Consider the following 230,686-nt stretch of genomic DNA (forward strand, 5'->3'; position numbering starts at 1 on the left):
GATGAAACGATTCCAGAATGGACGTCTAACGATGGAACAGTTAACCGTTACTTTACAACCGTTCGTTATACAGACGAAGCTTTAAAAGAGTTCTTCGATGATGTTAAAGAAGCTGGTCTTTATGAAGATTCAATCTTTATCATGTATGGTGACCATTATGGGATCTCTGAAAACCATAACGATGCAATGGGTCAATTCTTAGGAAAAGAAATAACTCCTTTCGAATCTACTCAATTGCAGAAAGTACCATTAATTGTTCACATGCCAGGTGAAAAAGGTAAGACGATGGATACAGTTGGTGGCCAGATCGACCTTAAACCGACGATTCTTCACTTGTTAGGTATTGATACGAAGGGTGACATTCAGCTAGGTTCAGATTTATTCTCTAAAAACAGAGAAGATTTCGCTGTCCTTCGTGATAATTCTTATATCACTAAAGATAATGTGTTCACAGATGGTAAGTGTTATGACAAAGCAACGGGTGAACCTGTTGAAGGTGAAAACAATGCTTGTGAGCCATATAGTGAGCGCGCTAAGACTGAACTTGATATGTCAGACCGTATCATTTATGGAGATCTGTTAAGATTCTACGATAAAGATAAAGCAAAGGATAAAGCTGTTAAACAAGAAGAAAAGCAAAAACAGTAAATATTTAAAAGCACTCAACTTCGGTTGAGTGCTTTTTTTCTGCATAACTGCTTTACGTGAACATACATCTTAAAGAGGAAGGTTTTAAGGGAGGGCTATGTTTGGAAATTGTCATGCGTAACGGCGATTCGTTCTGGTACTACTCACGTCTATTATCTATCCCTTACGTGTTGATCAAAGACTCTAATCCTAACGTAACAGCAGCAAGTATGATTGCAGGGGAGAGTATCGAGATCCCTGGAATGTTTTTAGAAAAATATAAGATTAAAAATGGCGACACTTTTTTTTCTATAGCAGATAAATTTGATATTCCTTTAGATGCATTATATTTAGTTAATCCAACTGTGAAACCAAAGGAAATATTTACGAAGGACATCATCAATATTCCTAGAGTGCTGCCGTATCCATCTATAAAATGTCAGAGAAAGTACAATACAGCTGCACTGAATCATGATATGGATAAACTTATTAACGTTTATCCATTCATAAAAAAACAGGAGATTGGTAAATCTGTTCTCGGCAAACCTATAGATATGCTTATAATAGGAAATGGAAAAAAGAAAGTGCACATTAACGGTTCGTTTCATGGAAACGAATGGATTACTTCAGGGGTTCTGATGAAGTTTATTAATGAATATGCAGCTGCGCTATCAAGTGATAAAGTATTGAATGGACACAAAGCTTCGGACCTATATAGGAATACGACACTTTATGCAGTACCTATGGTCGATCCGGATGGTGTCGATCTTGTTTTGAATGGTCTCCCTGAAAACTCCGAGTGGAGAGAGATTGTTCTAAAATTAAATAAAGGAAGCAAAGACTTTTCTGCTTGGAAAGCAAATATTCGCGGTGTAGATCTCAATAATCAATTTCCCGCAAGGTGGGAGCTTGAACAAGTAAGAAAACCAACTTCACCTGCCCCAAGAGATTATCCTGGTAACGCTCCGTTAAGTGAACCAGAAGCAATAGTGATGGCAGAGATTTCAGAAAAGCACCAATTTGATCGAGTGGTAGCTCTGCATACACAAGGAAAAGAACTATACTGGGGTTTTGAAGGGGAAGAACCTATGCCGGTTTCAGGAGAGATCGCCGCTGAATTTGAAAGGGTTAGCGGCTATAAAGCAATCAGGTATGTGGATAGTTATGCTGGTTACAAAGATTGGTTCATTCAAGAGTACAGAAAACCGGGATTCACGATAGAGCTCGGAATAGGGGTTAACCCGCTTCCATTAAGACAGTTTGAAACGATTTATGAAGATACAAGGGGTATCCTGTTAGCAGCTCTTTACATGTAAGGTGAAATTGAGACTTCTAGAAATAGTGCTTCACATCAATTAACTTTATGGCTGTTAAAAGAAAGAAAAAACCATCAGAAATTGAATTCTGATGGTTTTTTGAGTTTTTAATGGCCTGTAGAGCCGCCGCTGCCTACTAAAACGTCCAGAACAGTCATGACTGTAAACCAGCCAAAAACTGCAAACGTTAAAAAAGCAAAACCAGCTGCCATTAAATTTTTAATTTTTAACGAACGCAATAGTCCCAACGCAGCTAGAATAGCTACTAAGCCGAATATAATGGCTAATCCCATTATTCTGTGCCCCCTTGCTCTGGAGTAATACCAATCCTATGTATAACGCTTTCACACAGGTATAACCTTGTATTATTTTACTTGTTTTATTCTGGTTTGTCGAGTGCACATTGGAACAAAATGAACTCAATTGTTAGTTTATAGGCAGAAGCCCACTTTTTAACAAGGGGTTTGTGCTGGTTCCCAACGACTAAAAACATCTGTTTATTATTAGTGAACTCAACAATTAATTCTTCTTCTGTTTGAAGTAAAAACATTGCTTTTTCTAGCTCTTCACCTTCCTTGATATAAAAGACACAGATCATATCAAGATAAAGATACGTTTGATCTGAGTCAGATGTGAACCCATAATCCTCAAATAACAGAGTCTTTCTGAAAGGGTGGATCGAAAGTAAAGGGATCGCTTCAAAAAGTTCATCAACTCTTTGAGAAGTAATGATCAAATCTTCTTGTTGATCATGCACAGAAATAGGAGCGGGTGTATCCATATTTTCGTATCCGAAAAAGACTTTCATGTGTTTCCTCCGAAATATTGTTTGTTTTAGTGTAAGATAGAAAGTAATAACTTGCAATTGGAGGCTTGAAAATGAAGTGGAAAAAATTAACGGTAGGACCTGTACAAGAGAATACATATATTATATACAATAATCATAATGAAGCAGTGGTCATTGATCCAGGCAGTGAAGGAAAAAGAATCATACAAACCATAGAGTCATTAAAAGTAAAACCTTTAGCCGTATTGTTAACGCATGCTCATTTTGATCATATTGGAGCTGTTGATGACGTGCGTGAAAGATATGACATTCCGTTGTATGTTCATAAAAAAGAAGCTGATTGGCTGAGTGACACAAAAAAGAATGGATCAAAATATTTTGGTCAAAGCATAACGGCTAAGCCGGCAAGCTATATTCTAACGCATGCAGATAATACCTTAAAGATCGGAAACTTCTCATTTGAGGTATTAACAACCCCTGGTCATTCTCCTGGAAGTGTTTCGTATTATTCAAGAAGCAGTGGTGCTGTTTTTTCAGGTGATGCTTTGTTTGCAGGAAGCATTGGAAGAACAGATCTACATGGCGGAGATCAGGAAGTATTGATCAATAGCATTCATGAAAAACTGCTTAATCTGCCAGAAGAAACGGTCGTGTTATCAGGTCATGGCCCTGAGACAACTATTGGAATGGAAATGGACTCGAATCCATTCTTAAGCGGGTTCTAATCGTGCCTAACCCGAGTTTGCTTCAAAAAAAATTGGCAGATAGCGAATGGCTAACGATGGAGGAGTACATGGAACATGCTCTTTATCATCCGTTAGAGGGCTATTATATGAAAGAGAACACGAAGATCGGAAAGAACGGTGATTTTTATACAGCTAGCCTTGTGTCAGATGTATTTGCTAATGTGTGGGCTGACTTATTCATAAGAACGATAGAGGATCAGAACCTTCAGCCAATCGTTGTGGAGTTTGGAGGAGGAACCGGTCACTTTTCTCAGCAAGTTCTAGAGAGTTGGTCTTCGCAATCAGTCGAACATATATCATATGTCATTGTAGAACTTAGTCCTTATCACAGACGAAAATTAGATGCGAAGTTAGCTGAGTACCCCATTACCATTCTATGTTCATTGAATGAACTTATAGAGCGATACCCATCATTTAGGGGAATTATATTTGCAAATGAAGTTCTTGATGCGTTTCCGCTTCGGATTTTTCAAAAAAAGAATGATGAATGGTATGAAAAAGGAGTCTCTCTTCAAAAAAACACGGAAGAACTTCGCTTTCTTTATAAGAAAGTAGAGAATTCATCATTACAAAAAAAGTTAGAGGGAATTTTTCGCTCTAGAGATAAAGCGAATGAACTTGAAGTTTCCTTTTCTATGCTTTCTTGGCTTAAAAACCTCTACGAATGGATAGAATTAGAGACATGCTTATTCTTTGTCGATTACGGTTTGTTAGGCGAAGAGTGGAACACTTTACGTTTAAAAGAAGGAAGTATTAGGGGCTATTATCGACATCAAATACAAAACAATCCATTAGCATTTCCCGGGATGATGGATATTACGTTCCACATAGATTGGGAACAAGTGATAAGAGTAGGAATTGATTCGGGTGTTACTACACTTCCCGTAAAGAATCAAGGAGACTTCTTATTAGAAGAAGGACTTTTATCATGGTTACAGGATACACAGAGTCTCGATCCATTCTCTATAGAACATAAAAGAAACCGGGCCATTCGTTCATTTCTACTCGATCATTCTCTTGCAAATGGATTTCAAGTCATACATCAAAAAAAGCAGACCGTATTATAACGGCCTGCTTTTTTGATGCATCGGAGAACGTATTAATGCCCTCCACCGGCGCCAGGAGTCATCATAAACGTTGACCAGTATGTAAAACCAACAAAGAAAACAGTTAAATAAGCACCAAAGATATAAATATACATACGCTCAGATAAGTTCAAATACCCTAAAGAAACGAACATAATCGTTTGTCCTAAGAACAATAATGCCATGTCTTGCATATCACCTAGATACGCCATGACTCCGATGATTCCAGTCCAGAAGCCTAAAACCTTATACATTCTTGACATATGTATCCCCTCCTTTTTTCGCCAATACTTGTATCCTTTAGTATTATATATGAGTTTCCACTCACTTGTAAATGCCAATTGTAAGCGGATAAATACACAATTAAAAGATAATTCATGAATATTAGCTGTTTTTTGGTTTATTATGCCTCTTTTAAAGGTAATGTAAACCAAAAGGAGTGAGTCTGATGAGTTCTATAACATTTTACACGTACCCAAGCTGCACTTCGTGTCGCAAAGCGAAAATGTGGCTTAAGCAAAATAAAGTTTCGTTTGATGAAAGACATTTATTCAAAGAAACCCCATCTGTTGAAGAACTTAGAGAGCTATTAAAACTTACAAAGTATGGAACAGAAGATATCTTGGCTAAAAGAAGTCAGTCATTTAAATCATTAGATGTTGACATCTATGATCTTTCAACAAATGAACTATTAACGCTCTTGACTAAAAATCCAAAACTGTTAAAAAGACCTTTAGTAACAGACGGTAAACAGCTCATAGCGGGTTATAGTCCTGGAGATATGAAAAAACTATGTGCAACAAAAGAAAAAGAACACATTTCAAGTCATGTGTCCTGAACATAGCACTCTTTACTTTTAAAGAGTGTTATTTTTTTTGGCTGGGCTAGCTGGATTTGAACCAACGCATGACGGAGTCAAAGTCCGTTGCCTTACCGCTTGGCTATAGCCCAATGCAACAATACTAGTATGAGCTGTGTCGAAATTTATATACATATCTTTTTTGAAAAAATGCAGGAATTGTCGTTTTATGAGAGAAATGATTATTCAATAACAAAAAGGGAGATGATAGTGCTTGCCGATTAAGTTGTTAGGAAATTCAATCCTTCATGAGGCATCTATTCAGAAAGCATCAGACATTCATTTTATACCAATAAAAAAGGGAGGTATCGTTCAATTTCGTATAGATGATCGACTGATTGAACACAGAACGCTCTCTCAAGAAGAGTACATCAGAGTTCTCGCGCATTTTAAATATTCCGCAAGAATGGACATTGGCGAACATCGAAAGCCACAGAGTGGGTCAATGGACGTTATGGTCAATAATGTAAATCTACATCTTCGTTTTTCATCCATACCTTCCGCATTTAATGAATCACTCGTCATACGATTGCTTCCTCAGCAAGAAACATTAACTCTTCATGAACTATCACTTTTTCCTCACATGTTTCAAAAACTTTTATCCCTCATTAAACGTTCCAGTGGTCTATTATTATTCTCTGGCCCAACAGGATCAGGTAAAACCACCATCTTATATTCCTTGCTTCATCACCTGCAAAAAAACTATAAACGGCAAGTGGTAACACTGGAAGATCCCGTAGAACGTAAAGTAGATTCGTTTTTACAAATGGAAATTAATGAAAAAGCAGGTCTGACGTACGGTGAAGGGTTCAAGTCATTATTGCGTCATGATCCCGATGTGATCATGATCGGTGAGATCAGAGACGAAGCAACAGCGAGGCTCGTTATTCGAGCATCATTGACTGGACATCTTGTTTTGTCTACGATGCATGCTGCAGATTGTATCGGTTGTATTGAGCGTCTTCGAGAATTTGGTATTCAAGAAACAGAACTGCAGCAAACATTGATGGGAATCGTGTCACAGCGTCTGATCTCGATACCATGTCCTTTTTGCGGGGACAATTGTGTTGATTTTTGTTTCAAGTCTAGAACGTATAGAAGAGCCGGAATCTACGAGATGCTTTGTAATCAGGAATTATTCACTGTGTTAAATAAGGTGAGTCGTGAAAAGACTATCTACAAAAACCTCTCATTTTATTTTAACCATGCTTTTGCAGCAGGATATGTGACAAAAGAGAGCTATGAAAGATGGATGGGAGGAGAATCACAAAGTGATAAGAAGGGGCTGGAAAAAGGCTTCTCAAGGGATATTTCTTTATAAGCTTGGCTTTTTATTAGATCAAGGCTATACCATTAACAAAAGCATAGAGCTCGTCAGGTCACAGCTTCCACAAAAACGGCGAGAAGATGCTGATCACATGCTGGAGATCCTTGCTTCTGGTCATTCTGTGATCGAGATCTTTTCACCATTACAATTGCCCAAAGAAATAGTAAGTTCATTATCCATAAACAGTGCGAATGGCAATTTGACGAAAAGTCTTATGGAGAACGGAACTTTTTTGAGAAAAAAAGCTGATTGGCGTGCCCGTTTGAACAAAGCCATTAGATATCCTCTCTTCTTGCTATTCCTTATCGTCTGGATCGCGATCGTATTCTATCAATTTCTATTTCCTCAATTTTCTATCCTATTCTCATCATTAGATGTTAAAACTCCGTTGTTTACGAAATGGATGCTAATGTTTTTAGGAAGCATGCCACTCATCGGAGTGTGTTTCCTCACTTTAAGCATAGCATCATGGATCGTTATGATCGTTATGAGAAAGAAAGCAAAGCCTTCTACTCAGATGGATCTACTTATGAGAATCCCCATCTTAAAACAATTTCTTTTGTTAATGAACACACATTTCTTTAGTGTGAACTTCGGCTCGATGCTGCAAAGTGGTTTATCTGTATCTGATGCCCTTCTTGTAATGGAGAAACATTTAAACAAAGGTTTTTTTAAAGAGGAGAGTCAGAGGCTACAGAAAGGTCTCTTAAATGGATCCGAACTAACCGAGCTTTTGATTGAAAAGTCCTATTTTAAGAGTGAACTAGCTGAGATTGTCCGCTTTGGATTAGCTCATGGAGAACTCGGCAGAGAATTAATCTCTTATGGCGAGTGGGTTTTTAAAGAGTTAGAAGATAAGGTTTATTCTTCCTTGCAAAGAATTCAACCCATCCTCTTTGCAGGGATCGGAGTGTTTGTTTTATTAATGTTTGCCTCTATGTTATTGCCTATGTTTAAACTCATGGAAGCATTATGAGGAGGAAGAATATGAATAATGAAAAAGGATTTACTTTAATAGAAATGATGATCGTGCTTTTGATCATTTCGGTACTGATGCTTATAGCCCTCCCAAGTATGACGAAGAATAACAGTCTCGTAAAATCGTTAGGATGTGAAGCGACCATCGATCTTGTGCAAGGACAAGTTGGAGCGTATGAGGCAGAGAAAAATGTACTGCCTACGATAGAAGAACTGAAAGATGGCGGATATATTGATACCGTAACCTGTCCAGACAAAAAACCTTTGCTTATCGATAGTAAAGGAGTCGTTTCAGTGAGCGATGAAGAGTGAACGAACAGGTAGAAAAAATAAAGAAGGGACAATTAGGATTTAGTTTGATCGAAATGATGATCGTACTTTTGATTATCGGTATGATCAGTGCGGTTGCATACCCTTCGTATGATCGTTTTAGAAAGAACCGGGAGACTGAATATTTTATCCGTACGTTTCAAAAAGACATCGTTCATATGCAGCAAAAAGCAGTGAATGAGAATCGGATCTATAATTTATCGATCGATAATGAAAAACATAAATACGAAGTGCGAGGGAACGGCAGTAAAGAACCTATAAAAAAGGATTTTCCAAAACATATCTGGTTTGAGAGCTATTCGATGTTATTATCAGTGCAATACAATCAGAATGGAAATATCAGTCGTGCGGGGACTCTCTATATTCACTCTGCTACTTCTTCGTATAAGATGGTATTTCAATTAGGCAAAGGTAAATTTTATGTTGCAAAACAATAAAGGTTATCTACTGATTGAAGCTATATTTAGTCTTTTGTTGATCTCAGTAGTATTTTCAATATGTTTACCTTTCATCTATATCTCATATCAAGAACAAAGAACATCAGAGCAACTTCTATATGCGATGACAGAAGCTGACCATGCTGCAGGCATGAGAAGTATGTCACAGCTTATGCCTGATGAGCGTCATTGGATTGATAACGGCATTGAGTATCAGCTATTAACAAGAAAAGGTGTGACAGATGAATACGAGATTTGTATTTCGTTCAGAGCTTCAAACCAAAAAGAGTATACAACATGTGCGAGTTCATTCTGAAATCCCTGCGAACAAGAACGGTTATACACTCGTAGAATCGATGATCGCATTAGGAATATTAATCGTAACAACTTTTATGATCACAATGTTGTTAACTCATCTACAAAAACAACCACAATCCGTTCAGTCTGAAGAAACTGCATTGTTTTTTTCAATGATCGGAAAAGAAATAAGAGAAGCTGTGACTGTTGAGGTACGAAACAACGCGTTGTTCATTACACTGTCTACCGGTGAAGTGATCAGTTTCACACGTTATCATTCTCTTATACGAAAACAAGTTAATGGATTAGGTCACGAAGTTTGGGTTCAAAATATTCAAGAGGTGAAAGTAGAAGAAATAGAAGAGCGATATATTTACGTCACGCTGACGGATAAAGAAGGAAACCAATCTCATCGTGGCTTTAGGAGAATTAGACATGAATGAGAGAGGAATGATATATCCGCTCGTTCTAACGCTTTGCTTCATCCTATTAATTTTCTTTAGTTACCTAACAGAAAAAGTAGCATCAGAACGACACTTTGTTTTTATGCAGGAAGAGCAACTTAAACAAGTCCGTCTGATCCAGCAAGGTGTGGATCGTGCTCTTGTTTGGGTAGAAGAACTCGCGGTTTATCCGTCAGAACGCAGACTAAACGTTAACGAGGGACTATTAAAGGTTGTATTTACGAAAACATCTGTTAATGAAGTGATGTTTACGGTTGAAGCTGTTACAACTCGACAGTCTACAAAAAAGGTAAAAGTGTATTATAATGTAACCCAGAAAAGCGTTACAAAATGGGTGGAGGGTTAAAATTGAACACCATATATTTAGTCGGTTTCATGGGTTGTGGAAAAACATCTGTAGGAAGAGAGCTTTCAAAACGTTTAGAGGTTCCACCATATGATGTTGATTCGACAGTGGAAAAAGATCGAGGACAAACGATAAGAGAAATATTTAAGAACGAAGGGGAAGAGGCGTTCCGTAATTACGAGTCTCTTGCCATTCGCCAGCTCCCCGTACAACATGCTGTTGTTATGACTGGAGGGGGTGCGGTCGTAAGAGAAGAAAATATAACGTACATGAAGAACAATGGGATTGTCATCTACTTAAAAACGAGTTTTCCGGTTCTATGGAGTAGGTTGATGACAGAAGAAGAAAGAAACAAGAGGCCGATCCTATTAACTTCAACAAGAGAAGAAGTTCAGAAACTCTTTAACGATAGAAGTTCACATTATGAAAAAAGTGATATCGAGGTTATTACAGATCAATTAACAACAGAAGAAGTATGCGACCAAATTTTAGAAAAGTTAAGCCGTTTAAACATACAATAATTGGCCAAAACTAGAATGTGATTGCTTCTAAAAGGGAGTTTTGCCAATGGCTGCAGGATCAGATGTTATCAAGTTTCTTACACAGAGGGTCGTCAAATATTTGGATGAACCAAAATCAGTAAGAAAGGAAAGGCGTATCACAAAAAAAAATGAACGCGAACCTTTGCTTACTTATCTATTTGGGGTCGTTCCGATGGGACTCCGTTTAGTGTTCCGAAGAAAGAAAAAGAAATAAGGCTGGAAAAAGGAAGAGCCGGGATACAGTTCCCAGCTCTTATTTTTTATGCAAGATAGAAAAGTCCACCATTTATGATCTCCACAATTATCTGTGGCTCGTATTGTGTGCGAAGTGCTTCTTTTTCAATATGATAGGCTTCAGGTTTCGTTAAAGAATCTTCATAAAAGCCCTCTAATAGTTCAAGGTCTTCATCCCATCGTTTTTTTGCGTCCTCGGCCCACGTGTGATCGTCTCTATCAATAACTTCCTGTATTAGATTTTCTAATCTTTTTATGGCACTCTGTGGCTTGATAAACGGAGAGAGGGTATAACAAAAATCAGGAATTCTCTTCGTTAACAGCATCTTTTGAAGACGTTCATGAAACTGATCTTCAATCGTCCCGTTGATCAGTTGTATCCCATATGAAAGTACTTGATCTTTCTTTTGATCACACTGATACGTAACTTTAACGTTCAAACATAACCAAGGTTGCAGAGGTACCTGTGCTCCTTGCTGAGGAACAGATTCATACAGTCGAATAAAAGAGGCGAGCTTCTTTGTCGATCCAAAGATCTGATGAAGTCTAGGTGAACCAAAGTGGATAAATTCACCTTTTCCATCAGGAGCTTGCTGTTGACCGGTCACTAGAGTCAACGTCATCGGATTCGGGGTACCTCCTGTTTTTTCGAGATAGTGCCAGTAGAACGGACGATTCATTAAAACTTTATCAAGTTCAGTGGTCAATTGAACTTTCATATAACTAAAGTTTTTCTCTTGAATCCTGCATTCGTTCGCATCAAAATAGCGCTCAAGAAAGCGATGAATCTCGTGCTGCTGCATGCTCTTCCCATCCCTTCTGTTTGATTCCGCCATCAAGGTTGATCAAGGAAGCCAGATTATCCATCTTTACTCGGATCTCACCTTCACTTTCAGACGTATTCATGATGTCTGCGATATGACGTTCTATGTTCTTGATCTCAAATTTTGTTAAGATTTCATCAAGTTCCCCAATAACACTCTCAAAAAGATTGATCTTGTTATACAGCAAGTTTAAGATGTGCTCTTCAATCGTATTCTGAGTGGCAAAGTTATAGATATGAACGTCCCCTTGCTGTCCGATCCGGTGGATACGGCCGATCCGCTGCTCGATTCTCATCGGGTTCCATGGGAGATCGTAATTGATTATATGTTGACAGAATTGAAGGTTGATTCCTTCACCACCGGCTTCCGTTGCGATTAACACTTGTGCTCTTGTTCGAAAGAGATGAGTCATCCAGTCCTTTTTACTTCGCTTGAATCCGCCTCTAAACGGTACAGAAGAGATGCCATGCTGCTGTAAAAACCACTGTAAATAAAGTTGTGTCGCACGATATTCTGTAAAAATGATGACCTTAGAATCGATCGATTGAATCAGTTCTAACGCTTTTAGAGCTTTAGAGTTTTGATCAACAAGTTCAATTTTTTTCATCAGCTCTAAGACTCGTTGTTCCATCAGAGTGTTTGAAACATTCTTTTGAAGCATATTTTTCAAAGTTAGAAAGACAGCTTCGCGCGAACTGCATGCTTCCCGCTGCAGAGTGACGATAGAAAATTTACTTCGGTCAAAGTAAGAGTCTTTTTTTAGTTGAGAGATTTCATCGTATAGGTCACGTTCTGTTTTTGATAATGTAATAGGAATGGTTTGAACAAGACGCTTCGGCCATTTCAGCCCAGTCTCTTCTCGTCGGTTACGGACCATGACCTTATTTACGAGTTGTTTCAGCTTTTCTTCATTTTTAAGTGAATATTTATCTTCTTTATAATCTTTGTCAAAGTTCTCTTGGTTTCCTAGATGACCAGGCTTTAATAAAGATACAAGATTAAAAATCTCCTCAACTCTGTTTTGTACCGGAGTAGCTGTTAATAGTAAGCAGAACTTCTTTTTTAATAACTGTACAAATTCATAGTTTTTCGTTTTCTTGTTCTTTAATTTGTGTGCTTCATCGATGATTACTAGATCATAGTCTTGATTAAGGACGATGTCTCGATGCGGTGCGCGTTTTGCCGTATCAATGGAAGATACGACTACATCGCATTGCTCCCATACATACGCTTTTTTCTGAGCGATTGCTGGAATGAAGAATTTCTGATTCAACTCGTTCGTCCATTGAATAACGAGTGAAGCTGGAACGAGGATCAAAATTTTCTTAGCGAGCCGGCGTATCATGTACTCTTTTAGAATCAATCCTGCTTCGATCGTTTTTCCTAGCCCTACTTCATCTGCCAAGATTGCTTTTCCGTTCATCTGTTCAATAACGGTAGTCGCAACGTCCAGCTGATGAGGCAAAAAAGTCATCTGTGGGAGGTGATCTGGAGCTTGAAGGCCTAGGAAATCAGGAATTGCTAAGTGGTGTTCTGCTTCAAGAGCTAAATTATATAATTCCCAATTGGCCCAAGGTCCATCTTCTTCCACACGCTTTAAAAAGTCATCATGCCATTCTCGCTGAAACTGAACGTCGATTTTCATAACGGATTTCCTTTCTTTAAAAAAGTTCGTTGCCATTCCTTTTGTAATAATGATAGGATAATAATGTAGTAAACATAGTAATAGTATGTGCGACCTTGGACAATAACATACTCGCGAATGAAAGTAAGAGGAGAGACTGCGTTAGCGGCGCCGAAGGAGCAAACAATTGTGAAACTCTCAGGCAAAAAGACTCTTGCTAGACGCATCTCTGGAGAGTGCTTTTTTAATAGATGAAAGCCACCAACGAAGAAACTCAGGGGAGTTTACTTGAGAAACTTACAGGTTGCAGGACAGAGGATCCCATTTTTAAGGGGTCTTTCTGTCCTTTTTTTGTCCAGAAAAGTCCGAAAATTTTTAAGTATGAAAAAGGAGGAGTTCACATGGCTACATTGTTACGAACACCGTTATTTGAGACTTACAAAGAACACGGTGGAAAAGTAATTGATTTTGGCGGTTGGGAGTTGCCTGTTCAGTTCTCAAGTATCAAAGAGGAACACGAAGCTGTTAGAACGAAAGCCGGTTTATTCGATGTATCTCACATGGGGGAATTTGATGTTCGAGGCCCTAATGCCTTATCGTTTCTGCAATATACAATGACCAATGATGTTTCGAAACTTCAAAACGGCCAAGCGCAATATACGGCTATGTGCTATGAGAACGGCGGTACAGTAGATGATCTTTTGATCTATAAAAGAGATGAAAACGATTACTTACTCGTTGTGAATGCCTCAAATATTGAAAAAGATTTCGAATGGCTTATGAGCAAGAAGCCTGAAGGTGTAGAACTTGTGAACGTATCTCCTGAATATGCGCAGCTCGCGATTCAAGGACCAAAAGCAGAAGAAATTCTACAAAAACTAACGGATACCAATCTTTCTGAGATCGGATTCTTCCGTTTTAAAGAAGATGTTTCACTAGCCGGAATATCTGCTCTTGTTTCTCGAACAGGCTACACAGGAGAAGATGGTTTTGAGATCTATTTAAAGACGGAACATGCTGAAAAACTGTGGAGATCTGTACTTGAAGCAGGCCTTGAAGATGGGTTGCTTCCTGCAGGGCTTGGCGCGCGTGATACGTTACGCTTTGAAGCAAAGCTTGCTCTATACGGTCAAGAACTTACAAAGGAAATTACTCCGATAGAGGCGGGTATTGGATTCGCAGTAAAAACAGATAAAGAAGCAGATTTTATTGGAAAAGAAATTTTAGCTGATCAAAAGAAGAATGGTGCCCCACGCAAACTGGTTGGAATCGAAATGATTGATAAAGGCATTCCACGATCACATTACGAGGTCTTTAAAGGTGATGTGAAGATCGGAGAAGTTACTACCGGAACACAATCGCCAACTTTGAAGAAGAATCTAGGACTTGCTCTTCTTGAGAGAGATTTCACAGAGCTCGGAACAGAGGTAGAGGTACAGATTCGTCAAAAACGTTTAAAAGCAAAAGTAGTCGCTTCACCATTTTATAAACGAGGAAAATAAGACATTTTAGGGGGAGAAACCATGACGTTCCGCTATTTGCCGATGACTGATCAAGACAAAAAGGAAATGCTTGAAACGATTGGAATTGAAACGACAGAAGATCTTTTTCAGGATATTCCGGAAGAAGTTCGGTTCAAAGGACGCTTACAGATCGAGGAAGCTTTGTCAGAACCTCAACTAGTTAAAGAGATGGGCCGTTTGGCTGCGTTAAACAAGAATACAAAAGATCATGCTTCGTTTTTAGGAGCAGGTGTTTATGATCACTACACATCATCGATCGTTAATCATATGTTGCTTCGTTCAGAGTTCTACACAGCTTACACACCATATCAGCCGGAGATCTCTCAAGGTGAACTTCAAGCGATCTTTGAGTTCCAAACGATGATCTGTGAGCTAACAGGTATGGATGTTGCTAACTCTTCTATGTACGATGGTGGAACTTCGCTTGCGGAGGCTGGATTATTATCAGCAGCTCAAACGCGCAGAAAGAAAATCGTTGTATCCAAAACTGTACATCCAGAATCTCGTGCTGTTCTGCACACATACGCAAAAGGGCAGCATCTTGAAGTGGTAGAAGTGGATACAGAAGATGGTGTTACTTCATTAAATGCATTACGTGCTGAAGTTGATGAACAAACAGCGTGTGTGATCGTTCAATATCCGAACTTCTTCGGTCAGATCGAACCGTTAAAAGACATCGAAGAAATCGTGCACAGTGCAAAAGGAATGTTCGTAGTTTCTTCAAATCCTTTAGCACTTGGTGCACTGACTCCTCCTGGTAAATTTGGTGCTGATATCGTAGTCGGTGATGCACAGCCGTTTGGGATCGCGCAAGGATTTGGCGGACCACACTGTGGATATTTTGCCGTTACAACAAAATTGATGCGTAAAGTTCCTGGCCGTTTAGTAGGTCAAACGGTTGATGAAGACGGTAAGCGAGGATTCGTTCTAACTCTTCAAGCAAGAGAACAGCATATCAGACGTGATAAAGCGACGAGTAACATCTGTTCGAACCAAGCGCTTAACGCACTTGCAGCTTCTATCGCTATGACAGCGCTTGGAAAACAAGGTGTGAAAGAAGTTGCGCACCAAAATATACAAAAAGCTTATTATGCGAAAAAAGTTCTTGAGGAAAAAGGATTCAAGACAGCATTCTCTGGACCTTTCTTTAACGAGTTTGTTATTGAGTTAAAATGTACTGCTAAAGAAGTGAACAGAAAACTATTAGAATCTAGCATCATCGGCGGATATGATTTGGGTCTTTCGTATTCAGAACTTAAGAACCATATGCTTCTAGCGGTTACGGAAATGAGAACAAAAGAAGAGATCGATCAGCTTGCAAATGTATTGGAGGGATTAGCATGCGTACAGAACATCAGTCATTAATTTTTGAATTGTCTAAACCAGGTCGAGTAGGATACAGCATCCCTGAACTTGACGTCCCAGAGATTAACGTAGAATCTATCATCCCTTCCGATTATTTGCGTACAGAAGAAGCGGATCTTCCTGAAGTGTCAGAGCTTCAAATCGTTCGTCATTACACAGCGTTATCCAATCGTAACCATGGTGTGGATTCTGGTTTCTATCCACTAGGTTCATGTACGATGAAATACAATCCTAAGATTAATGAAGATGTGGCGCGTTTTCCTGGATTTGCACACATCCACCCTCTACAAGATGAAGAGACGGTTCAAGGTGCGATGGAGATGATGTACCGCTTGCAAACATCACTTGCTGAGATCACAGGCATGGATGAAGTAACGCTTCAACCAGCTGCGGGTGCACATGGTGAATGGACAGGACTAATGATGATCCGTGCTTTCCATGAAGCAAATGGTGACTTCAATCGTACAAAAGTAATCGTTCCTGATTCAGCACATGGTACAAATCCTGCGTCTGCAACGGTTGCTGGTTTTGAATCGATCACGGTGAAATCAGATGAGCGCGGACTTGTTGATCTCGAAGATTTGAAAAGAGTAGTCGATCAAGATGTGGCGGCGCTGATGCTTACAAACCCGAATACGCTTGGTCTTTTCGAGGAACATATTCTAGAAATGGCAAAAATCGTCCATGAAGCTGGCGGAAAGCTTTACTATGATGGAGCTAACGCAAATGCGATATTAGGATTTGCTCGACCTGGAGACATGGGCTTTGACGTTGTTCACTTAAATCTTCATAAGACATTTACAGGACCTCACGGTGGTGGTGGACCTGGATCAGGACCAGTTGGAGTTAAGGAAGATCTGATCCCATTCTTGCCAAAACCAGTTCTCGTTAAAGAGGATGATCTTTATAAGTTTGAATATGATCGCCCGCAATCAATCGGACGAGTGAAGCCTTTTTATGGTAACTTCGGGATAAATGTACGTGCATTTACGTATATCATGACGATGGGGCCAGACGGATTACATCAAGTATCAGAGAACGCCGTATTAAACGCAAACTATATGATGCGCCGACTTGAGCCTCATTTCGATCTTCCGTTTACACAACACTGTAAACATGAGTTCGTATTATCTGGACGCCGCCAGAAAAAACTTGGCGTAAGAACGCTTGATATCGCAAAACGTCTCTTAGACTTTGGCTATCACCCGCCAACGATCTACTTCCCGTTAAGTGTAGAAGAAGCGATTATGATCGAGCCGACAGAAACGGAATCGAAAGAAACACTCGATGAGTTTATCGAAAAGATGATTCAGATATCAAAAGAAGCAGAAGAAACACCTGAATTGGTTCAAGAAGCTCCTCATACTACCGTTGTTAAACGACTGGATGAAGCAACAGCTGCAAGAAAGCCAATCTTAAAATATACAAAACAAGTTTAATCATACAAAAAAGCAGCTCAGGAAATTTTCCTGAGCTGCTTTTGATGTTAGTTTGATTTTACTCTGCCAGTCCATTTGCGGAAGCCACCATGTAGGTGATGAAGCTGGCCATATTTTTTCTTTTTAAGAAAATTGGCTGCACGAGCACTCCTGAATCCACTTTCACAATATAGATAAACAGGCTGATCGCTGCGCACTTCTTTTAATCTCTGTCTCATTTGAGAAAGAGGAATGTTGCGTGCTCCTAAGATATGTCCTTTTTTAAACTCTTCAGGCTCACGAACATCGATCAGTTGTGCTTTTCGATAACCTGCTTTAAACTCTTCTTCGTTTAACGTGGTTAGAAATCTTTTTTGATAAAGCCCCATACCAACTACATACGCCAATAAAGCTACTACAATTCCTGCTAAAACTATCCATCCCATAACGCTTGCACTCCTTTAAACAATCTACCACAATTATAGCGGTGCTCGGCTCTATAGGCAAAAGAAAAATCTGACTTTAAGCGATTGTTTTGACACAATCGTTGAATTTGGTACACTAGTTACGAATGAATGGCAGGGAGACGAAAAACGTGGAAAAAGAAAACTGGTATTATATCGATTCTGGAAATTGCGAACCTGCAATTAATATGGCAATGGACGAAGCACTTCTAACATGGCACAGTGAAGGAAAGATTCCACCTGTTATCCGCTTTTACGGATGGAATCCAGCTACGCTATCTATTGGATACTTTCAAAAAGTAGAAAAAGAGATTAACCTTGATGCTGTAGAAAAATATGGACTGGGCTTTGTGAGACGCCCAACAGGAGGACGCGGAGTTCTTCATGATCAAGAACTCACGTATAGCGTCATTGTATCTGAATCACACAAAGATATGCCACAAAGTGTAACCGAAGCTTATCGAGTGATCTCAGAAGGAATTAAGGAAGGGTTTCAAGGTTTAGGCCTCGATGCTTACTTCGCTGTTCCGAAAACAGAAGAAGAGCGGGAAGGATTGAAGAATCCACGATCAGCAGTTTGTTTTGACGCTCCTTCGTGGTATGAATTAGTCGTAGAAGGTAGAAAAGTAGCAGGAAGTGCTCAAACGAGGCAAAAAGGTGTGATCCTGCAACACGGATCGATCCTTCTAGACTTAGATGAAGACAAGCTGTTCGATCTGTTTAAGTATTCAAGCGACAGATTACGAGAGAGAATGCAGACAGCGTTTAAGAAAAAAGCTGTGGCCGTGAACGCACTCCTAGATGTTCCTGTTACAATTGCTGACGCGAAGACTGCCTTTAAAAAGGGATTTGAGGATGGTTTAAACGTAAACCTTGTGCCGTATACGCTTACAGACGATCAGTGGGCAGAAGTAGAGCACATAGCCGATACTCGCTATCGCAACGACGATTGGACGTTCAGACGTTAATAGAAAAAAATCGAAATCTCAAAAGAGATCTCGATTTTTTATTTTTGTTCTGTAAAGATCATAAAAAAAGATGTCAAGATATTAATTTTTTTTGGCAAATAGCAGGAATTTTTGAAAACCACGTGTTTGTACGGCTTTTCAAAACTACCAAATTATACAAATCTAGAATAAACCCAAATCATTAATAAAATCATCATAAATATACAAGAATCATGGAATTGCTATAAAATACTCATGATTTTAAGTTTGACAATTTTTTTTCTTTGACATGAGGTTTACGTATATATAGTATAAGGGTAGAACTTATACATACAAGATATAGATATGCATCCGTATGTGATTTTAATAGAGGAGGAGAAATATGGACACAGTCGCAACTGTTAAAAAGGGTATTAACATTGACGCTCTCAACAGTGATATAGCTCAATTTCCACAAGTACACCCCGTAACTTCTACGATGAAGACAACGCACAAAGGTGTTTCTCGGCTGGTCATGCTAGACCGATACAGCTTTAAAGACACAGAAAAGAAAACGTTAAAACCGGGTGACTTTGTTGTATTAACGGTAAAAGAGGACCCGAAATTTCCAGCAAGAGGACTAGGCTATATTCAATCTGTCAACTGGGACGATAAAAATGCAGTTGTTTTGGTTGAAGATGAGTTTAAAGCAGTATTAGAGAAGCCTGAAGAAGCAGAATCTGGTTTGATCACCCGTTCACTAGATGTGATGGACAAGCCGTTAGAAGTTTACTACGAACAGATTGCACTCAGAAATGCGACAGGCTTAGCATCTGTGGAAACGACGGAAGAAAAACGCAAAGAATCGTTTGAGAAATTCTATAAAGAGCTTTCAGAGATGAATTTTGTACCCGCTGGCCGCGTTTTATATGGCGCAGGCGCAGAAACGGATGTAACGTATTTCAACTGTTACGTGATGCCGTATGTAAAAGATTCGCGTGAAGGAATCTCAGATCACCGTAAGCAAGTTATGGAGATCATGAGTCGCGGCGGAGGTGTTGGGACGAACGGATCTACACTTCGACCGAAGAACGCACTAGCAAGAGGCGTAAATGGAAAATCATCTGGATCTGTATCCTGGCTGGATGATATTGCCAAGCTGACGCACCTGGTCGAGCAGGGAGGAAGTCGCAGGGGGGCCCAGATGATCATGCTGGCCGACTGGCATCCTGACATCATTGATTTCATTATTTCTAAGATGCAAAATCCTCGCATTTTGCGTTATTTAATTGAAAATACAAATGACGAGAAGATCAAACAAGTCGCACAGGATAAATTAAAATTCACACCGCTGACACCAGCACAAAAAGCGATGTACGAAGGGATTCTAAGATACAAGGACATCCCAGGTACAGGTGGATTTGACTCAGACGTTTTACGCGATGCTGAGACAATGCTTCGTGATGGAGGAACCTACAGCGTTCATAATTCTGAGTTCTTAACAGGTGCGAACATCTCTGTTACGATCACGAAAGAATTTATGGAAGCTGTAGAGAATGACTCTGAGTATCTATTACGTTTTCCAAGCGTTGAGGCTTATACGCCGGAAGAGATGGAAGCCTACAACAACGAGTGGCATGAAGTCGGAGATGTTCGTGTTTGGGAAGAGAAAGGTTATGGTATTCGCGTATACAAACGAATCCAAGCGCGTGAACTGTGGAACCTGATCAACATTTGCGCAACATACTCAGCTGAGCCAGGTATTTTCTTTATTGATAATGCAAATGAAATGACGAACGCTACAGCATATGGACAAAAGGTTGTAGCAACGAATCCATGTGGAGAACAACCACTTGCACCATACAGTGTCTGCAACCTCGCTGCAGTAAACCTTGGAAACATGGCTGACAAAGAAAACAAGACGGTGGACTTTGAAAAGCTAAAACAAACGGTTGAAGTTGGCGTTCGTATGCAGGACAACGTAATTGATGCAACACCATATTTCTTAGAGCCAAATCGCGTCCAAGCTTTAGGCGAGCGTCGAGTAGGGCTAGGAGTTATGGGACTTCATGACCTTCTCATCTATTGCGAGACCGTTTACGGGTCTGAAGAAGGAAACAAGCTTGTTGATCAAATTTTTGAGACGATTGCTGTTACGGCTTACCGCACGTCAATCGAACTTGCTAAAGAGAAGGGAAGCTTTCCGTTCTTAGAAGGAGATACAGTAGAAACAACTAACGAGTTGCGTAGACGATTTACTGAAACAGGTTATATGAAAAAGCTTCCTAAAGATGTACGTGAAGACGTCTTAAATTATGGGATTAGAAACTCTCACTTGTTAACAGTGGCTCCTACGGGTAAAGTGATTGCCCCCAGCGTTTGTAAAAACGCTGCGTAAACTTGGCTATATGCGGGAAACTCTGAGTATCCTTTTGTACCAGTACCTTGCCAGTACATAAGATGGTAAAAATCAAAAGGTGCAGACAATCCGCAGGGAAGTCGTGGCTGACCCCTCAACGACTACATGCCGAGCACCAGAAACTTCATGTTTTTCACACCTTGAAATACCAAAGCAAAGGTGATGGAATATGGAGAAAAATTGTTTGAATTGCAATCAACTAATAAAGGTTAAACCCAGTCATTATGATAGGAAAAAATACTGTTCACGAAAATGCAAAGGTGAATATCAAACGAAACATCCGATTAATCAACATTTATCAAAAAGAAAAAATGTTGAATGTAACTTTTGCAAGACTATACTGCTTCGAAAACCGTCAAGTATCTTTGAAACAAACTTTTGTAATCATACTTGTAAGGCTAATTATCAAAGCTTAAACAAGAATATGTTTAGCCATTTAATAAAGCGAGTAAAATTACAATGTAAAGAATGTGAAAAAGATTTTTATCTTACTCCTTACAGGGCTAAAACCGCGGTGTATTGTGGTAATGAATGCTCATACAAAGCAATATCTCGAAATGCAAAAATAAACTTTACTAGAAAACGTAAAGTGAGTTGTGCACTTTGTTCAAAAGAATTTTTCAAAAAACAAAGTGTTATCAAAAATTTCAATTTTTGTAGTGAATATTGTATGGGTGTTTATTATTCTGAGTCTGGCTTGTTTTCGGGCGAAAATAGTGGAACCTGGCAGGGTGGAGATATCAATTATTATGGTCCTAACTGGCGTAAACAAAGACGGGAAGCAAGAAAACGTGATGAGTATACTTGTCAAGATTGTGGTTTAACAGAAATAGAACTGGGACATGAACTTTCTGTACATCATATTATTCCTTTTAGAAAGTTCCAAGGGGACTGGGAAAAAGCAAATAGGCTTGCAAATTTGATAAGTCTTTGTGAACACCCTTGTCATAGAAGAAAGCATTCAAACAATCAACTGGTTGATGATATAGTCTGATCCTTATGGCGACATAAGGAGTGGGTACTAATAATCCCACCCTCTGAACATTTCAGAGAGTAACAAAAATGAGCACAGGAACCATGGTTGGCGTTTCCACAGGATTAGAGCCTTACTTCTCATTCTCATACTTCCGCAGTGGTCGTCTTGGGAAGTTTATTGAAGTGAAAGCAGATATCGTAAAAGAATATTTAGACAGCAACCCTGAAGCGAATGAAAATGAGCTGCCTGAATGGTTTGTTGCCGCTATGGAGCTTGCACCAGAAGCACATGCAGATACACAATGTGTCATCCAGAGTTGGGTAGACAGCTCGATCTCAAAAACGGTTAACGCTCCTAAAGGTTATACGGTTGATCAAGTTCAAAAAGTTTACGAACGCCTTTATAAGGGTGGAGCAAAAGGTGGAACGGTGTACGTAGATGGAAGCCGTGACTCACAAGTTCTTACACTTAAAGCAGAAGAGACATTTGAACAGACTGAGATCGATCTAGGTATGGAAGAAGAAAAAAGCAAAGTTGTTATTTTAGATACGATTACTGACCTTCGTTCTACAGATGTAACCATCGGTAACGAAGTTGGGAACACTTGCCCGGTATGCCGAAAAGGGAAAGTGAAAGAAATCGGTGGCTGCAACACGTGTACGAACTGTAACGCACAGTTAAAATGCGGACTATAAAAAAGTAGGGGAAGGAACTGGAAAAGTTCCCTCCCTTTTTCTTTTGTCTATATTAGCACATACTAACTCCATCATTTGTGAAAAAAATTGTGGGGTGTATGACTATGGCTGGTGCCAATAAACCGTTTATGCCGCAGTTGATCTATTTCGAACCGCGTGCACTCGAATATCCGTTAGGAAAAGAACTGTTCGATCGTTTTAGCAAGTTAGAAGTTGAGATCAGAGAGACAACATCACATAATCAAATTCGTGATTTGCCAGGAGACAATGATTTTCAAAAGTATAGAACGGCAAAATCAACGCTCGTTGTCGGTATCAGAAAAACGTTGAAATTTGATACATCAAAACCATCTGCAGAATATGCGATTCCTCTTGCAACAGGATGTATGGGGCATTGTCATTATTGTTATCTGCAGACGACACTCGGCAGCAAGCCGTATCTACGAACATATGTGAATACAGATGAGATCTTTGCTCAGGCTGAAAAGTATATGCAAGAACGAGCACCTGAGATCACGCGATTCGAAGCTTCCTGTACTTCGGATATTGTCGGTATCGATCATCTTACTCATAATTTGAAAAGAGCGATTGAATTTTTTGGAGCAACAGATCTTGGAAGACTTCGATTTACGACGAAATACCATCATGTTGACCATCTGCTTGATGCAAAACACCAAGGTAGGACGCGTTTTCGTTTTAGCGTAAATTCAAACTATGTGATAAAGAACTTCGAACTTGGAACAAGTCCGCTTGAAGAGCGCATTAATGCTGCGATTAAAGTAGCTGAAGCAGGATATCCATTAGGGTTTATCGTGGCACCTCTTTATCTTCATAAAGATTGGGAAGAAGGCTATAAAGAACTCTTTGATACGTTAGAAGCAAAAATTCCAAAGCATTTAACGAATGATCTTACGTTTGAACTGATTCAGCACCGATTTACGAAACCTGCAAAACGCGTTATCGAAAAAAACTACCCAAAATCAAAGCTTGAGATGAACGAAGAAGAACGGAAATATAAGTGGGGAAGATATGGGATCGGAAAATATGTTTATCAAGATGATCAGGCGACAAGACTGCGTGAAACGGTAGAAAATTATATTCATACGATGTTTCCGCAAGCTAAGATTGAATATTTTACTTGATAAAATGCCAAGACACGTTCCCTTGTCACGCTTACCATTCTATAGTATCCTTTTTATAGAGACCAAGCTGGTTTAGTATAGGGAGTGAACAATTTGCCGCCAACCCCAAGTATGGAAGACTATATAGAACGCATCTATGCCCTAATCGAAGAGAAAGGCTATGCCAGGGTATCAGATCTTGCTGAGAACCTAGAAGTGCATCCCTCTTCAGTAACCAAGATGATTCAAAAGCTCGACAAAGGCAAGTATGTCGTTTATGAAAAATACAGAGGCTTCGTTCTTACACCGAATGGAAAAAAACTTGGAAAACGTTTAGTGTACAGACACGAGTTACTTGAAGAATTCTTAAAAGTTATTGGGGTCGACCAAGAGAACATCTACCACGATGTTGAGGGTATCGAACATCATTTAAGTTGGAACGCTATTGATCGAATTGGAGATCTTGTTCAGTTTTTTGAAGAAGATGAAAATAGGATAAAGTCATTAAGAGAAGTTCAAGCAAAGAATGAAGAACAAGAACAATCATAATTTTTTATGGTTGTTTTTATTTTGGATTTTTTGTGTGGTGCGGTGTATGGAACAACAAGTGGCCAGTATTTTGTAAGAAGTGGACAGTAAAACCTGAAAAGTGGACAGTATTTTTCTGAAAGTGGACAGTAAACAGAGGAAACCGGACAGTATTCTTGTATAAGTGGACAGTAGGCATAACCTTTTAAACTACACCGACGATCACTGCATGAACAAACCAACTTTTTGAAGCTATGACAAAAGACTTTATTTTGAAGAATCGGTTATAAAGGACATCTTCTGCTGATTAGGATAATAGTGGAGGAGATGTTTATGCGAATTGATGGTGTTTTTTCAGGTGGAGGCATCAAGGCGCTTTCGTTGATTGGTGCTGTTGAAGCAGCTGAGAATCGGGGACTCAGTTTTGAGAGGGTAGCGGGGACAAGTGCGGGGGCACTGATGGCTGCTTTGATCAAGGCAGGCTATACGGCGGGTGAAATGAAAGATATAATTGATAAATTAGACTTTAGAAAATTTCTTGATACAAGTAAAACGATAGTACCTGTACCTTTTATGAACTGGTTGAAGCTTTATTGGAAACTTGGTTTGTTTAAGGGGGATTATCTGGAGAACTGGGTAGCTTCTCTTCTAGCGGCACGTGGAATTGTTACATTTGCGGATATTCCATATGGCAGTCTTAAGATTATTGCGTCTGATATTTCTCGAGGCAGGCTGATCGTTTTACCAGATGATCTTGAGGAATATGGTTTATTGCCAGAGCGTTTTCCAGTGGCACGAGCAGTTAGGATGAGTTGCAGTCTTCCTTATTTCTTTTATCCGATCAAACTTTTCAATCGTGTTGGACAAAAGAGTTTTATTGTTGATGGAGGCGTTTTGAGTAATTTTCCGATGTGGCTTTTCCAAAGAAAAGATAGGGTGCCCGTTCGGCCGGTATTAGGTTTTCAATTAAGTTCATATATCAACGACCACATTCCAACACACAATGTGAAGAATGCGGTTCATCTTTTTAAAGCATTGTTTGAAACGATGATGCAAGCGCATGATAACCGATACATTGATTCCCACGATGCACGGGATATTATTTTTATGCCTGTAAAGCATGTATCTGTTATCGATTTTCAACTGTCTTCAGAAGCGAAGAATGAACTTTATACGTTTGGCCATGATCGTGCAGAGCAATTTTTACAAAGTTGGATTGCAAGTAAGAGATATCCAAATCCAGCATATAAAAATCGAGCCTAGTCCTTAAAAGGAGGCTCGATTTTTTTTCTTGTTCTTTGTCCCTTCGATCACGGTTAAGTGATGTTCACGTGTTTTCTTTCTCTGAGCGGAACTCTTTGCAGTCTTTTTGCTCGAAAACAATGGAGAAGCAGCTTTTGCCGGCTTTTGGTTCGTACCATAGCGTTTTTGAGATTGCTTGACTGCTTTTCTATACTTGCCGTTTACACCCGATGAGGTTCTGCGAAAGATAAAGTAAAACACGGCGACCACTGCTGCCCCGATCAGAATGGTCGTAAATAATTGGCGAGGTGAAGTGACTAGTTGATAAAGAATACCGACAACAGCCAGTGAAATAACAAACCAAATGATAGGATGCAATCTTCTATGATTCTGTTGCAACAGGCTCACCTCCTTATGATTAAACGATTTTACTTGCGTTTAGTTCACTTTCATAGGATGCGTCACGACGTAACATTTCATTAAAAGAAATAATAGAAACTTCTATTTGTTTTTCATCGGGTTCTTTCGTTGTTAGGAGTTGAAGCCATAAACCAGGATATCCTAGGTAACGAAGAACAGGAACATCTCTTAGTTTATTAGTTAACTGTAATACTTCAAAAGATACCCCTAAAACCACAGGAATAAGCGCAAGTCTGCATAAAATTCTTAGCCATAACGGATCTGATGGAAAGAAATAATAAATGAACATGCCGACGATTACGGTAAATAGAATAAAACTGCTGCCGCAACGATAATGAAGTCTTGAATGCTTCTTTACGTTTTCAACGGTGAGCTCGTCTCCTGCTTCATACGTGTTGATTACTTTGTGTTCAGCTCCGTGATACATGAATACTCTCTTGATCGCGGGTGTTAAAGAAACAAAATAGATGTAGCTTAATAAAAAGATAAACTTGAACAAACCTTCTAACAGATTCTGTCCTAAGTGCCCGGGCACGATAAAACGAAAAGCTTCTGCTAAAAAAACGGGTACGAGCGTAAAGACGAATTTTCCGAAAAGGAAAGATAAGACACCGATAATGGCTAAAGAAAAGAAAAAGGCAATTTTAGATGGTTTTTCTTCTTCCTCTTTTTCTTCCTCGCCGGGGTTAACACCAAATCGTTCAGCTGAAAAATTTAAATGCTGAGTACCGTTCATACTCGCTTCGATTATGGCAATAAATCCTCTTAAGAAAGGAATCTTCTTTAATTTTGATAAAACAGGAGAAGGTTTCTTCTTAAGTTCGAAGTACTCAATCGTATCGTCATTTCTGCGAATTGCCGTTACATATGTGTGCTTTCCGGCAAACATAACCCCTTCTAATACGGCCTGGCCGCCGTAAGCGGGCTTTTTCTCTTTTGTCATGTTGAACCCCCAGCCTAAAGTTTTGTAGGTACTTTCTATTCTACAGGAAAGCGGGATATTCCTCCACAAAGGATGATTGTATTTTTCCCATTTTATACATGTTTCACACGGAATATGATTGGTTGGAGTGTGAGAAGTTTGGGCAATTGTTTTGTGGACATACTAGTAGTGTTGGAGGTGATCGTTAATGAGCGATTCAAAACTAGAACAAAATAAACAGGAATCTCAATCTTCATTTATGAGCAGAGTAGTTGGTGTTGGCTTCTTTGGAGGCTTGATCTGGGCTTGTTTCGGATTTATTGCCTACTATTTAAATTTCTCAAAGGTAGGTCCCGCACTCGTTTTGGTGCCATGGGCACTTGGAAAGTGGAAAACAGAGTGGATTGGTCAACTGATCAGTATTTTGATTATTGCTCTACTTTCAATCTTAGTCGCCATTGCCTATCGCTATGCGTTTGCCAAGATCAAATCCATGTGGGCGGGTATTCTTTTTGGTGTAGCACTGTGGGGAATCGTCTTTTTCTTGCTTCATCCGATCTTTCCAGGGTTGGAACCTATGAATACGATAGGTAAAAATACGATTACAACGACGCTGTGCATCTATATTTTATATGGTGTTTTCGTAGGTTACTCGATTTCATTTGAATACAGTGAACGTCATGGCCAATCCCAAGGAAACAAGGAATCAACACAGAGTTCGTAACTATTCAAAAGAACAGACGCTATGATAGAATGTTTTATGAACATTCTATTTTTTTATGCAAAGGCTAGGTGTTTCAGGTGAAAAACAGAAAATATCTTGTTATAAACGGACCGAATTTAAACCGATTAGGTAAACGTGAGCCTGGCATATATGGTGCGCAAACTCTGGAAGATCTTAAAGCAGAACTTGTTTCATTCTCAAGAGAGCTACTCATGGATCTTTCGTTCGAACAGAGCAATAATGAAGGAGATATCATTGATTTCATTCATGGAGCTGAAGGTGAGTTTTGTGGTATCGTTCTAAACGCAGGTGCCTATACTCATTATAGTTATGCGATTAGAGACGCGATTGCCAGTGTGGATGTCCCCGTGATCGAAGTCCATTTATCGAATGTGCATGCTAGAGAAGAGTTCCGACGCGAATCTGTTATTGCTCCAGTTACGATCGGACAGATTTCAGGATTTGGGTTTGATAGTTATAGATTAGCTCTTCAAGTTTTTCATAATCAATTCAAGGGGGATACATTATGAATCGTGTAGAACGGGCAAGACAATTATTCGATACGTTTGATATTGATGCACTTTTAGTTACATCTTCTTCAAACCGTTATTATTTAAGTGGTTTTAAAGGAAGCTCAGGAGTACTTTTGATCACGAGAGAAGAAGCGGTTTTAGTAACTGATTTTAGATATAAGACGCAAGCTGCTGAACAAGCAGAAGGTTATCGTGTTGTGATGCACACGGGTCCTATTCCGCAAGAGGTTGCAAAGTTAACGAAGGAGCTTTCAATTTCTAAGCTCGGTTTCGAGCAAGACCATGTTACATACTCTACATACCGTACATATGAGACATAATTAAATAACAATACGACTGAACTTATTCCAGTATCCGGTCTTGTTGAAAAGTTGCGCTTGATTAAGGATGAATCAGAGATTAAGATAGTAAAGGATGCAGCATCTATTGCCGATGCCGCTTTTTCACATATTATCGAGTATATCCGCCCGGGACTTACGGAGCGGGAAGTATCAAACGAACTAGAATTCTTCATGAGAAAAAATGGAGCCATCTCTTCATCGTTTGATATTATTGTGGCTTCAGGCTATCGATCAGCCCTTCCGCATGGTGTTGCCTCAGATAAGAAGATTGAAACGGGTGAATTAGTAACCTTGGACTTTGGAGCATACTACAAAGGTTATTGTTCGGATATCACTCGTACGGTAGCCATCGGAAACGTTTCAGATGAACTGAAAGAGATCTATCAAGTCGTATATGATGCGCAGTTGCTAGGAATGAAAGGCATCAAACCAGGAATGACAGGTAAAGGTGCAGATGCGTTAACACGTGATTACATCGCTTCAAAAGGATATGGTGATTACTTTGGGCATTCTACAGGACATGGAATTGGCTTAGATGTGCATGAAGGACCAGCTCTATCAATGAAGTCTGATACGATTCTTGAACCGGGAATGCTTGTAACAGTTGAACCAGGTATTTATATCTCAGGTGTAGGCGGAGTTCGAATCGAAGACGATGCACTCATCACAAAAGATGGCAATGAATCACTTACCCACTCTACTAAAACCCTTTTAACGTTAAGTTAAGGTATTTCAGGAGGATAAAAACATGATTTCAGTAAACGATTTTAAAACAGGACTAACGATTGAGGTTGATGGCGGAATCTGGCAAGTTCTTGAGTTCCAACACGTAAAGCCAGGAAAAGGGGCAGCGTTTGTTCGCTCTAAACTTCGTAACCTTCGTACAGGTGGTATTCAGGAGAAGACATTCCGCGGTGGAGAAAAAGTAGCAAAAGCTCATATCGAAAACCGTAAGATGCAATATCTTTATGCATCTGGAGATACACACACTTTTATGGATAACGAATCTTATGAGCAAATTGAACTTCAAGCTTCTCAAATCGAATACGAGTTGAAGTATTTGCTTGAAAACATGACCGTTCAAATCATGACGTATCAAGGTGAGACGATTGGTGTTGAACTTCCAAACACAGTTGAGTTAGTAGTAGCAGAGACTGAGCCTGGTATTAAAGGCGACACAGCTTCTGGTGGAACTAAGCCAGCAACGCTTGAAACAGGCTTGATCGTACAAGTTCCTTTCTTCGTAAACCAAGGGGACAAGCTAATCATTGATACAAGAAATGCAGCTTACGTTTCTCGTGCATAGGCTATAGTAATTAAACCTCATTCCATTTTTGGAGTGAGGTTTTTTTATGCAGAAGACAGTTAACAAGATTGATGGCCCAACCAATGGACAGGATAAAATGGATGCAATGTTTGTTCGAGTTTAGGGTATCTATCATCTCCTGGTTGTCAGTTTATGTAGACTCGCAGATATATGGCAAAAACTCGCGGGATTAATGCCAAAAATCGCGGAATAAAGTAAGGAATTTCCTGATTGCCTTAAAAAATTTCAGGAATTCTTATCTAAAATACCCCACTTCGTATTTGGTTGTCTTTAAGCAAATACAGGCTGTTATAAGCTAAACTAGCTAAAAGGTTACATCCAATCCATTCTTTTCAACCACAAGTGTACTAAAATCAATGGAGCTGCTAGCCGCCATAGAAGTCTTCCCTTCTAGACAGTCTCAACCGCGTAGCATTTTATTATCATTCTATCAAAGCCCTCTCTATCTTCCCTTCTACCTTTAAACTTTAACCCACCTTTATTGGCATAAAGCGTAAATGTCCACCATACGTTTATAGTACTAGCCTCTTAAAGGAGTAATCGGTCATGGAGACGATCTTTAGACTTTTTCCAGATAACATACAGCAAACCTTGAAAAATTTGCCACCATCTGTCCTTCAATCTGTAGAAGAGATCAGGGTTCGAATTGGGCAACCGATAGAAATCCTTTGTTCCGGTAAACCAATCTACCCAAATGAAGGCAAGATCTCGGCAGAAGAGTCGCAAGTATTGCTCAATCGATTAAGTCAGCACTCACTCTACGCACTTGAAGAGGAACTAAAAAGGGGCTATATCACCATATCAGGCGGTCATCGTGTTGGACTAGCTGGAAAAGTGATCACTGAACATGGATTCGTAAAAGCCATCAAGGATATTAGTTCGTTTAACGTAAGGATAGCGAGAGAGAAAATTGGCATCGCTGAACCGTTGATTTCTTATCTTTTTCAAAAAAAATGGCTCAATACATTATTGATCGGTCCGCCGCAAACCGGGAAAACCACTTTATTAAGAGATATTGCGAGGGTTGTCAGTTGTGGCGTTCAACAAAGAAACATTCCTTCTTTTAAAGTGGGAATCGTAGATGAGCGCTCTGAAATAGCGGGTAGCATAAAGGGTGTCCCTCAACATACCCTTGGAAGACGTGTTGATGTTCTCGATGCATGTCCGAAAGCGGAGGGTATGATGATGCTCATTCGTTCGATGAGTCCTCAAGTGATGATCGTCGATGAAATAGGTCGAAAAGAAGATGGTGAAGCGATATTAGAAGCGATGCATGCGGGTGTTCAAATGATTTTCACCGCACATGGCAGCTCTGTTGAAGATGCGATGAAACGTCCTGTGATGAAACCATTAGGAGATCTTTCATTGTTTGAAAGGTATGTTATCTTGGGCCGCGATAAAGGACCAGGAACGATTGAAAAAATTTATGACGGAGCATTGAACGAGATCTACAGATCATCTGGTGGTAGAGCATGATGAGTTGGTTAGGTGCGATCGCCATCCTTTCAGCCACTACGATCTTTGGTTTTGAGTGGGCAAAACGAGTAAGAGAACGACCTAAGAAGTTGAGAGAACTAAAAGTGACGCTACAAGCCTTGGAGGCTGAGATCATGTATGGATCTACTCCGCTTCATGAGGCATTTTTGCATATTGGAAGACCTTTAAAAGAACCGTTGTCCACTTTCTTCCTTACCATTTCAGATCGATTAGCAGAAGGTGAACTTTCGGTGCAAGAAGCATGGGATATACAGTTGGCTGTTTTGGCTAAAGAAACTTCTTTTAAGATGGGTGAGATTGAAGTGCTTCGCCAATTTGGAGCGACTCTTGGCAGGCATGACAAAGAGCATCAGCAGAAGCAGATTCAATTGACGCTTGCTCACCTTAATCGTGAAGAAAAAGAAGCAAGGGACATACAAGAACGTTATGAAAAAATGTGTAAAAGTCTTGGGGTATTGATGGGACTTTTAATCGTTATTCTCTTAATGTAACAAGGAGGTTTCACCAATGGGATTGGATGTAAATGCGGTGTTTCAGATTGCTGGACTTGGCATAATCGTTGCGATGCTTCATACCGTTCTAAAGATGATCGGAAAAGAGGATTATGCTCACTGGGTCACTCTTTTAGGCTTTGTTGTTGCCCTATTTATGGTCATCACTCTTTTAGATGATTTATTTGAAAAGGTAAAAGGTGTCTTTTTGTTTCAGAATTAAGGAGGGGGCCAGATTGGAAATTATCCAAATTGTTGGTTTTGGGCTGGTTGCTGCATTCTTAGCCTTAGTCCTTAAAGAACAAAAAGCAAATTTTGCTTTTTTGGTCACACTCATGGTTGGAGCAGGAATCTTTTTATTCTTGATTGATAAGATTGGACAAATTCTAACGATGCTTCAACGACTTGCCATCAACGCAAACGTAAACATGATCTATGTTGAAACGTTGTTAAAAATAATCGGTATCGCTTATATTGCAGAGTTTGGAGCACAGATCACACGAGATGCTGGTCAGGGAGCTATTGCTTCTAAGATCGAACTAGGTGGGAAGATATTGATTCTCGTGATGGCGATACCAATTCTAACGGTTATTATTGAAACCGTTCTGACGCTTATTCCGAAATAAGAAAGCGGGTTGTAAAGATGCAGAAAGTGATGATGCGGACAAGTCTTCTTCTATTCATAATCTTTTCCTTCATCCTATTTGGCCCCATAGAATCCGCATCAGCGAGCTCGATCACTTCAAAAATGGTAGATCAACAAGTTTCCTCCATGCAGTTAGATGAGATCAAACAATATTGGGATAGCATTTCCCAAGAATATGGCGGTTTCTTACCAGAAAGCCAAAAAGGAACCTTCCTTGAATTTGTAAAAGGAGAAAAAGATTTTTCAATAAAAGGTTACATGCTTGGTCTTTTGAAGTTTATGTTTCATGAACTTGCTGTTCACGGAAAGCTGCTTGGAACCTTAATTCTGCTCACCGTTTTCAGCATGCTCCTTCAATCCATTCAGAATGCTTTCGATCGATCCGCTATTTCAAAAGTGGCGTATGGCATTGTCTATATGGTCTTGATCATCTTAGCTTTAAACAGTTTTCACGTTGCCATCTCTTATGCGACAGAAGCGATTGATAATATGTTAAGTTTCATGATTGCACTTATACCCCTTCTTCTAGCTTTGATGGCAACTGTTGGAAGCCTTGCTTCAGTCGCCTTTTTTCATCCGGTTATCTTATTTTTAGTAAATACAAGCGGTCTATTAATAAAGAATTTTGTATTGCCACTTCTTTTTCTATCTGCACTATTAAGCATCGTTTCTACGATGTCAGAGCATCACAAAGTTACTCAGTTGGCCAAGCTTTTGCGAAATGTCAGCATGGGAGCGCTCGCCTTTTTTTTCACAGTATTCCTCGGTGTAATGAGCGTGCAAGGTGCAACAGCAGCAGTGGCAGATGGCATTACGATCAAGACCGCAAAATTTATAACAGGAAATTTTATTCCGGTTGTCGGACGTATGTTTACAGATGCGACAGATACAGTTATGAGCGCTTCTATCTTACTTAAAAACTCGGTAGGCATAATAGGAGCACTCTTATTGCTTCTACTGGCTATCTTTCCTGCCATCAAAGTTTTAATACTAGCTTTTATATATAGCATGGCTGCAGCCCTCCTTCAGCCTTTAGGCGGTGGGCCGATCGTTGAATCATTAGGCATCATCGGTAAGAGCGTCATGTTTATCTTTGCTGCCCTTATGACGGTGTCTATTATGTTCTTTTTAGCGATAACGATTATAATCGCAGCCGGCAACGTTACACTGATGGTTCGATAGGAGGTGAGTCATGGCATTCTTAACCGAATGGATAACCAATATTATTATTCTTGTACTATTGGCTGGAGTCATTGAGCTGTTGTTACCTGGAAATCAATTTCAAAATTATATCAAGATGGTTGTAGGTTTGCTCATACTGCTTGCTATGCTCTCTCCACTGTTCAAACTAATAAATTCAGATCTCGATCAAGTGTTTCTTGCCATGGATCTACCAGCTGCTGTGAAAGAAGACGAAATAAAAAATTCGATAGAAGAGAATAAAAGTGAAATACAATCCGCTCAACGTGCATATATATTAGAGCAAATGGCTGTCCCAATGAAAAAACAAGTTCAAGAGGAGTTGAAACAGACTTATGAGTTAGAGATTGTCGATCTTCAAATTCGAACGGAAATTGGTGATGAGCCGTTGGAGCCTGAAGATATAAGGGGTGCCAAAGTGGTACTAGCCAAGTATCACGACCAAGCAGAAATCTCTGAAGTATCAGAAGTAGATGTGAGTGTATCTGATCCAGAGAGAAAAGAAACTCTCGAACAACCGGTTTCAAGCGAAGTCATCCAGTTCTTATCCAGTCAGTGGCAGCTGGATGCAAACCAAGTTGATGTACATTTGGAAGGGGGAGAGGAGTTATCCCAATGAAACGTTCATTTTGGGAACAGATAAAAAAACGGCTGCAGCTGAGTGATAAAGCAGGGAATAAACAAAAGTACTTACTTGTATTACTTCTATTGGGAATTTCTCTTATGTTTATTAGCAAGATGATAGACTCCCCTGCTCAAAAAAGTTCATTAAACGGACTAGTGCCAGAAACGAAGGTTAAATCAGAGGCGGTTTTTAAACAAGCTAAAGAAGTAACTGACAAAAATATCAAAACGTATGAAGATCTTTACTCTAACGAACTGAAAGATCTATTAGAACAGATGCAAGGAGTTGGCAAAGTTTCTGTAATGGTAGAACTTTCAACAACAGAGAGAAAAGAGTTCGTTACAGATGATAGCACACAGAGCCAGACTACATCGGAAAATGATAAAAATGGCGGTAAGAGAACGATAGAAGATCAAAAGATAGATGAAAAAGTAGTAATCATCTCAAATGACGGCAGAGAAGAGCCGATCATCGTCACAACAGAAAAACCAAAGATTAAAGGTGTGGCTATACTGGCACAAGGGGCAGAGAACATCCAGACAAAGTCTATGATCATAGAGCTCGTTAAGAAAGTTTTTGATATAGGTAGTGATCAAATTTTTGTAGGACCAAAAAATCCTGAGGGGGAATAAACAAATGTTATTGAAAAAACAAACCGTTTGGCTTCTGACTATGCTTAGCTTAATCATTGTGTTGTCTGTGTATTATATTACAGCACCTGGTGGAACAGATGATCTTGCATATTTGGAGGCAGGAAAGAAGTCAGGTAAAGAAGCGACAGTTTCAGGTGTTGCAAACGATGATGTGTTTACTGCGCTTCGCCTAGAGCGAGATGAAGTTCGTGATGAGATGAGTGCTGATTATGTAGCTGTTGCCGGTTCTGAGGACGCTTCAGCTGAGGTTCAAGCTGATGCTTGGGCGAAGATGACTGAGCTTCAGTCACTTACTATGCAAGAATCAACAGTAGAAACATTGATCAAATCGATGGGATTCAATGATGCTTTAGTAAGCACGATGAACAATGAGATCAAAGTAATCGTAAAAGCTGATAAACTATCGAAAAAAGAAGTCGTTGAGATCATGAATGTTGCAAACGAACACCTTGGTAGCGGGAAAACAGTAGCGGTTGAATATCATGCGTCCAAATAAATAAGCGTAAAAGAGTATGAAAGCCGGAAATTCCGGCTTTTTTCTTTTTGCGGTTTCATGATATATTGGATAGAAACTTAAAGCGTCATTCAAGTTTGCATTTCTTTGTGGCGGGAAATGATAGAAAAAAGTGAAGAGTAACCGTAAACGCTTACAAAGTGAGGTGTTATCGTGTACTATTAACATGAACATGATTCTAATGTATCCACGAAAAAAGAAATGTGGTATATTACATGTGTTAAGACCTAGTCACAATAGAAGGTGCTAAATAAAAAATCTAAACTGGATAGGATTGTTAGAAGGAGTAGAGATCATGCTAAAAATACAAGAAATCCGTGAATTGATTAAACTTATTGACAAATCAAGCATCAACGAATTCAAATACGAAAATGACGGCTCTAAGATCGTTCTTAAAAAGGACAGTGGATCAGTAGTTTCTTATGGAGCAGAAGAAGTTGTTTCTCAACCCGTAGTCACTCAAGCGCCACCAGTAAAAGAACAGGCTCCAGCAGCTGAAACAGTTAAGGAAAATACAGAAGTTAAACAAGAAACAAAACAGGCAGACGAAGATGCTAACTTACATAAGGTAGTTTCTCCTATGGTAGGAACGTTCTATTCTGCTTCATCTCCAGATGTAGAAGCATTTGTTAAGCCAGGAGATAAAGTTTCAAAAGATAGCATCGTTTGTATTATCGAAGCGATGAAATTATTCAATGAGATTGAATCTGAAGTGAATGGTGAAATCGTAAAAGTACTAGTTGAGAACGGACAATTAGTAGAATACGGACAACCTCTGTTCCTTGTGAAAGCAGAATAGGAGGGTATGTCTATGATTAAAAAGCTATTAGTAGCAAACCGTGGTGAGATTGCTGTAAGGATTATTCGCGCATGCAAAGAACTTGGTGTTGAAACAGTAGCCGTTTATTCAGAAGCCGATAAAGATGCCTTGCATGTCCGTTTGGCAGATGAGGCTTATTGTATCGGACCGACTGCTTCAAAAGATAGTTACTTAAACTTTACTAACATAATGAGCGTTGCGACACTAACGGGCTCAGAAGCCATTCATCCTGGATATGGATTCTTGGCAGAGAACGCTGACTTTGCAGAACTATGCAGAGAATGCAATGTAACGTTTGTTGGTCCAAGTGCTGAAGCGATCAACAAGATGGGTATTAAGGATGTTGCGAGAGCGACGATGGCGGATGCCGGAGTTCCTATCGTACCGGGTTCTGACGGGATTATTAGGGACAAGGAAGAAGCCATTGAACTCAGCAATAAAATTGGGTATCCTGTAATTATTAAAGCAACAGCAGGCGGTGGGGGTAAGGGGATCCGCGTAGCTAAGAATGAAACGGAACTCTTAAAAGGCATTGCGATCACTCAGCAAGAAGCAGCAACTGCTTTTGGTAACCCAGGTGTGTATATTGAAAAATACATTGAAGATTTCCGACATGTTGAGATACAGGTGCTTGCAGATAACCATGGGAATGTTATTCACTTGGGAGAAAGAGACTGCAGTATCCAAAGACGTCTTCAAAAGCTTTTAGAGGAGACGCCATCTCCAGCTATCTCCCCATCTAAACGTCAAGAGATGGGGGATGCAGCAGTAAAAGCAGCTGAAGCCGTTCAATATTCTGGTGCTGGTACCGTTGAATTTATCTTTGATCATAATACAGGTGACTTCTATTTCATGGAGATGAACACTCGAATCCAAGTAGAACATCCTGTAACTGAGATGGTAACAGGAATTGATCTAATCAAGGAACAGATTAAAGTAGCTTCAGGTGAGAGATTGCGATACAAACAAGAAGATATCGAGTTTGATGGCTGGTCGATCGAATGTAGAATTAATGCAGAGAACCCTGAGAAGAATTTTATGCCTTCTGCTGGGAAGATTGAAATGTATCTTCCACCAGGCGGTCTAGGTGTTCGAATTGATTCTGCTGTTTACCCAGGCTATACGATTCCACCATTTTATGATTCTATGATTGCTAAAGTTATTACTTACGGAAATACTAGACAAGAAGCAATCGACCGTATGAAGCGTGCCCTAAGCGAGTTTGTTATCGAAGGAATTCATACGACCATTCCGTTCCACCTGCGTCTGTTAAACCATGAGACTTTTGTGAATGGTGACTTTAATACAAAGTTTTTAGAAAATCATGATTTAACTTCAAAAAGCGAATAAGTACGGAGGTGTTTAAGTGATGAACGAACTATCATTTGAAATGGAAAGTTACTCATCAGAATTAGGAAAAGTGGAGATCTCACCTGAGGTTATCGAAGTCATTGCAAGTATTGCAGCTTCAGATGTTGAAGGTGTCGCTTCCATGAGAGGCAGCTTTGCAAGTGGTGTAGTAGAGCGACTTGGAAAGAAAACGCATGGCAAAGGCGTTAAAGTAGAACTCTCAGAAGCAGGTATTTCTATTGATGTATACGTATCAATGAAATATGGAGTTGCGATTCCAGATGTGGCTCAAAAAATTCAAGATTATATCAGACAAGCGCTTCTAGACATGACAGCACTAGAAGCAACGGATATCAACGTATTCGTAGTTGGTGTTCAATTTGATTCAAAAGAAAAACAGAATGAAGCACCAGAAGTAGATTATTAAAAAGATCAAAGGGTGAGGTTCTACTTGCCCTTTGGTCTTTTTTCTTGTTGTTTATTACAAGTTGATTTTGTGATGTGAAGAAAACCTTCAGCCCGTTGAAGTTAAAGTTGGCGGGGGTATAAGTGGCAGAATAGTAGTCGAGTGATGTCGACTCGCTGGTATATGGAAAAATCTCGCCGGAATATAGCCCAAACTCGCCGGATTAAGTCCAGAATTTCTAGAATTATCTCGTGAATTTCTAAATTTACAGTCTGGATACCCCACCTAGTATAGATGAGAGTAATTTTGAAGCCCCGAGAGTAAAAAGATAAAATACTTTTCATTTTTCTAGAATCCCTTAACAGAAAGTAAAAAAACTGAATGTTCGGAAGCGTTAGTAAGTCCATTGTTCGGATTGTAACGAGTCCTAACAATATGGTATTATGCTAGATAGAAATTGTTCGCAAATAGAAAGGAAGTCGGATTATGAAACGCAGACTTGCCAGAGAAAAGGCATTTCAATCGCTTTTTCAAATAGAAGTAAGTGACATCTCAGCTAGTGAAGCTATGGAGCATGTTTTAGAAGGAGAGCCATCAGACGAATTTTTAACAAGTATGGTTCATGGTACGGTTGAAAAGAAAGAAGAAATCGAGCGTTTTCTAACGCCTTATTTAGAGAAATGGAGCTTTTCAAGACTAGCAAACGTAGAACGTGTTGTTCTTCAGATGGCGGCTTACGAGTGGTTGTTCATGGAAGAGGTTCCAAAGAACGTAACGTTGAATGAAGCGATTGAAACAGCTAAAATCTTTGGCGGTGAAGAAGCAGGACGTTTCGTAAATGGTGTCCTAGGAAAAATAGTCAAAGATATTAACCATAATTAATTTTATAAAACCAACTACTTTTGAGGGGGACTTTAGAATGGCTGTGTTAGACGGAAAACAAATTGCGAGAGAGATCAGAGAAAAACTTGCAAAAGAGATCCAAGACCTTAAACAAGAAGGAATTGTTCCAGGTTTAGCTGTTATTCTAGTAGGCGATCACCCAGCGTCTCGTTCATATGTATTAGCAAAAGAAAGAACGTGTAAAGAGCTCGGTATGCATTCGGTAATGACTGAGCTTTCTGAAACTATTTCTGAGAATGAATTGTTACAATACATTCAAGCGTTTAACAATGACGAACAAATTGATGGGATTCTCGTACAACTTCCCCTTCCTTCACATATAAGTGAATCAAAAGTAATTGAGGCGATTTTGCCTGAAAAAGATGTAGATGGTTTTCATCCGATTAATATTGGACGGATGCATGCAGGAGATGAGCAAGCATTCATACCTTGCACTCCGCTTGGAATTTTAGAGATGGTTAAACAAACCGGTGAAGGTATATCAGGGAAACATGTTGTAGTTGTAGGGAGAAGCAACCTTGTTGGAAAACCAGCTGGCCAGCTTTTCTTGCAGGAAAATGCGACGGTGACGTTTTGTCACTCTAGAACTAAAAATCTTCGTGAACAAACATTGCAAGCTGATATTTTAATTGCGGCGGTAGGAAAACCGAACCTTATTACAGAAGATATGGTAAAAGCAGGTGCCGTTGTTATTGATGTAGGGGTTAATCGCAAGGAAGATGGAAAGCTTTGTGGAGATGTGGACTATGAGGCCATTAAACCTAAAGCAAAACATATCACTCCTGTTCCAGGAGGGGTTGGTCCTATGACGATCACGATGTTAATGAACAATACGGTTCTTGCTTCAAAATGGAGAAAGCAGTTAAAGGAAGTACATTAATGCAAAACAACAATCGGTATGTTCCAATATCGGCTGTAACCCGGTATATAAAGAGGCTATTTGAAAATGACGGTAATTTACAAGACGTCTGGGTAAAAGGTGAGCTATCAAATGTTAAGCTTCATAGCAGGGGTCATCTGTATTTTACGTTGAAAGATGCAAACAGCAGAGTTTCTGCTGTTATGTTTGCAGGAAACAACAGGCATTTAAACTTTAAACCTGAAGAAGGAATGAATGTTTTAATCCAAGGTTCGTTCTCTGTTTATGAACCTCAAGGACAATACCAGCTCTATGTCAGAACGATGCAGCAAGACGGTGTTGGTAATTTGTTTCTGGCGTACGAAAATCTTAAGAATATGTTAGATCAACAAGGGCTTTTTGACCCTATACATAAAAAGCCGCTGCCTAAATTTCCTTCTACGATCGGTGTGGTCACTTCACCAACAGGAGCTGCCGTGAGGGATATCGTGACTACTATAAAACGAAGGTTTCCGCTAGCTGCGGTCACTGTATACCCAGTGCTTGTTCAAGGACCAGGTGCTGCTCCATCCATCGTGCGGGCGATCGAACGAGCCAATGCTTTGAATGAATCAGATGTTCTAATCGTGGGACGTGGTGGAGGATCGATAGAAGAGCTATGGGCGTTTAATGAAGAAAGTGTTGCAAGAGCGATCTTTCAATCACATCTGCCGGTCATTTCTGCTGTGGGACATGAAACGGATTTTACGATTTCAGATTTTGTAGCGGATTTAAGAGCACCAACACCAACAGCTGCAGCAGAGATGGCTGTCCCTCATCTAGATGAATTGAAGGATCGATTATTCCAAAGAAATGTTCGCCTGAAACGGGTGATGAATGAGTTTGTTGCAGGTCATCAACAGCATCTTTCCCGACTGCAAAAATCATATGCTTTTAAATATCCAACTCAATTGATCAAACAAAAAGAGCAAGAACTGGATAGGTGTATGGATCAATTAAAACGTAAGGTTGGAAGTTTTGTTGATCAACATCAGAATCAACTCTCACAGGTTAAACGTCAACTGTTCCTGTTTTCACCAAGAGGCCAGCTTCAGAAGGCAAACGAAAGAATCGTTTCTTTGCATAAGACATTGCTAAAAGAAACAAATCGTCACGTAAGGCAGCACCAGAGAGATTTTTCAAACAAGATTTCTAGGCTATCTTCCCTCAATCCTTTGGCTGTGATGGATAGAGGGTACAGCTTGACCTATAAACAAGGCAAAGACGAATTGGTCAAGTCCGTATCACAGGTAAAGGCGGGAGATGCATTAACGATAAAGTTAAAAGATGGACAGATTGATTGTCACATCACTGGAACGGAGGCGTCTTTTACGAATGACTGAAAAAACAAGCAAACTTACATTTGAAGAAGCGATGATACAGCTTGAAGAAATCGTTGAAAAGCTTGAACAGGGAGATGTTCCTTTAGAAGAGAGTATCGACCTGTATCAACAAGGAATGAAACTCTCCAAATTATGTCATACGAAATTACAGAACGTTGAGAAGAAGATGGATACGATTTTGCATGAAGATGGAAAAGAAGAACCATTCGCGATTCAGGAGGAAGATCATTGATAGCGTTTGAACAATATCTTCGAGATAAAAAAACATTGGTTGAAGAAAAGATGGTAGCACACCTAAAAAAATTGGATGCTCCAGATACATTGAAAAAATCGATGCTATATTCTATTTCTGCAGGTGGAAAACGAATACGTCCGATCTTAGCGCTTGCAGTCATGGAATCATTTGAAAAGAATACAGCAGAACTAGTAGATGTGGTTTGTTCTATCGAATTTGTTCACACGTATTCTTTGATTCATGATGATCTTCCTTCTATGGATAATGATGATTATAGAAGAGGGAAACTCACGAACCATAAAGTTTTTGGCGAAGCTCAAGCCATTTTGGCAGGAGATGCTTTATTGACAGAAAGCTTTAGCTTAATCACTAACAACTCGTATTTAACTTCGGATCAAAAAGTTCAAATGATCACTGTTCTATCAAGAGCTGCAGGTGCAACAGGTATGGTTGGTGGTCAAGTAGAAGACATAGAGGGAGAGAACAGAGACCTCACGTTAACAGAATTAGAAAGCATCCATGAAAAAAAGACGGGTAAGATGCTTGAATGTTCAGTAATCATAGGTGGAATTGCAGCGAGAGCTACTGATGAAGTTCTTATCCATTTAACGAACTATGCACGGCATATCGGGATTGCTTTTCAGATTCAAGATGACATATTAGATGTAACAGGGAAACAAGAAGAAATAGGTAAACCTGTTGGAAGTGATGAGGCTAATCTGAAAACTACTTATCCTAAAATTCTTGGTCTTGACGGGGCAAAGAAAGAAATGGAAAATCATATACATATTTCTTTGGAACATTTAAACAAGATCAACGGAAATACAGGCATATTAGCGTCCATCGCTGACTACATTATAAAAAGAAACCACTAAGAGATTGTTGCGAAATTGGAAGTATGATATGATATTATTTGCTTTGGAGTGGTGCAGTATTCTAGTCAGCCCCCCATTCCTGAAGGCGGGCCTAAAAATCCGCCAAAGGGCACATCGATGAAGTTCCTTGTAATGGCTTGAGGCGCCCAGCCTTGGGTCATCGCTGGGAGTTAAGGTTGAAGGGCGATCCACAATGGCATGTGGGCGAGGACCCTTCTTCCGCGGAGGCCCCCATATTTGCGGTTTGTGTTCAAAAGACCTTACTGCGAAATGGGGTTTGAACCTGCTTAGCTTTTTTTCTTGTTCACAGGAAAAGAAGGCGAGCAGCGTAGCCTGCCTTGAGTGGAGCTTGAGGGGATTATGGTGTGAAAAGCCTGTATCGGTTGGCCGCTGATTTTGAGCTTTATACCATATGAAATCTTCTCTGCAAAAGAGGCTAGGGAATGTGCGCGAGGCTGTTGAGGAAAACTCCTAGACTGTTCTGCCCTGACACCTTTTAGGGATTATAGTGCGGACTAAGTGGTAATCTAGTCTAACGTTTGGCAACAGCGTTAAGAAGAGAGTAAAGGGAAACCGCGAATATGGCGACATTTCGTACTCTTCTGGGAAAACCTACTGGACCTAAGCCGCAGTCTTTACTTAATAAGGTGACCACTCCCTATTACATAAAGTGACCAAAAAGTGAGGAGTTATGCATGAAGCATTCCTTTACTAAAACACTCAAATGGAGTACAAGCATTGCCGTTATCACTCTTGTGTTAGCGGCTATTTTTACAGTTGTATCGTCTTTTTTGTTAAATGGAGTTTCGTGGGCGATAGGCATGGGAATCGTGTTTCTAATCGTATTAACCGGGGTTCTGTTTGACATAGTAGGGGTGGCATCAACTGCTGCGAAAGAAGTTCCGTTTCATGCGATGGCTTCTGAGAAGGTTCCTGGAGCAAGACATGCTATAATCATTACAAGAAACGCAGATCGTGTAGCGAATTTTTGTAACGATGTTATTGGAGACATCTCTGGAATTGTTAGCGGAACGGCATCTGCTGCAGTAGTAGTAGAACTTACACTTTCTATGGGGAATAGTTCTGGATCAAACTCTGAGTATTTGATCTCAATCGTCTTCACTAGTGTAGTTGCTGCACTTACTGTAGGAGGCAAAGCGCTAGGAAAATCATATGCGATCAACCACTCAACCTTTATTATTTTTCAGGTTGGGCGTTTATTATATTTTTTAGAGGAAAAATTAAGAATTAAACTGCTATCGCCTGCTAAAAGAGAGAAGAAAAGGCGTTAATGGAAAGAGAGGCATATTCCATGAACCTGGAAGAAATTCAAGATCCTCAGTTTTTAAAAACGTATGAAACTGAACAATTAAATCAATTAGCTGCCGAAATTCGTTCTTTTCTAATTGAAAAACTTTCAGTTAGAGGAGGCCACCTTGGGCCGAATCTTGGCGTTGTAGAGCTAACGCTCGCTATGCATAAAGTCTTTGATAGTCCTAAAGACAAGTTTATTTGGGATGTTGGTCATCAAGCCTATGTGCATAAGATTCTTACGGGGAGAGCATCGCAGTTTGATACACTTCGACAGTATAAAGGTCTGTGTGGATTTCCAAAGAGAATTGAAAGCGAACATGATGTTTGGGAAACGGGACACAGTTCTACATCACTTTCTGCAGCAATGGGTATGGCGATCGCTAGAGACCTTAAGAAAACCGATGATAAAGTTGTTGCTGTCATTGGTGATGGTGCCCTAACAGGCGGGATGGCTCTAGAAGCGCTCAACCATATCGGACATGAAAAGAAAGACTTGATCGTTGTGCTTAACGACAACGAAATGTCGATCGCTCCAAATGTGGGAGCTCTTCATAACGTTTTAGGACGCATGAGAACAGCTAGAAAATATAATAAAGCAAAAGATGAACTAGAATCTTTAATCCGTAAAATTCCTGCTTTTGGCGGTAAATTGGCTGCAACAGCAGAACGCGTAAAAGATAGCTTAAAGTATCTGTTAGTATCAGGAATGTTTTTTGAGGAGCTAGGCTACACCTACTTAGGGCCAGTAGATGGTCATGATGTAGATGACTTGATCGAGAATCTAACATATGCGAAAAAGACAAAAGGTCCCGTAATCATTCACGTTCTTACGAAAAAAGGTAAAGGCTATGAACCGGCTGAAAGTGATAAAAAGGATAGCTGGCATGGCGTTGGTGCTTATAAGATTGAATCAGGTGAACAGATCAAACCGCAGCAAGTTGGACCATCTTACAGCGGAGTGGTAAGTAAAACACTTGAGACGCTTTCACATAAAGATGATCGAATCGCAGTGATAACGCCTGCTATGACGATAGGCTCTAAACTCACTGATTACGGAAAAGCGTTTCCTGATCGTTTGTTTGACGTTGGTATTGCAGAACAGCATGCCACTACGATGGCAGCTGGACTTGCTACACAGAATATGAAACCGGTACTATCGATTTATTCTACGTTCTTGCAGCGAGGTTACGACCAAGTAGTTCATGATGTAGCCAGACAGAATTTGAATGTTGTTTTCACAATAGATAGATCTGGCCTCGTTGGTGCTGATGGAGAAACGCACCAAGGTGTATTTGATATTGCTTTCTTGCGTCATATTCCAAATATGGTATTGATGATGGGGAAAGATGAAAACGAGCTTCAACATATGGTATACTCTGCTCTTAAATATGAAGATGGTCCGATTGCGATCAGATTCCCTAGAGGCAACGGTTCTGGAGTTCCGATGGATGAAGAGTTAGAGAACATTCCAATTGGTTCATGGGAAGTGCTGAAAGATGGAGATGACGTTGCGATTCTAACATTTGGAACAACGATTCCAATGGCGCTTGAAGCTTGGGAGATCCTTGCGAAATCAGGTGTCTCAGCACGCGTGATCAATGCTCGTTTTATCAAACCACTTGACTCAAAAATGCTCAAAGAGCTTTATGCAGAAAACATGCCTATTTTAACGTTAGAAGAGGCTGTTCTTCAAGGCGGTTTTGGAAGTGCGGTATTAGAGCATGCGGCTGACCATCAGGCAAATGTTATCATTGATCGTATGGGTATACCAGATTGCTTTATCGAGCATGGAAGTGTAACAAAACTTTTAGAAGAGATCGGAATTACAACACCTGATCTTGTTGAGCGAGTGAAAGCTCTTGTTAAAAGAAAGGCAGAAAAGGGTCTTCTTACATGAAAAAAGAACGGGTAGATGTACTGCTTGTCAATCGAGGACTTTGTGAAACCCGAGAGAAAGCCAAACGATCTGTTATGGCTGGCCTCGTGTACTCAGGAACGAACCGGATGGATAAGCCAGGAGAAAAGATAGAACAAGATGCGCCTCTTCAAGTTAAAGGAGATGTTATCCCTTATGTGGGAAGAGGCGGGCTTAAGCTTGAAAAGGCACTTAAAATCTTTGATTTTGAAGTTAAAGAAAAGATAGGAATGGATATTGGGGCTTCAACAGGTGGCTTTACGGACTGTGCCTTACAAAATGGTGCTTCCTATATATATGCGATCGATGTGGGCTACAATCAACTCGCTTGGAAGCTGAGAAACGATTCAAGGGTAGCGGTGATGGAAAGAACAAACTTTAGATATGTAACTCCTGATAAGCTTCAACAGGGAATCCCTCACTTTGCAACGATCGACGTTTCATTCATTTCTCTACGAATCATACTTCCTGTGCTGACTCAGCTTATGCCAACTGGAGATGTGATCGCTTTGATCAAGCCTCAGTTTGAAGCAGGACGTGAAGAAGTCGGGAAAAAGGGAATTGTTAGAGATCCGAAAGTTCATAAACGCGTGATTGAAGAGATTACGGATTTTGCTCGCAGAACAGGGATTAACCCTGTTGCACTGTCCTTCTCACCTATAACGGGTGGGGATGGAAACATTGAGTTTTTAATGCATGGAAAAGTAAAAAATGAGGACTGCATGACGATAACTTCAGAAAATATTGAAGAAGTTGTGAAGTCTGCTCATGAAACATTAAAGAAAGAGCGAGAATAAAAATTTCTCGCTCTTTTCATCATTTCACTCATGAAAAATTTACATCCTATGCACAATAGTATAAGATAAAGGCAGAATGTGACAGTGTAAATTGAGGTGGAATCACGAGTGAATAAAGGACAACGACATATTAAAATACGTGAAATGATCAGCAATCATGATATTGAAACACAAGATGACTTAGTGGAACTACTTAAGAAAGCCAATTTTAATGTAACGCAAGCAACAGTTTCGCGTGACATTAAAGAACTGCATCTTGTGAAAGTACCGATGAACGATGGTCGCTATAAATATAGTCTTCCGGCTGACCAAAGGTTCAATCCACTGCAGAAGTTAAAAAGAACACTGACTGACAGCTTTATTAGTATTGATTATGCAGATCACCTGATTATCATGAAAACACTTCCTGGTAATGCAAATGCCATTGGAGCGTTAATTGATAAGCTAGATTGGGAAGATTTAATGGGAACGATCTGTGGCGATGATACAATCTTAATTATTTGTCGTTCTAAAGAAGTTAGTGCAGATGTTTCGCAGCGATTTTTAGATATGCTGTAATTTTTAAAATAAGGTGTGATGTAATTGCTGGCAGAATTAAGTATTCGTAATTTTGCTATTATTGACTCTCTGAGTGTTTCTTTTAGTAAAGGGTTAACCGTATTAACGGGTGAAACCGGTGCAGGAAAGTCCATCATCATCGATGCGATCGGACTTCTGATTGGTGGCCGCGGCTCTACGGAATTTGTACGCTATGGTACTCAAAAAGCGGAAATCGAAGGTTTGTTTCATATTCATCCAGGTCATCGTGTATATGATAAATGTGAGGAATTTGGAATTGCGATTTCAGATGAAGATGAGATGGTCGTGCTTAAAAGGGATATAACGGAGAACGGAAAAAGCATTTGCAGAGTAAACGGAAAGCTTGTTACGCTGTCTGTTCTTAAGGAGATCGGACAGGCATTAGTAGATATTCATGGGCAGCATGAAACGCAATATTTAATGCAGCCTGACAAGCATCTTTTTTTACTCGATAGTTTTGGTGATAAGGATTTTAAACAAGAGTTGATATCGTACGAATCAACATTCAGGGACTACAAAGAAATCAACAAGCAGCTTTCTGAGCTCTCTAGAAACGAACAAGAGATCGCGCAGAGAATAGACTTGCTACAATATCAGTACCAAGAGATATCGGGTAGCAACCTCATTCCTGATGAGGATGTTAAGCTTGAGGAAGAAAAAAGAATGCTTTCGAATTTTGAGAGAATTCATGGCTCTCTTCAGGATGCTTATCATAATCTTTATGGTGAAGGAAAAGCGCTTGAACTTGTCTCTAGTGCACTAGCTGATTTTTCGCAGGTCGCAGCACTTGATGAATCATTAATAGCCGACGAAGAGCAATTTGGAAACAGCTTTTATGTACTTGAAGAGCTTACATATAAGATTCGGGATATGTTTGATTCATTAGAATACAACCCGGAAAGGCTTAACAGCATCGAATCACGTCTTGATGAACTAAGTAAGCTTAAACGCAAATACGGTTCTTCAGTAAAAGAAATGATCGATTATAGTGAAAAGATTAAAAAAGAGTTAGAACTCATTCAGAACAAAGATAATCATATCGAAGAACTTAAGAAAAAGCAGGATAAGCTCATTGCTAAACTTGAGGTATCAGGGAAAAAACTGACTAAGCGGAGATCGGAGACCGCTAAAGTCTTAAGGAACAGCATACAGCAACAGCTTAAAGAACTATATATGGAAAAAACCAAATTCGAAGTCGTAATGAAGCGGATTGAGGATAATCAGTTTTTAAGAACTGGAGTGGATTCTGTAGAATTTTATATCTCTCCGAATCCTGGAGAACCCCTTAAACCACTATCAAAAGTAGCATCTGGCGGGGAGCTTTCCAGAATTATTCTAGCATTGAAAACCATTTTTTCTGAAAATCAAGGAATTACCGCCATTATCTTTGATGAAGTAGATACAGGAGTCTCTGGAAGAGTTGCTCAAGCGATAGCGGAAAAGATCTATAAAGTTTCTGTCGGTTCACAAGTACTTTGTATTTCTCACCTTCCACAAGTTGCAGCGATGTCTGACACGCATCTTCATATCTCTAAGGACACACGTCATGGAAGAACGGTTACAAAGGTCCTAACATTAAAAACGGATGAAAAAGTAAATGAGATAGGCAGAATGATCTCTGGTGTTGAGATTACTGACCTTACGAGGCAACATGCTCAAGAATTATTAGAGCTTGCAGCGTCAATTAAAAAGACATCATAAAACTTTATTCATGAAAAAGCTATCCATTTAAGGAATAGCTTTTTCTTTTTTCTAGGTTATAAACTCATGGTCCGTAGGCTAAATTAAAGGTACAGCCATGGTGAGGGTGTGAGCTAGGAGCGAGGAGAGTGTATGATGTATAAGGATTTACTTCGGCGAATGATCGGCGTTATTCTCCTTGGAAGTTTAGTGGGAATCGGTTTTTTGTCTCCTGTGCGAGAATATGTAGCACTGCCTGAATCGATTACCTTTTTTGAAGGACAGTATGTCTTACAAGCTCTTCCTGTTGGAACAAACATGAAGCAGGAAGAAACGAACATTTATACGACCGCAATGGAAAGCGACCATAAAGTTTCGATACAAGCCAAAACAAACGGTGATAGCATGGCAACTCTCGAAGCAGCAAGTTTTCCCATAAAGAAGATGAATGTAAAAGTTTTATCTGATCTTAAGGTTGTACCTGGTGGACAATCAATAGGAGTGAAATTAAATACTCTAGGGGTATTGATTGTGGGACATCACCTCGTAAATACAACTTCAGGGAAACAATCTCCAGGTGAAATTGCCGATATTCAAGTAGGAGATATTATTACCAAAATTAACGGAAAAAATATTAAAAAAATGGGAGATGTAAGCCCATTTGTTAAACAGTCTGGGGAAACTTCAAGTCCTTTAGATGTAACCATCATTCGAGATGGTAAAACGTTTCATAAAACACTTACTCCTCTGCAGGACAAGAATGATCAGTCTTATCGCATTGGACTATATATTCGCGACTCAGCAGCGGGCGTAGGAACACTTACTTTTTTTGATCCAGCGTCATTTAAATATGGGGCACTCGGTCATGTTATTTCAGATATGGATACTAAAAAGCCAATCAAGGTAAACAATGGGGAAATCCTCGGATCTACCGTAACTTCCATAGAAAAAGGATCTAACGGTCATCCTGGAGAAAAGCTGGCGCGTTTTTCCAACGATCAAAGAGTTTTAGGGGACATTTCAAAAAATAGCCCTTTTGGGATTTTTGGAAAGTTAAACGATGAATTATCGAATGGGGACTGGAATAAACCACTGCCAATCGCCTTATCTCATCAGGTAAAAAAAGGTCCAGCGAAGATTTTAACTGTCGTTAACGGATCGAAGGTTCGAGAGTTCGATGTTGATGTCGTAAGCTCTGTTCCACAAAAGTTTCCCGCTACAAAGGGAATGGTCATTAAGATTACAGATCCCGAGCTTTTAAAAATTACCGGTGGAATCGTTCAAGGTATGAGCGGCAGTCCAATCATTCAGAACGGAAGAATTATTGGAGCAGTTACACACGTGTTTGTAAATGATCCAACTTCGGGGTATGGCGTCCATATCGAGTGGATGCTTGATGAAGCAGGTGTAAATATTTATAAAGAAGCAAAACAAGCGAGTTAACTTTTAAAGCCGGTGGAAATCTCACCGGTTTTTTTTATTTTGAACACATATAAATAGGAATTGGTGCTAGGTTTATTTCCATTTACTTTTAGATAATTTAGACAATCCTATGAAAATTTTGTATAATGAGGGATATAAAGAAAATTCGACAAAAATGATCCTGAAAATATAATAACTGTCGAAATTCAAAGTAAATTGAAGAAAACAGCTCTATCTGCTACAAAAACAAAATAATTTTAAAAAATTTAAAACAAAATAAAGGGATTTAAGATTTATTGTTGAAATATTACATTGGGAAAAACAAGAAATTGTTGGATGGGGAGGAAATAATGGTGCAAAAAATTAAAGTTTGTCTAGCTGATGATAACCGTGAACTGATTAGTCTTTTGAGGGAGTATCTTTCAAGTCAAGATGATATGGAGGTAATTGGGGTAGCTTACAACGGTCAAGAATGTTTGTCCGTTTTAGAGAATAAAGATCCTGATGTTTTAGTTCTTGATATTATCATGCCTCATTTAGATGGATTAGCGGTGCTGGAGAAAATCAGGTCTAGCGATGATCTGCCTCAGCCGAATGTTATCATGTTAACGGCGTTTGGTCAGGAAGATGTAACGAAAAAAGCCGTAGACCTAGGTGCATCATACTTTATCTTAAAGCCATTCGATATGGACAACCTTGCGAGTCAGATCCGTCAGATCTGTGGAGCAGAAAAATCAACTGTTCAGCGTGCGTCCGGAAGTAATCGAAATAATTTCCAATCTACAATTAACAATAAACCACGCAATCTGGATGCGAGTATCACAAGTATTATTCATGAGATCGGGGTTCCTGCTCATATTAAAGGATACATGTATTTAAGAGAAGCGATCTCTATGGTATACAATGATATTGAACTATTAGGATCTATCACAAAGGTTCTTTATCCAGATATCGCAAAAAAATTCAATACAACATCAAGCCGTGTTGAACGTGCTATACGTCATGCGATCGAAGTAGCATGGAGCCGTGGGAACATAGATAGCATCTCGTCATTGTTCGGCTATACAGTTTCAATGTCAAAAGCGAAACCTACGAATTCAGAGTTCATCGCGATGGTCGCGGATAAGCTTCGAATCGAACATAGGGTCATGGTATAAATACTTACCTACAAAAAATAACCATCTCTCTTAACTGAGATGGTTATTTTTTTCTGTATTTTAACTGTACTTTATTTCTTTTGCGGTCTCTGTAAAAGATAAACCCGCCAACAAAAGCTAACCCTGCTAAGAAGCTTAATAATCCTGCAATGAACTGTAGCCATAAGTATGGAAACGGAAATTGTAAAACTCCGAATAACGTGTCTCTCATCCATTTTATTCCCATGACGGCCATGATTCCAGGTATTAACACAATCACTAATGCTGCATATCTGCTCATGAAGAATTTCACTCCTCTACTCGTCTTATTGTACATAAAGTTAAAAATATTGTCGATGCAAAATAAGTTTGCAAACCCTTTCATGGTGAGCTATGATGAGTATGTGAAAAATATTGCATGTTATAATAAAAAGGTGGGCTAATTGTTGCAAAGGATCGTATTGTTGGCAACGCAAGAAGAAATTGAATTGGTTCAAGAGATCAATCAATCCGAACTTTTTGAACTTGCAGCTATCTTTCAAGAACCTCTTCAATCGTTGCCGGCCAAATTTAATAACACTCCAACTTTTACATATTCATCGGCACCAGATGAGGTAATTGATGTAATCGTTTATTCAGATTCACTTAAAGAAACGGCAGATCTGCTAAACGAAACCAAATATCCAATGTCGGGAAGATTGACTACAACACAGTTTCGATTTTTGTTAACCATATCTGACGAAACGAAAAATAAAAAAGACATCAGCCATCTGCAACAACTCAAAACAATATTAGATAATACACATGATGGCATGATTGTGATCGATCAAGATTTAACGATCACCATATTTAACAAGAGTGCTGAGAAGATGACAAGTTTATCGAAAGAGGAAGCTGTAGGTAAATCCATTCTAGAAGTTATGCCTAATAGTCAGCTTCCTAGAGTTATGGACTCAGGCATAGAAGAAGTTAATCAAGAACAAATTTTAGCGAATGGCACTAAAATCTATACAACAAGGACACCGATCCTAAATCACCAAGGTCGAAAGCTTGGCGCGTTTGCTGTTTTTAAAGATATTACAGAAATCGTGGATCTGGCAGAAGAAGTAACGAATTTAAAGAGCATCCAAACGATGTTAAGATCGATCATCCAATCTTCTGAGGAAGCTATATCTGTAGTTGATGAAGAAGGAAAAGGGATCATGATCAATCCTGCTTATACGAGGCTCACAGGATACACAGCCGAGCAAGTGATTGGAAAACCGGCAACAACCGATATATCTGAAGGTGAGAGTATACACATGCAGGTTCTAAAAACAAGAAAACCTGTGAGAGGTGCCCGATTACGAGTTGGGCCAAACCGGAAAGATGTGATTGTTAATGTTGCGCCTGTTATCGTGGATGGTCTATTAAAAGGCAGTGTAGGTGTTATTCACGATGTATCTGAAATAAAAGGACTTACAGAAGAACTCAACCGTGCAAGACAGATCATTCGGACACTAGAAGCTAAATATTCATTTGAAGATATTATTGGTTCATCAGAAGAGATGAGTTTTGCGATCGATCAGGCGAAGCTTGCTGCTTCTACTCCTGCGACCGTTCTGCTTCGTGGTGAATCTGGAACGGGAAAAGAACTTTTTGCTCATGCGATACATAATGCGAGCAGCAGAAAGTTTAATAAGTTTATACGCGTCAACTGTGCAGCGCTGTCTGAATCGTTATTAGAGAGTGAACTGTTTGGCTATGAAGAAGGAGCTTTTTCTGGTGCGTTAAGAGGTGGGAAAAGAGGTCTGTTTGAAGAGTCCAACGGCGGAAGCATCTTTTTAGATGAGGTGGGTGAGTTGTCTCAGAACACACAAGCTAAACTGTTGCGTGTTCTCCAAGAGAATGAAATTAGACGTGTTGGTGGGACGAAAGCCATTCCGATCAACGTCCGTGTGATCGCCGCAACCAATGTTAACCTTGAAAAAATGATCGCAGATGGTACGTTCAGGCAGGATTTGTACTACAGACTCAACAGGATGCCGATTTATATTCCGCCATTAAGAGCGAGGAACAATGATATTTTGCTCTTAGCATATCACCTCCTGCAGAAGCTAAATCAAGACTATGGAAGAAACATTGATTATATCAGCAAGGATGCAGAGGACTTTTTATTAGCGTATCATTGGCCGGGAAATGTTAGAGAACTTGAAAACGTATTAGGCAGAGCGATCATCCACATGAGTCTTACTGATTCACAGATCAATCGAAGTCATATTTCGCTGTTATCTATAGAACCATCGAAGAAAAAGGATGTTCATCTGAAAGATATGTCCGATACGACTGATAATGAAAAGAGCTTAGCTGAACAAATGGATGCGGTTGAAAAACGTATTTTAACAGAAGCTATAGAGAGGTTTCGTGGCAATAAAACGAAAACAGCTAAATCATTAGGTATTTCACTTCGGAATTTTTATTATAAATTAGAAAAATATGATCTTGACGAAAAACTGCGCAAATAATTTCACGCAAAATATTGCAACACATTTGCAAATTATTGCATATCTGTGTAAGGATATCGACTTTTATAACACGTTTAATAGTTGGCATGAAAATTGCATTGTTAATAAAGCGGTTAACAAGGGGGGGATAGCATGCATTTACAAAACTTGGTGAGCCGAGCCAAAAATCAACAAGAGAAACCGGTCATCGCAGTGGCAGAAGCTGGGGATCAGGAGGTTTTGGAAAGCATACTGAAATCGTACAAAGAAGGGCTCGCCCACTTTATTCTGTTTGGAAATGGTAACAAAATTTCTGACTGGTTAGAAAGAAACGCAGATGTTTCGTTAGAGGGAATTAAAGTTGTTCCTACCGATACTGCTTCGGCTGCATTAAAAGCGGTAAGAGCCGTTCATGATGGAGACGCTGATATTTTAATGAAAGGGCTCATCTCAACGTCTGCCCTTTTAAAAGCAGTTTTAAATAAAGAATTCGGTCTCCGTACAGGCAAAGTGCTATCACATGTTGCTGCATTCGAAGTAGAAGGATTTGAAAAATTAATCTTTATTACGGATGCTGCCATGAACATAGAGCCTGATCTTAATCAAAAAGTTCAGATTCTACAAAATGCTATCGATTTTGCGGTCAGAACGGGTGTGGAAGTTCCGAAAGCTGCTGTTCTTGCTGCAGTAGAGAATGTCAATCCCGCTATGCAAGCCACATTGGATGCAGCGAGTCTGACGGTTATGAACCTTAGGAATCAAATTCAGGGTGGTATTGTAGAAGGTCCTTTAGCCTTAGATAATGCAATATCAAAGGAAGCTGCAGCTCACAAAGGAATCACGGGAAGTGTTGCAGGCAATGCTGACATCCTTCTTGTTCCTAATATTGAAACAGGAAATGTATTGTATAAATCTCTGATCTACTTTGCTCGAGCAAAAGTTGGAGCAGTAATATGTGGAGCTAAAGCGCCAATCGTTCTAACATCCAGAGCGGATTCAGCAGAAAGTAAATATTATTCAATCGCTTTAGCTGTAAACTCAGTCATCACTGATAATTAAATCTTAGGAGGAAAAAACACAATGGAAATTTTTAAATATATGGAAACTTACGATTATGAGCAAATGGTGATCTGCCAAGATAAACAATCTGGACTAAAAGCAATTATCTGTATTCATGATACGACATTGGGACCTGCACTTGGGGGAACAAGAATGTGGACGTATGAAACAGAAGATGCAGCGATTGAAGATGCACTTAGACTTGCTAAAGGCATGACTTATAAGAACGCAGCTGCAGGATTGAACCTTGGCGGCGGAAAAACAGTAATCATCGGTGATCCAAAGAAAGACAAGAATGAAGAAATGTTCCGTGCGTTCGGTCGTTATATTCAAGGACTTAATGGTCGTTATATTACAGCAGAAGATGTGGGTACAACGGTTGAAGACATGGACCTTATCTACCAAGAAACACAATTCGTTACGGGTGTATCACCTGCTTTCGGTTCAAGCGGTAATCCATCTCCAGTAACGGCTTACGGTGTATACCGTGGTATGAAAGCAGCAGCGATGGAAGCATTTGGTACAGATTCTCTAGAAGGAAAAGTGATCGCTGTTCAAGGTGTTGGACATGTTGCTTATACACTATGTAAGCACCTACACGAAGAAGGCGCATCATTGATCGTTACAGATATTAATAAAGAAGCTGTACAACGCGCGGTTACAGATTTCGGAGCTACAGCTGTTGAGATCGATGAGATCTACAGCGTAGATTGTGATATCTTTGCGCCATGTGCACTAGGAGCTATTATTAACGATGATACGATTCCTCAGATTAAAGCAAAAGTAATTGCAGGAGCTGCAAACAACCAGCTTAAAGAAACGCGTCACGGTGATGCGATTCATGAGATGGGAATCGTTTATGCACCAGACTATGTAATCAACGCTGGTGGAGTTATCAATGTAGCTGATGAGCTTAACGGCTACAACCGTGATCGTGCTATGAAAAAAGTAGAAACAATCTATGACAACATCGGGAGTGTTATCGAGATATCAAAACGTGATAACATCCCGACGTATCTAGCAGCAGATCGCCTTGCAGAAGAGCGTATCGAACGCATGAGAATGTCTAGAAGTCAGTTCCTATTAAACGAAAGACATATCTTGTCTAACCGATCTCGTTAAGAGTTCGTATCAATGGAGGTTTGAAACGTGCATCAAAAAGAATTTCGCATACTAGTGATCAATCCGGGGTCAACCTCTACTAAGATTGGAATTTTTGATAACGAACGGCCAGTATTTGAAAAAACGATCCGTCATGATACAGAAACCATCCATTCGTTTGATTCTGTTATTGATCAGTACACTTTTAGAAAAGAAACGATCTTAGAAGCTCTAGACTACGAAGGCATCAATATTTCAAAACTGAGTTGTGTGGTCGGCCGTGGCGGTTTGTTAAGACCGATCGAAGGTGGTACGTACAGTGTTAATGAACCGATGCTCAAGGATCTAAAAAATGGTTACGCTGGCGAACATGCTTCAAATCTAGGTGGAATTTTGGCATTCGAAATAGCAGAAGGTTTAAATATTCCTTCTTTTATCGTAGATCCAGTAGTTGTCGATGAGATGGATGAGATCGCAAGAATTTCGGGTGTTCCCGAAATGGAAAGAAAGAGTATTTTTCACGCGCTTAATCAAAAGGCTGTTGCGCGACGTGTAGCGAAACAGTTGAATAAATCTTACGAAGCTCTACGGCTTATTGTCGTTCACATGGGCGGAGGGATCACGGTAGGTGTCCACAAGGACGGAAGAGTGATCGATGTAAACAACGGACTGCATGGAGAGGGACCTTTCTCTCCTGAACGTGCAGGCACTGTTCCGATAGGTGATTTGGTTTCACTCTGCTTCTCTGGTGAGTTTTATGCAGAAGAAGTGATGAAGAAGCTAGTTGGCCAAGGTGGTCTTGTTGCTTACCTGGGAACAAACGATGCAAGGACTGTTGAAGAAAGAATCGAGAACGGTGACAAAAAAGCTGAGCTTATCTATGACGCGATGGCTTATCAAGTCGCAAAAGAGATCGGATCAGCAAGTACCGTTCTTTATGGACAAGTCGATGCGATCATCTTAACAGGCGGTCTCGCTTTCGGAAAAGAATTTGTTAAGAAGATAACAGACCGAGTTGAATGGGTTTCTGATTGTATCATTCAGCCGGGAGAGAATGAGCTTCAAGCGTTAGCAGAAGGTGGCCTTCGTGTATTAAGAGAAGAAGAAACAGCAAAAGTTTACCCTGGCGGAAAAACCATTGCTAGAGTGTCACTGGACTAACTAACAGCAAAAGGAGATATGAGCTTATGTCAAAAGATTTTGATTTGGTCATATTGGGCGGAGGGACTGGCGGCTATGTAGCTGCCATCCGAGCTGCTCAATTAGGAAAAACCGTTGCAGTAGTTGAAAAAGGAAAGCTTGGAGGTACTTGCTTACATAGAGGATGTATACCGAGCAAAGCTTTGTTAAGAAGTGCTGAAGTATACAAAACAGCCAAAAAAGCTGCAGACTTTGGTGTTGAGATCGAAGGGCTTGGCTTGAACTTTTCCAAGATGCAAGAACGAAAGCAATCCATTGTAAATCAACTACACATGGGTGTACAAAGTTTGATGAAAAAAGGAAAGATCGAAGTCTATGAAGGAATCGGACGTATCCTTGGACCATCCATCTTTTCACCGATGCCAGGCACGATTTCTGTTGAGTTTAATGATGGTACAGAAAATGAGATTTTAATCCCGCAAAACGTAATTATTGCAACAGGATCTAGACCACGTTCGTTACCAGGGTTAGAGATCGACGGAAATCTCGTAATGTCTAGTGATGAAGCATTAGAGATGGAGTCTTTACCAGCATCAATCATCATCGTCGGTGGTGGGGTAATCGGGATTGAATGGGCGTCTATGCTCAATGATCTTGGTGTGGAAGTAACCGTACTTGAATATGCTGACAGAATTGTACCAACAGAAGACGAAGAGATTTCGAAAGAAGCGGCGCGTGTTCTTAAGAAAAAAGGCATTAAGCTCGTAACGAGTGCAAAAGTCCTTCCTGATACGTTAGAAAAAGGCGAAGGCGTGATGATTTCTGCTGAACATAAAGGCGAGACAAAACAATTTAGTGCTGAGAAGATGCTAGTTTCTGTCGGGCGTATGGCAAACACAGAAGGAATCGGCTTAGACAACACCATAATAAAAGTTGAAAACGGATACATTGAGACGAATGAATATTTCCAAACCGCAGAGAGCCACATCTACGCGATTGGAGATGTAATCGGAGGACTTCAGCTTGCGCATGTAGCATCGCATGAGGGGATCACGGCAGTAGAACACCTTTCTAACTTGAAGCCTGAACCGATCAACTACGATAATATCTCGAAATGTATCTACTCAAGTCCAGAGATGGCAAGTGTCGGTCTGACTGAGAAACAAGCAAAAGACCAAGGCTTTAACGTTAAAGTTGGCAAGTTTCCTTTTAAAGCGATCGGAAAAGCTCTTGTTTATGGTGAAAGTGACGGGTTTGTAAAGATCGTTGCAAACAAAGACACTGATGATCTTTTAGGTGTTCATATGATCGGACCTCATGTAACGGATATGATCTCTGAAGCCGGTTTAGCGAAAGTTTTAGACGCAACACCGTGGGAGATGGCTCATACCATCCATCCACATCCATCTCTATCAGAAGTATTTGGTGAAGCAGCATTAGCTGTTGAAGGAAAAGCGATCCATTTCTAAGGAGGTAAAACAAATGGCAGAATTACGTCATGAACAATTAGGTTTAACGAATGAAGATGTCATCCATATGTATAGAACGATGTTATTAGCAAGAAAAATTGACGAGCGTATGTGGCTGTTGAACCGCGCTGGTAAGATTCCTTTCGTTATTTCTTGTCAAGGTCAAGAAGCAGCACAAGTTGGTGCAGCGATGGCGCTAGATAATGAGAAAGATTTTGTGTTACCGTACTACCGCGACATGGGTGTTGTTTTGCAGTTTGGTATGACAGCGAAAGACCTGATGCTTTCTGGCTTTGCAAAAGCAGAAGATCCTAACAGCGGCGGCCGCCAGATGCCAGGGCATTTTGGTTCTAAAAAGCTTCGCATCGTAACGGGTTCTTCGCCGGTTACAACGCAAGTACCACATGCTGTAGGAATCGCGCTTGGCGGGAGAATGGAAGGAAAAGACCTTGTAACGTTCACGACGTTTGGTGAAGGATCATCAAACCAAGGAGATTTCCATGAGGGAGCAAACTTTGCTTCGGTTCATAAACTTCCTGTTATCTTTATGTGTGAGAACAATAAATACGCAATCTCTGTTCCGATCTCAAAACAGCTCGCTTGTGTGAACGTTTCTGATCGTGCAATCGGTTATGGGATGCCAGGAGTAACGGTAGATGGAAATGATCCATTAGCTGTTTATGAAGCTGTAAAAGAGGCTGCTGATCGCGGTAGACGCGGTGAAGGCCCGACTTTAGTTGAAACAGTAGCTTATCGTTTAACGCCTCACTCATCCGATGATGATGATCGTGCGTACCGAACTCGTGAAGAAGTTGAAGAAGCAAAAGCAAAAGATCCGATTCATACGTTTGCTGCTTACTTAAAAGAGAATGATATCTTAACAGAAGAATTAGAAAAACAGATTTCTGAAGAAATTCAAAAAGAAGTGGATGAAGCTACAGAATATGCAGAGAACGCAAAATATGCTGAACCTGAAAGCGCACTTCTTCATGTTTACGCAGAGTAAAGGGGGAAAACGAGATGCCGGTAATTTCATATATTGATGCTGTAACACAAGCGATTCGCGAAGAGATGCAACGTGATAAGCGAGTATTTGTAGTAGGTGAAGATGTTGGTGTACGCGGAGGAGTTTTCCGTGCAACGACTGGTTTAATTGAAGAGTTTGGTGAAGAAAGAGTGATCGATGCTCCCCTCGCGGAATCAGCTATTGCTGGAGTAGGTATCGGCGCTGCCATGTATGGAATGCGCCCGATCGCAGAGATGCAGTTCGCTGACTTTATCATGCCTGCTGTTAACCAGATCGTTTCTGAAGCGGCTAAGATCCGTTATCGTTCGAACAATGATTGGACATGCCCGATTACAATCCGTGCTCCATATGGTGGCGGTGTCCATGGTGCGCTTTATCACTCACAATCTGTTGAGGCACTATTCGCTAACGTACCAGGCTTAAAGATTGTAATGCCTTCTACACCTTATGATGTAAAAGGTCTTTTGAAATCTGCTATCCGTGACGAAGATCCTGTTCTTTTCTTTGAACATAAACGTGCTTACCGACTGATTAAAGGTGAAGTACCAAGCGAAGAATATACATTGCCGATCGGAAAAGCGGACGTGAAGCGTGAAGGTGAAGATATTACCGTTATTACATACGGACTTTGTGTACACTTTGCTCTTCAAGCTGCTGAAAAGCTTGAAAAAGACGGAATTTCAGCTCATATTCTCGATCTTCGTACCGTGTATCCGTTGGATAAGGAAGCGATCATCGAAGCTGCTTCCAAAACAGGTAAAGTACTTCTTGTAACAGAAGACAACAAAGAAGGAAGTATCATGAGCGAAGTTTCAGCGATTATCGCTGAAAATTGCTTGTTCGAACTAGATGCACCTGTCCAACGCTTAGCTGGTCCAGATGTGCCTGCAATGCCTTATGCACCAACGATGGAAAAGCACTTTATGGTGAATCCTGACAAAGTAGAAAAAGCCATGAGAGATCTTGCGGCATTTTAACAATAGGAGGGGACTTTAATGGCTACTGAAAAAATTACAATGCCCCAATTAGGGGAAAGTGTAACAGAAGGAACGATCAGTAAATGGCTCGTTCAGCCAGGTGATACGGTTAAGAAATACGATCCACTAGCTGAGGTTATGACAGATAAAGTAAACGCAGAAGTTCCATCATCTTTTTCTGGAACGATAAAAGAACTGGTTGCTGGCGAAGGAGATACTCTTTCTGTTGGCGAGCTGATCTGCTACATCGAGACAGAAGGAGAAGGTGGGGGAAGTGCACCTGCAGCTTCCGCTTCAACAGAAAAACCAGCTGAAACTGCTTCAACACCTACTCAATCTACGGAGGCGAGTGCAGCTAAGCCTGCTGCAAACGTTGAACGAGCAGCGAGAGGACGTTTTTCACCTGCAGTAGTGCGAATGGCATCTGAGCATGGTATTGATTTAGACCAAGTAGAAGGATCAGGACAAAGCGGAAGAATCACTCGCAAAGATCTTCAAAAGATCATTGATTCTGGCCAGATTCCTACAAAAGGTAACAAGCCAGCTACAAAAGAGGTTTCTTCTGCAGCACCTGTTTCATCTAGTTCTCAAGAAACGGCTTCACCGCAACAACAATCTGCACCAGCATTAAAGCCGGTTGCTATCGACACAATGCCTGGTGATATTGAAATTCCAGTATCGGGTATTCGTAAAGCGATCGCTCAAAACATGGTCCGTTCAAAGCACGAAGCACCTCATGCTTGGACGATGGTAGAAGTGGATGTAACGAACTTAGTAGAATATCGTAATTCTGTAAAAGGTGATTTTAAAACAAAAGAAGGATATAACCTTACGTTCTTGCCTTTCTTTATCAAGGCTGTTGTAGAATCGCTAAAAGAATTCCCGCAGATCAACTCCATGTGGGCAGGAGATAAGATCATTCAGAAAAAGGACATCAACATCTCGATTGCTGTCGCAACAGATGATGCACTATATGTTCCAGTCATCAAACACGCAGACGAAAAGTCTATCAAAGGAATCGCACGTGATGTGAAAGAACTAGCAGATAAAGTTAGAACGAATAAATTAGCTGGTGATGACATGAAAGGCGGAACGTTTACTGTAAATAATACAGGTTCTTTCGGTTCTGTTATGTCTACGCCGATAATCAACTATCCGCAAGCGGCTATCCTTTCTGTAGAATCGATCGTTAAGCGTCCGGTTGTTATGAACAATGGCATGATCGCTGTACGAGATATGGTTAACCTTTGTCTTTCTCTAGACCACCGAGTTCTTGATGGGCTTGTATGCGGACGCTTCTTAGCTTCAGTAAAAGCACGTTTAGAAAGCATGACAAAAGAAAACACATCCATTTATTAAAAAAATGTGTTTTTCAGGTTTATGAGGGTTTTATTGCGGGTAGAGATAACTATCAACACCTCCAAACCCCATAACCCCCTAAGAAAAGTGCCGTATATGTTACGGCATTTTTCTTTTTTATATGATCATAATTGAGTACAATAAGAAAGAAAGGAGCTGAATACGAATGAACTTTCAATTTAATCTTTTTAATGATGTAGTAGAAACGGCTCGTAAAGAAATGGTAGAGGCTGGCTATACACAGCTATTCAAACCAGAAGATGTTGAAGAAGCTTTCAAAAAAGAAGGTACAACACTCGTTATGATTAATTCCGTTTGTGGCTGTGCAGGTGGAATCGCACGCCCTTCGGCTTCATATTCGGTAAAACAAGACGTTCGTCCGGACCATCTTGTTACGGTGTTTGCTGGACAAGATAAAGAAGCAACAGAGACAGCGCGTTCTTACTTTACTGGTTACCCGCCATCATCCCCATCCTTTGCTTTATTAAAAGATGGAGAGATTCAAATGATGGTCGAACGCCATGAGATCGAAGGCCATGAACCGATGGAAGTCGTAAACAAGCTAAGAAGTGCTTTTGAAACGTATTGTAAGTAGGGATAAGAAGTATGAATGAACGAAAGCTGGCTCAAAATTGAGCTAGCTTTTTTTATTGCTCATAAAATGGGAGTGAAGCATAGGGTTTATGATCGATTCTAGGGATTTGTGATCGATTGCAGGGATTTATGATCGATTCTAGAGATTTATGATCGATTACAGAGATTTATGATCGATTGCAGGAATTTATGATCGATTGCAGAGATTTATGATCGATTGCAGAGATTTATGATCGATTCTAGAGATTTATAATCAATTCTTTATCTATGATCATAAAAATCAACGCTCACACATCCACAAAAACTCTCACTTATACCAACCCAAGCTCCTTTTTTACAGCCCAAACATGAGACGAATGAAATAGTAGCTTCTCAGCTTGATCAACATTCATCCATACTAACTCATGATCCTGATCTAACGGCTCATTTACATACTCCACAAATGAACCTGTATAAAAATACCCATCATTTATTAAATACTCGCCTTGTCTCGTTTTAAAATATTGCTTTGCATGTCCCACAAATTGCCCGATCTGCAAAGTAAAGCCTGTTTCCTCGATACATTCTCTTTTCAAACAGACTTCATGATCCTCTCCAGTTTCTATACCGCCACCCGGTAAGAATCCTTTGCCGTTCTGAACCATGACGGCTATATTCTTATTTTCATCCAAGACTATGGCATACACTGCTTCTCGTTTCCGATATATAACATCTTCCATCACTTCACCAAATTGCATGTTAATCAACCACCTTGTTAAAATGCATATAAATACATTCAGAATTATTAAAATACTTATTTTTGCATATTTATGTGTTAATATTCATTTTAACGAATAAATATGAGATTTTTATACAGGGGGAACAACAAATGAAACGAAATCTTTTTAGCATTTATTTTATCATAGTACTCGCGTTGTTGGCGGGATGTGGGGCAGTAGAAGAAAAGAGTGCTACTAATACAGGAAGCGACTCGTCCGTGAAGACGTTAGTGATGGCAACTTCAGCTGATTATCCACCATATGAATATGTTGAAACAGCAAAAGGCGGAGAAATTGTAGGCTTTGATATTGATGTAGCGAATCATATCGCAAAAAAGCTAGGCTACAAGGTTGAGATAAAGGACATGGACTTTAACGGATTGATTCCTGCAATAGACAGCGGCAAAGCTGACTTTGTAATCGCTGGTATGACACCGAATGAAGAACGAAAAAAAACAGTAGATTTTTCCGATGAATATTATGCAGCTCAACAATTGATCGTTACAAAGGATAAAGCGATTAAACGTGTGGAAGATCTTGAAGGCAAAACAATTGGTGTTCAATTAGCTTCCATTCAAGAAAAAGAAGCAGACAACTTATTAAAGGATCATAAATTTGAAGTTGTTCAGCGTAACAAAGTAACAGAATTGGTTCAAGAGATGAAATCAAACCGTGTAGATGCAGCAATTATTGAAGATGCAGTAGTTTACGAATTTTTAAAGAAAAATAAAGACCTTTCCTCGTTTGCCCTGCCAAACACAGACGCTGCAGGATCGGCAATCGCTTTTCCTAAGGATAGTGAGCTAACAAAAGAGTTTAACGCAGAACTTAAGAAGATGAAAGAAGACGGTACATTGGACGAGCTTGTTGAAAAGTGGTTCGGTGTTAAAAAATAGAGAAAGAGAGTGGTAGGCATGAACTTGGATTTTGCCCAGCTCGTGCCTTCTATTCCGTATATTTTATACGGAATATGGGTTACGTTGCAGTTCGTGGCGGTATCGTTAGTACTAGGATTTATATGGGGAACCGTACTTTCCCTATTTAAGATAGGTAAGATCAAAATTTTAAGATGGTTTGCTGATGCATATACTTCGGTCTTTAGAGGAACGCCGTTAATTCTGCAGATGCTATTGATCTATTATGCTGTACCCCAGCTAACAGGAGTCGATATTGGTGCATTTTCAGCAGGGGTTCTAACCTTTGCTCTTAACTCGGCAGCGTATATATCAGAAATTATTCGTGCGGGTATTAATGCAGTCGACAAAGGACAGAAAGAAGCTGCTATGGCTTTAGGTGTTCCATACCGCACGATGATGTTGAAGATCATTCTGCCACAAGCCTTTAAGAATATTTTGCCGGCATTAATGAACGAATTTATTACACTAACAAAAGAATCAGCAATCGTCTCTGTTATCGGTGCGCTTGATATTATGAGACGAGCTCAAATCGTTGGCGCAAGCAACTATCGCTTTTTTGAACCATTGTTATTAGCGGGTCTTGTTTATTATCTATTAGTTATGATGTTGACGTTGGCTGGTCGAGTTATGGAGAGGAGGCTTGCTAAGAGTGATTGATGTTCAAGGATTGAGAAAAAGTTTCGGAAGCAATGAAGTATTAAAAGGAATATCAACTTCAATCAAAAAAGGAGAAGTTATTGCTGTGATCGGGCCTTCAGGATCAGGTAAGTCTACGTTTCTCCGTTGTTTGAATCTGTTAGAAACACACGATGAAGGTTCGATTTTGGTAGAAGGTAAGGATATTAACGACATGGAACTTCATCTTCGTAAAAAGATAGGAATGGTGTTTCAGCACTTCAATCTTTTTCCTCATCTTACTGTTTTAGAAAATGTTACATTCGCGCCGCAGCAAGTATTAAAGATCTCGAAAAGTGAAGCTGAGAGGGAAGCTTTAGATCTTCTTAAAACCGTTGGATTGAGTGATAAAGCGAACAGCTATCCGTCTAACCTTTCAGGGGGTCAGAAGCAGCGTGTGGCCATAGCGAGAGCACTTGCTATGAAACCAGAAGTTATGCTTTTTGATGAACCAACTTCTGCTCTAGATCCTGAGATGGTGAAAGAGGTGCTGCAAGTGATGAAGAACCTCGTCAAGCTTGGAATGACGATGGTTATCGTGACACATGAGATGGGCTTTGCAAAAGAAGTTGCTGATCGTGTTCTGTTCATGGATGATGGAAAATTAGTCGAAGATCAAGAACCTGCTATTTTCTTTGAAAATCCGAGTACAGATCGAGCTAAAGCTTTCTTAGAAAAAGTGCTATAATGCTTAAAAAAGGACTTCTTAGCTGAAGTCCTTTTTCGTTTCTAATTATCCTTGAATTATGGAATAATGGTAAAAGGTGCAGAACGAGATCGGAAAGAAGGCATGCATTTGATGAAATTTACAATTGGCTATCGAACATTAAAGACTGCAATCGGAGCAGGCCTTGCTATCGCTTTAGCAGAGTGGCTAGGGTTAGATTTTTATACGTCAGCCGGAATACTAACCATTCTCTGTATAAAGATAACGAAAAAGAAGTCGATCATCTCTTCATGGGAAAGATTTGCCGCTTGTATTCTTGGAATAGGATTTGCGAGTGGGATCTTCTCGCTGGTCGGCTATCATCCGTATTCGCTAACCATACTTTTGATTCTATTCATCCCAACGCTCGTATCCCTAAACCTGAAGGAGGGCATCATCACATCGTCAGTCATCATCCTTCATCTATACACGCTTCAGAAGGTTACATGGGAAATCGTGCTTAATGAATTTAGCATCATCGTAATTGGTATAGGGATGGGATTAATCATGAATCTCTACATGCCTTCGGTGGAAAAAATACTGTTAAACATGCAAAGGGAACTCGAAAAAAGATACAAAGTAATCTTTCATGAATTTCATCTGTATTTAGCTCATGATAAACACGAATGGGACGGAAAAGAGATTACAGAATGTGCAGATCTTATCTCCAACGCAAAAAGCATTGCTTTTCGGGACATTGAAAATCATTTTCTTCGTTACGAAAACCAGTATTATCACTATTTTAAAATGAGAGAAAAACAGTTTGATATCATTCAACGAATGCTTCCTATCATTTCTTCTATCGATAAGACATATGTACAGTGTGAAAAACTAGGCAGCTTCTTCGAACGCCTAAGCGCTGCTGTTCACCCAGGAAATACAGCCGTTTTGTTCTTAGATGATCTAGAAAACATGAGACAAGAATTCCGAGAGATGCATCTGCCAAAAGACAGAGACGAATTCGAAACACGCTCAAAGCTCTATCAGTTACTCCAAGACATTGAGGATTACTTAATAATCAAAAGTAAGTTTAAGAAGTAGGTTGGAGTTTTGTTTTGAAATTTTTAACGTAATTTTAGATTACTTTTCATCACTGGACAGTTGACTGTAGTGAAAGGTGCGTGCCTACCACATGAGATACTTCTTGCAAGGCATGCGACGAGGAAGCATACTACGGAGTATCACTTGTAGACGCAGGAGCAAGGAACTTCTTAAGGCGGACAGGTGAGACACCTAAGGGGGCATAGCGCCGAGGTGGCTCACCGCACGCCCCCCGGAAAGCGAGCACCTGAAACGGAGATCGACTACCCTCATCTGGCTCTAAGAAAAAACTAAAAAAATCTCTCATGACTTCCCCTGCATTTACAAATACTAAGTAAAAAGTGACAGGGTGATGAAGATGGGAAAACTCAAGTTAGCTTTTATCTTGTTATTTTCACCAATATGGCCGATTGGAGACGCAGAAGCCTTAGGAGACCCTTATTTAATCATTAATAAGACATCCAATAGATTGGCATACGTTGAAGATGGAACGGTTAAAGAAATTTATAAAGTTGCAACAGGAAAATCGAAAGAACTAACACCAGAAGGCGAATTTACCATCACGGTAAAAGCTGTAGATCCTTATTATCGAAAAAAGGATATACCAGGTGGAGATAAAACGAATCCGCTCGGCACACGTTGGATGGGTTTTGACGCAAACGGTACAGACGGCCGCACTTTCGGAATACATGGAAATAATAACCCATCAGCCATCGGAAGATATGTCACAGCTGGCTGCATACGGATGTATGAAAAAGATGTTCAAAAGCTTTACAGCAAACTCAAGATAGGCACAAAGATAAAAGTTGTTCACTCCCAAAAAAGTTTTGATGACATCATAAAACAGTAACGTAAAACCCCCAGTCCATCGAGGACTGGGGGTTAACTATTTTATAAGAAAAAAGCGACTCCTGTTAAAAGACTGCTTAGAACAAGACAGATGATCATAACGTACACAATCGTTTTTATTAGTTTTTGATTCAAAGCCATAACCCTCCTATAAACATTTCCAACTTAATTGTACCGTGTTTGGAAAGCAGAAACAAGAAATCCTAAAAGACCAAATTGCAAATTTAGTCGAAAATTTGCGCTTTCAAGCAGGAAAAAGCGCTTACAAAACGAAAGATGTTATGTTGAGACTATTTTCTTTGTTAAACAGGAGGCTTCTAATGGATAAACAACAGCGTATAAAAGAATGGCAAGAAAAGACCGCACAATCAATGAATAGATTTCCAGAACGAAAAGAGAGATTTCATACTTCATCAGATATAGAGGTTGAAAGGCTGTATGGTACGGAAGATGAGCATTATCCGATGGAATCCCTTGGGCTTCCAGGTGAGTATCCTTACACACGTGGATCTCAATCTACGATGTATCGTGCAAGATTCTGGACGATGAGACAATACGCAGGATTTGGTTCTGCTGAAGAAACGAATAAACGTTTTCGCTATTTACTTGATCAAGGACAGACCGGGCTTTCTGTAGCATTCGACCTTCCTACACAGATCGGGTATGACTCAGATCACTCGATGTCACGCGGTGAAGTAGGAAAAGTAGGAGTAGCGATTGATTCGATCGAAGATATGGAAGCTCTTTTAAAAGACATTCCGCTTGATAAGGTAAGTACTTCGATGACGATCAACGCACCTGCTTCTGTTTTGCTCGCTATGTATATCGCTGTTGCTGAGAAGCAGGGAGTGGCTCCTGAAAAACTTTCAGGAACGATACAGAATGATATTTTAAAAGAATATATCGCACGTGGTACATATATTTTTCCGCCTAAGCCTTCTATGCGATTGATCACAGATATCTTCGGCTATTGTCAGGAATTTGTGCCAAAGTGGAATACGATTAGCATCTCTGGCTATCATATCCGAGAAGCTGGGGCAAATGCTGCACAAGAACTTGCTTTTACAATCGCAAATGGACTTGCCTATGTGGATGCTGCCATTGAGGCTGGATTACATATCGATGACTTTGCTCCACGGTTAGCCTTTTTCTTTAATGCTCATAATCAATTCTTTGAAGAAGTCGCGAAGTTCAGAGCGGCTCGTAGAATGTGGGCAAAACTTATGAAAGAACATTATGGAGCTAAGAATCCAAAGTCATGGCAGCTTCGTTTTCATACGCAAACAGGAGGCTCGACCCTTACTGCGCAGCAACCAGATAACAATATCGTACGTGTTACAACTCAAGCACTTTCAGCCGTCCTGGGCGGAACGCAGAGTCTTCATACGAACTCAAGAGATGAAGCACTTGCTCTTCCTACAGAAGATTCGGCTCGAATCGCTCTTCGTACTCAGCAGATCTTAGCTCATGAAACAGGTGTGGCTGATACTGTTGATCCACTTGCGGGTTCTTATTACGTAGAACATTTAACAGATGAGCTGGAACGAAAAGCAAACGAATATATAGAGAAGATCAATCAGATGGGTGGTGCTGTTGCTGCCGTCGAACAAGGATACATGCAGCGTGAGATTCACCATACGTCTTATGAAACACAAAAAAAGATCGAGAGTGGTCAAGAGATCATCGTGGGGATGAATAAATTCAGTATTGAAAATGAACCTCAGCCCGAATTATTAAGAGTCGATCCAACTTTAGGAGAGAAACAGAAAGAAAAACTGCAGGCACTAAAAGCCAAGAGAGATCAAAACCGAGTGAGCGCTCAGTTGGAATCGTTGCGTGCTGCTGCTAAAGGTGATGATAACTTAATGCCGATCATCGTTGAATGTGTGAAATCATATTGTACGATCGGAGAAATATGCGGTGTGCTTCGTGAAGAATTTGGAGAGTATACAGGGGTCTGAAAATAGAGAGGAGTGGAGAAACGATGAAGAAAACAATTCGTGTTTTAATTGCTAAACCAGGACTCGACGGTCATGACCGAGGAGCTCTTGTTGTTTCTCAAGCGTTAAGAGATTATGGAATGGAAGTCATTTATACGGGATTAAGACAAACACCAGAACAAATCGCTGCTGCTGCTGTTCAAGAGGACGTGGATGCGATCGGTTTATCTTGTCTGTCAGGCGCGCACAACGAACTTTTTCCAGAAGTGATGAGACTTCTTCATGAAAAAGGAGCAGACGATATCATAGTTGTCGGTGGTGGGGTAATTCCATGGGAGGACATTCCTTTCTTAGAGTCTAAAGGGATACAAAAAGTATTCACACCAGGAACCCCTACGATTGAAACAGCTAAATTTATTGAACAAGCGGTATATAAGCGTGATGGGATTACAGAAGAGGTGTTTTCAGGAGTGGCACCAGAACGGATCGATCATATTGGAATCGCTGTGAAATCTTTAGATGAAGCGCTCCCGTTCTACGTGAATGTTCTGGGATTAACACTTGAAGCGATCGAGGAAGTCCCTTCACAAAAAGTAAAAGTGGCATTCATAAAAATCGGTGAGACGAGGCTAGAACTGCTTGAAGCCCTAACTGCAGAAAGTCCTGTCGCACAGTTTATTGAAAAGCGCGGTCAAGGCGTTCATCACGTTGCTCTTGGTGTTACAAACATTCAAGACCGCATAGATGAGATGAAAGCAAACGGCATCAAGATGATTCATGATGCTGCTGTTCCTGGTGCAGGTGGTGCATCAGTTGCTTTCATGCACCCTTCTTCCACACACAAGGTATTGTTTGAGCTTTGTGAGAAGACGAAAAGCAAGGAGGAAGCAAAATAATGGACATCTATGACAAAATTAATGAACTTTATGAAAAGAAAACAGAAATTGAATTAGGCGGCGGTGATGACCGCATCGATAAGCAGCATGAACGCGGAAAGTTAACGGCGCGAGAACGTATCGATCTTCTACTTGATGAAGGTACGTTTGTTGAACTAAATCCATTCATGGAGCATCGTTCGCATGATTTTGGCCTTTCTGGAATGAAAGCGCCAGGGGAAGGTGTAGTGACTGGCTACGGAAAGATTCATGGCCGTCCCATTTATTTATTCGCCCAAGATTTCACGGTATTTGGCGGAGCACTTGGAGAGATGCATGCAAAAAAAATCGCTGCTGTTATGGATCTTGCGGCAAAGAACGGAACTCCTTTTATCGGGTTGAACGATTCAGGAGGTGCTCGCATACAAGAAGGAGTCATGTCACTTGATGGCTATGGGCACATCTTTTATCGAAACAGCATCTATTCTGGCGTGATTCCTCAGATCTCCGTCATCATGGGACCTTGTGCAGGGGGAGCGGTGTATTCTCCAGCGATCACAGACTTTGTGTTCATGGTGGAAAAAACAAGTCAGATGTTTATCACAGGGCCAAAAGTAATCGAAACGGTGACTGGGGAAAAGATATCTTCTGAAGATCTAGGCGGAGCTGAAGTGCACGGCTCTAAGAGTGGGAACGCACATTTTACAGCACCATCTGAATCAGAAGTGTTAGAAGATGTTCGACGTTTAATCTCTTACCTTCCGCAGAATAATAAAGAAAGAACGCCTGTCTTACCTTGGGGAGATGGAGAGGATGATCGCCCTGAACTGACAGAGATCATTCCATTTGATTCAACACGTCCGTATGATGTAAGAACGGTTATCCAAGAAGTGGTGGATAAGGACTCATTCATGGAAGTTCATGCTCAATTTGCAAGAAATATAGTTGTAGGTTTTGCAAGGATAAAGGGTGAAGTGATAGGATTAGTATGTAATCAGCCAAAAGTCATGGCTGGAGGACTAGACATTGATTCTTCAGATAAAGCGTCGCGATTTATCCGTTTATGTGACTCTTTCAACATTCCAATCATCACGTTTGAAGATGTAACAGGATTCTTTCCAGGGATAAAACAAGAACATGGCGGTATTATCCGGCATGGGGCAAAGATCCTTTATGCATATTCAGAAGCAACGGTTCCAAAGATAACGATCATCCTGCGAAAAGCATATGGCGGTGCATACGTAGCTTTAAATAGTAAATCTATCGGAGCAGATTTAGTTTTTGCTTGGCCGAATGCAGAGATTGCTGTTATGGGACCACAGGGAGCTGCAAATATTATCTTTGCCAAAGAGATCGAAAGAAGCGAAGATCCTGAAGAGACGAGAGCCGCGAAGATTGAAGAGTATCGTACGAAGTTTGCTAACCCGTACATCGCTGCTGCAAACGGGATGGTAGATGATGTGATCGATCCGAGAGACACAAGAATCAAGTGTATTCAGGCGCTTGACATGCTGCGCAATAAGAGTGAAGACAGACCTTACAAAAAGCATGGAAACATACCACTATAAGAAGGGAGGGAATACATAAATGGTAAATGCAGACCGTTTGTTAAATGAATTTTTAGAGCTTGTCCAAATTGACTCTGAGACTAGATATGAAAAAGAGATATCAATCGTTCTTAAAAAGAAATTTGAAGAACTTGGTGTTGAAGTTTATGAGGATGATGCTGAATCAACGACAGAGCATGCTGCAGGAAATTTAATCTGTACGTTAAAGGGAAATAAAGAAGGCGTGAACACGATCTATTTCACTTCTCATATGGATACAGTTACTCCTGGTAACGGGATCAAACCTTCAATAAAAGATGGCTATGTAGTAACAGATGGTACTACGATTCTTGGAGCGGATGACAAAGCAGGTCTTGCTGCGATGTTTGAAGCGATTAAAGTGCTAAAAGAAAAAAACATCTCTCACGGTGATATTCAATTTATCATTACAGTAGGAGAGGAATCTGGATTAGTGGGCGCAAAGGCAATGGATGCGTCAAAAATTACAGCAAAATATGGTTTTGCCTTAGACAGTGATGGTCCTGTTGGGGATATTATCGTTGCTGCTCCTACCCAGGCAAAAGTGCGAGCAAAAATTTATGGGAAATCTGCACATGCCGGTGTCGCTCCAGAAAAAGGAGTTTCAGCTATCACGATTGCAGCTAAAGCGATCGCTCGCATGCCGCTTGGCAGAATTGATGAAGAAACAACAGCTAACATTGGTCATTTCCACGGTGGAGGTACTGGGGAGCAAACAAATATCGTTTGTGACACTGTTTTTGTTCTAGCTGAGGCACGTTCATTGATCAACGAGAAAATGGAAGTTCAAACAGCAAAAATGAAAGAAGCTTATGAATCAGCTGCTGCAGAATTAGGCGGGCGTGCAGAAGTTGAGATCGAAGTGATGTACCCTGGATTCAAGTTTGGTGAAGGCGATCATGTTGTAGAAGTTGCCAAAAAAGCAGCTGAGAAGATCGGACGCCCTCACAGACTTCTTCATAGTGGTGGTGGAAGTGATGCGAACATTATCGCAGGTCACGGTATTCCAACTGTAAATCTAGCTGTAGGTTATGAAGAGATCCACACAACGAATGAAAGAATGCCGATTGAGGAATTGACGAAGACTGCAGAAATGGTACTTGCGGTCATCGGAATATCAGCAGGCGAATAAGAAAAATGACGAAACTTGGCGGATTTTCGCCAAGTTTTTAGTGTTTAATAGGCCTTGTTGCCTGTTTTTGTTGCTCTTTAAAACAAAATGTCGCAAAAAGTTGACAGTCACTTTAAGATTTATGTAAGATGTTTTTATCATGGAAATGAAAATATTGGTAATTTAAAAGAATCTTATTTCGGGGGAGGAAATGGGATGAGTCAACTATCTGACATGCATATGATGGTAAATTATATGCGTGGCGTGTATAAAGTTTTAGAAGAAGATTGGCAGAAAGCTGCGAAAGCCATCGGGTTAACTCAGGCAGAGCAACATATTTTATGGATCGTTTCGCTAGAAGAAGACATTACAATCTCTAAGATCGCTTATTATGGATTGTGGGATGTTTCTACAGTTATGCAAGTAATCAAGCGACTAAAAGATAAAGGCTATGTGAGATTAGAGAAAAAGAACGATGACCGCCGAATATCTTATGTTTATTTAACAGATGAAGGAATGGTTAAACATAAGGAGTCTACAAGTTTCAACTGCCAAATTTATGGCTTTCTCCAAAAATGGATGGAAGATGAAAGTAAAAAGGACTTCTATCGAGACCTTGTTCAATTACATAAAGATTTAAACAAGCATTTTCATGGTGAAGAATTTGTTGATTGGGTAGAGGATACTGGAAAACGGCTTCACAAGACAAGGTAGATACCTTGTCTTTTTCTTTTGGAGAGACCGTCTTTCCTTTTGTTTTTAAATGCTGTTCTAACATATACTAATAGATAAGTACTGATAAAGGGAGTGTTCATGTGTATCAGTCTCCTGGGTCTAAAAGAAGAATCATATTTCATGTGGACATGAACAGCTTCTATGCTTCAGTCGAAATGGCTGAAAACCCTGATCTTCGAGGAAAGCCCGTTGCGGTAGCCGGAAATGTAGAAGAACGAAAGGGAATCATCGTCACTTGCAGTTATGAAGCAAGGGAAAAAGGCGTAAGAACAACGATGCCTCTTTGGCAAGCTAGAAAACTTTGTCCCAATCTTGTGGTTGTTCCACCAAACTTTGAAACATACAAAATGTATTCATCACGCATGTTTCAGCTTCTGCAGGAATATACAGAAAAGGTAGAGCCTGTTTCCATCGACGAAGGCTACATGGATGTAACAGACTGCCAAGAACCACTTGAAATGGCAAAAGAGATTCAATCAAGACTGTTGAATGAGCTGAACTTGCCATCATCTATCGGAATCGGTCCGAATAAATTTTTAGCTAAAACAGCTTCAGATATGAAGAAACCGCTCGGAATCACAGTTCTCAGAAAAAGAGATCTCAGAGAAAAGCTTTGGCCGCTGAAAGTTGGGGAAATGCACGGAATAGGTAAGAAAACCGAAGAAAAGTTAAACAAGTATGGAATCATGACAATCAAGGATCTAGCAGATGCCGTAGATTATGAGTTGAAACATCGTTTTGGCATCAATGGTATAAAGATGAAAGAAAGAGCAAACGGCATCGATACGCGTCCAGTTGATCCAAGTGCGGCAAGTGATTATCGGTCGATCGGCAGTTCTACGACATTGAGTGAAGATCTTATCTCTATTATGGAATCAGAAGCTGTTTTTAAAAAGCTCGCAGAAAAAGTATCGTCTCGCCTTAAAACAAAAGGGTATGTCGCGTTTACGCTTGCGATCACCATTCGCTACAGCGATCGGAAAACAATCACGAGAAGCAAGATGCTCGCGAACGGAACACAGCATTCAATAGATATTCAAAAAACAGCGGTCGAACTCTTTCGCAGACACTGGAATCAGGAACCTGTTCGATTATTGGGCATAACTGCTACAGAAGTAGTGGAAAAGGAACAAGCGACCTATCAGCTTGATCTGTTCTCTGTCGAAAAGAACGAAAAAGATGCTCTGCTTCACGATGTATTGTCATCCATCGAGAGAAAGCATGGAGAAGGCATCATAAAAAAGGGAAAAAAGTAACAGGAGCTGATCGTTTCATGATCCTTAAGAACAGTGTGATTAGAACAGTAGTGTTAACTGCTCTTTGTCTTGGGCTTTTTATTCTGTTTGCTTCGATCTACAAACAATCAAGAGTAGAAGTTCTTGATGTGTGGGCAATGAAAAATGTGTCTGTTATCCATCAGCCTGCTTTAAATGATAGCTTTACGTTCTTGACGAATATCGCTTCTAGACCCTATCAATTTGCCATCTTTATCTTCTTTGCTGTAATCTGGCTGATCGGTGAAAGAAAGTGGATAGAACCGTTCGTGTTAGGCGTTTGTCTCTTCGGAATTCGCTTTGAAAATCAATGGTTCAAAGAATGGTTTGAGAGGGACAGACCAATGTACGACCGAGTTATTGAGATCACGGGTTATAGCTTTCCTAGCGGGCATGCAATGATCTCCATCGCTTTTTTTGGTCTGCTTTCTTATCTTCTCGTACAAAACTATTCGTTTTTATACAGATATCGTAAGTTTATATATGGCATTACGGTTCTTTTTATTGGATCAGTCGGTTTTAGCAGAGTGTACCTAGGTGTTCATTATCCTACAGATGTTCTAGGTGGTTTCGCGGCTGGAGGAACCTGGCTCTTAATCTGCGTTTTACTGTATAAGGGGCTGAACCACTTTTTCAAGAGGAAATTGTCATATGAATAAGAAAAAGCTGACTCTTTAAAAAGCCAGCTTTCTATCATCGTTCTTACCAACCACGTTCATATTGTTTGGGACTTTCGATCTCTGTTCCAAGGTCTTGTGCAGCTGATCGCGGCCAATACGGATCTTTCAAAAACTCTCGACCGATAAAAATAAGATCAGCTCGCTTGTTTTGTAAGATTTCTTCCGCCTGTCTGCCTGTTGTGATCAAGCCAACAGCTGCTGTTGCGATTTCAGCTTCGTTTTTAATCTTGTCTGCAAAAGAAACTTGATACCCAGGGAACGTCGGAATCTTTGCTGGTACAACAGCTCCTGAACTGCAGTCGATAAGATCGACCCCGTCTTCTTTCATCCACTTCGAATAGGTTACAAAATCTTCTGGTGTATTTCCTTCTGGGTGATAATCATTCGCTGAAATACGAACAAACAGCGGCCCTTCCCATTCTAATCTGACAGCAGCAATGATCTCTTGTAAGAATCTGTAACGATTTTCTTGGCTGCCTCCATAAGAATCAGTTCTTCTGTTAGATAGAGGGGAGAGGAATTCATTGATCAAATATCCGTGCGCTCCATGAATCTCAATCACATCAAATCCTGCAGTCTTTGCTCTTTTTGCTGCACTTCGAAATTGCTTCACTGTCTCTTCGATCTGCTGAAGTGACATTTCTTCTGGTGTCTTCATCTTTTCAGAAAAAGCGATAGCAGATGGGGCGATGATCGCTCCGTCTATCATAGCTTTACGACCTGCATGGGCAATCTGGATAGCGGCTTTTGAGCCGTTTTCCTGGATAGACGAAACGAGTTGAGACAGACCTTCTACATGGCTGTCATCCCAGATTCCTAAGTCTTCAGCACTTATTCTTCCTTGTGGGCTTACAGCTGCTGCTTCTGTCATGATCAGTCCAGTTTGACCCATTGCTCTAGACGTATAATGAGTCACATGCCAAGGGGTCACAATCCCATCTTGTTCATAACAAGAATACATACACATAGGTGACATGACAATCCGATTCTTTAACGTTACGTCACGGATGGTCAATGGTTGAAACAATAACGGTTGAATATGAAACAACTCCTTTTTTCTTTAAGCACAAGTTTAAGACATCATTACTTTTCTTTCTCATTGTAAAACGTTTGATCACTATTTTTGAAGAAATCTGCTCTTTGAATGTGGTGAAAGGCTGTTCAACACATCTCTTGCTAAAATCGGATAGTCCGTTATAATCGCTTCAGTATTCCACTCAAAAAAATACTTCATCCACTTCTGACTGTTAACCGTATACGGACGAACAGGAATATTATTTCTTTTAAAGCCTTTCATGATGTAAGGTTGCAGGGATTTATAGTTCGGATGCGCACTTTGTGAACAAACGGCTTTCACATACTCCCACGGCTCAAATAATCCGGAAGAGTATAGAGGCGCCGTCTGTACATATTTGTTCAATCTTCTGATCTTGACTAAACTATAATGATTGAAGGACGAGATCACGGTTCGATCCATCATCCCGTAATGTTGCAACAATTGAAGTACATTTTCCTCGAGCCCGTTGTATTCTACGATATTGTTTTTTAATTCGATATTAAGCAACATAGGAAGTGGTGTTATCCATTCTAAAAATTGTTGAAGAGAAGGAACGGATTCTTTATTGAATTTTTTTGAAAACCAGCTGCCCGCATCTAATTGTGATAGTTCATCAAAGGTGTAATCAACAACATAACCTTTTCCATTAGTCGTTCGATCTACTTTTTCATCATGAATGATGACCGGTACCCCATCTTTAGAAAGCTGCACATCAAGCTCGATCCCATCAGCGCCATCTTTAAATGCTTTTTGGAAAGCAGCCATCGTGTTTTCTGGACAATCCTTACTAGATCCTCTGTGAGCAAATATATAGGTCAAGCATGTAAGCTCCCTTCAAAAAAAGATTATAGATAGTATAAGATAAATGAAAACGGAGATAAAATGAAAGGCTCTTTTCTAACAGATTGTTGCTATTAAATCCTTGTCTTCTTTGACAGTTGTTTGGAGTGGAAGGTGCGTGCCTACCACATGAGATACTTCTTGCAAGGCATGCGGCGAGGAAGCTTACTACGGAGTATCACTTGTAGACGCAGGAGCAAGGAACCGCCTGCCCCGCGGAAAGCGAGCATCTGGAACGGAAATCAACTACTACCAAAAGCAACGAAGCTTTCAAAACAGACAGAATGAAAGAAACCCTTCCTGTTTTTAGAGGAAGGGTGAGTTATTTTCTGCGTCTAGAACGCTTCTTTTTTTCTTCTCTGTTGTGTTCTTCAACAGTGGCTCCTTTTTCTGTCAGCCAGTGGATAAAAACAAGCTCTTTGTCAGTAAGAGATCGTTTCGTAAACTTTTCAAACTGAACGCGCAATTCAAGGTATCTTTGGGAAATTTCTACTTCGGTCACACAAATCCCTCCCTAAATCTAGCTCTAGCTTCTACTTAGATGATAAAGAGTAAGTAAAGGGCTTGTCAATTTTTTCTAATCGTCAATTTCTGCAGAGAAAATGAGAGAATTGGTGCAAAATAACGAAAAGGAGTTGGTTTGATGAAGATTTCTATCAAATTATTCTGCTGGATCATGGCCAGTTTTCTAGTGTTTAGTTCACTTCCGTATACAGTCTCTGCAGAAAGTCCAAGGGTACAAGAACCTGCTTATGCAAAATGGGGCAGACTCGCTGTTTTCGAAACAGGGAAACGCTACCCCGATTATGATATCGTAGATTATTTATATGTTGGACGAACGACTGTTCAAAATGAAGATATTGTCGAAAGATTTAAGCTGTGGATCAGGAAAGGTGCTTCAGAAAAGGGAGTCATCATAACGATTACGTTAACTCCGAATGGTGTATTTAAGGGTATTTCATTTCAAGAGACAGCCCGTTAACGAATCAGTTCATTCTTCCTAATTCCTCTGAACGTTGCACCGCTTTTTTGATACAAGCTAAAAAAGCGTCTTGGACTCCGTGTTGGTCCAGTTTACCGATTCCTGCCTCAGTCGTGCCGCCAGGACTGGTTACTTTTCTTCTAAGCTCGATTGGAGAATCTGTTGTTTGTTTAAGCATAAGAGATGCACCTAAAAGCGTTTGAGAAATTAAAGTCTTTGCTTCTTCTTCAGAAAGATTTAATTCTTCAGCCGCTTTTTGCATGGCTTCAGCGATATAGTAAACATAGGCAGGACCGCTTCCAGAGAGGCCTGTAACGATATGAAGTTTTTCTTCAGGGACAAGAGTAACCGTTCCGATCGTCTCAAACAGCTCGAGAGATTTTTCAATATGGAATTGCTCTGCATATATTCCTGAGGAGAGTGCAGTAGCGGAATATCCGATCGATGCGGAAGTGTTTGGCATCGCTCTCATTATAGGGTTATTAAGATGAAGCCAGTTTGTTAGCGTTTCAGTGGATATGCCAGCCATAACAGAAATGATCAGCTGATGACTCTTAACAAACGGCTTGATGGTGTTAACCGCATTGTGCGCATCCTTTGGTTTTACCGCAAGAATTATAATATCTGCACCAACGATCGCATCTTCTATCGTTGAAGCGGGTACTACACCATACTTTACTTGTAGCTCGTTTACTCGTTGTGTATTGCTTCGATTTTTTATCGTGATCAGATCAGCTTGCCATTTCTCTTTTTTGATCAATCCTTCCATAATGGCCTCAGCCATCGATCCGGCACCAATAAACGTTATCTTTTCTGTTCCCACGGGTGATCCCTCCCAGAATTTTTGAGTATAAAAAAACTCCCAGTCCTAAATATAAAGGACGGATGGGAGTGATCCGTGGTACCACCTTTGTTGGCATGATTGCTTGCCCGCTCAAGATGTCTTTATCGCAGAACTGCGCCAGATTTCTCTAGACTGCTCCAGGGCAGGTTCAGTAATTCCTTTACGGTGAAATCTTGCAGCCTATGGATTTCACTCTCTAAACGGAGGAGATTACGTACTAATCCCTTTCAACGCATTTATTTATTGGCCATAATTGGCATTTCTTTTATATTTTAAAAAACATTATGCTATGATTTCTATATGTATGTCAACTAGTTATTTTATTTTGGAGGAAAAGATGACTCAAAAAACAGCAATTATCCCGATTACGCTTCCTACACCATTTGATGTAGGTCCTGTAAACTGTGTCCTCCTAAAAAGTGATGCGGTTACGCTTGTTGATTCCGGAGCAAAAACCGAAGAAAGCAGACAACAGCTCATCTCTATCCTTAAGGATCATGGACTCACTTTTAAAGATTTAGATCATTATATCTGTACCCACTACCACCCTGATCATGCGGGTCTATCAAAAGAGATCCAAGAGAGTGGTGTAGAGACCCTCATGCTTAGAGAAGCCGTTCCTTATGTTAGTGGCGACCGTGAATTTATTGAACAGGGAGAAACGTTTTATACCAATCTCTATCATTCTTTTGGGGTGCCAGATGCTCTTGGAAGAATAGAACTTATAAAGCTGCGGAAGTATCGTACGTTCTCAAGTGCGTTTGTTCCAGACACCCTGCCTTTACCTGGTGATGAAGTGCCTGGTCACGAGGGATTCACCTTTTTAAAGACGCCCGGACATGCCCCAGACCATCTTTCTCTCTATCATGAAGAAGACGGTCTCTTAATCGGTGGGGATGTGCTGCTGCCTCATATTTCGTCTAATGCCCTGTTAGAACCGCCGGCTTTGAACGAAACCGAGCGGCCAAGAACATTGCTTCAATACCGAGAGACATTGCAATACCTATACACGCTGAACTTAAAAACAGTATACCCTGGACACGGCGAGCCCTTTACGAATGCAGCACAGTTGATCACAAAACGCTTACACGATCATACCGAGCGTGCAAAGACGCTTGAACATCTGTTGAGCGATGAGCCGTTAACCGTTTTTGAACTGTGTAGACGTCTATTTCCAAAATTATATGAAAAGCAACTCGGATTAGTAGTTTCCGAAGTTGTGGGACACCTCGATCTGCTTCAATCAGAAGGAAGAGTGCGAGTAGAGGAAGAGAACAAGATATCACATTATCGGAGAACAGGAGTTATAAGATGAGTACATTACAAAATAAAGTGGTGTTGATAACAGGAGCATCAGGGGGACTCGGCGCTCACCTTGCTATGGATGTGGCTAAAAAAGGAGCAACGCCCATCCTTACTGCAAGAAGAGAAGATCAGCTAAAAGTGGTGCAGGAAGCGATCTTAAAAGCTACGAATGTAACAGCGCCTTATTATATTTTAGATGTTTCGAACACAGACAGCGTTGAGGAAGTTCTTTCAACGATCCTTAGTGAACATCAAAACATACATATTTTAGTGAATAACGCGGGTTACGGCATTTTTGAAGAGTTCGTTGATTCGCCATGGAGAAATATCGAAGGGATGTTTTCAACGAACGTTCTTGGGCTGATGGCTTGTACGAGAGCTGTTCTGCCTCATATGCTTCAAAGAGGAAGCGGCCATATCGTGAATATTGCTTCTCAGGCCGGTAAGATTTCAACGCCAAAATCCAGCGTGTACGCAGCAACGAAACATGCTGTGTTAGGATTCTCAAACGGGTTGCGTTTGGAAGTCGCACACAAAGGGGTAGACGTGACAACCATCAACCCTGGACCAATCGCAACCAACTTCTTTACACTTGCTGATCAGTCTGGCAATTACGTCAAAAACGTTCAAAAGCTAATGCTTCAGCCTTCGCATGTCTCAGACAAAATTGTTAAAGCGATGGAGCGTCCCGTTCGTGAGATCAACCTGCCATGGTGGATGAACGTAGGAAGTACCATGTATCAAGTGATGCCAAAATTGATCGAAACACTAGGCGGGAAATCGTTCAGACAGAAATAAGTTACGATAATCTTATTATGTAAACAAAAATGAGAGTTATAAGACTTTTGGAGCTGGTGATGGAACTTGTGGATTGAAGCCAGAAACTCGTGGATTACAGTCCGAAACTCATGGATTACCGCTTAAAATCTCATCGATCACAGTCCAAACTTCTCACACCAGCATCGAAAAATAAGCAGGTTTCCTCACCAAAAGACGAAACCTGCTTATTTATTTGTAAAATAGGCATACACAACGTCCTGAATAATGCTGTAAACTGCCTCATTTTGATCTTCCTCATGCATCTGGCGCAACACTTTTTCTTCTAGATTTCTCCATTCTTCATCTGTTAATATACAGTCTTCTTCTTCCCATAAATAATTCTTTAACGATTGTTGGATCATTTTTCTTATCAATAAGCGGTTCATTTCTTCACCTGACTTTCCTTTTAAATCCTAGACTTTTGGCTCGAAAACGTCAATCTGCAAAATTTGCTGAAAAAATTACCATTGTTATAAGAACATACATTCGGTTAAAATGGGTATACATATAAAGAACAGATGTTCGCTAATTGGTGAAAGGGGTATGTCGAATGAACTATGATGAAATGCCTAAGCGTACGATCCTATGTATGGACATGAAAAGTTTTTATGCAAGCTGTGCTGCTGTTCGCTTAGGGTTAAATCCGCTGACATGTCATTTGGCAGTAGTAGGGGATACGGAAAGACAGGGAAGCGTTGTGCTTGCAGCATCACCAAGACTAAAGGCTGATTTTGGTATTCGAACAGGCAACCGTCTGTTTGAGATTCCAAAAAATAAAAACATTATCGTTGTAAACGCGCAGATGGCTTATTTCCTAGAAAGATCGATGGAGATTACGATGATGCTGCATCGATACGTTCCACCAGAGTCGATCCACACATATAGCGTGGATGAAAGCTTTCTTCAAGCTGACGGAACAGAAAGGTTATGGGGGAGCGCACAAGACCTTGCTGAGAGAATTCGCCGTGACATCTGGCGAGAGTTTGGATTGCCGTGTGCGATCGGAATCGGTCCGAACATGCTCATGTCAAAGCTTTGTCTCGATCTTGACGCGAAGAAACAAGGAGTAGCGCAGTGGGGGTATGAAGATGTGGAGAAGAAGTTATGGCCACTATCCCCGCTAAGCCAGATGTGGGGAATCGGATCAAGAGTAGAGCGGACTTTAAACAGGATGGGGATTGTAACAGTCGGTGACCTCGCGCATTATCCTCTCGAACTTTTAGAGAAGAAATTCGGGATCATGGGAAATCAACTCTATCATCATGCATGGGGCATCGATCTGTCTGAAATCGGTGCGCCCATCATGCAAGGCCAGGTCAGCTACGGAAAAAGCCAGATTTTACTTCGGGACTATACGGATTTAACGGAGATCAAACATGTCATTTTGGAGATGTGTGAAGAAGTGGCTAGACGTGCGAGAAGAGCTAGAAAAGCGGGACGGACGATCAGTTTTGGATTAGGATACAGCAAAGATGAGGGTGGCGGCGGCTTTCATCGTTCTAAATCGATCAATCAGCCATCTAATATTACGATGGAGCTGTATGAAGTGTGTCTAGAGCTTCTTCAAACCTTTTATCGGGGAGAGACGGTGCGTAAGATTTCAATCGCTCTTTCTAACGTCTGTGAAGATACAGAAACACAGCTTACTTTGTTTTCTCTAGACCATCCAAAGAAAAGAAAGATCGGCTATGTTATGGATGATATTCGGCAAAAATACGGCTCTAACTCTCTTCTGCGGGCTGTTTCTTACACAAAAGGAGGAACAGCCTTATACAGAAGCCGACTTTTAGGCGGACATAAAGCATAAGGGGGCGGAAGAACGGTGATTCGTGACAGAGGAACGATTAAGTGGACGGCGATGATGCTGCCGGAGCATGTGAAAATGTTAAGAGAGCATCAGGACGGTCTGGACTATGGAAGAAAGCCAGAGTTAGATGAACAAAAGTACGAAGAATTTAATGAGACAATCTGTGTTGCGATGGAAGAGAACCAAGCGCTAAAATTTACGTATTTTGAAATAGGCAGGGCGCTCGTGCTTATAGGCCATGTGCATTATATAGACGAATATAAAAAAGAGTTAAGGGTGCTCGATGAAGAGAAAAGGATGCATATCTTAAAAGTGACTGATATTATGGACGTTGAATACGCATAGACACATAAGAAATATAGGCGTGAAAAAAACAGCAAAAACTAACACTGAAGATAGTTTTTGCTGTTTTATTATCCAAAGATTTGCGTCAAGTAAATCATGATCAAGAGCCCGGCAATAAAGGATAATGTAGCGGATCGAGCGTGACCATCACCATGGCTTTCAGGAATGAGTTCTTTATAGACGATAAAGAGCATGGCACCGGCTGCAAAGGAAAGGCCATAAGGTACAAGATTCTCTACATAAGATGTGAGCACATATCCAAGCAAAGCCGTAACGATCTCAACAGCACCTGTTAATGTTGCAATAAGGAAAGCCTTAAATCGATTCATATTTTGATGAATGAGGAAAAGGGCTACTAACAGACCTTCTGGTGCGTTTTGAAGTCCGATCGCAAATGCGATCAAACCGCCTAGGCCTGTATTCTCACTAGCATAACTAACCCCAACAGAAAGACCTTCCGGCAGGTTGTGCAACGTGATAGCAGCAATGACAAGAAACGCTTTAGCATCGATGCCCTTAAAAATCTTAGAATGATCAAGATCAACGTGCGGGACGAACCTTTCTAAAAGTAAGAGTGTTAAAGTACCGAGTGTGATACCAATCGTAAGTACCGTTAAGTTTGATAGTTCAAGAGCTTGAGGAATCAAGCTGAACGTTGAAGCAGCGACCATGATACCTGCGGTAAGAGCAAGCAGTATGTCGCGAAACCGGTGTGTTACCTGAGACCAGAAAAGAACAGGCAGTGCACCAAAACCGGTTGCTAATGCAGATAAAACACTTCCAAATAAAGCAGCTTCCATTCTGTTACCCACCTTAGTCAAATATCCAATTTTATAAAAATAGTCATATGGCTCTTTTAGTATACCGCCAAATCCTTTTTAATAGAAGTAAGCGCCATTTTCCTTTTTAAAAAGCGCTTCTATTGGAGAAATAAGAAGGTGACAATTTGAAAGTCATAATCATTGACCCGGGCCATGGAGGTAATGATCCAGGAGCGGTAAACAAAGAGTATTTTGAAAAAAAATATAATCTGGCAATCGCCAAAAAGATACAAGCTACTCTTCAAAACAACTATGAAGTGACGGTCGTCATGACTCGAACAGGTGATACAACCGTATCATTAGAAGAAAGAACAAATCTAGCAAACAGCAAGAATGCAGAGCTGTTTGTTTCCATCCACCAGACCATCGGTGGAGGAGAAGGCTTCGGAAGCTACGTACATCCGCGTGCAGGTGCTGAAACGAAAAGGATACAAGGTGTTTTACATGCCTCAGTCGCGGCTGTTATGAGCAAGTACGGTGCGCGAGACAGAGGGCAAGAACAGGCTGATTTTCACGTGCTTCGTGAAACGAAAAAGTCTGCTCTCTTATTAGAAGTACTTTTCATGGATAATGAGAAAGATTTAGCTCTTTTAAAAAGAGAAGATTTTCAAAATGACGTGTCTATAGCAGTTGCAAAAGGAATCGCACAAAGTCTTTCTCTTCCAAAAAAACAGGTACAGATTACACAAACACAAATCTTCAATGTGATCGCAGGTGCGTTTGAACAAAAAGAGAATGCGGTTGCTCGTGTTTCACTACTAGCGAAACAAAACGTTACAGCCTTTATTGACGAAATAAACAGCGGAAACAAAACCTATTACAGAGTTCAAGCCGGAGCTTTTCAGAATAGAGAATACGCAGAGAATTTTGCTAAAAAGATACGTTCAGAAGGTGTCACAGATGCTTATGTGGTAGAGAAAACGCCCCTAGTCCAGGAACCACCAAAGCCAAATCCGGAACCGCCAAAACCAGCGCCTCCAAAGGGCTTAACGATACAAGGATCATCGTTGCTATCTGCAGAAGAGATGGATCAATTTGTAAAGAAAGTCAATCCGAACGCGCCATCTGTAGCTGCTCTTTATGTTCAGATCGGACAAGTATACGGGATCAGAGGGGATGTAGCATTCGCTCAGGCCATTCAAGAAACAGGGTACTTCCGTTTTGAAGGCAGCGTCAAGGCTTCTCAGAATAACTATGCAGGAATCGGTGCGACAGGTAAGAACGAATCAGCCGTGTTTAAGACTCCCCAAGAAGGCGTTTTAGCACACATACAGCACTTGTTTGCTTATACGTCTGCACAGCCTCTACCTTCCCAATATCCTCTCGTTGATCCTAGGTTTCAGTATGTCCAAAGAGGCAGTGCTGTGACTTGGGCGCAGCTGAACGGCAAATGGGCGATTCCAGGTACAACGTACAGTACTATGATATTGAATATTTACAAAAAAATGCTAAATGAAGCGAGAATCCCGTTGCAAACAAGAATTAACTCTCTAAATGCAACGTTGAACGAGTTATAATAAACCGTGTGATTCACGAGTGTTTCTTCTTAAACAGGAAAAAATAAGGCTTCGCATGGGATTGGATTTCATGCGAAGCCCTTAATTTATTACAAAATCATCATAATCGTGTGGTCTCGAAAAAGCATGCATCCTAGTGCGGTGCGCAGATCACGTCACCACACTATTGTTGTTTTTAGTAGTTTTCAACTCACTCTGTTGGCTTTTTGCAGTAAGGAAGAATTAGCCAAATAGGAGTTCGGTGTAATAAGATAATAATAAGAGCAATAAGATTAAGATTTACAGCTTGCAAATAGTCCGGAAGAAAGTATCTTTTCTTTTAGCTCAGTATTAGGTGGATCGCAAATAAATTCAACAAAATCCTCTGGATAGATAGACAACGCGATGATACCGAGAAAGCTCTTTCCGTCAGCTGTTCGATCTCCTTTTTGTAGATAGATGGATTCTGTAAAACTGCCTGTTATTTCAACAAGTTTAGCAGCACGTTCTGCATAAATAGGGTGAGTTGCTTTTACGATCATACTCAATAACCTCCTTTGCCAATCACACTATGTATGGATATGTGCATAAGAAGGAAAAATGCTAACTAAATGAAACTTTCACATGGAGGAAACATGAAACTTACAAAAAAGTGGCTATATTTTACGTTATTGGTCGCAGGCTTAATCATTTTGTTTCTCTGGCTGCAAAAAAATTATAAGGGATTTAGTCCTGAAGAATTTAGAAATTGGATTGTACAGTGGGGATGGATCGCACCTTTTATCTTTGTTGTCCTATATACAGTGAGGCCGTTTGTGTTATTTCCATCTTCCATATTTGCCATTACAAGCGGTTTGTCGTTTGGTTTTTATTGGGGTTGTCTGTATACATATCTCGGATCACTAGGAGGAGGACTCCTAACGTATTTTGCGGTCAACCGCCTTGGCCGTTTTAAGAAAAATAAACAATGGAAAAACGAAAACTACGAAAAAGTACGAAACAAGATTGAAAGAGAAGGAATTCGTTTCGTTTTATTATTGAGACTGCTGCCGGTATTGAACTTTGATCTCGTCAGTTACTTAACCTCCTTAACAAAGGTAAAGTTTAAAGACTATGCGATTGCTACTGCAATAGGGATCATTCCGGGAACAATCGCTTATACGTATTTAGGTACATCCATGACTTCTGGAAGCAAAAAAGTCGTATGGATCGGCACAACTCTTTTATTTGTCCTTGTCGGTCTACCCATGATATTTAAGAAGAAGATGAAGGCAAAGGTAGGGTTGTAGAAATTAAGAAGGTTGCTCTGGAGGTAAGATCAGACTCATAGCTGACTCAGCATCAGCACCTTCAACGATATAAAGAAAAGAATCTCCTTCTTTTAACGTTAAAAAGAATGCTACGAGCTGTGATAATCCTGTGGCTTGAATGGTAATACCATCTTTACTTAAAAATAGCTGGCTGTTAAGTCTCTTAGCAGAATGCATAATCTCAATGGCTTTACTCACTGTATATTTAGCGGTCACGAGCACTTTTTGAGAGCAGATTTGTTTCATAATCTGAAGCCTCCTGTATGAGATGATTGCTGATATATTTCCCATAAGTAGAGGGGCCGAAACAAGGTCTTTAGTCCCGATGTGCAAAATGATGGAAAATATGTAGTGCTTTCGAATAAAGGGTACATATTAAAACGACATATTCAGCTGAAATGGAGGAGGCTGTAGAGGCACGGAGGTAGAAAGGGAAACAGACCAATATAAGAAAAAAAGAGTACAGCTGGCATTTGAAAGCCGGGCTGTACTCTTTTTTTTATGAATTTAATTTTGCTTTCTCACGTTTTGCCTGTCTTCTGAAGAATAATTCATATAGAACAGGTACGATGATCAATGTTAATAGTGTAGAAGTCGTTAGACCACCTATTACAACGATCGCTAATCCTTTAGAGATCAGTGTTCCTGACGACGTTGTCAATGCAAGTGGAATTAATGCTGCAATTGTCGCAAATGCTGTCATTAATATCGGACGTAAACGAGTTTTACCAGCTTCTAGTAACGCTTCGCGAACTGGCATACCTTTGATTTCACGGTTTTGTCCGATGCGGTCTACCAATACGATCGCATTCGTCGTAACGATACCGATCAGCATGAGTATTCCGATCATCGCACTTACAGACAATGGTTCGTTGATCAAGAATAATCCTCCGATTGCTCCAACAGGAACGAATATGAGGGAAGAGAGGATGATAAACGGAATACGTGCTCGACCAAAAGTGATCAACATCGTTAAGTAAACGAGGCCGATCGCAACCAGCATCGCAAGACCAAGGTCTTTAAACGTATCCATCGTTTCTTCGCTTCCTCCGCCACCTTCTGTTGATACAGAAGAAGGAAGGTCTACATTATCTTCAACGCCTTTAATAACGTCTTGTGTTACTTTTTGAACGTTGTCTCCTTTTACTTGCGCAGAGACTTGCGCATAGATCTTACCATCAAGCTTTTGGATTCCAGTTACTGTGTCTTTCTCTGTTACCTCAGCAACATCTGAAATCTTAACAGGGCCAGATGAACCAAACACAGTTAGATCCTTGATCTCATCAAGAGATTTTACAGATTCATCATATTCAACTTTCACATTCTTTTGATCGCCGTCTAATGTAAGTTCTCCTACTTCAACAGGTTTCGTTACATCTGAAACAGCTCCTAGAATAGCGAAGCCTGATACGCCTTTTTCAGCTGCTTTTTCGGTATCAATGTCAACAGCCCATTGTTTTTGCGTATCTTTAAAGTTGTTGGATACATACTTGATCGAATCAATCGTCTTCATGTACTCTTCAACTTCACTTGCTGCTTTTTGCAGATCTTCTAAGTTGTTTGAATATAGATCAATATTGACTTCGTTGTTAGCTGGAGGCCCGCCGCTTGAAACTTCCTGCAAGCTGATTACAGTTCCTTCTGCTTTTTCGTCTGTGATCTCTTTAATATCTTTTTCTAGCTCTTTTAATTCTGTATCAATGTTTGCTTCTTTTTTGAGGTTAACAAAATAGTTGGCAACATTTTGACGCTTAAGACCGGTTTGGAAATCACGAGAACCGATACCAGCTGTAACATCTTCAATCGTACCACGCTTAGAGAGGTACTCTTCAACTTCTAAAGACACTTCATTCGTCTTTGTTACGTTTGTACTTGCAGGTAATTCAACGTTAATCGTTAATGTTTTTTGCTCTTCATTCGGCAGGAACACCATTCCAAGTTTTGTTGCAAGGAAGAAAGATCCGCCTAAAAGAATGAATGAAGTGAGAAGAACTAGAACTTTATGGTTCAATGAGGCTTTGATCAATTTTTCATAACCACGCTGCAATGGACCATCGTTCTTTTCTGGTTTAACGGTTTTAAACGCATATTTTGCTAATATAGGTACGATTGTAACAGCAACAATTAATGATGCTAATAATGCGAATACAACGGTTAAAGCAAACGGTAAGAAGAACTCACCAGTGATACCACCGACTAGACCAAGCGGCAAGAATACTACAACGGTAGTAATCGTAGAAGATACGATCGCTTTTAAAATCTCGCGTGTAGAGTCAATGATCAGCTCATCACGGTCGTAATCACCATCCGTTTTACGGATTCTTCTAAAGATATTCTCGATAACCACGATACTATCATCTACAACACGTCCGACGGCAACTGCCATTCCGCCGAGTGTCATAATATTTAATGTGATATCAAGACGGTCTAGGAAGATAGCTGACACGAGCAGTGAAAGCGGGATCGAGATGATCGCAATGATTGTTGCTCTAAAGTTTCGAAGGAAGATAAGTACTGCTAATGAAGCGAATAATGCTCCAAATAATCCTTCTTTAACAAGTGTGTTTACAGAGTCTTTAATACCTTCTGCCTGGCCGAAACCAACAGCATAATCTAACTTATCATCGTATTTATTTTTGTTCAGGACTTCTAGCACTTTGTCAGCGACCTCGACCGTATTTGCATCTTGTTTCTTTGTTACGGCCATAGAGAGTGAAGCTTTTTGGTTATATCTTGTAATCTCACTAACATCATCTGTTTCTTTAACTTCAGCAAGATCACCAAGCTTTAAGCTTGCTGGTGCTTGAGGTGCTTGTGCTCCACCAGGTGCGCTTTGTCCGCCTGGAGCACCGCCTCCAGTTCCCGGTTGAGCAGCTTCACCAGGTGCTCCTCCGCCAGCTCCACCTGGAGACTGAGCAGGTGCGCCTTGACTTGAGGAAATTGTGATTTCCTTAAGCTCCGCAACCGTATCCACCACTTCTTCAACCCGAACTGGGACTGTGATCGAGTCATCGGTTACGGTACCAGCAGGGAATGAAAGGTCACGGCTGTTGATCGCTTCTTTAACGGCGTTTAAAGTGATGCCGGCTTCTTTTGCTTTTTCTTTATCAAGTGTGATCGAGACGAATGTTTCTTTAACACCGCCTACAGATACGTTGTTCACACCTTGAATCTTTTTAAGTTCTGGAACCAATTCGTCATTAACGAATGGTTGAATGTTTTCTCCTTCTTTTTCAGGGAATAGAGAAATATTGTAGATAGGAATGGTTCCAAATGAGAAACGACTTACCTCTGGTTCTACATCTTCAGGAAGATCCGTTTCTGAAATAATGGATTTGACTTGATCTTCTACTTCATCCATATTTGCGGTGAAAGGGAAATCCATACTGATAATAGATATACTTTCGTTTGAAGAACTCTTAACGGTTTTTACATCCTCTACTTGCTTCAATTGAGTTTCAAGTTTGTCTGTTACTTGCTCGTTCACATCTTCAGGAGATGCTCCTGGATAAACGGTTTGAACAGTCAGTTGTGGAAACTCAACATTTGGGAGTAGGTCCACTTTTAAATTCGTGAACGAGAAGACTCCACCAACAATGAGTAAAAATGAAAAGATGAATATTGCTACTGGATTTTTTAAACTAAATCGTGTTAACCAGTTCATTGTTTCCTCTCCTACGTATGTTTTTATTTTGCATATGTGTATTTTCACATATGTTTATCTATAATATAATAGCTGTATAAGATTTATATCAAGTATTAAGGATAAAAAAATTGTGAAAAATGTGTTACAATGCAAAACAGTACAAAAAGAAAGAAGGGTATCACATGGCGTTAAGGTATGCGCTGTTAGGTTTATTGGCGAAAAATGAAGCAACAGGTTACGAGTTAACACAGCAATTTAAAGAAACAGTTATTCATTTTTGGACAGCCCATCACACGCAGATCTATAGAGAACTTTTAAAGATGGAAGAAGAAGGACTCACACAATCTAAGACCGTACAGCAAAGTGATTATCCAGATAAGAAGATATATGCGATTACGGATAACGGTTTTGAACAGCTGCTAGAATGGATGCTGAATAAACCAGTAAATGCACCAAAGCTAAAAGACGATCTGTTGTTAAGGGTGTCTATGTTTCATTTTATCCCTACCGACAAAGCGATAAACTTTTTAGAGACGAGTAAGAACCATCATAAAATGGGTTTAGAGATGACAAAGCAATGGTTAGACGATCATTTTCCGAACGGTACGTACAAAGAGAATGAGTTGGGTGAATATCTAACGATTGAATTTGCCATACGATACATGGAGAGCTGGTTGTCCTGGTGTAATTGGGCAATAAAAGAATTAAAAAAGAAGGGTGAGTTAGAAAAATAAATGGAAATCGTATTTACTGACACAGCATTAGAACGTTTGGAAAAAAAGATGCAAGGTAATGCAGGTTATTTAAAACTCAAACATGATACAGAAGGCTGTGGCTGCGTTGTGAGTGGTGTAGCTGCCCTAGTCCTAGTTGATCAAACAGAAGACAACGATACAAAAATTGAGACGAATGGTCCAGATCTTTTCATGGAGTACAATACAGCAGTTTTCTTTGCTGAAAAGATGACGATTGATGCTCCAGCAGGCAACCACTTTTCATTAAAAAGCCCTGGAGAAACGCTGAATCCATCAATGAAATATTACGATAGAACGGAACAAAACACGGGCATGTAAGAAGCCCGTGTTTTGTTTGTTAATGCTGAGGAACGTTTTTTAACAGTTGAAACTGCTTGCTTGAAACAGGTTTTGAAAGAAGAGGGGATATGTAGGCGGCTGCTTCAAGCAGTTTATCAAGATGTATACCTGTTGATATTCCCATTTGAGAAAGCATGTAAACAACGTCTTCAGATGCCACGTTGCCTGAGGCTCCGGGTGCAAATGGACATCCGCCAAGGCCGCCTGCAGAAGTATCGAACCGGTCGATGCCAGCTTGAAGACTCGCAAAAATGTTTGCGAGAGCCATTCCTCTCGTATCGTGAAAATGAGCGGTTAAGAGTGTTGTTCCACGCAGATGATGCTTTAACAGTGTAAACAGTTCAAAGCACTCTGATGGATTAGCCATACCGATCGTGTCTGCCACACTCAGTTCATCAACTCCCATCTCCTCAAAGTCCAGGCAAATTTTTAAAACATCCTGTTCATCGACCTTTCCTTCGAACGGGCAATAAAAACTGGTAGAGATACAAGCCCTTACAAAAAATCCTCTGCGCTTTAAATCTTGAATCAGAGGTCTTAATTCATTCATGCTCTCTTCTGTTGATTTGTTAATATTCTTCTTGTTGAATGTGTCACTGACACCGACAAACACCGCAATATGCTTCACTCCAGATTCAACAGCTAAGTCGATTCCTTTTTGGTTTGGAGCGAGCACAAAGTTTCGTTGATCGTCTAGGCAGCTATCGATAATTACAGATGCATCTTGCATTTGAGGAACCCATTTCGGTGAAACGAACGAAGTGAGCTCCATTTCTTGAAAACCCGCATTTTTTAGAAGTGAAATGAATTCTATCTTATTCTTTGCAGGTATTAAATTTTTCTCGTTCTGAAGGCCATCTCGCGGCCCGACTTCTATAAGCGTAACTCGTTCAGGTAAGTCCACTAATGTAAACCCCTTTCTTGAAAACGTTTTCCTAATGTTATTTTAACTAAAAAAAATCGTCTGTTGCAACACATTTAACTTGTTATGGTATGATAAAAAGGAATTTTCAGAAATTTAAAAAGAGATCTACAAGGAGGAGACTAGTCATGGTTTCAAGGGAGAGAGATGCCGTAGTTGTAAGCGCTGTCAGAACGCCGATTGGAAGCTTTATGGGAAGCTTTAAAACGGTTGCGGCAACAGAATTAGGAGCAATCGCGATTAAAGATGCATTAAAAAAAGCGGGTATCCCACATGATTCAGTAGATGAAGTCATCATGGGAAATGTTCTGCAGGCTGGACTCGGACAGAACCCGGCCCGACAAGCGGCTATTAAAGCTGGTTTGCCGAACGAGGTATCGAGTATGACGATTAATAAAGTATGCGGTTCAGGTCTCAAGGCGATCCATCTAGCGTGCCAAGCGATCTGGCTAGACGAAGCAGATATTATCGTTTGCGGTGGAATGGAAAACATGAGCCAAGCTCCTTATCTTTTGAACGGAGCAAGAGATGGACTTCGAATGGGTAACGCTCCTATGGTAGATTCCATGATTCAAGACGGATTATGGTGTGCATTTGGTGATTATCATATGGGAATTACAGCTGAAAATCTATGTGAGACCCACTCATTGTCTCGTGAAGAGCTAGATGAGTTCGCAGCGGAAAGCCAAAGAAAATGTGCACAAGCTCAAGAACAAGGGAAATTTAATGACGAGATCACACCTGTTGAAATTCCTCAACGTAAAGGTGATCCGATAATAGTTGATACAGATGAATATCCGAAGCCCAGTTCGACGGCTGAAAAGTTAGGAAAACTTCGCCCGGCATTCAAGAAAGATGGCATGGTTACGGCGGGTAATGCGTCAGGCATCAATGATGGTGCAGCAGCACTTGTTGTGATGAGCAGAAAGAAAGCCGAAGAACTAGGACTGAAACCGATTGCCGTCGTAAAAGCCAACGCGAGCGCGGGTGTTGCACCAGAAGTGATGGGTATCGGACCAGTGGAAGCCGTTAAGAAAGTGTTAAAGAAGACTGAGTTAAGTATGAATGACTTTGACCTTGTTGAAGCAAATGAGGCATTTGCGAGTCAGTCGTTAGCGGTTGGCAAGGATCTTGAATTTGATAAAGAAAAATTGAATGTGAACGGTGGAGCGATCGCACTCGGGCATCCAATCGGAGCAAGTGGTGCAAGGATTGTCGTGACATTGCTTCATGAGATGAAACGCAGAAATGCAAAACGAGGTCTTGCAACGCTCTGTATTGGTGGTGGCCAAGGGGTAGCATCGGTTTTTGAGAACGAAGAAAAATAAATGATTGATTATAGACAATGATCGCATGAAAAGGAGAGAGAAAAATGAAACCAATATTGAACTCAGCACTTGAAGCTGTAGCAGATATAAAAGATGGGTCTACTCTTTTAGTAGGGGGGTTCGGGCTTGTTGGAATTCCTGAAAACTTAATCTTAGCACTAGTAGAAAAAGGAACGAAAGATCTTACCGTCATTTCGAACAATTGTGGAGTGGACGATTGGGGTCTTGGTCTTCTATTAAAAAACAAACAGATCAAAAAGATGGTAGGTTCTTACGTAGGTGAGAACAAAGAGTTTGAAAGGCAAGTATTATCAGGTGAGATTGAAGTAGACTTGATTCCACAAGGTACACTTGCTGAAAGAATTAGGGCAGGCGGTGCAGGAATTCCAGCGTTCTACACACCTGCTGGAGTAGGAACACCGATTGCTGAAGGAAAAGAAACACGTACGTTTAACAATAAAGAATATCTGCTGGAAGAAGGAATTGTAGCTGACTTCAGCTTGATTCGCGCAGCAAAAGGAGATAAAGCAGGGAACCTGATCTATAACAAAACAGCTCGTAACTTTAATCCGATGATTGCAGCGGCAGGAAAAGTGACGATTGCTGAAGTGGAAGAGATTGTTGAGATCGGTGATCTGCACCCAGATTACATACATACACCAGGAGTTTATGTTCAAAAGTTGATTGTCGGAGCACAAGAAAAACGCATTGAACGACTCACTGTAAAACAAGGGTAAGAGGAGGGAGACCATTATGAATATTAGAGAAAGAATTGCTAAAAGAGCCGAAAAAGAAATCGAATCAGGATTCTACGTAAATTTAGGGATTGGAATGCCGACGATGGTTGCCAACTTTATTTCCGATAATAAAGAGGTCGTTCTACAATCAGAGAACGGACTTTTGGGGATTGGGCCTTATCCCCTTGAAAGTGAAGTTGACCCCGATCTGATCAATGCAGGGAAAGAAACAGTAACGGCAATTAAAGGCGCTTCTTATTTTGACAGTTCTGAGTCGTTTGCCATGATCCGCGGAGGTCACATCGATATCGCGATACTAGGCGGAATGGAAGTTTCAGAGAACGGAGATCTAGCCAACTGGATGATTCCAGGAAAGATGATAAAAGGAATGGGCGGTGCGATGGATCTTGTGCATGGAGCAAAGAAAATCATCGTCATCATGGAACATGTGAACAAAGCAGGTGACAGTAAGATCTTAAAACAATGTCAGCTTCCCCTAACAGGAAAAGGTGTCGTAGAACGAATCATCACCGACCGTGCTGTCATGGACGTTTCTGATAAGGGTCTCGTGTTAAGAGAAGTAGCGGGAGGATATTCCGTTGAGGATGTAGTGAATTCCACCGAGGCAAAACTATCTTTTGCAGAGGATGTTAAGTTAAACGCTTATTAAGGTAAGTCCTTGTGAAATTTATTTAGTACATGAAAAAGATTCGTGATCCATACAAGGTTCTAAATCTTTTAAATAAAGAGGTGCAATCACATGGCTATCTATATCATAGATGGGGCTAGAACGCCGTTCGGATCATATGGGAAATCCTTGACCGGTGTGAATCCGACAGACCTAGGTGAGATATCTGCAGTAGAGGCGATAAAACGTGCTAACATTTCTCCAGCAGATATAACGGATGTAGTTTATGGTAATGTTATTCATTCGAGCAAGAATGCCGCATATGTAGCGAGACACACTGCTTTAAAAGCAGGAGTGCCATCAGACGTTCCTGCCATGCTCGTTAACCGCTTATGTGGATCCGGCATGCAAGCAGTCGTTTCAGCCATGCAGAACCTACGTGATCAGGAAGAAGGAATTGCGCTTTCTGGAGGCATTGAAAATATGTCACAGTCGCCACACGTTTCTTTTCACCACCGGTTTCATAATCAAAAATTTGGCCCGATCACGTTTGATGATATGCTTCTTCAGACGTTAAGTGATGAATACATCGGGTGTGGCATGGGTATAACAGCTGAAAATTTAGCTGATCAATATACCATTTCAAGAGGAGAGCAAGATGAGTATGCAAGTCTCAGTCATAGAAAAGCGGCTGAAGCAAGAGAGAGTGGAAGATTTACAAAAGAGATCGTTTCAGTACCTTTAAAAAACGGAGCTCTTTTTACAGAGGATGAAGGGATCAAACCTGAAACATCTGTTTCTTTGCTTGGAGAATTGAGGCCATCTTTTCAAAAAGACGGAACAGTTACAGCAGGAAATTCTTCTTCTATTAACGATGGCGCCGTGTCACTTATTCTTGCTCACGAAAAATCGGTCAAAGAGAAAGGTTTAAAACCGATCGTAGAGATTGTTTCTTGGGCAGTAACGGGCGTCGATCCATCGGTGATGGGAATTGGCCCTGTACCTGCGATTCAGAAACTGCTGCAAAAAACAGGTCTTTCCATCGATGACATTGGTTTGTTTGAAATAAATGAAGCGTTTAGTTCTCAATACTTAGCTGTAGAAAAAGAACTACAATTAGATCGCGAAAAAACAAATGTAAACGGAGGAGCGATTGCACTCGGTCACCCTGTAGGTGCGAGTGGTGCAAGGCTGTTGCTTACATTGAGTTATGAAATGAAACAGCGTCAAGAAAAGTATGGAATAGCGAGCCTTTGTATTGGCGGTGGGCAAGGAATCGCGATGTTACTAAAACTAGTATAAAAAAAGTCCCGTGAAGCGATATCGCTTCACGGGACTCTTTAGATTGAATCATGCTCGGTGCGTTTCGTAGATTTCAGCAGGAAAAAGAGAACGTAAGGACTCTGACTCCGCTTCACTTAAAGGTGTAGATTCAAAGGTTTTAATATTTTCTAAAAGTTGTTCAACAGAGCTTGCACCAGCAGCCGCAGTTGCCACCGGCTTTTGTTGCAACACATATTGCAGAGCTGCATGTGTGATGTTTTTATCACCTAAGACATCTTTAGACTTCTTGATCCTTTTTTGTATGTCAGTGCCGGTGTAATGAAGAAACTTGCCATCAGCACTCTTTTGAAATGCTTTTTCACTCAACCATCCTTTTGCAACAGGACCTCTTGCGATAACGCTTATATCCTTTGACGCGAGAAAAGGAAACAGTTCTTCAGGACGTCTATCCAATAAACTGTATTGCATCATGATGCTTTGAATATTCGAGTGCTCTGCAAAATATTTAATTGTGTTGGGCCGTATAGATGAAATACCATAATAACGGATATATCCTTCAGAAACGAGTTCATCAAAAGCCTCGATCGTTTCATCTAGAGGATCATCAATCGTCCCTCCGTGAAGCTGGTAAAGGTCGATATAATCGGTTTGCAGACGTTTCAGACTGTCTTTTAACGCAGATTTAATATATGTTTTAGAAGGATTCCACTTCCAGCCGTCTCCAGGTTGACTCCAATCGTTCCCGCCTTTTGTTGCAAGAATGATGTCTTGTCTAACATCTTTTAGTGTTTTCCCGATAAACTCTTCATTCCATCCAAAGCCATATAGATCCGCTGTGTCAAAATAATTAATGCCATGATCGAGCGCTGTCTTCACGATTTTCTCGTTCTCGTTTCCAAGCTCAGGAGCAAGTGACATACATCCTAAGCTCAGTTCACTCACATACAGATCAGAAGAACCTAATCTTCTTTTTTTCATTCTTTTCACCTCAACTTCATTCAATTTGTTTCTGTTCTAAACCTATCATAATGACATGGGAAAAGAAAAAAGTCCGCACAAAAAAAACGATGCGAAGATTGTTTCGCATCGGTCAGTTCCTTTAAAGTGCGTTTATTTTTTAGGAGAAGTGGCGTCGATCCAGTCTTGGACTAGTTCATGCTGCTTCATATAATTTTGTAGCATATATTTGATCTGCCATGCCTTGCCCACAAGCGTGATCCCTTTAGGTTGAAGATAGATCTTCATCTGCTATGCCTCCTCAATGTCCTATTAAATGCAGTATTCCAAAGTATGATAGACTTTATGTAGAGAAGAAGATAAATAGACCATTGGAGTGTGGAAAATGGAAAACTTATACGAAAAAACGGTAAGCAAAGAACAGGTATACAGCGGTAAAGTTATTGATCTATATATAGAAGAAGTTGAACTGCCGAATAAGAAGATAGGAAAACGAGAGGTTGTTAAACACCCTGGAGCAGTTGCCGTACTAGCAGTAACAGATGAAGGTAAGATGTTAATGGTAGAGCAGTTCCGTAAACCACTCGAAAAGACAATTATTGAAATTCCAGCAGGTAAGCTTGAAAAAGGAGAAGATCCATTAGAATGTGCCAAGCGTGAATTGTTAGAAGAAACGGGTTATAGCTGTGAATCTATGGAATCCATAGGCTCTTTCTATACCTCTCCAGGATTTGCAGACGAATTGATCCATCTGTACTATACGAATACTCTTACAAAGCAAGGTGATCAGATGACAGATGAAGATGAATTCTTAAACGTACTTGAAATAAGCGTAGATGAAGCGAAAGAATGGATGAAACAAGAAAAAATTCATGATGCAAAAACAGCTTACAGTGTCATGTATATGGAGTTAAAACGTGCACTCCAAAAATAAACTTGCACCGTTCTTTGCGGATATGCACATTCACATCGGAGCATCTCGAACAGGAAAAGCGATTAAGATTACAGGTTCAAGGTCCTTGACGCTTCGTAATATCCTACGTGTAGCCAAACATGTAAAAGGTATGGATATCATTGGAATCATCGATTGTCATTCACCTGAAGTACTTCGAGAATTAAAAGAGCTTAAACAAGAAGGTTTCTTGAGAGAGCTAGAAGAAGGCGGCTTATCGATTAATGGATTAACACTCATACCTGGAGCCGAGATCGAAATGAACGATGAACATTGTAAAGGCCCGATCCACGTTCTTGTATACATGCCTAGTATTGCTGCAATGGAGAACTTAAGTCTTTGGCTATCGTCTCGAATGAAGAACATTCATCTAAGCTCTCAACGGATGTACGGCAGTGCTCTTGAACTTCAGAAGTTTGTGAAGAATTCAGGTGGGTTATTTATTCCTGCTCATATTTTTACTCCGTTCAAAAGTTTATACGGAAAAGGTGTAGCCACTTCTCTATCCGAAGTGCTAGATCCGACTTTAATAGATGGTGTTGAGTTAGGTTTAAGTTCGAATACCGAGATGGCATCCCGACTAGAAGAGCTTTCATCATTCACCTTCCTAACGAATTCAGATGCACATTCATTAGAGAAGATCGCACGTGAATATCAGATGCTTTCCTTAAAGGAACCAACTTTTAAAGAATTTAAAATGGCTCTTCAAGGAAAGAAAGGTAGAGAGATTATTGCAAATTATGGTCTCAATCCTTATCTCGGTAAATACTATAATTCGGTCTGTGAAACATGTTTGGAAGTTTATCTTCTGGACAGTAAGAAGTGCGATAAATGTGGAAGTAAGAAGTTCGTAAAGGGAGTCAACGATCGGATCAACGAACTTCAAGGTACAAGGACAAGTAAAGTAAACAGACCTCCGTATATTCATCAGATACCGCTCGAGTTCATACCAGGATTAGGTCCGAAATCTTTAATGAAACTCCGTGAAGCGATTGGGACAGATATGGATATCATACATTCTTCTACAGAAAATCAACTTAAAGAAATTGTAAAACCAGCTATAGCAGAACAGATCCTATCTGCTAGAAACGGAGACCTCTCTGTCCAAAAAGGTGGAGGCGGAACTTACGGAAGAGTAATAATAAACCATCCTAGTAAAAGTAAAAAATAAGACATACCTTCTCCCCTGATTCATAGAATAGGATTAAGAGATTCGGTGGAGGAGGCTTACATATGGAGAGTGCGCGTTATTACATGCAGCGGCATCTAGAAGAGAATAAGACGTTGTATGCGTTTGTTGGTGTTCTCTTTTTAATGGGTGTGATTTTTGGAGCAATTATCGTAAATTCGTTGAGTTTGAATCAAAAACAAGATTTATACACGTATTTATCACGTTTTTTTGTTCAAGCTGCAGAAGGTGGCTTTACGAGCAAAACGGATATGTTCTTTCAAAGTTTTGGCCATTATCTGAAATACATGGGTCTGATGTGGATTCTAGGACTATCCGTGATCGGCCTGCCTGTTATCTTAGTTATGCTGTTCTTAAAAGGAGTAGTAATTGGTTTTACAGTAGGATTCTTAGTGAATCAAATGGGATGGTACGGTTTTTTATTATCTTTTGTGTCGGTTCTGCCGCAGAACGTTCTATTAATTCCAGCTTTCATTATTGTAACAGTAGCAGCAGTAGCTTTTTCATTTAAGATGATTCGTCAGCTGGCTTTTAAAAGGCACCACATGCCCTTTTTTCCACAGCTATTAAGGTATACATTATTAGTTGCGGGTGTAGGTGTTATGGTATTGCTTGCTTCAACGATGGAAGCCTTCTTTACGCCAGCTCTGATGGAACAAGTAATCAAATGGTCAATATAACCAGGAAGAATAATTATTTATTTATAATAAGTTTAAATCGTTAATTAAAATGAGTTTAAATTGACAACTTTTTTCTCCATGCTTATAATTATCTTGTGCGTACATAAGGAGGAAAAGGGTATGGAAAGCAGAATCGACCGTATCAAAAAACAGCTGCATTCACAAAGCTATAAGCTGACTCCACAGCGTGAGGCGACCGTTAGAGTCCTCCTCGAAAACGAAGAAGATCACTTAAGTGCGGAAGATGTTTATCTGCTCGTAAAAGAAAAGGCGCCAGAGATTGGATTGGCGACCGTTTACCGTACTCTGGAACTCTTAACCGAGCTTAAAGTAGTAGATAAGATTAACTTTGGTGATGGGGTTTCCCGTTACGATCTTAGAACAGAGGGTGCGGACCATTTTCATCATCATCTCGTTTGCATTGAATGTGGAGCGGTGGATGAAATACAAGAAGACCTTCTTGGCGATGTGGAAAAAGTAGTTGAAGAAGGCTGGAATTTTAAAATTAAAGATCACAGACTGACATTTCATGGGATCTGTCACAGATGTCATCCTAAGGATAATAATGAAGGTGAAGGAAGCGAAGAGTAGCGCTTCCTTTTTGTTTTTTGCTCAACAATATCGAGTTGGTGGATTTTCGAAAAGGATTTCATACTCATTTAGAAGATATTAGGCAAAGAATATTTACAAAGTCTCAAGAATCGGGTAACGTATGAGTTGTAGATTTAAGTTTTATGTATAATCGGGGAACATGTGGGCATAACCTGTACTATATGAGGACAGGGGTGGACATGATGATTTCCTGGATGAAAATCGTTTGGAATACAACAAAGGTGTTCTTTGCTTTTTCAATTTGCACGCTCGTGTTTTATTTCGGTTTGCTTTGGATTAATTCAGAATATGAAAACTATCATAGATATGACGAACCAAAAGGTAAAGCTGTTAAAGTCTTTAACTTGAGTTCTGATAAGGACTCAAACCCTGTAAAAAGACTTTTTTATTTTTATCAAACGGGTGAGTAAGGAGGGGTAGAGTGAACGAACATGTTCAGGATTTTCTTCAATACATTATTGTAGAACGAGCCCTCTCAAAGAACACAATCGACTCCTATAAGAGAGATTTAACTCAATATGTACGATATCTCCAAAAAGTCGAATCTCTTGAAACTATTCATGAGATTGACCGTAATCATATAATCGGGTATCTTTTATTTTTAAAAGAGAATGGTAAGGCTTCCACGACGCTAGCACGCAACATTGCGTCTATTCGGTCTTTTCACCAGTTTCTTCTAAGAGAGAAGGTCTCTAGTCAAGATCCTTCTGTACATATTGAAACACCTAAAACAGAGCGGAAGCTTCCGAAAGTTCTATCTACAGATGAGGTTGAAGCACTGTTAGACACACCTGCATCAAACGATCCATTCTCACAAAGAGATAAGGGCATGCTCGAGCTATTGTATGCAACAGGCATTCGAGTCTCAGAACTTGTGCAGCTTAATATAGGAGATGTCCATTTAGATATGGGATTCATCCGCTGTATAGGTAAAGGGAACAAAGAAAGAATCATCCCTTTAGGAAAGATGGCCCAAACAGCAATCGAACGATATCTGCATAATGGACGTTCAATCATGTTAAAAGGCAAGAAGACGGATGCACTCTTTTTGAATCATCACGGAAATCGTTTGTCTCGCCAGGGATTTTGGAAGATATTAAAGCAACTAGCAAGAAAAGCTCATATCGAGAAGGAACTTACACCGCATACACTTCGTCATTCGTTCGCCACACATCTATTAGAAAACGGAGCGGATCTGCGTGCTGTGCAAGAGATGTTAGGACATGCTGATATTTCCACAACACAAATTTATACACATGTAACGAAAACAAGATTAAAAGATGTATACTCCGCCTTCCATCCGAGGGCGTGAGCTTTCTTTTTTCGATAAGATGTCAGACTTCTGACATCATCAAGCATTTGTTTGTTGTTTCTGCTATAAGGAAATAGTAAATAAAGTGAATGTACGAATTTCAGGAGGACAAAATGAAACAATCACGTTTTAAGAGAACATTTTTAGTCGTAATGGATTCTGTAGGAATTGGTGAAGCGCCAGATGCAGAAAAATTCGGAGATAAAGGAGCTCACACGCTAGGGCACATTGCACGTGAGATGAACGGCCTCAACGTTCCGAACATGGAAAAGCTAGGCCTTGGAAACATTGACTCGACAATGGAAGGAATTCAGAAAGCAACCAATCCAATCGGACATTATGCGAAACTTCCTGAACTTTCAAATGGTAAAGATACGATGACGGGACATTGGGAGATCATGGGTCTTCACATAAAAGAACCTTTTCAAACGTTTCCGGATGGCTTTCCTGATGAGTTGATCGATATGCTTACCGAAAAATGGGGTAGAGGAATTCTTGGTAACAAAGCAGCTTCAGGTACAGAGATTATTACTGAGCTTGGAGAAGAACATGTGAAGACTGGTAAGCTGATCGTTTACACGTCTGCTGACTCAGTACTTCAGATTGCAGCTCATGAAGATGTCGTTCCTCTAGAAGAATTATATGAGATCTGTGAAACGGCAAGAGAAATGACACGTGATGGCAAGTATATGCTGGGAAGAATCATAGCCCGTCCGTTTAAAGGTGAGCCAGGAGCATTTGAAAGAACGTCTAACCGTCACGACTACGCTTTAAAACCTTTCGGAAGAACAGTAATGAACGAGTTAGAAGACTCAGGTTACGACAGCATCGCACTAGGTAAGATCTCTGATATCTTTGATGGTGAAGGTGTGACAAAAGCCATTCGTACAAAATCGAACATGGATGGAATGGACAAGCTGGTAAAGTCGATGGATGAAGACTTTACAGGTCTCAACTTTTTGAACTTGGTTGATTTTGATGCATTGTTCGGACATAGAAGAGATCCTAAAGGATATGGTCAGGCATTAGAAGAATTTGATGCTCGATTACCAGAGGTTCTAGAAAAGCTAAGAGAAGACGATCTGCTTATCATCACAGCTGACCATGGAAACGATCCTGTTCATCATGGTACAGATCATACACGTGAATACGTGCCATTGATGGTGTATTACAAAGGCATTAAAGAAGGTAAAGAACTTAACGTAGGTAACACGTTCGCAGATATTGGTGCAACGATCGCTGAGATCTATGATGTGAAAAAACCAAGTATCGGTCAAAGCTTTTTAAATCAACTTTAAGGTTAAGTTAAGGGGGAAATGAACATGTCAACACAATTACAAACATCTGCTGATTTTATCCAATCAAAGCTTACTTCTGCTCCAAAAATAGGTTTGATCTTAGGCTCTGGGCTAGGAATCCTAGCTGAAGAAATTCAAAACCCGGTTATTATTCCATACTCAGATATTCCTGAATTTCCTGTTTCCACTGTTGAAGGTCACGCTGGTCAGCTTGTTATTGGTGAACTGGCTGGAAAACAAGTAGTAGCGATGCAAGGCCGTTTTCATTATTACGAAGGATACTCTATGGAAAAAGTAACGTTTCCTGTTCGTGTGATGAAACTGATCGGTGTAGAAACAATCGTTGTAACGAACGCTGCAGGCGGCGTTAACAAAGATTTCGAAGCTGGAGACCTTATGCTGATCACAGATCATATCAATAACTTTGGTAACAATCCGCTGATCGGTGCTAATGATGATTCGTTTGGCGTTCGTTTTCCAGATATGAGTGAAGCTTACACGTTGTCTCTGCAAGACGTTGCAAGAGGTGTAGCAAAAGACTTAAACATCTCATTAAAAGAAGGTGTTTACGCAGGTAACACAGGTCCTTCATACGAAACGCCAGCAGAAGTAAGAATGCTTCGTGTTTGGGGAGCAGATGCTGTTGGAATGTCTACGGTTCCAGAAGTGATCATCGCACGTCATGCTGGAATGAAAGTACTTGGAATTTCATGTATTTCTAATATGGCAGCAGGTATCTTAGATCAGCCGTTAACACATGATGAGGTTATGGAGACTACAGAGATGGTAAAATCCAATTTCCTTTCTTTAGTTAAAGGGATCGTTAAGGAAATCTAACAGTTCAGTAGAATAGATTACAAAGTATTTTAATTAACTTTTTAAAAAAATCTTCATATGTAAAGTGATAAGAAAGTGGTGCTATTAATATGAGAATGGTTGACTTGATTCAAAAAAAGCGTGATGGAAAAGAACTAACAAAAGCAGAGATCGATTTTATTATTCAAAATTATACAAACGGTGATATTCCGGACTATCAAATGTCTGCATTTGCAATGGCTGTATATTTTAAAGATATGACGACTGAAGAGCGCGCGCATTTAACTATGGCGATGGTTGAGTCAGGTGATCAAATTGACCTTTCTGCGATCGAAGGGATTAAAGTAGACAAGCACTCAACAGGTGGTGTTGGTGATACAACGACTCTTGTGCTAGCTCCTCTAGTTGCTGCGCTTGATGTGCCTGTAGCGAAAATGTCCGGAAGAGGACTTGGCCATACAGGTGGAACGATCGACAAATTGGAAGCTGTACCTGGGTTCCACGTTGAGATCGACAACCAAGAATTTATTGACCTTGTAAATAAAAATAAACTTGCTGTTATCGGACAAAGCGGAAACCTGACACCAGCTGATAAAAAGCTGTATGGTCTTCGAGACGTAACGGCAACGGTTAACTCTATCCCATTGATCGCGAGCTCGATCATGAGTAAAAAGATCGCAGCTGGTGCTGATGCAATCGTCCTTGATGTAAAAACAGGTGCGGGAGCATTCATGAAAACACCAGAAGAAGCGGAAGAATTAGCTAACGCAATGGTGAAAATCGGTAATGCGGTAGGACGTAACACGATGGCTGTTATCTCTGATATGAGCCAGCCTCTAGGTCTTGCGATCGGAAATGCTCTAGAGATCAAAGAAGCAATCGATACGCTTAATGGTAAAGGACCAAAAGATCTTGAAGAACTTTGCTTAACTTTAGGTTCTCACATGGTGTATCTTGCGAAAAAAGCAGATTCACTCGAACAAGCACGTGAGATGCTAAAAGAAGTAATCGCTTCTGGAAAAGCTCTTGAAACATTAAAAGTGTTCTTAAAAGCTCAAGGTGGAGACGAATCAGTGGTTGATCATCCAGAAAGAATGCCTCAAGCTGCACATACATTTGAGTTAGCTGCAGATGAAGAAGGCTATGTTTCTGAAATTGTTGCAGATGAGATTGGTACAGCAGCAATGATCTTAGGTGCAGGTCGTGCAACGAAAGAATCTGAGATCGATCTAGCTGTTGGTTTAATGCTTAACAAAAAAGTGGGTGACCAAGTTTCTAAAGGGGATTCACTTGTAACCATCTACAGCAATACTGAAAATGTAGAAGAAGTGAAGAAGAAAATCCGTGATGCTTATACGATCTCGAAAGATGCTGTAGAAGCTCCACCGCTTGTTTATAAAGAGATTAAGAAATAATGAATACCAAAAATGGCCCAAGAGTTATTACTCTAGGGTCATTTTTTTGTTTTCTCGAACATCGAAATGCTTGGAAGATCCGGTATAAAGTGAAAAAATATGGAAAAAATAAAACTATATGAATGGAGGGAACTGTATGAAAGGCGTTATTTCAGGTCTACTAAGTATTTGTTTGCTGGCTTCTTTTTCAATCCCAAAAGCGGAGGCAGCAGAAAAAGCAAAGGAAAAAATAAAGCTTGCAGAACAGAGCCACTCGGCCATTTTAATGGAGCAAGATAGTGGGAGTGTGCTATTCGAAAAGAATAGCCATGAGAAGCTGCCGCCGGCGAGCATGACCAAAATCATGACGATGATATTAATCATGGAAGCCATCGATAAAGGCAAGATCAGCTGGAACGATAAGATTCGTGTAAGTGAATATGCCGCAAGCATGGGTGGATCTCAAATCTTCCTTGAACCAGGTGAAGAGATGCGTGTAGAAGACATGGTGAAAGGAATAGCGATCGGAAGCGCGAACGATGCTTCAGTTGCTATGGCAGAACATATCGCTGGATCTGTTGAATCCTTTGTGAATCGTATGAACGATAAAGCGAAACAACTCGATTTAAATGATACGTTCTTTAAGAATCCGACAGGGCTTCCTGCTGCAGGTCATTATACGTCTGCTCATGATATGGCACTTATGGGAAAAGAGCTTCTTAAGCATGAGGAAGTTACAAAGTTCACAGGACTTTATGAAGATTATTTAAGAGAAGAAACAGAAAAGAAATTTTGGCTTGTTAATACGAACAGACTTGTTAAGTTCTATCCAGGGGTAGATGGGTTGAAAACGGGATTCACGAACGAAGCTAAGTATTGCTTAACTGCTACTGCCAACAAGAACGGGATGAGAGTCATCGCTGTTGTTATGGGAGCACCTTCTCCTAAAGACAGAAACGCTCAAGTTACTTCGATGCTTGATTATGCTTTTACACAGTTTTCAACGAAAAAACTTTATGCAAGACATGAGATTGTAAAAGAAGTTAAAGTACAAAAAGCGGAAAAGGCAAAACTTCCTGTTGTTACTTCAGAACACATTTCACTGTTATTGAAAAAGGGTGAGACAGCGAAAAAAGTGAAAATGGAAGTAAATGTAGACAAAGATTTGAAATTACCTGTAAAAAAGGGACAGCAGATCGGTTCTTTAAAAATTTTTAACGGGAACAAGCTGATTACAGAAAGTCCTGTGTTAGCTTCAGAGACGGTAAAAAAAGCATCTTGGTGGAAACTTTTCAAACGAACAGCAGGACAAATGTCAAAATCCTCATGACTTTAATGATTTCTTGACAGTTATAGGCGAATTCCCACTAGTTTTGTCAAGAGTGAAGGAATTCGTCTTTTTTTATAGAAAATTCACGTTATCCAAAAAAGAAGGAGAGGATAGCGTGGGATTAGCTGTCAATTTGGAACTTAAACACACCGTATTATGCATCCGTTTAGATGGAGAACTTGATCACCATACAGCAGACATGCTTCGGTCACAAGTTGAAGAATATTTGAGGAAACATACGGTAAACCATATTGTCTTAAATTTAGAAGGTTTGAGTTTCATGGATAGTTCAGGTTTAGGCGTTATACTAGGGCGTTATAAGCAGATCAAAAGTCAGAATGGTGAGATGGTGGTATGCGCCATATCTCCAGCGGTAAAACGTCTTTTTGAGATGTCAGGGCTGTTTAAGATTATCAAGCTTGAAGAAGATGAAGAGCTTGCCCTTCAGGCTTTGGGGGTGGCTTAAAATGAGAAATGAGATGAAGATTCAGTTTTCAGCGTTAAGTCAGAATGAATCCTTCGCACGTGTGACGGTTGCTGCGTTTATCGCTCAGATCGATCCAACAGTTGATGAACTGACAGAGATCAAGACCGTTGTATCTGAAGCGGTGACGAACGCGATCATTCACGGATACGAGAACAAAGCAACTGGCATGGTTTATATTGAAGCCGCTATTGAAGAAGATACGATCCACCTCACGATTCGTGACGAAGGATTAGGGATTCGTGATCTTGATGAAGCAAGGCAGCCGTTATATACGTCCAAGCCAGAACTAGAACGCTCAGGTATGGGTTTTACGATCATGGAGAATTTTATGGATAGTGTAGAAGTCATCTCAGAACCGTCTTACGGCACTACGATTCATTTGACAAAATACTTGACCAAAAATAAAGCAATGTGTAATTAAGGGAGTATGTCTATGGATGTCGAGGTGAAAGGCAGCAAAAGTGAACCGTTTCTTAAGGATGAAGAGATTAAGCGATTGATCAAACAGAGTCAGGAAGGAGATCAGTCAGCCCGTGATACGATCGTTGAAAAGAACATGCGGCTTGTCTGGTCTGTGGTTCAGCGCTTTTTAAACAGAGGTTATGAAGCAGATGACCTTTTTCAAATCGGCTCTATCGGGCTGTTAAAATCTGTTGATAAATTTGATCTTTCTTATGATGTTAGGTTCTCTACCTATGCAGTGCCTATGATCATCGGTGAGATACAGCGGTTCATCAGGGATGATGGAACGGTTAAAGTCAGCAGATCATTAAAAGAGACCGGTAACAAAGTGCGTAAAGCTAAAGATGAGCTATCGAAATCACTTGGGAGAACACCTACCATTTCAGAAGTAGCAGAATTTCTAGAGATCGCAATAGAAGATGTAATCATGGCTCAGGATGCTGTACGAGCACCACAGTCGATTCATGAAACTGTTTATGAAAATGACGGTGATCCCATTACGTTACTAGACCAAATTTCCGATCATTCGGATAATAAGTGGTTCGATAAGATCGCGTTAAAAGATATTATGGATAAACTTGATGAGAGAGAGCGGCTGATTGTTTATTTAAGATATTTTAAAGATCAAACACAATCCGAAGTAGCCGACCGGCTGGCCATTTCTCAAGTACAGGTATCCAGGCTCGAAAAGAAAATATTATTATTTATGAAAAACCAGATGGAGACTTAAACGTCCTATCTGGTTTTTTGTTTGCTGTTTTTGCAAAAGATGTCGCTCTTTGAGAGATAGCTGATTTCCGCTCCAGGTTGCACGCTTTCCATGGGGCGAACGGTGAGCCTCCTGCCGCTTTGCGCCATTAGGAGTCTCCACCTGCACGCTCGTCCCATAGGAGTCGGCATCCTTCCGCTCCAATCAACTTTCAATGAAGTAGAAAAAAGCATTTAAAAGCAAAACGTTTAGAAAAAGCCTTTTATTCAGGCGTTACATCAAGAGGCTTGGTTCAAGATTATTGATCTTTAGTATTAATTCATAAATTAAAGTTTCTACAGCTTTTAGCATTACCTATAACATCACTGATTAAGTTGAAAGGAGTGAAAGATGAACTTCTACCGCTATCATTACTAAAAGTCTACACTAGTCTTAGCCCTTCGAGATTAAAGGTGAACAGTTAAGACTGCGCATTCATATTCTCGGCCAATTTTGCTTAACTAGCCACTTTTATTTTTTGGACTGTCTTGTCCGCTTCAAGGTTCTATTCTTACTCCTCTCCCTAGAAAGGTAATCCTTCCGAAGTGAGCTCCCTCTTCACACTTGCCTTGCAGAGTAGATTCTCATGTGGCAAGCAACTTTTGCGCTCCAATCAACTTGTATAGGAAATGAAAAAGAAAATTTTAAAAGCCTTTTATTCACGAATTTAACCAAGAGTCTTCTGTACTTAAATTATGACTTTCAAACTAAAGTTTCAACATCCTTAGTGTTACCTAAACTTCACTGATTAGGTTGATTGTAGTGTAAGGTGCGAGACTCCTGCGGGACGAGCGGACAGGTGAGACACTTAGAGGCGCGAAGCGGCAAGTGGCTCACCGGTCGCCCCGCGGAAAGGGAGCACCTGAAACGGAGATCAACCACTTTCAGAGACATCAATGCAAAAAAAAGAACAGCTTTAATTTTCATGGTAGTTTTTGGATGGAGTTCAATGTGAGGCATGATAAGAATTCCATCATCGCATACTAAACACAAATGCGCTTAGAAAGAGGTGAAGTGAAAATTGGATAAAACAGTATACCTGCGTATGCGTCAACGTGTACAGGTCATTCAGCATCAGAAAGTCTCGATCGGAGAAGTTGCACAAATTGTAGCATCTGATGAATTAGAAGAAGCCATCAAGGGATATATTATCCACGAAGTAACCCCTGAAGATAAGCATTTGATTGTGATAGATGTCATGCGTGTGATCGCTACGATTCAAAAGAAAAACCCTGGTTTAGATGTCCAAACCATCGGACCTGCACAATCGATTCTGGAGATTCAGATGCAGCAAAAAAAGCTGGCACCAGTGTATTTTGTCTTGGTGTGGCTTCTGCTTTTTACAGGCTCGGCTCTCGCGATCATGAATTTTCATGAAGATGTAAGCATGCAGCTTGTTCACCAAAAAATCTATTTCATGATTACGGGGCATTATAAAGAGCAGCCTTTATTACTCCAGATTCCATATTCATTCGGTCTTGGTCTAGGCATGATTCTTTTCTTTAACCATCTTTTCAGAAAAAGACTTAACGAAGAACCAAGTCCTTTGGAAGTTGAGATGTTTAATTATCAGCAAGACCTTGATCAGTATGTAATCGTTCATGAAAACAAAGAAACAGAGAAGAAGATCGATGGGAATTAAAGTACTGCTCGTTGCCTTTATCGGTTTTGGTGGTGGAATAACAGTAGGCTCTGGTCTTGTCGCTCTAATAACGGTTCTTGGAATCGTACCTAGGCTGATGCAGCTCTCTAAAACGTATCGATACATCAGAGGTTATGAGTTGAGCATCATATTAGGTGCTGTAATCGGAGGTTGGATGAATTTAAGAAATAGTTCGATTGGGTTTCCAGCTTTCTTTTTAGTACCGATCGGTCTGTTTACCGGAATCTTCATTGGGATGTTAGCCGCAGCGTTAACAGAAGTATTGAACGTACTTCCGATTCTTGCGAAAAGAGTAGGGTTCGGAGAGAAAATTATCATTATATTAATGGCGATTGTACTTGGGAAAATCTCAGGATCTTTGTTTCATTGGATGTACTACATTAATCATTAAGGATGTGATTGTACGATGGCAACTAAAGAAGAACAGCAGGCATATGCCGAAAAAATTAAGTCGATACAGCCGAAACCTCCGTATGTTTTAAATTGTTTAAAAGCATTTTTTATAGGTGGGATCATCTGCACGATCGGTCAAGCGATTCAAATGTTTTATATGACTTACTTTAACTTCACACAAGAAACAGCAGGAAATCCGACTGTTGCTACGCTCATTCTAATCGCAGCACTATTAACAGGACTCGGAGTATACGATAAGATCGGTCAATTCGCTGGAGCAGGTTCTGTTGTGCCGGTAACTGGATTCGCTAACGCCGTTACGAGTGCGGCATTAGAACATAAAAGTGAAGGCCTTGTACTCGGAGTGGCTACAAATCTCTTCAAATTAGCTGGAGCTGTTATTGTGTTCGGAGCTGTTTCTGCCTACGTTTTCGGTATGATCCGCTACATCTTTCAGCACTTGACATAAGGAGTGAAGGCATGAATTTATTAGGAAGACAAACATGGAAATTTGCAAATAACATTTACTTAAATGCTGCGGGTACAGCAGTAGGTCCGATGGAAAGCGAAGGACCATTGGGCAGCTATTTTGATAAAACGTATAACAACCTTCATTGCGGACAAAAGAATTGGGAACTTGCTGAACGTCAGTTGATGGAAGATGCGATCAATGCTTGTTTGCACAAAGTAAAAATGAAGCCTGAAGATATCAATTTCTTGTTGGCAGGAGACTTGTTAAATCAGATTGTTTCGTCGAACTATACAGCCAGAGGAAACGGAATACCCTTTCTAGGTGTGTTCGGGGCATGTTCAACATCAATGGAATCACTCGCATTAGGTGCAGCTTTAGTGGATGGCGGTTATGCGAATCGAATTGTAGCTGCAGTAAGTTCACACAATGCTACAGCTGAAAGACAGTTTAGATATCCTACCGAGTACGGCGGGCAGAAGCCGGATACAGCTACGTTTACTGTGACAGGTGCAGGTGCTGCACTTGTGAGTAAAGAGGTCTCAGATATTAAGATCACGTCTGCAACGGTTGGAAAAGTAGTGGACTTAGGAATTAAAGATCCTTTTGATATGGGATCAGCGATGGCTCCAGCAGCTGCAGACACGATCGCGGCTCATTTTAAAGAGATGGACGTTCAACCAGATGAGTATGATTTAATCGCAACAGGTGATCTATCTGGAGTGGGTGCACCGATCGTTAAGATGTTATTAAAAGAGCAAGGTTATGATGTTTCAGACAATCATCGAGATTGTGGATTGATGATCTATCGCAGCGGTCAGCAGGTTTTTGCTGGAGGCAGTGGATGTGCGTGTTCTGCCGTCGTTACGTACGGTTATATCTTAGACGAGATTCGAAAAGGCAATCTGAAGAAAGTTTTGATGGTCGCTACCGGAGCATTATTGAACCCGGTAATGGTTCAACAAAAAGAGAGTATTCCGACGGTTGCTCACGGCGTTGTTCTTGAGCGAGCGGAAGGAGGGCAATAAGATGGAGTTTTTCTGGGCGTTTGTAGTAGGCGGAGCAATTTGTGTTGTCGGCCAGCTGATGATGGATGTAATGAAGCTGACACCGGCTCATGTAACTACTTCCTTCGTAGTGATTGGAGCACTTCTTGATGCTTTTGGTATCTATGATAACTTGATTAAATTTGCAGGAGCAGGAGCTACGGTTCCCATTACCAGTTTTGGTCACTCCCTTCTGCACGGAGCAATGGCTTCGGCTGAGGAACATGGTTTTATCGGAATCGCCATGGGAATCTTTGAGTTAACATCTGCAGGAATCTCATCTGCTGTTTTGTTTGGATTTTTAGTAGCAGTCATCTTTGAACCTAAGGGGTGATCACATGGTGAAAAAACGGGTCATTTTCATAACGGATGGAGATCTGTATGCACTACGAGTCGTAGAGCATGCAGCTAAACAAGTTGGAGGACGCTGTATATCGCAATCATGGGGAAATCCAACACGAAAAAGTGGTATAGAGCTTGTAGAGATGATCCGAAAAACACCTCATGACCCTGTACTTGTGATGTTTGATGACTGTGGTTTTAAAGGAGAAGGTCCAGGAGAACAAGCGATGAGATATATTCATCGGCAGAAAGATATTGATGTGATTGGTGCTGTAGCAGTTGCTTCCAAAACACATTTTACAGAATGGACAAAAGTTCACTGTTCTATGGATCGATATGGAGAACTAACAGAGTTCGGTATTGATAAGAGTGGAATTCCGGATCTTGAAACAGGCAGGATCAATGGAGATACCGTCTATATCCTCGATGAATTGAACCTCCCTTTCGTAGTAGGGGTAGGGGACATCGGAAAAATGGCAGGTTTTGATTCTGTTGAAAAAGGGGCTCCAATTACAGTAAAAGCGGTTCAACTTATTCTAGAAAGGAGCGAATCAATTGGCAAAAGAAAAAAATAAAACACCCATCAGTAAAAATATTGGAGATACAGAAAAGTATTTAAAAGAGCGTTTAGGTATTGGAGTAAGTTTTGATGTTGGTGTCAGAAAGATCTTTGTCTTAAAAAAAGAACTTCAGCTGTATTACTGTACAGGACTTTGCGACAGTGAGTTCATCATCATGATCTATCGAGAACTAATGGATATGGATCATGGTCATCGCGCACCGAGTAAAGTGAAAGATCTTGTACATAACCATCTCGCACATCAACAAGTAGAGATAACGAAGTCGTTAGATGAAGCTGTTGATCGTATGCTTTCAGGTCTTATCGTCCTATTCATTGACGGAGAAGAAGAAGCATTTGTTGTGGATGTAAGAAGTTATCCAGGAAGATCACCAGAAGAGCCAGACATTGAAAAGGTAGTAAGAGGAGCCCGAGATGGATATACGGAGAATATCATCATCAATACCGCTCTTACGAGAAGACGTATACGAGACGAACGATTACGACACGAAATCCTTCAAGTCGGTGAACGTTCGAAAACGGATGTGTGTCTCGCTTATATTCAAGATGTGGCAGATCCAGGTCTCGTTGATCTTATTAGAAAAGAGCTTAACTCTATTGAGATCGACGGGATTCCTATGGCAGATAAAACGATAGAAGAGTTTGTTGTAAAACAAGGCTGGAATCCGTTTCCTTTAGTACGTTACACTGAAAGACCTGATGTTGCTGCACAGCACTTGATGGAAGGTCATGTGTTGATCATCACAGATACATCTCCAAGTGTTATCATTACACCCACAACACTTTTTCATCACGTACAGCATGCAGAAGAGTTTAGGCAGACACCGTTTATCGGTGCGTTTTTAAGATGGACTCGTTTTACAGGAATGCTGGCTTCTGTATTCTTAGTGCCGATGTGGCTCTTGTTTTCGATGGAAGAGCAGTTATTACCGCCTTTTATTGATTTTATAGGTCCGAATAAACACACCAACATCCCATTGTTTCTCCAAATTATTTTTGCAGAGATCGGGATTGATATCTTAAGACTTGCGGCCATTCATACACCGAGTGCTCTATCGACCGCCATGGGCCTGATTGCAGCCGTATTGATCGGCCAGATCGCAATTGATGTAGGATTATTCGTACCTGAAGTTATTTTATACGTTGCGATTGCAGCGATCGGAGCGTTCTCTACACCTAGTTACGAGTTAAGTATTGCCAATAGGGTACTGCGGCTCTTTCTGATTATAATGGTCATGCTCTTCAAAGTTCCTGGATTTATCATTGGTTTTACGATTATGATCATATATATGGCAACGATTAAAAATCTAAACACGCCTTATTTATGGCCGTTCATACCTTTTAATCCTAAAGCATTCCTGCAGATCGTTATTCGAGTCGCCGTTCCACTCTCTAAAGTTCGGCCGAGCATCGTACATCCGCAGAACACCAAAAAACAGCCAACTAATTAATCTGTCACTTGCTGATTGTTGAAAATTGTGTTAAATTCATAACTAATTAAATATGCCTCATATGAGGTAGAGGCGCAAAACGAATGAGTAGCATATGGAGTTTGTGGATGACGATGAAATATGTGGAAAGGTCAATTTGCCGAAGTGTAGGAAGAGCTCCATCTCTTTTTATGCTGGGCCGCTGCTGAACAAGCAACGGACTGTCACTACAACTGTAGTGGAGAGCTATTCCGACATGAGGGTACGGTTATGACAGCCTGCCTTAGTTGCGGCTGTCTTTTGTATTTGTCGGGATTGAATTCTCTATCAACAACGAGAGGGGATTTTTTGTGAATTTACACGGAACATCAAGAATTGGAGATAATCAACATCTTTGGATCGGTGGTTTAGATACGGTAGAGCTTGCAAAAAAATACGGAACACCGCTTTATCTATATGATCTATCCTTAATTAAAAATAGAGCAAGAGGCTTTAAAAAAGCATTCGAGGAAAACGGGGTTGGCTATCAAGTCGCTTATGCCTCAAAAGCCTTTTCATCGATCGCTATGTTTCAGTTAATCGAGCAAGAAGGATTAAGTCTCGATGTAGTTTCAGGGGGAGAACTTTATACTGCACTTCAAGCTGAATTCCCACCTGAAAGAATTCATTTCCATGGAAACAACAAGAGCTTAGCAGAATTAGAATTTGCACTTACCGCTGGAGTCGGATGTATTGTAGTAGATAACTTTCATGAGATTTCCTTATTAAAAATGCTGAGCAGCAAGCTTAGTAAAAAAGTAGACATCTTACTGCGTTTAACTCCAGGAATTGAAGCTCATACCCACGATTACATCATTACAGGACAGGAAGATTCTAAGTTTGGATTTGATTTAGGAAATGGTCAAGGAGACAAAGCACTTCAAGAAGTACTCGCATTTGAAGGCTTTCGCGTTTTAGGGATTCATTGTCATATTGGATCTCAAATCTTTGAAACAGAAGGATTCACTCTGGCGATTGAAAAGTTGTTCGGCCATTTTAGAAAGTGGAAAGAAAACTTTAACTATTTTCCAAGTGTCGTAAATCTTGGAGGCGGGTTTGGTATTCAATATACGTCAGAAGATACACCGCTTTCCCCTAAACAATACGTTACGGCCATGATTGAAGAAGTGAAGAAACAGATGATTCACTTTGAAGGGCAAGAACTACCTGAACTTTGGATTGAACCGGGACGCTCACTCGTAGGTGATGCGGGTACGACGATCTATTCGATCGGTTCTCAAAAAGAGATCGAAGGAGTTAGGCACTATGTGTCCATTGATGGAGGGATGACAGATAACATTCGTCCTGCACTCTATCAAGCTAAATATGAAGCATTTGTAGCGAATAAGATGAACGAAGAACCAACACAAACCGTTTCGATCGCAGGAAAATGCTGTGAGAGTGGCGACATGTTAATCTGGGATATCGAACTTCCAGAAGTTTGTGATAACGACTTATTAGCCGTTTCCTGTACGGGAGCTTACGGTTATAGTATGGCGAGCAATTATAATCGCATCCAGCGGCCAGCTGTTGTGTTTGTAGAGAACGGTGAAGAACAGCTTGTAGTGAAGCGGGAAACATATGAAGACCTCATCAAGAATGATGTTCCGCTAAAAACGAATGTTTTTGTGTAAATTAGTTTACGGAGCAGACATTTAACCGTACAATGGTAGTTGAATGAAGTAGAAGGAGGCCTGTTTTTTATGAAAAAAGGTTCAATTGAATTTGAAAACGGCGAAAAAATTGTATTTGATCTGTACCAAGAAGAAGCACCTGGAACAGTAGAAAACTTTGAAAAACTTGCAAACGAAGGCTTTTACAACGGTGTAACGTTCCACCGTGTTATCCCTGGATTTGTAGCTCAAGGTGGAGATCCAACAGGAACTGGAGCTGGCGGCCCTGGTTATTCTATTCCTTGTGAAACAGAAGGGAACCCACATAAGCACGTAGCAGGGTCTCTTTCAATGGCGCATGCTGGACGCGATACAGGTGGAAGCCAATTCTTTCTCGTACACGAGCCACAGCCGCACTTGAACGGTGTTCATACTGTTTTTGGACAAGTTACAGAAGGTTTGGAAACAGTACTTCGTATTAAACAAGGCGATGTAATGAAAGAAGTTAAAGTTTGGGAAGAATAAGTTCCAAATAAGAAAAGCTCCGGATTTTATTCGGAGCTTTTTTTGTGTTTGGTAATTATACATTTCTGTTTTTCATGAGTTTTTGTCTATTTCGTTCATCAATAACAGTGGTTCGGTCTCTAAAAGAGTGCTTATGAACGATGTTTTCATCCACTACGGTTGATAAAGACCACTCTTCTTCCATCACACCAGCTTTTAATAAACATACGTGCATTAGGTCGGTTGATAGTGGAAGAGCTATCGACTCAAAAGGTTGCTGTTGTTCGACTTTTTGTATACTTTTATCGAGTAGTTCAAAAAATGGTTCAACTTCTATTCCGAGTTCTTTCAGTGCTGATTCTTCTTTTTGCAGCTTCACTTTACAACTCAAGATCATTCGTTTTGCTCCATTATTGTTGCCGCGCCGATGGTGATAAAGAGCTACTGCAAGCTGGATCAGTCCTGGCCACAGATCTCCTTTCATCCCCTCGTCCTTCCAATGCTCCTCAAGCACTTCATGACATTCAAAGTAATCTTGATCTCTATGAAAATGCACCAAGTATTCAATCCATGGTTTTGGATAAGTCACTAGTCGTTCACGCCCCTTAATAAGCTCGACTTTAAGTTTACCATATGCATAGCATGAATAAAAACAAGCCGCGTACCACGCAAAATATGATATAATTTTATAATACAAAATCGCTGAAAAACTGGGGAAATGTTATGCAATATAGTGTAAAGCTTGATGGATTTGAAGGTCCGCTAGACTTACTGCTTCATTTGATACAAACCTACGAAGTGGATATTTATGATATCCCGGTAGCCATCATAACTGAGCAATACCTTCAATATATACATACGATGAAAGAACTAAAACTGGACGTAGCAAGTGAATTTCTAGTCATGGCAGCTACTCTTCTTGCCATTAAGAGCAAGATGCTGCTACCAAAGCATGAAGAAGAGCTTTTTGAGAATCAGATGGAACTCGAGATGGAAGAAGATCCAAGAGATGAATTAGTAAGAAGACTCGTTGAATATAGAAAGTACAAGCATGCTGCTGATGAACTAAAAGAAAGAGAATCAGCAAGAAGCTTAATATACACACGGCAGCCTGCCGACCTCTCAAAGTTTGAGAAAGAAGAATCGGCAAAACAGGTGACCAACGTAACGCTGTATGATATGTTGCAGGCGATGCAAAAAGTCTTTCAAGAAAAGGTCACGCGAGCACCGAGACAAACGACAATCGAGCGGCAAGAGATTCCGATCGAAAAAAGAATGGAACAAATAAAATCCTCTCTTCTTTCTGTAGGGGGACGAAAAAAGTTCACAGACCTTTTTGATAAGAGTACTAGGGAACATGTCGTTGTTACATTTCTTGCAATATTAGAACTTATGAAGGTTAAATCAATAAATTGCGAACAACAAGATCATTTTAGTGAAATTTATATAACGATGTTAGAGGAGTAATACGATTTGGAACGAAATGAATATAAAGCGATTGTAGAGGGTTTGCTTTTTGTCAGTGGAGATGAAGGAATCGACAGAAAACAAATCGCTCAAGTGTTGGAGATCGACAGCAAAGAACTTGATCCCATCATCGAAGAGTTGAAACAAAGTTATGCTTCATCAGAAAGAGGGATGTCTATTGTTGAATATGCGGGATCCCTTCAATTTGTAACAAAACCGGAACACGCTGCCTTTTATGAGCGTCTTGTTGAAACGCCTGGTCATGCGACACTTTCTCAAGCTGCTCTTGAAACACTTGCGATCATTGCCTATAAACAGCCGATTACTAGGTCAGAGATCGAAGAAGTAAGAGGTGTGAAAACTGAAAAACCGTTACAGACTCTATCTGCTAAAGGGTTAGTAAAAGAAGTTGGAAGAGCAGAAGGGACGGGACGCGCAATATTATATGGTACAACAAAAGCATTCCTAGAACATTTTGGTTTGCAAAGTGTAAAAGAGCTGCCGCCTCTTCCTGAGAACATTCAGGAAGAGAATGTGGAACAAGAAGCAGATCTGTTCTTTTCAAAATTTCAGGAATCACTATCTACTGACGAATAACAAGGGGGAGTCATGCATTGTTGATTCAGCATATCGATGGTATGGAGTTAGAAAAAGAAAAACCGAACACATCTGAGGATTTTTTTAACCGTTCAGAAGTGACCTATGAATGTAACGGAAAAACTCAAACTTTTCATCTTCTTTATGTACGATATTTTGAAGAAAAACTTCAAGAGGAATTAACACATCATGACTTTTGGAAAGATTACTTGAGCTTCTATAAGATAACAGAGATTGCAGCCCTCACCGCATTGCTTAAGGACCCTGAATACCTTAAGCGCAAACGAAGCTATATCAACAACTATGATGAATTTAAAAAACTCTTCATTCCACCAAATGAAGAGTTGCTAAGTTCACATCTAAATACTTTAAAACAAATAACAAAGTAAACAGCCTTTATTTCATTTAGGCTGTTTTTCTTTTTTTCTTCCTATGCAAGTTGAGAGAAGCGTAAGGTGCTTGCCACAAGCAGGGCGCAAAGCAGCAAGGCGTCCACCGTTCAATCGCCCATGGAAAGCAAGCAGCCTGGAGTGGAAATCAACTACTATCAACAACTGAGAAGTTTACACAAAAACGGAGTAATCTTTTAAGTCACCGTTTTAAAAGGCAGTTTAAGGGTAAATTACTAAAAAAGGATATGCAGCCGAAGGAGAGAGATCAATTGCCAAGAATAGCAGCAGTAAAAACGATAAATCCCCCTCATAAACTTTCTCAAGATCAAACAATGGATTTTGCAAGAAACCTATTTCAAGAAGCGTTCTCAGATATCGAACGTTTGCTCAAAGTATTTCAGAATGGTGAGATCGAGTCACGCTATTTCGCGATGCCTATAGATTGGTTTAAGGAAAAAAGAAGTTTTCAAGAAAAAAATGATTTATACATAGACTTTGCAACAAATTTAGGAGCAGAATGTATCGAAAAGGTCTTGTCTGATCAAAGCTTAAACGTTTCATATGAAGATATTGATGCCATCTTCTTCATCTCGAGTTCAGGCCTATCAACTCCAAGTATTGAAGCTAGAATCATGAACATCCTCCCATTTTCATCACATACAAAGAGGATTCCGATCTGGGGATTAGGATGTGCTGGTGGTGCATCAGGTTTTTCTAGAGCTTACGATTATTGTAAAGCCTATCCAAAATCAAACGTCCTCGTTCTAAGTGTAGAACTTTGTTCACTAACATTTCAGCACGAAGATCTTTCTAAGAGCAATTTAGTGGGAACATCATTGTTTGCGGATGGAGTTGCTTGTGCGTTGATCTGCGGTGATGAGTCCGATACGGCCAAAACATCAGAAGTATCACCTTACATAAAAGATACGATGTCCACATTGAAGCCTCATTCTGAAGATGTGATGGGGTGGGAAGTAAAGGACACGGGTTTGTATGTTGTCTTTTCAAGAGATATTCCAAACGTCATCAGGACGTGGCTCAAACCGAACGTTGATGAGTTCTTAAACCGAAATGAGCTTGTCGGAGAACAGATTAAACATTTCATCGCTCATCCTGGAGGAAAGAAAGTCTTACAAGCATACGTAGATGCGCTAGGGATTCCGTTATCGAAAACAGATATCTCAAGAGACGTGTTGAGGGAAAATGGAAATATGTCATCTGCCACTGTTTTCTATGTCTTGAAAAATTTTATGCAAACAGAAAAAGAAGAAGGAGATCTAGGTGTGATGGCCGCTTTAGGGCCAGGCTTTTCTTCTGAACTTCTTTTAGTGGAATGGAGGAAGTAGATGAACTGGTTTCTTCTATTTTGGAGTTTTCTTATCATACAGAGATTAGCAGAAGTAAGGATTGCTAAATCTAACGAAAAGAAGCTTTTGAGTAAAGGCGCAGTAGAAGCAGGGAGTGATCACTATAAGTGGATGGTTTCTATGCACGTTGCGTTCTTTGTTGTTTTCTTTTTAGAAGTATACGTGTTTAACGCACAGCCGCCTAGCTGGTGGATTGTTCCATTTACTCTGTTTTTAATGGCACAAGTGATTCGTGTATGGGCGATATCGTCTTTAGGAGAGTTTTGGAATACGAAGATTATTCTATTACCTGGTGCGAATGTAGTAGCTAGAGGTCCATACCGTTTTATGAGACATCCCAATTATACGGTCGTTTCTTTAGAGCTCTTAGTCATGCCACTAATTTTTGGTGCTTATTTTACGGCTATCCTTTTCACAATATTAAATATCTTCATGTTAAGAGTGCGGATACCAGCTGAAGAAAAAGCACTCATGGAACTGACAGACTACGAAAAAAGCCATGGTCAAAAACAGCGTTTTTTTCCTTCCCAATAATTAGCGGAAGTAAATCCCATTCATAACCTGTCCTTGTTTGCATAAACTTTTACAAAACACGTAAAGGGCGGGATTATGAATGAAACGAACACTAAAACGAAAACCACTGCTCCTCGTTATGATCTGTATGCTTATCCTTGCTGCATTCCCGCAAGAAGCAAAAGCTGAACCCGGTGTGTCAGCAAATGCTGCTGTGTTGATGGAGCAATCATCTGGAAGAGTATTGTATGGTCGTAATGAACATCGGCCAATGAGAATAGCAAGTATCACGAAGATCATGACTGCTATCCTTGCAATAGAATCAGGAAAGATGAATGATACGGTTACCATTACGGAAGTTGCATCGCGAACAGAAGGATCATCTCTATACTTGAAGCCAGGAGAGAAGATTCCACTAAAAGATTTAGTCTATGGATTGATGCTTCGGTCTGGAAATGATTCTGCAGTTGCGATCGCTGAACATGTAGGAGGAAGTTTAGATGGCTTTTCCTATTTGATGAATCAAAAAGCAGAAGAGATTGGAATGAAACATACTCGCTTTAGAAATCCACATGGACTCGACACACATGAAGATCATTATTCCACCGCTTATGATATGGCCATACTAACAAAGTATGCGATGAATAATGATACTTTTAAAGACGTGTCATCAACGAAGGTTTACAGATCAGAACAAACCGGTGAAAAATGGGATAGAGTGTGGCGGAATAAGAATAAGATGTTAAAGCTTTATGAGTATTCTACTGGCGGCAAAACCGGATATACAAAACGTGCTAAGAGAACGTTAGTATCAACTGCTGAAAAAGATGGAATGGAACTGATCGCTGTTACATTAAACGATCCTAACGACTGGGACGATCATCGGAATTTGTTTGAGTGGGGATTTCATTCTTTTAAGATGACAGAGCTGATTAAAGAAGGTGAAATTTCCGGCATCAAAGATAAAGGGTATAAAGGAAAAGTAGAAGCTGCACGAACGTTCACGTACCCTTTGCAAAAAGAAGAGATGAGACAGATCTCTTCTTCCATCCAGTTGTATGAGCTTCCTAAATCAGGCAAGTGGGAAAAAGAAAAAGTTCCTAAACCTGTTGGTAGGTATTTCGTAGATTTAAAGGAAACGAGAATTGCTGATCTTCCTCTTTATTATGATGGCAAAGCATTAATCAAACCTGATCAGGGAGGTCTCTGGTCGTCATTTAAAAGCATATTCAACAAGTTATTCTTTATAGCTAAGGAAGACACACGCCTATGGTGAATTACATCTGGGTAGGAATGATGGTAATCGGCTTCATTGTGGCAGGAATCAACGGCACCATGGATAAAGTGAACGAAGCGATTTTTACGAGTGCGAAAGAAGCGGTTACTTTAAGCTTTGGTATGATTAGTATCTTAGTATTCTGGTTAGGCATTATGAAGATCGCAGAAAAAGGCGGTTTATTGGAAGTATTAGCTGTGTTGTTCCGCCCGATCGTGAAACGGCTTTTCCCAGATATTCCAAAGGACCACCCTGCCCAAGGGTACATTCTTTCGAATATGGCAGCAAACCTGCTGGGACTCGGAAATGCTGCAACACCAATGGGAATTAAAGCGATGGAACAGCTAAAAATATTAAATGGCGGAAAAAATGAAGCCAGCCGGTCGATGATAACGCTCCTTGCGATAAATACATCAAGCATAACGCTCATCCCCACTACGATCATCGCGATCAGGATGAGCTATAACTCGGCGTCGCCGACTGATATTGTTGCGCCGACATTGATCGCGACTGCGATTTCAACGGTGGGTGCTATATTAATAGATCGATATTATTATTACCGCTCTTTACCTAAGGGAGGGAAATAGATGTCGATCGTTCAATCCTTTTCCATATGGTTTATCCCGTTTTTGATCGGTTTTATCCTTTTATATGGTACTTATAAAAAAGTGCCGACTTATGAGACCTTTGTAGAGGGGGGAAAAGAAGGTTTCTCGATCGCGATCAACATCATCCCCTTTTTAGTCGGCATGCTTGTTGCCATTTCAGTTTTTCGGGCATCTGGAGCTTTGGATTATGTCATGATGGCGATGCGTCCGCTATTTTCATTGTTTCATATTCCAGCAGAGGTGGTCCCGCTAGGGCTTATGAGGACGATTTCAGGTACTGGCGCTCTTGGGATGACATCAGATTTAATTGCAACACACGGTCCTGATTCGTTTATCGGAAGACTCGCTTCTACGATACAAGGAAGTACCGATACAACGTTTTATGTACTGACTGTTTATTTTGGAGCGGTTGGTATAAAAAAGATGAAATACGCGTTAAAAGTAGGATTATTAGCCGATCTGATCGGATTTTTAGCATCTATAGCTGTAATCTCACTATTGTTTTATTCATAATTCGACAAAAAAGAGCCGATCTGGCTCTTTTTTACGTTTACTGAGGTTGAGAATTACGAATAATGAAGGTATGATGAGACATGAGGTGAAATCATGGAACGATTGCAAAAAGTAATTGCCCAAAGCGGCGTAACTTCCAGAAGAAAAGCGGAGGAGTTAATTCGTGAAGGCAAAGTGAAAGTGAACGGAAATGTAGTGACCGAACTCGGCACAAAAGTAGGTACAAAAGATAAGATTGAAGTGAATGAGATTCAAATTCAACGGGAACAACCCGTTTATTTTTTGATGTATAAACCTTCTGGTGTGATTACGGCGGTTTCTGATGATAAGGGAAGAAAAGTAGTAGCTGATTACTTTAGAGATATTATCGAACAGCGTGTATTCCCTGTTGGAAGATTGGATTATGATACAACAGGTGCGATCATCATGACGAACGATGGTGAGTTTGCGAACGTACTTATGCATCCACGCTATCAGCTTGATAAAGTGTACATTGCGAAAGTAAAAGGAATTCCTTCAAGAGAGAGAATCAAGCAACTCGAACGAGGAATTCGCTTAGAGGACGGAATGACTGCTCCTGCGAAAGTGAAAGTAACATCGATCGATAAGAAAAAGGGAACAGCGATCATCGAGCTTACGATTCATGAAGGAAAGAACCGTCAAGTTAAGCGTATGTTAGAAGCGATCGGAACACCTGTCATGAAATTAAAACGTGAAAGATACGGCTATTTAGATCTTAAAGGGCTGAATCCTGGTGAGTTTCGAGAACTTACTCCACATGAAATCAAACAGCTAAGAAATTTGGCTGTCACACAAACGTCAAAAAAAAGCCGTAGATAGGCTTTTTTTTCAAGTTATAGTAAAATGGAAGCGGCTTAAAGGAGCGGATGGATGTTGAAAAAAAACAGGTTGTGGTTTCGCTCTGCTCTGCTTGCCATTTTAGTTGTTGCGGTCGGTTACACGATCTACAACAGTATGAATGAAGAGTCAGGTACATACATAAGTAAAGGCGATACGGCTCCAAATTTTGTACTAACCGATCTGAATGGCAAACAAGTAGAGTTAGAAGATTACCGTGGTAAAGGTGTTTTCTTGAATTTCTGGGGAACGTGGTGTAAACCGTGTGAACGAGAGATGCCTTATATGCAAAGGCAATATGAAAAATACAAAGAACAAGGTGTAGAAATATTGGCTGTAAACGTTAGTGAAACGAACGTATCAGTTAAAAATTTTGCTGACCGGTATCGTATGAGTTTTCCTATTCCTATGGACAAACAAAGAGAAGTAACGAAAGCATTCGGTATAGGACCGATTCCGACTACCATTTTGATTGATAAGAACGGAAAAGTAGTGGAACGGACGAGTGAATCATTATCAGAGAAAAAAATTATTTCCTTTATGGAAAAAATAAAGCCGTAACGGGGTGAAATGATGCAAAAGATAACATGTGAATGCGGCCACTCTAACCCATACGGAACAAGTCTTTGTCAAGCCTGCGGCAAACCGCTGAAGCAAGATGTTGAAGTACTATCAAGCATGAGGTATGAGGGAAGCGCCAGACGATCTCAAACCTATAAACAAACGTTTGTGGATAAAACTTGGAACTTCTTTTCGTCTGTTAAAGTCGGAGTGTGGCTCATTGTTATTATTTTAGTAGCAGCGGCAATCGGAACCATTTTTCCACAGGAAACGTTCATACCTCCTAATGTTGATCCTGCCACTCATTATGAAAGCGAATACGGTACGTTTGGACTTATCTATTATTTGTTAGGGTTTCATAACCTTTATGGATCATGGTGGTTCATTCTTCTCCTAGGAATGCTAGGTCTATCCATCATTATTGCCAGTCTTGATCGTGGTATACCGCTCTATAAAGCATTAAAGACACAAAGAGTCACGCGACATGATCAATTCATGAAGAATCAGCGTTTGTTCTCAAAAAGCAATGATGTCGAACTTGATGAGATCAAGTACACCCTAGAATCTCTTCGTTATAAAGTCCGAGAAGAGAATGGTAACCTTTTTGCGGAAAAGGGACGATTTTCAAGATGGGGTGCTTATGTAAACCATGTTGGACTGATTATCTTTTTAACAGGAGCGATGCTTCGATTCTTTCCAGGTATGTACGTTGACGATATCTTATGGGTTCGAGAGGGAGAGAAAGCTTCTATTCCTGGCACTTCAACCGAAGATGGGCAATATTATCTGGAGAACAATGATTTCATTCTTGAGATGTATGATAAGGAAGAAAAGAAGTTTAATAGTGCGCTAAGCTCTGTTGACGGAGAAGTTGCAAAAAACTATCAAAGTAACGTAACTCTCTATAAAACAAAAGAGAACCATACGATCGGAGCAGAGCCAGAGCTTGTAAAAGTAAAGAATGGTGAAATCCGAGTGAATGAACCGTTTAAGTTCGACTCGTTCGCTCTTTATCAAACAGATTTTAAGCTTAACGAGTTTTACAAGATGAGTTTCGAACTTGAAGAAAAAGCAACGGGCAACAAGTTTGGTAAGTTAACAGTAGATCTTCATGATCCTAAGAAAGAGTATGATCTAGGGGACGGCTATAAAGTTAAGATTGAAGAATATTTTCCGAACTTCGTCTTAAACGACCAGAACCAGCCATCAACCGTTAATAACTTGCCTGATAATCCAGCGTTTGTTTTCTCAATGTATTCTCCAAAAACACCTGACGGAGAAAAAGCGTTTGTTGGTATTCAGAAGAACATAGATTCTGGTGAGAACCAGTTTAAAATGTCATTCGCTGGGATTGAAACGAAAGATCTAACGGCGCTTACGGTTCGAAAAGACCATACGCTTTGGATCATCGCACTTGGTGGAATCATCTTTATGATAGGTGTTACACAAGGATTGTATTGGAACTATAGAAGGATTTGGATCAAACAAAATGCAGGAGAAGTATGGGCAGCCGCTCATACGAATAAGAACTGGTATGGCTTGAAAAAAGATGTGGAATTTCTGTCTGATAAGACCAATCTCACACCTTTAGAAGAAAAAGAAACAGCTTCAAAGTAATGCTGTTCAAGCGGGAGGGTTAATGATGGCTGAAATCAGCAGTACACTTTTATATAGTGCATTTATTATTTACTTGTTCTCTACTCTATTCTTTGCAATGTCTATTTCAGATAAAAAAGGAAAAGATGCTGTTCATACAAAAAAGTGGGGAAAAATAGGGTTCATAAGTTCTTGTGTAGGTTTTGCAGCTCAACTAGGCTATTTTATTACAAGGTGGATGGCAAGTGGACATGCCCCTGTAAGTAACTTGTTTGAGTTCACTACCTTTTTTGGCATGATGATGGTTCTTGCATTCATAATTTTATACACCATCTATCGAACGAACGGCCTAGGCGTTTTCGCGATGCCTATAGCTGTACTTGTTATCGCGTATGCGAGTATGTTTCCGAGAGATATCTCTCCGCTTATTCCTGCGCTTCAAAGTGACTGGCTGAAGATCCATGTTACGACAGCGGCGCTCGGAGAGGGAATCCTTGCGATCTCTTTCGTATCAGGTCTCATATATTTAATCCGTACAGTTGATCAGACGGTCTCGTCAAAAAAGACTTTATGGTTAGAGATCATCCTATACAGCTTGATTGCTGTTGTTGGATTCATCTTTGTTTCAATCGGATTCAAAGGTGTTGGATATGAATCAACATTTGAGATGATGGATGATAACAATCAAGCAGTTAAAGTAGTTTACGATATGCCGGCTATCTCTGGTCCAAGTAATGGAGAACAACTGGACGGTTCATTTGGACCACTATTCTCAACTCCATCTTGGATGAACGGTGTCGATGCTTCTATTAAGCTAAATACGTTTATCTGGTCACTAGTAGCAGGAGCTGTCCTTTACGGCTTGCTTCGTCTGATTTTAAGAAAAAGAATAGCAGCAGCTCTTCAGACAAAAGTAAAGATGAATCCAGATCTTTTGGATGAGATCAGCTACCGAGCAGTTGCCATCGGTTTCCCTATCTTTACACTCGGAGCACTTATCTTTGCTATGATTTGGGCTCAGCAAGCTTGGTCAAGATTCTGGGGATGGGATCCAAAAGAAGTTTGGGCTCTTATCACGTTCTTGTTCTATGCCGCTTTTCTTCATTTACGATTATCAAGAGGCTGGCACGGAGAAAAATCTGCATGGCTTTGCGTGTTAGGGTTCTGGATCATCACATTTAACTTGATCGCGGTAAACCTTGTTCTTGTAGGTTTGCATTCATACGCTTAATGATTTCAGAAGTCTCTCTTTTATTAGAGAGACTTTTTTAAAAGAGACGAACATGATCAACTACATAATGACCTTTAAGAATTGTTGTTTTAATCATTTTATTTACTTCATTGATAAGTTTATTGTATTGGAAGATGCGAGACTACGGGACGAGCGGCCAGGTGGAGACTCCTAAGGGCGCGTAGCGTGCCAGCTACCTGCAATTTCTTCTGGTAAGGCATGCGACGAGAAATCTCGCTTCGATAGGGTTTGCTGGTAGACACAGGAGCACACTTACTTCTTCGAACACCGTTCGCCCCGTGGAAAGCGAGCATCTGTAACGGAAATCAACTACTGAATAAGTTTTATTCAAAACCAGCCCTAAATGAAAGAAATAGATAGACAGCATGTCCGGTTTGTTTAGTGTACTTGGTTTCATGTATGATAGAGACAGGAAAAAATCTTGTTTAACTGATTTAAAGTGGAGGATTGAATATGGATACAGAAGCTAAAATTCTAGTTGTTGATGATGAAGAAAGAATTCGAAAACTATTAACGATGTATCTAGAGCGAGAGAACTACGAAGTTCATGAAGCAGAAAATGGTGAGGATGCGCTACAGATGGCAGTATCCATCAATTTTGATCTGATCTTGCTCGACCTTATGCTTCCTGGTATGGATGGGATTGAGGTTTGTGAGAAATTAAGAGAAAAGAAAGCGACTCCTGTAATCATGTTAACAGCTAAAGGAGAAGAGCTTAATCGGATAGAAGGATTCGAAGCAGGTACGGACGATTATATCGCGAAGCCGTTCAGTCCAAGAGAAGTCATCTTACGGGTAAAAGCACTGTTAAGAAGATCTTCTCCGACAAAGTTCCTTCAGACCGAGACAGTTGCTAAGAACGTTGTTGTGTTTAAGCACCTTACGATCGATCACGATGCTCACCGTGTAACAGCTGGCGGAAAAGAAGTTAACTTAACACCAAAAGAATATGAGTTGTTGTACTATTTAGCAAAGACCCCAGATAAAGTCTATGCACGCGAACAATTACTAAAAGATGTTTGGAACTATGAATTTTTTGGTGACCTTAGAACAGTTGACACACACGTGAAAAGACTAAGAGAAAAGCTTAATAAAGTCTCACCCGATGCAGCATCCATGATCGCAACTGTATGGGGAGTGGGATATAAATTTGAGGTTGGGAATGAATGATCTGGAGAAGTGTAGTTGGCAAACTATGGATAACGATACTTTTATTAGTCTCGGTCGTTTTAACGCTTCTCACCATTCTTCTTACACAGTTCTTTGAATCGTTTTACGATGATCAAGCGCGAGATCAATTAACGAAGATGGCTGATCGAGTGATGTTGATTATGGAAAGCGATGAGAACAAGGAGGAAGCAATACGCATCACAAGTGAAATGGCTGAAGCATATTCCATGTCTATTATGATCATAGACGAAAATCAGGAATCCTTTATGTCTAAGAATTCTTACGATGATGCACCTTATATCCCTGTTTCCGTTTTCAAAGAGAATGATCAGTTATCAACTGTGGCAGAGAGTGGAAAAAAGATATATGTAAACGGAGATTTTCCCGTTCTGAATAAAAATGATGAGACGATGCAAACGATGATCATATACGGTGAACCTTATGGGTCGGGAGAAAATGCAGGAGCCGTTTACGTCTATCAATCCATCGAAAATGTGGAAAAGACAACGAACCATACAAAGTATCTCATCTTTTTAGCAGCGGGGATCGCAATCATCTTAACTACGATCTTTGCATTTTTCTTATCTACACGTATTACGGCACCATTAAGAAGGATGAGAGAAGCGGCGACTTCTGTAGCAAAAGGTGAGTTTGATATGAAAGTGCCGATTTTAACCCATGATGAGATCGGAGAACTTGGCATGACGTTTAACCGTATGGGCAGACAGTTAAAAAACAACATCACAGCATTGAATCAAGAAAAAGAACAGTTAACGAGTGTTTTAAGTTCTATGGCTGATGGTGTGATCACCTTTGATAGAAAAATGAACATCCTTGTTACAAATCCTCCTGCTGATCGATTCCTACAGGCATTTTATTACGAATCAGGCATGAAGACAGAGGTCAACGGAAACGTTCCTGAGACGGTCAAACAGCTCTTTGGACAAGTTGTTGCACTCGAGAGTGAACAGATGACAGAGATTGCTATACAAGGCCGCTCGTGGGTAGTTGTAATGACGCCGCTGTATGATCAGTCTTTAATACGAGGAGCAGTCGCTGTTCTTCGAGATATGACAGAAGAACGACGAATGGACAAGCTTAGAGAAGATTTTGTTGCGAATGTTTCACATGAATTGAAGACGCCGATCGCTATGCTTCAAGGGTATAGTGAAGCAATCGTAGATGATATTGCAGAATCTGAAGAAGAGAAGAAAGAGTTAGCAGGAATCATCTTAGACGAATCGAAACGCATGGGAAGACTAGTTAACGAACTTCTCGATCTTGCAAGATTAGAAGCGGGTCATATGAAGCTTCACTATAGCTCTCTTCCAATCATTCCTTTTGCAGAAAGAATCGTGCGAAAATTTCAAGGCCCAGCAAAAGACAGAGAGATTCAATTGAATCTAGAGTTCAACAAAAATCTCAAAAGTCTGCAAGAGGAGATGGATATCGACCCAGACCGGATTGAGCAAGTCTTAACCAATTTGATCGATAATGCTATTCGTCATACTTCTCAAGGTGGGTTTGTTAACCTGACTGTAGAAGTGAGCGATCAGAACGTGAAGTTTTATGTTAAAGACAATGGAACAGGCATTAAAGAAGAAGATCTGCCATTTGTTTTCGAACGCTTTTATAAAGGTGATAAAGCAAGAACAAGAGGGAAATCAGGTGGAACGGGTCTTGGACTTGCCATTGCAAGAAACATAGTGGAAGCACATGGTGGTCAGATCAGCGTTCACAGTAAGAATAATGAAGGTACAACATTTTCTTTCGTTATTCCGCGAACGTTGAAATAAATTAGCAATACGTCCCGATTAATCTTGTTTCATAAGGAACAAAAGCAGTTATTAAAAAAGGATTTCACAAATTTCTCCAATATGTTTATAATAGGAATTGTGATTTATAAAATTTCATAAGTGTTAAACAGGTGCAGTCCTTTATTGGACGAGCTTAATAGGGAAAACGGTTAGAATCCGTTGCGGTCCCGCCACTGTAATTGTGAGAATCCTATAGTTTCGCCACTGTGAAAACGGGAAGGCGTTAGGAGACGATGATCAAGAGCCAGGAGACCTGCCTGTTTGTTACATGACATGACCTACGAGGATAGGGGGGTGTTTAACAGTACCGGGGCCGGTTGCTGTTTTCTGCCTGTATACTATTAATCTCCTTCGTAGCCGAAGGGGATTTTTTTAGTTGTACGTGATTTTTCGAGGAAGTATTTTACATATTGTTGCTTTTAAGAAGGTGGTTGATTTCCGCTCCAGTTGCTTAGCTTTCTGCGGGGCGTGCGGTGAGCCCCCTTGCCGCGTTGCGCCTTAAGGGGTCTCATCTGACCGCTCGTCCCGCAGGAGTCTCGTATCTTCCGCTCCAATCAACTTTATCGAGAAAGTTTTATGAACAATAGGTAAAGCAAAGATCAATGAAATGAAGAAAATTATCTAGGAAGAGGTTTAATCATGAAAAAATTACTTTTAGTATTAGCAACAATGATGATGATGTTAGTGGGCTGTGGAACGACTGAAACGAAGGAACCAGCTGATCAGCCGAAACAAGAAGAAACGAAGAAAGAACAAGTAACGGTTGAGATCACGAAAGATAACGGAAAAGAAAAGGTTACGGAAAAGAAAGTCGAAATTGCAAAAGATGCGACGATCATGGACGTGATGCAAGATAACTTTAAGATTGAAACTCAATACGATGGTGCTTTTATAAGCAGTATTGAAGGCGTGGCTGGAAGCGAACAAGAGAAAACATCTTGGTTCTTTTCTGTAAACGGTGAAGAAGCGATGAAGGGTGCTAAGGATATTACGTTAAAACCTGGCGATGTAGTAGAATTTGATCTTCACAAATATGAATAAGCTGACAGTTAAACGAATTACGATCATCGCCTTACTTGCTGCTATATTGACAGTAGGTAGAATCGCCTTTGCTATGATACCCAATGTTCAGCCGAATACGACGATACTCATTCTTGCTTCATTCGTACTCGGTCCAGCTCAAGGGCTGTTACTTGCCATACTAAGCACGATAACAACAAATCTTTTTTTAGGACATGGCTTGTGGACGTTCGGTCAGATGTTTGCGTGGGGGCTGATAGCCGTTATGAGCGCATACTTAGGCAAATACAGACATAACATACCTTGGTTGTTGCTTCCTATCTATGCAGGATTCTGTGGCTTTTTGTTTGGTTTCATCATGTCCGTAATCTTTGGTGGAATCATCATGCAGAAATTCTGGCCGTATTACTTAGCGAGTCTTCCTTTTGATCTAAATCACGCTATTGGTAACGTAGTATTCTTTATCGTTCTTTACAAACCACTTCTTTATGTAATGGAAAATTATATTAATAAAGATGTAAGTCAAAAAGCTGCCTTTGAATAGGTAGCTTTTTTTTCTTTAAAAACCGGTTCAAAATGTTCTATAGCTGAATAGGATGATAAAGTTGAATTTACTTTTACCTAGGAGGACCCTATGCGAGATTATCTGAACCGTTTTTTTGCTGTGATTTTTTTAATGATGTGCTTAAGCGTTTTATTTATCGGAGTCAAATTGGGAGCATAAACTCTTGAACGAACAAGGAATTCATGGTACATATGGTAAAACGTTTTAAAAAGGAGATTAATATGCTAACAGATTACCATTCTCATCTCGAAAAAGGAACATTAACGATCGATTATCTAAAACAATTTGTAGACACGGCAAAAGAGAAGGGAATACAAGAGTTTGGGATCTCGGAACACGCGTATCACTTTTATGAAACAAAAAACATCGTATCAAAACCATGGATGGAAGAAAGACGCTATTACAAGATGGACGATTATGTGAATCTTTTTAAAAAAGCAGATCAGTTGGAAATGGACGTTCGAATGTCGATCGAAATGGATTATACGCCAGGAAAGCACACTGAGATGGAAGCTTTCATAAAGTCCTATCCATTCGATTATGTGATCGGTTCTGTACATTGGGTCGAAGATTTTGGGATAGATCTTGCCGAATACCGAAAAGAATGGGACCGTCGAGATCTTTATGAAACGTATCGTTCGTACTATGATCAAATTGTAACACTTGCAGAATCAAATCTATTTGATATTGTTGGACATATCGATCTAGTCAAGATTTTTAAATATGTTCCTACTGACCAAGAATTTTTATTAGAACAGTATGAGCGCATAACGGATGCGTTAAAAGATTCAAAAACATGTGTAGAGATCTCATCTGCAGGACTACGTAAACCTGTCGGACGAATCTATCCAGAACCAGACCTTCTATCCCTTTGCTATAAAAAAGGGATACCGATCGTACTCTCTTCAGATGCTCATGAACCTCACCAAGTTGGAGAGAATTATGAGGCGACTATAAAGCTTGCAAAAGAGATCGGTTACACGAAGTTAATGACTTTTCAGGATGGGGAAAGAAAAGAAGTAGATTTAGGATAAACACACATAAAAAAGCTCTGCATCATGCAGAGCTTTTTGCTATCTTGATACTATAGATCCAAAGGTTTGCACACGAGAAGATCCTCAATGCTCCTCAGCTCTTTCTGAGTAGATTCTGGAAGCTGCGTGTCAAAGGTAAGGACCATCATGGCTTCACCGCCAGCTGATTTCCGCCCAACGTGCATCGTTGCGATATTTATGCTGCGTTCTCCTAAGAAAGCTCCTACTTTTCCGATAATTCCTGGTGTGTCACGATGCTCGATGTACAGAAGAGATCCTTGTGGTACAAAATCAACCGTATAACCGTTCAACTTGATGATTCGGCCTCCAAAACCTTTAACAAGTGTTGCTGAAAGAGTAAACGTTGTGTTCAGGCCAGTGACTTTTACGTGGATGATATTCGGATAACCGTGATCGTCTGTCCCGTGCTTTTCACCGATTACGATTCCTTGTTCCTTTGCGGCCACCATACTGTTTACATCGTTAACAGGGCGGTCTAGTCTCGTTTTTAGGAAGCCACACAAAAAACTGCGTGTAAGGGAAGTAGTATCAGTTTCAGATAATGATCCCCCGTAGCCGATCGAAATCTCTGAAACAGGTTCTTTAAAGAACTGAGTCGTAAAAGAACCAAGAAGATTTGAGAAATCATAATAAGCAATCAGTTTCTCATACGTATCTTTTGATAGTGAAGGGAAGTTCACCGCGTGTTTTAAAGGTTGATGTAAAAAATGCGATCGAATCTCATCGCTCGCCATATAGGCTACATTTTTCTGCGCTTGCACAGTGGATGCAGCGATATGAGGTGTAACGATCACTTTAGGATGATCGACTAAAGAGCGGCTTACAGGCGGTTCTTGTTCGAAAACGTCAAGAGCGCAGCCAGATAGATGTTCGTTATCTAAGTAGTGTAGAAGAGCTTCCTCATCGATGATGCCTCCACGAGCACAGTTTAAGATAAACGCACCTTTTTTAGCATATTTTAAGTTATCAAGATTTAATAGTTTATGGGTATCTTTTGTAAGCGGGGTATGAACGGTGATAACGTCACTCTGCTGGATTAACGTATCGAGATCAACAGATGTAACGGATAGTTCTTTTTGTTTTTCTTTTGGAAAATAAGGGTCAAATACAAGTACGTTCATGGAGAAGCTTTTCGCGCGCTTCGCAAGTTCAGAGCCGATTCGTCCCATACCGACGATACCGAGTGTTTTTTGGTAAAGCTCTTGCCCTGTATACTTTTTGCGGTTCCATTCACCTTGTTTTACAGATTGATTGGCTTGAGGAATGTTGCGGACCAATGCCATCATCATGGCCCAAGTGTGTTCTGCTGTGGAGATGGTGTTTCCTTCAGGTGCGTTTACTACGAGTACACCTCTTTTTGTAGCTGCGTTCAGATCGATATTATCTACACCAACACCAGCTCGTGCAATGATTTGAAGCGCAGGCAGCTGATTCAATACTTCTTCTGTAATCTTTGTTGCACTGCGTACCATAATTCCTTGAATGTTTTCTGGTTGCGTGATTTCGTCAAGTTTTCCGAAGATCAGCTCAACACCTTCAAGTTTTACTAACGGTTCAACACCTTCACTCGTTATTCCATCACAGACTAATACGGTTGCTGTCACAGTTCCACCCCTTGTCTATCTTTATGAATAGCATCAATATTTTGATAATTTATCACATTCTGACGATAGGTACAACTATGATTTTTAAGATAGCGTTTTCAAATAACAAGAAAACTAATTGACAATGAGAATCATCCTTAATAAAATAAATAAAAAACCCTCTAATGAAAGAGGGTTTTAAAGTCAGATGTAAACTATTCAAATTTTAATGCATCACCATCGAATGACTCTTCAGATACTTTAATGGAATCTGTAGGACAGCCTTCGAATGCATCTTGCATATCTTCTAACAATACATCTGGAATTTCAACGATTCCTTGGTTATCGTCAAGAGTTACAAACGCAATTCCTTCGTCGTCATAATCGTAAATGTCTGGTGCTGCAGCTCCGCATGCTCCACATGCGATACAAGTTTCTTTGTCAACAATCGTATACTTTGGCATAATGAATACCTCCTAAGGAATTGAAAAAATACCGACTTACATATTTAACCATTTTAAATTAAGGGTCTACTAATCATATTGTAATAAGTATCCCTCTACATTTCAATAGAAAATTAGGACCTCGTCATATCTTTTATTCCCAATCTTCCTCTTAATATAACACTTTTACTCTTAAATTTCCTTAAATCTGATAAGATAGATTATATGATAAAGTGTGGTGATTTATTATAGATATTTGTCATGTTGTTTTATTAGATATCTTTCGAAAAATAAACGGTAGTAGAAAAAGCTCAGGCGTCTATTATATGGTTACTGGAAAGAAAACGGCGCAATCATTGTCTGACAGTCAATGGTTCGGCATTGAACGATATTATGCCTCTTTTAAGGGCATGGCACATGAAACTTTTATTGATACTATTCAAAGCTTGATAAAAGAAAAGTATATGAAGGCTGTAGAAGACCATGTTTATATCCTTACTGAAAAAGGTGAAGAAGTTCTCGCGTGTGAGAGTGATAGATTATCATACCTAAAGCATTTAAACGGACTAAAGTATGCCTCAATCGAGACTTCCTGTTGGCAAGTGATTACGTTATATGTACAAGCTCTTTCCAATTCTCTTTATGGGAATTTCAATTATTCACCAGTAGTAAGGGACTTCTCAGTGATTCAAAAAGTCAAATCTGTTTTTCCTAAGTCAGATTCAGAAAGAAAGGTTCAAGCGGGAAAACTCTATTCTGAAGTATCACGGATACTGTTTGAACATGATAAGGTATCAGCGGATCTATTTGTTAAGAAACTGTCTGGCTACAATAGAATCGGCAGTACATTTGAGCAGATATCCCTGGTTGAAGGTATTAGTCTACAAGAGACTGTCCTTCGTTTCAGGGCGGTCTTGCACTCTCTCATACAAAAGGTAACCTCAGAAAAGATTGATCTTCCTATGCTGTACTCCTTAATAGGTTCGTATACAGAAGCTCCAGCATTAACGAATTCAGCATCGAGAACTTATAAAATGTTAAAAATCAATAAATCGATAGAGGAAATCATGAGCGTTAGAAATCTTAAGAGCAGCACACTAGAAGATCATCTTGTCGAGATTGCAAGGGAAGTTTCTGATTTTCCGATAATCCCTTACATTGATGAACAAGAATTTTTAAAGGTAAAACACTTTTACCGAAAAACGAATGAAACGAAGCTTCGCCCATTTAAAGATGCCTTTCCACATCTGTCCTATTTTCAGATCAGGCTAGTACTTGCAAAAGAGGGTGGTAAACATGCAACTGGAAGCAGCACTTAAAGAATTATATGGATTTTCTACGTTTAGATCTGGCCAAAAAGAGATTATTGAGGATCTGCTTTCAGGTAATGATGTGTTAGGTATGCTGCCGACTGGAACGGGAAAAACACTAATCTATCAGATGACTGCACATCTATTAAAAGGAAGAGCACTTATCGTTTCTCCATTGGTATCTTTGATGGAAGATCAAGTAGATCAGTTCAAACAAGCCGGATTCAAGAGAACGGTCGCACTTAACAGCTTTTTAGATCAGGGTGAGAAACAAATCATCCTAAAAAGAATACAAGATTATCAGTTTGTGTTTGTGAGTCCTGAAATCCTTCAAAACCCATACATCCGTTCTATTCTGCTGTCAGTCAGTTGGTCGTTATTCGTAGTCGATGAAGCCCATTGTATCTCACAATGGGGTCATGAATTTCGTCCTTTTTATCTAGAGTTAGCAGATATGAAAAAAGCGATGGGAAATCCGCTTTGTCTTGCATTAACAGCAACGGCAACAAAAAAAGTACAGAATGATATCCTTCATCATCTAGACATGAAGACTGCAAAAGTACATATTCATAGCGTGAACCGTTCGAACATATCTATCTTTGTTGAACGCTTTGATGAGCATGATCAGAAAGTGGAGCGAGCAATCAAGCTGGTTCAACAGCTTAGAGGTCCGGGCATCATCTATACGAATACCAGGAATGCGGCAGAACGGCTAGTGAAAAAATTTCAAGATCATGAAATAGAAGGTATCGCTTATTATCATGGTGGCATGAATGCGGATGAAAGACTACTTGTACAAAAACAGTTTCTTGAATCACAGCTGAACATTATTATTTGTACGAATGCTTTTGGAATGGGAATAAATAAATCGGACATCAGATTTGTGATTCATTTTCACACACCCTCTACGATTGAAGGATATGTTCAAGAAATAGGGAGAGCGGGCAGAGACTCCAAACCTTCTGCAGCTGTCCTGTTGTATCATCCAGCTGATCTGGAGATACCGTACCATTTTATTGATCAAGAACTGCCTGATCAAGTACAAATTGATTATTTGTTTTCCGATCATGAACAGTTAAAAGAGATTACCTACAGAGAAAAGCTGAAATTTGTTGGTTTATCTGAAACTGGTCAAAGATTCATGGAATATCATTTAAAAAAAGCAGATGTTCTAGATAAACGAAGTCTAGATGTTCACGAAAAAAATGTGCTGGTCTCGACAATAAAATTCATGATTGAGAATAGAAAAGCTGATAAGATAGAATCATTAAAAGCGATCGAAAAGTGGGCAGCAGGTAATGAGTGTAAACGAAGTGGATTGTTGAGATATTTCGGAGAATCCGGACATGAACAAAATTCAATGTGCTGTGGACATTGTGGAACAGACCTTTCATACTTTTATGGAAAGCAAGCTTCACGCAACACTTCTTATGGATTATGGGAAGATGAACTAAAACGACTTTTAAGACAGGAAGTGTACAACTAAAGGATGAGGAATTCTGTGAAAAACAATTGGATCGACCAGATCACACCGAGAGAACTTCTGTTAAACGTCTATTTTTCACAAAGTTTGTTTATGATAGCGGCGTTAGGACTTGCATTCTTCTTTAACGTCTCATTTCCATGGGTGTTGCATGACCTTGATCTTTCTATAAACGAATGGCTGCTTGCGATAAGTACAGGATTGTTCCTTCCTTTTTTATCAATTCAGTTAAAAAAGAGGTTGCCGGAAGAATCGTTAGATGATGGCGGAATCAACGAAAAGATTTTTGGTTCTCTCTCTTACATTCATATCTTTTTTCTAACAGGCATAATTGCTTTTGCTGAAGAGTGGCTCTTCCGCGGAGTCCTTCAATCACTTTTAGGTCTATTTTTAACGAGTATTATTTTCGCTGTACTGCACGTTCGTTATATAAAAAAACCTGTTCTATTTAGTATCGTTTGTGGATTAAGTTTTTGGCTAGGTATGATCTATGAGATGACAGATAACATCTGGGTACCTTTTTTAGCTCATTTCTTGATCGATTTTATTTCTGGATGCTGGATAGCTAAACAAAACAAGAGCAACAACAATATCACAGACAGCGAGAATGGGAGTGTGGGTCGGGATGAAGAATGACCAAGCAGAGAGTTTAAGAAACAGAACAGCAGACAATACGATCGCTTCTGTTCAACATGCTCATTCTTTGCCTTCTAGAAGTGAAGTACACGGGAGAAAGAGAGAAGATGAAAAAAATCAAAAAAACGCTAATAAAGAAAAGAGAAAGACAACTTTTTTAGTCACTCGACTACTCTTAGCAGCTTTTATTCTTTTGATTGGAATCACACTTACTTATAAATTGTGGTCAAAAGACCTTTATATTCCAGTACAAAGTGAAGATAGAGAAGGTGTTGAACAAGTAGAAATTGAAGAATAAAGACCGTCTGGCTCCCAATATCCAGACGGTCTTTTTTTGTTACGAATAACTTTTCAAGGGCTCTTCTTAAAAAAGTATATTGGTGTCATTGTTCCAATCAAAAATTTCAAGGGCTGAACATAGGGAAAAGCTATTTTTAAAAAGCATGAATCTGCTTGTATAGGCATAGTTATGTGTACAGGAGGTTATGCGGATGAATGCACTGAATCACTGGAAGATAAAGCCCTTTGTTAATGAATTGACAAGTATAGTGTTAGCACAGCTTGTTGATAAAAAAGCTGAAAAAGACAAGTGGAAAAAAGCCATCAACCAATGGGGAATATCGATGATCTTTGTTGTACTAGCAACCTTCGTTTACCTTTACTATTATAAGCTTCCAACTGCCTCAAGGTTTTCAAATCCATTAACGTTGTTATTCTCTGATGAGATGGTGTGGATCTGTACAGGTTTTACTATTTTTGCAAGCTTCTATATGATATGGATGAAAAAGAAGTACAAAAAAGCTGACGATGACTTTGAAGCGATCAGAAAAGATTTTATAGATCGTAATGAAGAATGGTGGAGTGATGAGGAACAATGGAACCAGAGGCATGTTGTTTTTGAATTTATGAAACAAGAATACAATATAAATATTCTTCACAAATAAAGAGATCTACTGGCAGGGACAACCAAAAAATAAACAAGATTCTCGATCGTGGCGTTGACCTTGAATAACGACTGTCAATTCACAAAAATGATCGATTCTTCCGAATGCAAGTGTTTCGTGTTTTTCCGTACAATAAACTTCAATTGGAAGGCCGAGTCGCATGCTATAAGACAGCTCCGGGTCTGTAACGAGAGATTTATTCTTCAATTTAGTTAATGTCATGATGTTTTTCCTCTCCTTTTATTTTGGTTAATTATATAAAATAATCATACGTGAAATTTACATTTTTTTCAACAGATCTTTTTAAATATTCAAAAAATTAATACCGAATCCTCTATGCATAGGACGGTTATAGAAAATATGATATGATCATTTAAATCCATACCAGGAGGGCACAATGATCTTTCTTTATTTATTCATCTTAGCAGGAGTATTGCTATTACTATATATGTATATTGAAGCACATCGAAATCGTGTCATTCATGATTCGATCAATATTGAAAAACTGCCAAAGTCATTTGAAAATTTTAAGATCTTTTTTATATCTGATGTTCATAAACGGATAATTTCGGAAAAGATCATACAAGAATCAGAAAAAGCAGATCTTGTTGTAATCGGTGGGGACCTCGTTGAAAAAGGAGTTTCAATGAAGAAGGTAGAAGATAATATCAAGCTCCTTTCAACAATAGGACCTGTTTTCTTTGTATGGGGAAACAATGATTACGATGTGGATACGAAACAGTTAGCTTTCACGATTGAAAATGAAGGGGCAAAGATCTTAGACAACGCTAATTTCAGTATTAAAAGAAATGATGATGTCATCGAATTGGTTGGAGTAAATGATACATCGTTAGGTTTTGCTTCTCTGAAAGATGCACTTAAAGAATGCCAATCTTCTTGCAGGATATTAATTAGTCATAATCCTGATATTTCAAAACAAATCAACGGTGAAGATAACATCCGGCTTGTTTTAACGGGTCACACTCATGGGGGACAAATCCGTGTTGGACCGTTCGGAATAGCAAAAAGAGGCGGCTGGTATGAAGAGTTAACACATACTCTATTAGTGAGCAACGGATATGGAGCTACACATCTACCTTTACGATTAGGGGCACCTAGTCAAACACATTTGATAACCTTAACACGGTAAAAAGTTTACATTACAACGTTTTATTCGATATACTCTTCTTAACCTATTTATTGGAGGAAGAACGGATGCCTAGTGAAGGGAAATATAACATTAAAGCGGTTTCGAAGATGCTCGGCATTCAAGCAGGAACTTTAAGAGCTTGGGAAAGACGCTATTCAATTGTAAAGCCGAACAGAAATGAAGCTGGCCACCGACTTTACACCGACGAGCAAGTTTACATACTGAAATGGCTAGTGAATAAAGTAAATCAAGGTTTTACGATCAGTCAAGCGGTTGACGTTGCCCAAAATGGGGAACTTTATAAAGAAGCAGCTCCTTTTTCCATTGAAAATACGGATCGTGCGGCTGAAATGGGTAATTTAATATTAGATGCTCTATTATCCTTTCAAGAAAAGAAAGCAAACGATCTTTTAAGCCAAGCCTTCAGCATGTATAATTTGGAAAAAGTCATTATTGATATTTTGGGTACATTATTAGTACGCGTAGGACACCTTTGGGAAGAACAGAAAATTACTGTTGCACACGAACATTTTACTTCATCCTTTTTACGCAGTAAGATTGGACAACTTATTCAATGGCTTCCATCTGATCCATATTTACCAAAGGTTATTGCTGCGTGCGGGTTGGATGAAGAGCATGAACTAGGGCTTCTGATGTTTACACTGTTTTTAAGAAGAAAAGGGTTCGAAGTTATATACTTAGGACATGGGATACCAAAACGAGACTTTGAGGTTGTGATGAAAGAAGTAGAACCTAAGATGGTATTTTTCTCATGTACGATCGCTGAAAACTCTAAGAAAACCTTAGAGTGGGCAGACAGCTTGAAAAATGAATTTCCGAATACCGCAATTGGTGTTGGAGGTGCAGCGATCAATCATATCTCTTCAGAAACGCAAGAGAAGTACGAATCATTCTTAATCGGCAATACGAAGTTAGAATGGGACGACTGGATTGCTCAGAAGCTGAAAAATTAACATAGGTTTTAAAATTTGTTGGATGTTTATCACCAACTTTTTGCAAACTCATATAATTGATATTAAGACATAATAGCGCCGATCGTAAGGGGGACCAGAGATGCGGGTAGAACGGTTAACCTATAACAAAATAAAAATCTTCCTAACTTTTGATGATCTGAATGAACGTGGTATTTCCAAGGAAGAAATATGGCAGGATATCCCAAAAGTTCATCAGCTTTTCCGTGACATGATGACTGAGGCTGATGATGAAGTAGGATTCAAAGCTGATGGTCCTATTGCGGTTGAAGTTTTTTCACTTCCAGCTCAAGGTATGGTCGTAATTGTTACTAAAGGAATAAACGAGTATGAACTTGAAGAAGAATATGATGAAGATTATATAGAGATGCAAGTTACGTTAGATGAGAACGATGAGATTTTCTACGAGTTTTCGTCTTTCGAAGACGTTATTTTACTTGCAAAACGCCTTCATTCTTTAGAGATTAAAGGTGGCACTCTGTATTCGTTTAATAATCACTTCTACTTAAAGTTTGAAGAAAATGAGGTACAGCCAGTAGACCTCGATCTGTTCATTGCTCTTCTTGCTGAGTTCGGAAGCTCCTCGACGATTACGAGCTATCGAGTTATTGAGTATGGAAAAGAATTAATGAAGTCCGATGCAATAAGCGAACTGTACCGTTATTTTAAGTAACTGCAAAAGAGAGGGGCGCAAATTTTTGCGTCCTTATTTATTTGGAAAAGACTCTTTTCTAAGCGATTTTTTTAGAGATTGTTTCTTTTAAATTCTTGCCTCCCTTGAAAGTTGATTGTAGTGCAAGGTGGGAGACTCCTGTGGGACAGGCGGGCAGTTCGAAAAGTGGAAGTGGCTCGTTCAGCTCCGACAAGCAAAAGGTGAATGAGCAAGGAAGGCGCACTTTGCCTTCTGGATCATTTAGCTTTTGACCTCGAGGGGCTAGCCACTGTAACTAGAAAGATGAGACACTTAAAGTGAAACTTACCAATGTGGCTCACCGCCTGCCCCACGGAAAGCGAGCACCTGGAACGGAAATCAACTACTCTTATAGTGCAACACTATTTAAATAAAAGATTGAACATAAACGAAAATGTCATATATATATCATTGTGAATTTAGAGACAAAACGTGTTATGATTATTAATATTTTTTACATCCACTGAACCGATATGACGGCAGGGAATATAATATATACATAAACTTTTGGGCTAGGAGTGACCATTAAGATGAAAATAGCAGTATTATATGGCGGTGTTTCTGCTGAGAGAGAAGTATCCTTATCAACAGGAAAGCAGATCATCTCTGCTCTTGAAAGCAAAGGTCATGAAGTAACAGGAATTGACTTTCATCCCTCTCGACTTAAAGATTTGCTAGAACTTGAAGCTGACATTGTATTTTTAGGACTTCATGGAAAGTATGGAGAAGATGGAAGGTTACAAGGTCTTTTAGACATGATGGAAATTCCTTACGTAGGTTCAGGTGCACTAGCATCAGGAATCGCTATGGATAAGGCTAAATCCAAACAGTTCTTTAAAGAAGCAAACATCCATATCGCAAAAGAGAAAGTTCTTTATAGAAAGTCTTATGATGAGAACCAGTTGGAACTCTCTTTTGATTTTCCCGCAGTAGTAAAGCCGAATAGAGAAGGATCAACAATCGGTCTTACTATCGCTCAAAATCATGATGAACTATTAAAAGGAATCGCTGAAGCATTTCTTCATGACGATACGATTCTCGTTGAACAATTCGTAAGCGGGAAAGAGGTTACCGTAGCTGTTATGGGGGAACATAACAACTACAAAGCTCTTCCTGTTGTAGAGATCGAGCCTAAGAATGCTTTTTATGACTATGAGTCTAAGTACGCAGAAGGTGGAAGTATTCACTATGTTCCTGCAAGACTTGATGAGAGCACAACGGCAAAATTGCAAAAACAAGCCGTACTTGCTCATGAAGTTTTAGGCTGCGAAGTGTATTCGCGTGTTGATTTTATTGTTCCGCACGACGGTTCAGAACCTGTTATCTTGGAAGTAAACACATTACCAGGCATGACGCCGACAAGTTTGTTTCCAGATGCGGCTAAAGAAATAGGAATGGACTATCCTTCAATGATTGAAAAATTAATCGAGCTATCTTTAAAAAAGTAATATCAGAATGTGTAAGAATCGAAATGAATGTGAGCTCCACCTCTTTAACGGGGTGGGGAATACATAATAAAGGCAGAGGACATGCCGTGTAGGTATATTGGCAGAAAATTAGCTATTTTCTCAACAGTCCGTGACTTAAGAAAGCGTTTACTTTTTAGGTGGAAATCACTAATTTTCTCTTCTCTTTGCTTATGCAAAGGTGTATACTGACGATGAAGCTTGACTAAACTCTAGAGGTGACGAATATGGGAGGTAAACAAATGACAGCCCAAAATAACACAGACCAAAAATCCGACAACCAACACGAAAATGACAATGTACTCCAATCCACGCAATCCGTAATCGCGGATGCGCTCGATAAATTAGGATACTCTTCCGAAGTTTATGAGTTATTAAAAGAACCGATTCGTATGTTGACAGTTCGAATCCCGGTTAAGATGGATGACGGAAGTACTAAGATTTTTACAGGATATCGTGCCCAGCATAATGATGCTGTTGGTCCAACTAAGGGCGGCGTTCGTTTTCATCCGAATGTATCAGAAACAGAAGTAAAAGCGCTATCAATCTGGATGAGCTTAAAAGCAGGAATTGTAGATCTGCCATACGGTGGAGGAAAAGGCGGAATCATTTGTGATCCGCGTACAATGTCATTCAGAGAACTTGAAAGATTAAGCCGTGGCTACGTAAGAGCGATCAGTCAGATAGTAGGACCGACTAAAGACATTCCAGCTCCAGACGTATTTACAAACTCACAGATCATGGCTTGGATGATGGACGAGTACAGCAGAATTAGAGAGTTTGATTCTCCTGGATTTATCACAGGGAAACCACTTGTTCTTGGTGGATCTCATGGCCGTGAAACAGCAACCGCTAAAGGTGTTACGATCTGTATTCGTGAAGCAGCAGTAAAAAAAGGTATCCAGCTTGAAGGTGCTCGTGTAGTCGTTCAAGGATTCGGTAACGCTGGAAGTTTCCTTGCAAAATTCATGCACGATGCTGGTGCAAAAGTAATCGCGATCTCAGATGCGTATGGTGGTCTGTTTGATCCAGAAGGATTAGATATCGATTATCTGCTTGAGCGTCGTGATAGCTTTGGAACAGTAACTAAGCTATTCAAAGATACGATAACAAATCAAGAGCTTTTAGAGCTTGATTGTGATATTTTAGTACCTGCAGCAATTGAAAATCAAATTACTGAAAAGAATGCACACCAGATCAAAGCTTCGATCGTTGTTGAAGCAGCGAACGGGCCAACTACACTTGAAGCGACTAGAATCTTATCTGAAAGAGGAATTCTGTTAGTTCCAGACGTATTAGCAAGTGCTGGTGGAGTAACCGTATCTTACTTTGAGTGGGTGCAAAACAACCAAGGTTATTATTGGACAGAAGAAGAAGTAGAAGAAAAGCTTGAACGGGTAATGGTAAAATCGTTTGAGACGGTCTATACAACAGCCATGAACAGAAAAGTAAACATGAGACTAGCCGCTTATATGGTTGGTGTTCGTAAGATGGCTGAAGCATCACGCTTCAGAGGCTGGATTTAAATTTTTGCAAACTCATACCAAATCTCCTATCATATGATGATAGGAGATTTTTTTTGGCATGCTAAGAAAATGAATAACAGTGTTCTTTGGAGTGATGAAAAAAGTGAATATAGACGTTTGCATTATTGGTGGAGGGCCATGCGGATTGGCAGCAGCTCTTGCACTACAGAAAAAAGGAATCTCGTATTGTGTAATTGAAAAGGGAAACGTAGTTAACACCATCTATCAATATCCAACACATCAGACATTTTTTAGTTCTAGTGAAAAACTCGAGATCGGTAACTTTCCTTTCGTTCATGAACAAAGAAAGCCGAAGAGGATTCACGCTTTAACGTATTATCGTGAAGTGGTAAAGAGGAATCATCTTCAAGTTCGAACATTTGAAAAAGCAAAATCGGTCACCAAACAATCTGATGGAACGTTCAAGATCGGAACAATCAATCGTAAAGGTGAAACGATTAATTACGATGCCAAATATGTCATCATCGCAACAGGATATTATGATAACCCAAATCGATTGAACATCGAGGGAGAAGACCTGCCTCATGTTCATCATTATTTTAAAGAAGGTCATCCTTATTATGACCTAGATGTTGCAGTGATCGGCGGGAAAAATTCTGCGATCGATGCCGCGCTAGAACTGCAAAAATCAGGTGCGCGTCCTCACGTCTTCTACAGAGGCAGTACTTATTCACCTAGCATCAAACCATGGGTACTCCCAGAATTTGAAGCATGTGTAAAGACAGGCAGTATTAAGATGACTTTTGATGCTTGTGTGAACAAAATAACGGAAGATGGCATGTATGTGACGGAAGGGAACAATAAGTCTCAAATATATTATCCGTTTCAAGGTGTGTTTGCCATGATAGGCTATCACCCCGACCACTCGTTCTTATCAAAGATGGGAGTGGGAATCGATGAAGAAACCGGACGTCCTTCGTTTACCGAAGAAACGATGGAAACAAATGTTGAAAGTCTATTTATCGCAGGTGTTATTGCTGCAGGTAACAATGCGAATGAAATTTTTATAGAAAATGGAAGGTTTCACGGTGAAGTGATCGCTGAAACTATAGAGAAACGAAAAAAGAACCGATAACGTTTGTGTTATCGGTTTTTTTGTATGATTGTCGACTGTTGTTTGCCACTATGGAGGGTATAAACAAGATTAAACATGTCACTTATTGTCGACTCGCTGATATAGTGGTGAAACTCGCGGGATTAACGCAAAAACTCGCGGAATTATGTCCAGAATTTCTTGAATAAATTTGAAAATTTCAGGGATTATTTAGTTTTATACCCCTCCAGGTATCATTAGATATTCAATTTTTGGGGCTAATCTGTGTCTTTTATCAATATTTAATCCGTTATTGCAGAAAAAGTCGCTGCAACTGATGAGGTTCACTCGTGTTTTCAAGCGCAATCATTAGTTTTAATCTTGCTTTTTGTCCGTTTAAACCGTTTGAGAAGATCGCACCGATTTCTTTTAAGTGCTTTCCTCCACCCTCATAAGAGTAGATGTCTTGAGCAATTCCGTTGAAACATCTTGATACAAGTACGACAGGTATTCCGTTAGAAATGAGTTCTTTTATTGCAGGCACTGTTGCAGGAGGCAAGTTCCCTTGACCTAATGCTTCTATGACGACGCCATCTGCTGAATTTGTTGCCGCTTGGATCAAATTACCGTCCATGCCTGCATATGCTTTAAGTAAAATGACGTTCTTAGAAAAGTTCTTCACATGAAAAAAATCTGAACGAATCGGTGTGTGATGGAACAGAACTCCTCGTTTTGTTACGATACCGATTGGTCCATATTGAGGACTCTGGAATGTCGCGATGTTGCTCGTGTGCGTCTTTGTAACATTTTTTGCAGCGTGGATCTCGTCGTTAAACACAACAAGTGTTCCTTTGCCTAATGATTGATCTTCACAGGCAACTCGTACAGATGAGATCAGGTTGTATGGTCCATCTGAACCGTGTTCGTTACTTGATCGCATTGCGCCCGTAACAATCACTGGAATTGATGTTTGCAGAACGAGATCTAATACATAAGCCGTTTCTTCGAGCGTGTCTGTTCCATGAGTGATGACGATTCCATCGAATTGATCAGAATTTGTTTGTGTAGTAATATATTGCGCTAACTCCAGCATATGGGAAGGAGTTACATGAGGAGATGGCAGATTTACATAATTTTTCACTGTTATTTCTGCTAGATCAGACAGTTCTCTGAGGGTCGCCTCTAGTGGGTGAGTTTCCTTCGTATTAACTCCGCCAGTGGATTTGTTCTCTTCCATAGCGATCGTGCCGCCAGTATGAATCAATAATATCTTTTTCAAGTTTAACGCCCTCCTTATTCTTCGTGTTCGCTATTCCACTTCTTAAAATATCATGTTACGATATAAAAAAACAGTAGAAAAGAGGCAGGACATGCTAGCTGTAATTTCTGCAGCGGTGGCTCCGGCTATTGCTCTATTATCCTTTTTTTATCTAAAAGATAAATATGAGACCGAACCATTATCATTGGTGGTCAAAGTATATATATTTGGTGTTCTTCTCGTCTTTCCAATCATGGTTATTCAGTTTGGAATCAATGAAGAGATGAACGTACCTTCCTTTGTTGAGGCTTTTTTTGTTAGTGGTACATTAGAAGAGTTCTTCAAATGGTTCTTAGTGTTCTATGGAGCTTATCTTCACGAAGAGTTCAACGAGCCATATGATGGTATCGTGTATGCAACAGCGCTGTCTTTAGGATTTGCATCTTTAGAAAACATCTTTTATCTCTACACGTTTGGGATTGAAGAAGCGTTGGTCAGAGCACTTCTGCCTGTAAGTGGTCATGCTTTGTTCGGAGTGATCATGGGCTTTTATTTAGGGAAAGGGAAGTTTTCAACAGGAAGAAGGAAGAAGATCTACCTTACTCTGTCACTCCTTCTACCGGTTGTTTTACACGGTACGTTCAACTTCTTGTTAGTATCCAGCACAAAATATATTTTCTTCTATATGTTCCCATTTATGATTTTCTTATGGTGGTTCGCTCTTCGGAAAGTAAGAATCGCCAACACGGCTATAACTCCATACACAAATCCAGATGCGAAGACCGGAATATAACCGGTCTTCTTTTATTTCACTATCAGAAAGTATAACTTGTTAGCACGATGTCATTCGAAGTGGCAACAAGTTAAGGTAGATAGTATAAGCGCAACTAAGGCAGACCTGAAGAGCTTGGCGTCAGCCAAATTTTCTTTATTGTGAACCATGAGTCTTTGAAAGCTGAATAAAAAAAAACAGATTACAAATGATATCTGTATAACATGAAAATGGAGATTAAAATACAGGAGGCTTACTTTCTCATGAAAAGAAATTCAGCTTACATAAAGGGAGCATTTTTTGCAATCGCCCTTTGTTTTGGGCTATTAGCTGGATTTGGTCAGAATAATGCACAAGCATTTTCAAACCAAGTCGTTCAAGTGGGAGCTACGGGTGAAGATGTAGTTGAACTTCAGTCGAGGCTTCAATATCTAGGTTTTTACACGGGGAACATCGATGGCGTTTTTGGATGGAGAACGTATTGGGCATTACGAAACTTCCAATATGAGTTCGGTCTGCCGATCGATGGCTTAGCAGGTGGTACGACAAAGAACAAGTTAGCAAAAGCTTCTAAATACGATAAAGCTTGGGTAAATAAGCAGATTGATAAAGGTAAGAAGTTCTCATATTACGGCGGTGAGAAGAAAAGTGCGAAGAGTGGATCAGCAAAAGGCGGTACTGCAAAAAGCGGGACGCCAAAAGCTGGAACTGCTAAAGGCACAAAAGGAACAGGTCAAGCTAAAGCGAAGCCTGCTCAAGTTAAACCGGCAAAGAACACACCTGATGGTTATTCACAGAACGATGTGAACTTGATGGCGAATGCTGTTTATGGCGAATCACGTGGTGAGCCATACATCGGTCAAGTCGCAGTAGCAGCCGTTATTATCAACCGAGTGAACAGTGCTTCATTTCCTAACACTGTTTCTGGTGTTATATTCGAACCTGGCGCATTCACAGCAGTAGCGGATGGTCAGATCTATCTAACACCAAATGCGCAAGCAAAAAAAGCAGTAATGGATGCTTTGAACGGTTGGGATCCAACAGGCGAAGCAGAATACTATTTTAACCCTGATACAGCTACATCAGGGTGGATATGGACTCGTCCTCAAATCAAAAAAATCGGAAAGCACATTTTCTGTAACTAATAAAGGGGTGAACTGATATGATACGCACAATCCTAATTGTACTGTTGTTCGTTGCTGTAGCAGGAACAGGCTATTGGGGCTACAGTGAACATCAAGAAAAGAATGCTGTACTTCTGCAAGCCGAGAACAATTATCAACGTGCTTTTCATGATCTGAACTTCCATATGGATTCACTTCATGACAAAATTGGCGAAACAATCGCAATGAATACACGAAATCAGCTATCTCCAGCTTTAGCACAAGTGTGGAGACTAACATCAGAAGCTCATAATGATGTAGGACAATTGCCGTTAACTCTATTACCATTTAACAAGACGGAAGAGTTTTTAACAAAGATGGGCGAATTCAGTTATCGAGCAGCAGTTCGTGATCTAGATAAGAATCCACTAAGTGATAAAGAATATAATACGTTAAAAGAATTGTACGCGAATTCAACTGAAATTCAAAACGAGTTAAGAAAAACAGAATCATTAGCTCAAAAGAACAACTTGCGTTGGATGGATGTAGAGATGGCTCTCGCTACAAACAAACAGCCAGAGGATAATACGATCATCGACGGATTTAAGACTGTTGACAAATCAGTTGAAGGTTATTCAGATGTAGACTTTGGAACAGAAGTTTCAAACATGGAGAAAATGAAAGATCGCGACCTTAGTCAGTTAAAAGGTAAAAAGATTACAAAAGAAGAAGCTAAAAAGATTGCAGTCGACTTTTTCCAATTGAAGAAAAACGTGAAGATTACAGTCGAGAGTACGGGAAAAGATGCTAAGTATGATGCTTACTCGTTAACGCTGTATAACCCAGATACAAAAGGTACAACATACATGGATCTTACGAAAAAGGGTGGTTATCCACTGTATGTACTTTACGACCGTAATGTTGGGAAACCAAAAATCTCACTGAATGAAGCGATGCTTCAAGCAGAAGACTTCCTGAAAAAACATATGGAGAGTCAGATGGAGATGGTAACGAGTGATCAATACGATAACATCGGAGTGTTCACTTATGCTCGACTCGACGACGGTGTAAGAATCTATCCTGAAACCGTTTCTGTTAAGGTAGCATTAGATAACGGAGACATCATGGGGTATGAAGGTACAGACTTCCTTTTAGCACATGTAGACGATAGAACGCCTACGTTTAAGATTTCTGAACAAGAAGCAAGAAAAAATCTTAACCCTAAGTTCCAAGTTAAAGAAACAAGCAAAGCATTGATTCGAAACGATATTAACGAAGAAGTGTATTGTTACGAATTCCTAGGGATCCTAGGCGATGATACGTTCCGCGTCTTCATTAATGCAGAGAACGGGAACGAAGAAGAAGTAAGAAAGCTTAAAGAAGCAGAGCCATCTTACAACGATATTTAAAAGAGTAGTATATCTTCTATTTCTACAAAATGATTATCGAGATAAATGTTTTGATCTATGGCTCGTTGGCAAGTTGATTGGAACGGAAGGTGCGAGACTCCTGGGTGCTCACCGCACGCCCCCCGGAAAGCGAGCATCCTGTAGTGGAAAACAACTACTTACATCTACATCAGATTTAACAAAATTTCTTAAAAGCAAAATTTCGCAACTTGAAATTTTGCTTTTTCTTTTATTTTGAAACTGTCATAATAAGGTAGATGGACAAAAGCATTATTTGGGGGAAGTTTGATGATTACAGTGGGTGAACCGTTATATTTAGAGCCGTTGTTTTCCGACAAAAAAGATAAATATCGCTGCAAAGTGTTTGATGTAAAAGAGGATCATCTTTATATTGATTATCCGAGTAACGAAAAAACAAACCGTACCGAATATTTCTTTGATGGAACACAGTTTAAAGCATCTTTTGTGGATAAAGAGAGGAACGTCTATACGTTTCGAACAGAGCTATTAGGTAGAAAGATCGAAAATATTCCAGTATTGATGATCACTTCTCCGAAAGAAGAAGAGATACATAAGATTCAACGAAGAGAATTTGTAAGGGTAGAAACGATGATAGATACGTCGGTTGTTAACCAAAATGATGCGTATCCACCATTTAACTCTGTTATTCTCGACCTGAGTGCAGGAGGGATGCTTCTTTCTCTTCCGGCTGTTCATTCCGTCAAGAGCGAAGACCAGCTGAACTGTCTTGTGGTTTTTCCTATGCAATCTGGAGAAAAACTGTATCTGGACCTAGAATGCACAGTATTAAGAGTATTTGATGGTCAAGCGGGCGGACGACAGAAAGCTTCACTTCAATTCGGAAAAATTTCGCAAAGAGATCGTCAGCATATTATCCGATTCTGCTTCGAACAGCAACTGCTTAAGAAGAAAAAAGAGAGCGTGAGTCTATAGAAGTGCATAGAGTTTATCTTTTTGGGAAAAATACTCCCGAAAAGAAGGTGACGTACTTATGAAACGATTTGAACGAATATTGATTCAGCTTGCCGTAGTTCATTTTATTTTACTAGTTGCCGCACAATTTTTGCTTGAGATTCCTTCCTTTAAGTTATATACCAACAAGAGCATCTATTACGAAGGAGTCATCAAGAACGACCAACAACCGACTTTGGAAACCATAGACCGTTAAACACCATGTATGGTAATATACATATAGATTAAGTCTGAAGACTTCAGATTTATACACAGAAAAAAAGCAGGGGATACTCATCTGCTTTTTATTGCTATGTATGCATAGTCATAGGTATGGGGTAGGAGGAAACATGAAAAAATTATTATCGATCGCCATTGATGGACCGGCTGGAGCAGGAAAAAGCACGGTAGCCAAGCAAGTAGCTGAACGTCTTTCTTTCATTTACATTGACACTGGTGCTATGTATAGGGCACTAACGTATAAAGCTCTTCTAAAGGGAGCAAACCTTAATGATGGACGCGAACTAGAAATCGTTTTAAATGATACGGATATTAAATTAGTAATCACCAATGGTGGACAAGCTGTACTTCTTGACGGAAAAGACGTATCAGAAGAGATCAGAACAAGTGAAGTAACGAATAATGTATCTTTTGTTGCAAGACAGCAAGAAGTACGAACTGAAATGGTAAAAAGACAGCAGCTACTAGCTGAAACTGGCGGAGTAGTCATGGATGGCCGTGATATCGGTACACACGTTATGCCGAACGCTGAGCTGAAAATTTTCTTGATCGCTTCTGTAGAAGAAAGAGCGCGCAGACGCTATGAAGAAAATATAACAAAAGGATTCGAAGCCGATTTCGAACTTTTAAAAAGCGAGATTGCATTAAGAGATAAACGTGACAGTGAAAGAGAAGTAGCTCCACTAAGAAAAGCAGAAGATGCTATCGAACTGGACACAACAAGTATGACGATCGAAGAGGTAGTTTCAAGCATTCTTCATTATGCAAAAGAAAGGGCTTTGTAAAATGATGCTTTATTCTTTCGGAAAATGGCTATGTGGGACATATTTAAAAGGAACATATAAGCCAGAAATCGTTGGAGCAGAAAATGTGCCGAAAACAGGAGGCATACTTCTGTGTTCCAATCATATACACAACTACGATCCACCGCTTGTAGGGGTCGCTTCTCCAAGAGACGTACATTTTATGGCGAAAGCTGAGCTCTTTTCCTTACCTGTTTTAAAACATATCCTCCCAAAGATCAACGCATTCCCTGTAAAGCGTGGGATGAGTGACAAAACGGCATTAAAGACGGGGATGAATCTTTTGAAAGCGGGAAAAGTTGTCGGATTGTTTCCGGAAGGTACCCGCTCAAAAACAGGAGAGATCGGAGAAGGCCTAGCGGGAGCCGGTTTTTTTGCTCTTAAATCAGATGCTCACATCGTTCCTTGTGCGATCGTTGGAGAATACCAAAAAGGAAAAAAACTGAAAGTCGTATTTGGTAAACCAATTGACTTTACACATTTTCGGGAACAAAAAGCTTCCGCAAAAGAAGCGACAGAGCTTATAATGAAACATATAGCTCAGTTAAAAAAAGAGCATGAATAAACTTACTATTTTTCATCTTTAAAGATTTACTTTTGAGTTGTTTTTTCAAAGGCATCATTGATAAATTGATTGGAGCGTAAGGTGCGAGACTCCTGCGGGATCAGTGGGACAGGTGAGACTCTTAACAGCGCATAGCGCTAAGAGGCTCACCGCACACCCCGCGGAAAGCGAGCATCCTGTAGCGCAAATCAATCACATTCAAAGGTCTGCATCTTTGCGAAAACAACTCCATGATCGATGTTAATGTTCTTTCATACCGAAAGTTCAATAAATTACTTTTCTAATTTTTGAGGAGGTCACGAACATGACAGACGAAATGAGCACAAGTTTAACAAATGCTTCTATGGCTGAAAAAGGTGAAATCATTAAAGGTACTGTACTAAAAGTGGAAGAAAAACACGCGTTAGTGGATATCAGCGCTAAGCAAGATGCGTTTTTACCAATTAATGAAGTATCAAGTCTTTTCATTGAAAAGGTAAGTGACGTGTTGAATGAAGGAGATCAGATCACGGTTAAAGTACTTTCTCATACAGAGGACAAGCTTCTCGTTTCAAAGAAAGCTGTGGACACTGAAAAATCATGGAGCGAACTCGAAGAAAAGTTTGAATCTAAAGAAAAGTTTGAAGTCGTAGTTCACGATGTAGTAAAAGGTGGATTAGTAGTAGACCTTGGCGTGCGAGCGTTCATTCCAGCTTCTATGGTCGAGTCTCACTTTGTGGAAGATTTCTCAGATTATAAAGGGAAAACACTTTCTGTGAAAATCGTTGAGCTCGATGCAGAAAAAGGTCGCGTTATCTTATCTCATCGTGCAGTAACTGAAGAAGCAGCGGTAGCAAAGAAACAAGAGATTTTAGACCGTTTGGCACCAGGCGAAATCATTGAAGGTAAAGTACAGCGTTTAACTGACTTTGGTGCTTTCGTAGATATTGGCGGTGTTGATGGATTAGTCCATATTTCACAGCTATCTCATAACCGTGTTGATAACCCTTCAGAGGTACTTAGCGAAGGTCAGACGGTAAAAGTAAAAGTTCTATCTGTTGACCGTGATAATGACAGAATATCGTTGTCTATAAAAGAAACACAGCCCGGTCCTTGGGAAGAAGCAAGTTCGTCCATCCAAGCTGGAAGTGTTATTGAAGGTACAGTTAAGCGCATCGTTACGTTTGGTGCGTTTGTGGAAGTAGCACCTGGTATTGAAGGCTTAGTTCACATTTCAGAATTAGCAAACCGCCATATCGGAAATCCGAGTGAGGTTGTTAAAGAAGGTCAGCAAGTTTCTGTAAAAGTTCTTGAAGTGAACAGTCAAGATAAGAGAATGAGCTTGAGCATGAAAGCCGTTCAAGATGAAAAGGAAAAAGCTAACCTTAAAGAAAACCTTCCGAAAGAAGAAAAAGGTTTCTCGTTAGCGGATATGATCGGTGATCAGCTAAAAGGTTATAAATAAGACATGTTAAGTTACAGCTCTCGATGATTCTCATTGAGAGCTGTTTTTCTTGCGGTTAGAAGGGGACATATTGTGGCAATAATGCTATCGAGGTGAAAGAGATGAACGATGGCATACTTTTTTATTGGTTCATGTGGATGAGCTGGATAGTTTCAACCTTTCTTATGCGTAAAGGAAAGATAAGAAATCAATGTGTACTTATAACATTGTTCGGAATTATATTGTCCGGTATAACTCTTCATTTTTCTGTAGGAAGCATGAATGCTGCATTTGCATTCTTCTTGATGATCGGGTTGATTCATGTAATCAGATTTAGTCATCAGCTCTTTTTTTTCGTTACTAGCAGTTTTATAGTAGCTACCGCTTATGTTTCGATCGAACTTTTTGCTCTATACGACCCCGCAAAACTGTTTCTGAACAAGAAAATAATGCTCCTCGTATTCCTGACACTTTTAACGATTACGTTAGCAAGAAGTAAAAAAGATCTCTTCAGTTTGATCGCCATCGGTCTTTTTATTGGCGATGCTGCTTATCAATTTATCATTCTTAGGCTCGTTGGCAAGGTCGAGATCGGATCTCTATATGTATTGGATTTGTTTGCCTCAACTTCTATGATGCTCTTATTTATGGTAGTATTGGTAGATATGTTCAAAAAAATAAGACGAACAACTTTCAAAAGGGTTACTTCAGCGAAGCAGATTTAGAAGAGAATCAGTTGTCTAAACCATAAGTAATTTGCTAAAATAAGTGGACTTGTCTAATTACAAGAAAATGATAGAGCATATAAAAAAAGAAAATTTGATGATTGACTTGATCAGGAAAAAAGGGAAGTGTCTACATGACGAAACCAGTTTTAGCCATAGTAGGAAGGCCAAACGTAGGAAAATCTACTATTTTTAACAGAATTGCCGGAGATCGTATCTCGATCGTAGAAGATATGCCAGGAGTAACGCGTGACCGTATTTATAGCTCAGCAGAGTGGTTGAACACAGAATTCAACTTAATTGACACAGGTGGTATTGAAATCAGTGATGCACCATTTATGAGTCAGATGAAAGAACAAGCAGAACTTGCGATTGAAGAAGCGGATGTTATTCTATTTCTTGTTGATGGAATGAACGGAATTACAGCTGCTGATGAAGAAGTAGCAAAGATGCTGTTCCGATCTAAAAAGCCTGTTGTATTAGGTGTGAATAAGATCGATAACCCAGAACGTAAAGAATTGTTATATGAGTTCTATAGCTTAGGAATGGGCGAGCCGATCGGTGTATCAGGTACACATGGTATCGGTCTTGGAGATCTTTTAGATCAAGTAGTAAGTCATTTCCCTGAAACAGTTGTTGAGGAAAAAGAAGACGATACGATCTACTTTTCTTTGATCGGACGACCGAACGTAGGAAAATCTTCTCTTGTGAATGCTATCTTAGGTAAAGAACGAGTTATTGTAAGTAATATTGCTGGAACAACGAGAGATGCGATCGATTCGAGTTTTGAGCGTGAAGATCAGAAGTATGTAATCATCGATACGGCTGGTATGAGAAAGCGCGGAAAAGTATACGAAACAACTGAAAAATATAGCGTTATGCGTGCGATGAAAGCGATCGAACGTTCCGATGTTGTCCTTATGGTCATCGACGCTGAAGAAGGAATCATCGAACAAGATAAGAAAGTCGCTGGTTTTGCGCATGAAGCGGGTAAAGCAGTAGTCATCGTCGTTAATAAATGGGATGCTGTTGAAAAAGACGATAAGACGATGCAAAAGTTTGAACAGAAGATTCGTGATCATTTCTTATATCTTTCTTATGCGCCGATTGTTTTCGTATCTGCACTAACAAAGCAGCGTCTTCATCAGTTGTATCCTGTAATCAATCAGGTTGCAGAAAATCACTCACTTCGTGTTCAAACGAACATCTTGAATGAAGTGATCATGGATGCTGTTGCGATGAACCCAGCACCAATGGATAACGGAAAAAGATTGAAGATCAACTATGCGACGCAAGTGGCTTCGAAACCACCTACGTTCGTTATCTTTGTTAATGATCCTGAGCTTTTCCACTTCTCATACAAACGTTTTCTGGAGAACCGTATTCGTGAAACGTTCGGTTTTGTTGGGACGCCGATCAAAATCTTTGCTAGAAAGAAAAACGACTAATCTTCCATGATGACGATCGTACTCTTCGTTATTTCTTACTTGATCGGAAGTATTAGTTTTAGTTATTTGCTGACTAAAGTATTGAGAAATGAAGATATTAGGAATCATGGAAGTGGTAACGCTGGTGCAACGAATACGCTTAGAGTGTTAGGGAAAAAACCGGCGATCGCCGTTTTGCTATTAGACTGCTTCAAGGGCATTTTAGTTGTCTTGGTTGCCTTATGGTTCACGGATTCTTCCTTCATTGCCGTTCTGTGCGGTATGATAGCCGTAATCGGTCACAACTATCCCGTCTTTTATGGATTTAAAGGCGGGAAAGGCGTGGCTACAGCGATTGGTGTTTTTGCTGCGATTGCATTCTTGCCGTCACTTATAGCAGGTGTTATCGCGATCATAACCATTTGGATATCCAGATTTGTTTCATTAGGTTCTATTGTTTTTTTAATTCTTACTCCATTTTTCATGTTGTACCAATTTAATCTGTCACTAGAAGCAGTATTAGCTAGTTTCGTTCTTTCAATTGTTTCAATCTGGAAGCATCGTGGAAATATAGCAAGGATCTGGAATGGGAATGAACGTAAAATTTAATAGTGGAGTGTGACACGTATGGATAATGTTGCTGTTTTAGGTGCTGGAAGTTGGGGGACTGCTCTTGCCATCGTATTGGCTGACAACGGTCATAACGTTTCTCTATGGGGGCGTAGAGAAGATCAGGTCAATGAGATCAACAACGATCATAAGAATGAAAAATATTTGCCTGGCGTTGAACTCCCTGAAAACATACAAGCAACAACTCAGTTGAACGAATGTGTGAAAGAAGCGGACACGATCGTACTCGTCACGCCGACAAAAGCGATGAGAGAAGTACTCGGACAATTAAAGAACGAATTGAGCTCTCCTGTTACAATCGTTCATGCTTCTAAAGGCATCGAGCCTGGTACATATAAACGTATTTCTGAAATCATCGAAGAAGAGCTTCCTGAGAGCGTTTTGGATTCTGTGGTCGTTCTTTCAGGTCCAAGTCATGCAGAAGAGGTATCTCTAAGGCAGCCGACCACTGTTACGGTATCTTCAGTAAACATGAAGGCTGCTGAAAAAATACAAGATCTTTTTATTAATCAAAATTTCCGTGTCTACACAAATCCTGATGTTGTCGGTGTGGAGCTTGGTGGTGCTCTAAAGAACATCATCGCTCTAGGTGCTGGACTTTCTGATGGATTAGGTTATGGAGATAACGCGAAGGCAGCTTTAATCACGAGAGGTCTGGCTGAGATCGCTCGACTTGGTACACATATGGGTGCGAATCCTCTAACTTTCTCTGGTCTTACAGGCATTGGAGATTTGATCGTAACGTGTACGAGTGTTCATAGCCGTAACTGGCGTGCTGGAAATATGCTTGGTAAAGGTATGAAGCTGGAAGATGTTCTTGAGAACATGGGCATGGTCGTTGAAGGCGTTAGAACCACACAAGCAGCGTACGAATTGAGTAAACGTGAAGAAGTGGAGATGCCGATCACACAAGTGCTGTATGATGTATTGTTCAACAACAAGGGTGCAAAACAGGCTGTTGACGATCTGATGCAGCGATCTCGCACACATGAAGTAGAAGATGTATCTTCTTTAAAGAGCTAAACACACAAAATCGATAGGCGAATGTCTAAAAAATTTTAGGCAATCGCCTTTTTTTCTTTCACGCTTCCAATCTCCCTGCATACGATAAGGTGAAAAGGAAGTGGGAGGAGGACTTCAGGTGGAACGTGAACAACACTTTTTTGATAAGATCGAGAAGAAAACAAGTGTGAAAAAGGATGATATTTTTAAACTTGCTCAATCCGTAAGCGGGTCAAATCTTCGTGACGAGCGCACGATTCGTATGCTGATTTCCCAAGTATCTTCTATGGCTGGAGTAGCGGTTTCGAAACAAAAAGAAGATCAGATCGTTCAAGCTGTTCTTAACAATAACATCCCTCTCGACTTAGCAACATTATCTAAAATGTTTGAAGGTAAGTAGGCTCAATTTTAAAATTGTATAAAGTGGATAGAGCACCTAAATCATGGAAGTGTTCCTTCAGTAAAGGAAGTATTTAGTCGAACACCCGGTCACGCCCGGGTGTTTTTTTGTTTGGTTTTTTAATTGATATTGGCTGTTTCTTTGCTGTTTCGAAGGTAGTTGATTTCCGTTCCAGGTTGCTCGCTTTCAGCGGGGCAGGCGGTGAGCCACATTCGTACGTATTACGTATAAGTGTCTCACCTGCCTAGTTGCAGTGTTTTCACATTTATGACCGCCCACCTGTCCCGCAGGAGGCACGCACCTTCCACTCCAATCAACTTGTCAAAGAAGTAATCAAAGATTTGCTGGACACCTTCAAAAAATGAAACGGAAAGTCCATGCCTCCAAGTCCAACAATAACAAAATCGTCAGGCGTAATCTTGTGTATCAAGTTTTCTATGATCAATAAACAAGTCTAGACTCTTACAGAATTCCAACTTCCGAAAAAGTAAAGGAAAAACCAAGAATTATGCTATAATGTACGCTGTGGACAAGGAGGATACATATGAGTGAAGGTTTGTTAAAAATGTGGGTGGCTTTATCAGCCATCGGTTTAATGTTTGTTGCTGTTTTCTCTATCATGTTTAGTCGAGCGAAATTATCTGGAATCTTTCAGACAGTCGTTTCACTATTCGCGTGGATCTGCATGATCGTGGCAGGTATTCTAATCATCATCGTTGTGTTCAGCGGACCTGTACAAGGGTAAAGGAGGAAGTCAATATGTCTAAAAAGTGGTGGATTCCTTTATGTTTAATTTTATTCACACTTTCAGGATGTTTGTATCCGGAAGAAAGAAAAACACAGAATCGAGTTCCTTATCAAGATCAGATTACTGCGGTTCAGCAAGCTGTTGAGAGTTTTCAAAAAGATACGGGGGTACTGCCGATTAAAACAAAAGAGGCAGATACAGATATCTATCAAAAATACTTGATCGACTTTAATAAACTAGTTCCAAAATATATGCAAGAACCTCCCGGCAATGCTTTTGAAAAGGGTGGAACCTTTCAATACGTATTGATCGATGTAGAGACAAAGCCGACTGTAAAGCTTGCAGACCTTGTATTAACTGACAAAGTTCAGGATGTACAGGTTGCTTTAAATATCTATATGGCCGAGCACGACTACCCGCCATTTAAAAAGATAGAAGCACAAGGCAGGCACACTCTTGATTTTAAGAAGTTAGGTTTTAAGGAAGATCCGTACGTCACAAGTCCTTTTACGGGGAAGAAACTGCCATTTATGATCAATGGTGATGCAAAGATATTTATAGATTACAGGAAAGATCTAAGTGCAGCGATCACAAGCTACAAGGATGAATTGGATAAACACGAAGACATACGTCACCTACTAGCCGTTCATTCGTTTTTTGTGCCTGTCTATTCCGTTCCATATACAGTTGAAAATAATAAACCTATTTTTTTAATAAAATAGGCATGAACTCTCCCTTTTTCTAATACATTCATAGAAAAGGCGGAGAGATTTTTTTTGGAAATCCTTTGAACGAAACAAGCTTTATAGTTTCATCGGTAGGCACTCTAGTGCGCCCTCCCGTTTTTATGGAACTATACAACCGAGAAAAGCGAGGATCCAATAAAAATTTCCGTTCCTTTGTCATAATCAATAGGACAAAATCATACGATGTATTGTCCAAGACTAGCATCCGGAACTTTATTTGGATCGGGAGGGAAATGAATGGAGAAAATCGATATTTTCAAAGATATCGCCGAACGAACAGGCGGAGATATCTACTTGGGTGTAGTAGGAGCAGTTAGAACAGGGAAGTCCACATTTATTAAGAAGTTTATGGAGCTTGTGGTGCTGCCGAACATTGATAATGAAGCAGAACGCCAACGTGCTCAAGATGAATTACCGCAGAGTGCAGCTGGACGCACCATTATGACCACTGAGCCCAAATTTGTTCCAAACAACGCGGTGAAGATCAATGTAGGTGATGGGCTAGATGTTAACATACGTCTCGTTGATTCTGTAGGTTATGCGGTGCCGAGTGCAAAAGGGTACGAAGATGAAAACGGCCCAAGAATGATTCATACACCATGGTATGATGAGCCGATTCCGTTTCATGAAGCCGCTGAAATCGGTACTCGAAAAGTTATTCAAGAACACTCCACGCTTGGAGTAGTAGTAACAACGGATGGAACGATCGGCGAGATTCCAAGATACGATTATGTGGAATCAGAAGAACGAGTGGTAGAAGAGCTGAAAGAAGTCGGAAAGCCGTTTATCATTCTGATCAACTCTACACAGCCGCACCATCCAGACACGCAGAGACTTCGCAACGAGCTTTGTGAAAAATACGATATTCCTGTACTCGCGATGAGTGTTGAAGCGATGACTGAGCATGATATTAACAACGTGTTAAGAGAGGCGTTATACGAGTTTCCGGTGCTTGAGGTCAATGTAAATCTTCCTAGCTGGGTAATGGTCCTTCGTGAGAACCATTGGCTGCGTGAAAGCTATGAAGAAGCAGTAAGAGAAACGGTTCAAGACATCAAACGTTTACGTGATGTAGATAAGGTTGTAGGGTTCTTCGCTGACTATGATTTTATCGATGACGCAAGACTCGCAGGAATCGAAATGGGGCAAGGGATCGCTGAGATCGACTTGTTCGCACCTGATTACCTGTACGACCAGATCTTAAAAGAAGTGGTGGGCGTTGAGATCCGAGGCAAAGACCACTTGCTGCAGCTGATGCAAGAATTTGCATACGCTAAGACTGAATACGATCAAGTGGCAGATGCGCTAAGAATGGTTAAGCAAACAGGGTATGGAATCGCGGCACCAGCTATTACTGATATGAGCCTCGATGAGCCTGAGATCATCCGTCAAGGATCTCGATTCGGTGTAAGACTTAAGGCGATCGCACCATCTATTCACATGATAAAAGTAGATGTAGAGTCAGAGTTCGCGCCGATTATCGGTACGGAAAAACAAAGTGAAGAGATGCTGAGATACTTGATGCAAGACTTTGAAGAAGATCCGCTATCAATCTGGAATTCTGATATCTTTGGAAGATCGCTAAATTCAATCGTAAGAGAAGGAATCCAAGGGAAAATCTCACTGATGCCAGAGAATGCAAGATATAAGTTAAAAGAGACATTAGAACGTATTATAAATGAAGGTTCAGGCGGTTTGATTGCCATTATTTTATAACTTATGGACTCCTATCATCAGGAGTCTTTTTTTTGTTCGTTAACCATAACGTAATCTGTATTTTTGTTTGTTTGACTAGAACAAATGACCTGTGCTAAGAGAGTGACTTTATTACCTCGCGAGGGCAGATTTTTTGTAAAAAAAGGTCAAAAAATAAGGAATTTTAAGGGTTGAATAGCGAAAAACGCCTAAAAAAGATTGAATTTCTCAATGTAATCGTATAATATAAGGCTTGTCACAGATATAATTAGTAAAATCTTGTATATTACATAAATGAAGGAATCATGATTCAAAAGTTGAATGATGGTGAATAGTACCTTGAGAGGAGGTGAATGGAATGAACAAGACTGATCTAATCAATGCAGTATCTGAGCAAGCTGAGCTTTCTAAGAAAGATGCATCTAAAGCAGTTGACGCTGTTTTCGAAGCAATCACTGGTACACTACAAAGCGGTGATAAGGTTCAACTTATCGGATTTGGTAACTTTGAAGTTCGTGAGCGTGCAGCTCGTAAAGGCCGCAACCCACAAACTGGTCAAGAGATCGAGATCTCTGCTAGCAAAGTTCCTGCTTTCAAACCAGGGAAAGCCCTTAAGGACGCTGTTAAATAAATGATACATAGGGCAACTTAAGAAAGACCGTGAATCCATTCACGGTCTTTTTTATATGGATTATTCGAAGAGCGAAACCATATATCGGCAAGAATTAACATGATATCGGCAAGAATGAGAATATATCGGCAACTATCAAGATTATATCGGCAACAAATGTAATTTATCGGCAACAATCCTGTTTTTTAGGCAACTCATTTTATGACTCGCTAGATCCACTCCGCACACGGCGTAAGGGTGTTCTCTTTTTGCTATTCTCTCTTCATTATGCTAAAATTTTTCTATTGTGTGAATGGAATTGGAGGACAACCGGCGTGGCAGAAGTTCAAAAAGAAAAAATTGAGTTAGCTGTAAGAATGATATTAGAAGCGATAGGTGAAGACCCTGAGCGAGAGGGTTTAATAGATACACCAAAACGTGTTGCAAAAATGTATGAAGAAGTATTCCAAGGATTGAACCAAGATCCTAAAGAGCACTTTGCTACTATTTTTGGAGAAGATCATGAAGAGTTAGTGCTTGTAAAAGACATTCCTTTCTACTCCATGTGTGAGCATCATCTCGTACCTTTCTTCGGAAAAGCGCATATCGGATACATACCTAAAGGAGGCAAAGTAACAGGATTAAGCAAGCTTGCTAGAGCTGTGGAAGCTGTTACAAAACGACCTCAACTTCAAGAAAGAATCACATCGACGATTGCGAACAGCTTGCTAGAGACTCTGGAACCTCATGGTGTGATCGTTGTGATTGAAGCAGAGCATATGTGCATGACGATGCGCGGTGTTAAAAAACCGGGCTCTATGACGGTTACTTCAGCAGTTCGTGGGGTTTTTGAAAAAGATCCTGCGTCTCGTGCAGAAGTACTAAGTTTAATTAGAAACTAAGGAGGTAACTTCATGAAATCAGAATTTGATTTTTTCGTGATCAAAGCGAAAGAGAACGGCGTAAACGTGATCGGCTTAACTCGTGGTACAGAAACAAGATTTCACCATTCTGAAAAGCTTGATAAAGGTGAAGTGATGATCGCTCAGTTCACAGAGCATACTTCAGCTGTGAAAGTTAGAGGAAAAGCAGTGATCTACACGAAACACGGAGAAGTAGATACAGAATCGTAAAGATTACTTTCGGCGGTACATGTGCCAAAAAGCTGGGCTACAGATAAGCCTAGTTTTCTTTATGTCTTTTAAAAGAGGTTGAATCCTAATAATTTTGGCGACTATGTTATAATAAGAAAGCACAATTTTGCTGTGTCATTGGAGGGATTTGATGAACACCTTGGAACAGATTCAACGTTTAAAACAACATACACTTTTATTGATGCAGCACAGTTATGTAGAGCGATATATCCAACCTCCAGTATTTAATGAATCCAAAGTATTCATCACGTACTGTCTTTTGCGTGAACTAGAATTGGATGAAGCTGTAGAAGCAGAGTACTTCAGTTCGATTACTCTCATTCAGTCTGCATTGGACCGTCATGATGATATTTTGGAAGAGCAAATCAACAAGAACAAAAAGAATCGTCAGCTTGTTGTATTGTCTGGCGATTATTTTAGCAGTCTATACTACTTACTTTTATCTCACTGTGAAAATTTAGATCTGATCTCAAAGTTATCGAGCGCGGTTCAGGAAATTAACGAACTGAAGGCAGATCTGCATATTCAGAGTAAAGACAAGTTTTCAACCACGAGTGTAGAATATTTAAAAGTCATACAGAAGATCGACAGTCTTTTATTAACAAAAGCCGCTGAATCGTTTGGTCTCTATACATATATACCGTTTATCGAAAGGTACCTAACTGTGTCACGATATCACAGTCTTGATACGAGAAGAAGATTAAGTGAAGAACAGTTGAACTACCTCGAGACATGCGAGACGGGACTAAAGAATAAAGAAGTTGAGATGCCTCTGTTGTTTCATAGAGAAGGATACAACATGGTAGATGCTAGCAAAAATGACTTAATGTTAGGAGAGGGTTAATCCGATGTTGAGTAAAGAAGAACGGGTTCACTCTGTATTTGAAAAGATCTCTGATCAGTATGACTATATGAACGATCTGATCTCTTTTAAACAGCATAGTAAATGGCGAAAAGATACGATGAAAAGAATGAAGGTACAGCCTGGAAACCAATGTTTAGATGTTTGTTGCGGAACAGGTGAATGGACGTTCGCTCTTGCTGAAAAAGTGGGTACACAAGGGAAAGTAATAGGCCTCGATTTCAGTCAGAACATGCTGAACGTTGGGATCGAAAAGTTAAGGAAGCGACGAACTCCTGGAGTCAGCTTTATCCATGGCAACGCGATGGAGCTTCCGTTCGAAGATAACAGCTTTGATTTCGTTACGATCGGTTTTGGGCTTAGAAACGTTCCCGATTATCTCCAAACACTAAAAGAGATGGCACGCGTTGTGAAGCCGGGCGGTAGAGTCGTATGTTTAGAGACTTCGCATCCGACGGTTCCGGTGTTCAAACAGCTCTTTAAATTTTATTTTACGTACATCATGCCGGTATTCGGTAAATTGTTTGCTAAAAGTTACCGAGAATACGCGTGGCTTCAAGAATCAACAGAAGCTTTTTTAACAAAAGAAGAACTGAAAGATCTTTTCAAACAAGCAGGTTTATCTAAGGTTGAAGTTAAATCGTATGCTTTAGGTGCTGCCGCCATGCATACAGGGAAAAAACAGCAATAGAAGAGAGCGTTGCAGTGTGTGGAATAAAATAAAAATAATTTTAGAAATGATAAAGTTTGAACATACCATCTTTGCTCTACCGTTTGCATTTCTTGGAGCGATCATGGGAAACCTTGTTGAAGAGGGAACAGTTCCATCCTTGATGGAATGGGTTTGGATCACTCTCGCTATGGTCGGGGCACGAAGTTCTGCTATGGCTTTAAACCGTGCGATAGATTCAGAGATTGATGGAGCGAATCCTAGAACGAAAACAAGAGCGATACCAGCTAAGCTTTTAAAAAGAGGCGAAGTTTATCTTTTTATTCTCGTCTCACTAGCTTTATTGTTCGTAAGTGCTTATCAATTAAACGCGCTATCAGTTAAGCTCTTGCCGCTTGCAGTCTTTTTTCTTGTTATCTATTCGTATACGAAGCGTTTCACGTATTTGTGTCATATCGTCTTAGGTGTGACGATTGCTATCGCGCCACTAGGCGGTTGGGTTGGTGCAACTGGAACATTAAGTCCGGAAGCCTTTTTACTATTTGTAGGGGTATTGTTTTGGACAGCAGGTTTTGACGTGATCTATGCTACACAAGATGCTGAATATGACAAGTCGCATGGGCTGTACTCCATTCCTTCTGCGTTTGGTATAGCTAATGGTCTGATAACTGCTAGATGGCTGCATGTTGCTAGTTTCATAGCGTTTGTCTCACTTGGCGTTGTATCAGGAATGGGCTGGATCTATTATTTAGGTGTGTTCATATCTGGTGCGATCATGGTGTATGAGCATTCACTCGTTAAGCCTCATGATTTGACTAAACTGGATGTTGCCTTCTTTACGATGAACGGTGTATTGAGTGTGGTCATGTTTATCTTTTCAGTAGGAGATTTGTTGATATGAAAACTTTTACAATTGGAATAACAGGAGCGAGTGGTGCTGTTTATGGAGTAAGACTTGCTCAAGAGATCTTAAAAAGCGGACACAAGCTACATCTTGTTGTTACGGAAGCAGGGTGGCAAGTGTTTAGAGAAGAATTATTGTGGGATACAGAGGACCGTGAACGCTGTATAGAAGAGAATTTTGCTTCATACGGTAAAGATCGTCTTCATTATCACACGCTTCGCGACTTTAATGCACCGATCGCGAGCGGTTCGTATCAGAACGACGGAATGGTCATCATTCCTTGTTCGATGGGAACTCTTTCTGGAATCGCTCATGGTGCTTCAGGAAACCTGTTAGAACGTACAGCAGATGTTATGCTGAAAGAGAGCAGAAAACTGATCTTAGTCCCAAGAGAGACACCACTTCACAAGATTCACCTTGAAAACATGTTAAAAGTAACCGAAGCAGGAGGAAAGATTGTGCCTGCGATGCCTGGTTTTTATCATCTGCCAAAATCGATGGATGATCTAGTGAACTTCTTGGTAGGTAAAGTGCTAGATAACTTAGGTGTACATCACGAATTGTTTACACGCTGGGGAGACTGATAGATTATGAACATCGGGGAAATCAGCTACACGAACATCATACCCCTTTATTTTTATTTAGATAGAGAAAGACTGATGGATCAAGGTGCGACTATAACTCAGGCAGTTCCATCCAGAGTAAACGCTTTAATGGAGAAACAGCTGGTCGATATCGGAGGCATCTCTTCGTTTTCATACGGAAAGAACGCTCTGAACTACAGCTTAGTCCCAGACCTTTCTGTTTCTTCGTTCGGAAAAGTAAACTCTATCTTTCTTTTTTCAAAGTATAAGATCGAAGAGTTGGACGGAAAGAGAATCGCCTTAACATCTAGCTCAGAAACATCGGTCGCTCTATTAAAAATCATCTTAGACCGTTTTTATGGTGTTGAGGTTACGTACCAAGTAGAGACACCGAATTTTGAATTCATGCTGAACGCGTATGATGCATGCCTCTTAATCGGGGACGATGCGATAAGTGCGAACCGTAAACGAGGCTCTTATCACGTTTATGATCTTGGAGAGATCTGGTATCAACAGACTGGGCTGCCGATGATCTTTGCCGTGATGGCGTATCGAAATGAAATGGAAACCGAACAAGGTGCGCTGTTATCGTATGTCGGAAGAAGTATGATAGACAGCAAGGAAAGATGTCAGAGTGAAAATTTTGTTCCGGTCATCGAGCGAGTGATAGCAGAACATGGAGGCACTTTTCAGTTCTGGAATTCTTATTTTAATGGATTAAATTATCAATTTAGTGGCGAACATGAAAAAGGACTCAACCTTTATTTTCAGCTAGCTGTAGAGTGCGGATTGTTAAATACAATGCCCTCTATCATTAAATATTCGTATAAGTAACGGGCGATAGGGTGAAACAAAAGTGAAGTTAAAGGACTTATACTCATTTCTAAAAAAAGACTTGCAGCAGATTGAAGATCAGCTCGTAGAATCCGTTCGTTCCGATCAGAAACAGATTCATACGGCAGGAGCTGAACTTTTAAAAGCAGGGGGAAAGAGAATCCGCCCTGTGTTTGTTCTGCTTTCCGCTCAGTTCGGCACGTATAACATACACCAAGTGAAAAAGCCAGCTGCAGCTCTTGAACTGATTCATATGGCTTCGCTCGTTCATGATGATGTAGTGGATGATGCGGATATGAGACGTGGCAGAAAAACAGTTAAAGCAAAATACGATAACAAGATTGCCATGTATACGGGCGATTTTATTTTCGCATCCGCTTTAAAACTAATGTCTGAGATTGAAATTCCGCGTGCGCATCAGATATTGGCACAAGGCATGAAAGAGATGTGTCTAGGGGAGATCGAACAGATCAACGAGCAGTATGATACGGATCAAAACATTCGAAAGTACTTCAAACGTATCAAACGAAAAACCGCACTTCTTATCGCGCTGAGCTGTCAGCTTGGAGCGATTACATCAAAAGCAGATGTTTCTCTGCAAAAGAAGCTGTACGATTTTGGTTTCTCTGTAGGGATGGCTTTTCAGATTACAGACGATATCTTAGACTTTACCGCTTCTGAAAAACAGCTCGGTAAACCAGCGGGAAGTGATCTGAAGCAAGGAAACTTAACATTGCCTGTGCTGTACACAATCTATCAGTATCCAGAGATGAAAGAGAAGCTCGATGCATATTATGACAAAAAAGAGCCTGCGCAGCTTGCAGAACTGTTAAAAGATATCAAAGAGTTAGGCGGAATTGATTACGCAACGAAGATATCTGATAAATATTTGAAACGCGCTAAATTAGCTGCCGAGTCTTTGCCAGAAACGGATGCCAGAGATAGTTTGTTAAAAGTAGCAGATTATATCGCTGGTCGAAAATTTTGAGTGATTGCTAATTTTTAAAATTTTTGGTACGATTTCTCTGGGGAACTTGTCCCACATATACATAGATGATAGGAGAGGGAATGCATGGAAAAAACGTTTTTAATGGTAAAACCTGATGGTGTTCAACGTGCGTTAATCGGAGAAATCGTATCCCGTTTTGAAAAGAAAGGTTTTCAACTTGTTGGTGCTAAACTAATGAACATTTCTGAAGATCTTGCAAAAGAACATTATGGTGAGCACAAAGAGCGTCCGTTCTTCGGCGAACTTGTTGATTTTATTACATCTGGCCCAGTATTTGCTATGGTTTGGGAAGGTAAGGACGTAATTCTTACAGCTCGTAACATGATGGGCAAAACGAACCCTTCTGAAGCTGCTCCTGGTTCAATCCGCGGAGACTATGCTGTACAAGTAAGCAACAATATCATCCATGGCTCTGACTCTGCTGAAAGCGCTGTCCGTGAGATCGGTCTTTTCTTCAAAGAAGAAGAACTCGTTTCTTATGATAAAGCAGTAGCGGTTTGGATTTAATTTTACATGGAAATGAAAGCGTTTTAACCGGCCGCCGCGCCGGTTTTTTTGTTTTTATGGTGAAATCGAATGAGTTAGCGAAGAAAAAGTGGCTGAGAAAGGGTCTAGTCGTTCAGAAGATGAAGGGGAGAAGCTGGATTTTTGAGGCAGTATGTTAAAAGCTTTGATTTTAGCATCAAAATCCGGCGTTTAGTATGCTTTTATCAACTACTTACACGGAAATTTCTGAAACAATCCCGCGAGTTTTAAAGTTATTCCCGCGAGTTTTTGCAATAATCCCGCGAGAATTATAATTAATCCGGCGAGTCTTAAGGATAATCCGGCGAGTTTTCACTTTATATCAGCGAGTCGACATCTTATTAATTATGTTGCTCCGATAACGCAACAATTTAAATTCTGCTCCGATATTATACATACATAGACTAAATTTGCTTAAGCAGTGGAATTGGAGAGAGACATATGGACCCGGACTACGAAAGCTTTAAACAGAGTATTTATGATCAAACAGGAATAGATCTTTCTTTATACAAGGAAGCGCAGATGAAACGCAGACTCGTTGCACTGAGGGACAAACGAGCGTACGGCACGTTTGCAGACTATTTTCGTGCACTCACAAAAAATCCAGAATTGCTACTTGAATTTTTAGACCGAATGACCATTAACGTTTCTGAATTTTACCGAAATCCTGCTCGTTGGGATGTACTAGAGAAAAAAATCATTTCTCTGTTAGTTAATGACAGGTCATCTTTAAAAATATGGAGCGCAGCCTGCTCTACAGGTGAAGAGCCATACAGCCTGTCGATGCTGTTATCCGATTACAAAAAGGGCTTATCAAGGTTTTCGATCCTTGCAACAGACTTAGATCAACAAGTGTTAGAGCAAGCTAAAAAAGGGTTTTATTTTGAAAAAGCGATCAAAGATGTTCCGAGCGATAAAATAGCACGATATACAACAAAAGAAGAACTCGGTATCAGCGTTACAGATTCTGTTAAAAAGCACGTGACCTTTAAAAAGCAAAACTTGCTTTCAGATCGTTTTGAATCCGACTTTGATCTCATCGTTTGCCGAAATGTTATGATCTATTTTACAGAGGAAGCTAAGACAGTCCTCTATCAAAAGTTTAGCAACGCGCTTCGAAAAGGCGGTGTTCTGTTCGTGGGAAGTACCGAGCAGATCTTCAATCCAGGATTATACGACTTGGTATCGGTAGAACCGTTCTTTTATCGAAAACTGAGTTAAAAAACAAAAATAGAAGCATGTAAATCTGTTGACAGATTTACAACAATAGTTTAATGTAACTGATAAGTTTAGAGCACACATAATTGTGCACATTAGTATAGAGTTTAGAGCCTAGTTGAGACAAGTTGAGAGAGTTTGAGTGGAGCAGAGCCGAGAATGGATATGTACATATGCCATGCGGGTTATTTCTGCATGGCTTTTTTATATGCTTCTTAAAAGAAGGATGTACATGTTCCCTTATAGATCGACCTCTTATATCCTCCTCATTCTCCGTATAAAGCGGAGGTGCAGATATGATCATATCCTTTCCTATTCCACCTTGAACGTTTTTGATTGTAGACAAAACAACCAAAACGATTAAGGGGTGTTCATATGATTCCAAATATCATTCAAAAAATAATGAAACACGAAACATTAACAGAAAATGAAGCTTTTTATTTTATGGAGAAGTTAGCGAATGGTGATGTAACAGATGCGCAAGGAAGTTCTGTTTTAAGCATCATGAGCTTTCGCGGTGAGACGATCGATGAGATCGTTGGCTTTGTTAAAGCGATCAGAAAGCTCTCAAGAAAGGCTGAATCTTCACAACACCATGAGCTGATGGACACTTGCGGTACTGGCGGTGATGGAGCATCGACCTTTAACATCTCTACAGCGGTTAGTATCATACTCGCTTCTTTAGGAGTAAAGGTAGCCAAGCATGGTAACAAAGCAGTCACATCAAAAAGTGGCAGCTCTGATGTGTTAGAAGCTTTAGGTATTGTAGCAGCCAGCAACCACTTTGAAGCGAACTCCCAACTGAATAAACACGACATCGCGTTTCTGCACGCTCCATATTTTCATCCGGCACTAAAAAAAGTAGCGTCGCTGAGAGGGGAACTTCCATTTCGAACGATCTTCAATTGTATCGGTCCATTGTTAAACCCGATGGCACCTGCATATCAGCTGATTGGAGCGAGCAATGAAGAAGTTGCTGAAAAGCTTGCTAAAGTGATTCAGAAGCTCGGGATTAAACGTGCATTGATCGTTACAGGTAAAGATGGATTGGATGAATGTTCGATCACTGGCGAGACACGGATGTATTTGGTGGAGAACAACACGATTGATTCGTTCAACTACACACCTGAAGAAGCAGGGTTACATCGAGGAAATCTTAATGATCTAACGGTAACAAACAAAAAAGAAAGTGCTGAACTCATACGTTCCATCCTACAAGGGGATGGTAACGAATCAGCACGAAACATCGTCATCTTGAACGCCGCTGCCGCTCTTTTTGCATCAAAACGAGTCCCAAGTATTCGAGACGGCGTGGAGATCATCAAGCAATGTCTACAATCAAAATCTGCACATGATCATCTTGAAGAAATGACGAAAGAAGAGGCGAATGCACATGTTAACTAAAATATTGAAACAAAAAGAAAGAGAAGTAGCTATTCTTCCTTCGTTCAAAAAAGGTGAGCTGGATTTTACAGATAAGGATCACCGGCCATTTGCTAACAGAATCGCTAACTCTGTGAAAAGACCAGCATTGATCGCCGAAGTGAAAAAAGCTTCACCATCCAAAGGAATCATTAAAGAAAATTTCAATCCTGTAGAGATCGCTGTTGAATATGAAAAAGCTGGCGCATCTTGCTTATCCGTCTTAACGGACACCGAGTTCTTTCAAGGAGACCTTCAATATTTAAAAGATATTCGCAATCATGTCTCGCTGCCTCTTTTAAGGAAGGATTTCATCATAGATGAAAGGCAGATCATTGAGAGCGTTGAGAACGGAGCAGATGCGATTCTGCTCATTGCAGCTTGCTTAACAAGTGAACGATTAGAGAAGCTTCACGCACTAGCAACGGAATGCGGGTTAGAGTGCTTGGTCGAAGTTCATTCACATCGTGAGATACAGCAAGTTTACGACGTTTGCGACCCTTCTATGATCGGGATAAACAACCGTGACCTTAAAACGTTCACAACAGATATCGAGCATACCTTTTCTCTTCTTTCATCTATTAAAAACGAAACACTCGTGATCAGTGAGAGTGGCATAAAAACAGCTTCAGATGTGAAAAGCCTGCTTGATCACCAAGTGAACGGAATGTTGATCGGAGAAACATTGATGAGAGCGGACTCTATAGAAAATAAGATCAGAGAGCTTTATCATGACTGTTCAAATTAAATATTGTGGCTGTCAATCTGAAGACGACTATAAGCTGCTCATAGAATCAAAAGCAGATCTGATCGGGTTCATATTCGCTAAAAGTAAAAGAAAAGTCGATCCTACAGAAGTGAGCAGCTGGATCGAAAAGTACGGAAAACCTAAAAAGCTAGTAGGTGTTTTTCAAAATGCAACTCTCCAACAGATCAAGGATGTTGTTAACTCAGTACCGATCGATATCATCCAGTGTCACGGAACTGAATCGGTTGATCAGCTCAAGGAAATAAGAGTTCATTGCAATAAAGAAATCTATAAAGCACTCCCTTTTAGTGAAAGCATCATAAAAGAAATAGAGTTATACGGAAAAGTGGCAGATGGACTTATCATAGATTCTGTCTCTCAAGGTCAATTCGGCGGAACTGGAATTCCATTTTCGTGGGAGGAAGTTCCTAACATGATGAAAGCATCAGATGGGATAGGGATTACGTGTTTCATAGCTGGCGGGATCAAATCAGAAAATGTTTCAGAACTAATGAAACTTCATCCACACGGAATCGATTTAAGTGGTGGTATTGAAGAAAATGGCAAAAAAAGCGTACAAAGAATAGAAACTCTTGAAAGGATGATTATGAGATGACTACAGCAACAGTACCTGATCATAGAGGAAGATATGGAGTGTTCGGCGGAAAGTACGTACCAGAAACAATCATGTTTGCACTCGAAGAGCTTGAGACAGCTTTCAACGAAGCCATCCAAGATCAAGAATTTAATGAGCTTTTTCAAAAAGAACTTGCGATTTATTCAGGACGTCCGACTCCATTAACAAAAGCAGATCGATTGAGTGAGTCGAATGGCGGAGCATCCATCTATTTAAAAAGAGAAGACCTTAACCATACAGGCGCACATAAGATTAATAACGCCATCGGGCAGGCGCTCTTGGCTGTAAGGATGGGAAAGAAAAAGATCATCGCTGAAACTGGAGCGGGTCAGCATGGCGTAGCAGCAGCGACTGTAGCAGCTAAATACGGGTTATCTTGTAAAGTTTATATGGGAAAAGAAGATATAAGAAGACAAGCTTTAAATGTGTTTCGCATGAAGCTGTTAGGTGCAGAAGTGATCGAGGTCACGAGCGGCAGCCAAACATTAAAAGATGCTACCAATGAGGCGATCCGGGAATGGGTTGCTGCGGTCGAAGACACATTCTATCTCATCGGATCAGCTGTAGGACCTTATCCATACCCGAAGATGGTCAAACAATTTCAGCAGGTGATCGGTCATGAAACAGAGAGTCAGTTTAAAGAGATCAAACAAGGAAAGCTTCCAGATGCTGTTGTAGCTTGTGTAGGGGGCGGCAGTAATGCGATCGGCATGTTCGCACCCTTTATTGAGAAAGATGTACCTCTGTATGGCATAGAGGCTGCAGGGATGGGCGTTGAGACGGCTCAGCATGCGGCAACGTTATCTAAAGGCTCGAATGGTGTGATTCACGGTTCGTTGACAAAGCTTCTTCAAACGAGCGAAGGACAGATTACAGAACCATACTCGATCTCAGCAGGACTCGATTATCCAGGGATAGGCCCGGAACATGCTTACCTGCATGAGACAAAAAGAGTAACTTATGAAGCAGTCACAGATGAAGAAGCGTTACACGCTCTGAAGCTTTTATGTGAGAACGAAGGTATTCTATGTGCGTTAGAGAGTGCACATGCCGTAGCATATAGTCTGAAGCTTGCTAAAAAAATGCAAAAAGATCAACATGTAGTCGTCTGTTTATCAGGAAGAGGCGACAAAGATGTTCATACACTGATGGAATTTGAAGAAGGGGGCGAATAAAGATGAATAAGAGATGGGAAGTCTTTCAACATTCTTCAGATTATCGTTTCACTCCGTATATCATGGCTGGTGATCCATGTGAAGAAGCTACGATCGAACTGTCACTTGCTCTAGAAGAGTGTGGAGCACACGCTCTCGAGCTAGGTGTTCCATACTCAGATCCTTTAGCTGATGGACCTGTTATTCAACGAGCAGGTATGAGAGGTTTGGCACAAAACATGAATCTTGAGAAAACGGTAAAGCTCGTTTCAAAGCTTCGTGAAAGAGGATTGAAGATTCCGGTAATTATCTTTACTTATTATAATCTTTTGTTACAATTAGGAGAAAATCGTTTCCTGAAGTTAGCAGAGAACAGCGGTGTAGATGGGGTTCTAGTACCTGATCTGCCGTATGAAGAAAGCGGATATCTACAGAAGATATGTTCAGAGCATAACCTTGCTCTCATCTCGCTTGTTTCACCTACAACACGTGAAGAAAAGCTTGCTAGACTCAGTAGAGAGGCAGAAGGTTTTTTGTATTGCATCTCTTCATTAGGTGTGACTGGCGTTAGAAGTGAGTTTAGAGCGGGACTGGACGAATTCTTAAAAGCCGCGAAACGAAACAGCCGTGTTCCTGTCTTAGTAGGGTTTGGACTGTCTACGCGAGAACAGATCCAGCAGTTTGATGGCAGCAGTGATGGGTTTATCGTAGGCAGTGCGATCGTTAAAAAGATTGAGGAACTAGAGAGTGACCTGCTAACGAATAGGGAGGAAGCGGTTAAAACGTTTAAATCGTATATTGAATCTTTGCTGCCTGTCTATAGTCGTTAAAAAGGAGTGGGAAAATGCAGCCGAAACAGCAGTTGTTATCTTTAAAACCTTACAAACCAGGTAAACCAGTAGAAGAAGTGAAGCGTGAACTAGGTTTAGAGAAAATCATAAAACTCGCTTCAAACGAGAACCCTTATGGATGTTCGGATCTTGCGAAAGAAAAGATAACAGAGGAGCTCTCACAGCTTCATGTATATCCAGACGGTTATTCAGCTGAGCTTAGAGAGAAACTTTCAAACCAACTTCAAGTGAAACAAGACCAGATTATTTTTGGAAACGGCTCAGATGAAGTCGTACAAATTCTTTGCCGAGCCTATCTATCTCCTGAAACCAACACCGTGATGGCTGCTCCTACTTTTCCTCAATACAGACATAATGCTGTCATTGAAGGAGCTGAAGTGAGAGAGGTTGAGCTGATCGAAGGCAATCATGATCTAGAAGCGATGCTTGAAGCGATCGATCAAGATACGAGAATCGTCTGGCTTTGCAATCCGAACAACCCGACGGGAAACTATATTCCGGAGTCAGAGTTTGTAAGCTTTATGGAAAAAGTTCCATCTGATGTAGTCGTAGTAAGTGACGAAGCTTATTATGAATATGTATCAGCTGCAGATTATCCAAATACGCTAGATTACTTGGAAAAGTATCCGAATCTAGTGATTCTAAGAACGTTCTCAAAAGCTCATGGACTAGCTGCACTTCGAATTGGTTATGGGGTCGCACAATCTTCCATCATCCAGTCGATTGAGCCTGCTAGAGAGCCTTTCAACACTTCTCGTATCGCTCAAGCTGCAGCGATCGGGGCATTAGAAGATGATGCGTTTATTTTAGAATGCAAAGAAAAGAACAGAAAAGGTCTAGAAACGTTCTATTCATTCTGTGATGAAAAAGGGCTGTTGTACTATCCCTCTGAAGCAAACTTTATTCTGCTCGACGTAAAATCTGATGCTGATCAAGCGTTTGATTATCTTCTACGAAAAGGTTACATCGTGCGCTCAGGAAGTGCATTAGGTTTTCCTACCATGATCCGAGTAACGATCGGTGAAGAAGACCAGAACAAAGAGATCATCGAACACTTAGGTGCGTATATTGATTCTGTAGTAGAGAAAGTAAATAAATAAAAAATTCACAACATAAGCCCGATTATGATTAATAATATCGGGCTATTTTCATAATTTTCAAAAAAGTGTTGCATTTTAAATAAGCTCTATTTATAATGAATGTAATATGGTTTCTCTCCACTCCTATCCATATTATACTTTCCTGACAGCGCTTACATGTCAGGACTTTTTTTGTTCTCTTCTTTAGTTTCCTCTAAAATTTTTTATCATATAAATCTCATCTCTATCATAACTTGTCCTATAGAGTAAAAAAGGAGGCGAGCTATGCGATATATTATTGAGCGCCCGCTGCAATCGCTCGGTACAGACACTGTTCTTTCTTATCTAGTAGACTCTCAAAAAATCTCCTATGTCTCACAGGGCCCTCTTAGAATGAATGTGATGAAGATGTCTATGCATGGTTTAAAGATGATTCCTGGGCATATCAGTCCTCTTATGTCATTGAATAGATTGCCTATCGAAAAGGTAAGACAGACTATTAGCGAGAGAGTTAGAATCGGCACGACTACGCTCTTAGCCTCTGCTGAAGTCAACTATCTGCATGAAGCAGAAACAGAGTTGAAGAGAACGAGGCATCTCTTAATATCCAGTTCAATAGACTATTGCATCGGTCTAAGTATGTCTCCAGAAAAAATCACACCACAAATGATGAGTTTTTGCCGAAAACAGAAAATCCCGTTCATCCAGTTGATCTGTAAAGATTTTGCTCAGTTAACACATGTGATCTGGGAGAGGATCAGTGAAGCTAATTTCAGTTATGGTACTGTAATCTTTCCAACCTTTCCAGCGAACATAGATCAGAAGTTGAAAAACACGTGGCAAAAAAAATGGAACGAGCTATCGGTCAAACATCAGATCCCAACTCTTTTTCATGATCTGTGTGAAACAGAAGCAATCTCGTTACCAAGTTTAAAAATGCTTGGTCTATATCCTGTAAAAGGCGGTCTGTTCACAGGCAGTGATGCTGACTATTGCATCTATCGTACAGATGTAATAGATGATACGCTGCAAGCTGTAATCGTAAGAGGCAAAATCGTTTTTACTGATAATCATCCAGAAACTCATCAAGGGTTTGGTAAAGAGATTATCGTAGTAAAGACTCGTCGTTTTGGAGAATCTCTCGTATCTCGTGTATAATAGGCACAAGAATACAAGGGATAAGGGAGTTTTATCAGTGAACGAAATCCAAGATGCAATCAGGCTTGTTGAACATGGTGACGTAGAAAAAGGAATGTCGCTTTTAGATAAAATAAAACAAAAAGCTCAAGATCCAGAAAAGTTTGAGATCGCCGAAGTTTATCTGAACTGGGGGCATACAACAGAAGCAATGAACCTTTTTAATGAGTTGCTGAAAAAATACCCTGGAGATGGAGAGCTGCTCGTATCCATTGCAGAATGCTGCTTGGATGAAGGCATGGATGAGAAAGCGATCGAGTATTTGGACCAAGTAACCGAAGAAGATGACGAATATTTAAGAGCACTTATCCTTCAAGCGGATCTGTATGAAAGTCTTGGACTGACAGAAGTAGCAGAACGTAAGCTGACAGAAGCGCATCAAAAGGACCAGAAACATCCTGTGCTCGCTTATGCTTTAGGTGATTTTTATTTAAGGCAAGGTAAATTTGATTCAAGTTTGCCACTATTAAAAGTAGCGATCGATGAAAAAGCTGAAATAGAAGATGTTACATTACGATATGCCGAAGCATTAAGCAGAGCAGGTAAGTTTGAAGAATCACTTCCATTCTATAGAAAAGGTCTGGATCACCATAAAGATCTTTACAGCTTATTTGGTCATGGAGTAACTGCTTTTAAAGCAGGTGAGTTTAAAGAAGCGATCGCAAGTCTTGAAGAACTAAAAGACATGGATCCTGATTATACGACCCTTTATAGCGTTCTATCTGAAGCATATGAAGAAGAAGGAGCATTAACAGAGGCGTATGATGTTATCTCGGAAGGATTAAAAAGAGATGAACATAACGAAAACATCTATCTACAGGCTGCAAGGTTAGCTTATAAACTCCACAATCCTGATCAAGGTGAACAGTGGGTGAAACAAGCACTTGAAATCAATCCAACACGGATCGAACCACTCTTACGGTTAGGAGATCAATACATTCGTGAAGAACGATTTGAAGATCTGCTCAGTCTCTACAAGTCTCTGGCTGAAACGAAAGAAGAGATACCGCTCATGTACTGGCATCTAGCTACAGCAAATAAAGAGACCGAAAATTATACTGAGGCTGCAAAATGGTTCGAAAAAGCTTCTCTATTGTTTACTGAGGACCCGGTGTTCTTAGAAGAATATGCATACTTCCTCATCGAGGAAGGAGAGCAGAAGAAAGCGAAGAGCATTCTGCAGAATTTGTTGAACCAAAGCCCTGAACGAGACGATATTGAGGATGTTTTAAATCGCCTGGAAGATTTTTAAAACTTTCTGAAGTGAAGAAGGATTTTACGAGCAGTGAGAGAATATATTTAGTATCAAGATGACGTGTTTTTGAATGATGGGGGGATTGCAATGAGCAGCACCGTTTCGGTCCTTGAAAAAAAGGATTTTATCAAATGGTTCCTTAATCATTATCAGTTAAAGAAGCGCGAATGTGTTTGGTTATTAAACTATTTAGTTAGTGATGACCAACTGATGGAGAAGGTACATTTTGTAGAGAAAGCTGAATATTGTCCAAAGGCCATAATCATGTCAACTCAATGCACAGACGGAGTTCCATTCCGTTTTTACAAGCAAAATGTTCTAACGACTGATGCCGAAAAATCATTTCACGACATCCGCTTGAACCAAGAAGAAGAGATCTATCTTGAACTTAATTTTAACGCATCACGTCTGACGCCCGAGTACGCTTCTGTATTAGAAGAGAACCCGCACTTGCCTCAGAATATGTCAATGGACAAAAAATATGGCATATGGGCGGAAATGGTATTAGAGAAGTCGATTGAAACCTACCGTAAGAATGATATTATGGCAAAGATCGATGCCGCACTAGACCAAAAGGATTATGACAGCTTTACAAAATGGACGAATGAACTAAAAAATTTAGAAAAACAGCCATCCTAGTTGTGTGAAGGCGACTCTTAAGAAAAAGGGTCGTCTTTTTTGTGCTGTAACCACACACTTTAGCACCCAATCCATAAATTCAAGCTTTGAATCCACGAGTTTTTGCTTGCAATCCAAAAGTTAGGTCACTTAATCCACGAGTTTTTCGCTTTTATCCGCGAGTCGACATTCCTAGACTTATTTCGACATCAATAAAATCTACCTATTTTCAATACGAAACTCATTACCAGCGAGAGAAATATGGTACGATAAGAAGCAGTACATACCAAGTAAGGAGAATTTTTTATGAAATGGAAAACGAAAGACGCAGATGTGTTCTTAAAATCTGGTGAGTATGTGGACTCGATTCTCATTCCGTTAACACCAGTCAATTTCTCCCACGAGTTCAAATCCAGTGTGACGATGTCTGAGTATACAGAACTGTTAACATCAGAGATCGAGCGTCAGCTGCACGGCAGGTTGTTTTTATCACCTAATTTTACATATGTAAAGAATGAAAGTTCTCTTGATCTATTAACTAGTTTCTTAGAGCATGTTAAAAATTCAGGGCATTTTAAACATATCTTTCTCATGACAAGTGATGTGTATTGGAAAGAATTCGAACAGCAGCTTTCGGGTCAATTATTCTGGGTTCCCGCTCTGCCGCTAGAAACCATGGACGAAAAGTATAAACTTGAGGTGATAAAAGAGCAGGTAAAACCGTTGTTTCAGCTCATTTTCACCGATTGGCAAAGAAGTATAAATTCGTAATATTTACCACATGTCATATTGACATTAAAAGACAACATAAGCTATCATGTTTATGTCCTAGTAATATGTGTGTAAAAGTCCGGATGGACCGTCATTTACAGCATAAGGGGGGGAAAACAATGTCAAAGGAAGATATTTCAAGACGTCAGTTCTTAAACTACACATTAACTGGCGTAGGCGGATTTATGGCTGCCGGCATGCTTATGCCAATGGTCCGTTTCGCCCTTGATCCGATTCTAAAAGAGGGTACAGATCAAGAATTGGTAGCGGTTACGAGCACGGAAGAGATCGCGAACGAACCAAAGCGTTTCGATTTTAAAATCAAACAAAAAGATGGCTGGTACGAGTCTGATGTCACTCAATCTGCCTGGGTTTATAAAGCGAAGAATGGTGATATTATCGCACTTTCTCCAATCTGTAAACATCTAGGTTGTACGGTAGACTGGAATACAGATCCATCACACCCTAACCAGTTCTTCTGTCCTTGCCACTTAGGCCGTTATACGAAGGATGGAACGAATGTTAAGGGAACTGCACCTCTTGCACCGCTTGATGTATATGACAGCCAGGTGAAAGATGGAAAGCTTTATTTAGGAAAGGCAAAACCAAGAAAGGGGGCGTAATGAATGCTACAAAAGATTTATGACTGGGTAGATGAGCGCCTGGATATTACGCCGCTTTGGAGAGATGTTGCAGACCATGAAGTACCTGAACACGTAAACCCCGCACATCATTTTTCTGCGTTCGTTTACTGTTTCGGTGGATTAACTTTCTTCATCACGGTTATCCAAATTCTTTCAGGTATGTTCTTAACGATGTACTATGTGCCTGATATCGTGAATGCTTGGGAATCCGTATATTACCTGCAAAATGAAGTGGCATTTGGAGTGATCGTACGCGGAATGCACCATTGGGGCGCGAGCCTTGTTATCGTAATGATGTTTCTACATACATTGCGCGTATTTTTCCAGGGGGCTTATAAGAAGCCAAGAGAATTAAACTGGGTTGTTGGAGTACTTATTTTCTTTGTTATGTTAGGTTTAGGTTTTACAGGTTATCTATTACCTTGGGATATGAAAGCACTATTTGCGACTAAGGTAGGAATTGAGATCGCTATGACGATTCCTGTTGTTGGTCCGATCGCGAAGACATTCCTTGCCGGCGGAGAGATTATCGGAGCACAGACGCTCACGCGTTTCTTTGCGATTCACGTATTCTTCCTTCCTGCAGCATTGTTAGGCTTGATGGGTGCCCATTTCTTAATGATCCGTAAACAAGGTATTTCCGGACCGTTGTAAGAACAAACATAAGATTAAAAGTTTCATAAGAGCAAAGGAGGGAAATATATGCATCGCGGTAAAGGAATGAAGTTTGTCGGTGACTCACGTGTCCCTGCTGAGCGCAATCCGAATATTCCTAAAGACTATTCGGAGTTTCCGGGAAAAACGGAAGCGTTCTGGCCAAACTTTCTTTTAAAAGAATGGATGGTAGGAGCCGTATTCTTGATCGGATACCTCATACTAACAATCGTCCATGAATCTCCTTTGGAGAAAAAAGCAGATCCTACCGATGCTGGATATATTCCTCTACCAGACTGGTACTTCCTATTTTTATACCAGCTTCTGAAGTACAAGTATGCGGCAGGGGATTATGTTCTTATCGGTACTGTTATTATACCGGGTCTAGCATTTGGTGCGTTAATGCTTGCGCCATTCCTGGACAAAGGGTTGGAGCGACGTCCTTCTAAACGTCCGATCGCAACTGGATTAATGTTATTAGGTTTGATCTCTGTTACATATCTAACATGGGAATCTGTTGTGACGCACGATTGGGAAAAAGCGAAGACTCAAGGTAAGATCGTCGATGTAAGTTTTGATGAAAACGACCCTGGATACAAGATCTACCAAAAGCAGAGCTGTGTAGGCTGTCATGGTAACACGTTAACAGGTGGAGCATCAGGACCTTCATTGATCGGAACAGGTTTGAAGCCTGAAGAAATCATGAAAATCGCAAAAGAAGGTAAGCCGCCTGGCATGCCGCCGAATGCGTTTAAAGGTTCTGATGATGAGCTAAAACAATTAGCAGAATTCATCTCAAAACTAGAACAAAAATAATTGGTAGAAGCCGGCTCGGTATGGGCCGGCTTTTTTTCTGAACATAGAAAAAGAAGGAGTATGTGATTATGTCCTGGATTCGAACGATCATCATGGATCGAATGTTTTTACTAGCACTTCTTTTAATCAACATACTAGGCACGTTCTACGGCTATTATTGGTACCTGAATCAGCTGCAAGAGACACCTTGGTACTTTTTGCCGTTCGTACCAGACAGTCCGACAGCATCTTTGTTTTTTGTTTTTGTTATCATCGGGTTTTTGAGGGATAAACAACATGGCGTGATAGAGGCATTGGCTGTTGCAACGCTCTTTAAGTATGGCATATGGGCAGTAGGGATGAACCTTGGTGGTGCTTTAGTTGGAACGCCTTTGGATCTTATCAACTACATGCTTATCTTTTCTCACCTCGGTATGGCGGTTCAAGGGCTGCTTTATGCTCCGTTTTATAAGATCAAGGGCTGGCATGTAACGCTTGCTGCACTCGTCCTATTTCATAACGAGATCATCGACTACGTGTTTGATATGATGCCTCGATATGACATTCTTGATCCGTATCAAGACATGATCGGATACTTGACCTTTTGGTTGTCTGCGCTTTCTATCTACATTGTTTGGAAGATGAGAAAAGCATAAGGCACGCTCCCAATCCTTAATTATAGGTCTATCCTTGTCCCAGCTCTCATACGTTTTAAGTATAAGGGTACAGGAGGGACAACGGATGAGAAGGTTTGGATGGGCATTGATGGTTCTTTGTATGGTTTTTGGACTTGCTTTGCCAGCACTTGCGTCAAATCATACAGAAACGAAGGATTGGTCTGAGATCAATGAACTAACGAGTGAGATCTGGGAGCTTGGTAAGATAGAAAGGTATGAAGAAGCTGCTGGTGTGCTGCAGTTTACTTCCGCCAACATCATTCATATAGAAGATGTCTTGTCCTTGAGACCGGAACAGAAGCGTCTCGTTGAATATACGTTCAGAGATGCTGTATCTTCTCTTCAGAATCCCGAATGGTCAAAAGAAAAAAAGCTAAACAAGCTTACAGAGGTTCGCTTATTAGTGGATGCCCTTCAGACTGATTATGAGCCGTTATGGAAAAAAACAGGGCTGATGATGCTAGAGCCTTTTATCACGATGGAAAAAGGAATCAGTGAGGATGATTCAGTGGCTTTTCATCAAGCTGCTAACCTTTTACTTGAGCGGTACGAAACGGTCAGACCGGCACTCATGGTCGACCTGAAAGATGAAGATTTAGAAAAGCTTGATGAACATGTTTCTTACGTTGATACGAACCGCAGTCAGATTCTTACGGATACTGCTCATCAAAAACAGCTTGAGACAGCTGCTGCTGATTTTGAAGCGCTGTTCTTCGCAAAAAAAGATAACTCAGAACCATCATTGTTTTGGCTAATATTTTCAATCGGTGGAATCATATCATCAACACTGGCTTACGTAGGATGGAGAAAATACAAAGGTGATCAGCAGGGTGAGTTGCGAGTGCCGGATAAACGGTAATGGGTCATGAGTCATGCGTTTTCTTTGACAAACTGTGAGCTGAAAACGTAAAATGTGAGTATCAAAAGCTTTTTATATGGAGGAATGCCAACGATGGGTGGATTTTTAATCTACTTCGCAATTTTGCTTATCGTTCCAATCTGGGCTCAGATGCGAGTGAAAAGCACGTACAAAAAGTATTCAAAAGTAAGTAACAGCACAGGAAAGACTGGTGCAGAAGTAGCAAGAGAGATTTTAGACCAAAACGGACTCTACAGTGTTCAAGTAGAGCCGGTTAGAGGGATGCTATCCGATCATTACGACCCTCGCAGCAAAGTTGTTCGTTTATCTGAAGATAACTATTACGGAAGTTCGATTGCAGGTGCTGCAGTTGCAGCCCATGAAGTAGGGCATGCGATTCAAGATGCAGAAGGATATGCGTTCTTACGCTTCAGACATGCGCTCGTTCCTGTAGCTAACATCGGATCTAACTTTTCGTTTTTATTGATTCTTGGTGGTATGCTTTTAAGCTCGATGAACATGTTCCTTCTAGGGATCATCTTCATGTCAGTAGCTGTATTGTTCCAGTTCGTTACACTGCCGGTTGAGTTCAATGCAAGCTCTCGTGCGATGGACCAGATCGTTTCAACGGGTCTGATCCGTAACAACGAAGAGCGAGGAGCACGTAAAGTACTAAACGCTGCTGCCTTAACTTATGTAGCTGGTGCGCTAGTAGCGTTACTTGAACTAGCACGATTCATCTTCATGTTCTTAGGAATGAACCAAGACGACTAATTCTAAATTAATAGTAAAGCTCCCGATACTTAATCGGGAGCTTTTTTCTATCTGCCTATCGGATTCTTATCAGCATCTAGAGTGAAACCTTCGCCGATCACTTCATGAACGTCATTTACGGTAACAAATGCATGCGGATCGATACGCTCGATCACTTGCTTGATTCGGACGATCTCGTTCTTTGCGATAACACAGTACAGTACTTCACGGATATTTCCTGTAAAAGAACCTTTACCGTTTAAGATGGTCGCACCACGGTCCAATTCTTTAATGATGTCTGCTGCGATCTCGGTATTTTTATCTGAAAAGATCATGACCGCTTTACCAGCATAAGCACCTTCTTGCATAAAGTCGATTACACGTGCACCGATGAAAACAGCTACGAGTGTGTACATCGCTTCTTTATAGTTTAAATATACTAACGAGATTACGATAACCACGAAATCAAAGATGAACATCGTCTTACCCATGCTCCAGCCTAGAAATTTATGACCGAGTCTCGCGATGATATCCACACCGCCAGTCGTTCCGCCAAAGCGGAAGATAATTCCTAGTCCGACTCCGATAAAAACACCAGCAAATAATGCAGCAAGTGTCATGTCCTCTTTAAGATTGATCGTAACGAATGAGAAACGCTGGAAGATAAACAAAAACACAGATACGGCAACGGTTCCAATTATCGTATAGATGAAGGCGTTTCTGCCAAGCAGCTTCCAGCCGACAAAGAACAATGGAATGTTGAGTGCCAGGTTAGAATAAGAAGGATCGATTGAGAAAAGGAAATAGAGTATAAGCGTGATTCCTGTAAAACCACCTTCTGCTAAATTGTTCGTCATATTAAAGTGAACGATCCCGAACGAAAAGATGGCAGCGCCAAGTAAGATAAATAAAATATTTTTTAGTTTGATTGGATAAGTCATATGAGGCCTACTTTCTACAAAAATACTAGGGTTGTTTTTAGTCATGCCTTCCTATTATAAGCGAAATTTCATGAAATTTGTCAAACAGAAAAAATACCGATAACATATAGAAGACTAATATTGAATGAGGAGTGTCAACATCATGGCCAATCGTACATTAAAAGAGAGTCAGGACGTTGTAGATCAATACATATCACAGTTTAAAGAAGGCTATTTCAGTCCTTTAGCTATGCTTGCACGTTTAACAGAAGAATTAGGTGAACTAGCCCGTGAAGTGAATCATCACTATGGAGAGAAACCAAAGAAATCCTCAGAGGATAAAAAGACGGTCGAAGAAGAACTTGGAGATATGTTCTTTGTGTTGATCTGTCTTGCGAACTCCTTGAATATAGATCTAGATGATGCGTTGAAAACCGTTATGCATAAATTTGAAACACGTGACAAAGACAGATGGACAAAAAAAGAAGGAGAGACTACTCATGAATAATATTCGTATCATACTTGCAGGACCACGAGGAAAGATGGGTCAAGAAGCGTTGAAGATGATCGAGGAAACTCCTCATTTTGAACTTGTGGCAGCTGTTGATTCAAAGAATGACGGTCTTCAAGTAAAAGATCTTTCAGGTGCACCGCAATCTATGGAGGCACCAGTGTATGATGATATGGAAAACTGCCTTGCTTCTATTGAAGCAGATGTCGTTGTTGATCTTACACGACCAGATATCGGCAAAATACATCTTGAACTAGCTCTAAAGCATGGTCTGCGCACGGTAATCGGAACAACAGGCTTTTCAAATGAAGACCTCGAGCGACTAAAAGCGTTAGCTGAAGAAAAACAAACAGGTGCTATCATTGCGCCAAATTTTGCGATCGGTGCGATCTTAATGATGAAGTTTTCTCAAATGGCAGCAAAATACCTTCCGGATATCGAGATCATCGAAAAGCATCATGATCAAAAGCTGGATGCCCCTTCAGGAACGGCATTAAAAACAGCACAACTAATCACAGAAGTGCGAGAAGAAAAGAAACAAGGTCATCCAGATGAAAGAGAAGATCTTAAAGGAGCACGAGGCGCTGAACTAGAAGGAATCCGCATTCATAGTGTAAGATTACCTGGACTAGTCGCGCATCAAGAAGTCATCTTCGGTGGTGAGGGTCAAGTTTTAACGATCCGTCATGATTCTATGAACAGAACATCATTCATGCCAGGAGTTCGACTTGCGGTAGAAAGTGTAATGAACATTGAAGGTCTTGTATACGGCCTTGAAAATATTATGGAATAAGAGGGGATACTATGAAGATAGCTCTTATTGCGCACGATAAGAAAAAGAACGATATGATTAATTTTACCGTCGCATATGCACCAATCCTGAAAGATCATACCCTGTTTGCGACAGGAACGACAGGATTTAAAATAAATGAAGCGACGGGGCTTGATATCAAACGATTCCAATCTGGTCCTTTAGGCGGCGATCAGCAGATCGGGGCATTGATCGCAGAAAATGATCTTGATCTTGTACTGTTTTTCAGAGATCCGTTGACTGCACAGCCTCATGAGCCTGATGTATCAGCACTGATGCGTTTATGTGATGTGTATCAGATTCCGCTCGCAACAAACTTGGCTTCAGCAGAACTTTTTATTCGATCACTCGAACGAGGAGATCTGGATTGGAGAAAAATAATAGATGAAAGAGAGTCAGAGAAAAAATGACCGTTGAATGCTGGCTTGCCTTTGGCGCTCATGCAGATGATGTAGAAATCGGTATGGGAGCTACGATTAAAGCAGAAACAGAGAGAGGCCGTGACGTGATCATCTGCGACTTAACAGAAGCAGAACTGTCATCGAACGGCACTGTCGACATCAGGAAAAAAGAGGCTGAAAGAGCAGCTGAACTATTAGGAGTAAGAACAAGAAGTAACCTACAGTTGCCTGACCGTGGCCTATATATGAAGGAAGAATATATTTTAAAACTGGTTTCAGTTATTCGAGAGCATAAACCTCAATATGTGTTTGCTCCCTATTGGATCGATCGTCACCCTGACCATGGAAACTGTTCTCGTCTCGTAAAAGAAGCAGTCTTTTCTGCTGGGATTAAGAACATTCAAGATCCGAAACAACTTTCCGCACATAAAGTGAAAAATATTTTTTATTATTTGATCAACAGTGCAGAAAGACCTCAGCTGTTTGTAGATGTAACGGAGTCTTACAGAACGAAGATTGAAGCATTGAAAGCTTATCCGTCTCAGTTTGTAAAAACGCAAGAAAGTATCGATACACCACTAACGAACGGTTACATCGAACGTGTTGAATCCCGTGACAAGCTGTTTGGCCTTGAAGCTGGTGTGGGATATGCAGAAGGGTTCATTACAGAACAAACTTATATAACTAACCATTTATAAGGAGAAAGTCTATGACGTTAAAAATTGGCATCACTTGTTATCCGACCGTAGGCGGCTCAGGAGTGGTTGCGACAGAACTAGGAAAACTATTAGCAGAAAAAGGGCATGAGATTCATTTTATTACATCAAGTGTTCCTTTTCGTTTAGGAAAATTCTATCCGAATATCTTCTTTCATGAAGTGGAAGTGAACCATTATTCTGTGTTCAAATATCCGCCATATGATCTTGCTTTAGCTAGCAAGATGGCAGAAGTAGCGAAAAGAGAAAAACTAGATCTTCTACATGTGCATTACGCCGTACCGCATGCTGTTTGTGCGGTATTAGCCAAACAGATGCTTAACGATGAGATGAAGATCGTTACAACCTTACATGGAACAGACATTACGGTACTTGGCTACGATCCTTCCCTAAGTGAGATGATCAAGTTCGGTATCGAGAAATCGGATGTGGTCACATCTGTTTCTCATCAACTGAAAGCAGATACGCTAGAGCTGTTGAACATCAATAAAGACATCATACCTGTACATAACTTTGTAGATGAAAGAGTGTATTACAGAAGAAGCAACAATGCTGAATTGAGACAAACATACGGCATTGAAGAGAATGAAAAAGTAATCGTCCATATATCTAACTTTAGAAAAGTAAAAAGATTAGAAGATGTTATAAAGTCGTTCGCTCTCATCCGAAAAGAGCTTACTTCAAAGCTATTGTTGATCGGAAACGGACCAGAACTAACAACGGTATGCGAACTTGTGCGTGAGCTCGATATTGAAGATGAAGTGTTGTTCTTAGGTAAACAAGAGAATGTCGGTGAACTGTTCTCTATTTGCGATCTGAAGCTCCTACTTTCTGAAAAAGAAAGCTTTGGACTCGTACTGTTAGAAGCGATGGCATGCGGTGTACCCGTTATCGGAACCAATATCGGTGGAATACCAGAAGTGATCGTCGATGGCGAGACTGGTTATATGGTGGAGCTAGGGTGTCCAGAATCAGTAGCCGAAAAAGCGATAGCTCTGTTGCAGGATGAAGAAAAATTAATGGCGTTCAGAGAAAATTCCGTTAGACATGTAAAAGAAAACTTCTTATCTGACAAAATCGTCTCGATCTATGAAGATATTTATTATTCATTGATAGAGGATCGTTCGGTATGAACAAGATGTTCGAAAACGCATTGCCGGTATTGAAGAGGTTGGAAGAAGAAGGTTTCAGCGCTTATTTTGTTGGAGGCTGTGTACGAGACCTCTTACTTCAGCGTCACATCAAAGATATCGATATTGCGAGTTCTGCTAGACCAGAAGACGTTCAACGAATATTTCCTAAGACCATTCCGGTCGGTATCGAACACGGAACGGTTATCGTGAGACACGACTCTGTCTCTTATGAAGTTACAACGTTCAGAAAAGAAGATGAGTATAAGGATTATAGAAGACCCTCAAAAGTGTGGTTTGTTGATGACCTGAAAGAAGATCTCTCTAGAAGAGATTTCACGTTCAATGCAATGGCGATGGATACGTCTTTTCAGTTGATCGATCATTTTGGGGGACGTGAAGATCTTAAGAGAGAGCAGATTCGGACTGTTGGAGATCCGAATCTGCGCTTTTCAGAAGATCCTCTTCGTATCATGAGAGCTTGCCGGTTCATGAGTGTATTTAACATGGCGATCGAAAAAAAGACCATTGATGCGATCAAAGAAAAAGCTCATTTGCTAAAGCGTATCTCTACAGAACGAATTTCTATTGAATTTATCAAACTTCTTCAAGGTGAACAAGCGGGTGATGTTCTCGAATTTATGAAAAAAACCTCTGTTTTAAATCACTTGCCTACTGAGCTGCAAGAAAAACAGAACGAACGCTATAAGGATTTCCATTGGAACACGCTAGAAACCGATGAACAACGATGGACAGCGATCTTGTTATTATCTGATGTGAGTAATGGCAGAGCATTCTTAAAAAGTTGGAAACTTCCAAATCATATGATCAAAAAAGTCGGAGAGTTAAAGGCCGCTTATCATATTGATGCGTGGAGCAAGATGGATTTGTACCACTATGGTTTAGAGATGGCTTTATCAAGCATCACGTTAAAAAGTGCGATGGAAAAGAAAGACTATGCTAACGTGAAAGAACAGCTTCATCAGCGATATAGCGAGATTCCGATCACATCTAGAAAAGATATTCCTATAGATGGTGAGGATATTTTAGAGATCACCAATCGTGAACCAGGCATCTGGTTAGGAAAGCTTTTAGAAGAGATGGAGAAAAAAATCGTTGACGGAGAACTAACACTCAACACATCCACACTAAAGGATTGGGTAAAAAGGTGGGAGCCATGATGAAAGAAGCATTGTTGCACATGCTTACAGAGCAAGAAGGAAAGTTTGTTTCAGGTCAAGAGATCAGCAACAGACTGGATTGCTCGAGAACCGCGATCTGGAAGCACATTTCAGAACTTCGTAAGAACGGGTATACGATCGAAGCTGTACAAAAGAGAGGATATCGATTGATCACATCTCCGGATGCAGTAACAGCAGAAGAAGTGTCACTATACACGGGTGACGGCACATTCGGAAAGAAGATCACGTACAGAGAATCTGTAAAAAGTACACAAGAGATCGCACATGCTCTTGCTAGAGATGGCGCGGTCGAAGGAAGCATCGTTCTCGCTGACGAACAGACCGGCGGGAGAGGAAGGTTAGGAAGAGCATGGCAATCTCCTAAGGGGACTGGAGTTTGGATGAGCTTGATTCTAAAGCCTAACATTCCTCTACAAAAAGCTCCTCAGCTAACATTGCTTATCGCGGTAGCTGTTTCCAAAGCGATCGAAAAAGTATCAGGTATTGAAGCAGCGATCAAATGGCCGAACGACATTTTGATCAGCGGTAAAAAATCAGCTGGTATCTTAACAGAACTACAAGCGGAAGCAGATTCTATTCATTCGGTAATCGTCGGCATCGGGATCAATGTGAATCAAGAACGACAGCACTTTTCTGATGAGATTGCGGAGATCGCTACAAGTCTAGCGATTGAAGGCGGACAATCATTCAAGCGAGCTGAAGTGGTGGGTGTGCTTCTTCATGAGATCGAAACCCTATACCATCAATATTTGGAGAACGGCTTTGGTGTGATCAAGCTGCTATGGGAATCCCGTGCGTTCAGTTTAGGTAAACGAATTACAGCAAGATCCATAACAGGAGCGATCACGGGTTATGCAAAAGGAATCACTGAAGAAGGTGTTTTGCTTTTAGAAGACGATCATGGCGTCGTACACTCCATCTATTCAGCTGATATCGAATTTCCTTCTACTTAAGGAAAGTCCGTGATAGAATAATATTGTAGGCGGTATCCATGTGGAACTGCACTAATCTTGTCTAGTTTTGACCACAAACCTTATATCTGCCTAGATCCAAAATTAGGACCGGGACAGAGGGAGCAAACAATAAAAGTCTAGGATTTTTCCTATGCCTTCTTCCTCTATTGGAAAGAAGGTTTTTTGCACTTCTGGCCCTGTTAGTTAAAGGCGATTCCGTATGCTTTGTTGCTTTTGAAGGATGTTGATTTACGCTCCAGGTTGCTCGCTTTCCGCGGGGCGACCGGTGAGCCCCTTGCCGCTTCGCGCCATTAAGGGTCTCATCTGACCGCTCGTCCCGCAGGAGTCGGCAACCTTGCGCTTCAATCAACTTGCTATGATGACTTAGGTTCCAAATAGCAACATTCCGTTAGAAAGAACCTAACAAAAAAATTCAGAAACAACATCTTATGGAAAAAGCCAAACAAAAAACAGGGAGGCTTTATGATGAAAACGACGAAGAGTTTTCTTAAGATGAAGAGAGATGGCGAAAAGATCACGATGGTAACGGCTTATGATTATCCGACTGCCGTAATCTGTGAAAAAGCGGAGATGGATCTTTTGTTAGTCGGAGATTCTCTTGGCATGGTCGTGCTTGGCTATGATTCTACGATTCCTGTGACGATGGAAGATATGATCCATCATACAAAAGCGGTAAAGCGCGGCGCGCCGAACACGTTTATCGTAACAGATATGCCGTTTATGACGTATCACGGTTCGATCGATGAAACGCTGAACAACGCACGAAGAATTCTTCAAGAAAGCGGTGCTTCTGCAGTCAAAGTAGAAGGCGGAAAACAGATCGTTCAGACGGTTGAACGGTTGACTGACGCTGGCGTTCCTGTAATGGGACACCTTGGTCTTACACCTCAGATGGTAGGTGTGATGGGCGGTTATGGTGTTCAAGGAAAAGAAGAAAGAGATGCAGAGCGACTGATCGAAGAGAGTCTGTTGCTTGAAAAAGCAGGGGCGTTCGCGATCGTTTTAGAATGCGTTCCGCAGCAGCTGGCTGAAATCGTAACAAAAAAATTAAGAATTCCTGTTATCGGAATTGGTGCAGGTAAACATACAGATGGGCAGGTCCTCGTCTACCACGATATGATAGGCTACGGTTTTCACCATGTACCGAAGTTTGTGAAAACGTATGGAAACGTGAAGGATGTCATGGTAGAAGGACTTTTAAAATATAAAGAAGACGTAAGAAAACAGCAATTTCCGGAAGAAAGCCACAGCTTTAATATGAAAGCTGAAACGCTTCATTCTCTGTATGGAGGAGTTCAATCGTGAAACAGATCAATTCTATAAAAGACATGCAAAAACTGATCGCTGATGAAAAAAGAGCTGGAAAAGTAATAGGATTCGTACCTACGATGGGATATCTGCATGACGGCCATCTATCATTGATCGAACGTGCGAAGAACGAATCTGATGTGATCGTTGTCAGTATCTTTGTTAATCCGCTGCAATTTGGACCGAACGAAGATTTTGACAGATATCCTCGTGACCTTGATCGTGATCAGAAATTGGCATTGAAAGCTGGAGCAGATGTGTTGTTTTTCCCTGAAACGAAAGAGATGTACCCCCAAGAATCAGTCGTTACGGTTTCTGTAAACAAACGAGTAGATGCGCTATGCGGGGAAAGCCGAGTGGGGCATTTTGACGGAGTGGCGACAGTATTAACAAAGCTTTTTCATATCGTTTCACCCGATTTCGCTTATTTTGGTTTGAAAGATGCTCAGCAAGTAGCTGTCATTGAAGGTCTTGTTGAAGATTTTAACTTCCCGATAAAAGTGATCGGGTGTGAGACGAAGCGTGAGGCTGATGGTCTTGCGATGAGTTCTAGAAACGTTTATCTGTCTGACAGTGAAAGACAAGAAGCGGTTCATCTGAGTGAATCTCTTATAAGAGCGAAAAAATGGCTTTTAGAGGGTGAGAGTGGTGAGACCGAACAAAAGATGATAAAATACTTGGAGGAACATACGAGCGGTATTGTAGATTATTGCAAGATTCTTTCGTATCCTGAACTTCTTCCTCCTACACCTGAATCGAAAAAGTTGATCATTGCTGTAGCTGTAAAATTCAGCAAAGCACGTTTGATTGATAATGTCATCTTAGACAATATTTTAAGCAGAGAAGAAAGCGAGGAAGAAACATGTTCCGTACGTTAATGAAAGGCAAGATCCACCGTGCTACGGTGACTGAATCTAATTTAAACTATGTTGGCAGCATCACGATCGATGAAGATATCTTGGATGCTGTTGATATGATTCCGAACGAAAAAGTTCAGATTGTAAATAATAATAATGGTGCACGTTTTGAAACGTATATTATCCCTGGTAAACGAGGGTCTGGTGTGATGTGCTTAAATGGCGCTGCAGCACGTCTCGTGCAAGAAGGGGATGTTGTTATTGTTATTTCCTACGGAATGTATGATGAGACCGAAGCAAGACATCATGTACCGAAAGTTGCGATTATGGATAAGAACAATCGTGTACAAGAGATGCTCGGAGTTGAACCTGAGGCTACTATTTATTAATTCGATATAAACAAGCCACAGGGGAATGAGGTGAAGGCTATGACACGGCGATTTGTCGTTATCGATTTTGAAACAACAGGAAATTCAGCAACAAAAGGAGACCGAATTATTCAGATCGGTGCGGTCGCCGTTGAGGCAGGACAGATAACGGACAGATTCTCGACGTTCATCCAGCCAGGCGTTCCCATCCCCCCATTTATTGAGCAATTGACGGGCATTAACGATGAAATGGTGAAAGATGCCCCGTTGTTTGAAGAAGTGGCACCAAAGCTCCTTCAGATGTTAGAAGGAGCTTATTTTGTTGCCCATAATGTTATGTTTGATTATTCGTTTCTGCAAGGTGAACTCGACCATGCTGGTTATTCGCGGCTATCCATGCCGTTAATCGATACGGTTGAGATGTCAAGACTGCTTCTTTTAGGAGCAGACGGCTACCAGCTAGGGATGCTTGCCGATTATTTAGGGTTAGAACACCTTAACCCTCATCAAGCTGACAGTGATGCAGAAGTAACAGCGAGACTCTTGATTCACTTATTAGAAAAGCTAGAAAATCTCCCACTCGCAACACTCGAGAGGCTCACACCTTTTCTTAAGAAACTGCAGAGTTCTTTAGAAAGCATCGTAGGGGATATGATCGCGGAGAAGTCAGCTTTTTTAGCAGATGAAGAGACATATGATTTTTATCGTAAGCTCGCTCTTAGAAAGAGACCGGATTTTGTACAATCTTCAGATGATGATTTTACAGAGTTTAACGATGATGAGGTTCATGATCAGCTTCAGCAGCATATGCAGCATTATGAAGTGAGAAAAAGTCAGCAGAGAATGGTCGAACTCGTCGATGAAGCTCTTCATACGAATCAGCACCTTATGATTGAAGCGGGAACGGGTGTAGGAAAATCACTCGGTTACCTTATACCGGGTATTCGGCATGCGAAAGAAAAAGACCGGCCGCTTGTCGTTTCTACTCATACCGTCCAGCTTCAGCAACAGCTGTTAGAACGCGACGTTCCGCTGTTGAAAAGAATCATGCCGTTTGATTTTACAGCGACTCTTCTTAAAGGAAGAAATCATTATCTATGTTTAAGAAAATTTGAACATACGCTAATGGATCATCACGATGACAACTACGATATGAACTTTACTAAAGCACAGTTGATCGTATGGCTTACAGAAACAGAGACAGGTGACGTAGAAGAACTGTCGATGGCGTCAGGCGGAAAGCTGTTTTGGAACACGGTTAAAAGTGATGCCAATTCTTGCTTGAACCATAGATGTCCTTGGTTCTCCAGATGTTATTATCACAAGCAGCGGAGAGCCGCTCATGAATCAGATCTTGTGATCACGAACCATGCGTTGTTGTTTACAGACTTAAAGTCTGATAATCAACTGCTGCCAGCTTATAAAGAAGTCGTCTTAGATGAGGCGCACCATGTAGAAGAAGTCGTAAGCGATCATTTTGGAAAAGAAACCGATTATTTTTCATTCGTTAAGCTCTTAGATCGTCTATCTCAGACTGATGGAGATGGAATGATGAATACGTTTAGGGAGATCTGTGATCTTCTTGAAGTCCCTAAATATGAACACCATCTTGCCAATTGGGATAATCTCTTTTCTGATGTGAAGAACGAGCTTGATGAGATCTTTAAGCAGATCAAGACGATCTGTTTACGCAAAGCCAAATCGTCTCGCTCAACCGAGTTGACGAAATTAACGCTACGTTATACAAAAGAGGATATCGAGGCTGCCGCGTGGGAACCAGTTCTGGAGATGGAAGCACGAGCACGTCAGTTTATGGGTGATCTTGTGAAGCCTGTAAAACGTGTTTTGAAGAGCTTTGATCAGTACGAAGAACATCTAACGGTTCAGCAAAAAGGTTTCTTAGTCGACCTAGAAGGCATCTTAAACGATCTGCAGGACGAGATGACAAATCTTCACCACTTATTGTCTTGCCCGTTATCTGAAGAAGTGTACTGGATGGAAGCAGAGTCAAAAGGTCCGAGACATGCAGTTACACTCTTTGCAAAGCCGGTTGAGATCGATCAGATTCTAGCTGATAAATTCTTTGGTAAGAAAAGCTCGGTCGTGCTCACATCTGCGACGATGAGTGTGAAGAACAGCTTCCGTTACTTGAGTGAGAGGCTTGGACTTTTAGACTTTGGTCCGATCAGCGCACAGCTTCCTTCTCCGTTTCAATATGAACAACAAGCGAAGCTGATGGTGCCAACAGACATTCCGCTCATTAATGAAGTGGATCAGAAAACGTTTGTTAAAAAAATCTCGTCTTCTCTGTACGAGATCGCAAAAGTAACGAAAGGGCGCATGCTCGTTCTGTTCACTTCTTACGAGATGTTGAGAGAGACACACGGAGCGTTCAAAAGCTTGATGGATGCCGAAGAATTCGTATTGATCGCACAAGGCGTTGATTCTGGAAGCCGGGCGCGTCTTACAAAGAACTTTCAGCGTTTTGATAACAGCATCCTGTTTGGGACGAACAGTTTTTGGGAGGGAATCGATATCCCTGGTGACGATCTTTCTTGTCTCGTGATCATCCGATTGCCGTTCACACCGCCAGATCAGCCTGTGATGGCCGCTAAAAGCGAGAAGTTGAAAGCAGAAGGCGGAAATCCGTTCTATGACCTTTCCCTTCCACAAGCGATCATACGCTTTAAGCAAGGATTCGGACGATTAGTAAGAAGCAGTCGAGATAAAGGAGCCGTGTTCGTGTTCGACCGAAGAATGATCGAGACGAGATACGGAAAATCCTTCATTCAATCACTGCCAAAGCTTCCTGTATCGATCAAACCGATCGATGAACTCGTGTCAGAACTGGATGATTGGATGGAATAAGGTGAAAGAAGAAGCAGATTTTTTGCTTCTTCTTTTTTCTTTACCCTCAATTTTTGTTTCATGCAAAAAGGTGAGGGTAGAAGGACATATTTCTCCCTTTAGCGAATCAAATACATCATAAAATATATAGAAGGAGTTTCCTATATGATTCGTGAAGCAGAAAAAAGGGATAAAGATAAATTGCTCAAACTTTACCGTATGTTAGTGCCAAACAGTAAAAAGATGTATGTAAGAGAAGAACAAATTGAAACAATCAGGCATGATCGTAACAATTTTCTATTTGTTTATGAGAAAGATGGAGAGCTGATGGGGACGTTAACATTAAACATATGCCTGGAAGCATTGCATGGTTTTCGACCTTATGGAGTGATTGAATATATTATCGTACATGAGGAATTTCGTGGTAGAAATATAGGGAGGAAACTTTTACAACATGCTGAGGATTATTGCCGTTCAATCGACTGTCACAGAATCATGCTTTTGAGTAGCATAAAGCGAGACAGAGCTCATCAGTTTTTTGAAAGAGAAGGCTTTGATGGATTGGTTAGTAGAGGTTTTAAAAAATATTTGTAGGTATTAACTTTAAAAGCAGTCACCTCTTTCTAAAAGAGGTGATTTTCTTTTTGAAACCCAATAGATACGTTTCTGGTTTTTCAGGACGTTTTTTGGCTCTTTATATGTTCCTAATAATAACCAAACAAACTTGGCTTATTGCTTTTTGTTGATAGACAAGCTATTCTCCTTTGGCATGTATCTTGCAATGAATAAAATGAATATTCAAAATTATTATAGATTCTCTCATAGAATTAGCTTTTTTGAAGAGAGATCTCTATGAATGGAGGAGAAATAAACCTTGAACAAAAAATGGATGTCTGTAACGTTGGCCGTGACGCTTGGTTTATCACTGACTATACCATCAATGAGCTTCGCGAAAAACAAGGACGATTGGAATGGAAACCTCGTGATTGCTGGTGGAACATTAGGCAGTAGCAATAAGGAAGTGTATAACGAATTTATCCGTTTAGCAGGTGGTAAGAAAAAGGCGAAGATTGGGATCATACCTGCAGCAAGTAGTTCCTTAAAATCTTCACAAAGCTTTAAAACAGATCTCATTACATATGGTTTACATGAACAACAGATCGAGATCGTTCCTCTCGCAAATCAAGATTTCAGCGGTACACCAGAAGATGAATCGAAATGGAAAAAAAACGCAAACAACAAAAAAATAGCCAGAACGATTGAGAATTATAGTGCGGTCTGGTTTGTTGGTGGAGATCAGCTTCGAATTACAGATACTTTAGTTAAATCGAACGGGCATCGGACGAAAGCGTTAGATGCGATCTGGAAGATGTATAGAGAAGGAGGTGTCATTGGAGGAACGAGCGCTGGAGCAGCCATCATGAGTGAAGTGATGATTACAGGTGGGGACAGCTTAGGCGCACTAAATAATGAGTTTGTTAGGAAGAGCAAACTGAATTCAAGTAAGGAATTCGAACCAGTGCATCTTGAAAAAGGTCTCGGATTCTTTAGATATGGTATCGTAGACCAGCATTTTGATGAACGCGCACGTCTTGGCAGATTGGTGATGACAGCTCTAAAAGAAAAATCAAAGAAACAATTTGCTTATGGTGTAGATGAAGATACGGCTCTTATCGTGAACAATAAACAAAAAACAGTAAAGGTAATCGGAAGAAGCGGTGTATCTGTTGTTGATGTTAGTAGAGCGAAGGTGACAGATTCTGATAAAGCTCATTTTCAAGATGTTTATATCAGCCATCTCGTATCAGGTGATACCTTGAATGTTTCTACTAAAGAGTTTTTCATAAGCGATCATAAAGATGAGACGAAGAAATATGAGTACTACGAATTCAAGCCACTTGATGCAACAGGAGTTCTTACTTCTTACGGAAGGTTGAAAGAATATCTCTCGTATTCTTTGATCGATAATAGGACAACTGATGCTGTAAAAAGTTATTTGTACGATTCTAAAGGTGAAGGATTTCAGCTTACTTTTAGAAAAACGGATAACACAAAAGGCTATTGGGGTTATAAGGACGGACAAAAAGACGATTATTCTTTTACAAACGTTGCATTTGATGTAGCTCCTAAAAAAGTAAGTTTCAAAAAGAATGCGAATGCGTTCACTGAGTACAAAAAGTCTTCATTTATACCTCCAGTCATCGATCGTTCGGAACCGGTTAAAGGAAACCTTTTAATTGTTGGAGGTTCTTTAGGAAGCAGTAATCAGGACGTATATAATAAGTTCATTGATCTTGCTAAACAACAAGAAGATTCCAGAGTCGGGATCATACCTGCTGCAAGCTCAAGCTTGTCTTCATCTAAGGCGTTTAAAGAAGACCTCGTCCGATACGGGATGTCTTCAGAAAATATAGAGATTCTTCCACTCGCTGTAACTGACGACAAAAAAACACCGGAGGATGAATCAAAATGGGCTGATTTAAATAAGAACGATCAAGAACTCGCAGAAAATGTTGAAAAAATAGATGCGGTTTGGTTTGTAGGTGGAGATCAGACAAAGATTACAGATTCGCTATTGAACAAGAACGGAACAAATTCAAAAGTATTGAACGCGATCTGGAAGACGTATAGAAACGGAGCAGTGCTTGGTGGAACGAGTGCTGGTGCAGCGATAATGAGTGATGTAATGATTGCCGGTGGAGGCAGCCATGATACACTTGCATCCGGATTCACGAATACGTATGACGGAATGCTGCAACAAGAGGGAGGACCAGGTTATCTAGAACGAGGGCTCGGTTTTTTTGAACACGGCATCATTGATCAGCACTTTGATAACAAAGCACGTCTTGGACGCTTGATCGCGGTAGCAGATGAAAAGGGTGAACCTAAGAATTTATCATATGGTATAGATGAAGACACGGCTCTTGTTATTTTTAACGAAGAGAAAAAAGCTGAAGTTGTTGGAAGAGGTGGCGTAACGTTAGTCGATCTGTCTCAACAGTTAAAAAGTCCAGATCTTGGTGAAAGTCAATTCAAGAATATTAAACTATCGTGGATCAATCAAGGAGACTTGCTCGATCTAAAAACGAAGAACATAACCATTAACGAGAAGAAAGAAAGCACGAAAGGTTACGAGTATTACGAACATATCGTCCCGCCTCATTCTGGTGTATTAAGTGCACACGGCAGGTTAGACAAATTTATCTCTTACAATCTTGTTGATAATGCTGGAGCGGAGAGTGTTAACAGTTATAGTTTTAATAACGGAAAAGGATTTGAGTTGAATTTTAGTAAGACCGAAGAAACAGAAGGTTATTGGAGATATACGGACGGGCAGAAAGACGATTATTCTTTTGTGAATGTAATTCTTGATATTACTCCTGTATATGTAAAAATAGATTCAATAAAATGATAATCCCAATTTGTGACCGACCATATTTTATCTGGTCGGTCTGATTGTGTTTACCTCTTTTTAAAAGAAGCTAGTTCACAAAGCAAGCAGAAAACAAAGTCATTTTTCCTTCTCATTAAAGGATTCTAAAGTACCTTTTTCGCCAATTTTCTGCTATAGTAAACAAGGAAAAGATTGATGTAAGAGGAGGAAGAACCGTGGAAAGCAAAATTGAAGTTCTTTCGACGCTAAAGGTGGACAAGTCGAGTGACTTGTATAAAGTAGTATCTGAACTGAACAAAACATTAAAGCATCAAGATTTAATGTTTGGGCTCGCGTTAGATGACGAAAATAAAAATAAGATGATTTTTACGATCTATCGCACATAGGAAGGCTTAAATATGGGAAAAAAGTGGATACTTGTTATTATTGGCATTCTAATCTTAGCAAGCTGGCAAGCTTATTATCTGTTTAATGGCGTTCAAGCAAAGCCCGCTAAAAAAGAAGCAGAAGCGGTTGAGATCGCGAAGAAAGAAGAGGACCTCGTTTCTATTACGAATGTGGATCACTTTTATAAGAATGAGACGTATTATGTAGTAGAAGGCAAGAACAAAAAAGGCACAAACAAGATCGTATGGGTCGATAAAGACAAAAAGGTTACCTCTTTTAACGCGAAAGAAGGACTTTCAGAGAAACAGATTCTGAATTATGTGAAACAGAACCACGATGCGAAGACGATCGTCGACAGCCGTTTGGGGATGGAAGACGGCATTCCGTTATGGGAAGTGGTCTATTACGACACGAAGGATCGATACACGTATTTTTACGGTTATTTTGAAAGTGGTGAGCGATACGAGATCTATCGTCTGAAAGAATCAGATCAATAGAAATCAGATGAATAAAAAAGTGGAGGGATTTAGTAGTATGAAGCTTGCAAAACGTGTGGAGGCATTAACTCCTTCAACAACTCTAGCAATCACAGCAAAGGCAAACCAATTAAAGGCAGAAGGGCACGATGTAATCGCACTAGGTGCAGGTGAACCTGACTTTAATACACCGATACATATTATTGAAGCGGCTTATGAGTCTATGAAAGAAGGACACACAAAATATACAGCTTCCGGCGGACTTTTATCATTGAAAAAAGCGATCGTAAACAAGCTGAAGCAAGATCAAGGGTTAACGTATGAAACTTCTGAGATCATCGTAAGTACAGGAGCGAAACATTCGTTGTATTCTCTGTTCCAAGCGATCCTTGATGAGGGAGACGAAGTGATCATCCCTATTCCGTATTGGGTGAGCTATCCTGAACAAGTGAAACTCGCAGACGGTACGCCTGTTTACTTAGAAGGAAAAGAAGAGAATGGATTCAAGATCACGGCAGAAGACTTAAAAAATGTCATCACGAAACAAACGAAGGCACTGATTCTAAACTCACCGAGCAATCCGACTGGATCTCTGTATACAGCAGATGAATTGCGCGCGATCGGAGAAGTTTGTCTAGAGCATGATGTGTTGATCGTGTCTGATGAAATCTATGAAAAGCTCGTTTATGGCGGAGTGAAGCACACATCGATCGCTGAGCTTTCACCTGAACTCAAAAAACAGACGATCATCATCAACGGTCTCTCTAAATCTCATGCGATGACAGGCTGGAGAATTGGTTTTGCAGCAGGTGACGCTAAAATCATCAAAGCGATGACGAACTTAGACAGTCATAGTACATCAAATCCGACAACAACATCTCAGCACGGTGCACTTGCAGCCTATAATGGTACACAAGAGCCTGTTGAAGAGATGCGTCAAGCGTTTGAAGAGCGCATGAACAAAGTGTACGACCGTTTGATCACGATTCCTGGCATCACATGTGTAAAACCGAACGGTGCGTTCTATCTGTTCCCGAACGCTACAGAAGCGGTAAGTATGACAGGATTTAACTCTGTTGATGAGTGGGTAGAAGCTCTTTTAGAAGAAGAAAAAGTAGCATTAGTACCAGGTTCTGGATTTGGTGCGCCTGATAACGTGAGACTTTCTTATGCAACGAGCCTTGATACGATCATGGAAGCGTTAGATCGTATCGAACGTTTTATCAACTCAAAACGCAAGTAATGATTGATTTTTAGAAAGTTCTCCTTCATAATTTTTTTTGGTAGATATTGATAACGTACAGTGGAGGTACATGTAGTGAAAACAACGATTAATAAGCTTAGTGAACACGTAGGCAAGACCGTAAAGATCGGTGCTTGGCTCTCTAATAAGCGTTCTTCAGGTAAGATCGCTTTCTTACAGCTTCGCGATGGATCTGGATTCGTACAAGGTGTTGTCGTAAAGAGTGAAGTTGGTGATGAGATCTTTGCAAAAGCAAAAGGACTTACGCAAGAGTCCAGTCTTTATGTAATGGGTACGGTTAAAGAGGACGAGCGTTCAGCTCTAGGTGTAGAACTTGAAGTGACAGATGTTGAAGTGCTTCATCAAGCGGTAGACTACCCGATCACACCGAAAGAACACGGAACAGAGTTCTTGATGGACCACCGTCACCTATGGATCCGTTCTAAGCGTCAGCACGCAATCTTAAAGATTCGTAACGAGATCATTCATGCGGTGAACGAGTTCTTCTACAACAACGACTTTGCAAAAGTAGATCCTCCGATCCTTACAGGAAGTTCTGCAGAAGGAACGACTTCATTATTCCATACGAAGTACTTTGAAGAAGATGCGTATCTTTCACAAAGCGGACAACTCTACATGGAAGCGGCAGCGATGGCACTTGGAAAAGTGTACTCGTTCGGTCCGACGTTCCGTGCAGAAAAATCGAAGACTCGCCGTCACTTGATCGAGTTCTGGATGATCGAGCCTGAGATGGCTTTCGTTGAACACGAAGAATCCCTTGAGATTCAAGAGCAGTTTATCTCACACATCGTTCAATCTGTGATCAAACGCTGTGAGAACGAGCTGAAGACACTTGGACGTGACATCTCTAAACTAGAGAACGTTAAAGCGCCTTTCCCTCGCGTTTCTTACGACGATGCGATCAAGATGCTAAAAGAAAAAGGTTTTGATGATATCAACTGGGGAGACGACTTCGGTGCGCCGCACGAAACAGCGATCGCGGAAAGCTTCGACAAGCCTGTCTTCATCACGAACTATCCGAAAGACATCAAAGCGTTCTACATGAAGCCAGACCCTAACCGTGATGATGTTGTACTTTGTGCAGATCTAATCGCTCCTGAAGGATACGGAGAGATCATCGGTGGAAGCCAACGTATCGATGACCTTGCGCTTATGGAGCAGCGTTACGAAGAGCACGGATTAACTGACGATGCTTACAAATGGTACCTAGAACTTAGAAAATACGGAAGCGTTCCTCATTCAGGATTCGGTCTTGGATTAGAGCGTACAGTAGCATGGATCTCTGGAGCGGAGCACGTTCGTGAAACGATTCCATTCCCACGTCTATTGAACCGTCTATATCCTTAATAAATTTTAAAATCTCCCTTTCTCGGGGAGATTTTTTATTGTTTTAGGAGGTGTTTTAAGTGTGGGAAACGGGCAATTAAGTCGTTTTGAGGAAGAATTAAGTCGGTTTTGGAAGCGATTAGGTCTAGAATGAAAAAATTAAGTCAAAATCGTACCTAATTAAGTCAAAAAAAGAAAATAAAGGCCGTTCTGCAAATTTCGACAAGCAGCTCAAACCCGCCTCATCACATCCAAAACTACTTTTTTCTCAACATTCACCAGAACAGCGAAAATAAAAAAGCTAGTTTTATATGCTATAATGACAGTAGAGGTGTTTTAGTGATGAACGGTAATTTATTTGAACGATGGATGGCTGAAGGATCAGTCAGCATCCCTAATATGTTAATCAAAACGTACAAACAGATCGATCTATCAGACAACGAATGCATGTTGTTTATACAGCTTCATGTTTTTATAGAATCAGGAAACTACTTTCCGACACCAGTCGAGCTATCTGAACGAATGTCCGCTTCGAGTGATGAAGTGTCTGCTATGCTCCGGTCATTGATCGGCAGAGGTGTGCTCGGCATGGATCAGTTCGAAGATAAAGAAAAAGGCGTCTATTTTGAGGCTTATACGCTTCAGCCACTTTGGAACAGACTTCTTCAAAGTTTAAAAGAAGAAGAGCAGGCCAAAAAAGAGGTACATAAGGAGCATCAGGAACAGAACGTGTTTGTTCGATTCGAAAAAGAGTTTGGTCGTCCTTTGTCTCCGATGGAGCTTGAAACGCTTAAAATTTGGATGGATGAAGATCAACAGTCTCCAGAATTAATTCTCACTGCACTAAAAGAGTCCGTTTTATCTGGAAAGCTGAACTTCCGATATATTGACCGTATTTTATTCGAATGGAAGAAAAACGGCATCAACAGTCCTGAGGCTGCAAAAACGTATGGTGAAAAGTTCAGAGTAAGACAGCTGCAAAAATCAGGTAAACAAGAGCAACCTCGTAACGATACAGGCATTAAACGACCCCAATACAACTGGCTTGAATCGTAATACATGAAAAGGCCTTATACGCTAAGGTCTTTCTTTTTTATAACAGGAGGTAACGTACACGTGTTAAACAAAGCACAGATTCAATTTTGTTTAGAACAGATCGAGGATATGTTTCCAGATGCTCATTGCGAACTTCACCACTCGAACCCATTTGAGCTGACCATCGCGGTGCTTCTGTCTGCGCAATGTACAGATGCGCTCGTTAACAAAGTCACACCAAAACTTTTTGAAAAATACAAAACGCCGCAAGATTATCTGAACGTTACGATAGAAGAGCTGCAGGACGATATCCGATCGATCGGTCTATATCGAAACAAGGCGAAGAACATTCAAAAGTTGAGTGAGCTCGTTATAAACGAATACGGAGGAGAGGTTCCGAAAGATCGAGATGAACTGACGAAACTGCCTGGTGTAGGACGAAAAACGGCAAACGTTGTTGTATCTGTCGCTTACGGCGTTCCTGCTATTGCAGTCGATACGCACGTTGAACGGGTTTCTAAGAGGCTAGCTATCTGTAAATGGAAAGACTCTGTCCTTCAGGTAGAAGAAACATTGATGAAGAAGATTCCAAAATCGCTTTGGGGGGCAACTCATCACCGTTTGATCTTTTTTGGAAGATATCACTGCAAAGCACAAAATCCAAACTGCCCAGAGTGTCCACTCCTCTCCATCTGCCGAGAAGGTAAGAAGCGGATGAACCAAAAAGAAAAGAAGAAGCTGTCACAAAAAAGATAGCTTAAAATCGTAACCGCCATTGGAGTTACGGTTTTTCTTTGTATTTGAGTCTGGAAGGTAGTGATGGACGGCACTCATAGGGGGTATTTTAGTGAGGTGAAGTTGTCATGATTTGTCGACTCGCTGATATATGATTAAAACTCGCCGAATTATCGTCCCAACTCGCCGGATTATGTACGAAATTTCAAGGATTATTGAAGAAATTTCCTGAATTCATCATACATATACCATGGTGGGTATGCTAAAGAAACCTTCAAAACAACATCAAATTCATTCAACAAGGTCTCAACAGCCGAACATCCCCTCAAATACCAACAAATCGTCTCAAAATCTGCACAAAAACCCCTATGTACAAGCAATCACTTTCTTTCTACATACCATATAGAAAGGAGTGATGTTTTTGTGTCATATTCAATCACATATGACTATATTAAGTTAGGTAATGCAAGACCTGGTACGAAGCTTGACGGGCCATTCTTCGGAGTCGCTCACGATACGGGAAACCCAGGGACTTCCGCCCGAAACAACCGAAACTATTTTAACAACCAACAACCGAGTGCGAGCGCACATGTTTTTATAGATGATAAAGAGATCCTTGTGATCATACCGCTCGATGAAAAAGCGTATCATGTTCAATATGGAACACGATTGGACAACCTGCGTTTTGGACGAGAGTCGAATGATGCAGCGATCGGTGTGGAACTCTGCTGGGGAGGCGGGATCAATTTTCAAGAAGCGTATAAACGTTACGTCTGGTTCTGGGGTTACCTTTGTAAAAGATATAACTGGAGACCACAAGAAAAGATCGCAAGCCACAAACAACTAGATCCAGGGCGAAGAACAGATCCAGATAACGCTTTGAATCGGTATGGAATCACATATAATCAGTTCCTAAAAGATGTAGCGAATTCCATATCCAATCAATCAATCCCAACACCAGCACCAAAACCTACACCAGGAGCTAACACTAGTATTTTAAGAAGTGGTGACACTGGTCAAAGAGTTAGAGATCTGCAGAACAAATTAAAACGAGCGGGTTACTCGCTTGTAGCAGATGGCATATATGGTCCAAATACAGAAAACGCCGTGAGAGCTTTTCAAAGAAAATACAAACTTGCAGTTGATGGAATCGCTGGACCAAACACGTTAAATAAGTTAGATGCCGTGTTAAAGCAGCCGGCAAAACCAAAACAATCCTCAACACCAAAGCAAGAAAGTTCGAATGGAAGTGCTGTTGTACCTTACCCAGGCTATATGATCAGAAGAGGTTCAACTGACTCAACAAATGTAAGCAGAATACAGCGCGCATTAAATATTTCAGCCGATGGTATCTTTGGTCCTCAAACTGAATCTGCTGTAAAAGCTTATCAAAAAAGAAAAGGTTTAGTATCCGACGGAATTGTTGGTCCAACGACTTGGAATACACTCTTTTAAAGAGGTACAATAAATTTAAAAAAGAGATTATCTTTTGATAAGCTCTTTTTTTGTATACAAAGCGGAGGCGTTATAGATGAACGAGAATACAGAGAACATTTTTATAGAGTGGAAAGAGAAGTCAAAGGAAATTGCTTTATACTTTAAGAATCGTGACCGAAAAAGTGCGAGAGAACCGATGGAATATTTCTTACATCAACTTTTAAAAACAATCTATTCCAAAAATGGAGTGCAACCTTTTCATACAATGAATTATAAAAGCGATCTACAGGAATTCAAGCACTTACCTGTGAATGCGATCGAGCGGCTTACGTTCATCGAAGATCAGCCGGATCACTATCAATCATACATACAGCTTAGTGAGTTATTTTCTGAATGGGAAAAGAAAAGTGTCATATTAACAAAGCGCAGTACATAAGGACAAGACACTTGGACATATGATGATGACATGAGACGTTTTTTAGGAGGGGTATCATGCAGATTCATGTGGTGAAACGGGGCGATTCTCTTTGGAGACTTTCGCAATACTATAAATTGCCGTGGCAGGAGCTCGCAACAGTTAATCGATTGTCAGAAAAAGACGTGCTTACAGTAGGACAGACACTTTTCATTCCAACACCTTTTACGTATACCGTTCAGCCTGGTGATTCATTAGAGGAGATCGGAAACAGGATCGGTGTAACAGTCGCGCAGCTACAGCAGGCAAATCCGGGTGTGACGGACAGCAACCTCCGGCCAGGAACGCAACTGAACGTACCGCAGCGTACGAAGAAAACAATCCTAACGAACGCGTTTGCAGAGCCTAACCCAAAAGCACAAGCCAATTTTGATGCCGCTGCAAGAGCTCTCACGTACATCACGCTATTCAGCTATGAAGTGAACGAGAAAGGTGTATTCAAACCACTGAATGATTCTGAGTTCTTAAAAGATGCAAAAAATAAAAATGTACGCCCGATCATGGCCATCACGAACATCAAAGACGGTGAATTCAGTGAAGAAGTGGGAACAGCGATTCTAACGAAGAAAGAGATTACAGATAAAGTGATAAACGAGTCCTTACGTATTATGAAGCAAAAAGGATATGAAGGGATCTCGGTTGATTTTGAATACTTAGGAAAACAAAACAAAGAAGCTTACAATCAATTCCTAAGAACGCTAACAGAGAAGATGCATCAGGAAAATTTTATCGTCATGACAGCGGTAGCACCAAAAATCTCAGGCACTCAAGAAGGCGAATGGTACGAGTCGCATGATTATAAAGCACACGGTGAGATCGTAGATTATGTGATTCTGATGACGTACGAATGGGGATATAGCGGTGGTCCGCCGATGGCCGTCAGTCCGCTTCCATCTGTAAAAAAGGTGCTTGATTATGCGGTAAGTGTAATCGATCCAAAGAAGATTCTTATGGGCATCAATCTGTACGGTTATGACTGGACGTTACCGTATAAACCAGGCGGTGAGTTTGCGAAAGCATTGAATCCGGTTCAAGCGACCCAGCTAGCAGGAAAGAGGCAGGCTGCCATTAAATACTCAAGAAAAGATGAAGCTCCTTATTTCCGTTATTGGGATAAACAAAAGAAAGAGCATGTGGTATGGTTTGAAGATCTTCGAAGTATGAGAGCAAAGTTTGACGTAGTAGATCAGTACGGCTTTGCAGGTGTAAGCTTTTGGAACCTATCGTTTGGTTATCCTGTATTTTGGAACTATCTGCTTGATCGGTATAACATAAAATAGGTGTTCTGAAACAGCAGTAGATTGCCATTACTTATATGAGAATAAAAAAAGATCCGCCAGCTAAAAGTTGCTGACGGATCTTATTTATTTATTGACCGAGAGGAGGGACGAGGCCTCCACCGTTTCCACCATTTTGTTGTCTGCCTCCGTTTTGACCTGGAGGTGTAGGTGTTGTACCAGGCTCACCTTCTGCAGGTGGCTCCGTTCCAGGCTCTTGACCTGGAGGAGTATCCGGTTGTTCGCCTTCACCGCCTCCTTGATCAGGAGGCGTACCAGGTTCACCTTCTGCAGGTGGCTCTGTTCCAGGCTCTTCTCCCGGAGGAGTACCTGGCTGTTCGCCTTCACCCTCACCAGGCGGTGGCTCTTCACCTTCAGGGCCTTCGATCGTAATCGATGTTCCTGCTGGTTCGCTTTCTGTATTGTTCTCACTGTCGATCGCTATGACTTGGAACGAATATTTACCAGGAGCAGGAGCTGGAACAACGAATTTCGTATCGTTGATCGTGGCACGTTCCTGCATCGGACCGTCGTTATAGCTTGCGAGAACTCTAAAGGTTACCCCTTTTTTCTTACCATATTTCCATTTTACTTCGATCTCGTTCTTATCTTCTTTGTACTTCGCTTCAAGCCCTTCGATAGAAGAAGGTTTTTCATAACTATCACTTATACCAGGAAGGTCAGTTCCTTTAACGAAAAGCTCGATGATCTTCTCAGAATCAGGTGTGAATTCACTAGCGCGTTTACCTGTTCCTTTTTCCATCGCGACTTCTGTTACGGATTTTGGCTTCTTGAAGTCTGCATTCTTATGATCTAATTCGCTCATGATATCACGGAAAATCTGCTTCGAATAGTCCGCTTCATTGTCGTTTAGATAGAGACCGTCTTTCATATCTGCATAACCTGTCCATACCGCAGCGGTATAGCTAGGTGTATAGCCGGCCATCCATGCATCTTTCGTTGCCCCATCAGGAAGACCGTATTTATCTCGATCATCTTTAGAGTAGTTTGTCGTACCAGTCTTACCTGCTAAGTTAAGTCCGCTAACGTTCGCTTCACGACCAGTACCTCTATCCATAACATCTTCTAGCATATCTGTAATCATATAAGCGGTGTAGTCTTTCATCGCCGCTTTTGGTTCTGAATCCACTTCGATCACGCGACCATCAGGGAATTCGACCTTACGAATCGTTGTTGGTTTTGAATAGATACCTCCGTTACCGAACGATGTATAAGCACCAGCTAGTGTAAGAGGGGAGATTCCTTTTTCAAAACCACCAATCGCATAAGATGGATACGTAGTGTCAGGATCTAAGTTAAATCCTAACTTATTAGCAAAATCAGTTGCTTCTTCTGCTCCAACTTCTTGGAACGCACGAACAGCAGTCGTGTTCTTTGATTCTACGAGCGCTTGACGCATAGAGATATCGCCAACGTTTCGGTCGTTAAAGTTGTTGATTGTAATGTCTTTCAGTTCTACCGGTTCATCTTTCAAGATATAACCCGTGTTCCACTTTTTGTTTTCAATCGCAGGTCCATAATCAAGGATCGGCTTTATTGTTGAACCCGGCTGACGATTAATTTTAGAAGAGAAATAGTTACTTAATTCATTTCCACGACCACTCCCCACTGCTCGGATTGCGCCAGTCTTTGTGTCTAGTAAAGCAACACCAGATTGAAGAACTTTGTTTTCATTTTCTAATTTAGCTCTTAATACGTCTTCAGTCGTTTGCTGTGCTTTCGTGTCTAAGTTCGTATAGATTTTAAGTCCAGAAGAGTAGATATCTGCTTCCTCAAGTCCTTCGATATCTTTCAAATCATCGATAACTTGTTTGATATAAGCATCATATGGTCGTGATTCGGTTTTTAAATTTCCTTCATCGATCATATCTTTAACAGGAATACTTTTAGCTTTTTCCGCTTCTTCTTTTGTAATGAATTTATGCTGAGCCATTAGATTCAAAACAACGTTACGGCGATGTTCAGCTTCTTTCGGGTTTACAAGCGGGTTGTAGTAACTTGGTGCCTTTGGTAGACCAGCTAATAGAGCTGCTTCTTGCACTTCAAGCTCGCCAACTTCCTTGTCAAAATATACTTTTGATGCTGTTGCGATTCCGAATGCTCTATTCCCAAAGAAAATTTTGTTTAGATACATCTCTAAAATTTGATCTTTTGAATACTTCTGTTCTAGTTGAACAGAAAGGTATGCTTCACGAATCTTACGTGTAAGTGATTTTTCATTCGTTAAAACAGTGTTCTTAATAACCTGCTGAGAGATCGTACTCGCACCTTCTGCTCCAAAACCTTCTCTTACGTTGGCGAAAGCTGCACCAGCAATACGACGTACATCTACTCCACTATGTTCACGGAACCGTACATCTTCTGTCGCAATAAATGCGTTCTGTACATGTTCTGGAATCTCGTTAATCTTCACACGAATTCGTTTTTCATCACCTGCGACGAGAGATGCTTCTTCGTCGTTCATATCCATAATCTTAGAGGATACAGGTGTTTCTAGTTTCTTAGGATCTAATTTAGGAGAGGTCGCGGCAATAACGCCGATCGTTAACAGTCCTAAAACACCTAATATAAGAGCAAGGATCAACAGAGTCTTCTTCCAGTTACGTCCTCGTCTAGGTTTTTTTGTTTTTGTTTTAGTTGCCGGTTTGGAACTATCACTCGATTGTCTGCGCTCCATACGGCTTCGGTAATCTTTTGACATTGTTTTACCAACCTTTCAACTTCATAAAAAAATGAACACGTTCAATTATTCGACGGCATTTGACAATTTATGAACGACTAGAAATAGACAGAATCTACCACTTGTAAGTAATTAAGCCGAGGTTGATACCCGATATTTATAGAATGTCCTTTTTCCTCGATTTCAGCCTTTGGTATAGATTTTCTGCCTTCTCTCTGTTCGTTCCAAAATGTGATCAAGTGAGAACTGTCGAATAGATAGCTCTCATCTGTTGCAGAGAAACGAAGGATGACGAACGAGATCCCATCATGATTTAAGATATGCTGCATATGAAGTAGCTGATGTTCATGAAAGTTCTTTAGTGGGAAGCTTATCTTATTCTTTGTTTCTTTTGCCTCAAAGTCAATGTATCTTCCTTTATACACACCATTGTAATCTGTCGTGGAAGCGAGTTTGAAGTATGCTTCACGAATGACAGCGGCAGATCGCTTTGGATATTCTACATTTACGATCTGAACCGGAGTAGGTTTCTTATGGATGATCGCTTGATTGGTTAAAAGATAATATTCGTTGCTCTGATTGATATCATCTTCTAACGACATTCCTCTGTTGCTGTACGAAATATCCTTTTTGATAGAAGATGAAGATTGTTTTTTCACGATAGAAGTCACTTTCTTACCGTTTGGATAATGAAAGGTACCCATGATTCATCTCCTTTACAACGAAAGATGGCTATGCGCATGAAAAAAACGATACACATAGCCGTTGGATGTTTACTTTTTTAGTAGTCGAGAAAGTTCTTCTTCTACAAAGCCCATGACGACTTCTTTTGAGTCCTCCGTTTTAATAACGGTTACAGGAGTTGCAGAAGCGCCGAGGTCGATCACTTCTTTCATATAGGCATCGTTTTTACGAATATCTCGTTCTTCAAAAGGAATCTCGTTTGCTTTTAGCCACTCTTTTTCTGCAAAGCATGGAGGGCATGTTTCTTGTGTATAAAGTATTACTGTCTTCGCCAAAGGTCTATGCCTCCTTTTTCCAAATACATCTTTCATAACCATTAGTTTACTCTTTTTTCTTATATGACACAAATATTTTATAACATGAAAGCGAACGATAGAAAATAGGACAAAAAGCATGGAGGAAGAGCGTGGTGCAGCATAATGAGGATATCATTCAACACATTTTGAAAACTACGAATTCACAAAATCGTGACAATATTTCACGTACCGTAAGCTATGCCACATTTTATAAACATAACCCTGAACTAAGGTGGGCGATGCTCGCAAGCCTTGTTTCAAGAAATGCAGGTTACAGCATGTGTGACTTAAAAGGGGACTGGTTGCCTAGGCTGTTGTCTAAAGATACTAGAAAGCATTTATTCCTAACGTATGAACGCGCAAACTGGCTGATCTTTCAGGATGCATATCCCCAGCTTTTGATCTATGAGTATTCGAAAAAACAAGAAGAGCCATGTTTTCATCTGCTCAGATACTTTGGTGTTTCCTCATTTATGGTTCATGAGTGGGAAAGATTCTGGAAAGAGAAAGATCTGAAGAGAATTTGCACGTCTTTAATCATTAATGAACAACACGTGATCGAAAAGCCGGTAATAGAGGATGGGTTTTACAAAAAGAGAATTTTTTCAAAGGTGCCGTTTCTTTTACAAGATTATATGCATTTCAGTACCGTGCTTTTTCCTGTCGAGAGTGGTGAAGTGATAGGAATTTCTGTTCATGGATTTAAAAAGACGAAAAATAGGATCGAAACAGGTAAAAAACTGTATACCATTTTGTTTGAGTCAGAGTGGGGTGAAGAAATTCTTTCCTTTGCAGATAAAGTCACTCATACGGGATCAAGACATGATTTTGAAACCTATATCTATCCCGGTAAAAAAAGAGAGACTCCTTTTTTACGTATCGCGTTTCCGATCATCGAGCACAATAGGTGTAACACAAAAGACTGGTATCAAAAAAAAGTAAACACTGAAAAGTTTTATGAACCGATTGAACCGTTGCACCGGGTCGTGTTAACAGATTGGTATAAACAAAAGCAAAGGCAGCTGAAAATAGGAATCCTCTTAAAAGAGTGGATGTTGCATGCATAAAAGAAGACGGCTTTTTTGAGCCGTCTTTACTTGTTTATGTGCTAGGAATATCAGGGCCGTTCAGCTTTTTATCACCATAGCCTGTGCTGTTCTTTTGTTCTCTTTTTTGAGTACCTGTTTCTTCTTGGGATGTATACTCATCCTGCTGTTTTTGTTGTTTGCTGTCTTGGTTCATGTTGGCACCTCCTTTTTGTATCACCTGAACTGTTCTTAGTTTTGGTGCTGTTGCGACTGAATATACAAACAATCAACAAATTGAGTGTCGAAATTGTAGTGATTCCGTTGTATTCCACTTTCTTTGGCGAATGAAAACTAGTTTTGTCAGGTGTGAAGGGGATGGGAATATGATGCTAGAAAATAGTACTCACAAGAAAACGGGGAGGGATTCATGATGGAAATGGTGTTGATGAAAACCAAAACGGTCTCTGAGGAACTTGGGGTGAATCCAACAACAGTTCAGCGTTGGGTCAGACATTTTAACATACAATGTGACAAGAATGAGCATGGTCATTATCTGTTCAAACAAGATGATATCGATCAGCTAAGAGAGATTAAAGCTCAGCTCGACAATGGACTTTTGATGAGTGATATTCAAGTTCAGTCTATGCAGTCAACAGAGCAATCAAAGGAACTGCCAACCCAATTTGAAGATAAGTTCAATCGTTTGAACGCTGCCATAGAGGCACTAGAGAAGAAAGTGGAGGAAAAAGCAGATGGGGTCGTTTCCTATCAAATGCTGCAGCACGCAACAGAGCTTGAAGAATTGATCAAAAAGATGGAGAACATGGAAGCGCGACTGCAAGATCTAGAAGTGGCACTTCTGAAGCAGGATTATCCTGAAGAGCGTTTATACGTAAAAGAAAAATCAAAGAAGAACTGGTTCGTCAGTTTGTTTACTCTATAAATACTTTTATAATAAGTACTTTTCATAACCTATTGGCTACTGCTTTATAGATTTTGTTTTTTACTTCGTTGACTAGTTGATTGGAGTGGAAGATACGAGACTCCTGCGGGACGAGCGGTCAGGTGAGACACTTAATGGCGCAAAGCGGCAAGTGGCTCACCGGTCGCCCCGCGGAAAGCGAGTCTCTGGAACGGAAATCAGCCACCGTCGAACGCTCCAGAGAATATCAGAATACATCTAAATAAAATCAAAAAGTGTAAGTCTCTTCATTCTTTGGTAGGATATAAAGAATGGGGGGACTTTTTTAATGGACCATTTATATACATTAACAACCGAGCTAATCGCTGATATAGATGAAGCGTTTCATATTTATAAGACAGAAACCAAAACGAGAGAAACAGAAGCGGACTTTTTTACAGAGGTCAAACCTTTTGCCGATCGCATCCATTTTCGCGTGAAAGACTGGGAGCCGCTCGCGAGAGACTGGGTGATCGTCAACAAGCCCAAATATCTGTACCCGATTCAGATCAAGACCGCTGCTGAAAACATTGGCTATCTTGGCGTTTATGTCTTTCAAAAGAAAATGAAAGACAAACGAATCACAGAAATGGTGAAATCTGTTCTCTATGTATTGAATCAGCTAAAGAATCAAATGGCGGAAAACGAAAATAAATAATTTCACGTACCGTACTTAAATATGTTTTTAAAAATAGGGAGAGAACAAGATGTATCATCCATCTGTTTATGATAATCTAAAGGTTGTGCTCGAAGGAGCAGTATATGACCTAGATTTTTCAGGAGAAATTGAGATCATTAATCGTAAAGACTTAATGGATCAGGCTATTATAGAAAGAAATTATTCGATTGACTTTGTAGTTTCAGCGATCGGAGAAGCGATGAAAGGGACTATCACCTTAACATCAAATCTAGAAGACTTGGCTATGGAAAAGTTGAACGATAACCCTGAAGGAGCAGGCAGTAAACTTTCCTGCGTGATCGAGACTCCGGTTTATGAAATAGAAACGGATTGTAAACAGCTTCAATCCATTTTGAAAAAATGGGGAAGCGGAGATTTAAAAGGTGATATTCAGCAAAAACTTACTTATATATATGGTCAACCAAGACACGTATTCACCAACACGATCTCTATACAACTTCAAAAGCCGGTTTCTGAAGAGGAACCAGAGCGAATTTCATCTGTACTTGAAGAGTTAATAGCGTCAATAAACGAAATGAATGAATATTTTAAGGGGTATAAAAAATGACACAATCGCTACAGAATTTTCCGGAATTTATCCGAAACGCTTGGGACAAAAGCGGCTTTTCAGCATTTACAGACATTCAAGAACGAGCAATACCTGAACAGTTAGAAAACAAAGATTTGATCATCGAATCTCCAACTGGGACTGGTAAGACTCTTGCTTATGCATTACCAGCACTATCAAAGATAAACCCAGAAGTAAAGAATGCTCAAGTTCTCTTTTTAGCACCAACACGAGAACTAGCGATGCAAATTTATGATGTATGTCAAAAGTTCACCGAAAACAGCGGATTAAGCGGGGCATCTCTCATCGGTGGAGCTAACATGCAGCGTCAGTTAGATAAATTGAAAAAGAAACCGCAATTTATCGTAGGTACACCTGGGCGAGTAAAAGAATTGATCCAAAACAAAAAACTTAAAGTTCATGAAGTAAAAACTATTGTGATCGATGAAGCCGACCACATTATTGAAGCTGGATTTAACGGAGACGTTGAACAAGTAATCGCAGCAACGCTAAAAGATCGCCAGCTTGTATTCGTATCCGCTACGATCAATAACAAGACTGAAGATTGGTCAAGAAAATTAGCCGTAGCACCAGTTATCGTTAAAGTAGAAAAAGACCTGGTGAAGAGCGAAGTCACACATACGTTCATGGTGTCTGATTACCGTGACAAAGTTGAAAACTTACGAAAGCTGATTCGTCACACACCAGGCATCAAAGCGATGGTCTTCATTAATAGTTCGATGAAGATGGATGAGTTCGCAACGAAACTTGAGTATAAGAAGATCAAGCTAGGTGTATTAGCGGGTAATTCCACTAAACAAGATCGACAAAGAGTGATCAATGATTTTAAGAATGGAAAGATTCCTGTTCTTTTAACAACAGATGTTGCGACACGTGGATTAGATATTCCTGATGTTACACACGTAGTCCATTTTGAAATGCCAGAAGATGTGAAACAATACGTCCACCGATCTGGAAGAACAGGGCGTATGGGAAAAGAAGGTACAGTCGTTTCTTTAGTAACGAAAGCAGAATTAACTTCTGTGAAAAAATGGACTGCAAAGATGAACGTACCACTTCAAAAGCAGCTGCTTGAAAAAGGACAAGTCATCGTAGAAGAGAGTGCTACTAAAGGACCATCCACGAAACGCACTGCACCGAAAAACGAAAAAAGCATGCAGCGAAAAACAGACGGATCTAAAAAAAGAAGATAGTTTCTATTAAAGGATTTTTCATGAATCGATAAAATTCTTTCTCTAAAGGGGAGAGATACGTTTGGAAATCACTGAATTTTTATATCAGATTAAGCCAGTTAGAGCAGATTTAATGGAAAATCAAACACAAGAGGAACAAGAAAAGCTTCAATCTCATTTTCTGTACCTTCAAGATATGTTAGAGAAGGGGAAATTGGTATTGGCAGGACCCTGTCTGGATGCTTCGTTTGGTGTTGTTATTCTTCAAAATACAAATGAAGAAGAAGCACAAGAAATTATGGAAAATGATCCAGCAGTCAAGGGGAACGTCATGAGTGGGAAATTGTATCCTTTTCGCGTTTCATTAATAAAGAAATAGCACTTCTTAGCACTGTAACCATCGATTGGTTACAGTGCTTTCTTTTTATTGAAAAGGATTTTCGACATTTTCAGAGAATACATGTAACGGTTTAGAAGAATTTCTGGAGGCGTTTTAAATGTTTGGCTTATTGAATGTTGGGAGTCTTATATTAGGGTTAATCGCTTGGATTTTGCCGGTTCTAAATTTATTCCGAAAGCAGAATAAGAGCTGGAAGATGTTGTCTACGATTAGTATCAGTGCTTGTTCAATTTCATTATGTTTTCAAATTTTGTATACCTACCATAAAGTGTTGATGGAGGATTGGGCTGGCCTTTTGGATACGATGTTTGCCACTGCATTTGCTTCAGCAGCTCTTTTAATCATTACTATCGCTTTAAATGTAATGACATTGGTTGTTTATCGTGGCAAAACAGCAAGTTAGACGCCTTATAAAGGACAGGTTTCAAGCTAAATAACACTTGAAACCTGATTGCTTGTGTTTATAATTTGAGAATTAGCTATTATAAAAAAGTTTGGATAAGTGTTTTTTACTATCATACGATTCAAGTTTTATCCCTTTTTTTAACTTATAAACAAAATTGGGATTTGCTAATATTAGTCTTCCAAATGCTGCAAGATTAATAGTGTTTTCTTTAATGGCGTTATCAGCCAGCTCAGGATTTAGATTTCCAACACCAATTATTAGACCGTCCCAATGTTTTCGTACAAGTTGATGAAAGGTTCGTTCATTCATTATTACTTTGTCGTACTGATTAACCGACGGATGTAGAATCTTAACACCTACTTCATTGAACGCTTCTATAAAAGTTTTTATCGCTTCTTCTTTATCGCTCCACTGAAATTCCTTTATATCATCTTTGTGTTCAGAAAACCTTATGGAGGTACGGTTTGCCCCTGTCACCTCAATAACAGCAGATAGCACTTCCTTCATGAATGTCAGCCGTTGTGAAAGGCTTCCACCATATATATCACTGCGTGTATTTGTAACATCAGAATTAAACTGGTCAATCAGGTAGCCGTGAGCTCCATGTACTTCCACTCCATCAAATCCAGCACGAACAGCATTTTCAGCACATAATTTAAAACTTTGTATTACTTTTTTAATATCTACAACTGACATGGCTTCTGGTTGATCAAACGGCTTTCCATAGCGATGCACATGGCCGTTTGCTCTAATAGCAGAGGGAGCTTGTGGAGCGAAGCCACCTATCAGATCACGATGAGTTAATCTGCCTACATGCCATAATTGGGCTATTATTGTACCTCCTTCTTCATGAACAGCGTCCGTAACCTTTTTCCAACTCACTACTTGGTCATTCGTGTACAACCCCGGAAGGTTAAATGTACCTTTAGCACGAGAACTTACTGTTATTCCTTCCGTTATGATGAGACTGATTCCGTCAGCCGCTTTTGCTCTGTAATATTCAACTATATCTTGATCGACCACACCAGATTCATCTTCTGCAAAACAGCGTGTCATTGGGGCCATCGTAATTCTATTCCTTAAATTCCAAGTTCCAATCTGGATAGGTTCAAAAAGTGATTTATATGGAAATTCCATTTTCATCTCTCCCATATTTATTAATTAGTATTATATTAATTACTTTTAGACTTCTTTTACATATGAATTAAAAGGTGTTTTAATAAAAGGTGGAATAAATTTAAGGTGATTTACTTATATTACTTATAATTTATTAATACATAATTCTGAAGTGGAGGAAGAGAAATGGATATAACCGATAAGGATATATTAATAAAGCTTCAAGAAGAAGGACGAATTTCTATGACCGAACTAGGCAAGGCGGTCTCTATGTCACAGCCTGCCGTAACTGAACGAGTGCGAAGACTCGAAGAAAGGGGAATAATTGATTATTATCGAGCAGTGCTAGATCCCCAAAAAGTTAACAAAAAAACTACGGCTTTTCTTTTATTCCATACAAAAGATTGTGAGAAGTTCATACGTTTCTGCAAAGAAACACCAGATGTGATTGAACTTCACAGGATAAGTGGCCAATATAATTATTTGATAAAAATTGTAACCAAATCTATGGCTTCATTAGAGTCAATAATAGATATGAGCGGCATTCACGGAGATTCTACTACTTTAATTGTTCTTTCGTCACCCTTCTCATTAAAAAATATTGTCCCAGATTTTTGAAAATTAATAGAAATTGGAGTCGATTAACTAATAGTGTTCCATGTACCAGAAAAATATAAATAACCGACCAGCTTGAATCGGTCGGTTTTTATAGTTAATTATAGAACTTGTATCACATACCACTTTTACCACCAAACGTTCCGGTAAAGCTGAACGTACGGAGATTCAGGATGTTGTTGAACATACTGCATCTGCTGATACGTTTGATCATGATTTGAATGGTAGGTATATTCAGTGTTTCGCTGACAATTCGTGTAAGGCCCTATATAAGTAGAAGGTTGAACAGAGGCAACGGTTTCTTTCCATTGATTTTCGTCAAGACAATACGTATGCGCCATAACATTGGCAGGGGTGAATCTAAGTATATCTGAACCAAGAATAACTTGTGGAGTGGGTGCATTAAAAATTGCTAGAATATGAGTGTTATCTTGCAAAGCGATTTCATAATGCCACCAGCCTTGGGGAACGTTTGCTACTTGGCCTGGTGTGATCTTGAAGTTCAATAACTGTTTGGTGAATGGATTCAGAATCGATACAAGAACAGAGCCTGAGATACAGTAGACAAGTTCAGCTGCATTCTGATGATAATGAGGCTCAACTACATTGCTCGTACTCATAAAGATGTCTAATAATGATACGTCCTCTAAAGTATTCAATTGGTTAATACCCAATACATTGATATAATTTTGACTGTCTTTTTTGAAAAGAGGACTCGTATTTACATCAAACGTAAATTGAGTGAGGGGAGACGAATAATCCATATATGAAACCATAATGTGCTTCACCTCTTCTTAGGCGTTTACCAACTTTGTAAGTATGGTATGCAAACACAAATAATTGGGTGTTTTTTTAATGAAAACAAGAGATCTCTTTGAAATTCCCTTGTTTTACCTAACGAAATTTATATTAAGTGTTTGTGATTACAAAGGTCCCAATAATAAACACAATGCCATTGGAGATTAGAGAAAGGATTAGACCAATAACAGCCAGAATCTTTTTCTCTCTTCTTTTAAATAAGGTGTAGCCACATAGCAATAATGACAGTGGAGAACCAATAGCAACTGTATAGATCAGAAAGCTGCCTCTTGTACTATACATGGTCATAATTAATAAGAGGGGAAGTAATAGAGAAGCAATACTCAACCAAGAAAAATGTTTATTATTCTCTCTTCTGTCTCGATACCACGCAATAATTCCTGTTAATAATCCCAAAAGTATAAGTAGAATAAAGATTAAATCCAAAAAATCCCCTCAATTCAGAAAATTTTTTCACACTTTTTCCATTTAGCATTATAGCATATATTGGAAAAAGTAGTTGTGGAATTTTAGTGTTTAAATAATAATAGTTAAAGAAGGGTTATTTGTCATAAAAACAAATAAAAGTTAGACAAATAAAATTTATATTAAGGAGGAAAAATAATTCTTATAAGAAAAGGAATAGCTGCTATTGCTACTAGCTTCATTATGACTTTGATAAATATTGCGATTCTCGGTTTAGAGTTTAGTATTTTTATAGCGTTTTATTTAGTTCCATTCGTCATCTTGTATGGATCCTTTTCGTCCATGTTGTCTGATTACATGATTAGGTGGATTCATCCAAATTTTAAACTTTTATTATCAAGTGTTTTTCATATTCTTTTTGGGTTGATATTTATAACATTCATTCAAATAGGAGAACAAGGGTATGATCTGGAAAACATAGTATGGAATATATTCTTCACGCAATCTATACTATGTTCTTTATTCTTTTGGATGATTGACGAAGTGTTGAAGAGAAAAAAAGTAATTATATGGTTCAAAGAAAAGTTGTCTAAAATTGGCGAGCTGAGGTTATAAATGAAGAAATTCATATAGTGCACTTGTACTTTTGTTACAAATAAGGGTACACTCCTCATTTCCTTATTGAGGACCATGTGAAAAAGGGGATAATCACAATGACAAAAACAAAAAAACTAATTGGAGGCATATTGTCGGCAGCTGTTACGTTAAGTGCCTGCAGTTCTAGAGAAGATATAGCTGTTCAAGATGAAACAACTTACACGGAAGATGAAACCTACTCAACGTCTTATTCGGAAGAGCCAACCTATGATGAAGCTGTTGAAGAGGAGATTGAACTAGATCATTTGCAATCTCAATATCCTGATATGGACTTAGAAGCAATGGAGAATTATATAGAAGAAAACGGACTGGAATATCAAGAGGATGAGCTTATCACTTTCTTAGATGATGTCTATGAAAACGGAGAATCTACTCTGGATTCCAATTATTATTCTAATGAAAGCTCGTTTCCTTGGTGGATATTCTTGTTAGCAAATACAACCAAAATGAAACCTGCAGGAAAAGTTAACTTTACGAAATCAGCTACAACTGCTCCTTCAACCGTTAAACCAGCAACAAAGCCGAGTACGAACGTGACAGCATCTCCTTCATCAACTGGTTCTCAATCAGGTTCAGGCTTTGGGTCGGGAAGTAAGTCGTCCGGATCTTAAATCGTCATATACACGCTATGATCTCATGCTTATATCAATCTCTTAAACCCATCATTGATGGGTTTTTTATAGTTTTATTTCGTTCAGTGATTGACGACCAATTTATTAAATGATAGAATTCGATATGTAAATCGTAATGATTACGCTTAAAGCGAAAGTGAGGAGGGCAGCACTTTTAACAAGGACCAGAAGGGCGAGCATAAAGAACACCTCGTACAAGGGTGTCGTAAATCTTATGATTACTTCGTTTTTTAGTGTTCAAGATTACTTGATACATAGGTATTATTTTCTTCATCTTTCAATAAACTTCAACCATTATTTTTTTTGATTTTCAAACCGTAATGATTACGATTATAAACTAACAGGCAAGGAAGGTAAATGAATGAGAAACTATAAAAATATTTTAGTAGGAATGTTATGTTTGGTTCTTGTATTCATCGCTGGTTGTTCAACTACACAAAATAGCTCAGAAAAACAAGAAGATAAAGAAAAGAACGTTAACATGATCTTCAGCTTCAAAGCAGCAGACTTAGATCCGCACACTGGATTTATTCCTATTCGTTCTGGACTTACAGAAACGTTATTAAAACTGGATGAGAAATCAAATATTGAAGGCTGGTTAGCGGAAAAATGGGAAACAGCAGATAATCAGAAGTGGGTATTTGATATCCGAAATGATGTAAAATTCCAAGATGGTAAAAAACTTGATGCTGAATCTGTCAAACAATCATTAGAAAGAAGTATAGAAGCCAACGAATCGTTAGGTGATTCTCTCAAGATTAAATCGATGGAAGCCGACGGACAAACACTAACTATTAATACGACAGAACCATATCCTGCACTTCCATCTGAACTTGTAAATCCTTATACATCAATTGTGAACATGGATGCAGCCAAGAAGGAAGGCGAAGAAGCATTTAAGAATAACCCTATTGGTACGGGTCCATTTAAAGTAAAAGAATTTAAAGCCAATCAATTTGTTGAAGTAGAGAAGAACGCAAATTATTGGGCAGGTGAGCCGAAACTAGATTCAGCTATGATTAAATTTAATGAAGATCCTAACGTAAGAGCGCTAGCACTTCAGTCAAAGGAAGCTGATGTGGTGTACAATCTTCCTGCAGAGAGTTTAGATGCTATAAAGAAAGATAGCAAACTGAGCGTTGAATCTATCCCAGGACTTCGTGCACATTTTGTTCTTTATAACAGTCAAAGTGAAAACGTAAAAGATTTGAAGATAAGACAAGCACTTGATCTGTTGCTTGACCGCAAGAGCGTAGTGAAAGACATTATGCAAGGAAACGGACTTGAGGCTAACGGTCCATTTAACAGTACATTGCCGTTTGGACTCGATGAAGAAGTTTCAGAAATGAATGTAGATAAAGCTAAAAGCCTTATAACACAAGCAGGCTATAAAGAAAATGCAGAAGGTCTAATGGAGAAGGACGGTAAACCTTTAACTCTTGAACTAGTTACATATAAAGCTCGTCCAGAACTTCCTTTAATCGCGCAGCTATTACAATCTGATGCAAGTAAAGCCGGAATCAAAATTGAAATTAAAACTGTTGAGAATGCAGATACGCATCTAGCTGAAAATAAAGACTGGGATCTAGCTACATATAGTAACAATACTTCACCAAGAGGAGACGGCAGCTACTTCTTTAACACAGCTTTCACAGAAACAGGTGCTTTAAATGTTGGGAAAATCAACATACCGGAACTTAACACTCTAATTGAAAAGCTAAACAGAACAACAGATTTAGACGAGCGTACAAAGCTGACACAAGATGCGGCTAAGGTAATCAACAAAGAAGTTGCCCACAGCTATGCCGTTTATCCAAATATCATTATTGGGATGAACAAACGCATTGTGAACTGGGAGCCTACAGCAGAGGAGTACTATATTCTAACACACAATATGGATGTGAAGTAATGTGTTTACGATTATAAAGAATAGGGTTATTCAACTGGTTGTTGTTTTATTCATACTATCCCTATTTACGTTTACATTGATGAAGATGGCACCAGGAGATCCGGTTCTTACCATCCTAAATGCCGATGAAATGGTCGTAACAGAAGAAGATCAAGCTGAGCTTAGAAGTAAGCTTGGCTTTGATCAGCCTCTGTATGTACAATATGGCAAATGGATGTTCAACCTCATGCAGTTTGATCTAGGAAAATCATACATGTCTGGGAAACCAGTTATTGAAGAACTGTTAACGCGCATACCCATTACTGCGGAACTTACATTTTTTGCAATGACTATCATGTTATGCATCACCGTTCCACTCGGCGTGTGGTCTGCAAAATATGTAAACAAATGGCCAGACCAATTCAGTCGGATTTTAGCATTAGTTGGAGCATCTATTCCTAACTTTTGGCTCGGACTCATCTTAATCTATCTTTTTGCGTTTAAATTAAGCATTCTACCTTCTTCAGGAATCGGGTCCTATTCTCAAATCATTTTACCCGCTTTTACATTAGGTTTTACGTTTGCTGTAGTTTATGCGAGGCTGCTTCGAGCGGGTCTTCTACAAAGTTTGTCTGAGGACTATATTTATGCAGCAAGAGCAAGAGGTGTCAAAGAGTGGAGGATTCTATGGTTGCACGCTTTTAGAGCTGCAGTTCTCCCCGTACTAACTATTTTCGGCTTAAGTCTAGGCAGTTTCTTAGGTGGAGCAGTAGTCGTTGAAATTTTATTTTCTTGGCCAGGATTGGGGAGTCTTGCCGTTGACGCTATATTTAACCGTGACTATCCGGTCATCCAAGGATATGTATTATTAACTGGAATATTTGTAGTAATAACAAATCTCGTTGTTGATTTATCTTATTATGTGATCGATCCTAGAATGAAACGAAAAGAGGAGGCATTAGGAAGGTGAATGTTCAGGTGCCTAGAATAAACCGAATTCCATTTTTCTTTAAGAATCAAAACTTGATGACAAGCTGTGGACTTTTGTTTTTTATTATAATTACTTTCATTACAATTATTGGACCATTTATTATTCCTAACGAGCCTTTTACAGCTAACATGGCTGAACGGCTTGCTCCACCAAGTTCAGCATACCCTCTAGGAACTGATCATATGGGAAGATGTATATTTTCAAGACTCATAGTCGGTGCCCAGTCAACACTTGGAATAACGGCACTTGTTGTTGTGACAGTTGCACTCATCGGTATTCCGATCGGTCTCGTGATCGGTTACATCGGTGGTCGAATGGATACCCTGTTTATGCGTATAGCGGATGGTATACTTGCTCTTCCAGAATTTATTTTAGCGATTGCGATCGCTGGATTCTTAGGACCAAGTTTGACGAATCTCATGATTTCGATTGTTTTTGTTAAGTGGATTGCTTATACAAGGGTCGTAAGAAGTATCGTAATCACGGAACGAAACAAAGATTATGTTCTAGCTGCAAAAGTTGGGGGAAGTTCTAACTGGAAGATTATAAGAAGACATATGTTTCCGCAAATTGTTTCTCCTGTCCTTGTTCTAGCTACCCTTGATATCGGAAAAGTGATCCTTACAATCTCTTCCTTATCCTACCTTGGATTAGGTGCGCAGCCTCCAGCTCCAGAATGGGGAGCGATGTTGAATGATGGAAGACCTTATTTTCAGAGTGCGCCAGAATTAATGATCTACCCAGGTTTAGCCATTTTTTTTGTGGTATTAGCATTTAACTTAATGGGTGAAGGATTGAGAGACAAATGGGATGTTAAAAGTCGATAGAGAGGAGGTTTGTAATGTTTGAGAACAAAACGACAACTTCATGTGAGAATAATCTGCTCACTGTGGAAAGCCTTTCAGTGACTATCCGCAACAGCAGGAAAAAGCTAATTCACAATCTGAATTTTTCTATCCCTCAAGGTGAAATATTTGGCTTAGTCGGAGAGAGCGGCAGTGGAAAAAGTTTGACGGCCACCGTGATTTTGGGAATGCTTTCTAAGTCTCTGGAAGTTACAAGCGGATCTGTTACACTTGGTCAATCAGAGATCACGTCGTTAAGTGAAAGGGAGCTAAGAAATATACGTGGTCGTGATATTGCTTACCTCTCACAAAACTATCAAAGCTTCTTCACGCCATTTATAAAAGTTGGACAGCAGTTTATTGAGATTATAAGATGTCACACAGATATGAGTCGAAAAGAAGCAAAGAAAGTGGCAATTCATTGGCTGAACAAAGTCCACTTACCTGCGGAACGTGTATTTAACAGCTTTCCTGATGAACTTAGTGGCGGACAATTGCAGAGAGCTTCTATCGCATCAGCCATTATGTTTCGGCCGAAACTGATCATTGCAGATGAACCAACAACTGCTCTAGACGTGTTAACCGGAGAAAGAATTCTAGATCTCTTGTCTGAGCTTAAAGAAGAGTTGAATTGCTCTATTCTCCTAATCTCGCACGACCTGAAACATATTATCAAACGAACACAAACAGTAGGCGTTATGTACGGTGGACAAATTGTAGAAATAGGAAAAACCAGTGCTGTAGTGGCGAATCCTATCCATCCTTATACGAATCTATTACTTCAGTCGAGGCTCAGATTGAATAAGCATATCCAACATGAGTTGCCGACTATGCTAGGTGAACCTGGATTAATAGCTGAAGAGGGCTGTCCTTTTACTAAAAGATGTCCGAGTGCTATGGAGTCCTGCAGCAACAAAGTGCCAATGAATAGCTTAGGAAAACACCATTCGGCTGCCTGTCATCTGGTGAATGCAGAAAGGGAAGAACGATATGTTACACGTTAATTCAATCTCGAAGACATATCACTCAAAACCAGCTTTAAGTGATATTTCACTTTACGTTCATGCTGGTGAAAGCATAGGGATCATTGGAGAGAGTGGCAGCGGTAAGAGTACTCTTGGCAAGATCATTTTAGGACTAGAGAAACCTGATCAAGGAGATGTTCATTTTAGAGGGAGTAACCTGCACACGCTAAAAGGACAAGCTTTAAAAGCATTCAGGCGTCACCTTCAAATCGTGTTTCAAGATCCCGCTGGGTCCTTAAATCCTAAACTTCCTGTATGGAAGTCTGTAGTTGAACCGTTAGAAAATTATCCAGACGTTATCCCTTCATTTTTAAAAGAAGTAAGACATGATCGTAAGAAGATGGCAGAAGTCTTGTTTCAAAAAGTGGGCCTATCACCTGAACTTCTGGAGAGATATCCACACCAACTAAGTGGCGGACAAAAACAAAGAATTGCCGTAGCGAGGGGAATTAGCTTAGAACCAGATCTGCTGGTTTGCGATGAACCTACTTCAAGTCTGGATGTTTCTGTACAAGCACAAGTCCTCAATCTGTTAAAGAAGTTACAGCGAGACTTGAACCTCTCATTTCTATTCATCTCGCATGATATCGCAGCTGTCCAATTCATGTGTGAACGAATCGTGGTACTAAAGGACGGCATCTTAGTTGATGCGTTTTTAACAAATGAACTTTTTTCAGCGTCTCGTCATCCTTATACAAAAATGCTAGTAGAGATGAGTATGGAACAAGATCGGTAATTGAAGAGAACCAACACTTGTTTAAACAAAGTGCTGGTTTTATTTGTTTTAGGGGGATGAACTTTATTGAATCATTCGAAATATCTAGGATTGGCACTACCGCTGATTCTTACAACCATCACGACGCCTTTACTTGGTGCAGTAGATACGGCTGTTGTTGGACAGCTGGATGATTCCTCTTACATAGCTGGAGTAGCAGTCGGCACCATTATCTTTAATACGATGTATTGGCTGTTTGGATTTTTAAGAGTGAGCACATCTGGGTTTGCTGCACAAGCTCATGGAACAAAAAATGAGGAAGATATCTTACGATCACTCAGTAGACCTTTGCTCCTGGCACTGAGCATAAGTGCATGTCTAGTAGCACTCCAATATCCGATAAAAGAGCAGTTTCTGCCGCTGTTGACATCTGATTCAGTCGTTATGTCTCTAGCAACAGATTATTTTGCGATTCGTATATGGGGTGTACCTTTCGGACTGCTCAATTATGTAATCATAGGATGGATGATGGGACTGGCTATGATTAAGAAGACCTTGTTCCTTCAAATGTACATGAACGTAACGAACATTGTACTTGATATTCTATTTGTTAAAGTCTTCTCATGGAGTGTTGTAGGGGTTGCAGCGGCTACATTAATTTCGGAGGTCTCTACTTTTGTAATCGGTCTTGTTATTGTTTGGAAAGCGATTCCCGTTAAGCAACGTAAGAAGATTTTCCAAATAAAATCAATCGATCTATCTTCTTATAAAAAAATGATGAGGATGAACAGGGATTTATTCATTCGAACATTTTGCTTATTAGTTGTCTTTAATGTTTTTACGGCAAAAGGAGGCACGTTCGGTACAGAAATACTTGCAGCGAACGCGATATTAATCCAGATTCATTACATCATGGCATATATGTATGATGGATTTGCCAATGCTTCAAGTATATTAACAGGTAGGGCGATAGGTTCTAACGATAGAACACTTTATCAAACAACGATTAAACTCAGTTTTCAATGGGCAGTTATCTCATCACTAATCATCTCAAGTGTTTATTTTGTATTCAATGATCAGATACACCAACTGTTCACCTCGATACCAGGAGTACTTCATGAAGTAGGTACGTACGAAGCTTGGATCATATGTTTTCCGCTCGTCTCTAGCTTTGGAGTCGTACTTCATGGAATTTTTGTAGGAGCAACAGAAGCCTCTTCATTACGAAATTCTATGATTCTAGCTTTACTCGTTTTCTTAATTTCTCTTTTCTTAACAGCAGGTTTAGATAATCATGGATTATGGTTAGCCTTTATTCTTTTCAGTTCCGCTCGATCGTTGTTCTTGATTTTACATGTGCCAAAGCTAACGAGGACACTAGGATTTCATGAAATGCACTATAGTGGAGAGAGTAAAGGGTTTTAACAAAATAAATGGACAAATATACAAAATACGGGGCATCAATAAAAAATGTCCTGTTTCTTTTTTTTTACACCCTTGTAATACGATGTACATCGTATTACAATATAATTAGAAAATATTGGAGGTTGAACATGGATAAAGAACTATTGAAGGGGAGTATAGAAATTCTGCTTCTTTCGCTTTTGGTAGATCGAGATAGTTACGGCTACGAAATGACAAGGAATTTAAGAATATTAAGTAATGAAGAATTCTCCATGAACGAGGGAACGCTTTATCCTGCTTTAAAACGGTTAGAGAAAAAAGAGTGTGTGACTTCTTATTGGAAACACGGACCTGAAGGGAATCGGCGTAAATATTATTCACTAACAACAACTGGACGAAAAATTCTAACGGAAAAGCGAAAAGATTGGAAGCAAATTAATGAGCTTATGGATAAAACGTTGGAGGGGTTGTTATGAAGAAGTTAGATCAATATATTGATGTAATCGTAGCAGGTCTACCAATAGAAGAAAAAGAGGATATACGTGAAGAGATAACACAGCACATAAATGAACACATGAATGAGCTGATAATAAAAGGTTACTCTGAGCAAGAATCCTTACAAATTGCAATAAAGGCATTCGGAAACGAGAAAAAAATGAATTGGGAAATGAAAAAAGCAGTATATCCCTTTTATAAGATTTCACGTTTTCTTTGGAACACCGTATTCGTTACCCTCGTTTTTTGTATACTATCTTCTTTTATTATGGAGCATTACAATCCAGGAGCCGATAACATAGCACCTTTATCCAGTGTTTTAGGAGGTTTCTTTATTATTTTCTTCATAGCTGGGATGGCTGAACTAGTTTATGAAGCCATACAATTAAGCTCAGTGAAGATGAGATACATAATGAATCCATGGGTATTCTTTTTCACTCCCTCAATTTTTATCGGTGGGATCATGTTTTTAGCTTACTTTCAGAACCCAGAAAAATATCAGAATGGAATATGGATTGATTTGTTGGTTGTTCCAATCGGTGCCTTTTGCTATGTGATAGCTAGACAAATTTTCAATCAACTCTTTAAACGATCAATTTAAACGGCAGTCTAGAAAAAGGAGTATGCGTATTATGAGACGATACTTGAATGTGATAGCAGGAATCTTTTTTATTGTTTTATTAACTGCTTGTATTGGAGAAGACTATGATGCCGGGCCACCAGAGATAAGACTTAGCGTTAACGAAGACGTATATTCTCTAAAAGAAGCAAATGTTGACTGGAAGACAGAAGACAAGGAGTTTAAGAATAAAGTAGAGAACATTTTAACGCTAGCCAGTGAACAAAAAGAAATCAAGGTTTCGCCTAACCAATCAACTGAATTAATCTTACTAGAAAGCAAAGAAGATGGCGGAGATTACACGGATGAGGTAATCAAAGTCT

Annotated in this window: 251 protein-coding genes, 1 tRNA gene, 4 pseudogenes, 3 riboswitches and 1 other annotated feature (2 of these 260 only partly in view); of the genes and pseudogenes, 219 read left to right on the forward strand and 37 right to left on the reverse strand. The window is 40.2% G+C overall.

From position 1 onward, the window contains the following. Together H9648_RS10705 and H9648_RS10710 are read left to right on the forward strand one after the other, a co-directional pair. Nucleotides 1-648, forward strand: the 3' end of a protein-coding gene (locus H9648_RS10705) for an LTA synthase family protein (protein WP_225218842.1). It extends 1,266 nt beyond the left edge of the window; only the last 648 of its 1,914 coding nucleotides appear in the window; the start codon falls outside the window, past its left edge; its stop codon occupies nucleotides 646-648. Between the two features lie 101 nt (nucleotides 649-749). Next, the gene (locus tag H9648_RS10710; protein WP_191753836.1) at nucleotides 750-1,943 is read left to right on the forward strand and encodes a M14 family metallopeptidase; all 1,194 of its coding nucleotides are present in this window, start codon (nucleotides 750-752) and stop codon (nucleotides 1,941-1,943) included. Nucleotides 1,944-2,050: 107 nt separating this feature from the next. Here H9648_RS10710 and H9648_RS10715 read toward each other — a convergent pair whose 3' ends face one another. Next, nucleotides 2,051-2,236, reverse strand: coding sequence for a DUF2759 domain-containing protein (locus tag H9648_RS10715; RefSeq protein WP_066242324.1), 186 nt, complete (start codon nucleotides 2,234-2,236; stop codon nucleotides 2,051-2,053). An 86-nt stretch (nucleotides 2,237-2,322) separates the two neighbouring features. After that, the gene (locus tag H9648_RS10720) at nucleotides 2,323-2,751 is read right to left on the reverse strand and encodes a hypothetical protein (protein ID WP_191753837.1); all 429 of its coding nucleotides are present in this window, start codon (nucleotides 2,749-2,751) and stop codon (nucleotides 2,323-2,325) included. Nucleotides 2,752-2,822: 71 nt separating this feature from the next. On the opposite strand from H9648_RS10720, the gene H9648_RS10725 reads away from it, so the two are divergent. After that, the gene (locus tag H9648_RS10725; protein ID WP_191753838.1) at nucleotides 2,823-3,455 is read left to right on the forward strand and encodes an MBL fold metallo-hydrolase; all 633 of its coding nucleotides are present in this window, start codon (nucleotides 2,823-2,825) and stop codon (nucleotides 3,453-3,455) included. A gap of 2 nt (nucleotides 3,456-3,457) precedes the next feature. After that, on the forward strand, nucleotides 3,458-4,543 hold the full coding sequence (locus H9648_RS10730) for an SAM-dependent methyltransferase (protein ID WP_191753839.1): 1,086 nt from the start codon (nucleotides 3,458-3,460) through the stop codon (nucleotides 4,541-4,543). A 32-nt stretch (nucleotides 4,544-4,575) separates the two neighbouring features. On the opposite strand, the gene H9648_RS10735 is transcribed toward H9648_RS10730, so the two are convergent. Continuing rightward, a complete protein-coding gene (locus tag H9648_RS10735; protein ID WP_066242314.1) occupies nucleotides 4,576-4,824 on the reverse strand; it encodes a DUF2626 domain-containing protein in 249 nt (82 codons plus the stop codon). A gap of 185 nt (nucleotides 4,825-5,009) precedes the next feature. On the opposite strand from H9648_RS10735, the gene H9648_RS10740 reads away from it, so the two are divergent. Beyond that, nucleotides 5,010-5,399 (forward strand): Spx/MgsR family RNA polymerase-binding regulatory protein, encoded by a 390-nt coding sequence (locus H9648_RS10740; RefSeq protein ID WP_137788900.1) that lies wholly within the window; start codon nucleotides 5,010-5,012, stop codon nucleotides 5,397-5,399. 38 nt (nucleotides 5,400-5,437) lie between these two features. On the opposite strand, the gene H9648_RS10745 is transcribed toward H9648_RS10740, so the two are convergent. Then, nucleotides 5,438-5,512: transfer RNA gene (locus H9648_RS10745), tRNA-Gln, on the reverse strand. A 122-nt stretch (nucleotides 5,513-5,634) separates the two neighbouring features. Between H9648_RS10745 and comGA the strand changes: the two genes are divergently transcribed. From comGA to H9648_RS10790, 9 genes are read left to right on the forward strand one after another with little or no spacing between them, the layout of a single operon-like run. Next, complete coding sequence (comGA, locus tag H9648_RS10750) at nucleotides 5,635-6,741, forward strand: competence type IV pilus ATPase ComGA (RefSeq protein WP_191753840.1); 1,107 nt, start codon at nucleotides 5,635-5,637, stop codon at nucleotides 6,739-6,741. Further along, on the forward strand, nucleotides 6,692-7,723 hold the full coding sequence (gene comGB / locus H9648_RS10755; protein WP_191753841.1) for a competence type IV pilus assembly protein ComGB: 1,032 nt from the start codon (nucleotides 6,692-6,694) through the stop codon (nucleotides 7,721-7,723). The genes comGA and comGB overlap by 50 nt, the downstream gene beginning before the upstream one ends. Before the next feature lie 11 nt (nucleotides 7,724-7,734). Continuing rightward, nucleotides 7,735-8,037, forward strand: a complete 303-nt coding sequence (gene comGC / locus H9648_RS10760; RefSeq protein ID WP_191753842.1) for a competence type IV pilus major pilin ComGC — start codon at nucleotides 7,735-7,737, stop codon at nucleotides 8,035-8,037. After that, on the forward strand, nucleotides 8,034-8,492 hold the full coding sequence (gene comGD / locus H9648_RS10765) for a competence type IV pilus minor pilin ComGD (RefSeq protein WP_191753843.1): 459 nt from the start codon (nucleotides 8,034-8,036) through the stop codon (nucleotides 8,490-8,492). The genes comGC and comGD overlap by 4 nt, the downstream gene beginning before the upstream one ends. Next, on the forward strand, nucleotides 8,476-8,808 hold the full coding sequence (locus H9648_RS10770) for a hypothetical protein (RefSeq protein ID WP_191753844.1): 333 nt from the start codon (nucleotides 8,476-8,478) through the stop codon (nucleotides 8,806-8,808). The genes comGD and H9648_RS10770 overlap by 17 nt, the downstream gene beginning before the upstream one ends. Next, a complete protein-coding gene (locus H9648_RS10775) occupies nucleotides 8,792-9,232 on the forward strand; it encodes a competence type IV pilus minor pilin ComGF (protein WP_191753845.1) in 441 nt (146 codons plus the stop codon). The genes H9648_RS10770 and H9648_RS10775 overlap by 17 nt, the downstream gene beginning before the upstream one ends. Further along, nucleotides 9,225-9,599, forward strand: coding sequence for a competence type IV pilus minor pilin ComGG (locus tag H9648_RS10780; protein ID WP_191753846.1), 375 nt, complete (start codon nucleotides 9,225-9,227; stop codon nucleotides 9,597-9,599). The genes H9648_RS10775 and H9648_RS10780 overlap by 8 nt, the downstream gene beginning before the upstream one ends. A 2-nt stretch (nucleotides 9,600-9,601) precedes the next feature. Then, complete coding sequence (locus H9648_RS10785) at nucleotides 9,602-10,120, forward strand: shikimate kinase (protein ID WP_191753847.1); 519 nt, start codon at nucleotides 9,602-9,604, stop codon at nucleotides 10,118-10,120. Nucleotides 10,121-10,166: 46 nt separating this feature from the next. Further along, on the forward strand, nucleotides 10,167-10,355 hold the full coding sequence (locus tag H9648_RS10790) for a YqzE family protein (protein WP_191753848.1): 189 nt from the start codon (nucleotides 10,167-10,169) through the stop codon (nucleotides 10,353-10,355). Between the two features lie 46 nt (nucleotides 10,356-10,401). Here H9648_RS10790 and H9648_RS10795 read toward each other — a convergent pair whose 3' ends face one another. Continuing rightward, nucleotides 10,402-11,178 (reverse strand): YqhG family protein, encoded by a 777-nt coding sequence (locus H9648_RS10795; RefSeq protein ID WP_191753849.1) that lies wholly within the window; start codon nucleotides 11,176-11,178, stop codon nucleotides 10,402-10,404. Then, nucleotides 11,147-12,844, reverse strand: coding sequence for a DEAD/DEAH box helicase (locus tag H9648_RS10800; protein WP_191753850.1), 1,698 nt, complete (start codon nucleotides 12,842-12,844; stop codon nucleotides 11,147-11,149). Before H9648_RS10800 ends, H9648_RS10795 begins: the two co-directional genes overlap by 32 nt. A 117-nt stretch (nucleotides 12,845-12,961) precedes the next feature. Then, nucleotides 12,962-13,047, forward strand: a riboswitch (glycine riboswitch). Nucleotides 13,048-13,224: 177 nt separating this feature from the next. On the opposite strand from H9648_RS10800, the gene gcvT reads away from it, so the two are divergent. Genes gcvT through gcvPB form a run of 3 tightly spaced genes read left to right on the forward strand, consistent with a single transcriptional unit; the run spans nucleotide 13,225 to nucleotide 17,150 of the window. Continuing rightward, complete coding sequence (gene gcvT, locus H9648_RS10805) at nucleotides 13,225-14,325, forward strand: glycine cleavage system aminomethyltransferase GcvT (RefSeq protein ID WP_191753851.1); 1,101 nt, start codon at nucleotides 13,225-13,227, stop codon at nucleotides 14,323-14,325. Between the two features lie 21 nt (nucleotides 14,326-14,346). Continuing rightward, complete coding sequence (gene gcvPA / locus H9648_RS10810; protein WP_191753852.1) at nucleotides 14,347-15,711, forward strand: aminomethyl-transferring glycine dehydrogenase subunit GcvPA; 1,365 nt, start codon at nucleotides 14,347-14,349, stop codon at nucleotides 15,709-15,711. Beyond that, nucleotides 15,687-17,150 carry an aminomethyl-transferring glycine dehydrogenase subunit GcvPB gene (gene gcvPB, locus H9648_RS10815; protein WP_191753853.1) on the forward strand — a complete coding sequence of 488 codons (1,464 nt, stop codon included), beginning with the start codon at nucleotides 15,687-15,689 and terminating at the stop codon, nucleotides 17,148-17,150. The genes gcvPA and gcvPB overlap by 25 nt, the downstream gene beginning before the upstream one ends. Nucleotides 17,151-17,197: 47 nt before the next feature. Here gcvPB and H9648_RS10820 read toward each other — a convergent pair whose 3' ends face one another. Then, nucleotides 17,198-17,575, reverse strand: coding sequence for a rhodanese-like domain-containing protein (locus tag H9648_RS10820; protein WP_191753854.1), 378 nt, complete (start codon nucleotides 17,573-17,575; stop codon nucleotides 17,198-17,200). Between the two features lie 149 nt (nucleotides 17,576-17,724). Here H9648_RS10820 and H9648_RS10825 point away from each other — a divergent pair, with 149 nt between their 5' ends. The 7 genes and pseudogenes from H9648_RS10825 to H9648_RS10855 all read left to right on the forward strand — a co-directional run bounded on the left by H9648_RS10825 (nucleotide 17,725) and on the right by H9648_RS10855 (nucleotide 25,521). Next, a complete protein-coding gene (locus H9648_RS10825; RefSeq protein WP_191753855.1) occupies nucleotides 17,725-18,561 on the forward strand; it encodes a lipoate--protein ligase family protein in 837 nt (278 codons plus the stop codon). Between the two features lie 361 nt (nucleotides 18,562-18,922). Beyond that, a pseudogene (locus H9648_RS10830) lies at nucleotides 18,923-20,878 on the forward strand (vitamin B12-dependent ribonucleotide reductase); the annotation flags it as partial. A gap of 229 nt (nucleotides 20,879-21,107) precedes the next feature. Continuing rightward, nucleotides 21,108-21,932, forward strand: coding sequence for an HNH endonuclease (locus H9648_RS10835; RefSeq protein WP_225218845.1), 825 nt, complete (start codon nucleotides 21,108-21,110; stop codon nucleotides 21,930-21,932). A gap of 71 nt (nucleotides 21,933-22,003) precedes the next feature. Then, nucleotides 22,004-22,609 (forward strand): annotated as a pseudogene (locus H9648_RS10840) (vitamin B12-dependent ribonucleotide reductase); the annotation flags it as partial. Nucleotides 22,610-22,713: 104 nt separating this feature from the next. Beyond that, a complete protein-coding gene (gene splB / locus H9648_RS10845; RefSeq protein WP_066396061.1) occupies nucleotides 22,714-23,751 on the forward strand; it encodes a spore photoproduct lyase in 1,038 nt (345 codons plus the stop codon). 111 nt (nucleotides 23,752-23,862) lie between these two features. Next, complete coding sequence (gene mntR, locus H9648_RS10850) at nucleotides 23,863-24,279, forward strand: transcriptional regulator MntR (RefSeq protein WP_191754069.1); 417 nt, start codon at nucleotides 23,863-23,865, stop codon at nucleotides 24,277-24,279. A gap of 312 nt (nucleotides 24,280-24,591) precedes the next feature. Continuing rightward, nucleotides 24,592-25,521, forward strand: coding sequence for a patatin-like phospholipase family protein (locus H9648_RS10855; RefSeq protein WP_191753856.1), 930 nt, complete (start codon nucleotides 24,592-24,594; stop codon nucleotides 25,519-25,521). A gap of 3 nt (nucleotides 25,522-25,524) precedes the next feature. Here H9648_RS10855 and H9648_RS10860 read toward each other — a convergent pair whose 3' ends face one another. Both H9648_RS10860 and H9648_RS10865 read right to left on the reverse strand, forming a co-directional pair. Then, the gene (locus H9648_RS10860) at nucleotides 25,525-25,899 is read right to left on the reverse strand and encodes an SA1362 family protein (protein ID WP_191753857.1); all 375 of its coding nucleotides are present in this window, start codon (nucleotides 25,897-25,899) and stop codon (nucleotides 25,525-25,527) included. Between the two features lie 19 nt (nucleotides 25,900-25,918). Beyond that, nucleotides 25,919-26,863 carry a DUF1385 domain-containing protein gene (locus H9648_RS10865; protein ID WP_191753858.1) on the reverse strand — a complete coding sequence of 315 codons (945 nt, stop codon included), beginning with the start codon at nucleotides 26,861-26,863 and terminating at the stop codon, nucleotides 25,919-25,921. A 187-nt stretch (nucleotides 26,864-27,050) separates the two neighbouring features. Here H9648_RS10865 and H9648_RS10870 point away from each other — a divergent pair, with 187 nt between their 5' ends. The 27 genes and pseudogenes from H9648_RS10870 to spo0A all read left to right on the forward strand — a co-directional run bounded on the left by H9648_RS10870 (nucleotide 27,051) and on the right by spo0A (nucleotide 51,087). After that, nucleotides 27,051-27,566 carry a YqhR family membrane protein gene (locus tag H9648_RS10870; protein WP_191753859.1) on the forward strand — a complete coding sequence of 172 codons (516 nt, stop codon included), beginning with the start codon at nucleotides 27,051-27,053 and terminating at the stop codon, nucleotides 27,564-27,566. Between the two features lie 77 nt (nucleotides 27,567-27,643). Then, nucleotides 27,644-28,096 carry a type II 3-dehydroquinate dehydratase gene (gene aroQ / locus H9648_RS10875; protein ID WP_191753860.1) on the forward strand — a complete coding sequence of 151 codons (453 nt, stop codon included), beginning with the start codon at nucleotides 27,644-27,646 and terminating at the stop codon, nucleotides 28,094-28,096. Further along, a pseudogene (locus H9648_RS10880) lies at nucleotides 28,093-29,166 on the forward strand (M24 family metallopeptidase). The gene aroQ and the pseudogene H9648_RS10880 overlap by 4 nt, the downstream one beginning before the upstream one ends. A 22-nt stretch (nucleotides 29,167-29,188) precedes the next feature. After that, a complete protein-coding gene (gene efp, locus H9648_RS10885) occupies nucleotides 29,189-29,746 on the forward strand; it encodes an elongation factor P (RefSeq protein ID WP_191753861.1) in 558 nt (185 codons plus the stop codon). A gap of 567 nt (nucleotides 29,747-30,313) precedes the next feature. Next, nucleotides 30,314-31,243 carry a stage III sporulation protein AA gene (gene spoIIIAA / locus H9648_RS10890; RefSeq protein ID WP_191753862.1) on the forward strand — a complete coding sequence of 310 codons (930 nt, stop codon included), beginning with the start codon at nucleotides 30,314-30,316 and terminating at the stop codon, nucleotides 31,241-31,243. Next, nucleotides 31,240-31,755: a stage III sporulation protein SpoIIIAB gene (spoIIIAB, locus tag H9648_RS10895; RefSeq protein ID WP_225218846.1), complete on the forward strand. Its 516-nt coding sequence runs from the start codon at nucleotides 31,240-31,242 to the stop codon at nucleotides 31,753-31,755. The genes spoIIIAA and spoIIIAB overlap by 4 nt, the downstream gene beginning before the upstream one ends. A gap of 16 nt (nucleotides 31,756-31,771) precedes the next feature. After that, on the forward strand, nucleotides 31,772-31,978 hold the full coding sequence (gene spoIIIAC, locus H9648_RS10900) for a stage III sporulation protein AC (protein ID WP_191753863.1): 207 nt from the start codon (nucleotides 31,772-31,774) through the stop codon (nucleotides 31,976-31,978). 13 nt (nucleotides 31,979-31,991) lie between these two features. After that, nucleotides 31,992-32,381 carry a stage III sporulation protein AD gene (spoIIIAD, locus tag H9648_RS10905; protein ID WP_225218847.1) on the forward strand — a complete coding sequence of 130 codons (390 nt, stop codon included), beginning with the start codon at nucleotides 31,992-31,994 and terminating at the stop codon, nucleotides 32,379-32,381. Between the two features lie 17 nt (nucleotides 32,382-32,398). Continuing rightward, on the forward strand, nucleotides 32,399-33,583 hold the full coding sequence (spoIIIAE, locus tag H9648_RS10910) for a stage III sporulation protein AE (RefSeq protein WP_225218848.1): 1,185 nt from the start codon (nucleotides 32,399-32,401) through the stop codon (nucleotides 33,581-33,583). Between the two features lie 10 nt (nucleotides 33,584-33,593). Then, nucleotides 33,594-34,220 (forward strand): stage III sporulation protein AF, encoded by a 627-nt coding sequence (spoIIIAF, locus tag H9648_RS10915; RefSeq protein WP_191753864.1) that lies wholly within the window; start codon nucleotides 33,594-33,596, stop codon nucleotides 34,218-34,220. Further along, on the forward strand, nucleotides 34,217-34,858 hold the full coding sequence (gene spoIIIAG, locus H9648_RS10920; protein WP_191753865.1) for a stage III sporulation protein AG: 642 nt from the start codon (nucleotides 34,217-34,219) through the stop codon (nucleotides 34,856-34,858). The genes spoIIIAF and spoIIIAG overlap by 4 nt, the downstream gene beginning before the upstream one ends. Before the next feature lie 4 nt (nucleotides 34,859-34,862). Beyond that, nucleotides 34,863-35,375, forward strand: a complete 513-nt coding sequence (locus tag H9648_RS10925) for a SpoIIIAH-like family protein (protein ID WP_191753866.1) — start codon at nucleotides 34,863-34,865, stop codon at nucleotides 35,373-35,375. 313 nt (nucleotides 35,376-35,688) lie between these two features. After that, nucleotides 35,689-36,192 carry an acetyl-CoA carboxylase biotin carboxyl carrier protein gene (accB, locus tag H9648_RS10930; protein WP_191753867.1) on the forward strand — a complete coding sequence of 168 codons (504 nt, stop codon included), beginning with the start codon at nucleotides 35,689-35,691 and terminating at the stop codon, nucleotides 36,190-36,192. 12 nt (nucleotides 36,193-36,204) lie between these two features. After that, nucleotides 36,205-37,563 (forward strand): acetyl-CoA carboxylase biotin carboxylase subunit, encoded by a 1,359-nt coding sequence (gene accC / locus H9648_RS10935; protein ID WP_191753868.1) that lies wholly within the window; start codon nucleotides 36,205-36,207, stop codon nucleotides 37,561-37,563. 19 nt (nucleotides 37,564-37,582) lie between these two features. Further along, entirely contained in the window at nucleotides 37,583-37,990 is a 408-nt protein-coding gene (locus H9648_RS10940) for an Asp23/Gls24 family envelope stress response protein (RefSeq protein ID WP_137788933.1), read from the forward strand. 465 nt (nucleotides 37,991-38,455) lie between these two features. Then, complete coding sequence (gene nusB, locus H9648_RS10945; RefSeq protein ID WP_191753869.1) at nucleotides 38,456-38,851, forward strand: transcription antitermination factor NusB; 396 nt, start codon at nucleotides 38,456-38,458, stop codon at nucleotides 38,849-38,851. A gap of 37 nt (nucleotides 38,852-38,888) precedes the next feature. Continuing rightward, nucleotides 38,889-39,752 (forward strand): bifunctional methylenetetrahydrofolate dehydrogenase/methenyltetrahydrofolate cyclohydrolase FolD, encoded by an 864-nt coding sequence (gene folD, locus H9648_RS10950; protein ID WP_191753870.1) that lies wholly within the window; start codon nucleotides 38,889-38,891, stop codon nucleotides 39,750-39,752. Then, complete coding sequence (gene xseA, locus H9648_RS10955) at nucleotides 39,752-41,113, forward strand: exodeoxyribonuclease VII large subunit (RefSeq protein ID WP_191753871.1); 1,362 nt, start codon at nucleotides 39,752-39,754, stop codon at nucleotides 41,111-41,113. Before folD ends, xseA begins: the two co-directional genes overlap by 1 nt. Next, nucleotides 41,106-41,345: an exodeoxyribonuclease VII small subunit gene (locus tag H9648_RS10960; RefSeq protein ID WP_066396014.1), complete on the forward strand. Its 240-nt coding sequence runs from the start codon at nucleotides 41,106-41,108 to the stop codon at nucleotides 41,343-41,345. The genes xseA and H9648_RS10960 overlap by 8 nt, the downstream gene beginning before the upstream one ends. Next, the gene (locus H9648_RS10965) at nucleotides 41,342-42,223 is read left to right on the forward strand and encodes a polyprenyl synthetase family protein (protein ID WP_225218849.1); all 882 of its coding nucleotides are present in this window, start codon (nucleotides 41,342-41,344) and stop codon (nucleotides 42,221-42,223) included. Before H9648_RS10960 ends, H9648_RS10965 begins: the two co-directional genes overlap by 4 nt. 695 nt (nucleotides 42,224-42,918) lie before the next feature. Continuing rightward, the gene (locus H9648_RS10970) at nucleotides 42,919-43,515 is read left to right on the forward strand and encodes a hypothetical protein (RefSeq protein WP_191753872.1); all 597 of its coding nucleotides are present in this window, start codon (nucleotides 42,919-42,921) and stop codon (nucleotides 43,513-43,515) included. A 20-nt stretch (nucleotides 43,516-43,535) separates the two neighbouring features. Further along, nucleotides 43,536-45,434, forward strand: coding sequence for a 1-deoxy-D-xylulose-5-phosphate synthase (dxs, locus tag H9648_RS10975; RefSeq protein WP_191753873.1), 1,899 nt, complete (start codon nucleotides 43,536-43,538; stop codon nucleotides 45,432-45,434). Next, nucleotides 45,431-46,249, forward strand: coding sequence for a TlyA family RNA methyltransferase (locus tag H9648_RS10980; RefSeq protein ID WP_191753874.1), 819 nt, complete (start codon nucleotides 45,431-45,433; stop codon nucleotides 46,247-46,249). Before dxs ends, H9648_RS10980 begins: the two co-directional genes overlap by 4 nt. 108 nt (nucleotides 46,250-46,357) lie before the next feature. Then, entirely contained in the window at nucleotides 46,358-46,807 is a 450-nt protein-coding gene (gene ahrC, locus H9648_RS10985; protein WP_066396006.1) for a transcriptional regulator AhrC/ArgR, read from the forward strand. Nucleotides 46,808-46,831: 24 nt separating this feature from the next. Next, complete coding sequence (recN, locus tag H9648_RS10990; protein WP_191753875.1) at nucleotides 46,832-48,529, forward strand: DNA repair protein RecN; 1,698 nt, start codon at nucleotides 46,832-46,834, stop codon at nucleotides 48,527-48,529. Between the two features lie 135 nt (nucleotides 48,530-48,664). After that, nucleotides 48,665-49,951, forward strand: coding sequence for a SpoIVB peptidase (gene spoIVB, locus H9648_RS10995; RefSeq protein ID WP_191754074.1), 1,287 nt, complete (start codon nucleotides 48,665-48,667; stop codon nucleotides 49,949-49,951). A 332-nt stretch (nucleotides 49,952-50,283) separates the two neighbouring features. Next, a complete protein-coding gene (gene spo0A / locus H9648_RS11000) occupies nucleotides 50,284-51,087 on the forward strand; it encodes a sporulation transcription factor Spo0A (protein ID WP_191754075.1) in 804 nt (267 codons plus the stop codon). Nucleotides 51,088-51,130: 43 nt separating this feature from the next. Here the strand turns inward: spo0A and H9648_RS11005 are convergent, their stop codons facing one another. Further along, nucleotides 51,131-51,367: a DUF2627 domain-containing protein gene (locus H9648_RS11005; protein ID WP_137788941.1), complete on the reverse strand. Its 237-nt coding sequence runs from the start codon at nucleotides 51,365-51,367 to the stop codon at nucleotides 51,131-51,133. Between the two features lie 145 nt (nucleotides 51,368-51,512). Here H9648_RS11005 and H9648_RS11010 point away from each other — a divergent pair, with 145 nt between their 5' ends. The 9 genes from H9648_RS11010 to H9648_RS11050 all read left to right on the forward strand — a co-directional run bounded on the left by H9648_RS11010 (nucleotide 51,513) and on the right by H9648_RS11050 (nucleotide 62,276). Further along, complete coding sequence (locus H9648_RS11010; protein ID WP_404825676.1) at nucleotides 51,513-53,570, forward strand: sigma 54-interacting transcriptional regulator; 2,058 nt, start codon at nucleotides 51,513-51,515, stop codon at nucleotides 53,568-53,570. A 132-nt stretch (nucleotides 53,571-53,702) separates the two neighbouring features. Beyond that, a complete protein-coding gene (gene yqiS, locus H9648_RS11015; RefSeq protein WP_191753876.1) occupies nucleotides 53,703-54,608 on the forward strand; it encodes a phosphate butyryltransferase in 906 nt (301 codons plus the stop codon). Between the two features lie 21 nt (nucleotides 54,609-54,629). Further along, nucleotides 54,630-55,730: a branched-chain amino acid dehydrogenase gene (gene bcd / locus H9648_RS11020; protein ID WP_191753877.1), complete on the forward strand. Its 1,101-nt coding sequence runs from the start codon at nucleotides 54,630-54,632 to the stop codon at nucleotides 55,728-55,730. Nucleotides 55,731-55,757: 27 nt separating this feature from the next. Beyond that, entirely contained in the window at nucleotides 55,758-56,870 is a 1,113-nt protein-coding gene (gene buk, locus H9648_RS11025) for a butyrate kinase (protein WP_191753878.1), read from the forward strand. Nucleotides 56,871-56,896: 26 nt separating this feature from the next. Beyond that, nucleotides 56,897-58,318, forward strand: coding sequence for a dihydrolipoyl dehydrogenase (lpdA, locus tag H9648_RS11030; protein ID WP_191753879.1), 1,422 nt, complete (start codon nucleotides 56,897-56,899; stop codon nucleotides 58,316-58,318). Nucleotides 58,319-58,331: 13 nt separating this feature from the next. After that, a complete protein-coding gene (locus H9648_RS11035) occupies nucleotides 58,332-59,324 on the forward strand; it encodes a thiamine pyrophosphate-dependent dehydrogenase E1 component subunit alpha (RefSeq protein ID WP_191753880.1) in 993 nt (330 codons plus the stop codon). A gap of 14 nt (nucleotides 59,325-59,338) precedes the next feature. Then, nucleotides 59,339-60,322, forward strand: coding sequence for an alpha-ketoacid dehydrogenase subunit beta (locus H9648_RS11040; protein WP_066395978.1), 984 nt, complete (start codon nucleotides 59,339-59,341; stop codon nucleotides 60,320-60,322). Nucleotides 60,323-60,340: 18 nt separating this feature from the next. Further along, nucleotides 60,341-61,681, forward strand: coding sequence for a dihydrolipoamide acetyltransferase family protein (locus H9648_RS11045; protein WP_191753881.1), 1,341 nt, complete (start codon nucleotides 60,341-60,343; stop codon nucleotides 61,679-61,681). Nucleotides 61,682-61,847: 166 nt separating this feature from the next. Continuing rightward, on the forward strand, nucleotides 61,848-62,276 hold the full coding sequence (locus H9648_RS11050; RefSeq protein WP_144699187.1) for a BrxA/BrxB family bacilliredoxin: 429 nt from the start codon (nucleotides 61,848-61,850) through the stop codon (nucleotides 62,274-62,276). Between the two features lie 310 nt (nucleotides 62,277-62,586). Here the strand turns inward: H9648_RS11050 and H9648_RS11055 are convergent, their stop codons facing one another. Beyond that, the gene (locus H9648_RS11055) at nucleotides 62,587-63,012 is read right to left on the reverse strand and encodes an NUDIX domain-containing protein (RefSeq protein ID WP_191753882.1); all 426 of its coding nucleotides are present in this window, start codon (nucleotides 63,010-63,012) and stop codon (nucleotides 62,587-62,589) included. Between the two features lie 131 nt (nucleotides 63,013-63,143). Here H9648_RS11055 and H9648_RS11060 point away from each other — a divergent pair, with 131 nt between their 5' ends. The 5 genes from H9648_RS11060 to H9648_RS11080 all read left to right on the forward strand — a co-directional run bounded on the left by H9648_RS11060 (nucleotide 63,144) and on the right by H9648_RS11080 (nucleotide 67,222). Then, nucleotides 63,144-63,929 (forward strand): transporter substrate-binding domain-containing protein, encoded by a 786-nt coding sequence (locus tag H9648_RS11060; protein WP_191753883.1) that lies wholly within the window; start codon nucleotides 63,144-63,146, stop codon nucleotides 63,927-63,929. Nucleotides 63,930-63,947: 18 nt separating this feature from the next. Continuing rightward, nucleotides 63,948-64,607, forward strand: a complete 660-nt coding sequence (locus H9648_RS11065; RefSeq protein ID WP_191753884.1) for an amino acid ABC transporter permease — start codon at nucleotides 63,948-63,950, stop codon at nucleotides 64,605-64,607. Then, nucleotides 64,600-65,313, forward strand: coding sequence for an amino acid ABC transporter ATP-binding protein (locus H9648_RS11070; protein WP_191753885.1), 714 nt, complete (start codon nucleotides 64,600-64,602; stop codon nucleotides 65,311-65,313). Before H9648_RS11065 ends, H9648_RS11070 begins: the two co-directional genes overlap by 8 nt. 111 nt (nucleotides 65,314-65,424) lie before the next feature. Continuing rightward, nucleotides 65,425-66,372, forward strand: coding sequence for an aromatic acid exporter family protein (locus H9648_RS11075; protein WP_191754077.1), 948 nt, complete (start codon nucleotides 65,425-65,427; stop codon nucleotides 66,370-66,372). Nucleotides 66,373-66,730: 358 nt separating this feature from the next. Continuing rightward, nucleotides 66,731-67,222, forward strand: a complete 492-nt coding sequence (locus H9648_RS11080; RefSeq protein WP_191753886.1) for a L,D-transpeptidase — start codon at nucleotides 66,731-66,733, stop codon at nucleotides 67,220-67,222. A gap of 41 nt (nucleotides 67,223-67,263) precedes the next feature. On the opposite strand, the gene prli42 is transcribed toward H9648_RS11080, so the two are convergent. Further along, nucleotides 67,264-67,356, reverse strand: coding sequence for a stressosome-associated protein Prli42 (gene prli42 / locus H9648_RS11085; RefSeq protein WP_197130929.1), 93 nt, complete (start codon nucleotides 67,354-67,356; stop codon nucleotides 67,264-67,266). 185 nt (nucleotides 67,357-67,541) lie between these two features. Here prli42 and H9648_RS11090 point away from each other — a divergent pair, with 185 nt between their 5' ends. The 7 genes from H9648_RS11090 to H9648_RS11120 all read left to right on the forward strand — a co-directional run bounded on the left by H9648_RS11090 (nucleotide 67,542) and on the right by H9648_RS11120 (nucleotide 75,401). After that, complete coding sequence (locus H9648_RS11090; protein WP_191753887.1) at nucleotides 67,542-69,182, forward strand: acyl-CoA mutase large subunit family protein; 1,641 nt, start codon at nucleotides 67,542-67,544, stop codon at nucleotides 69,180-69,182. A 23-nt stretch (nucleotides 69,183-69,205) separates the two neighbouring features. Further along, entirely contained in the window at nucleotides 69,206-70,057 is an 852-nt protein-coding gene (gene mce / locus H9648_RS11095; protein WP_191753888.1) for a methylmalonyl-CoA epimerase, read from the forward strand. Then, nucleotides 70,057-71,604, forward strand: a complete 1,548-nt coding sequence (locus tag H9648_RS11100) for an acyl-CoA carboxylase subunit beta (protein WP_191753889.1) — start codon at nucleotides 70,057-70,059, stop codon at nucleotides 71,602-71,604. Before mce ends, H9648_RS11100 begins: the two co-directional genes overlap by 1 nt. A 19-nt stretch (nucleotides 71,605-71,623) precedes the next feature. Then, nucleotides 71,624-72,754 carry a M20/M25/M40 family metallo-hydrolase gene (locus tag H9648_RS11105; RefSeq protein WP_191753890.1) on the forward strand — a complete coding sequence of 377 codons (1,131 nt, stop codon included), beginning with the start codon at nucleotides 71,624-71,626 and terminating at the stop codon, nucleotides 72,752-72,754. 195 nt (nucleotides 72,755-72,949) lie between these two features. Then, nucleotides 72,950-73,447 (forward strand): MarR family transcriptional regulator, encoded by a 498-nt coding sequence (locus H9648_RS11110; RefSeq protein ID WP_191753891.1) that lies wholly within the window; start codon nucleotides 72,950-72,952, stop codon nucleotides 73,445-73,447. A gap of 101 nt (nucleotides 73,448-73,548) precedes the next feature. After that, on the forward strand, nucleotides 73,549-74,724 hold the full coding sequence (locus H9648_RS11115; RefSeq protein WP_318243514.1) for a DNA polymerase IV: 1,176 nt from the start codon (nucleotides 73,549-73,551) through the stop codon (nucleotides 74,722-74,724). Between the two features lie 17 nt (nucleotides 74,725-74,741). Beyond that, nucleotides 74,742-75,401 (forward strand): phosphatase PAP2 family protein, encoded by a 660-nt coding sequence (locus H9648_RS11120; protein ID WP_191753892.1) that lies wholly within the window; start codon nucleotides 74,742-74,744, stop codon nucleotides 75,399-75,401. 43 nt (nucleotides 75,402-75,444) lie between these two features. On the opposite strand, the gene namA is transcribed toward H9648_RS11120, so the two are convergent. The 3 genes from namA to H9648_RS11135 all read right to left on the reverse strand — a co-directional run bounded on the left by namA (nucleotide 75,445) and on the right by H9648_RS11135 (nucleotide 77,821). Next, nucleotides 75,445-76,461 (reverse strand): NADPH dehydrogenase NamA, encoded by a 1,017-nt coding sequence (namA, locus tag H9648_RS11125; RefSeq protein ID WP_191754079.1) that lies wholly within the window; start codon nucleotides 76,459-76,461, stop codon nucleotides 75,445-75,447. 78 nt (nucleotides 76,462-76,539) lie between these two features. Then, the gene (locus tag H9648_RS11130) at nucleotides 76,540-77,298 is read right to left on the reverse strand and encodes a glycerophosphodiester phosphodiesterase (RefSeq protein WP_191753893.1); all 759 of its coding nucleotides are present in this window, start codon (nucleotides 77,296-77,298) and stop codon (nucleotides 76,540-76,542) included. Nucleotides 77,299-77,641: 343 nt separating this feature from the next. Further along, the gene (locus H9648_RS11135) at nucleotides 77,642-77,821 is read right to left on the reverse strand and encodes a hypothetical protein (RefSeq protein WP_144699210.1); all 180 of its coding nucleotides are present in this window, start codon (nucleotides 77,819-77,821) and stop codon (nucleotides 77,642-77,644) included. Nucleotides 77,822-77,962: 141 nt separating this feature from the next. On the opposite strand from H9648_RS11135, the gene H9648_RS11140 reads away from it, so the two are divergent. Further along, nucleotides 77,963-78,301, forward strand: a complete 339-nt coding sequence (locus H9648_RS11140; protein ID WP_225218852.1) for a DUF3889 domain-containing protein — start codon at nucleotides 77,963-77,965, stop codon at nucleotides 78,299-78,301. A 4-nt stretch (nucleotides 78,302-78,305) separates the two neighbouring features. On the opposite strand, the gene proC is transcribed toward H9648_RS11140, so the two are convergent. Next, nucleotides 78,306-79,124, reverse strand: a complete 819-nt coding sequence (proC, locus tag H9648_RS11145) for a pyrroline-5-carboxylate reductase (RefSeq protein ID WP_191753894.1) — start codon at nucleotides 79,122-79,124, stop codon at nucleotides 78,306-78,308. A 51-nt stretch (nucleotides 79,125-79,175) separates the two neighbouring features. Further along, nucleotides 79,176-79,385: a binding site (T-box leader), on the reverse strand. 97 nt (nucleotides 79,386-79,482) lie between these two features. On the opposite strand from proC, the gene H9648_RS11150 reads away from it, so the two are divergent. Together H9648_RS11150 and H9648_RS11155 are read left to right on the forward strand one after the other, a co-directional pair. Further along, the gene (locus H9648_RS11150; protein WP_191753895.1) at nucleotides 79,483-80,460 is read left to right on the forward strand and encodes an MBL fold metallo-hydrolase; all 978 of its coding nucleotides are present in this window, start codon (nucleotides 79,483-79,485) and stop codon (nucleotides 80,458-80,460) included. Then, nucleotides 80,457-81,248 (forward strand): SDR family NAD(P)-dependent oxidoreductase, encoded by a 792-nt coding sequence (locus tag H9648_RS11155; protein WP_191753896.1) that lies wholly within the window; start codon nucleotides 80,457-80,459, stop codon nucleotides 81,246-81,248. Before H9648_RS11150 ends, H9648_RS11155 begins: the two co-directional genes overlap by 4 nt. A 206-nt stretch (nucleotides 81,249-81,454) precedes the next feature. On the opposite strand, the gene H9648_RS11160 is transcribed toward H9648_RS11155, so the two are convergent. Next, on the reverse strand, nucleotides 81,455-81,655 hold the full coding sequence (locus H9648_RS11160) for a YqzH family protein (protein ID WP_191753897.1): 201 nt from the start codon (nucleotides 81,653-81,655) through the stop codon (nucleotides 81,455-81,457). A 164-nt stretch (nucleotides 81,656-81,819) separates the two neighbouring features. On the opposite strand from H9648_RS11160, the gene H9648_RS11165 reads away from it, so the two are divergent. Both H9648_RS11165 and H9648_RS11170 read left to right on the forward strand, forming a co-directional pair. Further along, nucleotides 81,820-83,076 carry a Y-family DNA polymerase gene (locus H9648_RS11165; RefSeq protein WP_191753898.1) on the forward strand — a complete coding sequence of 419 codons (1,257 nt, stop codon included), beginning with the start codon at nucleotides 81,820-81,822 and terminating at the stop codon, nucleotides 83,074-83,076. A 15-nt stretch (nucleotides 83,077-83,091) separates the two neighbouring features. Further along, nucleotides 83,092-83,421, forward strand: a complete 330-nt coding sequence (locus tag H9648_RS11170) for a YolD-like family protein (RefSeq protein ID WP_191753899.1) — start codon at nucleotides 83,092-83,094, stop codon at nucleotides 83,419-83,421. 68 nt (nucleotides 83,422-83,489) lie between these two features. Here the strand turns inward: H9648_RS11170 and H9648_RS11175 are convergent, their stop codons facing one another. Further along, the gene (locus H9648_RS11175) at nucleotides 83,490-84,221 is read right to left on the reverse strand and encodes a ZIP family metal transporter (RefSeq protein WP_137788969.1); all 732 of its coding nucleotides are present in this window, start codon (nucleotides 84,219-84,221) and stop codon (nucleotides 83,490-83,492) included. A gap of 146 nt (nucleotides 84,222-84,367) precedes the next feature. Between H9648_RS11175 and H9648_RS11180 the strand changes: the two genes are divergently transcribed. After that, entirely contained in the window at nucleotides 84,368-85,759 is a 1,392-nt protein-coding gene (locus H9648_RS11180) for an N-acetylmuramoyl-L-alanine amidase (protein ID WP_191753900.1), read from the forward strand. Between the two features lie 272 nt (nucleotides 85,760-86,031). On the opposite strand, the gene H9648_RS11185 is transcribed toward H9648_RS11180, so the two are convergent. Further along, entirely contained in the window at nucleotides 86,032-86,280 is a 249-nt protein-coding gene (locus tag H9648_RS11185) for an HPr family phosphocarrier protein (RefSeq protein WP_191753901.1), read from the reverse strand. Between the two features lie 93 nt (nucleotides 86,281-86,373). On the opposite strand from H9648_RS11185, the gene H9648_RS11190 reads away from it, so the two are divergent. Then, nucleotides 86,374-87,027, forward strand: coding sequence for a TVP38/TMEM64 family protein (locus H9648_RS11190; protein WP_191753902.1), 654 nt, complete (start codon nucleotides 86,374-86,376; stop codon nucleotides 87,025-87,027). A 3-nt stretch (nucleotides 87,028-87,030) separates the two neighbouring features. On the opposite strand, the gene H9648_RS11195 is transcribed toward H9648_RS11190, so the two are convergent. Together H9648_RS11195 and H9648_RS11200 are read right to left on the reverse strand one after the other, a co-directional pair. Beyond that, nucleotides 87,031-87,294 (reverse strand): HPr family phosphocarrier protein, encoded by a 264-nt coding sequence (locus H9648_RS11195; protein ID WP_191753903.1) that lies wholly within the window; start codon nucleotides 87,292-87,294, stop codon nucleotides 87,031-87,033. Nucleotides 87,295-87,547: 253 nt separating this feature from the next. Beyond that, nucleotides 87,548-90,712: an efflux RND transporter permease subunit gene (locus H9648_RS11200; RefSeq protein ID WP_191753904.1), complete on the reverse strand. Its 3,165-nt coding sequence runs from the start codon at nucleotides 90,710-90,712 to the stop codon at nucleotides 87,548-87,550. Nucleotides 90,713-90,876: 164 nt separating this feature from the next. Between H9648_RS11200 and H9648_RS11205 the strand changes: the two genes are divergently transcribed. Next, nucleotides 90,877-91,428 (forward strand): PadR family transcriptional regulator, encoded by a 552-nt coding sequence (locus H9648_RS11205; protein WP_191753905.1) that lies wholly within the window; start codon nucleotides 90,877-90,879, stop codon nucleotides 91,426-91,428. Then, nucleotides 91,429-91,767 (forward strand): iron-sulfur cluster biosynthesis family protein, encoded by a 339-nt coding sequence (locus tag H9648_RS11210; protein WP_191753906.1) that lies wholly within the window; start codon nucleotides 91,429-91,431, stop codon nucleotides 91,765-91,767. A gap of 19 nt (nucleotides 91,768-91,786) precedes the next feature. Here the strand turns inward: H9648_RS11210 and H9648_RS11215 are convergent, their stop codons facing one another. After that, complete coding sequence (locus tag H9648_RS11215; RefSeq protein WP_191753907.1) at nucleotides 91,787-92,692, reverse strand: hydroxymethylglutaryl-CoA lyase; 906 nt, start codon at nucleotides 92,690-92,692, stop codon at nucleotides 91,787-91,789. 146 nt (nucleotides 92,693-92,838) lie between these two features. Here H9648_RS11215 and H9648_RS11220 point away from each other — a divergent pair, with 146 nt between their 5' ends. The 4 genes from H9648_RS11220 (at nucleotide 92,839) to H9648_RS11235 (ending at nucleotide 96,705) form a co-directional block, all read left to right on the forward strand. Continuing rightward, nucleotides 92,839-94,038, forward strand: coding sequence for an acetyl-CoA C-acetyltransferase (locus H9648_RS11220; protein ID WP_191753908.1), 1,200 nt, complete (start codon nucleotides 92,839-92,841; stop codon nucleotides 94,036-94,038). Nucleotides 94,039-94,082: 44 nt separating this feature from the next. Further along, nucleotides 94,083-94,775, forward strand: a complete 693-nt coding sequence (locus tag H9648_RS11225) for a CoA transferase subunit A (RefSeq protein WP_191753909.1) — start codon at nucleotides 94,083-94,085, stop codon at nucleotides 94,773-94,775. Between the two features lie 16 nt (nucleotides 94,776-94,791). Continuing rightward, nucleotides 94,792-95,445 (forward strand): CoA transferase subunit B, encoded by a 654-nt coding sequence (locus H9648_RS11230; RefSeq protein WP_191753910.1) that lies wholly within the window; start codon nucleotides 94,792-94,794, stop codon nucleotides 95,443-95,445. Nucleotides 95,446-95,535: 90 nt separating this feature from the next. After that, on the forward strand, nucleotides 95,536-96,705 hold the full coding sequence (locus H9648_RS11235) for a thiolase family protein (protein ID WP_191753911.1): 1,170 nt from the start codon (nucleotides 95,536-95,538) through the stop codon (nucleotides 96,703-96,705). 48 nt (nucleotides 96,706-96,753) lie between these two features. Here H9648_RS11235 and H9648_RS11240 read toward each other — a convergent pair whose 3' ends face one another. Beyond that, nucleotides 96,754-97,665, reverse strand: a complete 912-nt coding sequence (locus tag H9648_RS11240) for an aldo/keto reductase (protein WP_191753912.1) — start codon at nucleotides 97,663-97,665, stop codon at nucleotides 96,754-96,756. A gap of 132 nt (nucleotides 97,666-97,797) precedes the next feature. Then, the gene (gene mciZ, locus H9648_RS11245) at nucleotides 97,798-97,932 is read right to left on the reverse strand and encodes a Z-ring formation inhibitor MciZ (protein ID WP_144699251.1); all 135 of its coding nucleotides are present in this window, start codon (nucleotides 97,930-97,932) and stop codon (nucleotides 97,798-97,800) included. Between the two features lie 97 nt (nucleotides 97,933-98,029). Here mciZ and H9648_RS11250 point away from each other — a divergent pair, with 97 nt between their 5' ends. The 22 genes from H9648_RS11250 (at nucleotide 98,030) to H9648_RS11355 (ending at nucleotide 117,024) form a co-directional block, all read left to right on the forward strand. Then, nucleotides 98,030-98,578, forward strand: a complete 549-nt coding sequence (locus H9648_RS11250; protein WP_191753913.1) for an NUDIX hydrolase — start codon at nucleotides 98,030-98,032, stop codon at nucleotides 98,576-98,578. A gap of 22 nt (nucleotides 98,579-98,600) precedes the next feature. Beyond that, nucleotides 98,601-99,767, forward strand: coding sequence for an endonuclease Q family protein (locus H9648_RS11255; RefSeq protein WP_191754081.1), 1,167 nt, complete (start codon nucleotides 98,601-98,603; stop codon nucleotides 99,765-99,767). A gap of 62 nt (nucleotides 99,768-99,829) precedes the next feature. Continuing rightward, the gene (gene spoIIM, locus H9648_RS11260) at nucleotides 99,830-100,465 is read left to right on the forward strand and encodes a stage II sporulation protein M (protein WP_191753914.1); all 636 of its coding nucleotides are present in this window, start codon (nucleotides 99,830-99,832) and stop codon (nucleotides 100,463-100,465) included. A gap of 120 nt (nucleotides 100,466-100,585) precedes the next feature. Continuing rightward, nucleotides 100,586-101,056 (forward strand): ferric iron uptake transcriptional regulator, encoded by a 471-nt coding sequence (gene fur, locus H9648_RS11265; protein WP_144699257.1) that lies wholly within the window; start codon nucleotides 100,586-100,588, stop codon nucleotides 101,054-101,056. Between the two features lie 200 nt (nucleotides 101,057-101,256). Next, complete coding sequence (locus H9648_RS11270; RefSeq protein ID WP_313957519.1) at nucleotides 101,257-101,487, forward strand: YqzK family protein; 231 nt, start codon at nucleotides 101,257-101,259, stop codon at nucleotides 101,485-101,487. An 11-nt stretch (nucleotides 101,488-101,498) separates the two neighbouring features. Further along, the gene (gene xerD / locus H9648_RS11275) at nucleotides 101,499-102,389 is read left to right on the forward strand and encodes a site-specific tyrosine recombinase XerD (protein WP_191753915.1); all 891 of its coding nucleotides are present in this window, start codon (nucleotides 101,499-101,501) and stop codon (nucleotides 102,387-102,389) included. Nucleotides 102,390-102,502: 113 nt separating this feature from the next. Further along, on the forward strand, nucleotides 102,503-103,687 hold the full coding sequence (gene deoB, locus H9648_RS11280; protein WP_191753916.1) for a phosphopentomutase: 1,185 nt from the start codon (nucleotides 102,503-102,505) through the stop codon (nucleotides 103,685-103,687). A gap of 24 nt (nucleotides 103,688-103,711) precedes the next feature. Then, a complete protein-coding gene (locus H9648_RS11285) occupies nucleotides 103,712-104,524 on the forward strand; it encodes a purine-nucleoside phosphorylase (protein WP_404825678.1) in 813 nt (270 codons plus the stop codon). An 89-nt stretch (nucleotides 104,525-104,613) separates the two neighbouring features. Continuing rightward, entirely contained in the window at nucleotides 104,614-105,918 is a 1,305-nt protein-coding gene (locus H9648_RS11290; protein WP_191753918.1) for a pyrimidine-nucleoside phosphorylase, read from the forward strand. A gap of 136 nt (nucleotides 105,919-106,054) precedes the next feature. After that, a complete protein-coding gene (locus tag H9648_RS11295; protein ID WP_191753919.1) occupies nucleotides 106,055-107,227 on the forward strand; it encodes a D-alanyl-D-alanine carboxypeptidase family protein in 1,173 nt (390 codons plus the stop codon). Nucleotides 107,228-107,342: 115 nt separating this feature from the next. Further along, a complete protein-coding gene (gene spoIIAA, locus H9648_RS11300; protein ID WP_066395843.1) occupies nucleotides 107,343-107,693 on the forward strand; it encodes an anti-sigma F factor antagonist in 351 nt (116 codons plus the stop codon). A 1-nt stretch (nucleotide 107,694) separates the two neighbouring features. Then, nucleotides 107,695-108,135 carry an anti-sigma F factor gene (spoIIAB, locus tag H9648_RS11305; RefSeq protein WP_191753920.1) on the forward strand — a complete coding sequence of 147 codons (441 nt, stop codon included), beginning with the start codon at nucleotides 107,695-107,697 and terminating at the stop codon, nucleotides 108,133-108,135. A 12-nt stretch (nucleotides 108,136-108,147) separates the two neighbouring features. Then, nucleotides 108,148-108,906, forward strand: coding sequence for an RNA polymerase sporulation sigma factor SigF (gene sigF, locus H9648_RS11310; RefSeq protein WP_191753921.1), 759 nt, complete (start codon nucleotides 108,148-108,150; stop codon nucleotides 108,904-108,906). Nucleotides 108,907-109,945: 1,039 nt separating this feature from the next. Beyond that, nucleotides 109,946-110,566: a stage V sporulation protein AA gene (locus tag H9648_RS11315; RefSeq protein WP_191753922.1), complete on the forward strand. Its 621-nt coding sequence runs from the start codon at nucleotides 109,946-109,948 to the stop codon at nucleotides 110,564-110,566. Beyond that, a complete protein-coding gene (locus H9648_RS11320; protein WP_191753923.1) occupies nucleotides 110,556-110,978 on the forward strand; it encodes a stage V sporulation protein AB in 423 nt (140 codons plus the stop codon). Before H9648_RS11315 ends, H9648_RS11320 begins: the two co-directional genes overlap by 11 nt. A 15-nt stretch (nucleotides 110,979-110,993) precedes the next feature. Beyond that, nucleotides 110,994-111,449, forward strand: coding sequence for a stage V sporulation protein AC (gene spoVAC, locus H9648_RS11325; protein WP_191753924.1), 456 nt, complete (start codon nucleotides 110,994-110,996; stop codon nucleotides 111,447-111,449). 11 nt (nucleotides 111,450-111,460) lie between these two features. Continuing rightward, on the forward strand, nucleotides 111,461-112,477 hold the full coding sequence (gene spoVAD / locus H9648_RS11330) for a stage V sporulation protein AD (protein ID WP_144699277.1): 1,017 nt from the start codon (nucleotides 111,461-111,463) through the stop codon (nucleotides 112,475-112,477). A 1-nt stretch (nucleotide 112,478) separates the two neighbouring features. Then, the gene (spoVAE, locus tag H9648_RS11335; RefSeq protein WP_144699279.1) at nucleotides 112,479-112,829 is read left to right on the forward strand and encodes a stage V sporulation protein AE; all 351 of its coding nucleotides are present in this window, start codon (nucleotides 112,479-112,481) and stop codon (nucleotides 112,827-112,829) included. Nucleotides 112,830-112,833: 4 nt separating this feature from the next. Then, the gene (gene spoVAEA / locus H9648_RS11340; protein ID WP_191753925.1) at nucleotides 112,834-113,412 is read left to right on the forward strand and encodes a stage V sporulation protein SpoVABEA; all 579 of its coding nucleotides are present in this window, start codon (nucleotides 112,834-112,836) and stop codon (nucleotides 113,410-113,412) included. Beyond that, entirely contained in the window at nucleotides 113,393-114,868 is a 1,476-nt protein-coding gene (locus tag H9648_RS11345; RefSeq protein WP_191753926.1) for a spore germination protein, read from the forward strand. The genes spoVAEA and H9648_RS11345 overlap by 20 nt, the downstream gene beginning before the upstream one ends. A gap of 59 nt (nucleotides 114,869-114,927) precedes the next feature. After that, a riboswitch (Lysine riboswitch) is annotated at nucleotides 114,928-115,104 on the forward strand. Nucleotides 115,105-115,197: 93 nt separating this feature from the next. After that, nucleotides 115,198-116,520, forward strand: coding sequence for a diaminopimelate decarboxylase (lysA, locus tag H9648_RS11350; RefSeq protein ID WP_191753927.1), 1,323 nt, complete (start codon nucleotides 115,198-115,200; stop codon nucleotides 116,518-116,520). Nucleotides 116,521-116,589: 69 nt separating this feature from the next. After that, entirely contained in the window at nucleotides 116,590-117,024 is a 435-nt protein-coding gene (locus H9648_RS11355) for a peptidylprolyl isomerase (RefSeq protein WP_191753928.1), read from the forward strand. Between the two features lie 55 nt (nucleotides 117,025-117,079). Here H9648_RS11355 and H9648_RS11360 read toward each other — a convergent pair whose 3' ends face one another. Further along, the gene (locus H9648_RS11360) at nucleotides 117,080-117,592 is read right to left on the reverse strand and encodes a DUF309 domain-containing protein (RefSeq protein WP_191753929.1); all 513 of its coding nucleotides are present in this window, start codon (nucleotides 117,590-117,592) and stop codon (nucleotides 117,080-117,082) included. Nucleotides 117,593-117,726: 134 nt separating this feature from the next. On the opposite strand from H9648_RS11360, the gene H9648_RS11365 reads away from it, so the two are divergent. The 17 genes from H9648_RS11365 to H9648_RS11445 all read left to right on the forward strand — a co-directional run bounded on the left by H9648_RS11365 (nucleotide 117,727) and on the right by H9648_RS11445 (nucleotide 133,609). Continuing rightward, nucleotides 117,727-118,470 carry a segregation/condensation protein A gene (locus H9648_RS11365; protein WP_191753930.1) on the forward strand — a complete coding sequence of 248 codons (744 nt, stop codon included), beginning with the start codon at nucleotides 117,727-117,729 and terminating at the stop codon, nucleotides 118,468-118,470. 6 nt (nucleotides 118,471-118,476) lie between these two features. Further along, nucleotides 118,477-119,067 carry an SMC-Scp complex subunit ScpB gene (gene scpB, locus H9648_RS11370; RefSeq protein ID WP_191753931.1) on the forward strand — a complete coding sequence of 197 codons (591 nt, stop codon included), beginning with the start codon at nucleotides 118,477-118,479 and terminating at the stop codon, nucleotides 119,065-119,067. A 17-nt stretch (nucleotides 119,068-119,084) separates the two neighbouring features. Next, nucleotides 119,085-119,456 (forward strand): hypothetical protein, encoded by a 372-nt coding sequence (locus H9648_RS11375; RefSeq protein WP_191753932.1) that lies wholly within the window; start codon nucleotides 119,085-119,087, stop codon nucleotides 119,454-119,456. A gap of 272 nt (nucleotides 119,457-119,728) precedes the next feature. After that, on the forward strand, nucleotides 119,729-120,805 hold the full coding sequence (locus tag H9648_RS11380) for a type III polyketide synthase (protein ID WP_191753933.1): 1,077 nt from the start codon (nucleotides 119,729-119,731) through the stop codon (nucleotides 120,803-120,805). Continuing rightward, entirely contained in the window at nucleotides 120,806-121,360 is a 555-nt protein-coding gene (locus tag H9648_RS11385) for an isoprenylcysteine carboxyl methyltransferase family protein (protein WP_191753934.1), read from the forward strand. 79 nt (nucleotides 121,361-121,439) lie between these two features. Then, a complete protein-coding gene (locus H9648_RS11390; protein WP_191753935.1) occupies nucleotides 121,440-122,615 on the forward strand; it encodes a D-alanyl-D-alanine carboxypeptidase family protein in 1,176 nt (391 codons plus the stop codon). Continuing rightward, nucleotides 122,609-123,202 (forward strand): nucleoside recognition domain-containing protein, encoded by a 594-nt coding sequence (locus tag H9648_RS11395; protein WP_191753936.1) that lies wholly within the window; start codon nucleotides 122,609-122,611, stop codon nucleotides 123,200-123,202. Before H9648_RS11390 ends, H9648_RS11395 begins: the two co-directional genes overlap by 7 nt. Then, complete coding sequence (locus H9648_RS11400; protein ID WP_066395796.1) at nucleotides 123,203-123,736, forward strand: spore maturation protein; 534 nt, start codon at nucleotides 123,203-123,205, stop codon at nucleotides 123,734-123,736. A 93-nt stretch (nucleotides 123,737-123,829) separates the two neighbouring features. Continuing rightward, nucleotides 123,830-124,576 (forward strand): pseudouridine synthase, encoded by a 747-nt coding sequence (locus tag H9648_RS11405; protein ID WP_191753937.1) that lies wholly within the window; start codon nucleotides 123,830-123,832, stop codon nucleotides 124,574-124,576. 54 nt (nucleotides 124,577-124,630) lie between these two features. Continuing rightward, nucleotides 124,631-125,155 (forward strand): thiol-disulfide oxidoreductase ResA, encoded by a 525-nt coding sequence (gene resA, locus H9648_RS11410; RefSeq protein WP_318243521.1) that lies wholly within the window; start codon nucleotides 124,631-124,633, stop codon nucleotides 125,153-125,155. Between the two features lie 12 nt (nucleotides 125,156-125,167). Next, entirely contained in the window at nucleotides 125,168-126,772 is a 1,605-nt protein-coding gene (resB, locus tag H9648_RS11415; protein WP_191754082.1) for a cytochrome c biogenesis protein ResB, read from the forward strand. 25 nt (nucleotides 126,773-126,797) lie between these two features. Then, nucleotides 126,798-127,982 (forward strand): c-type cytochrome biogenesis protein CcsB, encoded by a 1,185-nt coding sequence (gene ccsB / locus H9648_RS11420; RefSeq protein ID WP_191754083.1) that lies wholly within the window; start codon nucleotides 126,798-126,800, stop codon nucleotides 127,980-127,982. Nucleotides 127,983-128,456: 474 nt separating this feature from the next. Beyond that, nucleotides 128,457-129,173, forward strand: coding sequence for a response regulator transcription factor (locus tag H9648_RS11425; RefSeq protein WP_066395787.1), 717 nt, complete (start codon nucleotides 128,457-128,459; stop codon nucleotides 129,171-129,173). Continuing rightward, on the forward strand, nucleotides 129,170-130,969 hold the full coding sequence (locus H9648_RS11430) for an ATP-binding protein (protein ID WP_191753939.1): 1,800 nt from the start codon (nucleotides 129,170-129,172) through the stop codon (nucleotides 130,967-130,969). Before H9648_RS11425 ends, H9648_RS11430 begins: the two co-directional genes overlap by 4 nt. A gap of 112 nt (nucleotides 130,970-131,081) precedes the next feature. Further along, nucleotides 131,082-131,265, forward strand: a riboswitch (cobalamin riboswitch). Between the two features lie 364 nt (nucleotides 131,266-131,629). Further along, complete coding sequence (locus tag H9648_RS11435; protein WP_191753940.1) at nucleotides 131,630-132,031, forward strand: DUF4430 domain-containing protein; 402 nt, start codon at nucleotides 131,630-131,632, stop codon at nucleotides 132,029-132,031. Further along, nucleotides 132,024-132,554, forward strand: a complete 531-nt coding sequence (locus tag H9648_RS11440; RefSeq protein ID WP_191753941.1) for an ECF transporter S component — start codon at nucleotides 132,024-132,026, stop codon at nucleotides 132,552-132,554. Before H9648_RS11435 ends, H9648_RS11440 begins: the two co-directional genes overlap by 8 nt. 242 nt (nucleotides 132,555-132,796) lie before the next feature. Next, nucleotides 132,797-133,609, forward strand: coding sequence for a histidinol-phosphatase (locus H9648_RS11445; RefSeq protein WP_191753942.1), 813 nt, complete (start codon nucleotides 132,797-132,799; stop codon nucleotides 133,607-133,609). A 50-nt stretch (nucleotides 133,610-133,659) separates the two neighbouring features. Here the strand turns inward: H9648_RS11445 and serA are convergent, their stop codons facing one another. Further along, nucleotides 133,660-135,234: a phosphoglycerate dehydrogenase gene (serA, locus tag H9648_RS11450; protein WP_191753943.1), complete on the reverse strand. Its 1,575-nt coding sequence runs from the start codon at nucleotides 135,232-135,234 to the stop codon at nucleotides 133,660-133,662. Between the two features lie 194 nt (nucleotides 135,235-135,428). Continuing rightward, the gene (locus H9648_RS11455) at nucleotides 135,429-135,677 is read right to left on the reverse strand and encodes a ferredoxin (RefSeq protein WP_137789014.1); all 249 of its coding nucleotides are present in this window, start codon (nucleotides 135,675-135,677) and stop codon (nucleotides 135,429-135,431) included. A 305-nt stretch (nucleotides 135,678-135,982) separates the two neighbouring features. On the opposite strand from H9648_RS11455, the gene H9648_RS11460 reads away from it, so the two are divergent. The 5 genes from H9648_RS11460 (at nucleotide 135,983) to H9648_RS11480 (ending at nucleotide 140,029) form a co-directional block, all read left to right on the forward strand. Continuing rightward, nucleotides 135,983-136,975, forward strand: a complete 993-nt coding sequence (locus tag H9648_RS11460) for a YpbB family protein (protein ID WP_191753944.1) — start codon at nucleotides 135,983-135,985, stop codon at nucleotides 136,973-136,975. Then, a complete protein-coding gene (locus H9648_RS11465; RefSeq protein WP_191753945.1) occupies nucleotides 136,953-138,452 on the forward strand; it encodes a RecQ family ATP-dependent DNA helicase in 1,500 nt (499 codons plus the stop codon). The genes H9648_RS11460 and H9648_RS11465 overlap by 23 nt, the downstream gene beginning before the upstream one ends. Before the next feature lie 15 nt (nucleotides 138,453-138,467). Next, complete coding sequence (locus tag H9648_RS11470; protein ID WP_318243515.1) at nucleotides 138,468-139,085, forward strand: CPBP family intramembrane glutamic endopeptidase; 618 nt, start codon at nucleotides 138,468-138,470, stop codon at nucleotides 139,083-139,085. Continuing rightward, nucleotides 139,075-139,383 carry a hypothetical protein gene (locus tag H9648_RS11475; RefSeq protein WP_191753947.1) on the forward strand — a complete coding sequence of 103 codons (309 nt, stop codon included), beginning with the start codon at nucleotides 139,075-139,077 and terminating at the stop codon, nucleotides 139,381-139,383. Before H9648_RS11470 ends, H9648_RS11475 begins: the two co-directional genes overlap by 11 nt. 193 nt (nucleotides 139,384-139,576) lie before the next feature. Continuing rightward, nucleotides 139,577-140,029, forward strand: a complete 453-nt coding sequence (locus tag H9648_RS11480; protein ID WP_191753948.1) for a DUF2663 family protein — start codon at nucleotides 139,577-139,579, stop codon at nucleotides 140,027-140,029. Nucleotides 140,030-140,035: 6 nt separating this feature from the next. On the opposite strand, the gene H9648_RS11485 is transcribed toward H9648_RS11480, so the two are convergent. After that, nucleotides 140,036-140,251 carry a hypothetical protein gene (locus H9648_RS11485; protein WP_191753949.1) on the reverse strand — a complete coding sequence of 72 codons (216 nt, stop codon included), beginning with the start codon at nucleotides 140,249-140,251 and terminating at the stop codon, nucleotides 140,036-140,038. Between the two features lie 175 nt (nucleotides 140,252-140,426). Between H9648_RS11485 and H9648_RS11490 the strand changes: the two genes are divergently transcribed. The 6 genes from H9648_RS11490 to H9648_RS11515 all read left to right on the forward strand — a co-directional run bounded on the left by H9648_RS11490 (nucleotide 140,427) and on the right by H9648_RS11515 (nucleotide 146,950). Continuing rightward, complete coding sequence (locus H9648_RS11490) at nucleotides 140,427-141,179, forward strand: metallophosphoesterase (protein WP_191753950.1); 753 nt, start codon at nucleotides 140,427-140,429, stop codon at nucleotides 141,177-141,179. Between the two features lie 65 nt (nucleotides 141,180-141,244). After that, complete coding sequence (locus tag H9648_RS11495; protein WP_191753951.1) at nucleotides 141,245-142,153, forward strand: MerR family transcriptional regulator; 909 nt, start codon at nucleotides 141,245-141,247, stop codon at nucleotides 142,151-142,153. A 100-nt stretch (nucleotides 142,154-142,253) separates the two neighbouring features. Next, entirely contained in the window at nucleotides 142,254-142,844 is a 591-nt protein-coding gene (locus tag H9648_RS11500) for a genetic competence negative regulator (RefSeq protein ID WP_191753952.1), read from the forward strand. 548 nt (nucleotides 142,845-143,392) lie between these two features. Then, the gene (locus H9648_RS11505) at nucleotides 143,393-144,310 is read left to right on the forward strand and encodes a D-alanine--D-alanine ligase family protein (RefSeq protein WP_191753953.1); all 918 of its coding nucleotides are present in this window, start codon (nucleotides 143,393-143,395) and stop codon (nucleotides 144,308-144,310) included. 260 nt (nucleotides 144,311-144,570) lie between these two features. Further along, nucleotides 144,571-145,854 carry a Glu/Leu/Phe/Val family dehydrogenase gene (locus H9648_RS11510; RefSeq protein WP_191753954.1) on the forward strand — a complete coding sequence of 428 codons (1,284 nt, stop codon included), beginning with the start codon at nucleotides 144,571-144,573 and terminating at the stop codon, nucleotides 145,852-145,854. 94 nt (nucleotides 145,855-145,948) lie between these two features. After that, nucleotides 145,949-146,950 carry a YpdA family putative bacillithiol disulfide reductase gene (locus H9648_RS11515; RefSeq protein WP_191753955.1) on the forward strand — a complete coding sequence of 334 codons (1,002 nt, stop codon included), beginning with the start codon at nucleotides 145,949-145,951 and terminating at the stop codon, nucleotides 146,948-146,950. A 268-nt stretch (nucleotides 146,951-147,218) separates the two neighbouring features. Here the strand turns inward: H9648_RS11515 and H9648_RS11520 are convergent, their stop codons facing one another. Next, nucleotides 147,219-148,187: an asparaginase gene (locus tag H9648_RS11520; RefSeq protein WP_191753956.1), complete on the reverse strand. Its 969-nt coding sequence runs from the start codon at nucleotides 148,185-148,187 to the stop codon at nucleotides 147,219-147,221. 91 nt (nucleotides 148,188-148,278) lie between these two features. Between H9648_RS11520 and prsW the strand changes: the two genes are divergently transcribed. From prsW to H9648_RS11735, 43 genes are all read left to right on the forward strand, one after another. Beyond that, nucleotides 148,279-148,959 (forward strand): glutamic-type intramembrane protease PrsW, encoded by a 681-nt coding sequence (prsW, locus tag H9648_RS11525; RefSeq protein ID WP_144699340.1) that lies wholly within the window; start codon nucleotides 148,279-148,281, stop codon nucleotides 148,957-148,959. A 242-nt stretch (nucleotides 148,960-149,201) separates the two neighbouring features. Next, nucleotides 149,202-150,083 (forward strand): spore cortex-lytic enzyme, encoded by an 882-nt coding sequence (sleB, locus tag H9648_RS11530; protein WP_191753957.1) that lies wholly within the window; start codon nucleotides 149,202-149,204, stop codon nucleotides 150,081-150,083. Between the two features lie 17 nt (nucleotides 150,084-150,100). Then, nucleotides 150,101-151,450, forward strand: coding sequence for a germination protein YpeB (gene ypeB / locus H9648_RS11535; protein WP_191753958.1), 1,350 nt, complete (start codon nucleotides 150,101-150,103; stop codon nucleotides 151,448-151,450). Nucleotides 151,451-151,738: 288 nt separating this feature from the next. Continuing rightward, on the forward strand, nucleotides 151,739-152,404 hold the full coding sequence (locus H9648_RS11540; RefSeq protein ID WP_191753959.1) for a flagellar brake protein: 666 nt from the start codon (nucleotides 151,739-151,741) through the stop codon (nucleotides 152,402-152,404). Nucleotides 152,405-152,462: 58 nt separating this feature from the next. Next, a complete protein-coding gene (locus H9648_RS11545; RefSeq protein ID WP_171005421.1) occupies nucleotides 152,463-152,639 on the forward strand; it encodes a DUF5359 family protein in 177 nt (58 codons plus the stop codon). Nucleotides 152,640-152,772: 133 nt separating this feature from the next. Then, the gene (gene cmk, locus H9648_RS11550) at nucleotides 152,773-153,447 is read left to right on the forward strand and encodes a (d)CMP kinase (RefSeq protein ID WP_191753960.1); all 675 of its coding nucleotides are present in this window, start codon (nucleotides 152,773-152,775) and stop codon (nucleotides 153,445-153,447) included. Nucleotide 153,448: 1 nt separating this feature from the next. Continuing rightward, nucleotides 153,449-154,030, forward strand: coding sequence for a lysophospholipid acyltransferase family protein (locus H9648_RS11555; RefSeq protein WP_191753961.1), 582 nt, complete (start codon nucleotides 153,449-153,451; stop codon nucleotides 154,028-154,030). A 304-nt stretch (nucleotides 154,031-154,334) separates the two neighbouring features. Continuing rightward, complete coding sequence (gene rpsA / locus H9648_RS11560; protein WP_191753962.1) at nucleotides 154,335-155,474, forward strand: 30S ribosomal protein S1; 1,140 nt, start codon at nucleotides 154,335-154,337, stop codon at nucleotides 155,472-155,474. A 101-nt stretch (nucleotides 155,475-155,575) separates the two neighbouring features. Next, complete coding sequence (locus tag H9648_RS11565) at nucleotides 155,576-156,178, forward strand: YphA family membrane protein (protein WP_191753963.1); 603 nt, start codon at nucleotides 155,576-155,578, stop codon at nucleotides 156,176-156,178. Nucleotides 156,179-156,312: 134 nt separating this feature from the next. Continuing rightward, nucleotides 156,313-157,626 (forward strand): ribosome biogenesis GTPase Der, encoded by a 1,314-nt coding sequence (der, locus tag H9648_RS11570; RefSeq protein ID WP_191753964.1) that lies wholly within the window; start codon nucleotides 156,313-156,315, stop codon nucleotides 157,624-157,626. A gap of 6 nt (nucleotides 157,627-157,632) precedes the next feature. Continuing rightward, entirely contained in the window at nucleotides 157,633-158,214 is a 582-nt protein-coding gene (plsY, locus tag H9648_RS11575) for a glycerol-3-phosphate 1-O-acyltransferase PlsY (protein ID WP_191753965.1), read from the forward strand. A gap of 18 nt (nucleotides 158,215-158,232) precedes the next feature. Beyond that, the gene (locus H9648_RS11580) at nucleotides 158,233-159,258 is read left to right on the forward strand and encodes an NAD(P)H-dependent glycerol-3-phosphate dehydrogenase (RefSeq protein WP_191753966.1); all 1,026 of its coding nucleotides are present in this window, start codon (nucleotides 158,233-158,235) and stop codon (nucleotides 159,256-159,258) included. Between the two features lie 118 nt (nucleotides 159,259-159,376). Then, a complete protein-coding gene (locus tag H9648_RS11585) occupies nucleotides 159,377-159,637 on the forward strand; it encodes a stage VI sporulation protein F (protein WP_066395705.1) in 261 nt (86 codons plus the stop codon). 544 nt (nucleotides 159,638-160,181) lie between these two features. Continuing rightward, entirely contained in the window at nucleotides 160,182-160,382 is a 201-nt protein-coding gene (locus H9648_RS11590) for a DUF2768 domain-containing protein (RefSeq protein WP_144699359.1), read from the forward strand. Between the two features lie 14 nt (nucleotides 160,383-160,396). Next, entirely contained in the window at nucleotides 160,397-161,107 is a 711-nt protein-coding gene (locus tag H9648_RS11595) for a hypothetical protein (RefSeq protein ID WP_191753967.1), read from the forward strand. Nucleotides 161,108-161,368: 261 nt separating this feature from the next. After that, nucleotides 161,369-162,847, forward strand: a complete 1,479-nt coding sequence (spoIVA, locus tag H9648_RS11600; protein WP_191753968.1) for a stage IV sporulation protein A — start codon at nucleotides 161,369-161,371, stop codon at nucleotides 162,845-162,847. A gap of 337 nt (nucleotides 162,848-163,184) precedes the next feature. Next, nucleotides 163,185-163,457: an HU family DNA-binding protein gene (locus H9648_RS11605; protein WP_066241877.1), complete on the forward strand. Its 273-nt coding sequence runs from the start codon at nucleotides 163,185-163,187 to the stop codon at nucleotides 163,455-163,457. 314 nt (nucleotides 163,458-163,771) lie between these two features. Next, nucleotides 163,772-164,338, forward strand: coding sequence for a GTP cyclohydrolase I FolE (folE, locus tag H9648_RS11610; RefSeq protein ID WP_191753969.1), 567 nt, complete (start codon nucleotides 163,772-163,774; stop codon nucleotides 164,336-164,338). 12 nt (nucleotides 164,339-164,350) lie between these two features. Beyond that, a complete protein-coding gene (gene mtrB, locus H9648_RS11615) occupies nucleotides 164,351-164,569 on the forward strand; it encodes a trp RNA-binding attenuation protein MtrB (RefSeq protein ID WP_066241872.1) in 219 nt (72 codons plus the stop codon). A 151-nt stretch (nucleotides 164,570-164,720) separates the two neighbouring features. Further along, nucleotides 164,721-165,434: a heptaprenyl diphosphate synthase component 1 gene (locus H9648_RS11620; protein ID WP_191753970.1), complete on the forward strand. Its 714-nt coding sequence runs from the start codon at nucleotides 164,721-164,723 to the stop codon at nucleotides 165,432-165,434. 4 nt (nucleotides 165,435-165,438) lie between these two features. Beyond that, the gene (locus tag H9648_RS11625; protein ID WP_191753971.1) at nucleotides 165,439-166,143 is read left to right on the forward strand and encodes a demethylmenaquinone methyltransferase; all 705 of its coding nucleotides are present in this window, start codon (nucleotides 165,439-165,441) and stop codon (nucleotides 166,141-166,143) included. Nucleotides 166,144-166,189: 46 nt separating this feature from the next. Continuing rightward, the gene (locus H9648_RS11630; RefSeq protein ID WP_263600337.1) at nucleotides 166,190-167,023 is read left to right on the forward strand and encodes a UbiA-like polyprenyltransferase; all 834 of its coding nucleotides are present in this window, start codon (nucleotides 166,190-166,192) and stop codon (nucleotides 167,021-167,023) included. Next, nucleotides 167,020-167,610 (forward strand): UbiX family flavin prenyltransferase, encoded by a 591-nt coding sequence (locus H9648_RS11635; RefSeq protein ID WP_137789044.1) that lies wholly within the window; start codon nucleotides 167,020-167,022, stop codon nucleotides 167,608-167,610. The genes H9648_RS11630 and H9648_RS11635 overlap by 4 nt, the downstream gene beginning before the upstream one ends. A 6-nt stretch (nucleotides 167,611-167,616) precedes the next feature. Further along, nucleotides 167,617-168,444: a menaquinone biosynthetic enzyme MqnA/MqnD family protein gene (locus H9648_RS11640; RefSeq protein ID WP_191753973.1), complete on the forward strand. Its 828-nt coding sequence runs from the start codon at nucleotides 167,617-167,619 to the stop codon at nucleotides 168,442-168,444. Nucleotides 168,445-168,466: 22 nt separating this feature from the next. After that, on the forward strand, nucleotides 168,467-169,432 hold the full coding sequence (locus H9648_RS11645; protein ID WP_144699376.1) for a polyprenyl synthetase family protein: 966 nt from the start codon (nucleotides 168,467-168,469) through the stop codon (nucleotides 169,430-169,432). Nucleotides 169,433-169,516: 84 nt separating this feature from the next. Next, the gene (gene ndk / locus H9648_RS11650; RefSeq protein WP_066395665.1) at nucleotides 169,517-169,960 is read left to right on the forward strand and encodes a nucleoside-diphosphate kinase; all 444 of its coding nucleotides are present in this window, start codon (nucleotides 169,517-169,519) and stop codon (nucleotides 169,958-169,960) included. 459 nt (nucleotides 169,961-170,419) lie between these two features. Continuing rightward, nucleotides 170,420-171,199 carry a CheR family methyltransferase gene (locus tag H9648_RS11655; RefSeq protein WP_191753974.1) on the forward strand — a complete coding sequence of 260 codons (780 nt, stop codon included), beginning with the start codon at nucleotides 170,420-170,422 and terminating at the stop codon, nucleotides 171,197-171,199. Nucleotides 171,200-171,571: 372 nt separating this feature from the next. Continuing rightward, nucleotides 171,572-172,600 (forward strand): anthranilate phosphoribosyltransferase, encoded by a 1,029-nt coding sequence (gene trpD / locus H9648_RS11660; protein ID WP_191753975.1) that lies wholly within the window; start codon nucleotides 171,572-171,574, stop codon nucleotides 172,598-172,600. After that, entirely contained in the window at nucleotides 172,590-173,366 is a 777-nt protein-coding gene (gene trpC, locus H9648_RS11665; RefSeq protein ID WP_191753976.1) for an indole-3-glycerol phosphate synthase TrpC, read from the forward strand. The genes trpD and trpC overlap by 11 nt, the downstream gene beginning before the upstream one ends. After that, entirely contained in the window at nucleotides 173,350-173,982 is a 633-nt protein-coding gene (locus H9648_RS11670; protein WP_191753977.1) for a phosphoribosylanthranilate isomerase, read from the forward strand. The genes trpC and H9648_RS11670 overlap by 17 nt, the downstream gene beginning before the upstream one ends. Continuing rightward, nucleotides 173,979-175,178 (forward strand): tryptophan synthase subunit beta, encoded by a 1,200-nt coding sequence (gene trpB / locus H9648_RS11675; RefSeq protein ID WP_191753978.1) that lies wholly within the window; start codon nucleotides 173,979-173,981, stop codon nucleotides 175,176-175,178. The genes H9648_RS11670 and trpB overlap by 4 nt, the downstream gene beginning before the upstream one ends. Nucleotides 175,179-175,180: 2 nt before the next feature. Next, nucleotides 175,181-175,987 (forward strand): tryptophan synthase subunit alpha, encoded by an 807-nt coding sequence (trpA, locus tag H9648_RS11680; protein ID WP_191753979.1) that lies wholly within the window; start codon nucleotides 175,181-175,183, stop codon nucleotides 175,985-175,987. A 14-nt stretch (nucleotides 175,988-176,001) separates the two neighbouring features. Continuing rightward, nucleotides 176,002-177,108 (forward strand): histidinol-phosphate transaminase, encoded by a 1,107-nt coding sequence (gene hisC / locus H9648_RS11685; RefSeq protein ID WP_191753980.1) that lies wholly within the window; start codon nucleotides 176,002-176,004, stop codon nucleotides 177,106-177,108. A gap of 264 nt (nucleotides 177,109-177,372) precedes the next feature. After that, nucleotides 177,373-178,245 (forward strand): hypothetical protein, encoded by an 873-nt coding sequence (locus H9648_RS11690; protein ID WP_191753981.1) that lies wholly within the window; start codon nucleotides 177,373-177,375, stop codon nucleotides 178,243-178,245. A gap of 37 nt (nucleotides 178,246-178,282) precedes the next feature. Continuing rightward, the gene (locus H9648_RS11695) at nucleotides 178,283-179,536 is read left to right on the forward strand and encodes a tetratricopeptide repeat protein (protein ID WP_191753982.1); all 1,254 of its coding nucleotides are present in this window, start codon (nucleotides 178,283-178,285) and stop codon (nucleotides 179,534-179,536) included. Nucleotides 179,537-179,626: 90 nt separating this feature from the next. Then, nucleotides 179,627-180,178, forward strand: coding sequence for a ReoY family proteolytic degradation factor (locus H9648_RS11700; RefSeq protein ID WP_066395641.1), 552 nt, complete (start codon nucleotides 179,627-179,629; stop codon nucleotides 180,176-180,178). Between the two features lie 285 nt (nucleotides 180,179-180,463). Further along, nucleotides 180,464-180,928, forward strand: a complete 465-nt coding sequence (locus tag H9648_RS11705) for a YpiF family protein (protein WP_191753983.1) — start codon at nucleotides 180,464-180,466, stop codon at nucleotides 180,926-180,928. A gap of 119 nt (nucleotides 180,929-181,047) precedes the next feature. After that, entirely contained in the window at nucleotides 181,048-181,551 is a 504-nt protein-coding gene (locus H9648_RS11710) for a Rieske (2Fe-2S) protein (protein WP_191753984.1), read from the forward strand. 3 nt (nucleotides 181,552-181,554) lie between these two features. Beyond that, nucleotides 181,555-182,226, forward strand: coding sequence for a menaquinol-cytochrome c reductase cytochrome b subunit (gene qcrB, locus H9648_RS11715; protein ID WP_066241815.1), 672 nt, complete (start codon nucleotides 181,555-181,557; stop codon nucleotides 182,224-182,226). A gap of 48 nt (nucleotides 182,227-182,274) precedes the next feature. Then, nucleotides 182,275-183,042, forward strand: a complete 768-nt coding sequence (locus tag H9648_RS11720; protein WP_191753985.1) for a menaquinol-cytochrome c reductase cytochrome b/c subunit — start codon at nucleotides 182,275-182,277, stop codon at nucleotides 183,040-183,042. A 68-nt stretch (nucleotides 183,043-183,110) separates the two neighbouring features. Beyond that, on the forward strand, nucleotides 183,111-183,677 hold the full coding sequence (lhaT, locus tag H9648_RS11725; protein WP_191753986.1) for a lipoprotein heptaprenylglyceryl N-acetyltransferase LhaT: 567 nt from the start codon (nucleotides 183,111-183,113) through the stop codon (nucleotides 183,675-183,677). Nucleotides 183,678-183,762: 85 nt separating this feature from the next. Next, complete coding sequence (locus tag H9648_RS11730) at nucleotides 183,763-184,557, forward strand: sporulation protein YpjB (protein WP_191753987.1); 795 nt, start codon at nucleotides 183,763-183,765, stop codon at nucleotides 184,555-184,557. Nucleotides 184,558-184,650: 93 nt separating this feature from the next. Beyond that, the gene (locus tag H9648_RS11735) at nucleotides 184,651-185,331 is read left to right on the forward strand and encodes a zinc metallopeptidase (RefSeq protein WP_137789062.1); all 681 of its coding nucleotides are present in this window, start codon (nucleotides 184,651-184,653) and stop codon (nucleotides 185,329-185,331) included. Nucleotides 185,332-185,378: 47 nt separating this feature from the next. Here the strand turns inward: H9648_RS11735 and H9648_RS11740 are convergent, their stop codons facing one another. Continuing rightward, nucleotides 185,379-186,251 carry a YitT family protein gene (locus tag H9648_RS11740; RefSeq protein WP_191753988.1) on the reverse strand — a complete coding sequence of 291 codons (873 nt, stop codon included), beginning with the start codon at nucleotides 186,249-186,251 and terminating at the stop codon, nucleotides 185,379-185,381. 142 nt (nucleotides 186,252-186,393) lie between these two features. Here H9648_RS11740 and H9648_RS11745 point away from each other — a divergent pair, with 142 nt between their 5' ends. From H9648_RS11745 to H9648_RS11850, 23 genes and pseudogenes are all read left to right on the forward strand, one after another. Further along, a complete protein-coding gene (locus H9648_RS11745; RefSeq protein ID WP_191753989.1) occupies nucleotides 186,394-186,738 on the forward strand; it encodes a nucleotide pyrophosphohydrolase in 345 nt (114 codons plus the stop codon). Beyond that, complete coding sequence (gene dapB, locus H9648_RS11750) at nucleotides 186,731-187,534, forward strand: 4-hydroxy-tetrahydrodipicolinate reductase (protein WP_191753990.1); 804 nt, start codon at nucleotides 186,731-186,733, stop codon at nucleotides 187,532-187,534. The genes H9648_RS11745 and dapB overlap by 8 nt, the downstream gene beginning before the upstream one ends. 11 nt (nucleotides 187,535-187,545) lie before the next feature. Then, entirely contained in the window at nucleotides 187,546-187,962 is a 417-nt protein-coding gene (gene mgsA / locus H9648_RS11755; protein WP_144699408.1) for a methylglyoxal synthase, read from the forward strand. After that, nucleotides 187,959-188,651 carry a bacillithiol biosynthesis deacetylase BshB1 gene (gene bshB1, locus H9648_RS11760; protein WP_191753991.1) on the forward strand — a complete coding sequence of 231 codons (693 nt, stop codon included), beginning with the start codon at nucleotides 187,959-187,961 and terminating at the stop codon, nucleotides 188,649-188,651. Before mgsA ends, bshB1 begins: the two co-directional genes overlap by 4 nt. An 11-nt stretch (nucleotides 188,652-188,662) precedes the next feature. Next, the gene (gene bshA / locus H9648_RS11765) at nucleotides 188,663-189,802 is read left to right on the forward strand and encodes an N-acetyl-alpha-D-glucosaminyl L-malate synthase BshA (RefSeq protein WP_191753992.1); all 1,140 of its coding nucleotides are present in this window, start codon (nucleotides 188,663-188,665) and stop codon (nucleotides 189,800-189,802) included. Next, nucleotides 189,799-190,980: a CCA tRNA nucleotidyltransferase gene (locus tag H9648_RS11770; protein WP_191753993.1), complete on the forward strand. Its 1,182-nt coding sequence runs from the start codon at nucleotides 189,799-189,801 to the stop codon at nucleotides 190,978-190,980. Before bshA ends, H9648_RS11770 begins: the two co-directional genes overlap by 4 nt. Further along, nucleotides 190,968-191,954 (forward strand): biotin--[acetyl-CoA-carboxylase] ligase, encoded by a 987-nt coding sequence (locus H9648_RS11775; protein WP_191753994.1) that lies wholly within the window; start codon nucleotides 190,968-190,970, stop codon nucleotides 191,952-191,954. Before H9648_RS11770 ends, H9648_RS11775 begins: the two co-directional genes overlap by 13 nt. A 486-nt stretch (nucleotides 191,955-192,440) precedes the next feature. Continuing rightward, entirely contained in the window at nucleotides 192,441-193,280 is an 840-nt protein-coding gene (gene panB, locus H9648_RS11780) for a 3-methyl-2-oxobutanoate hydroxymethyltransferase (RefSeq protein WP_191754084.1), read from the forward strand. Further along, nucleotides 193,277-194,161, forward strand: a complete 885-nt coding sequence (gene panC, locus H9648_RS11785) for a pantoate--beta-alanine ligase (RefSeq protein ID WP_191753995.1) — start codon at nucleotides 193,277-193,279, stop codon at nucleotides 194,159-194,161. The genes panB and panC overlap by 4 nt, the downstream gene beginning before the upstream one ends. Then, on the forward strand, nucleotides 194,146-194,529 hold the full coding sequence (gene panD, locus H9648_RS11790) for an aspartate 1-decarboxylase (RefSeq protein WP_066395605.1): 384 nt from the start codon (nucleotides 194,146-194,148) through the stop codon (nucleotides 194,527-194,529). The genes panC and panD overlap by 16 nt, the downstream gene beginning before the upstream one ends. Before the next feature lie 39 nt (nucleotides 194,530-194,568). Next, the gene (dinG, locus tag H9648_RS11795) at nucleotides 194,569-197,376 is read left to right on the forward strand and encodes an ATP-dependent DNA helicase DinG (RefSeq protein ID WP_191753996.1); all 2,808 of its coding nucleotides are present in this window, start codon (nucleotides 194,569-194,571) and stop codon (nucleotides 197,374-197,376) included. A gap of 144 nt (nucleotides 197,377-197,520) precedes the next feature. Beyond that, nucleotides 197,521-197,949 carry a GNAT family N-acetyltransferase gene (locus H9648_RS11800; RefSeq protein ID WP_191753997.1) on the forward strand — a complete coding sequence of 143 codons (429 nt, stop codon included), beginning with the start codon at nucleotides 197,521-197,523 and terminating at the stop codon, nucleotides 197,947-197,949. A 280-nt stretch (nucleotides 197,950-198,229) separates the two neighbouring features. Then, a complete protein-coding gene (locus H9648_RS11805) occupies nucleotides 198,230-200,767 on the forward strand; it encodes a cyanophycinase (protein WP_191753998.1) in 2,538 nt (845 codons plus the stop codon). A 197-nt stretch (nucleotides 200,768-200,964) separates the two neighbouring features. Continuing rightward, entirely contained in the window at nucleotides 200,965-201,135 is a 171-nt protein-coding gene (locus tag H9648_RS11810; RefSeq protein ID WP_082820684.1) for a YpmA family protein, read from the forward strand. Between the two features lie 12 nt (nucleotides 201,136-201,147). After that, nucleotides 201,148-201,633 carry a cell wall elongation regulator TseB-like domain-containing protein gene (locus H9648_RS11815; RefSeq protein ID WP_191753999.1) on the forward strand — a complete coding sequence of 162 codons (486 nt, stop codon included), beginning with the start codon at nucleotides 201,148-201,150 and terminating at the stop codon, nucleotides 201,631-201,633. Nucleotides 201,634-201,670: 37 nt separating this feature from the next. After that, complete coding sequence (locus H9648_RS11820) at nucleotides 201,671-202,855, forward strand: pyridoxal phosphate-dependent aminotransferase (protein ID WP_191754000.1); 1,185 nt, start codon at nucleotides 201,671-201,673, stop codon at nucleotides 202,853-202,855. Between the two features lie 75 nt (nucleotides 202,856-202,930). Next, the gene (gene asnS / locus H9648_RS11825; protein WP_191754001.1) at nucleotides 202,931-204,223 is read left to right on the forward strand and encodes an asparagine--tRNA ligase; all 1,293 of its coding nucleotides are present in this window, start codon (nucleotides 202,931-202,933) and stop codon (nucleotides 204,221-204,223) included. Between the two features lie 321 nt (nucleotides 204,224-204,544). Further along, complete coding sequence (locus tag H9648_RS11830) at nucleotides 204,545-205,258, forward strand: DnaD domain-containing protein (RefSeq protein WP_191754002.1); 714 nt, start codon at nucleotides 204,545-204,547, stop codon at nucleotides 205,256-205,258. A gap of 60 nt (nucleotides 205,259-205,318) precedes the next feature. Then, nucleotides 205,319-205,993, forward strand: coding sequence for an endonuclease III (nth, locus tag H9648_RS11835; protein ID WP_191754003.1), 675 nt, complete (start codon nucleotides 205,319-205,321; stop codon nucleotides 205,991-205,993). Between the two features lie 402 nt (nucleotides 205,994-206,395). Further along, a pseudogene (locus tag H9648_RS20690) lies at nucleotides 206,396-206,896 on the forward strand (peptidoglycan recognition protein family protein); the annotation flags it as partial. Between the two features lie 69 nt (nucleotides 206,897-206,965). Further along, nucleotides 206,966-207,427, forward strand: a complete 462-nt coding sequence (locus H9648_RS20995) for a peptidoglycan-binding domain-containing protein (RefSeq protein ID WP_318243522.1) — start codon at nucleotides 206,966-206,968, stop codon at nucleotides 207,425-207,427. A 76-nt stretch (nucleotides 207,428-207,503) separates the two neighbouring features. Further along, complete coding sequence (locus H9648_RS11845) at nucleotides 207,504-207,845, forward strand: YpoC family protein (protein ID WP_191754005.1); 342 nt, start codon at nucleotides 207,504-207,506, stop codon at nucleotides 207,843-207,845. A gap of 56 nt (nucleotides 207,846-207,901) precedes the next feature. Then, nucleotides 207,902-209,164 carry a glycosyl hydrolase family 18 protein gene (locus H9648_RS11850; RefSeq protein ID WP_191754006.1) on the forward strand — a complete coding sequence of 421 codons (1,263 nt, stop codon included), beginning with the start codon at nucleotides 207,902-207,904 and terminating at the stop codon, nucleotides 209,162-209,164. A gap of 88 nt (nucleotides 209,165-209,252) precedes the next feature. Here H9648_RS11850 and H9648_RS11855 read toward each other — a convergent pair whose 3' ends face one another. The 3 genes from H9648_RS11855 to H9648_RS11865 all read right to left on the reverse strand — a co-directional run bounded on the left by H9648_RS11855 (nucleotide 209,253) and on the right by H9648_RS11865 (nucleotide 212,881). After that, on the reverse strand, nucleotides 209,253-211,883 hold the full coding sequence (locus tag H9648_RS11855) for a transglycosylase domain-containing protein (RefSeq protein ID WP_191754007.1): 2,631 nt from the start codon (nucleotides 211,881-211,883) through the stop codon (nucleotides 209,253-209,255). A gap of 77 nt (nucleotides 211,884-211,960) precedes the next feature. Beyond that, nucleotides 211,961-212,566 carry a Holliday junction resolvase RecU gene (gene recU / locus H9648_RS11860; protein WP_191754008.1) on the reverse strand — a complete coding sequence of 202 codons (606 nt, stop codon included), beginning with the start codon at nucleotides 212,564-212,566 and terminating at the stop codon, nucleotides 211,961-211,963. 69 nt (nucleotides 212,567-212,635) lie between these two features. After that, complete coding sequence (locus tag H9648_RS11865) at nucleotides 212,636-212,881, reverse strand: glutaredoxin family protein (protein ID WP_191754009.1); 246 nt, start codon at nucleotides 212,879-212,881, stop codon at nucleotides 212,636-212,638. A 131-nt stretch (nucleotides 212,882-213,012) separates the two neighbouring features. Here H9648_RS11865 and H9648_RS11870 point away from each other — a divergent pair, with 131 nt between their 5' ends. Continuing rightward, nucleotides 213,013-213,969, forward strand: a complete 957-nt coding sequence (locus H9648_RS11870; protein WP_318243516.1) for a DUF2515 family protein — start codon at nucleotides 213,013-213,015, stop codon at nucleotides 213,967-213,969. 34 nt (nucleotides 213,970-214,003) lie between these two features. On the opposite strand, the gene H9648_RS11875 is transcribed toward H9648_RS11870, so the two are convergent. Continuing rightward, on the reverse strand, nucleotides 214,004-214,144 hold the full coding sequence (locus H9648_RS11875; protein ID WP_191754010.1) for a hypothetical protein: 141 nt from the start codon (nucleotides 214,142-214,144) through the stop codon (nucleotides 214,004-214,006). A 213-nt stretch (nucleotides 214,145-214,357) separates the two neighbouring features. On the opposite strand from H9648_RS11875, the gene H9648_RS11880 reads away from it, so the two are divergent. The 6 genes from H9648_RS11880 to H9648_RS11905 all read left to right on the forward strand — a co-directional run bounded on the left by H9648_RS11880 (nucleotide 214,358) and on the right by H9648_RS11905 (nucleotide 218,134). Next, entirely contained in the window at nucleotides 214,358-214,873 is a 516-nt protein-coding gene (locus H9648_RS11880) for a MerR family transcriptional regulator (protein WP_191754011.1), read from the forward strand. A gap of 307 nt (nucleotides 214,874-215,180) precedes the next feature. Then, a complete protein-coding gene (locus tag H9648_RS11885; protein WP_191754012.1) occupies nucleotides 215,181-215,549 on the forward strand; it encodes a YppE family protein in 369 nt (122 codons plus the stop codon). A 49-nt stretch (nucleotides 215,550-215,598) separates the two neighbouring features. After that, entirely contained in the window at nucleotides 215,599-216,138 is a 540-nt protein-coding gene (locus tag H9648_RS11890) for a hypothetical protein (protein WP_191754013.1), read from the forward strand. Beyond that, the gene (locus tag H9648_RS11895; RefSeq protein WP_191754014.1) at nucleotides 216,135-217,352 is read left to right on the forward strand and encodes a DEAD/DEAH box helicase; all 1,218 of its coding nucleotides are present in this window, start codon (nucleotides 216,135-216,137) and stop codon (nucleotides 217,350-217,352) included. Before H9648_RS11890 ends, H9648_RS11895 begins: the two co-directional genes overlap by 4 nt. Nucleotides 217,353-217,413: 61 nt before the next feature. Beyond that, entirely contained in the window at nucleotides 217,414-217,710 is a 297-nt protein-coding gene (locus H9648_RS11900; RefSeq protein WP_191754015.1) for a YciI family protein, read from the forward strand. Nucleotides 217,711-217,828: 118 nt separating this feature from the next. Continuing rightward, the gene (locus H9648_RS11905; RefSeq protein WP_191754016.1) at nucleotides 217,829-218,134 is read left to right on the forward strand and encodes a hypothetical protein; all 306 of its coding nucleotides are present in this window, start codon (nucleotides 217,829-217,831) and stop codon (nucleotides 218,132-218,134) included. Nucleotides 218,135-218,206: 72 nt separating this feature from the next. On the opposite strand, the gene H9648_RS11910 is transcribed toward H9648_RS11905, so the two are convergent. Further along, nucleotides 218,207-219,280, reverse strand: coding sequence for an oxidoreductase (locus H9648_RS11910; RefSeq protein WP_404825686.1), 1,074 nt, complete (start codon nucleotides 219,278-219,280; stop codon nucleotides 218,207-218,209). A 159-nt stretch (nucleotides 219,281-219,439) separates the two neighbouring features. Between H9648_RS11910 and H9648_RS11915 the strand changes: the two genes are divergently transcribed. Beyond that, nucleotides 219,440-219,871: an Lrp/AsnC family transcriptional regulator gene (locus H9648_RS11915; protein WP_191754018.1), complete on the forward strand. Its 432-nt coding sequence runs from the start codon at nucleotides 219,440-219,442 to the stop codon at nucleotides 219,869-219,871. Between the two features lie 125 nt (nucleotides 219,872-219,996). Here the strand turns inward: H9648_RS11915 and H9648_RS11920 are convergent, their stop codons facing one another. Then, nucleotides 219,997-220,644 (reverse strand): cupin domain-containing protein, encoded by a 648-nt coding sequence (locus H9648_RS11920; RefSeq protein ID WP_191754019.1) that lies wholly within the window; start codon nucleotides 220,642-220,644, stop codon nucleotides 219,997-219,999. 133 nt (nucleotides 220,645-220,777) lie between these two features. Next, complete coding sequence (locus H9648_RS11925) at nucleotides 220,778-221,113, reverse strand: hypothetical protein (protein WP_191754020.1); 336 nt, start codon at nucleotides 221,111-221,113, stop codon at nucleotides 220,778-220,780. 692 nt (nucleotides 221,114-221,805) lie between these two features. On the opposite strand from H9648_RS11925, the gene H9648_RS11930 reads away from it, so the two are divergent. The 10 genes from H9648_RS11930 to H9648_RS11975 all read left to right on the forward strand — a co-directional run. Beyond that, the gene (locus H9648_RS11930) at nucleotides 221,806-222,360 is read left to right on the forward strand and encodes a hypothetical protein (RefSeq protein WP_191754021.1); all 555 of its coding nucleotides are present in this window, start codon (nucleotides 221,806-221,808) and stop codon (nucleotides 222,358-222,360) included. Between the two features lie 382 nt (nucleotides 222,361-222,742). After that, nucleotides 222,743-224,290 carry a nickel ABC transporter substrate-binding protein gene (gene nikA, locus H9648_RS11935; RefSeq protein ID WP_191754022.1) on the forward strand — a complete coding sequence of 516 codons (1,548 nt, stop codon included), beginning with the start codon at nucleotides 222,743-222,745 and terminating at the stop codon, nucleotides 224,288-224,290. 1 nt (nucleotide 224,291) lies between these two features. Next, complete coding sequence (nikB, locus tag H9648_RS11940) at nucleotides 224,292-225,239, forward strand: nickel ABC transporter permease (RefSeq protein ID WP_318243518.1); 948 nt, start codon at nucleotides 224,292-224,294, stop codon at nucleotides 225,237-225,239. A gap of 56 nt (nucleotides 225,240-225,295) precedes the next feature. Beyond that, nucleotides 225,296-226,087 (forward strand): nickel transporter permease, encoded by a 792-nt coding sequence (nikC, locus tag H9648_RS11945; RefSeq protein ID WP_191754087.1) that lies wholly within the window; start codon nucleotides 225,296-225,298, stop codon nucleotides 226,085-226,087. A 14-nt stretch (nucleotides 226,088-226,101) separates the two neighbouring features. Beyond that, a complete protein-coding gene (locus H9648_RS11950; RefSeq protein WP_191754023.1) occupies nucleotides 226,102-227,109 on the forward strand; it encodes an ABC transporter ATP-binding protein in 1,008 nt (335 codons plus the stop codon). Further along, nucleotides 227,096-227,866: an ABC transporter ATP-binding protein gene (locus tag H9648_RS11955; protein ID WP_191754024.1), complete on the forward strand. Its 771-nt coding sequence runs from the start codon at nucleotides 227,096-227,098 to the stop codon at nucleotides 227,864-227,866. Before H9648_RS11950 ends, H9648_RS11955 begins: the two co-directional genes overlap by 14 nt. Nucleotides 227,867-227,932: 66 nt before the next feature. Then, nucleotides 227,933-229,270: an MATE family efflux transporter gene (locus H9648_RS11960; protein WP_191754025.1), complete on the forward strand. Its 1,338-nt coding sequence runs from the start codon at nucleotides 227,933-227,935 to the stop codon at nucleotides 229,268-229,270. A 128-nt stretch (nucleotides 229,271-229,398) separates the two neighbouring features. Further along, nucleotides 229,399-229,725, forward strand: a complete 327-nt coding sequence (locus H9648_RS11965; RefSeq protein WP_191754026.1) for a PadR family transcriptional regulator — start codon at nucleotides 229,399-229,401, stop codon at nucleotides 229,723-229,725. Continuing rightward, complete coding sequence (locus H9648_RS11970; protein WP_191754027.1) at nucleotides 229,722-230,345, forward strand: permease prefix domain 1-containing protein; 624 nt, start codon at nucleotides 229,722-229,724, stop codon at nucleotides 230,343-230,345. The genes H9648_RS11965 and H9648_RS11970 overlap by 4 nt, the downstream gene beginning before the upstream one ends. 31 nt (nucleotides 230,346-230,376) lie before the next feature. After that, on the forward strand, nucleotides 230,377-230,686 hold the 5' portion of the coding sequence (locus H9648_RS11975; protein ID WP_191754028.1) for a hypothetical protein. 158 nt of this gene lie beyond the right edge of the window; 310 of the gene's 468 nt are visible here — the first part of the coding sequence; it begins with the start codon at nucleotides 230,377-230,379; the stop codon falls past the right edge of the window.

Source organism: Fictibacillus norfolkensis (genome assembly GCF_014836645.1).
GTDB classification, from domain to species: Bacteria; Bacillota; Bacilli; order Bacillales; family Fictibacillaceae; genus Fictibacillus; species Fictibacillus norfolkensis.

Coding starts and splice junctions, on each gene's coding strand:
- H9648_RS11855 (WP_191754007.1), bottom strand. CDS start 211,883: ATGTCAAAAGATTACCGAAGCCGTATGGAGCGCAGACAATCGAGTGAT.
- nikC (WP_191754087.1), top strand. CDS start 225,296: ATGACAAGCTGTGGACTTTTGTTTTTTATTATAATTACTTTCATTACA.
- folD (WP_191753870.1), top strand. CDS start 38,889: ATGGCTGTGTTAGACGGAAAACAAATTGCGAGAGAGATCAGAGAAAAA.
- H9648_RS11060 (WP_191753883.1), top strand. CDS start 63,144: ATGAAACGAAATCTTTTTAGCATTTATTTTATCATAGTACTCGCGTTG.
- H9648_RS11065 (WP_191753884.1), top strand. CDS start 63,948: ATGAACTTGGATTTTGCCCAGCTCGTGCCTTCTATTCCGTATATTTTA.
- qcrB (WP_066241815.1), top strand. CDS start 181,555: ATGCTACAAAAGATTTATGACTGGGTAGATGAGCGCCTGGATATTACG.
- bshB1 (WP_191753991.1), top strand. CDS start 187,959: ATGACCGTTGAATGCTGGCTTGCCTTTGGCGCTCATGCAGATGATGTA.
- H9648_RS11230 (WP_191753910.1), top strand. CDS start 94,792: ATGAATATTAGAGAAAGAATTGCTAAAAGAGCCGAAAAAGAAATCGAA.
- H9648_RS11320 (WP_191753923.1), top strand. CDS start 110,556: ATGGGAATTAAAGTACTGCTCGTTGCCTTTATCGGTTTTGGTGGTGGA.
- H9648_RS11510 (WP_191753954.1), top strand. CDS start 144,571: ATGACAGCCCAAAATAACACAGACCAAAAATCCGACAACCAACACGAA.
- H9648_RS11165 (WP_191753898.1), top strand. CDS start 81,820: ATGAACTATGATGAAATGCCTAAGCGTACGATCCTATGTATGGACATG.
- H9648_RS10960 (WP_066396014.1), top strand. CDS start 41,106: ATGACTGAAAAAACAAGCAAACTTACATTTGAAGAAGCGATGATACAG.
- H9648_RS10940 (WP_137788933.1), top strand. CDS start 37,583: ATGAACGAACTATCATTTGAAATGGAAAGTTACTCATCAGAATTAGGA.
- nusB (WP_191753869.1), top strand. CDS start 38,456: ATGAAACGCAGACTTGCCAGAGAAAAGGCATTTCAATCGCTTTTTCAA.
- H9648_RS11620 (WP_191753970.1), top strand. CDS start 164,721: ATGAACACCTTGGAACAGATTCAACGTTTAAAACAACATACACTTTTA.
- spoVAC (WP_191753924.1), top strand. CDS start 110,994: ATGGCAACTAAAGAAGAACAGCAGGCATATGCCGAAAAAATTAAGTCG.
- H9648_RS11820 (WP_191754000.1), top strand. CDS start 201,671: ATGAAGCTTGCAAAACGTGTGGAGGCATTAACTCCTTCAACAACTCTA.
- xseA (WP_191753871.1), top strand. CDS start 39,752: ATGCAAAACAACAATCGGTATGTTCCAATATCGGCTGTAACCCGGTAT.
- H9648_RS11740 (WP_191753988.1), bottom strand. CDS start 186,251: ATGACTTATCCAATCAAACTAAAAAATATTTTATTTATCTTACTTGGC.
- H9648_RS11815 (WP_191753999.1), top strand. CDS start 201,148: ATGGGAAAAAAGTGGATACTTGTTATTATTGGCATTCTAATCTTAGCA.
- H9648_RS11155 (WP_191753896.1), top strand. CDS start 80,457: ATGAGTACATTACAAAATAAAGTGGTGTTGATAACAGGAGCATCAGGG.
- panB (WP_191754084.1), top strand. CDS start 192,441: ATGAAAACGACGAAGAGTTTTCTTAAGATGAAGAGAGATGGCGAAAAG.
- H9648_RS11905 (WP_191754016.1), top strand. CDS start 217,829: ATGTTTGGCTTATTGAATGTTGGGAGTCTTATATTAGGGTTAATCGCT.
- H9648_RS10980 (WP_191753874.1), top strand. CDS start 45,431: ATGAAAAAAGAACGGGTAGATGTACTGCTTGTCAATCGAGGACTTTGT.
- bcd (WP_191753877.1), top strand. CDS start 54,630: ATGGAAATTTTTAAATATATGGAAACTTACGATTATGAGCAAATGGTG.
- H9648_RS11390 (WP_191753935.1), top strand. CDS start 121,440: ATGAAACGAACACTAAAACGAAAACCACTGCTCCTCGTTATGATCTGT.
- comGC (WP_191753842.1), top strand. CDS start 7,735: ATGAATAATGAAAAAGGATTTACTTTAATAGAAATGATGATCGTGCTT.
- H9648_RS11885 (WP_191754012.1), top strand. CDS start 215,181: ATGGACCATTTATATACATTAACAACCGAGCTAATCGCTGATATAGAT.
- H9648_RS11965 (WP_191754026.1), top strand. CDS start 229,399: ATGGATAAAGAACTATTGAAGGGGAGTATAGAAATTCTGCTTCTTTCG.
- H9648_RS11565 (WP_191753963.1), top strand. CDS start 155,576: ATGAACGATGGCATACTTTTTTATTGGTTCATGTGGATGAGCTGGATA.
- H9648_RS11050 (WP_144699187.1), top strand. CDS start 61,848: ATGAACTTTCAATTTAATCTTTTTAATGATGTAGTAGAAACGGCTCGT.
- dinG (WP_191753996.1), top strand. CDS start 194,569: ATGACACGGCGATTTGTCGTTATCGATTTTGAAACAACAGGAAATTCA.
- H9648_RS11895 (WP_191754014.1), top strand. CDS start 216,135: ATGACACAATCGCTACAGAATTTTCCGGAATTTATCCGAAACGCTTGG.
- H9648_RS11160 (WP_191753897.1), bottom strand. CDS start 81,655: ATGAACCGCTTATTGATAAGAAAAATGATCCAACAATCGTTAAAGAAT.
- accC (WP_191753868.1), top strand. CDS start 36,205: ATGATTAAAAAGCTATTAGTAGCAAACCGTGGTGAGATTGCTGTAAGG.
- yqiS (WP_191753876.1), top strand. CDS start 53,703: ATGCATTTACAAAACTTGGTGAGCCGAGCCAAAAATCAACAAGAGAAA.
- H9648_RS10740 (WP_137788900.1), top strand. CDS start 5,010: ATGAGTTCTATAACATTTTACACGTACCCAAGCTGCACTTCGTGTCGC.
- spoIIAB (WP_191753920.1), top strand. CDS start 107,695: ATGAGAAATGAGATGAAGATTCAGTTTTCAGCGTTAAGTCAGAATGAA.
- H9648_RS11845 (WP_191754005.1), top strand. CDS start 207,504: ATGAACGAGAATACAGAGAACATTTTTATAGAGTGGAAAGAGAAGTCA.
- H9648_RS11515 (WP_191753955.1), top strand. CDS start 145,949: ATGAAAAAAGTGAATATAGACGTTTGCATTATTGGTGGAGGGCCATGC.
- dapB (WP_191753990.1), top strand. CDS start 186,731: ATGAATAATATTCGTATCATACTTGCAGGACCACGAGGAAAGATGGGT.
- nikA (WP_191754022.1), top strand. CDS start 222,743: ATGAGAAACTATAAAAATATTTTAGTAGGAATGTTATGTTTGGTTCTT.
- trpB (WP_191753978.1), top strand. CDS start 173,979: ATGACTACAGCAACAGTACCTGATCATAGAGGAAGATATGGAGTGTTC.
- H9648_RS10715 (WP_066242324.1), bottom strand. CDS start 2,236: ATGGGATTAGCCATTATATTCGGCTTAGTAGCTATTCTAGCTGCGTTG.
- H9648_RS11800 (WP_191753997.1), top strand. CDS start 197,521: ATGATTCGTGAAGCAGAAAAAAGGGATAAAGATAAATTGCTCAAACTT.
- H9648_RS11235 (WP_191753911.1), top strand. CDS start 95,536: ATGGCTATCTATATCATAGATGGGGCTAGAACGCCGTTCGGATCATAT.
- H9648_RS11495 (WP_191753951.1), top strand. CDS start 141,245: ATGCCTAGTGAAGGGAAATATAACATTAAAGCGGTTTCGAAGATGCTC.
- H9648_RS11445 (WP_191753942.1), top strand. CDS start 132,797: ATGCTAACAGATTACCATTCTCATCTCGAAAAAGGAACATTAACGATC.
- H9648_RS11075 (WP_191754077.1), top strand. CDS start 65,425: ATGAAATTTACAATTGGCTATCGAACATTAAAGACTGCAATCGGAGCA.
- H9648_RS11625 (WP_191753971.1), top strand. CDS start 165,439: ATGTTGAGTAAAGAAGAACGGGTTCACTCTGTATTTGAAAAGATCTCT.
- panD (WP_066395605.1), top strand. CDS start 194,146: ATGTTCCGTACGTTAATGAAAGGCAAGATCCACCGTGCTACGGTGACT.
- H9648_RS10735 (WP_066242314.1), bottom strand. CDS start 4,824: ATGTCAAGAATGTATAAGGTTTTAGGCTTCTGGACTGGAATCATCGGA.
- H9648_RS11730 (WP_191753987.1), top strand. CDS start 183,763: ATGAGAAGGTTTGGATGGGCATTGATGGTTCTTTGTATGGTTTTTGGA.
- H9648_RS11635 (WP_137789044.1), top strand. CDS start 167,020: ATGAAAACTTTTACAATTGGAATAACAGGAGCGAGTGGTGCTGTTTAT.
- spoIIIAC (WP_191753863.1), top strand. CDS start 31,772: ATGGGATTGGATGTAAATGCGGTGTTTCAGATTGCTGGACTTGGCATA.
- H9648_RS10925 (WP_191753866.1), top strand. CDS start 34,863: ATGTTATTGAAAAAACAAACCGTTTGGCTTCTGACTATGCTTAGCTTA.
- H9648_RS11110 (WP_191753891.1), top strand. CDS start 72,950: ATGAGTCAACTATCTGACATGCATATGATGGTAAATTATATGCGTGGC.
- H9648_RS11365 (WP_191753930.1), top strand. CDS start 117,727: ATGCAATATAGTGTAAAGCTTGATGGATTTGAAGGTCCGCTAGACTTA.
- H9648_RS11500 (WP_191753952.1), top strand. CDS start 142,254: ATGCGGGTAGAACGGTTAACCTATAACAAAATAAAAATCTTCCTAACT.
- H9648_RS10870 (WP_191753859.1), top strand. CDS start 27,051: ATGAGCGATTCAAAACTAGAACAAAATAAACAGGAATCTCAATCTTCA.
- spoIVB (WP_191754074.1), top strand. CDS start 48,665: ATGTATAAGGATTTACTTCGGCGAATGATCGGCGTTATTCTCCTTGGA.
- H9648_RS11915 (WP_191754018.1), top strand. CDS start 219,440: ATGGATATAACCGATAAGGATATATTAATAAAGCTTCAAGAAGAAGGA.
- H9648_RS11440 (WP_191753941.1), top strand. CDS start 132,024: ATGAATAAGCTGACAGTTAAACGAATTACGATCATCGCCTTACTTGCT.
- H9648_RS11890 (WP_191754013.1), top strand. CDS start 215,599: ATGTATCATCCATCTGTTTATGATAATCTAAAGGTTGTGCTCGAAGGA.
- H9648_RS11770 (WP_191753993.1), top strand. CDS start 189,799: ATGAACAAGATGTTCGAAAACGCATTGCCGGTATTGAAGAGGTTGGAA.
- mciZ (WP_144699251.1), bottom strand. CDS start 97,932: ATGAAGATCTATCTTCAACCTAAAGGGATCACGCTTGTGGGCAAGGCA.
- mtrB (WP_066241872.1), top strand. CDS start 164,351: ATGAAATCAGAATTTGATTTTTTCGTGATCAAAGCGAAAGAGAACGGC.
- H9648_RS11120 (WP_191753892.1), top strand. CDS start 74,742: ATGATCCTTAAGAACAGTGTGATTAGAACAGTAGTGTTAACTGCTCTT.
- H9648_RS10970 (WP_191753872.1), top strand. CDS start 42,919: ATGAAGCATTCCTTTACTAAAACACTCAAATGGAGTACAAGCATTGCC.
- H9648_RS11385 (WP_191753934.1), top strand. CDS start 120,806: ATGAACTGGTTTCTTCTATTTTGGAGTTTTCTTATCATACAGAGATTA.
- H9648_RS11080 (WP_191753886.1), top strand. CDS start 66,731: ATGGGAAAACTCAAGTTAGCTTTTATCTTGTTATTTTCACCAATATGG.
- rpsA (WP_191753962.1), top strand. CDS start 154,335: ATGACAGACGAAATGAGCACAAGTTTAACAAATGCTTCTATGGCTGAA.
- mntR (WP_191754069.1), top strand. CDS start 23,863: ATGGAAGACTATATAGAACGCATCTATGCCCTAATCGAAGAGAAAGGC.
- H9648_RS10720 (WP_191753837.1), bottom strand. CDS start 2,751: ATGAAAGTCTTTTTCGGATACGAAAATATGGATACACCCGCTCCTATT.
- cmk (WP_191753960.1), top strand. CDS start 152,773: ATGAAAAAATTATTATCGATCGCCATTGATGGACCGGCTGGAGCAGGA.
- H9648_RS11285 (WP_404825678.1), top strand. CDS start 103,712: ATGTCAACACAATTACAAACATCTGCTGATTTTATCCAATCAAAGCTT.
- H9648_RS11590 (WP_144699359.1), top strand. CDS start 160,182: ATGAGTGAAGGTTTGTTAAAAATGTGGGTGGCTTTATCAGCCATCGGT.
- prsW (WP_144699340.1), top strand. CDS start 148,279: ATGCTAGCTGTAATTTCTGCAGCGGTGGCTCCGGCTATTGCTCTATTA.
- H9648_RS11005 (WP_137788941.1), bottom strand. CDS start 51,367: ATGAGCAGATATGCAGCATTAGTGATTGTGTTAATACCTGGAATCATG.
- lhaT (WP_191753986.1), top strand. CDS start 183,111: ATGTCCTGGATTCGAACGATCATCATGGATCGAATGTTTTTACTAGCA.
- H9648_RS11105 (WP_191753890.1), top strand. CDS start 71,624: ATGGTAAATGCAGACCGTTTGTTAAATGAATTTTTAGAGCTTGTCCAA.
- recU (WP_191754008.1), bottom strand. CDS start 212,566: ATGGGTACCTTTCATTATCCAAACGGTAAGAAAGTGACTTCTATCGTG.
- H9648_RS11195 (WP_191753903.1), bottom strand. CDS start 87,294: ATGAAACAAATCTGCTCTCAAAAAGTGCTCGTGACCGCTAAATATACA.
- H9648_RS11140 (WP_225218852.1), top strand. CDS start 77,963: ATGAAGATTTCTATCAAATTATTCTGCTGGATCATGGCCAGTTTTCTA.
- H9648_RS10795 (WP_191753849.1), bottom strand. CDS start 11,178: ATGCAGCAGCACGAGATTCATCGCTTTCTTGAGCGCTATTTTGATGCG.
- spoVAEA (WP_191753925.1), top strand. CDS start 112,834: ATGGTGAAAAAACGGGTCATTTTCATAACGGATGGAGATCTGTATGCA.
- H9648_RS11580 (WP_191753966.1), top strand. CDS start 158,233: ATGGATAATGTTGCTGTTTTAGGTGCTGGAAGTTGGGGGACTGCTCTT.
- bshA (WP_191753992.1), top strand. CDS start 188,663: ATGACGTTAAAAATTGGCATCACTTGTTATCCGACCGTAGGCGGCTCA.
- H9648_RS11395 (WP_191753936.1), top strand. CDS start 122,609: ATGGTGAATTACATCTGGGTAGGAATGATGGTAATCGGCTTCATTGTG.
- H9648_RS11150 (WP_191753895.1), top strand. CDS start 79,483: ATGACTCAAAAAACAGCAATTATCCCGATTACGCTTCCTACACCATTT.
- H9648_RS11090 (WP_191753887.1), top strand. CDS start 67,542: ATGGATAAACAACAGCGTATAAAAGAATGGCAAGAAAAGACCGCACAA.
- spoIIIAF (WP_191753864.1), top strand. CDS start 33,594: ATGGCATTCTTAACCGAATGGATAACCAATATTATTATTCTTGTACTA.
- gcvPB (WP_191753853.1), top strand. CDS start 15,687: ATGCGTACAGAACATCAGTCATTAATTTTTGAATTGTCTAAACCAGGT.
- H9648_RS11225 (WP_191753909.1), top strand. CDS start 94,083: ATGAAACCAATATTGAACTCAGCACTTGAAGCTGTAGCAGATATAAAA.
- H9648_RS11630 (WP_263600337.1), top strand. CDS start 166,190: ATGATAAAGTTTGAACATACCATCTTTGCTCTACCGTTTGCATTTCTT.
- H9648_RS10800 (WP_191753850.1), bottom strand. CDS start 12,844: ATGAAAATCGACGTTCAGTTTCAGCGAGAATGGCATGATGACTTTTTA.
- H9648_RS11930 (WP_191754021.1), top strand. CDS start 221,806: ATGACAAAAACAAAAAAACTAATTGGAGGCATATTGTCGGCAGCTGTT.
- sigF (WP_191753921.1), top strand. CDS start 108,148: ATGGATGTCGAGGTGAAAGGCAGCAAAAGTGAACCGTTTCTTAAGGAT.
- H9648_RS11210 (WP_191753906.1), top strand. CDS start 91,429: ATGGAAATCGTATTTACTGACACAGCATTAGAACGTTTGGAAAAAAAG.
- H9648_RS11100 (WP_191753889.1), top strand. CDS start 70,057: ATGGACATCTATGACAAAATTAATGAACTTTATGAAAAGAAAACAGAA.
- H9648_RS11400 (WP_066395796.1), top strand. CDS start 123,203: ATGTCGATCGTTCAATCCTTTTCCATATGGTTTATCCCGTTTTTGATC.
- H9648_RS11255 (WP_191754081.1), top strand. CDS start 98,601: ATGCACATTCACATCGGAGCATCTCGAACAGGAAAAGCGATTAAGATT.
- H9648_RS11185 (WP_191753901.1), bottom strand. CDS start 86,280: ATGATCGTAAAAGCAACTCACCCTATTTATGCAGAACGTGCTGCTAAA.
- H9648_RS11720 (WP_191753985.1), top strand. CDS start 182,275: ATGCATCGCGGTAAAGGAATGAAGTTTGTCGGTGACTCACGTGTCCCT.
- H9648_RS11875 (WP_191754010.1), bottom strand. CDS start 214,144: ATGAACCAAGACAGCAAACAACAAAAACAGCAGGATGAGTATACATCC.
- spoIIIAB (WP_225218846.1), top strand. CDS start 31,240: ATGATGAGTTGGTTAGGTGCGATCGCCATCCTTTCAGCCACTACGATC.
- H9648_RS11595 (WP_191753967.1), top strand. CDS start 160,397: ATGTCTAAAAAGTGGTGGATTCCTTTATGTTTAATTTTATTCACACTT.
- H9648_RS11055 (WP_191753882.1), bottom strand. CDS start 63,012: ATGCAATTTGGTGAAGTGATGGAAGATGTTATATATCGGAAACGAGAA.
- H9648_RS11850 (WP_191754006.1), top strand. CDS start 207,902: ATGCAGATTCATGTGGTGAAACGGGGCGATTCTCTTTGGAGACTTTCG.
- ccsB (WP_191754083.1), top strand. CDS start 126,798: ATGGCTGAAATCAGCAGTACACTTTTATATAGTGCATTTATTATTTAC.
- gcvT (WP_191753851.1), top strand. CDS start 13,225: ATGGCTACATTGTTACGAACACCGTTATTTGAGACTTACAAAGAACAC.
- H9648_RS11040 (WP_066395978.1), top strand. CDS start 59,339: ATGCCGGTAATTTCATATATTGATGCTGTAACACAAGCGATTCGCGAA.
- H9648_RS11555 (WP_191753961.1), top strand. CDS start 153,449: ATGATGCTTTATTCTTTCGGAAAATGGCTATGTGGGACATATTTAAAA.
- H9648_RS11830 (WP_191754002.1), top strand. CDS start 204,545: ATGAACGGTAATTTATTTGAACGATGGATGGCTGAAGGATCAGTCAGC.
- H9648_RS11460 (WP_191753944.1), top strand. CDS start 135,983: ATGGTTACTGGAAAGAAAACGGCGCAATCATTGTCTGACAGTCAATGG.
- H9648_RS10770 (WP_191753844.1), top strand. CDS start 8,476: ATGTTGCAAAACAATAAAGGTTATCTACTGATTGAAGCTATATTTAGT.
- mgsA (WP_144699408.1), top strand. CDS start 187,546: ATGAAGATAGCTCTTATTGCGCACGATAAGAAAAAGAACGATATGATT.
- hisC (WP_191753980.1), top strand. CDS start 176,002: ATGCAGCCGAAACAGCAGTTGTTATCTTTAAAACCTTACAAACCAGGT.
- H9648_RS11355 (WP_191753928.1), top strand. CDS start 116,590: ATGAAAAAAGGTTCAATTGAATTTGAAAACGGCGAAAAAATTGTATTT.
- sleB (WP_191753957.1), top strand. CDS start 149,202: ATGAAAAGAAATTCAGCTTACATAAAGGGAGCATTTTTTGCAATCGCC.
- trpC (WP_191753976.1), top strand. CDS start 172,590: ATGTTAACTAAAATATTGAAACAAAAAGAAAGAGAAGTAGCTATTCTT.
- H9648_RS11430 (WP_191753939.1), top strand. CDS start 129,170: ATGATCTGGAGAAGTGTAGTTGGCAAACTATGGATAACGATACTTTTA.
- lpdA (WP_191753879.1), top strand. CDS start 56,897: ATGTCAAAAGATTTTGATTTGGTCATATTGGGCGGAGGGACTGGCGGC.
- spoIIIAG (WP_191753865.1), top strand. CDS start 34,217: ATGAAACGTTCATTTTGGGAACAGATAAAAAAACGGCTGCAGCTGAGT.
- H9648_RS11405 (WP_191753937.1), top strand. CDS start 123,830: ATGGAACGATTGCAAAAAGTAATTGCCCAAAGCGGCGTAACTTCCAGA.
- H9648_RS11480 (WP_191753948.1), top strand. CDS start 139,577: ATGAATGCACTGAATCACTGGAAGATAAAGCCCTTTGTTAATGAATTG.
- H9648_RS10820 (WP_191753854.1), bottom strand. CDS start 17,575: ATGGGATGGATAGTTTTAGCAGGAATTGTAGTAGCTTTATTGGCGTAT.
- H9648_RS11970 (WP_191754027.1), top strand. CDS start 229,722: ATGAAGAAGTTAGATCAATATATTGATGTAATCGTAGCAGGTCTACCA.
- H9648_RS10725 (WP_191753838.1), top strand. CDS start 2,823: ATGAAGTGGAAAAAATTAACGGTAGGACCTGTACAAGAGAATACATAT.
- der (WP_191753964.1), top strand. CDS start 156,313: ATGACGAAACCAGTTTTAGCCATAGTAGGAAGGCCAAACGTAGGAAAA.
- H9648_RS11910 (WP_404825686.1), bottom strand. CDS start 219,280: ATGAAAATGGAATTTCCATATAAATCACTTTTTGAACCTATCCAGATT.
- H9648_RS11705 (WP_191753983.1), top strand. CDS start 180,464: ATGAAATGGAAAACGAAAGACGCAGATGTGTTCTTAAAATCTGGTGAG.
- spoVAD (WP_144699277.1), top strand. CDS start 111,461: ATGAATTTATTAGGAAGACAAACATGGAAATTTGCAAATAACATTTAC.
- H9648_RS11655 (WP_191753974.1), top strand. CDS start 170,420: ATGGACCCGGACTACGAAAGCTTTAAACAGAGTATTTATGATCAAACA.
- H9648_RS11045 (WP_191753881.1), top strand. CDS start 60,341: ATGGCTACTGAAAAAATTACAATGCCCCAATTAGGGGAAAGTGTAACA.
- H9648_RS11545 (WP_171005421.1), top strand. CDS start 152,463: ATGAAACGATTTGAACGAATATTGATTCAGCTTGCCGTAGTTCATTTT.
- H9648_RS11220 (WP_191753908.1), top strand. CDS start 92,839: ATGGTTTCAAGGGAGAGAGATGCCGTAGTTGTAAGCGCTGTCAGAACG.
- H9648_RS11455 (WP_137789014.1), bottom strand. CDS start 135,677: ATGCCAAAGTATACGATTGTTGACAAAGAAACTTGTATCGCATGTGGA.
- dxs (WP_191753873.1), top strand. CDS start 43,536: ATGAACCTGGAAGAAATTCAAGATCCTCAGTTTTTAAAAACGTATGAA.
- accB (WP_191753867.1), top strand. CDS start 35,689: ATGCTAAAAATACAAGAAATCCGTGAATTGATTAAACTTATTGACAAA.
- H9648_RS11425 (WP_066395787.1), top strand. CDS start 128,457: ATGGATACAGAAGCTAAAATTCTAGTTGTTGATGATGAAGAAAGAATT.
- H9648_RS11880 (WP_191754011.1), top strand. CDS start 214,358: ATGATGGAAATGGTGTTGATGAAAACCAAAACGGTCTCTGAGGAACTT.
- H9648_RS10865 (WP_191753858.1), bottom strand. CDS start 26,863: ATGACAAAAGAGAAAAAGCCCGCTTACGGCGGCCAGGCCGTATTAGAA.
- H9648_RS11475 (WP_191753947.1), top strand. CDS start 139,075: ATGAAGAATGACCAAGCAGAGAGTTTAAGAAACAGAACAGCAGACAAT.
- H9648_RS11950 (WP_191754023.1), top strand. CDS start 226,102: ATGTTTGAGAACAAAACGACAACTTCATGTGAGAATAATCTGCTCACT.
- H9648_RS11175 (WP_137788969.1), bottom strand. CDS start 84,221: ATGGAAGCTGCTTTATTTGGAAGTGTTTTATCTGCATTAGCAACCGGT.
- H9648_RS11670 (WP_191753977.1), top strand. CDS start 173,350: ATGACTGTTCAAATTAAATATTGTGGCTGTCAATCTGAAGACGACTAT.
- H9648_RS11490 (WP_191753950.1), top strand. CDS start 140,427: ATGATCTTTCTTTATTTATTCATCTTAGCAGGAGTATTGCTATTACTA.
- spoIIIAE (WP_225218848.1), top strand. CDS start 32,399: ATGCAGAAAGTGATGATGCGGACAAGTCTTCTTCTATTCATAATCTTT.
- H9648_RS10780 (WP_191753846.1), top strand. CDS start 9,225: ATGAATGAGAGAGGAATGATATATCCGCTCGTTCTAACGCTTTGCTTC.
- H9648_RS11270 (WP_313957519.1), top strand. CDS start 101,257: ATGATGATTTCCTGGATGAAAATCGTTTGGAATACAACAAAGGTGTTC.
- H9648_RS11505 (WP_191753953.1), top strand. CDS start 143,393: ATGAAAATAGCAGTATTATATGGCGGTGTTTCTGCTGAGAGAGAAGTA.
- H9648_RS11540 (WP_191753959.1), top strand. CDS start 151,739: ATGATTACAGTGGGTGAACCGTTATATTTAGAGCCGTTGTTTTCCGAC.
- plsY (WP_191753965.1), top strand. CDS start 157,633: ATGATGACGATCGTACTCTTCGTTATTTCTTACTTGATCGGAAGTATT.
- H9648_RS11485 (WP_191753949.1), bottom strand. CDS start 140,251: ATGACATTAACTAAATTGAAGAATAAATCTCTCGTTACAGACCCGGAG.
- H9648_RS10835 (WP_225218845.1), top strand. CDS start 21,108: ATGGAGAAAAATTGTTTGAATTGCAATCAACTAATAAAGGTTAAACCC.
- trpD (WP_191753975.1), top strand. CDS start 171,572: ATGATTCCAAATATCATTCAAAAAATAATGAAACACGAAACATTAACA.
- H9648_RS11250 (WP_191753913.1), top strand. CDS start 98,030: ATGGAAAACTTATACGAAAAAACGGTAAGCAAAGAACAGGTATACAGC.
- spoVAE (WP_144699279.1), top strand. CDS start 112,479: ATGGAGTTTTTCTGGGCGTTTGTAGTAGGCGGAGCAATTTGTGTTGTC.
- H9648_RS11700 (WP_066395641.1), top strand. CDS start 179,627: ATGAGCAGCACCGTTTCGGTCCTTGAAAAAAAGGATTTTATCAAATGG.
- H9648_RS10855 (WP_191753856.1), top strand. CDS start 24,592: ATGCGAATTGATGGTGTTTTTTCAGGTGGAGGCATCAAGGCGCTTTCG.
- H9648_RS10790 (WP_191753848.1), top strand. CDS start 10,167: ATGGCTGCAGGATCAGATGTTATCAAGTTTCTTACACAGAGGGTCGTC.
- H9648_RS11640 (WP_191753973.1), top strand. CDS start 167,617: ATGAACATCGGGGAAATCAGCTACACGAACATCATACCCCTTTATTTT.
- ndk (WP_066395665.1), top strand. CDS start 169,517: ATGGAAAAAACGTTTTTAATGGTAAAACCTGATGGTGTTCAACGTGCG.
- H9648_RS11690 (WP_191753981.1), top strand. CDS start 177,373: ATGCGATATATTATTGAGCGCCCGCTGCAATCGCTCGGTACAGACACT.
- gcvPA (WP_191753852.1), top strand. CDS start 14,347: ATGACGTTCCGCTATTTGCCGATGACTGATCAAGACAAAAAGGAAATG.
- splB (WP_066396061.1), top strand. CDS start 22,714: ATGGCTGGTGCCAATAAACCGTTTATGCCGCAGTTGATCTATTTCGAA.
- deoB (WP_191753916.1), top strand. CDS start 102,503: ATGAAACAATCACGTTTTAAGAGAACATTTTTAGTCGTAATGGATTCT.
- H9648_RS11465 (WP_191753945.1), top strand. CDS start 136,953: ATGCAACTGGAAGCAGCACTTAAAGAATTATATGGATTTTCTACGTTT.
- fur (WP_144699257.1), top strand. CDS start 100,586: ATGGAAAGCAGAATCGACCGTATCAAAAAACAGCTGCATTCACAAAGC.
- H9648_RS11240 (WP_191753912.1), bottom strand. CDS start 97,665: ATGAAAAAAAGAAGATTAGGTTCTTCTGATCTGTATGTGAGTGAACTG.
- ypeB (WP_191753958.1), top strand. CDS start 150,101: ATGATACGCACAATCCTAATTGTACTGTTGTTCGTTGCTGTAGCAGGA.
- H9648_RS11745 (WP_191753989.1), top strand. CDS start 186,394: ATGGCCAATCGTACATTAAAAGAGAGTCAGGACGTTGTAGATCAATAC.
- H9648_RS11290 (WP_191753918.1), top strand. CDS start 104,614: ATGAGAATGGTTGACTTGATTCAAAAAAAGCGTGATGGAAAAGAACTA.
- H9648_RS11200 (WP_191753904.1), bottom strand. CDS start 90,712: ATGAACTGGTTAACACGATTTAGTTTAAAAAATCCAGTAGCAATATTC.
- H9648_RS11205 (WP_191753905.1), top strand. CDS start 90,877: ATGGCGTTAAGGTATGCGCTGTTAGGTTTATTGGCGAAAAATGAAGCA.
- H9648_RS11710 (WP_191753984.1), top strand. CDS start 181,048: ATGTCAAAGGAAGATATTTCAAGACGTCAGTTCTTAAACTACACATTA.
- H9648_RS11190 (WP_191753902.1), top strand. CDS start 86,374: ATGAAACTTACAAAAAAGTGGCTATATTTTACGTTATTGGTCGCAGGC.
- H9648_RS11605 (WP_066241877.1), top strand. CDS start 163,185: ATGAACAAGACTGATCTAATCAATGCAGTATCTGAGCAAGCTGAGCTT.
- H9648_RS11955 (WP_191754024.1), top strand. CDS start 227,096: ATGTTACACGTTAATTCAATCTCGAAGACATATCACTCAAAACCAGCT.
- spoIIIAA (WP_191753862.1), top strand. CDS start 30,314: ATGGAGACGATCTTTAGACTTTTTCCAGATAACATACAGCAAACCTTG.
- H9648_RS11735 (WP_137789062.1), top strand. CDS start 184,651: ATGGGTGGATTTTTAATCTACTTCGCAATTTTGCTTATCGTTCCAATC.
- H9648_RS11035 (WP_191753880.1), top strand. CDS start 58,332: ATGGCAGAATTACGTCATGAACAATTAGGTTTAACGAATGAAGATGTC.
- H9648_RS11435 (WP_191753940.1), top strand. CDS start 131,630: ATGAAAAAATTACTTTTAGTATTAGCAACAATGATGATGATGTTAGTG.
- spoIVA (WP_191753968.1), top strand. CDS start 161,369: ATGGAGAAAATCGATATTTTCAAAGATATCGCCGAACGAACAGGCGGA.
- spoIIM (WP_191753914.1), top strand. CDS start 99,830: ATGGAGAGTGCGCGTTATTACATGCAGCGGCATCTAGAAGAGAATAAG.
- efp (WP_191753861.1), top strand. CDS start 29,189: ATGATTTCAGTAAACGATTTTAAAACAGGACTAACGATTGAGGTTGAT.
- H9648_RS11295 (WP_191753919.1), top strand. CDS start 106,055: ATGAAAGGCGTTATTTCAGGTCTACTAAGTATTTGTTTGCTGGCTTCT.
- trpA (WP_191753979.1), top strand. CDS start 175,181: ATGAATAAGAGATGGGAAGTCTTTCAACATTCTTCAGATTATCGTTTC.
- resB (WP_191754082.1), top strand. CDS start 125,168: ATGCAAAAGATAACATGTGAATGCGGCCACTCTAACCCATACGGAACA.
- mce (WP_191753888.1), top strand. CDS start 69,206: ATGAAGAAAACAATTCGTGTTTTAATTGCTAAACCAGGACTCGACGGT.
- H9648_RS11920 (WP_191754019.1), bottom strand. CDS start 220,644: ATGGTTTCATATATGGATTATTCGTCTCCCCTCACTCAATTTACGTTT.